Below are 226524 nucleotides of genomic sequence, written 5' to 3' on the forward strand. Positions count from 1 at the left end.
CGCCCGCGCCCGGGAGTTGGAGGTCCACCCGAACCTGTGGCCCGGCATGAGTCTGTTCCGGCCGGGGCCCGGCACGGCGGTCGTCGGATCGACCGCGCAGGTCGTGGAGCGCCTGAAGGAGTACGAGGACCTGGGCGTCGACACCTTCATCCTCTCCGGGAACCCGCTCCTGGAGGAGGCGTACCGGGTGGCCGAGACGGTACTGCCCGCGCTGGGTACTGTCCGGAAGTGACGCGTGTCACCGGCCGCTTCACCGACTGTCTCAAAAACCGTCTCAGCATGTAGGACAACTTGACATTAGCCGACCTTTTAGAAGATAAAGGAGGGCCTTTGGGTTGAACTGTACGCAGCGTGACATTCGAGGCGTGGCAGTCGACGATCGTCTACGCGAATGAGTCATGCCGTGTCCCATGCCGCTGCCCCGGATCAGCCGACCGTCGGCGAGAACCCCGATCCACCGACCGTCGACCCCGCCGGGGACTGGCACGCCTGGCGTGCCGAGCGGGCCCGCGCTCTCGGCTCGCCCACCGGAAACCTCGCACTCGTGGAGACCCGCTGGCTGTCGGCCGGTGAGCGGCCCGACCTCGAAGAGGCCCGCGCCGGACAGCCCGCGAGTGTGACGGTCACCACAGTGCGGCGCACCGATCTGGTCACCGGCGAGCCCGAGTTCGGGCTCCGGTTCTGGGACGCCGCGTCCCCCGCGATCCAGCACTTCGAAGGCACCGACGCCTTCCCCTACGACCCGGCCTGGGTCCTCGACGCCACCTTCACACCGGTGCCGGGGGCCCGGCGGGTCGCGTTCGAGCACATCCGGGACAACGGGGGCACCCGTGACCTCGTCGTACCGGGCGACATCACGCTCACCGTGGACGGCCGCGCCTACACCCTGAGCGCCTTCGACGACGACGGCACCCTGCTGCTCGTCTTCGGCGACCCCACCAATGGCGACACCACCTACGGTGCCGGACGCTTCCTCTTCGTCACCCGCACCGGGGACGACCGGGTCCGCCTCGACTTCAACCGTGCCTTCGTACCGCCCTGCGGGTACTCCGATCAGTACAACTGTCCCATGCCGCCGCGGCAGAACCGTTTCCACCTGCCCGTCCAGGCCGGTGAGAAGCTCCCCGTCTTCCGCGACGGCTTCCCCGCCCAGTACTGACCGGACCGCACACACCTCCCCGTCTCCCCGTCCCGCTGCACGAAAGCGCGTACCCCTCATGAGCATCAGGAAGAACTCCCTCTACGGCGTCGCCGCCGCCGCTGCCCTCGCCGTCACCCTCAGCGCCTGCGGTGGCTCGGGCTCGGGTGGAGGCGGTACGGCCGGCGGGTCGTACGACAAGGACGCGACCGTCAACATCGGTTCGATGTACGAGCCGGTGAACCTCGACAACACCGGGGGCGGCGGCCAGGGCGTCACGGAGGCACTCAACGGCAATGTCTACGAGGGCCTGTTCAAGCTCACCGACGACGGCAAGGTCGAGAAGCTCCTCGCCGAGGACCACAAGGTCAGCGACGACGGCCTCACCTACACCTTCACGTTGAAGGACGGCGTCAAGTTCCACAGCGGCAAGGCCCTCACCAGCGCCGACGTCAAGTACAGCCTGGAGAAGGTGATCGCGAAGGACTCGCAGTCCGCGCGCAAGAGCAACCTTGAGGTCATCAAGTCCGTCGAGACGCCCGACGCCCGCACCGTCAAGGTCCAGCTCTCGCAGAAGTCGATCTCCTTCGTCTACAACCTGTCCTACGTCTGGATCATCAACTCCGAGGCGAAGGACCTGAAGACCAGCGAGGACGGCACCGGCCCCTACCAGTTGAAGAAGTGGACCCGCGGCTCCGCGCTCAGCCTCGACCGGTTCGCCGGCTACTGGGGCACCGCGGCCAAGAACAAGCAGGTCGTCTTCCACTACTACAAGGACGCCACGGCGCTGAACAACGCGCTGCTGACCAACGCCATAGACGTCGTCACGAGCGAGCAGTCGCCCGACGCCCTCGACCAGTTCAAGAGCAACCAGAACTACAAGGTCACCGACGGCGACTCGACCACCAAGCTGCTCCTCGCCTTCAACGACAAGGCCAAGCCGTTCACGAACGTCAAGGTCCGCCAGGCCGTCTCGTCCGCCATCGACGACAAGAAGCTCCTGGAGTCCGTCTGGGGCGGCTACGGCAAGCTCATCGGTTCGATGGTGCCGCCCACCGACCCGTGGTACGAGGACCTGACCGACGTCAACTCCTACGACACCGCGCGCGCGAAGAAGCTCCTGGACGAGGCGGGCTACAAGGACGGCTTCACCTTCACGCTCGACACCCCGAACTACGACCCGCACCCGACCGCCGCGACCTTCATCAAGTCGCAGCTCGCCAAGGTCGGCATCACGGTGAACATCAACACCATCACGCCCGACGAGTGGTACACGAAGGTGTACAAGAACCATGACTTCACGGCCACGCTCCAGGAGCACGTCAACGACCGCGACCTCGTCTGGTACGGCAACCCCGACTTCTACTGGGGCTACGACAACAAGCAGGTCACCCAGTGGGTCAAGCAGGCCGAGGAGGCGTCCAGCACGGCCGAGCAGACCGACCTCCTGAAGAAGGTCAACCGCAAGACCGCCGAGGACGCGGCCAGTGACTGGCTGTACCTGTACCCGCAGATCGTCGTCGCCAACAGCAAGCTGTCCGGCTACCCCGTCAACGGCCTCAACTCGCAGTTCTTCGCCTACGACATCAAGAAGGGCTGATGGCGCGGTACCTTCTGCGCCGCTTCGCCTTCCTGCTCGTGTCGCTGGCGCTCGCGAGCGTGGTGTTGTTCGTGCTGCTCCGGATGTTGCCGGGCGACCCCGCGAACGCACTCACCTCCGTGGGCGCCAGCCCCGAGCAGATCGCGGCGGCCCGGCACTCCATCGGCTCCGACCAGCCGCTGCCGCAGCAGTTCGTGGACTGGATCGGGCAGTTGGCCGGCGGTGACCTCGGCACGTCGTTCGTCAGCTCGCTGCCGGTCGGCCCCGAGGTCAGCGCCCGGCTGAACGTCACGGTCCCGCTCACTCTCGCCGCGTTCGTCCTGGCCATCCTGATCGCGGTACCGGCGGGCTTCGTCGCCGCGTACCGCCGCCGCACCTGGTACGGGGCGCTGCTCAGCGGAGTGTCCCAACTCGGCCTCGCCGTCCCGGTGTTCTGGCTCGGCATGATCCTCATCGCCGTCCTCGCGCTGAACGCGGGCTGGCTGCCCGCGGGTGGCTTCCCGCAGGACGGCTGGTCGGAACCGGCCCAGGCGATCCGCTCCCTCGTCCTGCCGGTCGTCACGATCGCCCTGGTGATGAGCGCGTCCCTGATCCGGTACGTCAGGTCGGCGACCCTCGACGTCCTCGGCAGCGACTACCTGCGCACCGCGCGGGCACTCGGCTCCTCCTTCGCACGGGCCATGTGGCGCCACGGACTCCGTAACGCCTCCGTACCGGTGATCTCCATCCTCGGTATCGAGCTGGCGTCCACCCTGCTCGGCGCGGTCGTCGTGGAGTCCGTGTACGCGCTGCCCGGCCTCGGCTCCCTGCTCGCGACCGGCATCGCCCAGCACGACTACCCGGTGATCCAGGGCGTGCTGTTCGTCTCCACGCTCGCCGTCCTGGTCATCGGGTTCGTCGCCGACCTCGTCCAGCGGATCATCGATCCACGGCTGCGCGGCAGACTGTCGGGAGGCACCCGGTGAACCAACCGACCACGGACATGGCTGTCCCGCCGCGGCCCCCGGCCCCGGACCTGCCGTCCGCCCCGCGCAAGACATCCGCCAAGCGCTCGTACACACTCGTCGTCGGATGTGTCCTGGCCGGGCTGATCGCCCTGATGGCGCTGGTCTCGTTCTTCTGGCTGCCGTACGCCACCGACGACACCTCCGGCGGCCGTCTCGCGTCACCCGGCGGCGGGCATCTGCTGGGCACCGACAAACTCGGCCGTGACCTGTTCACGCAGCTGATGACCGGCTCCCGGATCGCCGTCGAGGCGGGCCTCGGATCGGTCGCCGTCGCGGCGACCGTCGGCGTCACACTGGGCGTCCTCGCCGCGTTCGCCCAGGGCTGGCTCGACGACACGCTCTCCGCGTTCCTCGACATCCTCATCGCCTTCCCGACGCTGCTGCTCGCGATGCTCATCGTCGCCGCCCGCTCGGCCACCCTGAGTTCGGCGATCCTCGCCATCGGCCTCGCCCAGAGCGCGGTCGTGGCCCGTCTGGTACGGATCCTCGTCAAACGGGTCCTGGCGCAGGACTTCATCACCGCCGCCCGGACCTCCGGCACCTCCTGGCCCCGGATCGTCACCGGGCATGTGCTGCCCAACATCTGGCCCACGCTCGTGGTGAACCTCGCCCTTCAGTTCGGGCTCGCGATCCTCGCCGAGGCCAGCCTGTCGTACCTCGGTCTCGGGGCGCCGCCGCCGAACGCCTCGTGGGGCCGCATGCTCCAGGAGGCCCAGGCCACCTTCACCACCGCACCGGCGGGCGCCCTCGCCCCCGGCATCCTCCTCGTCCTGCTGGTCATCGGCGTGAACCTCATCGCCGACGGCCTGCGCGACACCCTCGACCCGACGGCCTCGCGGAGGCGCACATGACCCTCCTCGACGTGCGCGACCTGACGATCCGTACCGGCGAAGGACACGCCCTGGTCGACGCCCTCTCGCTGACCGTCGCCCCCGGTGAACGCCTCGGCCTCATCGGCGAGTCCGGCTCCGGCAAGTCCCTGACCACACTCGCCGTGCTCGGTCTGCTGCCGGACGGGATGACCGCACAGGGCAGCGTCGAACTCGCCGGGACGCAGATCGTCGGCGCGGGCGAGAAACAGCTCGCCCGGGTACGCGGCCGGGACGCCGCCATCGTGTTCCAGGAACCGCTCACCGCGCTCGATCCGCTGATGCGCGTCGGACGGCAGATCGCCGAACCCCTCGCCCGCCGCCGTGGCCTCAAGGGCAACGCGCTCAAGCGGGCCGTCGCCGAAGCACTGGACCAGGTGCGGCTGCCCGAGCCCGACCGGATCGTCCGCGCCTTCCCGCACGAGATCTCCGGCGGCCAGCGCCAGCGCGTGGCCCTCGCGATGGCCCTCGCCTGCGACCCGAAGCTGCTCATCGCCGACGAGCCGACCACCGCGCTCGACGTCACCGTGCAGGCCGAGATGCTCGACCTGATCGACACCCTCGTCCAGGAACGGGACATGGCCGTCCTCTTCGTCAGCCACGACCTCGCCGTCGTCGCCAAGGTCACCGACCGCGTCCTGGTCCTCAAGGACGGCCGGGCCGTCGAGGAGGGCGACGTACGCGAACTGGTGCGGGCACCGCGCGAGGCGTACACACGGGCACTGGTGGCCAGCGCCCGCCAACTGGAATCGGCACTCGACCGCGGGAGCGCGCGATGACCCAGGAACTCGACCGGGCCGCCCCCGGAACTCCCGTACTGGCTCTGGACAAGGCGTCGTTCGCCTACCGAGGACACCCCACGCCCGTCGTCGAGGACATCTCGCTGACCGTCGACGCCGGGCACAGCCTGGCCCTGGTCGGGGAGTCGGGCGCCGGCAAGACGACGCTGCTGCGGCTGCTGCTCGGACTCGCCCGCCCCACCTCCGGCACCGTCCGCTTCGACGGGGCCCCACTGGCGCCGCGCGACCGTGCGCAGATGCGGCGCTTCCGGCGCGGTGTGCAGTGCGTGTTCCAGGACCCGTACTCGTCCCTCGACCCGCGACAGCGCGTCGGCGGCATCGTGTCCGAGCCGCTGCGGTCCCTCGGCATCGACACACGGCGCACCGCGGCGCCCAAGGTGGCCGAGGCACTGGAGCGGGTCGGGCTCCCGGCCGATGTCGCCGACCGCTATCCGCACGAGTTCTCCGGCGGTCAGCGGCAGCGCATCGCCATCGCCCGCGCCACCGTCTGCGACCCCCGTGTGCTGCTCGCCGATGAGCCGGTCAGCGCGCTCGATGTCACGACCCGCGTCAAAGTCGTGGACCTGCTCAGCGAGTTGAAGCAGGAACAGGGCCTGACTCTTGTCATGGTCTCCCATGACCTGTCGGTGGTCGCCTCGCTCTGTGAACGCACGGCCGTCCTGGAGCGCGGCCGGATCGTGGAACAGGGCGACACGGCACAGGTGTTGGGAACCCCCGCGCATCCCTACACAAGTCGTCTCGTGGAGAGCGTGCCGCGTCTGCCCGCCTGACACAGCCGGTTCCGTACCCTGGCCGGGACACCAGGGTCGCGGTATCGGCCGGACGAAGGGGCATCACGTGCGGGCACGGGGCATCAACTACGACACCGGGTTCCTGCCGGGGGACCACCTCTCCCGCACGACGTTCACGCCTCGGACGGTACGGGACGACATGACGGTGATCCGCCGTGAACTGCACTGCGATGCCGTACGCGTCTCGGGCCGTGACCCCGAACGGCTGAGCGTCGCGGCACGCTGCGCGGCGGACGCCGGACTCGAAGTGTGGTTCGCGCCCTTCCCCGTGGACCTCCCGGCCGACCGGCTCCTGCCGTTCTTCGCGGACTGCGCACGGCGGGCGGAGGAACTGCGGCGCGACGGCGCCGAGGTCGTGTTCGTCACCGGGTGCGAGATGAGTGCCTTCTGCGGCGGCTTCATCGAGGGCGACACCTACGGCGACCGGCTCGCGGCCGTCGGGAGCGCCGACATGGAGTGGTGGTCGTCGTTCGGCCCGGTCCTGGAGCGCCTCAACGTGTTCCTCGCCGAGGCCGCGGCGACGGTCCGCGCCGAGTTCGGCGGCCGGGTCACCTACGCGTCCGCGCCATGGGAGTGGGTCGACTGGAGCCCGTTCGACATCGTCGGCGTCGACGCCTACCGGGCCGCGTACAACACCGACACCTTCCGCGACGAGATACGGGCCCATGTCGCCCACGGCAAGCCCGTCGCCGTGGTCGAGTTCGGCACCTGCGCCTACCGGGGCGCGGGTGAGCGCGGCGGCAGCGCCTATCAGGTGCCGCCCGGCGCCGTACCGGACGAGGACGAGCAAGTGCGCTACCTCACCGAACTCCTCGATGTCTTCGAGGAGGAGGGCGTCGACACCGCGCTCTGGTTCACCTTCGCCGGCTACAGCAGGCCGGGACCCGCTGACCTCGGCTCGTACGGCGTCGTCCGGATGCTCGACGGGGACCGCTGGGAACCGAAAGCGGCGTTCCATGCGATGGCGGCGCGGTACGGGCGCGCCTGACACGAGCGAGGTGTCCGCACACCCGCCGGAGCGTACGGACACCTCGTCACAGTCGGTACCGGGGCATCATCGCCGGTACGGACCGGCCTACTTGACGCGGACCACCTGAGGGTCGTGGTCGCTCGCGCGGTCCGAGAACTCCGCGTTGACGTGGACCACGTCGTACTCGGGGTTCTTGATCGACGGGCTGACCAGGATGTGGTCCAGCGTCTGCGAGTTGCCGTCGTACACGTAGCTGTAACGCTCGTTCGTCGGCAGCGTGTCCATCAGGTCCGTGAGGACCTTGCCCTCGGTCAGGGCGGACACCGGGGCGGAGAACGGGTAGTCGTTCAGGTCACCGAGAACGACGATCTTCGCCTTCTTGTCCTTGGCGAGCAGGCTCTTGACGAAGGTGTTGACCTCCTTGGCCTGTGCCAGACGCTGTGTCTGCGAGCCCAGCGTCGGCGGCTGGAACCGGCTGTGCAGCGGCTGGTCCCCGCCCTTGGAGTTGAAGTGGTTGCCGATGACGAAGAACTGGTCGCCCCGGAAGTTGAACTCGCCGACGAGCGGCTTGCGGCTGCTCTTCCACGCGTCCGACGTCGGGTTGATCCGGCCAGGCGACGCGGACAGGGTGATGTCCTTGTCGTGCTTGCCGGTGGTGACGACCTCGGTGGCCGTCGTCGCGTCGCCGCCCGGACGGTCCACGAAGCTGACGCGCTTCGGGTTGAACAGGAAGACGATCCGGATGTTGCCGCCCGGCTCACCACCGTCCGCCTTGTTCACCGGGTCGACCGAGCGCCACTCGTAATCCGGGCCGCCGGCCGCCTTGATGGCGTCGGTGAACTGCGTCATCGTCTTGTCCGACGCGACCGTGCCGTCGTCCTTGGCACCGTTGTTGTCCTGGATCTCCTCCAGGCTCACGATGTCGGGCGACGCCAGGTTCTTGACGACACCCTCGGCGAGGCGGTCGAACTTGCTCTGCGGGTCGGTCGGGTCCAGGTTCTCCACGTTGTACGTGGCGACCGACAGCTCGTTGGACTTGCCCTTCGACGCGACCTCCGGCTTGATGCCGCCGGAGTTGACGGTGCCGAGAGTGGTCGCCTGAAGGCCGTAGCCACCGAAGTTGGAGTAGTCCAGCGGACCCGTGGTGTCACCCGCGAGGGTGTCGCCCACATTGGCGCCGAGCTTGTCACCGTTCAGCGAACCGATCAGGAGACGGCCCGAGTTCTGGTCCGCGTAGGAACCGTAGAGCGTGCCACCGCGCTGCGTCGGGTTCTGCGTCGGCTTGGTGGTGACCCAGGTCTCGCCGTACGCGTTCGACGCACCGACCACGCGGCTGTCGGTGACACGCAGCAGCATGCCCTCGCGGGACTCGAACCAGTCCAGGGTGTACTTGCTCGGATCGAGCGCCAGCTCCTCGATGTTGCCGCCCTGCGCGTCGGGCGCGTAGGCGTTCGGGAGCGTCTTGGCGTCGATGACCTCGGGCGCGGGCAGCGCGTTGCCGGAGGACAGGACGGTCGTCGTCGGGGCGGTGATCTCGGTGACGGATTGGCCGCCGCTCGCCGCGCCACCCGGGTAGTACTCGGTGACCTTGCCGGAGACCAGCACCGAGTCACCGGGCTTGACCTGCGGGGTCGCGGAACCGGTGAAGACGAACACGGCCTCACTGGTCGCCGGGTCCTGGTCCGGGGTGGTGTCCTGGATCCAGAAGCCGCGCGACGAGCCGGTGCCACGGACCGCGGTGACGACACCGGGCACGTTGTGCACGGACTTGCCGGCCTGCGGGGAGACACGGGTGGCGCCCTGGACGTCGTGGATCCGCAGCTCACCGGGCGTGGTGTCGGTGGGCGACGGCGTCGGGGACGGGTCGGTGCCGCCGCCGGTGCCCGTGCTGTTACGAGGGCTGGGCGTGGCGCCGGAGAAGTCGGCGGCGTTGTTGTCCGTGTCGGTGAGCGCGGCGTTGCGCGCGACGGACGTGGTGTTGCCCGCACCGGTGGCGGGCGAACCCTCACGGACGACGGCCGTACCGAAGCCGACCAGGTCCTTGACGGTGCCGTCCGCGGCGCAGTCGGTGGCCGTCAGGCAGGTCAGCGGGGTGGTGGAGTGGACCAGGGCGATGGTGCCGCTGCTCGCCGACATGGAGATGGTGCCGACCGCGTCGGGCGTGGGCAGGGCGGTGTCGCCGCCCGCGCCCTTGGCCTCCTGGACGAGATAGCTGCCGCCCGCCGGGATGGCGCCGCTGATCTCGGTCACCTGCCACTTGGTGGTCGGCCCGGGGGTGCCGCTCAGGTACTGCACGGACCAGCCGGAGAGGTCGAAGGGGGCGTTTCCGGCGTTGCCCAGCTCGATGAAGTCGTTGGTGAGGCTGGCACCGGAGTTGCCGCCGCCGCCGAAGACCTCGGCGACGACCGCATCCGCCGACGGGGTCGCCTGAGCGGTGAACGGAAGCGCGATGAGCGTTCCGGCGATACCGAACGGAACGGCCAGGGCGATCACCTTGGCACGCCGGCCGCGCAGGGCCGGGGGTATGGAAGGAGGCACGTTGGGCTCTTTCTCTTGCGTGTTCTCGCGAAGTGACGCTGTGAACGGGATGTGTGTGAGGGGTGCGAGAAGACTGAAAGCCGCCTCAAGATACGCGCGTAGATAGCCGCGCAACAAGGGGTCCCGCAGGGCAAGAAGCAACTGTTTCCCGGATGTTCTCCGGAATTAACCTGCACGTCTCGCGGGGAGTGAGGTGCCGAGAGCGCCCTTTATGAGAGGTGATCGCCCGCTCTGTGCTCGGTCAGCACTTCCCTGATCACATGCCGCGCATGCCCCGCGATCACCGGATTTCTGTCGCGGTAGTACGGGAGTTGGATGAGCGCCATGGCCAGCGCCCAGCCCCGGCCGCGCGCCCAGGTCGCGTCGTCGAGTCCGACCGCGACCCGGAAGTCGTGCCGTACCCGGGCGGGCAGCGGGTTCCACGCGACGATCAGGTCGCACGCGGGGTCACCGACGCCGACGGTCTCGAAGTCGATGACGCCACTCAGCCGCCCCCGGCTCAGCAGCAGATTGCCGGGCATCAGATCGGAGTGCAGCCACAGCGGCGGCCCTGACCAGTCCGGCGCCGCGAGGGCCGCCTCCCACGCTCCGGTCGCCGCGCCGGTGTCGATGTCCCCGCGCAGGTCCCGGATCGCGGCGCGGACCCCGTCGTCCTCGGTCGCCAGCGGCGCACCACGGTAGGCGGGAGGGGCGTCGGTGGGGTCGACGCGGCGCAGGGCGGTGATGAACTCCGCGAGATCCAGGGCGAGTTGGGTGGCAGAATCGCCGATGTTGGCTCCCGAGATGTCTCGTACGTCGTCTCGTACCTCGTCTCGTGCGTCGTCTCCTGTGCCGTCGGACCGCGCGAGCAGGGTGGCGTCCGGGTGGTCACCTTCGAGCCAGCGGTGGACGGACCACGGCCAGGGGTAGCCCTCGCCGGGGACCCCCTTGCCGAGCACGACGGGCACGGCGACGGGGAGCAGCGGAGCGAGCCGCGGCAGCCACCGTTGCTCCTTCTCGATGTCCTCGACCCCGGACGTGACGACCCGGGGCAGCCGTACGGCCAGGTCGTCGCCGAGCCGGTACACGGCGTTGACGGTCCCGGACGAGGGGAACCGTGTGAGGGGCAGATGCGCCCAGTGCGGGAACTGTGCGGTGAGCAACCGGCGGACCAGCGGTGCGTCGATGGGTTCCTCGACCGCGTGCATCGTGCCGGAGGGGGGTGTGCTGTCGCTGTCGGTGGGCATGGTCAGTGGTCTCCGTCTGTCGCCGTGAGGTTGTCCGTCGCCGTGACCCACCGCGGCAGTCCGTCCACCAGTCGCACCCCGGTGCGCGGTACGTCGGCCCGCTCGTGCCGGGTCTGCACGGCGGGTGCGACAGCGGGTGGTGTCGCACTGCCCAGGCCGCGATGGACCGGGCAGCCGCAGGTGGGGGAGAGCGGCTGCGGGCATGCCGCGACCCACTCCTCGACGAGCCGCATGTCGGCGGCGTCGACGCGCCACCACCAGTACATGTCCCACGACGCGTGGTCGGCCGGGTCCCAGCAGTCGTGGGAGTGGTGCTCGACCAGGCCGCCGCCGCACGCGGAGCACGCCTGTACATCTGTGTAGTCGAAGACCACTTCGTGCCCCGGGGTGCCGGGCGGGGTTCCTCGCCGATCCAGGGCGAGCAGCCGCGTGAGCGTGGGGGTGTCGCAGCATCGGGGTGCCATCGCCATGAGGTGCATGATCGCGTGGCCGGAGCGATCACGCACCTGAATATGACACCCGGTCGACGCTCCCGCGCGTCACCCCACCCGCTCGTGCGGGATCACCATCGGCGTACCGGTCCTCGGGTCGGGCACGATGTCGCTGGCGAGTCCGAACACCTCCGCGACCAACTCCGCCGTCACCACATCGGCGGGCGGGCCCTCGGCGACGACGCGGCCCTCGTCCATCACGACGAGATGGGTGGCGAACCGGGCCGCCTGGTTGAGGTCGTGGAGCACCGCGACGATGGTGCGCCCCTCACGGTTCAGCTCGGCGCACAGCTCCAGAAGGTCGTACTGGTGGGCGATGTCGAGGAATGTCGTCGGCTCGTCGAGCAGGATCAGCTCGGTGTCCTGGGCCAGGACCATCGCGATCCACGCCCGCTGCCGCTGACCGCCCGACAGATCACCGACCGGTACCTCGGCGAGATCGGCGAGCCCGGCCCGGTCGAGCGCCAGCGCGATGGCCCGGTCGTCGTCGGGGGACCACTGCCGCAGCAGGGTGTGGTGCGGATGCCGTCCGCGCCGCACCAGGCCGCGCACACTGATTCCCTCGGGCGCGAGCGGACTCTGCGGCAGCAGCGCGACGCGCCGGGCGAACTCCTTGCCGCGCAGCCCGGACACATCGGTGCCGTCCAGTGTGATGTGCCCCCCGACCGGCTTGAGGACCCGGGCGAAGGACTTCAACAGGGTCGACTTGCCGCACCCGTTGGGGCCGACGACGACCGTCAGACCGCCGTGCGGGAGGTCGAGGCTCACGTCCCGCACCACGGGCACGCCCCCGTAGCCGAGGGTCACACCCCGCGCGCCGAGCCCCTTGACGGCGGACGCCACCGCCTCCGTACCCGCACCCGCTTCGATGCTCACAATGTTCCCTTTCTCCATTCACGAGTCAGCAGGTAGCCGAGGTAGAGCCCGCCGACCGCCATGGTGTAGATGCCCACGGGCAGGTCGTCGAAGAGCGGCGACTGCTGGGCGGCGAGATCGGCGAGGACGAGCAGCACCGCGCCCATCAGCGCGGACAGCGTCAGCCGTGGGCCCGCGCCCCGGGTGACCCGGCGGGCGATCTGCGGGGCGGTCAGCGCGATGAACGCGATCGGTCCCGCCACACTGACCGCGCCGGCGGCCAGCACGATCGACAGGACCACGGCGGCCGTCCGGGTCCGCCCGGGGTCGCTGCCGAGGGCCGCCGCGATCTCGTCACCCATCTCACTGATCGTCAGATGCCGTGCCACGAGAGCGATCAGCGGCGCCGTGGCGAGCAGGACGAGCCAGATCGTGGTGGCGTCGGACCAGGACCGGGCGGCCAGGCTGCCGTTGAGGTAGGCGGTCAGGACCGTGGCCTTGTCGCGCTCGACGACATACACGACGTACTGGATGACCGCCGTGGCGATGGCGGCCACGCCGATACCGGCGACGACCAGACGGCCCGGGTCGCGGAAGCCGGTGCCCGTGGACACGTAGACCAGCGCCATCGCCAGGACGGCGCCGAGCAGGGCGCCGAGCCAGACCGGGACGCCGGGCAGCAGCAGCGCGAAGATCGCGGCGCCCGCGCCCGCGCCGCCGCTCAGCCCGATCACGTCGGGGCTGCCGAGCGGGTTGCGCGTCACGGACTGGAACAGCGCGCCGGACAGGCCGAAGGCGGCGCCGGTGGCGATCCCGGTGACCAGACGCGGTCCGCGCAGCCGGTTGAGTACGAACTTGTCCTTGCCCTCCGCGCCGCCGAACACCGCCGAAGGAAGGTCGGTGAGACGGACGCCGAGCCGGCCCATCGTCAGAGTGGCGACGGCGGCGACCACGAGGACCGCGAGGACGACGAGGCACGCCACGACGGTGGTCCGCTCGACGGGCAGCGCCACGGTCCGGCCGATGCGCAGATACCCACGCGGCGCCGCACCCTTGGCATCCCGCGCGCTGTCGCCCCCGACGCTCGCGGTGTGCGGCACGCTCTGCCGGGTCATCACGCTGTCCCCCTCATCCGGCGTACCGCGAACAACAGCGCGGGCGCGCCGACGAACGCCGTGACCACGCCGACCATCAACTCCTGCGGGCGCAGCAGTACGCGGCCCACGACATCGGCGAACAGCAGCAGCGCGGGTCCCACCAGTGCCGAGAACGCGATCTGCCTGCGGAAGTCGACCCCGACGACCGCCCGCACGATGTGCGGGACCGCGAGCCCGACGAACGCGATCGGCCCGACCGCGGCGGTGGCCGCGGCGCTCAGCACCGTCGCCGCCATCAGCCCGACCCCCCGCACCGCGGCCGGTTTCGTACCGAGCGAGGCCGCCGACTCGTCGCCCAGGGCAAGGGTGTTGAGGGAAGGCCCGAGCAGCAGCGCGGCGACCAGACCGACGACGGCGAAGGGCAGTACCGACCAGAACACGTCGTAGCCCCGGCCGCCCAGGGCGCCGACCACCCAGTACCGGTAACTGTCGAAGATCTGCGGCTTGGAGAGGGTGACGGCCTGGATGAACGCGGTCAGTACGGCGGTGAGCACGGCGCCGGCGAGCACCAGCCGCACCGGACTGCCGGCCGAACCCGCCGAGCCGATGACATGGACGAGGAACCCGGCGAGCAGCGCGCCGGGCAGCGCCCACCACAGGGTCGCCGACTGCCCTGACACGCCGAGGAACGCGGTCGCCGCGACGATTCCGGCGGCGGCACCGGCGTTGATGCCGAGCAGCCCGGGGTCGGCCAGCGGATTGCGGGTCACCCCCTGCATCAGCGTGCCCGCCACAGCGAGACAGACACCGGCGAGCACACCCAGGACGGTGCGCGGGTAGCGGGACTCGATCACGGTCGTGACATACGGGTCGCCCTGGCCCCCGAGTACGTCGAGAACATCACCGAACGAGGTGTTCATGCTGCCGAACATGACGCTCGCGAACAGCGCCAGGGCAAGGAGCACCACGGCGGCGGCCAGACACCACACGAGCCGAGCGGCGCCGGCCCGCGGGGGACCGGCGCCTCTCGGGCGAGGAGGGACGGAGGTCGTCATACGGAGGGAACGCGCCTCACTTGTCGGCCGCGGTGACGGCCTCGTCGATCAGCGGCAGATACCGCTCGATGCTCCACGGCACCGTCAGCGGGTTGATCATCGAGGAGGCGGTGACGAACGGGTTGTCGTCACCGGCGACCACGGCACCCTTGGACACCGCGGGGATCGCCTTGTACAGCTTCTGCGCCTCGATCTCCTGACGGGTCTTGGCGTCGGTGTAGAAGGTGAAGATCAGGTCGCTCTTGTTGAGCTTGTTGCCGTTCTCCAGACCGATGACGGAGGAGTCGGTGCCCTCGGTCTCCTTGAACGTGTCCACCACCGGGTCCACCTTCAGACCGAGCGAGGACACCATCTCCACCCGCTGCTCCGAGGACCGGAACACCCCGAGCGTGCCGGGACCCGTCGTGTAGATGTACGAGAAGGTGTGGTCCTTGTACGCGGGCCGGGTCGCGGCGGCGTCGGAGAGCTGCTTCTTTATCGTCGTGGTCAGCTTGTCGCCGTCCGTCGCCTGACCGAGCGCCTTGGCGATGATGTCGATCTGCTGGTCCCACTTGGTGGTCCACGCCTGGCCGGGGTAGGCGACCGTGGGCGCGATGTCCTTGAGGATGTCGTACTGCTTCTGCGTCAGACCGGACCACGGCGCCAGGATCACGTCCGGCTCCAGTTCGGTGATGGCCTCGATGTCGAGTTCCTCACCGCCGGTGAACTGCTTGGGCAGTGTGTCGCCCTTCTTCTTCACGGCCTCGTAGATCCACGGCATGTAGCCGGTCTTGTCGCTGCCCCAGTCGTAACGCTCCATGCCCACCGGCGTGTGACCGAGGGCGATGGCCGTCTCGGTCGAGCCCTGGCCGAGTGTGACGACCCGCTTCGGCTGCTCGGTGATCTCCGCGGTGCCCAGCGCGCTCTTGATGCTGACGGGGAACGCACCGCCCGCCGTGTTCTTCTCCGAACCGCTGGAGGAGTCCTCGCTCGAACCGCAGGCGCCGAGCAGCAGCGTCAGTGCGGCAGCAGCCGCGGCGACGCCGAAGGCCCGGCGGCCCGGCCGGGCGGACGGGCCGGAGCGGGTGGAAACGAACGGCATGAGGAATCCCCTTTGAGCTGCCTGCGGTTGGTCCGCACCGTGACCCCGCGCACGAGGCACGGGGTCACGCGGACACCCACAGCGTGGAACAACCAGTAAGGGGACCCTAAGTTAGGTAACCCTCACGATCAAGTTGCGGGACCCGGACCTCGCTGTGACGGCGCCCACAGGGTGCGCTACTTGAGATACGGGCCGTCGGCCCCGATCTTCCCGGGGCCGTTCAGTACGTACACCCGCAGATTGCCCTTCCCCGGAGCCGCGGCGGTCAGGGTGCCGTTGCCGACGGTCCTCGTCTCGCCGGTCACGACCTCCGTGTATGTGCCGTTGGGGATCCCGGTCCAGGTCGCGTCGCCGGTGACGGTGACCAGCGCGAAACTGTCCGTCGACCCTTCGGTGTAACGGCGCTTGAACGCCATCTGACCCGTCACTCCCTCAGTCGAGTACTGCCCCATCTGCAACGCGGGCACGGCCCGGCGGATCAGATTGAGCCGCTGGAGCTGCTTGACCAGGGGCTGGTCCAGGGTCGTCGCGACCTCACCGCTCGCGGAGGCGACCGTACCGAAACCGGACGCCTTCACCTCGCCGGCCAGATGGTCGCCGAAGTAGGCGCGCCCCGTGCTCGCCAGCGGACATGACGGGCCGCAGTCGATCTGCTTGCCCTTCTGGAACTCGATCTCCGAGCCGTAGTACAGGGTGGGGATGCCCCGGAAGGTCCACATCAGCGCCATGTTCTCGGCCCATGCGTCGGTGCCGCCGCTGTAGCGCGTACTGCTCTTGTTCGGCCCGTAGTCGTGACTGTCGACATAGACGACGTTGTACGTGGCGTCGTTCGTCGAGTCGTCCGAGTCCTTGCCGTTGTTGTACGCGTTCTGCGCGTCACCGAAGTTCATGTGCATCCGCATGTCGATGATGTTCATGCCGGAGAACCGGCTGTGGTCCGGTGTGTGGTAACTGTTCCCGTTCAGGAAGGCGTTGGCCGACGTCGGCTGCTGTCCGGTGCCGAGCTGTTGCTCGTAGGTGTACTGCTCGATGGCCGCCGCCTCGTCGTCGGCGCTGTACTCCTTGCGCTCCTTCCAGGTGTAGAACTGCGCGGAGTGGTTGACCGAGCCGCGGTTCCACTTGTCGTTGACGAAGGCCGCCACCTCACCGAAGACGAAGAAGTTCCGGGCCGCTTCGGCGCCGAACTTCTGCGTGACACGGTCCTGGATCGCGGGCAGGAAACGCCGGTTCCAGGTGACGCGCGGGATGTGTACGGCGGTGTCGACGCGGAATCCGTCCACGCCCATGTCGATGTACTTGTCGTAGGCGCCGATCAGATAGTTCTGCACCGGCGCCGACTCGGTGTTGAAGTCCGCGAGATCCTCGTGCAGCCAGCAGGAACGGGAGTCCTCGCCCTCCCAGTTGCCGATCCAGCACTGGTGGTAGTACTTCTTCGGGAACATGCCCGAAGTGGGGCTGGGCCACTGGCAGTTGTACAGCGTGTACCCCTCGGGGCTCTTGCCGCCCGTGGGCTTGCCCCAGTTCAGACAGGTGTTGCCGGACGGTTCCGCCGTGGACCACAGGTCGCCGTTGTAGTACGCCTTGCCGGACTTCGGTTCGACGGTCAGTCCGTCGTACTCGAAGCCCGCGCTCGGCTCGTCGTAGTACCAGCTCCACTGGCTGTCCCGGACGCCGTACACCGTCGGCGTGAACAGGCCCTTGGCGCCCCACCGGGAGCTGTGGTTGTACACGACGTCCTGGTAGATCTTCATGCCCTTGGCATGCGCCGCGTTGATCAGATCCTGGTACGAGGCACCGGCCGACTCCAGGCGCGGGTCCACCTTGTAGAAGTCGTAGCCGTGATAGCCGTGGTAGTCGTAGTCCGAGCGGTTGAGGACCACCGGGGTGATCCAGACGGCCGAGAAACCGAGTGCCTTGACGTAGTCGAGCTTGTCGACGAGGCCCTTGAAGTCGCCCCGGAACATGGGGTCGTTGGTGGCCGCGTTGCCCGACTTCACATGCTGGTTGCCGCCGCGGTTGTTGGAGCTGTCCCCGTCGTGGAAACGGGCGGTGAGCACGAAGTAGATGGGGTCCTTGCGTGGATCGGTACCGAGCGGGGTGCCGGACGCCGGTTCGGGCGCCTTCTCGCCGGTCGTCACCTTCACCGCCGTTGAGGCCACCGAGATGTTCCCCGCCGCGTCCACGGCCTTCACCGAATACGTGTACGCGGTCCGCTCCTCCAGGCCCGTGTCCGAGTACACCGTGGAACCGACGTCGACCACGACCGTCCCCTGGCCGCCACCGGTACGGGTGAGCTGATACTTCGTCACCGCCCGGTTGTCGGTGGACGGTTCCCAGGACACCACGACCGAGGTGTATGTGGCGCTCGCGGTGACCTTGGCCGGCACGCTCGGCGGTTCGGTGTCCGGCTCCTCGGCGGCGCACGGGTCCTTGGCGTCCCGGGTGACGGTCCTGTCCCGCACGGTCGTGACACCGGTCGGGAGGCTGTAGTCGGCGCCGTTGTTGTTGTCCCACACACCGTTGCCGTTGTTGAACGCGGCCTTCATCGAGGTCGCCGCGCCCAGGTCGACGGTCCGTTTCCACCAGCCGGTGCAGGCCGCCTCCATCCCGACCCCGGGCACGGGCGTCCAGGAGCCTCCGGCGGGCGCGAAGTGGAGATTGGCGGTGCTCCAGCCCGAGGTCGCCGTCGAGTAGTAGACCGTGGCCGCGTTGCCGCCCGGATCAGGGTCCGGGTCCGTGTCGGCACACGGATCGCTGTGCGCCACCACACCGTCCTTCACGGTGATGGCGCCCGTGCCCAGCGCGTAGTTGGCGCCGCCGTTGTTGTCCCACACTCCCGAGCCGTTGTTGAAGGTGGCCTGAAGCCCGGCGGCCGAGCCCAGGTCGACGGTCTGCTTCACCCAGTCGGTGCAGGCCGCCGCCATCCGTACCCCCGGCACCGTCGTCCAGGAGCCGCCGTCCGGCGCGTAGTGCAGATAGGTGGTCGGCCAGTTCTTCGTCTTGGTGTAGTAGAAGATCGTCGCCGAGGTGGCGGCCTGGGCGGCGGTCGGCTCTATGGGCGTCTGCGAGGTGGGTGCCGTGCCCGGAACTCCCGTGAGCGGTCCGAGAAGTCCGAGCAGTCCGGCGGCCGTCACGAGCGCCATGAACGGGCGTCGCCGGGGGTGCAGGGGCGTGCGTCTCATGGGCGTCTCCGTAGAAAAGAGAACCTGAAAGCACCTGCAAGTTCTTGCGGCGAGGAAGCTACAGGTCCATGACAGTGACGTAAAGGGCTCCGGCGGAACGGGCGTCCGGGGTGATCTGGGCCGTCGCGCGCACGCGCGAAGTGCCGCTTTCCATCTGATGGTTGAGGCGTGCGGGGCGGGTGGGTCCGAGACCTTGATTCCGCTCGTTCAGTGTTCAAAGGGTTGACCCCGACAGGGATGCGTTCTACGGTCCCGACCGCAAGAAGTTGCTGAAAACTTGCGAAGGTCTCTTCAAGTGAGCGCCGGTCGGGGCGGGTTGAAGACGCGCTGACCGGTGACAACCGCACGGCCACCCGTAGCCCCACCTTCTGGAGGTCCCATGCACGGCCGAACCACCGGTGCGCGCAGACCTGTTGCCGCCGCCCTCGCGGCGGCGGGCATCCTCGGCGGCCTCGTCGTCGGCACCGCACCGGCACAGGCGTCACCCCCCGGCACGAAGGACGTCACCGCGGTCCTGTTCGAATGGAACTTCGCCTCCGTGGCGAGGGAGTGCACGAACACCCTGGGCCCGGCCGGATACGGCTATGTCCAGGTGTCACCGCCCGCCGAACACATCCAGGGCTCGCAGTGGTGGACCTCCTACCAGCCCGTGAGCTACAAGATCGCGGGACGGCTCGGGGACCGGACGGCGTTCAAGAACATGGTCGACACCTGTCACGCGGCCGGAGTCAAGGTCGTCGCGGACTCGGTCATCAACCACATGTCCGCCGGGTCGGGCGTGGGCACCGGCGGGTCCTCGTACACCAAGTACAACTATCCGGGCCTCTACTCGATGCCCGACTTCGACGACTGCACCGCGCAGATCAGCAACTACCAGGACCGCTGGAACGTCCAGCACTGCGAGCTGGTGGGCCTGGCCGACCTGGACACCGGCGAGGAGTACGTCCGCAAGACCATCGCCGGATACCTCAACGACCTGTTGTCCCTCGGCGTCGACGGATTCCGTATCGACGCGGCCAAGCACATGCCCGCCGACGACCTCGCCAACATCAAGTCCCGGCTCACCAACCCGAACGCCTACTGGAAGCAGGAGGCGATCTACGGCGCGGGCGAGGCCGTCCAGCCCACCGAGTACCTCGGCACCGGCGACGTCCAGGAGTTCCGCTACGCCCGCGACCTCAAACGGGTCTTCACCGGCGAGAAGCTGGCGTACCTGAACAACTTCGGTGAGGGCTGGGGCTATATGTCCTCCGGCAAGTCCGCCGTCTTCGTCGACAACCACGACACCGAGCGCGGCGGCGACACCCTCAACTACAAGGACGGCGCGAACTACACCCTCGCGAACGTCTTCATGCTCGCCTGGCCCTACGGATCCCCGGACATCAACTCCGGTTACGAGTGGTCCGACAAGGACGCAGGACCGCCCAATGGCGGTGCGGTGAACGCCTGTTATCAGAACGGCTGGAAGTGCCAACACGCCTGGCGGGAGATCAGCTCCATGGTCGCCCTCCGCAACACGGCACGCGGCCAGGCCGTCACCAACTGGTGGGACAACGGCAACAACGCCATCGCGTTCGGCCGGGGCAGCGCCGCGTATGTCGCCATCAACCACGAAACCTCGTCGCTGACCCGCACCTACCAGACGTCACTCGCGGCCGGTGACTACTGCGACGTCCAGAGCGGCAAGGGCGTCACCGTCAACTCCTCGGGGCAGTTCACCGCGACGCTCGGCGCCAACACCGTGCTGGCCCTGCACACCGGCGCCCGCACATGCGGCGGGAGCGGTGGCGGAACCGACCCGGGCACCCCCGCGAGCGGCGCCTCCTTCGGCGTCAGCGCCACCACGGCATGGGGCGAGAACATCTACGTCACCGGCGACCAGGCCGCACTCGGCAACTGGAACACCGGCACCGCGCTCAAGCTCGACTCCGCGAGCTACCCCGTCTGGAAGCTCGACGTGAGCCTGCCCGCCGGCACGTCCTTCGCGTACAAGTACCTGCGCAAGGACGCGGCGGGGAACGTCACTTGGGAGACCGGCGCCAACCGGTCCGCGACCGTCCCGAGCAGTGGAAAGGTCACGGTGAACGACACCTGGCGCGGCTGATACCTGGTGGGCTGACGCCTTTCCCGCGCCACCTTCGGGCGGTGACCCCTGGGCGACCTGGGGCCACCGCCCGTACCCATCTCGCCGGGCCTTCCCACCATCGCCATGAAGCACTGGCGACGCCCCCCTGTCCGTCCGGGATCCCGGTCAAGGTCGGTTTTCCCGCCGGGTGTGCTCGGCGCCCTCGCGGTAGAGCACCAGGTGCTCGTGGAAGAGCACGCCGTCGCGTACGTCGCCGGTCGCGGTGAAGCCGGTGTCGTCGATGTAGTCGAGGTGGTTGCCGGTGACGGTGTAGCTGCCGGTGTAGGCGCTCGGGCGGTTGCCGCGGGCTTCGTCGTAGCGGCGGTTCGGCAAGAGTTCCTGACGGATGAAGCCGTCCGCGGTCACCCACATCCCGACGTACGGGTGTGCGGCGCGGGGTGTGTCGTTGCTGGTCATGGCCCTACGATCGCCGCGGCGGCCGGTGACAACCAGGCCGCCGTCTCCCCAGGTGAACGCTTCCTGGGTGCCGGACACCCGGGAACACCGCTGCCTGGTTCCGATTCCACCGGGCGACGAACCTGACGGTCGGGCAGCCGCAGTAGCTGCCGTACATCCGCCTCGGGCCCGCACCGGCGTTCATTGGGCGCAGCGGGGACACCGATGAGGCGACTCCACTGAGGAGCACGCAATGGACATCACCCACACCGACACCGTGAGCTGGAACCCCGAGGGCCTGGACGAGATCCTCTCGAACGGCGCGGGGCGCCCCGTCCTGTTCACCAACGCTCGCATCCTGACGATGGACCCGCTGATCGGGACCATGGCCGGCGCCGACCTCCTGTTCGTCGGCTCCCGGGTCGTGGGGGTCGGCCCCGCCATCGTCACCGCGGCGGCAGACGACAACGCCATCGTCGTCGACTGCACCGGCATGACCATCACCCCCGCCGTCGTGGACACCGTCGCGCTGGCCGGTGGCCGCGGCCACCGCTCGGAGTACGTCGCGACGCTGACCCCGGGCAACACCGCCGACTTCCTGGTGGTGCCCGACGAAATCGCCGCCGACGCGCCGGGCGCGGTGGCCGCACTCCTGACCGTGCCGGAGCAGGTCCGCGCACTCGTCGCGGCCGGCCGGCCCGTCCTGTGGGCCGGCACCGACGTCCCCGGCCGGTCCACCGCGCCAGAGGTGAGCATCCCGGCCTCCCCGGACCTGACCGGCAGCCCGCGCGTCGGCATCTGGATCGACAAGAACGACTTCCTGCACCAGGAGCTGACCGCCGACGGTCGTTACGACGAAACGCGCGGTGGCCGCCCGCATGCCTACCAGGGCCGGTACTGGATCGACGGCGAACGCATCGACTACTTGGACGACCTCGGCTTCTGGGCCTACGGAGAGTTCCAGGGCGCCGAACTCCACCACGCGGGCTACGTCATGAAGCTGGGCTGACCTTCCCTCGGCCGGACCGTCCTCCCACCCTCTTCTCCGTACGGAAAGAAGACCTCTCATGAACGTCAACGACACCACCAGCGCCGCCGTGCTCGAAGAGCTGCGGCGCCGGCCCGCCGACCGGCGGCGCATCCTGTTCACCGGCGCGACCATCGTCACCATGGACCCCGGCCTCGGCGTCATCGACGGCGGCGACCTCCTTGTCGAGGGCGACACGATCACCGCCGTCGGCCGCGACCTCGTCGCGGGCGATGCCGTGGTCGTCGATGTCACCGGCGCGATCCTCACCCCCGGCTTCGTGGACACCCACCGGCACGCCTGGGAGGCCCAGTTGCGCCGGATCATGCCGGACGTCGACGACCTCGGCGGCTACGTCATGACCACCCTGGCCGACTACGCCACGGTCTACCGACCCGAGGACATGTACATCGGCACCAGACTCGCCGCCCTGACCGCGATCGACAGCGGTATCACGACCATGCTCGACTTCTCCCACAACTCCCGTACCCGCGAGCACTCCGACGCCGCGATCGAGGCCCTTGTCGACACCGGCATCCGCGGCGTGCACGCCTCCATGGGCCCGCACTTCGGCGAGTGGGACCGGCAGTGGCCCGGCGACCTGGCCCGGATCAAGGACCGGTACTTCAGCAGCGACGACCAGTTGCTCACGCTGCGCCTGGCGACCCTGGCCACCGACGAGATCGCCGGACCGGCGCTCGCCTACGGTCCTGAACTCGCCCGGATGGCAAGGGAGTTGAGTATCGGAGTGAGCGTGGACGCCGTCTTCGGTACGTCCTCGTCGGAGGCGGTCCTACGGTGGGCCAAGGACAGCATTCTCAGCCCCGACGTCACCCTCATCCACTCCACCGGCCTGACCCCCGAGGCATGGCGGGCGATGGGGGAGACCGGCACCACCGTGGCGCTCGCCCCCACCTCCGACGCGCAGATCGGCCTGGAGACCGCGATCCCGGCAGTCGACGAGGCCCTGTCCGTCGGCATCCGCCCCGGACTGAGCATCGACGTCGAAGTCGCCCTGGCCAGCGACATGTTCACCCAGATGCGGGCCCTGCACGCCCTCCAGCGGATGCGTGCGGTCAACGCCGCCTACGGCACCGACCGGCAGCCCTCCCGTATCACCACCCATGACGTCCTCGACTTCGCCACGCTCCAGGGCGCCCGCACCAACGGTCTGGCCGGCGTCAGCGGTTCACTCACCGTGGGCAAGAAGGCCGACCTGCTGGTCATCCAGGCCGAGGACCTCAACAACATGCCGCTGAACGACCCGATCGGCACGATCGTGCTGGGCTCCGACGCGCGCAACATCAGCGCCGTCCTCATCAACGGCGAGCCCCGCAAGTGGGACCGTCAGGTCCTCGACGTCGACCTGGCCGCCCTGCGCCGCGAGGTGCACGCCTCACGCGAGTACGTGCTGAACACCCCGGCCGCCTGATCGTCCCCACTGCTGGGGCATTCCCTTCCACCGTCCCCCGGCCGTTCCTCTTGCGGCCGGGGGCATCCCCGTGGGTCGGCACCGCGCGCCGCCGCCAGCGCGTCATGGCGGGGGAGGAACAGCGTCGGCTGTTCCTCCCCCGCCATGACGGGACGGACTTCAGATGGCCTGGGCGGTGGGCATGATGGTGATCTCGGTCAGGTTGACGTGGCGTGGGACGGCGGCCATGAAGGCGACGGTTTCGGCGATGTCGGCGCTCTGGAGCACGTCGATGTCGTGGATGAGGTCGGCCATCAGCTTGGAGGCGTCGGGGTCGGTGACGTGGTCGGGGAGTTCGGTGTCGACCATGCCGGGTTCGATGGTGGCCACGCGGACCATCTTGGGGCCGAGTTCCACGCGGAGCAGCCGGGTGAGGTGGCTGATGTACGCCTTGGTGCCGGAGTAGACGGAGAACTTCTCCAGTATGCGGGTGGCCGCGATGGACGAGGTGTTGATCAGGTCGGCGGGCCCGCCTCGGGCGGCGGAGTCCGTCAGGTGGGGGAGGAACGCGGCGATGACGTTCATCAGGCCGCTGATGTTGAGGTCGATCTGGCGCTGCCAGTCGTCGACCTTGAGTTCCTCGATGCCGGAGATGAGCTGGACGCCGGCGTTGTTGAACACGAGGTCGGCCTTGCCGAAGCGCGCGGCGACCTGGTCGGCGGCGTTCTGGACGGCGGCGCGGTCGGTCACGTCGACGGCCAGGGCGAGCGCCGTGCCGTCGGCGGCCTCGATGCTCTTGACCAGGCTGTCGAGGCGCTCCTTGCGCCGGGCCAGCACGACCACGGTGGCGCCGAGTTCGGCGAGGCGTTGGGCGGTGACGGCGCCCATGCCGCTGGAGGCGCCGGAAACGACGGCGACACGACCGGTCAGGGGAGTGCCGGTGAGCAGAGCAGCGGACATCACGGAACCTCAATCTCTTTTTCGCGGATGGTGGGGAGAGCCGTTGACGGAAAGGCGGAAAGCCGGGAGCGGTGGGGAGGGTCGGATCGGTGGTGCGGTGCCCGGCCGGGCCGTGTCTTCCCGCCCGGCCGGGCTGCTGGAGAGGGCCGCGGGCACCGAAGACGATGGCGCCCGGCGGTGTGCCGGCCGGTGTGTCAGGCGGCGTCGTCGTGGCCGGTGGCGGCGGACTTCTCGCGCCACGGGGCGAGGTCGTCCTGCACCTGCTGGTACTTGACCTCAAGCCGCTCAAGCGTGTCGCGCCCGAGGTAGAGGTGCGTGGGCGGCTTCGCGCAGGAAGCGACCTCGACGATGAGGGCGGCGCCCTTGACGGGGTCGCCGAGCTGGGCGTGGTTGGCCCGGTCGATCCAGTCCAGCGTCACGTGCGCCGGGGTGTCGTCGTAGTCGGCGATGCGGTGCGCGGCGACCGACAGGGAGCTGGAGTCGAGGAAGTCGGTGCGGAAGACGCCCGGCTCGACGACCGTCGACTGGATCCCGAACGGCGCCATCTCGACGGAGAGCGCTTCGCTAATGCCGGCGACCGCGAACTTCGACGCGCAGTACAGGCTGACACCGGGCTCGCCCTCGAAGCCCGAGCGGGAACCGATGTGCACCAGCCTGCCCGAGCCCTGCTTGCGCATGACGGGCAGCACGGCACGGGTGACGTTGATCAGGCCGAACACGTTGAGGTCGAAGAGCGACCTGGCCTCCGCGTCGGTGATCTCCTCCAACGCGCCGAGCAGGCCACGGCCCGCGTTGTTCACCAGGACGTCGATGCCGCCGAACCGGTCCACAGCGGCCTCGACCGCCTGCGGGATGCTGTCGTTGTCCGTGACGTCCAGGGCGACCGCGAAGACCCGGTCCGAGTTCTTCAGATCATCCGGCACACGCTCCGGATTCCGTACGGCGACCACGACATTGTTACCCCCTGCCAGGGCGGCGCGGGCGATTTCCGCACCGATTCCACGGGAGGCGCCGGTGACAAACCATGTAGCCATGGGAATAACCTCTTTCGTCACTTCCCCTTTCGGGGATTTCCTGTTGACCTATTCGAGTTTGCCCGTCGGCCACGGTGCTATGAAGGCTGCGCTTTTCCTGGGAGTCCCGCACCCAGGAAGAGGAAGCGGATGTCTCCTCCAGGCCCTGTCTCCTGGCTCAGGCGCCCTGGGTGGGATTCTGTTGACGGGGTACGTCAGGTGCGCTGATGGCGCTCAGCAGGGCCAGGCAATCCGCGGAGGCGGAGCTCGGCTCGGCCTGCAGAATGATGAGCTGCTGTCCCGGAGCGCTGCGGATGCTGAGGGCCTCATGCCGCAACTCCAGCTCTCCCACGCCGGAGTGGTACATCTGCTTGATGTCGTAGGGCGGGAGCCTGCTGTACTCGCGTGCCCACAGAGAGCGGAACTCACCGCTGTGCACCGACAGTTCACCGACGAGCTGAAGGACGCGGGGATCCTCGGGGGTGTCAGCGGCGGTCTGCTGAAGGTCGGCGACCGCACGGTGCTTGGCCCGCTCCGCGTTTCTGTAGAACGTCTTCGCGGCGGGGTCCAGGAACAGCATGCGCAGTACGTTGTCGTGCTGTGCGAAGTCACGGTAGAGGGCGTCCGCCAACGCGTTGGTCGCCAGCAGGTCCTGGGCGTGGCCGATGATGAAGGCCGGCGTCCTGGTCCAGCTTTCGATCAGCTGCCGCAGGTGCGGGCGGACACGCTCGACCCGTGAGGGGGACGTCGTGCGGCGGCGAGCTGCCGGCCGGGCCAGCCGGAAGAGTTCCCGCTTGTCCACTTCCCCGAGTCGCAGCACACGGGCCATCGCCTCCAGCACCCGGAGTGAGGGGCTGACTTCACGGCCCTGCTCAAGTCGGCTGTAGTAGCTCAGGCTGATACCCGCGAGCGCCGCGACCTCGTCGCGCCGCAAGCCCGGCACCCTTCGGCGGCCGACGCTGGGCAGTCCCGCGTCCGCGGGGCTGACGCGTTCCCTGTGGGAGCGAAGGAACTGAGCCAGCCCTTCGACCGGGTCAGGGCGCGTGTCGTTGTACATGCTGTCGAGGCTAGGCGGAAAATGCCCGGAAATGGTCAGCCTACGGTGGGTGTACTACACCCAGGATTGCCGGACCACGCGCGCAGGGACCTGGCATGAGGCCATCCCGTGTACGGACTGTGCGGCTTGGTGTCACATAGCGCGACCGGTAATTCTCGCCTCCCACTTCTCGTCGGCGGGAAACCATCTAGTCTTGCCGCATGAGCAATGGGACACCTTTGGGTGATTTTCTGAGAGCCCGACGAGAGACCCTCAAGCCTCACGATGTCGGTCTCCCCGAATACGGGCGACGGCGGGTGCCGGGACTGCGCAGAGAGGAAGTCGCGCTGCTCGCCGGAGTCAGCTCGGACTACTACATCCGATTGGAACAGGGGCGCGAAAGCAGTCCGTCCCCGCAGGTGCTGGAGGCCGTGGCGCAAGCGCTGAAGCTGGATGCGGAGGCCGCCGGCCATCTCAACCGCCTCTGCCTCACCGCCTCGCAGCGCCCGCGCGACTGGGGCGACGCGGACGTCAGCCAACAGTTGGTGCAGCTGATGGACGGATGGGAGCACACGCCGGCCTTCGTCGTCGGCCCGGCCCTCGACATCATGGCGGGCAACTCCCTTGCCACGGCCCTCCACAGCGGGTTCGACCAGTTCGACAACCTCGCCCGCATGGTGTTCGTCGACCCGGCGGGGCGCGAGTTCTACCAGGAATGGGAGCGAGCCGCGCACTCGTGTGTCGCCGAGATCAGGGCCGCGTACGGTCACGATCCCGAATCGGCCCGCATCGCCGACATCGTGGCGGAACTGTCCTCCCAGAGCGAGGAGTTCGCCGGCATGTGGCGGATGCACGAGGTGAAGAGCAAGTCCCAGGAAGGGAAGCATCTCAAGCACCCGCAGGTAGGAGACCTGCACATCAAGTTCGCGGCTTTCACGGTCAATGGGGCCCCGCATCAGCAACTGGTGGTCTATCAGGCTGAACCGGCCAGTCCGACGGCAGCCACCTTCGAGACGCTGAGGGCCATGGCGACCCAGCCGAAGCAGGCCCAGGCGGCTGTGCCCGTGGCCGACCTCGCAGGGGATCAGTAGCGGCGCGTCTGAACGGGAAGTGACGCGGTCAGTCAGGCCCGGACCTCAGCCCCGGACGTACCCGTACGTGAAGTCGGTCCCGTACGGCGAACTGGGCCCGTGCGAAAAGAGGTTGGCCGATGAGGATGCCCATGAGGACCATGGCCAGGCCCGCTATTTGCCGACCGGTCAGGGTTTCGCCTGCGACCGCCACGCCCAGCAGTACACCGGTCACGGGGTTGAGCAGGCCGATGAGGCCGACTGTCGCCGCGGGCAGATGTCGTAGGCCGGCGAACCACGCGGCGAAGGCGAGTGCGGTCGCCACGACGGTGACGTACAGGAAGGCGAGAACCGCGCCCGTGTCGAGCGAGGGTGGCGCGCCCTCCACCGCGACGGCCGCCGGAAGCAGCAGCATGCCGCCGGCGACGAGTTGCCAGGACGTCGACGCGAGGACATCCACCTCGTCGCTCCAGCGCTTGGCGAGGACATAGCCGAGCGACGACATCAGCATCGCGGCCACCGAGGCAAGGACGCCCAGCCCGTCCACGGCGGCCACACCGGTGAGCAGCATCAGGCTCACCCCGGCGATCCCGATGACGGCCCCGGCCAGCGGCAGGGCACGCGGGCGTTCCGCCACCAGCGCCCACGCCAGGAGCATCAGCGCCACCGGCGAAGTGGCCATGACGGCCGACGCGATGCTCGTGGGCAGCAGTTGCGCCGAGAGATAGACCAGGGCGAAGAACGCGCCCATGTTCAAGGTGCCGAGAACAAGGGACTTCCACCACCACGCGCCGTGCGGGCGCCGTCGGCACACGGCCAGCAACAGCAGTCCCGCGGGCAGGGCCCTGATCGCCGCCCCGTACAGCGGCCGGTCGGCCGGCAGGTACTCGTGCGTGACGAAATAGGTCGTTCCCCAGGCCACGGGTGCGATCGCCGTGATGAGCGACCAGCGTAGAATACCTTCCATGGAAGACAATGTACCTTCCGTGGAAGGTATCGCGCGACCCTCGGACGCGCCACGCGACCATGTGGCCCGTATCCAGGCGGAGTGGGCCCGCGAACGCCCCGATGTCGACGTCCGCCCGCAGGGTGTGATCGGGCGGCTGCACCGCCTGGCCGGGCTGCTCACCGGACAGCTCTGCGTCGTCTACGAGCGCTACGGCCTCAGTGAGGGCGAGTTCGACGTGCTGGCCGCGCTCCGCAGGGCCGGGGATCCGTTCGAGCGCGCGCCCGGGGAACTCGCCGCGTTCACCATGGTCACCACCGGCGCCATGACCAAGCGGATCGACCGGCTCGAACGGAGCGGCCTGGTCACCCGGCGCCGCTCCGCCGCCGACGGACGAGGCCGGGTGGTCGCCCTCACGCCCGCCGGGAGGGAGTTGATCGACCAGGCGTTCACGGAGCACATGCGCAATGAGCGCCGCCTGCTCGGCGACCTGTCGCCGGACGAGGCCGCGCACCTGGAACAGCTCCTGACGGCCTGGCTGTCACGCGTGGAGGCCCCACTCGAACAGGATCGGCGCTGACCTGAACGCCCCGGCCGCCACCCCCGTATGACTCGACAGCCATGCCGGGCATCCCCGCGACGGAAGGGGCAGCATGCCGACGAGCGATCCGGACACCCCGGTCGACCCGACCGGCCCGACACGGGCCGAGGCCCTGGAACCCACCCGCGTCCTGCGGCGACGGCGCCCCCGGACACTGGCGGAGATGTTCTACGGGGAGCGGGCAGGCGGCGACATGGGAGTGGACCCGAACGACGAGCCGGACCAGGAGTACGAGGCCGTGGCGGCGCCGCACGGTCGCTCCGGAGATGGCGTCGGGGGCAGTCGTGGTTCCGGTGCGCCGTCGCCAGGCCCGGCAGCGACCGCCCCGCCGACTCCGGCGTACCCGGTGCGGCCCCGACGCGTCGTCATCGTGGTGGCCGTCGCCGTCCCGGCACTCGTCGCCCTGGGCATCGCGCTGCTGCTGACCCTCGACGGCGACGGCACCGGCGATCCGGCCACCCGCGCGACACCGTCGGCCGTGCGGGAACCCACCGCCGACTCCGACGGCCCCGGCACACTCCGCGAAGGGAACACGGGACCGGCCGTGACCGACCTCCAGGAACGCCTCCGGCGGATCCCCGACGTCTACGACCCGGGTACCGCGGTCACCGGTCGCTACGACGCCACCCTCACCGAGGCGGTGGCCCGCTTCCAGGTCTGGTACGGAATCCGGGGCGACGAGACCGGGGTCTACGGCGACGACACACGGCTCGCCCTGGAATCCCGCACCGGCGGCGGCCCGGAGTAGCGTGAAGCGTGGTGTTTCCTCACCACCCGGCCCCCGGTCAGGACCCGGTGAGGACTCGGTCAGGAGAAGTCACCATGAGTCCACTCGCCACCGCCCGTGACATCACGACCACCCCCGAAGGCATCAGCTGGGAGCCCGGCGCGCGGTGGGTGCGGGGGCGCAAGGCGGATGTCACCGTCGTCGACAGCAGGCATCCGGTCCTCGTCTGGGAACCCGACCGGCCCGTACCGCTGTACGCCTTCCCGCGCGCCGAGGTCCGCGAGGATCTGCTGCGTCCCGCCAAGAACCCAACGCTCGGCAAACACACCGGCTCGCAGATCTTCTACGACCTGGAGGTGGGCGGCGAGATCGTGGAGAACGCCGCGTGGGTCTTCCCCGCCGACGATCTGGCCGACCACATCGCCTTCGCGTGGTTCCGGCACGGAGGGACGGTCCTCGACCACTGGTACGAGGAGGAGGAAGAGATCTTCATCCACCCCCGGGACCCGCACAAACGCGTCGACGCACTGCCGAGCAGCCGACACGTCAGCGTCGAGATCGACGGCACCGTCGTCGCGGACACGGACCGACCGGTGCTGCTCTTCGAAACGGGGCTCCCCGTCCGCTACTACATCCCGCGCGAGGACGTCCGCCTCGACCTCTTCACCCCCACGGAGCACACCAGCGGCTGCCCGTACAAGGGCACGGCCACCTACTGGTCCTGGTCCGGCGAGGGCGACGTACCGCCCAACGTCGTCTGGAGCTACCTGGCGCCGCTGCCCGCCGTCGCGGCGGTCCAGGGTCTCATCGCCTTCTACAACGAAGCCGTCGACATCGTCGTGGACGGCGAACGCCTGGACCGCCCGACGACGGTCTTCACCCAGCAACTCGGACGGTGAGGTCACCCACGCGGTCGGCCATGCCTTCGCGCTGCCCTCTAGCTTGAGCCGACGGTAAGGACCAACTGGTACGGCCCGGCACTGAGGTTCGGTAGGATCCACAGGCTTCATCACGGGGGAGAGGGATCATGGCCGAGAGCAGTGGCGTCGAGGGCACCGGCATCAGCGCGGAAACCGCTGACGACGTCCTGGACGAGCAGGGTGCGGTCCAGTTGGTGTACCTGCCCGAGTCCGCCGACATACTCGTCGGTCTGCGGGTCCGCGACCGGATCAAGTGGACCGGGCTCCTGCTGCGGGGTGTGTTCGTCGCACTGTGGGGAGCACTGTGGCTGCTGTCCTCCGTGGGCCGCGGCAGGATCGACGTGGTCTCGACCGTGGTGTTCCTGTTCGTCGTCCTGCTGGTGTGGGGGTATCCGCGGATACAGACCGCCCATGTGCGGCGGATGGTCGGATGGCAGGGCGAGTACCGCGCCACGGTGTCCCCGGCCGGTATCACCTGCCGCAACGACCACAGCACGCTGGTCCAGAAGTGGTCCTTCTTCCAGGGCTACCGCGAGACGGCGGGTCACTTCGTCCTGCTCAGCCGTGACCCCGGCATCATGTTCCTCGATGTCCTGCCGAAGCGATGCGTGCGGGATGCCGCCGCGCTCGACCGGCTCCGGACGATCCTGGACCAGCACGCCACTCGCGTGTGACGGGAGCGGTGTCGCGCCCTGTCAGTCGACCGCCTCGATGATGCGGATCTCCCGCTCGGCGCCGTCCCCGAGCACGGCGAGTGCCGCCTGATAGTCGGGGCTGTGGTACGCGGCGACCGCGGCCTCGACACTGTCGTACTCGATCAGCGTCGTGCGCTCGGTGGTCCCGGACTCGAAGGCGTGGGCCGGATTCCCGCGCGCGAGGAATCTCCCGCCCGCCGACCGCATCGCGGGCCCGGCAAGCGCGATATAGGCATCCAGCTTCGCCCGGTCGTGCACCGCTGTGAACGTGTTGATCCAGTACGCCTTGGCCATGTTCCGCTCCCACTTCTCCGACGCCGTCCGCCCCGGTGAACCTCCGCGACCCACTCGGTGTTCCCGGGCGCCGATGAGTTCCGAGGCACAGGTGAGTCCTATGAAGCGCAGGCGAGTTCGCTGAAGGGAGCCAGGCCGTGGCGAGTGACGAAGAACGGATCCGTACGCTGATCGAGCGGTGGACCGGCGCGGTGCACCAGGGGGACATCGACGGTGTCCTGGCGGATCACTCGGACGACATCGTGATGTTCGACGTTCCGCCGCCCTACGAAGGCGTCCGCGGTATCGACGCCTATCGCGCGACTTGGCCGCCGTTCTTCGAATGGCAGGCCCAGGGCGCCACGTTCGAGATCGAGTCCCTGGACATCACCGCCGGCGGCGACGTGGCCTTCGCCTACGCCCTGCTGCGTTGCGGAACGGAGAAGGAGTTCGCCGAACGCCCTGCGGAGCGACTGCGGCTCACGCTCGGTCTGCGCAAGGAGGACGGCCGCTGGACCGTGGCCCACGAGCATCACTCGTTCCCGTACACGAACGAGCCACAGGCCACGCCCGCCACCGCTGCCGAGGACGAGATACGGGCCGTCCACCAGTAGTGGTTCGACGGCACCGCCGCCCGGTCGTTCCGGGCGGCGGCAGCGGGGGTGGGTGGTGGGTCAGTTGCTGACGGCGGGTTCCGTGGCGGGTGCGGACGCGGGGTCTCCTTCCTGACGGGACTTGCGGAGGGTGAGTACGGCCAGGACGGCTCCGGCGGCGGCGACGGCCGCGGCGCCGATGAAGGCGGCGGAGAAACCGTCGGTCAGCGCGGACGCGTCACCCAGCTTCTCGGCGCCCTGACCGGCGGCGATGGCGGTCATGGCGGCGAGCCCGAGTGCGGAGCCGATCTGGTAGCTGGTGTTGACGATCCCGGAGGCCAGGCCGCCCTCTTCGGGACGGGCACTGGAGATCGCCGTACCGAGGGAGGGGATGAAGGCCAGCGACATGCCCACCGCGGCGACGAGCGAGGCGGGCAGGACGTCGACCGCGTAGCTGCCGTCGGGACGGATGAAGGACAGCCACAGCATCCCCGCCGCCAAGGCCGTCATACCGGCGACGATCATCGCCTTCGCTCCGAAGCGGTTCATGAGCCGAGGCGCCGCCACGATCATCATCAGCATCACCGCACCGGTCATCGGCAGCAGCGCCGATCCGGACTGGAAGGCCCCGAGGTCCAGGACCTGCTGGAGATAGAGGTTGAGGAAGAACCACATCGGGATCCACGCGCCGGCCAGCAGCAGTTGGGCGAGGTTGGCGCCCGCGAGCCCGGGGGTGCGGAAGATGCTGAGCCGCATCAGGGGCTCGCTCCGTCGTGCCTGGACGGCGACGAACAGACCGGTCAGGAGCAGGCCCGCGGCCAGGACGAGCCAGGTCTGCCCGGCGCCCCAGCCGACTTCCGGTGCCCGGACGACGGCGTACACGATGGCGCCCAGTCCGGCGGTGACGGTGAGCGCGCCGACGAGGTCGACCGAGCCACGGCGGGCGGGGGCGGTCGGCATCAGACGGGGGATCGCGATCAGGGTGATCACGGCCACGGGGATGTTGATGTAGAAGACCCACGGCCAGCTCGTGTACTCGGTGATGACGCCGCCGAGGAACACTCCGGCGGTTCCTCCGGCCGGTGCGGCGGCGCCGTAGAGGGCGAACGCCCTGGTCAGTTCCTTCGGTTCGTTGCCGAAGAGCATCATCAGCAGGGTCAGTGCGGAGGGTGCGATGAGTGCGGAGCCCACGCCCTGGACGGCCCGACCCGCCAACTCGACCCACACCTCGCCCGCCAGACCGGCCATCAGGGATCCGGCCGCCAGTACGGCCCATCCCGCGCTGAACATCCGCTTGGCGCCGAACAGGTCCGACAGGCGCCCGCCGAGGAGCAACAGCCCGCCGAAGGCGACGACATACGCGTTGAAGACCCACGACAGGTTGCCCTGCGTGAAACCGAGATCGGTCTGCATCTCGGGCAGGGCCACACCAATGATCGATGTGTCCATGATCACCATGAACTGGGCCATCGCGATGAACGCGAGCGCCCACCAGCGCCGCGTGACGCTTTGAGCCGGAATGGCGGACATCCCACTCACCTCACATACTCCCTAGGGGTATCTCTCGTGAGGAACATACCCCGAGGGGGTATCTATTTCAACGGGTGGTCCCAAGAGGGGTGCGGGAGGGCGCAAGGGGGGCTGACTCGCCGTTACGGCATCTCGCCGTCGCGCTTGCGGGTGACCCGGTCGCGTCGACCGGAGCCCGGACGTACGACGGTCACCGGCTCGACGTCCACGCCGAGAAAAGCGCTGCCCGGAGTCGGGCAAAAATGTTGCCGAGATGCCCGGTCCATGCCCTACTCTCCTCCTGCGCACAGTGCCATGTGCGTTACCCCTGAACACTCATGACCGGGCGCCTGCCGCCCCACCCAGGAGACGAGACCCGCATGGCAGCCCCGGCTTCTCCCACGCCCCGCGACACGGTGACCACGACCTCCCCGCGCCTGCCCGCACCCACCGGACGCCGTATCTCCGGGAAGGTCTGGGGTGCGCTCGCGATCGTCTACGTCGTCTGGGGCTCCACGTATCTCGGGATCCGTATCGCCGTCGAGACGATGCCGCCGTTCCTTTCGGCGGCCGGCCGGTTCGTCGTGGCGGGGCTGGTGCTCGCCGGTATCGTCGCCTGGCGACGTGGCCTTTCCGCCCTGCGCGTGACCCGGGCCCAACTCGCGTCGGCGGCCCTCATCGGCGTGCTCCTGCTGCTCGGCGGCAACGGCATGGTCGTACTCGCCGAGACCTCGATCCCGTCAGGACTGACCGCGCTGCTGATCGCCGTCGTCCCCGCCTGGGTGGTCCTCCTGCGCGCCGCGTCCGGCGAGCGTCCCAGCGCCGCCACCGTCGGCGGCGTCCTCATCGGCATCGTGGGCCTCGCCGTGCTCACCGTCCCCGGACTCAGCGGCGACGTCCGGCTCGGTGGCGTCCTCCTGGTCGTCGCCGCGACCGTGTCCTGGTCGGTCGGCTCCTTCTCCTCGGGCAAACTCTCCATGCCCGCCGACCCGTTCACGGCCAGCGCGTACGAGATGATCGCGGGCGGCATCGGCTGTCTGCTGGTCGGCCTGGTCCGCGGTGAGCAGCGCGGCCTCGACCTCGGCGCCGTCTCGACCCGGTCCTGGCTCGCGTTCGCCTACCTCGTGGTCTTCGGCTCACTCGTCGCCTTCACCGCGTACGCCTGGCTCCTGCTGACCGCCCCGCTCTCGCTGGTCGCCACCTACGCGTACGTGAACCCCGTCGTCGCCGTACTGCTCGGCAGTCTGGTACTCGGCGAGGCCCTGTCCTGGCCGATCGTGCTCGGCGGAGCCGTCGTGGTCGTCGGAGTGTGCCTGATCGTGACCACGGAACGCCGACGCTGAACCCACCCTCCCCGCCAGGGTCCTGGGCGGACCCGGCTGCCCGGCCTCAGGCGCCGTGACGCCCGGCGTCGCGGCGCCCGGTCCCGTACAGGAGGGTGTCGACCACCAAGGTGGCGAGGGTGTCCGGGTCCTGGTCGCGGGTGTCGCCGTGCAGGGCCTCGCCGATGAGGGCGTAGTACACGCGGCGTACCCAGTCGAGGTCGGCGGTGGGCGCGAGCAGCCCCTCGTCCCGTGCCCGGCCCAGGAGTTCGACGCAGCGCGCGCCGATCTCGTCCCAGCCCGCCGCCGCGGCACCGCCCTCGTCGGCGGGCCGCCCCAGCGCGAAGCTCCACGCGCCCTTGACCCGCAGGACGTTGGCGGTGATCCGGTGCAGGGCGACCAGCGGCGGCGTCGTGTCCGGCCGGCCGTCCTCGACCGCCTCCGAGAGCTGTCCGACGGCGGACTCGGCCAGCGCCTCGATCAGCGCGCGCCGGTTGGCGAACCTCCGGTGCACCGTCGTACGGGCGACCCCCGCGGCCTCCGCGATCTGCTCAAGTGACGCCCCGGGGTCGGCGGCCAGGACGCGTTCGGCCGCTTCGAGGATCGCGCGCACACTCCGCTCGGCGTCGGCTCGCAGCGGGCGCGCGGCGGTCTTGCCCATGAGGACCTCCTGGGGCGGGCTTGCGGTGAGCGATCTGCCCCAAACGATACGTGCAAGGGTCGACTCCATCCCTATCTGCGACATGCATGTTGCGGTTAAGTGGGAATCGGCTACGGTTGTGTATTAGATGACGGTGAAGCGACCACTCGACCGCCTCGACCGAAGGGGAACAGCCGTGTCCGCCTCCTCAACACCGGCCAGCGCACTTCTCGCCTCCGCAAAGCCCACTGCCCTGATCACCGGCGCGTCCTCCGGCCTCGGCGCGGAGTTCGCCGCCCAGCTCGCCGCGCGGGGACACGACGTCGTCCTGGTGGCCCGCTCCCGCGACCGCCTCGAAGCCCTCGCCGAGCGGCTGCGTACGACCTGCGGGGTGCGGGCGCACGTCGTCGCGCAGGACCTCACCGCACCGGACGCGGCCCGGCGCATCGCGGACGCGCTCGCCGAACGCCGTATATCCGTGGGCGTGTTGGTGAACAACGCCGGGTTCGGCACCTGCGGCCGGTTCGAGGAGATCGACGCACGGCGCGACCACGACCAGCTGATGGTCAATGTCGTCGCGCTGGTCGACCTCACCCATGCCCTGCTGCCCTGCATGCTCGCCGAGGGCTCCGGAGCCGTCCTCAACGTCGGCTCCACGGCGGGCTATCAGCCGGGCCCGTACTTCGCCGTGTACAGCTCGGCGAAGGCGTTCGTCCTGAACTTCTCGCTCGCCCTGCGCCAGGAGTACCGGGGGCGCGGTGTCCGCGTCACGGCCGTGTGCCCCGGCCCGGTCGAGACCCCGTTCTTCGACACGATGGGCACCCGCAGGGCAGCCATCGGTTCCTTCACCACACCGGAACTCGTGGTGCGTGCCGCGCTGCGCGCCCTCGACGCCGACCGCGCGTATGTCACGCCGGGCCTCGGCAACGCCCTGAGCGCCCATCTGACACCGCGCCGCCCGCGCACCCTGGTGGCCGCCCTCGCGAAGCGCGTGACACGTGGCGTCCTCGCACAGGACACCGACCGCACCACCTCGGCACCGGAGCGGACCGCGGCCTGACACCCGGCAGGGGCCGACCGGAGGGAACTGGCTGGACCGGATGGAACTCGGTGCGATCGACGGCAACCAGGAACGGTGTCGGGTCGGAGGCTCCGGAGGCTGAGGTGCGACCGCGCCGGTGTGATCCGTACGACCATCGCCGCGACCCACCCGGATCGCCTAACCTCCACTCGTGACCCCGCACGAGCTTTCCCGTACCGACGCCCGCCGCATCGCCGTGCGCGCGCAGCTCCTGGACGGTTCGCGGCCGACCGAGCTGGCCGACGCGGTGCGTCGGCTCACCCTGCTCCAGGTCGACCCGACCGCCGCCGTCGCCCCCAACGCCGACCTGGTGGCATGGAGCCGTCTCGGGTCGTCGTACGCGCCGGCCGATCTGACCGCCGCGCTGGAGAAGCGGACACTGCTTGAGCTGCGCGCGATGATCCGGCCCGCCGAGGACATCGGGCTGTACCGCGCCGAGATGGCCCAGTGGGCCGGGGACGGGGAGCTGTCCCCCTGGCGGGAGCGGCGCCGCGCATGGGTGCGTGCCAACGACGCGTGCCGGCTGGACATCCTCGACCGTCTCGATACGGCGGGCCCGCTGCCGTCCCGTGAACTTCCGGACACCTGCGAGGTGCCGTGGAAGTCGACCGGGTGGACCAACAACCGCAACGTCACCCAACTCCTCGAAATGATGGTGCTGCGAGGCGAGGTCGCCGTAGCGGGACGCCGTCGCGGCGACCGGCTCTGGGACCTGGCCGCACGCGTCTACCCCGAGGTACCGGTGGTGCCGCTGGACGAGGCGCCGCGCCTTCGCGACGAGCGACGGCTGCGCGCCCTGGGCATCGCCCGCGCCCGGGGCACGGAACTGCCCGTCGAGCCGGCGGACGTGGGCGAGGCCGGCGAACCGGCCGTGATCGAGGGCGTCAAGGGCACCTGGCGCGTGGACCCGGCCCAACTGGCGCTGCTGGCACAGCCGTTCACCGGCCGCGCGGCCCTTCTCTCGCCTTTCGACCGGCTCGTCCACGACCGGAAACGCACCGCCGAGCTGTTCGAGTTCGACTACCAGCTGGAGATGTACAAGCCCCCCGCCAACCGCCGGTGGGGATACTTCGCGCTGCCGATCCTGTACGGCGACCGGCTGGTGGGGAAGCTCGACGCCGTCGCCGACCGGAAGGCCGGGGTGCTGCGGGTCCACGCGATCCACGAGGACGCCCCGTTCGACAAGACGGTGACCGCGGCGGTCCACCGGGAGATCGAGGACCTGGCCCGCTGGCTCCGACTGGACCTCGCACCGCCCCGGTGATCCGCCGGAGTCACAACAGGCCGACGATCCTCGGCGGAGCGAACACATGCCGCGCGCGGTGCTCCAGAATGAACGGCTCGGGCGTGCGCGAAGCCACATCACTCATGCACTTCTCGCAGGAAGGATCGGCCTCCGGCAGATCCTCCGCATGGTCCGACGCGATGTGCCGACCGAGCCGGATCTGCGTGCCCACCACACTGTCGAAGGGGTCGTAGTCCACCCCCTTGTTACCCGCCGCCCGCGCCGCGTCCACGTCTTCCGAGGCCCGCTTCATGTGCTTGTACAACTCCGTGCACGCGAGGCAGTTCCACATCCACGAAGGAGGTAGCGGCCACTCCTCATCCGGGTGAGCGTCCCTGGCATCCATGCCACTTACCGTAGCGATCCGCTGACGGTCCGACAGGGGCTCGGCGGAATCCCTTGGCGCGGGGGTGTTTAACCGGCCACTTCGCGCCACGACCAGGGAGAGCGGCAAGGCGGCGGGCGGTTGGCGGCAGGCGGTGGGTGGACCGAAAGTTCTACCATCCACCTCAAGATCAACGAATGGGAGCACGCCCGTGAACGACACCGAGCTGCGGTATCTGCGCCGCTGCGTGGAGCTGGCGGCCGAAAGCCTGGAGGCGGGTGACGAACCCTTCGGCTCGCTGCTCGTCGCGGCGGACGGCACCGTACTCGCCGAGGACCACAACCGTGTGGCCTCGGGCGACCGGACCCGCCACCCGGAGTTCGAACTGGCACGCTGGGCCGCCGCCCACCTGACCCCTGACGAGCGGGCGGCGGCGACCGTCTACACCTCCAACGAGCACTGCCCGATGTGCGCCGCCGCCCACGGCTGGGTCGGTCTTGGCCGTATCGTGTACGTGGCGTCCTCCGAGCAACTGTCCGCCTGGCTCGGCGAATTGGGGATCCCCGCGCCTCCCGTACGCACCCTCCCGATCCGGGACATCGTCCCCGACCTCGTGGTGGAAGGCCCGATTCCCACCCTCACGGAAGAAGTGCACGAGCTGCACCGCCGCTTCCACGGGGCGACCTGAGCGCGGCAGGCCGGGCGCCATGAGAACGTGGCCCCCGCCGCCCGCGGGTCAGCCCTTCCTCGCGTGGGGGTCCGTCAGCCAGGCCACTGTTCTGCTGATGTCCGACAGGGACACGATGCCGACCAGCCGCCGGCCCGCGTCCAGCACCAGCGCCCGGTGCTCCGCCCCGGACCGCATGACGGACAGCAGTCCGACCAGCGGGTCGCCGGCGCCCACGACCGTCACACGCGACAGCGGCAGCATCACGTCACCCACCGTCACCGTGGTCCGGCGCTCCTGCGGCACCTGCCGGGCGAGCGTCAGTGTCACCAGGCCGACCGGAGCGCCGTCGACATCCGTGACCGGGAAGGACGAGTGGCGGAACCGGTAGCGCGGATCGGCGAGGAAGTCACCCACGGACAGCCAGCGGTGCGCCGTGATCGGATCAGGTGTCATCGCGCGCCCCACCGGCACGCCCGACAGCGCCTCGCGCAGTCCCGCCTGCCGTCCTTCCATGGTCGCCGCGGCGATGAGGAACCAGCCGATCAGCGTCAGCCACAGATCCCCGATGTTCCCGCTGCGCAGGAACAGGACGAAGCCCGCGAGCACCAGGAACCAGCCGAACACCCGCCCGGCCCTGGTCGCCCCCACCGTGGCGCGGACTCGGTCTCCCGTACGCCACCACAGGAACGCCCGCAGCAGCCGGCCACCGTCCAGTGGGGCGGCGGGCACGGAGTTGAACACGGCGAGCAGTACGTTGATCCCCGCCAGCCAGGCCAGGGCCTCCACGGGCAGCCCGATACCGGCCACCTGGGCGGTCAGCCACGCCAGCAGCGCGAACACCCCGCCGAGTACCAGGCTGACCAGCGGGCCGACCCCGGCGATCCGCACCTCGGCCCCCGGGGCGGGAGCCTCCGTGGTCATTTGGGTCACGCCGCCGAGCAGCCACAGGACGATGTCCTGTACGTCGACGCCGTTGCGGCGGGCCACGACGGCGTGGGCGAGTTCGTGCGCGAGCAGCGAGGCGAGGAAGACGACGGCCGTCACGATCCCCGTCAGCCAGTAGAGGGCCGGGCTGTCGCCGGGGTAGGCGCCCGGGAGACGCCCCTGCGCGAGCCCGAACGCGATGATGCCGAGGATGACCAGAACACTCCAGTGCACCCCCACCCGGACCCCGGCGATCCGTCCCAGTACGAAGGTCGCGCGCATGGCCGGCTAGCCAGTGCCGAGCGGAATACGACGTCTGCCGAGTGGAATACGGCGTCCGACGGCGTCGGCCACCGGGCCGCGGCGGCCCACGACGCCGGGCGCGCGCGTCATCACGTCGCTCATGATCTTCGGGGTCGCAGGCATGCGATCACCTCGACGAGAGGCTTGTACCTTCACCTCCAGCGTCCACCCCGGAGGGCCGGAACGGAAGGGCGGACCGGAGGCGCGCCAGGCTCCGGCTCCGGCACTCGTCGCGGGACTCAGCCGTCGGGACGCAGCAACCCCCGCTCATACGCCTTGGCCAGGCGCTGCGGTACCAGATACACCGCGCCGTCCACGGTCACCGGCACCAGCTGCGGTGTCGTGGCCTTCCATTGGGAGCGGCGGTGGCGGGTGTTGCTGCGGGACATCTTCCGCTTGGGAACGGCCATGACGAACTCCTGGAGCGACGGGAACCGGTAGGTCGGGCTGACGGTGCCGACGCTACATGAAAATGGATCCCATTATGAAATAGGGCTTCGTGTAGGGCTCTGCGTGGAGCCCTGTGCGGGGCTCCGCATGGGGTTCCGCGCACGGTGGACGAAGGCCGGCGGAAGGTTCGGCCACACCACGGCGGACCGCTCCAGCGTGCCGAAGCGGCGGTCGAGCGCGGCGGCGAAACGGCGCGCCGGTGGTGTCCACGCGGCGTGCACATAGGCGAAGGTCGTGAACCGTCCGGCGGGCGCGAGGACTTCGGTCACGGCGTCGAGGATGCCGCACTGCCGGTCCTGGGGCATCACGGTCCACGGCAGCCCGGACACCACCGCGTCCACCCGGTCCGGAACCAGCGCGGCCAGATCGGCGGCCGACGCGCGGACCACGTCCAGCCGGTCGTCACGGCACTGGTCGGCCAGCCGCGCCGCGAGCACCGGGTTGAGTTCGACGGCGACCAGTCGGGCGCCGGGCGCCAGACGCGACAGGATCGCACCGGTGAACGCGCCTGTCCCCGGGCCGAGTTCGACCACCACTCGGGCGTCGTCCAAACCGATGCCGTCCGTCATCGCGCGCGCCAGCCGCCGTGAGCTGGCGGCCACCGCTCCGGTCGTGAGCGGCCGTCTGAGGAATTCCCTGGTGATCGACATGGCCGCCATGCTCGGAACCCGCCGGGTGGCCGCGCGTCCGATCCCCGGTCCGCCCGGGTCCTCCCGCAGGAGGACCCGGTACGCCCCACAGGACGACGCGCCCCGCGCGGGCGCCGTCCTAGCGTGGGGCGGTGCATCGCCTGACCGAATCCCTGTCCCGTCGGCGGCTGAGGCATCCGCGCCTGACGGATGTCCTCCTCGTCCTGTTCGTGGCCTTCCCGCCCGCGATGGCGGAGCGGCCCGAGTGGCGGCCCCTGTGGGTACAGGCCGTCGTGTACGCCGCGCTGGCGCTGCCCCTGCTGTGGCGCCGCCGGTACCCGGTCGCGGTCGCGGTGATCGTCACGGCGGCGTTCTGGGCGCAGTGCCTGGGCCAGGTCTGGGGCCCCGAACCGGGCCGCGGCGCCCTCGCGCTGGCCGCCGTCCTCTACTCCCTGGTCGTACGCGGCCTGCGCCGCCCCGCCGCCCTGTCCGCCGCGTTCGCGGGTGTGTGCATGCTGGTGTTGCTTCCGGCCTGGCTGCACCGCTACGAGGACTTCAGCGGGCCGGCCACACGGCAGGTGTGGGTGACCCCGCTGACCACGGTGCTGATGCTCGCCGGGGCGTGGATCCTCGGGGAGTACCTGCGGGCACGGCGCGCCTATCTCGCCGAGTTCGAACGGCGGATCGCGCTCGCCGAGTCGGAGCGGCTGGCACTCGCGCGCGCCGCCGTCGCCGAGGAACGCGGCCGTATCGCCCGCGAGATACACGACATCCTCGCCCACAGCGTCAGCGTCATGGTCGTCAACGCCGAGGGCGGCCGGCTGATGCGGCACACCGACCCCGACGCGGTCGACCGGACCCTCGGGGTCATCAGCGCGACCGGACGGGACGCGCTGGGGGAGTTGCGGCGGTTGCTCGACGTACTGGCGACCGGGTCCGAACGCGGTGACGCCACCGGCACCCGAAGCGAGACGGCGGGTACCGGAGGAAACGAGACCGCCGGCGATGGTCAGACGCCCGGCGCACCCGAACTCGCAGCCGTCCCCGTGCCCGCCCCCGCTGACGACTCCGCTCTCGGCGACGGCCCCGGACTCGGCCCCCAACCCGCCCTCACCGACCTCCACCGACTGGTCGCCCGCTTCGGCGCCGGACGCACCCCCGCCACCCTGGACCTCACCGGAGACACCGCCGGACTGCCCGCGGGCGCCGCGCTCCAGACGTACCGGATCGTGCAGGAAGCCCTCACCAACGTCATCAAGCACGCCTCACCGGACGCCCTCACCCACGTACGCGTCGCCCTCACGCCCCTGGACGCCGGCCGCCTGATCCGTATCCGGGTCGACAACACAGGGGCGACCGGGAACGGCGGAGCGCGCGCCGCCTTTCCCTCGTCGGGCCGTGGCCTCGCCGGTATGCGGGAGCGCGCCGCCCTCTTCGGCGGCACCGTGCAGGCGGGCGCCACACCGGACGGCGGCTACCGGGTCGCCGCGACGCTCGCCGTCGTGGAACAGCCGCGGACGGTGGCGCTGCCATGACGGCCGCCGATACCGCGCCGTCGCGTGTGCTGGTCTGCGACGACCAGGAGTTGATCCGCGTCGGGCTGCGCATGGTCATCGACAGCCAACCCGACCTGACCGTCGTCGGCGAGGTCGCGGACGGCGCCGCGGCCATCGCCCGTACCGCCGAACTGGCACCCGACCTGGTCCTCATGGACGTCCGCATGCCCGGCATGGACGGACTCGCCGCCACCGAACACATCTGCGCGGGCTCGCCGCGCGACAGCGGACCCCGGATCCTGGTCGTCACCACCTTCGACCTGGACGAATACGCGTACGCCGCACTGCGCGCCGGAGCCAGCGGCTTCCTCGTGAAGGACGCGCCCGCCGAGGAGATCCTCGTGACCGTACGAGCCGTCCTGCGCGGCGAGGTCATGGTCGCGCCCTCGGTCACGCGCCGGCTCGTCGAGCGGTATGTCATCCCCGCCGCCGCACCCCAGCGGGCCCAGCGCCTGGCCGCCCTGACCGAACGTGAGCGCGAGGTCCTGACGCTCGTCGCGCGGGGCCTCGGCAACGGCGAGATCGCGGCCCGCCTGTTCGTCGGCGAGACCACCGTCAAGACCCATCTGGGCCGCGCCCTCACGAAACTGGGCCTCCGCGACCGGATCCACGCGGTGATCTTCGCGTACGAGAGCGGGCTGGTCCGCGTCAGCGACCACTGAACCCGTCAGCGACCCATGAGCCGCCGTCGCCGGTTCCCTACGGCGAGCGGTGCGCCGGTTCCGTCTCGCCGGTGCCCTCGGTGTCGAGCTTCGGCAGGATCCGGTCGAGCCACCGCGGAGTCCACCAGGCCGCCGTCCCGAGCAGTGTCATCACCGCCGGCACCATGAGCAGCCGTACGACGGTGGCGTCGATGAGGACGCTCACGGCGAGGCCGAGACCGAGCATCTTCACCACGATGTTCTCGCTGACGATGAATGCCGCGAACACACTCACCATGATCAGCGCCGCACAGGTGATGACCCGGGCCGTGATCGCCAGGGCGTGCGCCACGCTGTCCTTCGCCCGGCCGGTCTTGAGCCATGCCTCATGGACCCGGGACAGCAGGAAGATCTCGTAGTCCATGCTGAGCCCGAAGACGATCGCGAACATCATCATGGGGACATAGCTCTCGATGGGCACCTTGCCCGAGACTCCGAGCGCGGGGCCGCCCCAGCCCCACTGGAACACGGCGACGACCACCCCGTACGAGGCGGCGATCGACAGGACGTTCAGGACGGCCGCCTTGACGGCGATGAGCACCCCGCGGAAGACGAGCAGGATCAGGATGAACGCCAGCGCCACGACCACCGCGATGATCAGCGGCAGTCGGCTGGAGACCACGTCGAGGAAGTCGACCTGGGCGGCGGTCGTCCCGGTGACATAGGTCTTCGCGGCCGTCCCGGCGACCGCCTGCGGCAGGACGTCGTCGGAGAGCCGGTTGGTGAGGTGCGTGGTGGACACATCTTGCGGTGACGCGTCCGAATAGGCGGTCGCGATCAGCACATCGCCGTCGGACGTGGGCATGAGCGGCGTGACGAAAGCGGCCCCCGGCACATTTGTGAGCGACTTCTGCGCCTGCGTCGCCAGCGCGGACCGGTCCGCCGGCGGCACCTGCGTCTGGTCGATGACGAGGGTCAGCGGACCGTTGGACCCGGGACCGAACGCCGAGGACATCAGGTCGTACGCGCGCCGGTCCGTGAACGACGTCGGATCGGCGCCGTCCCCGATGTGCCCGAGCTGGATGGAGAAGAGAGGGATCGCGAGAATCCCGACGACGAGCACGCCACCGCCGAGGAACCACCAGGGCCGGCGCTCGACCCGACGGGCGTACCGGTGCCAGGTCCCGCCCTCGGCCCCGGAGACATCGCCCGCCGCGCCACCGCCCGTGCCGGAAGTCTCCGCCTCCGCGACCGGCGTGCGGACCCGGTACTTGTCGATGTGCCGCCCGATCAGCCCCAGCACGGCCGGTACCAGCGTCAGGGCGCCCAGCACCGCCGTCACGACCGTGACCGCGGCGGCGAGTCCGAGCTTGCTGATGAAGGACACACCCGACACGGAGAGCCCGGCCAGCGCGACGATGACCGTGCAGCCCGACACGAGTACGGCCCGGCCGCTGGTGGCCACGGCCAGACCGGCGCCGGTGACCGGGTCCTGGCCGTCCATCAGGTGCTGCCGGTGCCGGGTGATGAGGAACAGGGCGTAGTCGATGCCCACACCGATACCGATCATCGTGGCGAGGGTGGGCGACACCGTGGCGAAGGTGAGCAGCGCCGCCAGCAGCCCGAGCCCCGCGAGACCGACGACGACACTCGCCAGAGCGGTCACCAGCGGCACGCCCGCCGCGAGGATGCTGCCGAACCCGACGAGCAGCACGACGATGGCCACGCCGAAACCGATCAGCTCGCTGGAGCGGTCGTTGACGTGCGGACGGGCCAGTTCGCCGAGACTCCCGCCGTACTCGACCTCGACGCCCGCCGCGCGCAGCGGCTGAACGGCCTGGTCGACACCCGGCAGATACGACGTGCCGAGTACCAAGGGCTGGGTGTCGAACCGGACGGTGATGTACGCGGTCTTGCCGTCCGTGGACAGCGGCCCCACGTTCGGCGCGCCGGAGCCCTGCGACGGCGTGCCCGTGGCCAAGGGGTTCTGCGCGGACAGTACGTGCGGCAGTTTCTGGAGGTTCCCGACGGTCGTCGCGACCTGGTCCTTGAAGTCGACGAGCGGTGTGGACGCGTCATGAAGGACGATCTGCGCGCCGTACCCTCCGGCCGCCGGGTCGTGCTGCTTGAGCACGTCGAGGCCCTCCTGGGCCTGGGTGCCGGGCAGCGAGAAATTGTCGGAGTAGTCACCGCCGTACGCGTGAACGAGGGCCTGCCCACCGCCCAGTGCCGCCAGCCACAGCATGATCACGACGACGAAGTGGTGCGCGCACCACTCGCCGAGCCGCCGCAGCACACCCGGCCGCCGGGGTGGTTCCGTACGCCCGGGACCATCCGCGCCAGGCGGGTGCGGAGGGGACGGCTCCGGCTGCTTCGGGATGGGCATACAGGCTCTCCGGGCGGGGATTCGGCCGTCCGGAGAGCGGCCGTGCGGGGCCGCCACCGACCTCGGGAACGGCGCGTCGGGGACTGCCGACGTGCCCATTCAAGAACGGTTCCGCGCCCACGGCATCGGGAGGCGACCTCAGTCCGGGGCGCCGCTCTCCCGCGTCCGGGTCACCGTCTCGCCCCGGGGTGAGAGCCGGTAGCCGGTCGGCAGACTCTCGGTGAGGCCCAGCTCCTTGAGCTCGGACGACGCCCCGGGGTGCGGAACCGGTGTGCGGAACCGGGGCGCGGAACCGGTGTGCTCCGGGTGCGCCGCCGCACCGGGACCGTCCCGCGGGACGAGACTGCCGCAGTGGATACCGAGAAACAGCCGAGTGAAGACCCGAAGGAGCAGGGCGGCTGGTTCAGCGCCGGGGTGGGCAGCGTCAGCGCGGCGAGTTTCTTCAGCGACTCCGGGCACGAGATCGCCACCGCCGTGATGCCGAGCTTCCTGACCTCGACCCTGCACGCGTCACCCGGCGCCCTCGGCCTGGTCGAAGGGGTGAGCGACGCGCTGACCGGCGTCGCGAAACTCGCGGGCGGCCCGCTCGCCAACGAACCGGGGCGCCGCGCCCGTATCGCCACCGGCGGCTACCTCGGCACCGCCGCGGCCACCGGCGCCATCGGCCTGGCCATGACCGTCTGGCAGGTCGGTGTGTTGCGCGCGCTCGCCTGGGCGTCGCGCGGCATCCGCTCCCCGGCCCGCGACTCCCTGCTCGCCTCACTCGTCCCACCCCGCGCCTACGGACGCGCCTTCGGCCTGGAACGCACGGGCGACAACCTCGGCGCCGTCGTCGGCCCGCTGCTCGCCGCCCTCCTCGTGACCCTCGTGGGCATCCGCGAAACCCTCTACTTCGCCGCCCTGCCCGGTCTGTTGGCGGCCGTCGCGATCACCATCGCGGGCCGCGAGGCGCGCCGCACCCTCGCCGCACCGAGCGCCCGCCGCCGGATCCGCCTCAACGTCAAGGAGCTGCGCGGGGCCGGGATGCCCCGGGTCCTGGTGCCGATCGCGATGTTCGAACTCGGCAATGTCGCCGTGACGCTGCTCATCCTGCGCGCCACCCAACTCCTCCACCACGGCACCCGCGACCTCGCCGCCGCGACCTCCTTGGCCGTCCTGATCTACGCCGCGCACAACGCCTTCGCCGCCGTGATGGCGTACGTCGGCGGCCACTGGATCGACCGGGCGGGCCCACGCGTCACGTTCGCCACCGGGGGAGTGCTGTACGTGGCGGCGTACGGCATGTTCGCCGTGTCCTGGCACGGATGGCTGCCGCTGTTGGCCGCGTTCGTGCTCGCGGGCTGCGGCATCGGGTTCGTGGAGACCGCCGAGTCGACGCTCGTGGCGCGCATGCTCCCCGACGAACTGCGCGGCAGCGGCTTCGGGGTGCTCGGCCTGGTGCAGGCGGGCGGCGCCCTCGCCTCCTCGTCCGTCGTCGGCCTGCTGTGGACCGTACTCAGCCCCACCGTCGGCTTCACCTACGCCGCCGCATGGGCCGCCGCGTCGGCCGTCACCGTCCTGGTCCTGCCCGGAGCGGCGGGCAGGTCACGGCTGCGGATGCACAGGAGGCCCCGATCGGGGTGAACTCCAGTTACTCCGTTCGGGCGTCGAGTGATCGTTTCCGCAGATCGCAGAGGCTGCCGACGTGATCACCTGTGCGACGGGTCCGGCGATTAGTCCTCCGGTCCCGCCCGTGCTTCGACCACCGATGGGATCAGCTCCATGCGCCTGCGCGCCCTCGCCTCCACCGCCGCCTGCGGCCTCGCCCTGCTCTTCGCCGCCGCGCCCTCCGCCTCCGCCGCCGAAGGCCGGTTCACCTACCTCTACAACGACCCGAGCGGCGCCCCGCATCTGGGCGGTCTCATCGATCCGCCGAGCGGCGTCTGCATCACGCTGCGCGAGGTCGAGCACCCCTGGACGACTCCCGCGCACACGCCTCGCAACGACACCGACGCGACCGCCGTGGTCTTCGCCGACGCCCACTGTGAGGGCCCGTACTTCAGCCTCCGCCCGCACGGCGGCCACGCCTCCGAGCGCCTCAAGGTCCGGTCGGTCGTCTTCAGCTGACCTGGGGCTCAGAGCGGTGTGGCGGCGTGCAGGATCAGGATCATCGTGACGGCGGAGTTCGCCGACGACATCGCGGACAGGGTCGCGCCGCCCACCGCCGCCCAGGCCGCAAGTCCCACGGCGGTGAAGGTCGGCGGCCAGGTCCGGACGGTGGGCGCGGGACCCAGCAGCGCCGCGACGCGGCGCGGCACCGGACCCGGCGCCGCGAACGCCGGCAGCGTGGACACGGGCGCCGCGGGCGAGAGCAGCGCGGCCTTCGCGACCGCGTGGGCCGTCACCCTCCGATCGCCGACCACCCGCGCGGCCTCCTCGTCCGCCCAGCGCTCCACGGTGTACGCCACGACCGACCGCAGCGGTCGCAGGAACGGATTGGCCCGCGCCGCGAGCCCCACCACCAGGAGGTAACGGTGGTGGCAGCCGTCGAGATGGGCGCGTTCATGGGCGAACAACGCCCTGCGTTCCCGGGAGTCGAGCCCGCTCAGCATGCCCGTGGAGACCACGATCCGGCCCCGGTCCCGGCCGCCCGGCACCGTATGGGCGTAGGGCAGCGCGTCCGGGAGTACGGCGATCCGTGTGGCGGGCAGTCCCTCCAGGGTCTGCCGGACCTGCCGCCGTACCCGGCGATGGCGCAGTAGCAGAAGACCGCAGCGCACGGTCACGGCGGCCAGGACGGCGACCGACGCCTCGCCCACCACCTCGTGCCGGGGCACAGCGGCCCGCACCTCCGGGTCGGACCAGCCGTCCGGCAGTGGATTGCCCGGGAGTTGGGCCGTACCGACGATCGCGAGCAGGCCCAGGGAGAGGCTGCTGCACACGCCCAGTACGGCGCCGGCCACCGTGAGGATCTTGGTGGCGGCACGGGGGTGCAGATGGTGTCCGGCCAGCCGGGCGACCGGCCAGGCCGTCAGCGGCAGGACGAGGGGCAGGAAGACGAAGACGCCCACGGCTCAGATCTCCCGGCCTTCCTGGAGCAGCGCGCGCAGCAGTTCCTCGTCCCGCTCGGGCAGTCCCGACACAAAGCTGACCAGGACCGCCTCCCGGTCGGCCTCGCTGTCGAGCACGCGTCGCATACGGTGCGCGGCGAGACCCGCTTGGTCGGACGCGGCCTTCCACAGGAACGAGCGGCCCACGCGCTCCCGGGTGACCGCGCTCTTGGCCTGCAACCGGGTCAGGGTCGTCATCACCGTGGTGTACGCGAGGGTGCCGCCGAGGTGTTCGCGCACCGAGGCCGCGGTCACCGGACCGGCAGCCGCGCGCAGGGCGGACAGCACCTGGGTCTCCAACTCGCCCTGGGCCCGCCGCCGGACGCCGGTGCCGATCTCGTGCAGGGGTCTCCCGTGGGTGCCGTCCATGGTCCCGCCGACCGCGCCCCGGCCGCGCTCGTCCTGCCTCACCACGCCGTCTCCCCGACTGGGCATCGTCCCGTCCCGACTCACTGACCGACCGGCCGCGCGCCTCCTGAGGAGATCGCACCCCGGCCCCCCATTATTTCTACAGGTCTGTAGTTTCCTAACTTCTACAGTGATGTAGATTTCAGTTGTATGCACACCGTCCGGGCCGCATCCGGGTCCGGCGGTCACCATGGCGGTCAACGAGGAGAACAGCGTGGGAGTTTCCCTGTCCAAAGGCGGCAATGTCTCGCTCAGCAAGGAGGCGCCGGGTCTGACGGCGGTCCTGGTCGGCCTGGGCTGGGACGTGCGCACCACTACGGGCACCGATTACGACCTGGACGCCAGCGCGCTGCTGGTCGGTGAGTCCGGGAAGGTCACGTCGGACCGGCACTTCGTCTTCTACAACAACCTGACCAGCCCGGACGGTTCGGTCGAGCACACCGGCGACAACCTCACCGGCGAGGGCGAGGGCGACGACGAGGTCGTCAAGGTCAACCTCGCCTCGGTGCCCGCCGACATCACCAAGATTGTCTTCCCGGTGTCGATCCACGACGCCGAGAACCGCGGCCAGAGCTTCGGCCAGGTCCGCAACGCGTACATCCGCGTCGTCAACCAGGCGGGCGGCGCCGAACTCGCCCGCTACGACCTGTCGGAGGACGCCGCCACGGAGACCGCGATGGTCTTCGGTGAGCTGTACCGCAATGGCGCGGAGTGGAAGTTCCGTGCCGTCGGGCAGGGGTACGCGTCCGGTCTGTCGGGTATCGCGGCCGACTTCGGCGTCAGCGTCTGACACCGCCCCGGTTCCCGTAGTTCATAGCCCGCCGTCCGCCGCCTGCTCCTCGTGTTCGACTTCGTCCGGCGCGGGCGGCGGGCGCCCTTCCCGGCGGGCCCTCTTCCCGTCCGTTCACACCCCCACCCCGAGCGAGGCACTTCCGTATGTCCGTCAACATGTCCAAGGGCCAGCAGATCAGTCTCAGCAAGTCCGACGGTGGCGCGCTCACCGTCGTCCGTATGGGCCTCGGCTGGCAGGCCGCCCCGCGCAAGGGCTTCTTCGGGAAGCTGGCCGGCAACCGTGAGATCGACCTCGACGCCTCGGCCGTGCTCTTCGCGGGCCAGGAGTTCGTGGACGTCGTCTTCTTCCAGCACCTCGTGAGCAACGACGGTTCCGTACGCCACACCGGGGACAACCTCGTCGGCGGCGCGGGGCAGGGCGGGGACGACGAGTCGATCGTCGTGGATCTGGAGCGGCTGCCCGCCCATGTCGACGGAGTCGTGTTCACCGTGAACTCCTTCACCGGCCAGACCTTCGAAGAGGTGCAGAACGCGTTCTGTCGTCTGGTCGACGAGACCAACGGCCAGGAACTCGCCCGCTACACGCTCACCGGCGGCGGCCATCACACCGCCCAGATCATGGCCAAGGTCCACCGCTCCGGCAGCGGCTGGCAGATGGCCGCCATCGGCGAGCCCGCCACGGGACGTACCTTCCAGGACTTGCTGCCCGTCGTCGCGCGTCACCTCTGACACCCGATCGCCTCTGACACCCGGCCATCCGACCACCCGACCGTCCACCCATCCGACCACTCACGGTCGCCCGGGGATTCAGCGCCCGTACCGAACGGTGTCCTACCGAACGGTGTCCCCGCCGACCGACGACCCCACCTTGAGGAGTACGTCCTTGTCCGCCAGTTCGACGGACCCTCCGGGACACAGTCCCGGACCATCCCGCCTCCGCACCCCTGACCACGGCACCCGGCGGGATGGTGTCCGATGAATGCCGTACTGGGCCTGCTGGCCGTCTTCGTCCTGACCGCCGGCACCGGCTACTTCGTCGCCCAGGAATTCGCCTACGTCTCCGCAGACCGCCTCGCCCTGGCCCGCGAAGCCGAAACCGGCGACCGCAACGCCACCCGCGCCCTGACCGTCCTGGGCCGCCTGTCGTTCATGCTCTCCGGCGCCCAGCTCGGCATCACCGTCACCGGACTGATCGTCGGCTTCCTCGCCGAACCCTCCGTCTCCGCCCTCCTGCACCCCGCCCTCTCAGGAACCGGCCTCCCCGACAGCGCGGTCACCGCCCTGTCCGTCACCCTCGCCTTCGTCCTGGCCACCGTCATCCAGATGGTGCTCGGCGAACTCGCCCCCAAAAACCTCGCCCTGGCCGTCCCCGAACGCCTCGCCAAAACCCTGGCCCCCTCCACCCTCGCCTACCTGAAGGTGGTCGGACCGCTGGTGCGGATCTTCGACGGCGCGGCGAACCGGCTGCTGCGCCGGATCGGCATCGAACCCGTCGAGGAACTCCACCACGGCGCCACCCTGGAAGAACTCGGCCACCTCATCGGCGAGTCCCACCAGCAGGGCCAGCTCTCCCACGACACCGCCGAACTCCTCGACCACGCCCTCGACTTCTCCGAACGCACCCTGGACGAGGTCATGGTCCCCCGCGCCGACGCCGTCTTCGTCCGCAGCCAGGCGAGCGCGACGGAGGCGGTCGAGCTGATCGGAAAACACGGCCACTCCAACTACCCCGTCCTGGGCGACCACCCCGACGACATCACCGGTGTCCTGGGGGTGCGGGAGCTGATGCGGCTGCCCGCCTCCCGCCTCGCCGTCACCACCGCCGCAACGCTGACCCGGCCCGCGCTGCTGCTGCCCGACACCCTGGAACTGCCCCGGGCCGTGACCCGGATGCGGGAGAGTGGCGACGAGTTCGCGGTCGTCCTGGACGAACACGGCGGCATCGCCGGGATCGTCACCTACGAGGACATCGCCGAGGAACTCGTCGGAGACATCGCCGACGAGAGTGACACCGTCACCGAACCCGCCCGCCCGGACGGGGACGGCTGGCTGGTCGATGCCGGACGCCGGCTGGACGAGATCGCCGAAGCCACCGGCATCACCCTGCCGCCCGACGACGACTACGACACCGTCTCCGGACTCATCGTCGACCGCCTCGGCCGCTTCCCCACCGTCGGCGACCACCTCACCCTCCCACTCGACAACGGCGACAGGGCCTTGATCCAGGTCCGCACGCTGGAGCGTCATGTCGCGGAGCGGGTACGCCTGGAGCGCCTGCCCGCCCCGGACGACGACCCCTCCCTCACGGCCACAACGGGACAGGCCGGAGCGGGCCAGGCCGCCGCCGGCGGTAAGGAGGAGCAGGTATGAGTTTCCCGATGGCTTTGTTCGTGACCGTCCTGCTCCTGATCGGCAGCGGCTTCTTCGTGGCGGCCGAGTTCGCCCTCGTCGCCGCCAAACGCCACCGCATGGAACAGGCAGCCGCCTCCGGACAGCGCGGCGCCAAAGCCGCCCTCGCCGGCATGCGCGAACTCTCCCTCATGCTCGCCGGCGCCCAACTCGGCATCACCGTCTGCACCCTGGGACTCGGCTCCCTCTCCAAACCCGCCATCTCCCACGAACTCGACCCCCTCCTGCACGCGATGGGACTGCCCAGCGGTGTGAGCTACGGCGTCTCCTTCGCCATCGCCATGATCGTCGTCGTGTTCCTGCACATGGTCGTCGGCGAAATGGCACCCAAATCCTGGGCCATCGCCCACCCCGAACGCTCCGCGATGCTGCTCTCCCCACCCTTCCGGGCCGTCGTGAACGTCGTACGCCCGCTCATCCAGGTACTGAACCGCGTGAGCAACGCACTGGTACGACTCTGCCGGGTCACCCCCCGCGACGAACTCACCGAAGTCCACAACCGCGAGCAACTCACCCATCTGGTAGAGGAGTCGGAGCGACTGGGGCTTATCACGAAGGGGGACTCCGAACTGATCACGCGGTCCCTGGTCGAGTCCGAGACACCGGTGGGGGACCTTCAGATCCCCGCCGCCGAGATCACATCGGTCAGCGGTGACGCGGGGATCGAGGACATCCTGCGCACGGCGTCGGCCAGCGACCGGACCCGTCTGCTGGTCCGTGACGGCGCTGTGGTGCTCGGTTCGGTCCACGCCCGTGACGCGTTGGTGGCGCGGGCGCGGGACCGTACCGTACGGGCCCGTGACCTGGCCCGGCCGATGCCGGAGCTCACGGCGGACACCACGGTTCCGGACGCGGTGGAGCAGTTGCGGGGGCGACGCGCCTCACTGGCCGCCGTCCGCGACGAGTCGGGACAGCTCACCGGCATGGTCAGCCTGGACGACCTGCTGGCCCGCTACCTCCAGCCACGGGTGGCATGACGACGGTCCCCGTACGGGTGGGTGCCCTTTCGGGCTCAACACCCGTACGGGGACCGGTTGTTCACTGATCGAGGCCGAGCCGGTCAGGGCCGGTCCGTGGGCCCTTCACGGTTGACCACCGTGCCGGACAGGGGAGCGGACGCGGACCGCGTCCCGGAGGCGGGGCCGTCGCCCGGGGTCTTGCCCTCTTCCTTCAGCGCCTTGGTCTCGCTCTTGAGAATCCGCGCCGCCTTACCCGCCGAACGGGTCAGCTCAGGCAGCTTCTTCACCGCCAGGATCACGGCGACGACGATGAGGATCAGGGCCAGTTCACTCAGGCCGAACATCTGGTCTGCTCTCTCCCGGGCGGTCGACGGCCGAAGCCGCCACCATAAGAATCTACACGTCTGTAGAAGTTTCCCTGGGGAGCGCCCTCACAACAAGCCCGCATTCGAGTCCGGTTGGCCGGACACCGACGGCGCCGGGTCCGTGCCCGGCGCTACCGGCCCGGTGTTCACCGCTCCTGGTCACCGGCAGACCGGTCCCGCTCGACCAGCCGGGCGAGGCTTTCCAGCGCCATGCGGGTGCCCAACTCGTTGTCGGACGCGGGCACACTGTCGGGGAGTCCTTCGTGCACGATGACGACATCGGTGCCACCGTCCACATCGGTGAGCGTGGTCGTCATCGTCATGGTGCCCCGCAGCGCCGTATCGTCCGTCTCGAACTCGAACACCTCGACCACCTGCTCGTCCGGTACGAGTTTCACGAAGTGGCCGTGGTACGTGTCGGTGTGCGCGCCCGACTTGCCGGTACCGGTCGGTGCGTCGTACGTGAGCGAGACCCGGAACCTGCCACCTTCGCGTGCGTCGAACTCGTGCACATGACTGCTCATATCGGTGGGCACCCGCCACTGCGCGACGGCGTCCGCGTCGAGGAGGGCGCGGTAGACGACAGGACGCGGCGCGTTCACATGCTGGGAAACCTGTGTCGAATACATGCCGGTCAACATACTGCGGCGCTCTACGCCTCGGGCGGGACCCGATACCGTGCCGCCATGGCCGGTCATGAGGAGCGTCGTCCCCTGCTGTTCCTGGATGTCGACGGAACGCTACTGCCCTACGGAGCCGCGCGGCTCCCGGCGAGCGGCGACGACGGGGACGCCTGGCAGGACACATCGAATCCGCAACTGGCCAAGCTCGACCGCACACACGGTCCGCGACTTCTGGCACTGCCTTGTGCCCTCATGTGGGCCACCGCGTGGATGGAGGACGCCAACGAGGTGATAGCGCCCCTGCTCGGCCTGCCCGAACTACCCGTGACGGACCTGCCGGACGAGCCGGACCTGCCGGACTACGGGCCCGTGGGCGTACTGCACTGGAAGACCCGCGCCCTCGTCGAAGCGGCGGCCGGGCGCCCGTTCGTCTGGGTCGATGACGAGATCACCGAACGTGACCGGGACTGGGTGTCGGACCACCATCGAGGGCCGGCACTCCTCCACCGGGTCGACCCCGGGACCGGTCTCACCGAGACGGACTTCCCCGTACTCGACGCCTGGCTGCGCGAAGTCTCCGACACCCCGTGACGCTTGCCTCGGCGGCTCCGAGCACGTACCTCCGATGGACCCACGACCGTCAGCGCACCACTGCCTGTTCCACCAGGAGTCGTACCGCCGCCGCGATCGCCTCCGCGTCGATTCCGGCGAGGTGGAGCTGTTCGTCCGGCGTGGCCGACGCGGGCATGTTCCGTACGGCGAGGCGGATCAGCCGGGGGACCGGCCGGCCGTCGGCGAAGGCGGACGCGACGGCGTCACCGATGCCGCCTTCGGGCCGGTGGTCCTCGACCGTCATCAGACAGCCGGTCGCGTCGGCCGCCTCCTGGAGGGTCGCCGTGTCGACGGGCTTGACGGAGTAGAGGTCGATCACCCGGATGTCGATGGCCTCGGCCGCCAGACGGTCCGCGGCCCGCAGTGCCTCATGCACCGTCACTCCGGCCGCCACGACGGTGACCCGGTCCCGTTCGCCCGACCGCAGCACCTTGGAGCCGCCGACGGGAAACTTCTCGTCGGGCCCGTACAGCACCTCCGTCGCGCCCCGGGTGGTCCGCAGATAGCCGATGCCCGGCAGGTCCGCCATGGTCGTGACCAGGCGGGCGGTCTGGTGGGCGTCACACGGGTACAGGACCGTGGAGCCGTACAGGGCGCGCATCATCGCGAGATCTTCGAGGCCCATCTGGGAGGGCCCGTCCTGCCCGATGGACACGCCCGCGTGCGACCCGACGAGCTGGATCGACGCTTCGCTCGCGGCGGCCATGCGGATGAAGTCGTGCGCGCGGGTCAAAAACGCGGCGAACGTGGACGCGAACGGGACGTAACCACGCGCCCGCATGCCCACGGCCGCCGCGACGAGCTGCTGCTCGGCGATGTAGCACTCGAAGAACCGGTCGGGAAACGCCTCGGCGAAGGCCGCCGTCCGCGTGGAGTCACCGACCTCGCCGTCCAGCGCGACGACGTCGGAGCGCCGGGAGCCCAGGGCCGCCAGCGCGGCGCCGAAGGCGTCCCGGGTCGCGACTCGGTCCCCGACGCGATACTCGGGCGGCTCGGGCCCGTCCACCGCTGCCGCCCGCGGCACGCGGGCGTCGAGCGGCCCGGCCACGTCGACCCTGAGGGACCGGGGGCCACCCAGCTCCTCGACCGCGTGCTCGGCGTCCGGCAGCGGCTTGCCGTGCATGCCCTCGCGGTCCTCCACGTCCTTCACGCCGCGGCCCTTGTGCGTACGGGCGATGACCGCCGTGGGCCGCCCGACCGTGGCGGCGGCCTCCTGGAGCGCCGCGTCGATCGCGGCCACGTCGTGACCGTCGATCGCGACGGTGTGCCAGCCGAAGGCGCTCAGCCGGCGCGCGTAGGCGTCGAGGTCCCACTCGTGCCGGGTGGGACCGTGCTGGCCCAGCCGGTTCACGTCGACGACGAGGGTGAGCTGGTCCAGATGCTCGTATCCGGCGTGCTCGGCGGCCTCCCAGATCGAACCCTCCGCCATCTCACTGTCGCCGCAGAGCACCCATACCCGGTACGGGACCCGGTCGAGCCGCTGGCCGGCCAGTGCCATGCCCACACCGATCGGGAGGCCCTGGCCGAGGGAACCGGTGGCCACGTCCACCCAGGGCAGCCGGGGGGTCGGATGCCCTTCGAGACGGCTGCCGAGACTGCGGAACGAGAGCAGTTCCTTGTCGTCCACGGCGCCGGCGGCCCGGTAGAGGGCGTAGAGCAGCGGCGACGCGTGTCCCTTGGACAAGATCAGTCGGTCGTTGCCCGGATGGTCGGGGTGATCGAAGTCGTAGCGGAGATGGTGGGCCAGCAGGACGGCGGCCAGATCGGCGGCCGACATCGAGGACGTCGGATGCCCGGAGCCGGCCGCGTCGGCGGCAAGGACCGAGTCCACCCGCAGCTGCTGTCCCAGCTCTTGCAGATCTTGGTTTCGCATCTCACTCCTCCTCGGCGGATTCGCCGGGCCTCCGGATGCCGGATGTCCGCTGCGGGATCTTCGCTACGCGACTCCGGGCGTCGGCACGGGTACGCGCCCTGTATGCCGCTACGGCCTACCGAGTGCCCACACCACCGGGTGACCAAACATGTCCAGATCCGGACATGTCGTACGGACCGTATGGATGGGGAAACAGCGGGTAGCCGACCATCATGACGGTGGAAAAGACAGGTGTGGTGGAGAAGACGAGTGTGCTGGTGCTGGACAGCGCCGAGCCGGTCGAACTGGCCGAGTTCTACGCGGCCTTGCTCGGCGCCGAGGTCCAAGTCGGCAGCGACCTCGACTTCGTGGAGGTCATCGGACACCGGGGTGTCCATCTGGCGATCCGCGCGGACCGCGGTCACGCGCCGCCCAGTTGGCCCCGGCCCGAGGACTCCCAGCAGTCCCATCTGCGGATCCTGGTGGGCCAGCACGACGTCGACGAGGCCGAGCGCGAGGCGATCGGTCTGGGCGCGCGGCCGGTGGAGGCCAGGGACAACGGCGGTCCGCGCGATGTCCGGATCTACTCGGACCCGGCCGGACACTCCTTCTCCCTCGCGACGGTCCCGAAGCGGCGCAGGCACCTACCGGTGACGCCGTGACCTGCCGTGTCGTCGGCTCTCACTCGCCGTCGGCGAGCCTCTCCATGACACCATCCCTGACCCACGGCAACTCGCTCTGAATGCGGGCCCGTTCCGACGCCGGCACTCCTTCGGCCGCGCGCCGGATGCTGTCGTTGAAGGTGTCGGTGAGGTGGGTGAAGTCCTGAGCCTGTCGTGCCCAGGCCGCTCCCCGTGCGTCGTCGAACGCGTCGAAGAGCTGGGACAGGAACAGGAGTGTCCGCTGCCGGGACACCTCCTCGCGCCGCGGGGCCTCCCCGACGCGGCGGCCGACTGGGCGAAGAGGTGAATCGACTCGCACACCTCGCCCGAGAACAGTGCCCATTCCGCCGCCTGCCCCAACAGGGTCGACCTGCGTCGGCACCGCGTCGCCGCTCCCGTGGCCAGGGTGACGTTCACGTCCGCCGCGCAACCACAGAAGACGTCCCCTACTACAACGGCCTCAAGCGCGACCCCTACTGCAACCCGTCGATCAAGTGAGCCGTCGTTCCAGAAGTGATCAGCAAGGAGGATCTGCCGGACGACGAGTGGGCTCTGCTGGGTCCCCTGTGCCCGCGAGCAACAGCGGCATGTCCCAGGCTCCGCGCTTGTCGTCATGGGTGGAAACGGCTCTGAACTGCTCGAATACCCGGAGTGGCTGACGTCGGTCGCCGACCCCCTCCCAGGCGCGTTCTGGGGCAGTTGATGGGTTTCGGTTTCCATCGTGACCGGCCGAGCGAGCACACTCGGTCTACGTCCCGCAGCAACCTCCAAGATCAGATCTTGGAGGTTGCTGCCGGCCGACGAGAAGCAGGTGGACGGCCCGGCCAGGGATCTAACTCGTACCGGCGGGCGGGTCGGCATAGGTACCGTGCAGCATGCCGGTGGCCTGTCCGACTTCGATGAGATAGCCGTCCGGGTCACGCAGGTAGCACCGTACCTCGGCCTTGCGATCGATGGGTGGCGTGAGGAATTCGGCGCCCTTCGCACTCCACTCCCGGTGGCATGCCTCGATGTCGGCGACGCGGAGGTTGAGAAAGGTGCTGACCGTGCTCGGGTCGGTGGGCGGGCGCAGGGTGACGTCCGGCTTGTCCGGGGTGGGGCCGCCGCCCGGGTTCATGATGATCCATCCGTTGGCGAGTCTGACGGTGCAGGGGTTCTCTTCGAGTACCACCTCACCGCCGAGAACGTCGGTGTAGAAGGCGCGAGAGCGGGCTACGTCGGCCACCGTCAGGAAGTGAGTGAGGAGGAGCCCGGATTCCGGGGCGGGAAAGCCATCACGGTGCATGCAGAACCTCCGGGTGAATCGGATGTTTCCTTCCATAGTGGTGGATGAAGGTCCGTTGGCACACATGAACACGGCTGAGAGGGAGCCAGCAGCGCTGGCCGCAGGGCCCTTTGACGTGCCGCGGGCCCCGCCCCGCCGACTGGCACGCCCGGTACAGGTCCGGCGGGGAACGCTCTCGCCTGCGGATCCCCTGGTACTGCGGATGTTCACAGGTCCTTGCGGTGGTCGGAGTGATGGGTGGAACCGACACTCACCCTCAAGTCCCTGAAGCCCCGGCGGCTCTGGACAGTCGAATCGGCTTTCCAGTCGGCGGGCCTGGATCACAGATGGTTGAGCGAGGTCAGACGTACCGCCTCGGTGAGCACCGCACGGGCTCCTTCCTCGTCGGCGTTGCGTGCGGCGAGGGTCGCCTCGGCCAGCCGGGCCGGGAGCGTCTCGGCGAACTGCAGCCCGCGCACCGCCCTCCCGTCGACCTCGGGCAGACATAGCCGTGCGGTGGCGTCGCTGACGGCCGCCTTCCAACGTGCCGGCGTGAGATCGTCGCGGAGGCGGATCCAGTGGTCCGCGAAACAGCGCTGCGGGGTCCCGGGGCGGCGATCGGGCCGCCGACGCCGCCCTCTACCGCATCGCAAGGCGCGTGCAGGTCGCAGTCGATCAAGTCGCAGAAGCCATCCAATGCACCAACGTCGCACCTTGCTTCAGGTAACCGTCCGTGACTATGCACCGCTGTGCGTGCTTGTTGATGTCAGCTGCTGATGTCAGCACCGCGCGTCCGCGCCGAGGACCGCATCCGCGCCGCCCGTTCCACCGGCCTGCGCAACCTGCCCTGCACGACACGCCCCAGAGCCAGATCTGGCTGGAGATCATCCAGATCGCCCTCGACCGGCTCGAAGCTCTGCCCAACCCTGGCTGACCAGCAGCATCCCATCCCTGCTACCAGCACCATCACAACCGGAGCCGTGGAACCCGGCGCCCACCCGGCACGACAGCCGGACCATCAGCCCTGCCCGCAAGCAGAAATCTTCACTCTGAACGAGCAAAGGGATCGTCAGCAAGCTGACGATCCCTCATGCAAGATCGAGGCTAACGACACCCCTTCGACTGCGTCGGTCCCTTCTGCGTGAAAGGCCGAGCCTGACCGGGGCGGGGCCCGACGGCGAACTGTCGATCAGCGTGACGCGGGCGGGATGCTCTGCTCGTACTGGAAGACGTTGGAGGGGTCGTACTTCGCCTTGATCTCGCGCAGCCGCTCGAAGTGGCGTCTCCCCCAGTAGGCGGTCTCCCACTCCTGCATGCCGACGTTCGGCACGTTGACGTAGGCGCCGTCCACGAAGCCGCGCATCGCCTGGCTGAATTCGGCGGTCCATGCCTGGCACGCCGAGGTGAGCGGGTCGCAGACGCCTGGTGTCGTTGAAGGAGTCCCCCAGGCTGCGCCGATCTCGCCGTAGAAGATCGCGTCGCGGTGCACGAACGCGGTGCCGCCGCGGGGCTCCTTCTTGATTGCCCCGCCGAAGGCATCGACGAAGTAGTTGCTCTCCTCCGTGGGAGCGTTTCGCATGTAGTAGCCGATGACGTCGATCGCCTTCTTCGGGAACAGCTTCTTGGCGAACTGTGAGAAGAACTTCACGTTGGCGGGCTCCTGCGAGCGCGGGACCTGGGCTCCGGCAAAGATGGGGCCCCAGTTACCGACCTGCACCTTCACATCGGGCGTGCCGATCGACAGGATCGGGGCCAGCATTTTTTTGGCCTCTGCCGCCGTGCCCTCCGCGAGCCACCCGAACAGCAGGATCTGGGACTTGTGGATCTCGACTTCGGATCCGAGGCGGTTGTCGGCGAACGGTACCGTACGCTGCCATGCATCGAAGATCCCATGCAGGTCCGTAAGGCCGTCCCAGGTCGCCTGCACATAGGCGATGCGCTTGAGCGGGTGCACCTTGTAGGTGAGTTGCGTGACGATTCCGAAGTTGCCGTTTCCCGCCCCACGGAGCGCCCAGAGCAGGTCTGAGTGGTCCTTCCGGTCGGCACGGATCACCTCGGCGCAGTCGCGACCCGACGGGACGACGACCTCGGTCCCGATCAGGCTGTCACAGGCCATGCCGAGCCAGCGGTTGAGGGGGCCAAGGCCGCCGCCGACCGTCGCACCGACCAAGCCGACGCTGCCCTCGCTACCGGTCGTGACCGCGAGGTCCTGCTTGGCGAGCGTCGTCACCGCTTCCAACTGGGTCAGGCCGGCGCCGACCGTCGCGATACGAGCGTCGGCGTCGATGTGGACCGACTTGAGCTGGCTGACATCGATCACGATGCCGTTGTCGATGTTCGACCAGCCCTCCAGGGCGTGGCGGCCGCTGCGTACCCGCAGTGCGACGTTGTGCTGCCGCGCCCAGGTGAGGGCGTTCACCACGTCCTGGGTCTCCTGGGCGAAGACGATGACCAGCGGGTAGTGAGAGAACAGCTGGTCGTAGTCGATGCGATCATCTGTGTACGAGGCGTCACCGGGGCGGACGACGCGACCGGTCAGCTTCGCCGGCGGACATCCTGACGACCCTTTGGTCGGGTCGCTCGCGGCCAGAAGGCCCGAGGTGCTCGCGGCCGCAATGTCCGGCGCGCCTGCGGCCGTAAGGCCCGGGATGACGATCGCCCCGGCGCCGGCGGCCGCTGACGCCCTGAGCAGGTAGCGGCGGGAATAATCGCTCAAGGTTCAGATCCTCTCGATCGGGCTACGCCGCTACGCGGCTGACGGAGCCCTTACCCGACAGCCGCCGGGCAGTCCTTTGTGGTCGACCCCCGCACGGTAACGGGGCGACCATGCGGTGTTTCCCGACACGCCAATTGAGGACGATGACGACAGCCTGAAGGAGTAACTCAGCGGGATCCCGTCATAAGCGGTTTGGGCTAGTCAGGTCAGCATCTCCCAATGGCCCGACGAACCGCCTTTCTGATAAGAATTTGTGGGCGTGCCCCCGTAATCACCACTCTCCGCCTGGAGAACCCAGCTGGTCACTCGCGGGACTCATCGTGCGAACGGTGTGCCGCTGTGCGCACGTGTACGCCGGTTGGTGTCGGCCGCTGATGTCAGGCCGCCCGCCTGGGCCCATCGACTCTTGTCCCGCGCCAGCAGTACCGTTCGCCGCAGCGAGGAACTCATCTGCCGGTACTCCGGCGCGTCCGTCCCGTACTGGTCGAACAGCCCGTCCTGGGTGGCGACTTCCTCGACGCGGTCGCGGTCCAGCTCCTCTTCGAGGTGTGCCACCAGTAACGCGGTACGCCGGCTCTTCGGCAGGAACATATTGCGCATGGGCGAGAGCGTAGAGCCGGACCGTGGGACCGGTCCCGGAACGGCAACCGACCCCTTCAGAAACCGAGGGCATCCCTCAGGAACGGGGTGCGGAAGCGGCCCGTCGGATCGACCCGCTTCGCGAGGGACGCGAAATCGGTCAGCCTCGGATACACCCGGCGCAGCCGCTCACCGCTCATCGCCGAGACCTTGCCCCAGTGTGGCCGGGCCGAGAAGTCGGACAGCGCGCCGTCGAGCACCGGCAGGACCTCCGCCACTCGGGCGGCGTCGCGGTGGAAGGTGAAGTGGAAGGCGACGGAGTCCCGTCCCTGGTTCGGCGCCAGCCACGCCGTCTCACCGGCGACACGGCGGATCTCGGCCGTGTACAGGACCGGGGCGAGCAGGTCGGCGACGGCCCGCAGCGCCTCGACCGCCTCGACGGCGCGCTCGGCGGGAAGCAGATACTCGCACTGGATCTCCGCCCCGGCACTCGGAGTGAAGCTCGACCGGAAGTGCGGCAGCCGCTCGTGCCAGGGCCCTGGCACCCCGCCCTGTGCGGTGACCGCCAGCGGATCGCCCCCGGGAACCGGATGCACCGGACCGTCCGCCGGGCGCGCCCCGAGCCGTTCCAGCGGTACGAGGGCACGGTCCTCGTCGGTACGGCACTTCGTCCAGACCGAGAGCACGGCCTCCGGGAGGAACCTGGTGAACATGCTGACGCTGTACGCGGCCCCCATGATCGCGTCGAAGTGCCCCTGCGCGGCGTCCCAGGGGAGGCGGACGTGGACGTGCTGGGCGACCTCGTACCGGGGCTGGACCGCCAGATCGACCGACGTCACGATGCCGAGCGCGCCGAGTGCGACACGGTGGGCATCGAGGTCGCCGGAGTCCGTGACCGTCTCGGTGTCGCCGTCGGCCCGTACGATCTCCATCCCCGTCACGGCGGCGGCCAGCGAGGCGTTGCGGACTCCGGAACCGTGGGTGCCGGTCTGTACGGCGCCGCCCACGGAGATGTGCGGCAGGGACGCGAGGTTGGCGAGGGCGAACCCGGCGGCGTCGAGCGCGACGGCGACCTGTGCGTAGGTCAGGCCCGCGGGGACGCGGGCGATGTTCCGGGCGGAATCGATCTCCACGCGCGCGGGCATGGCGTCGAGGGCGATATGCGTACCGCCGGTGTCCGCGATCGTGCTGAAGGAGTGACGCGTGCCGAGCGCCGCGACCTGTTTGTGGGACGTGACCGCGCGGCGCAGCGCGTCGAGCGACGCGGGGCGTTCAAGCCCGGACGCCCGGTAGGTCAGATTGCCGCCCCAGTTGGTGGAGGCTCGCGTACTCGTCATGTGACCTGCCTCGGGAGTTCTGTTCGGACGACGGCGACGTCCAGGGCTAGAGAATACGTTCGGCGCCCTTCGCACGGGGAAGGCGGCTTCCGCTCACGGCGCCGCGCCCGGTGGGGGTTCGAAAGCGGTCGGGAGGGAGCCGGGGGTGATCGGGGTGCGCTGGCCCGAACCCGCGACCGGCAGGCGTGCGCCGTCCATGGCCGGGTCGACGTAGCGCGCGAACCAGGCGTCCAGGCGGGCGGCGAGATCGATCCGGACGGCGTCGTGGGCCGGATCCGCCACGAGGTTGCGCTCCTCACCGGGATCCGCCGTCAGGTCGTACAGCTCGTGCGGGCCGTGCGGGTACCGGTGCACGTACTTGTGGTCACGGCTGCGGATCATCCTGACCGGCCCGTACTCGTCGTAGACGACGATCCGCTCCCGGTCCGCCCCCGCGGCCGGTTCCGTACCGGCGAGGATGTCCGCGAACGAACGGCCGGGCAGGTCCGGGTCGTCCGGGACATCGAGGCCGAGGTGGTCCACGAGCGTCGGCAACACGTCGTACTGCGACAACAGGGTGTCGCAGTGCGTGCCTTGGGGGATGCGGCCCGGCTGCGACATGAGGCACGGTACGAGGACGGAGCTGTCGTACATGTTCTGCGGGAAGGTGCCGTTGCCCTTGCCCCAGACGCCGTGGTGTCCCGCGTTGAAGCCGTTGTCGCTGGTGAAGATCACGAGCGTGGACTCGGTCAGGCCGAGCGCGTCGAGCCGTTCGAGTACCCGGCCGACGGCGGCGTCCATCGCGGTCGTCGCGGCGAAGTAGCCGATCAGGGCCGCGCGGATGTCACCCTCGCCGCCCACCGGCACGCCGTCCTCGTCGAGCGGCTGCCAGGGGTGCGGCGGGCCCTGCGGGCACGTGGTGAACGCGCAGTCCTCGTACAGATCGGTGTACTGCCGGGGGTGTTGGCCCTTCCACGGCTTGTGCGGCGCCGTGAAGTGCACCGACAGATGGAAGGGTTCCGGGCGGTCGGACTCGGCACTGAGGAAATCGACGGCGTCGTCGGCGAGGGCGTCCGTGAGATAGCGGGGCTCCTCGGTGCGGGTGGCGTCGCGGTACATCGGGGCCCCGTAGTACGGGCCGCCGCCGCTCTCGTGCGCGTACCAGTGCACGAACCCCTTGCGCGGGCGGTCGTTGGCGCCGAGGTGCCATTTGCCGCTGAGTCCCAGTCGGTAGCCCGCGTCCGCGAACAGGTCCGTGAACAGGGTCCGTCCGGCCAGGAAGTCGATGCCGGTGCGGCCCGCGTGATGGTACGAGAGCCAGTCGTGCACCCCGTGCTGGGACGGCAGTTCGCCGGTGAACAGGGAGGCACGGGCCGGCGAGCAGACCGGCGAGGTACAGAAGAAACGGCTGAAGCGGACACCGCGAGCCGCGAGCGCGTCGAGGTACGGGGTATGTATCTCGTCGTTGCCGGCGCACCCCATCGCCCACTGCCCCTGATCGTCGGACAGGATCAACAGGACGTTCGGACGACCGGGGTCGCGGCTGGCCATGCGGGCTCCAAGGGGTGGGGCGGGCGGCTACGAGTGGTTCGGGTAGCCGACTCCGATGATCCACAGCGGATAGACACCGGGTCAACGGGTCGTCCGCTGCCGCTGTTTCACCTCGACCAGGGCCCCTGGAAGCACCCGGTCATCAGGCGTAGTGCCGGTAGATCGCCGACGCCACACACGCCGGCTTCTCCGCTCCCTCCACCTCGATCGTGAACGACAGCCGCATCTCGACTCCATTTCCCCGCACCTCTTGGACCCCGTCGACGGTGCCTTGCAGCCGAATCTTGGCGCCTACCTTCACCGGAAGCGGGAAACGCACCTTGTCCAGGCCGTAGTTGATGCTCATCGACATGCCCTCGACCGCGAGCAGATCGGTGAAGAGCGGGATGATCAGGGACAGCGTCAGATAGCCGTGGGCGATCGGGGCGCCGAAGGGACCGGCCGCCGCCCGTGCCGGGTCGACATGGATCCACTGGTGGTCCCCGGTCGCGTCCGCGAAGGTGTTCACCCGGTCCTGGGTGATCTCCAGCCAGTCGGTACGGCCGAGATCGGCGCCGGTGAGAGCCTTGATCTCATCGAGTCCGGTCACGGTGCGCAGGGCGTCGGTCATACGGGGTCTCCCGAATAGGCTGTACGGATCAGGGGTTTGAGGAGTTTGCCGGTGCCGGAGCGCGGCAACTCGTCGGCGAAGACGACGGACTTGGGGATCTTGTAGCGGGCCAGTCGGCCGTCAAGGGAGGCGAGGAGGGCGTCGGCCGACACGTCGACGCCGGGTACGAGCACCACGACCGCCCGCCCCACCTCGCCCCATCGCGCGTCCGGAACCCCGATCACGGCGCAGTCCGCGACGGCCGGATGGTCGTGCAGGACCTTCTCGACCTCGGCGGGATAGATGTTCTCGCCGCCGGAGATGATCAGGTCCTTCACGCGGTCCACGATGGTGAGGTAGCCGTCCTCGTCGGCGACCGCCACATCGCCCGTGCGGAACCACCCGTCCGTGAACGCCGCGTCGGTGGCGTCCGGCAGCCCCCAGTAGCCGGCCATCACCTGGGGCCCCTCGGTGATCAACTCACCGCGCTCAATGTCGTTCCCGTCCGGGTCGACGATCCGTACATCGCCGAAGAAGTGCGGCACTCCCGCACTGCCCGCCTTGCTCCGCGCGTTGTCCGCGTCGAGCAGACACACACCGGGCGACGCCTCCGTCATGCCGTACCCCTGGACGAACCGCAGGCCCCGCTCCTCGTACGCGCGGATCAGCGACAGGGGGACCGGTGCTCCGCCGCACATCATCCGGCGTACGGACGACAGGTCGGCGTCGGGGAACCGTGGCTCGGCGGCGATCCGCTGGAACATCGCTGGGACACCGAACATGACGGTCACCCGGTGCCGTTCCACCAGGTCAAGGGTGCGGGACGGCGAGAAGGACTCCTCCAGGACGAGTGTGCCGCCCTTGAGGAACGTGGGCAGACAGGTCATGTTGAGCGCGGCCGTGTGGAACATGGGGGCGGACAGCAGGGTGACCTCGTCGGACGCGAAGTCGCCGTCCACCAGGGTGTTGACGCTGTTCCAGGTCAGGTTGGCGTGACTCAGCACGGCACCCTTGGCGCGGCCCGTCGTACCGGACGTATACATGATCATGGCGCGGTCTTCGAGGGCGACCGACTCATCCAGTACGGCCTCGCTCCCACCGTCGCGGAGGGCACGCTCGTACGTGGCGTCGACCGCGACGGTCCTGCCGGCACCGCAGGCCGTGGCGAACTCGTTGAAGTCCGTGGTGTGTACGAGCAGCGACACATCGGAGTCGGCGAGGCAGTGCGTCAACTCGGGTGCGGCGAGGCGGGTGTTGAGCGGAACGAAGACCGCGCCGAGGCGGAGCGTCGCGAACAGGGTCTCCAGAAAGGCCGGGTGGTTGGGCCCAAGGAAGGCGACCCGGTCACCGCGCCGCACCCCGAGCGCTAGCAGATGACGGGCGAGCCGGGTGGTGCGGTCATGGAGCTGTGCGTAGGTGTACGAGGCGTCCTGGTGGACGACCGCGGTGCGGTGCGGGGTCTTGCGGGCGCGTCGTGCGGTCCAGGATCCGATGCCGTGATCGCGCATTGCGGAAGCTCCTTTGCGTCCCTGGGTGCGATGGCCGGCGGGTCACTCCTCGGTGAGTCCCAGGAGGCGGGCCGCGTTCTCCTTGAGGATCAGGGGTCTGACCTCGTCCTTGACGGGCAGTGCGGCGAAGTCTCTCAGCCACCGGTCGGGCGTGAGCAGCGGATAGTCCGTGCCGAACAGCACCTTGTCCTTGAGCAGCGTGTTCGCGTACTGGACGAGCTGTGGCGGGAAGTACTTCGGTGACCAGCCCGACAGGTCGATGTACACCCGCGGCTTGTGTGTGGCGACGGACAGGGCCTCGTCCTGCCAGGGGAAGGACGGATGGGCCAGCACGATCGACAGGTCCGGGAAGTCGGCGGCCACATCGTCCACGTACAGCGGGTTGGAGTACTTGAGGCGGATGCCGCCGCCTCCGGGCGCGCCGGCGCCTATGCCGGTCTGGCCGGTGTGGAAGACGGCGATGGCACCGGCTTCCTGGATCGCCTCGTACAGGACGTACGCGGCACGGTCGTTCGGGTAGAACGCCTGCACATTGGGATGGAACTTGAAGCCCTTGACGCCGAAGTCCCTTACCAGACGATGGACTTCCTTCGCGCCCGCCTTCCCCTTGGCCGGGTCGATCGAGGCGAACGGGATGATCACATCCGGGTTCTCGGCCGCCGCCTCGGCGATCTCCTCGTTCGGTACGGGCGGTGTCCCAGTCGCCGCCTCCGCGTCCACGGTGAACACCACGCAGGCCATGTGCCGTTCGCGGTAGTGGGCCGCGATCTCCGGGAGCGTGGGCTTGCGGTGGCGGCCATCCACCTTGAAGTACGTGGTCGACGCCTCCTCCAACTCGGCGGAGAGCGAGCCCTGCCCGCGCGAGGAGACCTCGGCGTGGGTGTGCATGTCGATCGCGGCGAGCGCGCCGACGTCCAGGCCGGTCATGGGAATCCTTTCTACAGAGTCCGGTCTCCGAAGGCCGGGTCACCGGGGCGTACGAAGACTGGGCCCGACAGAGGTCCGGTCCTGCGGCCTGCGGTGCTACAGCGTCGGTGCGGGAATGCCGTACGACTCCGGCCGGCCGCCCACCGAGGTCGGCCAGACCGCGGCGATACGGTCCGCCGACCAGCCGCCGTCGGTGTAGGCCGCGGTGATCTCCTGCGGATGCGACCAGAGCGACAGCTTGTCGCCGCCGATGCCGACACACTGGCCCGTGACCCCGGCGGACGCGTCGGACGCGAGGAACACCACCAGACCCGCGCAGTCCTCGGCGGTCCCGAAGGCGAGCCCCTTGCGCAGCGTGTCGGGAAACGGCGTGCCGTCCCGCTCGTACGCCTCGATGTACGGCGCGAACAGGGGAATCGTCTTCGTCATCTCGGTCGCCGCGTTGGGCACGACGGCGTTCACGGTGATGCCCGCCTTCGCCAGCTCCATGGCCCAGGTCCGCACCATCGCGGCGATCCCCGCCTTCGCCGCCGCGTAGTTGGTCTGCCCGAAGTTGCCGCGCTGCCCGGCCGGGGAACCGGCGACGACGATACGTCCGCCCTCATCCTGCTCCCGCATCCGGACCGCGGCGGCCCTGGCGCAGGTGAACGTGCCCCGGAGATGGACGTGTTGGACGGTGTCGAAGTCGTCGTCGGACATCTTCCAGAGCACCCGGTCGCGCAGCACACCCGCGTTGGTCACCATGACGTCGAGCCGGCCGAACGCGTCGACCGCCCGGTCCACCAGGGCCTGCGCCGCCTCGGCGGTGCCGACGGCGACCGGTTCGGCGACGGCCCGGCCGCCGTCCTCGGTGATCTGCTTCACCGCTGCTCGCGCCGCGTCGGCGTCCACGTCGTTGACGACGACGCCCGCGCCGGCACCGGCGAGCGCACGGACATAGGCGAGGCCCAGGCCGCGTCCGCCACCGGTGACGACGGCTGCCTTGCCGGTGAGGTTCATGGGTGTGTCTCCTCTGCGAAGGAAGGAGGGCGGGGCCTGGGCGCCGGACGTGCGGCGGGAGCCCCTCGATCTGCCGCGACGTTATGCAGATCTATTGCGTCGGTCAAGAGAGTGCGCAACATTGGTCCGGCTACAGTGCACCGATCAGGGGCCGTGAGGGGGAGTCATGGGTGACGTGAGTACGCGTCAGGAAGAGCGGGGGACCGGCGGGGACGAGGTGGCGCCGCGACCGCAGTCGCTGATGCTCACCTTCCTCGGCAACTTCGTCCTCGGCGGCGACGTGTGCGTGTACTCCGGCAGCGTCATCGAGGTCTTCGGACGGGCCGGTATCGGCGAACACGCCACCCGCTCCACCCTGACGCGGATGGTCAACCGCGGTCTGCTCCAGCGCCGTCGCGAGGGCCGCCGGATGTACTTCGGCCTCACCGAACGTGCCTCCGCGATCCTGCGCGACGGCGAGTACCGCGTCTGGCGGCGGGGCGCCGTCAACGACCACTGGGACGGCAGTTGGACCCTCCTCGCCTTCTCGCTGCCCGAGTCCTCGCAGCGTCAGCGCCACGACCTGCGCTCCCAACTCACCTGGGCCGGCTTCGGACCGCTGATCGGCGGACTGTGGATCGCACCCGGCACGGCCGACGTCACGTCGATCACCGAGGACCCGGAACTCGGCCCGTACGTCCGGGTGTTCCGTTCCACAGCCGATCCCGCGACCGACATCGACCGCATGGTCCACGACACCTGGGACCTGGCGACCACGAGCGCCGGATACACGGCCTTCCGTGACCGGTGGGCGGCTTTCGCCGACGGTCATGGCGGACCCGGGCCGGACGCCCTCTCCGTCAAACTGCGGCTGCTCACCGAATGGCTCCAGATCGTCCGCGCCGACCCCCACCTCCCGGTGCGGCACCTGCCCGCCGACTGGCCCGCCGCCTCGGCCGAGGACGTGTTCCGGCGGGCCGACGCCCGGGTCGACGCCCCCGCCCGCGCACTCGCCGCCGAACTCCTGGAAACCGTGCCGCACCCCGCACAGCCGGTAACGCACCCCGCACCGACCCCCGTACAGGAACACTCGCCGAAGTCTTGACTGCCGTCGTGACCCTGCCTAGCTTTCCCTCGATGGGTCCGGATTGAGGTGCCCTAATCGAGGCACACCGATCTCCGCAGATCGGACGCGACCACTGCAGCACCAAAGCACAACCAGGGCACATCCCGGCACGTCCAGGGCAAGGAGGCCCCCATGCAGCACAGCCCGGTCGCGTCGGCCGCACCGGCGAATCCGTCCGTGACGGCGAGGGCCTTACAGGTGTTGGAGTCCTTCACGACCGCCCACCCCGTCCTCCGCCTCGCCGACATCTCCCGGCACGCCGGACTGCCCCTCACCACCACCCACCGACTGGTCAAGGAACTCACCGACTGGGGCGCGCTGGAGCGCGACCCCGACGGCGGGTACCGCATCGGCCTGCGCCTGTGGGAGATCGCCTCGCTCGCGCCCCGTGGGCTCGGCCTGCGCGAAGTGGCCCTGCCCCACCTCTCCGATCTGTGCCACCTCACCCGCGAGAACGTCCAACTCGCCGTCAGGGAAGACCTGTCCGTCGTCTACGTCGAACGCCTCGCGGGCAGACGCGCGGTCCGGGTACTGACACGTGTCGGTGGCCGATTCGACCTCACCCCCACCGGAGTCGGCCTCGTCCTGCTCGCCCACGCACCCCGGGATGTCCAGGAACGCGCCCTCGCCCAGCCCCTGGTCCGGCACACCGCACGCACCCTCACCACCCCGCACGACGTGCGCCGCGCGCTGGCCGAGGTCCGCCGCACCGGTGTCGCCGTCAGCGACCGCCAGGTGACGATGGACGCGGTGTCCGTCGCCGCCCCGGTCCATGGACCCGGCAACACCGTGGTCGCCGCGGTCTCCGTCGTCGCGCACGCCGACACCGTGCGACCGCACGCCCTGGCCCCGCTGGTCCAACTCGTGGCGCGGGACATCTCACGTGCGTTGGGCGCCGACCTCGCGCCAGTTCCAGCGGGCGCGGCGGTCGACGCGGCGCCCGCCACCTGCCTCGTCGCGGGCAGAGCACCCGACACGACCCATCCCTGGCCACCATGACCGACCGCACCCGCCTGCCCGCCACCGACCGCGCCCGCCCCACGTCCCAGCTCGGCAACCTGGACCTCAACCTCCTGGTGACCCTGCGCGCGCTGTTCCGCGAGCGCAATGTCACCCGGGCCGCCCGGCGCCTCGGCGTCACCCAACCCGCCGTCAGCGCCGCACTGTCCCGGCTGCGCCGGCACTTCGGCGACGAACTGCTCGTACGCGTCCAGGGCGCCTATGTCCTGACCCCGCTCGCCACCCAGGTGTCCGGACAGGTCGAGACCGTGTGCGCCGCCGCCGAGCGGCTGTTCGCGACCGGCAGCGCCTTCGAACCGGCCGCCTCACGGCGCGAGTTCACCCTGCTCATGGCCGACTACCCGGCGACCGTCCTCGGTCCCGTACTGTCCCGGCTCTTCGCCGACGAGGCCCCGCACGCGTCCCTGCACCTCCAGCTCGTACGGGAGACACTCGGCCGCGATGTGGTCGAGACGATCTCCCTGGTGGACGGCATGGTGTCGCCGCCGCTCGGCCACTTCCGTACCCCCGGCGTGACGTCCCGGCCGCTGTTCGAGGACCGCTGGGTCTGTCTGGTCTCGGAGGGGCATCCGCTGGCCGCCGCCGAGTCCTTCGGCGTGGCCGACCTCGCGGGGCAACCCTGGGTGGTGCCCTACCACCGGGACGACGGCTATCCCTCGGCCGCTCCGGCGACCCGTCAGCTCAGCGCCCTCGGTATCCGCCCGCACATCGCCGTACGTGTCGAGAGCTACCGTGCCGTCCCCGACTTCGTCGCCGGTACCCGGCGCGTCGCCCTCGTGCCGGACCGGCTCGTCGCCGCGCTCCCGGGTACCCATGGGCTGCTGACCCTGGACTGCCCCGTCCCGCTGGACCCGCTCGCCGAACACCTGTGGTGGGACTCTGGCCGCGACGAGGACCCCGCGCACTGCTGGCTACGGGACCTGGTGGCACGGGCCGCCGCCGGACTCGGCCCCTGAGAGGACCCGTGGCACGGCGGTCCCTCCGAGGGGTCCCTCCACGCGGCCCTTTTTCGCGGTCCCTGCCATAAACGGCGTTGATACCCCGTAGTCAAACGCTCTATTGACCTGGGCATTCCCCCCGGGTCCCCCGGCTTCCTACTGTGCCCGGCAGGCCGCGAGAGAGCCGTCCGCGCCGCCGCACCCCGTCTCGCCCCGCACAGGAGGCAGCCATGCCGCATGCCCTGACCGAGCTGAAGGTCCACACCGTCACCAAACCCGTCGGCACCGTGAGCCACCCGCTGAGCGCCGACGTCTGCGTCGTGGGTGCCGGTGTCGCGGGGCTGTCCGCCGCGATCGAGTCGGCCCGTCTGGGGCGTGACGTCGTCCTGGTCGACAGCCTGCCAGTGCTCGGCGGCCAGATGGTCAACTCCCTCATCGGCCTGTTCTGCGGAGTGTTCGGCAACGGCCCCGCCTACCGCCGACTCACCCGCGGCATCTTCGACGACATCCTCACCGACCTGGAACGCTCCGGGGACCTGCACTACAACCGGGGCCACACCGTCACCGTCACCTACGACGAGGTGGCGCTGGGCCGCTGGATCGAACGCCGCGTCCGCGACCTCGGCATCCGCGTCGTCCTCGGCGCCTCCCTCACCGATGTGACCCGCGAAGGCCGCCGGATCACCGACGCCACCTTCGCCACCCGCTACGGCACCGTCCGGGTCACCGCGCCCGGCTTTGTGGACGCCTCCGGTGACGCGGCCCTCGCCTGGGAGGCCGGACTGCCCTGCCGCTTGCCGGAACGGACCATCTACGGATCCCAGCAGATCGTCCTGGAGCACCTCGCCGAGGAGCACCAGCCCGGACGCGACGAACTCGCCGATCGCGTCCACGAGCGGGCCGACGCCTACGGACTGCCGCGCCGGGACGGCCTCGCGTTCTTCTTCCCGGGCCGGGGCACCGCCGTCCTCAACATGACCCACATCCCCGCCCCTCTCGACCCCGTCGAGGCGTCAGCGGCGCAGCTCGACGGACGTGAACAGGCCGACCGGGTCGTGGAGTTCCTGCGCGCCGAGTTCCCGAAGGCGTTCGGCGACGCCAGGGTCCGCGCCTACGGACTCCCCGGCCGCCGCCAGACCCGCTGGCTCAAGGGCGTTCACCAACTGTCCCTGGACGAGGTCCGCGCCGGCACCCGGTTCGACGACGCGGTGGCCCGTACCGCCTGGCCCGTCGAACTGCACGACCGGGCGGACGGCTATGTGTGGGAGACCTTCGACGCCGGCCACGTCCACTATGTGCCGCTCAGGTCCCTGCTCCCGCCCGACTGCGACAACCTCGTGGCCGCCGGGCGCTGCGCCGACGGGGACGCCGCCGCCCTGTCCAGCGTCCGCGTCATGGGACCCTGCGCCGCCATGGGCGCGGGCGCCGCGCACGCCCTCGATCTGGCCGGCCCGGACGGCACGGTCCACACCGTGGACCTCACCGCGCTCCGCGCCCGGCTCGCCCCCAACGTGGACGCCTGAGGAGGCCGTCACCATGACCGAACTCCACGGCACCGACCCGACCGAACTCCGCAGCAACTACCCGGTCGGCAGCTCCCTGTGGGCCGTGCGGCGCGCCCAGTGGCGCGCCCTGGGACTCACCGACGAGGACATGGCCAAACCGAAGATCGCCATCGTCAACTCCTCGTCCCAGCTCGCCACTTGCTACAGCCATCTCGACGGAATCGCCGCCGCCGTGAAGGAGGCGATCGCCGAGGCCGGCGGCATCGGGTTCGAGATCCGCACGGTCGCGCCCAGCGACTTCATCCACAGCGCGGGCGGCCGGGGCGGCTACATCCTCTCCGCCCGCGATCTGATCACCCATGACATCGAGGCCGCGGTCGAGGGCGCCCAGCTCGACGGCATGGTGTGTCTCGCCTCCTGCGACAAGACCGCGCCGGGGCAACTGATGGCGGCGGCCCGGCTGAACCTGCCCACGGTGATCGTCGGCTGCGGCTACCAGCCCTGCGGCACCTTCGCCGGACGGCACTGCGACATCGAGGACGTGTTCCTCGGCGCCGGGCACCACGCCCAGGGCCGTATCGGACTAGACGAGTTGACCGGCATGAGCGAGAACGCCGTCGCCGGGCCCGGAGTCTGCGCGGGCATGGGCACCGCGAACTCCATGCACATCGCCTGCGAAGCCCTCGGCATGGCGCTGCCCGGCTCCACACCCATACTCGCCGACAGCCCCCGTATGTGGGCGGACGCGCGCGCCGCCGGACGCCGGATCGTCGGTCTCGTCCACGAGGACCTGCGCCCGCGCACCCTGCTCACCCGGGACGCGTTCACCAACGCGGTGACCGTGATGCTCGCCGTCAGCGCGTCCATCAACTCCGTGAAACACCTCCAGGCGATCGCCGAGGAGGCCGGAACCGGGATCGACGTGTACCGACTGTACGAAGAACTCGCCGACCGCGTGCCCCTGTTGACGGCGATACGCCCCAACGGGCCATACAGCATCGAGGAGTTCGAGGCGGCCGGGGGAGCGGCGGCCGTCATGCGGGAGCTGCGCCCCCTCCTGCACACCGACGCCGTGACGGTCACCGGCCGCACCCTCGGCGACGAACTCACGGCCGGTGAACTCACCGTCGGCGAAAGGGACGACGCACCCCGGCCCACCGGCGACTCCGAAGTCATCCGGCCCTTGGACCGCCCGCTCGGCCGCCGCCCCACGATCGTCCTCGTCCGCGGCACCCTCGCCCCGGCGACCGGCATCGTCAAACTCGCCGTCGACGAGGACCGTCCGACAGCCTTCAGCGGCCCCGCGAAGGTGTACGAGACACCGCAGGACGCCCTCGACGGACTGCGTGTCGGCGAGGTCCGGCCCGGCCAGGTGCTGGTGCTGCGCGGACTCGGACCCAAGGGCACCCCGGGCATGGGCATGGCGTCCCGGCCGGTCTTCGCACTCGACGGCGCCGGACTCACCGGAAAGGTCGCCGTCGTCACCGACGGGCAACTCTCCGGCCTCGTCAACAAAGGCATCGTCGTCGGCGAGGTCTCCCCGGAGGCCGCGGACGGCGGACCACTCGCCCTCGTACGGGACGGCGACACCATCTCCATCGACCTCGTCACCCGCCGCGCCGACCTCCTCGTACCCGACGACGTACTCGCGGCACGCGCGGCCGAGACCGCGCCCGGCCAGGACACCGACACGGCGACGGGCTGGCTGTCGGTGTACCGGCGCACCGTGCGTCCGCTCCAGGAAGGCGCCGTTCTCGTGCCCCGCGCCCCTGGGGAGCCCCTCACCGAAGAGCACACCGCTCCCACCGAAGGAGGACGGCCCGCGTGAAGCTCGACGACAGCGACAAGGCGATGCTCGACGGCGCCGAAGGCCCGGCCGTCGCCGCCGCGATGGACCTGCTCGTCCGCTACGGACAGGCTCTGGACGCCGAAGAACTCTGCGACGTCCGCAATGTCGCCGGCACCATGACCCAACCGTCACCGATCAAGGCCCGGCTCGTCCGCGAGGGCGGCTGGCACAAGGCGTACGCCGTCCTCAACCTGGACAGCGACGGCGACTTCACCATTCCCGACATGAAGGTGCCCACTTGCCAGCTCCAGCAGAGCTTCGGGCCCGACGCGGAAGGCATCGCGCCCTACCCGCCGGAACTTGTCACGCTCCAGTCCGACGCCGAGGCGTTCTACGGCCGCAAAGGCGTCAGCATCCTCGCCACCTGCACGCCCTATCAGGTCGGCAACATCCCCGTCCGGGGTGAACACCTCGCCTGGATGGAGTCGTCCGCCGTCGTCTACGCCAACTCCGTACTCGGCGCCCGCACCAACTGCGAGGGCACCGCGTCCACCGGCGCCGCCTCGCTCACCGGACGTATCCCCTGCTGGGGCAACCACCACGCCGCCAACCGGGTCGGCACCCATCACATCGACGTACGCACACCCGTCGGCGGCCCACTCGACTGGGGCATGCTCGGCTACTTCGCGGGCGACCTCGTCCAGGAGGAACGGCCCGTCGTCACCGGTGAGTTGGCCCAGCCGGACCTTCTCGACCTCAAGCACTTCGGGGCGGCGGCGGCCTCCTCGGGAGGTGTCGAGATCTACCACCTGCCCGGCATCACCCCTGAAGCACCCACCCTGGAAGCGGCGTTCGGCGGCCACCCGGTACCCGAGGCCGCCGTCTACGGCGCCCGCGAGCGTGCCGCCGTCTACGCGGACCTCAACTCGCAGGGCGACAGCACCGACGTCGACTTCGTCCTCCTCGGCTGCCCGCACGCCTCCCTGGACCAGGTCCGCGACACCGCCCGCCTCCTCGACGGCCGCCGCCTGGCCTCCGGTACGCAGCTGTGGCTGATGGTGCCGCGCGCGCTGCGCACCACGGCCGACCGCAACGGCTGGACGCAGATCATCGAGCGGGCCGGCGGCCGAGTGCTCACGGACTCGTGCCCCGCGATGTCCCGTTCCGCGCCGCCCGGCACCAAGGTCTTCGCCACCGATTCGGCGAAACAGGCCCACTACCTGCCCGCGATCCTCGGCATCGAGGCGTGGTTCGGCACGCTCGCCGACTGCGTCGACGCCGCCGTCACGGGCCGCTGGAAAGGAGAACTCCGTTGATCCCCGGCCCCGTTACTCCGCTCGTCCTGCACGGCCGTACCGTCGTCCCCGGCGTCGCCGAAGGCGAGGCCCTGGTGTCGTACGAGACGATCTCCGGCTGGGGCGGCATCGACCCGGCGCGTGGCATCGTCATCGAACGCCGACACCCGCTGTACGGGGTGTCCTTCGCCGGCAAGGTGCTGGTCTTCCCGGGGGCCAAGGGGTCGTCGGGCTGGGCCGGCTTCTTCCAGGCGACCCGACTCTCCGGCACCGCACCCCTCGCGCTGGTCTTCGTGACCACGACCTCCAAGGCCGCACTCGGCGCCGTCGTGACCCGCGTCCCCACCGTCACCGGGCTCGACCGGGACCCGCTGACGGTGATCCGCACCGGCGACCGGGTCCGCGTCGACGCCGACCACGGCACGGTCACGGTGTACCCGGCCGCCCCTGGGACTGCCCCGGCCCTGGAACCCACCCGCGAGTCCGCCGCACCAGAAGTCCCCGCCCCACCCGTCCCCGTACCAACTAGCGCCGCACCAACCGTCCCCGCCGCACCCGTCCCCACGGCATCCGTCCCCGTACCACCCGCTCGCGACTCCGCAACGACGAGGAGACGTCCATGACCGCCCCACCCGCCGTGCAGCTCGCCCCCATCGTCGAACGCCAGCGACCAGGCCGCAACTGGCTGCTGATGTACGGCGTCTGCTGCCTCGTCACCTTTCTCGACGGCTTCGACTTCCAGATCCTGTCCTTCGCCGCCACCTACATCAAGAAGGACTTCGACCTCACCGGCACCCAGCTCGGCACCCTCGGCACGGTCGGACTGTTCGGCACCATGATCGGTGCGCTGATCATGGGGTATCTGGCGGACCGTATCGGCCGCCGCCCCACCATCATCGTCTCGGTGGTCGGCTTCGGCGGATTCATGCTCGCCTTCGCCTACGCGGACAGCTACGCGCACCTGTTCGCCCTGCGGATCGCCTCCGGCATCTTCCTCGGCGGAGTCCTCCCGCTGACCTGGGCGCTCGCGGCGGAGTACGCGCCCAAGCGGTTCCGGGCCACGGGCGTCGCGATCATCATGGTCGGCTACACGCTCGGCGGCGCCGCCGGGGGACCGGTCTCCAACTGGCTGGTGCCCGAGCACGGTTGGCGGTCCGTGTTCGTGCTCGGCGGGGTCTGCTCGCTGCTGACGGTGGTGGCGATCTGGCTCTTCGTCCCCGAGTCGGTCCGCTTCCTCGCGCTGCGTGCCAAGCCCGGCAGCGACGAGCGGATCGCGGGCATCCTGCGCCGGCTTCAGCCGGGACTCTCCCTCGCCCCCGGCACCCGTTTCGTCACCGGCGATCCCCAAGAGGCCGCCGTGTCCAAGGGGTTCAGGCCGTCCGCCCTGTTCCGTGGCCCGCTGGCCGCCATCACGCCCCTGCTCTGGTCGGTGTATCTGCTGTCCTCGGCGCTGATCTACTTCATGGTCTTCTGGACGCCGATGATCAATGAGCGGATGGGCTTCAGCGTGAGCGCCGCCGCCACCATCGCCGCGGCGGCCAGTGTCGCGGGCGCGCTCGGGCAGCTCGCCATCAGCAGGTTCGTGGACCGCAAGGGCGCGGGCGTCATCCTGTGGATGCCCCTGTTCGCCGCGGCCTGCATGCTCACCCTCGGCCTCGGAGCGCTCGCCCCCGCGATGTACGTCGCCTTCATCATCAGCGCCAAGATGTTCGTCAACGGCGGCCACGGCGGCATCACCAGCATCGCCAGTACGTTCTACCCGACCGCGATCCGTGCCAACGGCGCCGCCTGGGCCTCGTCCGTCGCCAAGATCGGTGCGATGGTGGGTCCTTGGCTCGGCGGAGTCCTCCTCGACACCGGGATGGGTGCGCGGGGCGCCTTCACGGTCTTCGCGATCTGCCCCGTCCTGATGATCGCGCTGCTGTTCGGTCTCGGCCGGGCCCAGCGGCGGCTGCCGTCAGACGCCGAGGGCGCGCTCGTCACGGAGCCTCCGCCGGGGTCGGCGCCCGCCCCTCGTCCGGTGCCACAGCCCTGATGCTGCCCTGACACAGCCCTGACGCTGCCCTGACACAGCTCTGATCCGGGTCGGCGCCCCGCCTCGCGCCCCATGAGCGGTCGGCCTTCCGGTGAGCGGAAGACCCCCTGGGCGTGGGCGCCGCCTCGCAGCACCCTGGACACCGTCCCTCCCGACCCGGCACCGGAAACCCGTACAGCGTAAGGGAGTTGAGCCACCCGATGACCAACGCGACCAACGCGACCGACGCGACCACCACGACATCGCCGTACTTCGCCCGCAACCAGTGGTACGTGGCCGCCTACGGCACCGAGATCGGGCGTGACCTGTTCACGCGGACCGTGTGCGGCGAGTCCATCCTGTTCTGGCGGACCGGGGCCGGCGAGGTGACCGCCATGGCCGACCGCTGCGTCCACCGCCGTTTTCCGCTGTCCGAGGAGCCGAGCCGCCTCGACGGGGATACCGTGGTCTGCGGGTACCACGGCTTCACGTACGGCGCCGACGGTGTCTGCGTCAGCGTCCCCGGCCAGAAACGGGTCCCCCGTACGGCCCGACTGACGACGTACGCCGTCAAGGAGCAGGACTCTTTCGTCTGGGTCTGGATCGGGGACCGTGACCGGGCCGACGAGAGCCTGATCCCGCGCGCGCCCTGGCTGGACTCGGAGCGCCACACCACCGTGTGCGGCATGGAGCCGCTGGCCGCCCGGTACGGACTGCTCGTGGACAACCTTCTCGACCTCTCGCACGAGACGTATCTGCACGGCGGCTACATCGGCACCCCCGAGGTCGCCGAGACACCCATTACCACCGAGGTCGACGACGCGGCGGGGGTCGTGCATGTCAGTCGGCACATGGACGACGCGGCCTGCCCGCCGTTCTACGCCAAGTCCACCGGCATCGAGGGCCGTATCACCCGCTGGCAGGACATCGAGTACCACGCGCCCTGCCTCTACCTGCTCCACTCGCGTATCGCACCCGTCGGCACCCCCGACCCCGCCGCCGACGGCAGCGACCCGGACGCCTTCCACGTCGAGGTCGTCTACGCCATCACTCCGGAGACCGAGCATTCCACGCACGACTTCTGGGCCGTCGCCCGCGACTTCGCCCTCGGCGACGAGGAGGTCTCCGCGTTCCTGGCACAGAACAACCGGACCGTCGTCCTCCAGGACGTGGTGGCCCTGGACAAGCTGGAGACCGTCATCGCCTCCGAACCCGAGGGCACCCAGGAGCTGTCCATCAACATCGACACCGGTGGTCTGGCCGCCCGGCGCATCCTGAAGCGGCTGGTCGAGGAGGGCGTCGCGACGGGAACGGCGGCCCCGCGTTGAACCCGAACCGGATGCTCCGAGGTGGCACCGTCCACCGGGTCGTCTGGATTCCCGGGAGCGATCGGCTGCGCGGCTGGTGCTGGTGCGGCGAGTCACGCGAGAGCGACGGCCCGGAGGAGCTGTGGGAATGGCTGCTGGCCCACCCTGAGCGCCATCCCCGCGCCGACGCGGCGCCCGACCCGGCGCCCCAGCCGGACCCGCGCGTACTCGTCGGCACCTGAGACACCCGAACACCCAAACACCCAAACACCCAACCACCCGAAGCTTTCGCACCGTTCCGCCCGTGACGCCGGAGGACCACCGATGACCAGCACGGACCCTGCGCCCGAGGCCGAACTCACCCTCGTCGTGGTCCGCCGTACCGACGAGGCCGACGGTGTCGTCTCGCTCGTCCTGCGGCGGCCCGACGGCGGCGACCTGCCGGTCTGGGAGCCCGGCGCCCATGTCGACCTGCTGCTCGACGTGCGGGACGCACCCGCCGGGGATGCCGGGCGGTCCGGGCCCGAGGGACTGACCCGCCAGTACTCGCTCTGCTCGTCGCCGGGCGACCGCGGGGCCTGGCGGATCGCGGTCCTGCGGGAGCCGGCGGGGCGCGGCGGCTCGGCCCACGTACACGACAGGCTCGCCGAAGGTGACACCGTCCGCGTCCGTGGCCCCCGCAACCACTTCGCGCTGGAGCCGTCCCCCACGTACCTCTTCCTCGCGGGAGGCATCGGGATCACCCCGCTGGTCCCGATGCTGGCGGAGGCCGAACGGCACGGCCGCGCCTGGCAACTGGTCTACGGGGGCCGTGGCCTCGCCTCCATGGCCTTCCGCGAGGAACTGCGGAGCCGCTACGGGGACCGGGTGCGGCTCTGGCCCGAGGAGACGCGGGGTCTGATCGACCTGGAGTCGCTCCTCGGCACTCCCAGCCCCGGCACACTCGTGTACTGCTGCGGGCCCGAACCCCTCCTGAGAGCGGTCGAGGAAGCGTGCCGGAAGTGGCCGGAGGGCGCGTTGCACGTGGAGCGGTTCACACCGAGGGAACAGACCGCGCCCGTGCTGGACGGAACCTTCGAGATCGACCTCGCCCGTACCGGAATCACCCTCGCCGTACCGCCCGACACCTCCGTGCTCGACGTGGTCGAGGCGGCCGGTGTCCAGGTCCTCACGTCCTGCCGCGAGGGCACCTGCGGCACCTGCGAGACGGAGGTCCTGGCGGGCGAGATCGACCACCGCGACTCCCTCCTCACCGTGGCCGAACGGGCCGCGAACGACACCATGATGATCTGCGTGTCCCGGGCCGCCTGCCCGAAACTGGTCCTCGACCTGTGACACCCCACCCGCCGGCACCGACCTCCGAGTGCGCCACCCGGCACCTCCGAACGGCCCTCTCCTGTAGCGGCCGGAACGAATCCGCTCTCCAGTAGGAAGCGTGGGGTCCAATCCCGCGCGGCGGCGCATGACGCCGGCGCGCCGGGTACGCGTCCCGCATTTCCCCGCTCGGCCCACGACGGGCCGGGCCCCTGATGAAGGAGAGTTCCATGCCGCGTGGTGCGAGCCCCAAGCGGGAGCGACAGTTCGAGCACATCAAGGAGAGCGCCGAGAAGCGTGGCGCCTCCATGGGACGGGCGCAGGAGATGGCGGCCCGTACCGTCAACAAGGAGCGGGCGCGGGCCGGCGAGTCGACGACGGCGAGCCGGACCTCTGTTCGGGACCCGAAGTCGGCGCCGCAGCGCGGCGGCCAGCGTTCCCACACCGGCGCCCAGGGACCCACGAAGGACCAGCTGTACGCCGAGGCGAAGAAGCGCAACGTCGAGGGTAGGTCCACGATGACCAAGCAGCAGTTGGCCAGGGCCCTGGGCCGCTGACCTCATTCCCCGCGGCGGGGCTGAGACGTGGCCGGTGCGGGCCACTCAGCGCGGTCGCGGGTCGAAGCGCGCGGCGACCGCCTGCTCCAGCGTGAGGCCGCTCGCGTCGTCGTCGGGTTCCAGGAAGGCATGGACCACGGCGAGCGCGACGGTTCCCATGAGGGAGCGGCGGTTGTCGTGGTCGACGACACCGGCGCCCGGGTCGCCGATGGCCCGTAGGGTCATCCCGTCGGTGGTCGCCGAGAGCGCGTTCGCCAGGTCGTCGAGGGTAAGGCCGGGACGCAGGCGCAGACCGCGCTCCCGCAGGACGGCGGCGTACAACTCCTTCCATGAGCCGAGGTAGTCCTCGTACATGGCGGACACCGCCCGCGCGATTTCCTCGTCCCCTTCGGCGGCGGTCATCAGGGCCAGGCCGAGCCGGACGGACGGCTTGGCGGCCCCCTCGGCGGTGTGCTGGTACGCCATGTCGTGCACGGCTCGCGCGAAGTCCGGACCGTGCACCAGCTTCCTGATGTTCGCGCCGCGCTGCTCCCGGTACTCCGGCCGGTAATTCTCCCGCCACACCGCGAAGTTGATGAGGTCGGCGACGAACTCCGACTGCGCGCTCCAGCGGTCCCGCAGCGCGGCGACGCTCCCCTGGCGGGGGAAGGGCCGGGGGTTGTTGGTGACCTCGGCGGCGACCGCGCGCTGTGAGAGGAAACTGAGCAGAGGCCGCTCACCGTTCGCTCCACGTTGCGCACCGGGCCCCAGATGGCGCCCGAGCAGCCGCATCCCGGCGGCCAGATACGAGGCCGTGACGGGGTCGTTCGCGAGCCGGGTACGGAACGGTCGGGTACGGCGGTTGAGGTGGTGCAGTACGCCGGACAGGTCCCGGTCGTAGGGGTACGGGAGATCGCGTTTCGGGGACCTGCCGCGCGGGGGCGGCGGCTCATTCACGGAGGACATGCGGGCATACTTCCCCGCCTCGCGCCCGACCGACAGGGGCGCACCCGCGCGGAACTTGTACCGCGCGACTGCGGGGCAGCGGAGCGCCCAACTGCCGGGATACACCGGAGTCTCGTTCCGCGACTGACGAAGGTGTGATCGACGATGCCCAACACCGATATCGGCGGCGCGGCGTGGGCCCTGGCCTCCGTCGCCGTCAGCAGGACCCTGATCCGACTGACCCTCTGCGCCCTGGCGGTCCACGCGGCCCGCAAGGCACTCGACCCGACACCGAACACAAAAACCGCCGCCCGAGTCCGAGCCCACCGACTCGCGATCCTACGAGCCCTCCTCAACACCCTGAAACCACCGAGGCGTTGAAGCCATGACCTGCGGATTCACTGATCTAGACTTACGCGCTGATTCGATGACGGGCCACGTGCCCTGAAAGAGAAGAGACGATCATGACGTATCCAGAGCCCCATTACCTTGGTGAGAAGGGCGAGTTGAGTGCGACGTATCGTCCGGTGGGGCGCAGTCCCGAGTTGGTGTACCCGGGGGGTACCACCGTGCGCTATCTCGCCCAAGGCGCCACCACGAACGGTCAGTTCGGGCTCTATCGGTGGGAGATGGGTCCCGAGCCCAGCGGTCCGGATCCGCATTTCCACCGGTCGATCTCGGAGTCGTTCTACATCCTCGAAGGAACCATCCGGATCTACGACGGCACCCGCTGGATCGACGCCACCCCGGGGGACTTCGTGCACGTACCCGAGGGCGGCGTGCACGCGTTCCGTAACGAGTCCGGCGAACCCGCGTCGATGCTGCTGCACTTCGCGCCCGGCGCACCTCGCGAGGGCTACTTCGAGGGCCTGCTCGAACTGGGCGGGAAGAGCGAGGAGGAACGGGCGGAGTTCTTCCTCCACCACGACACGTTCTGGCTCTGACCACGCCAGGCTTGTGCCATCGTTTCCCATGCCCAAGCTCCCGCCCAAGCCGCCGTCCAGCCCTCCGCCCCGGCCCTTCACTCCGCTCCCCGCCGCCGCGGCCTGGCGCCATCTCGACGCGCGGGTCGGGTTCGAGGTCGTGTACGCCGAGCCGTACGGCGACGGGCAGCGGATCGAGGGCCGGACGACGGCGATGGAGGACGGCGAGATCTGGGCCGTCGGCTACACGATCGAGCTGGACGCCTCACGCGTGACCCGGGAGGCACGGATCACGGGCCGCTCGCTCGCGGGAACCCGCGAGACCACGCTCACGGCGGACGGCGCCGGCCGCTGGCTGGTCGACGGCGCCCACGCCGCCCACCTCGACGGCTGCCTCGACGTCGACCTCGAAGCCTCCGCCTTCACCAACGCCCTGCCCGTCCGCCGCCTCGCCCTGGACATCGGTACGCCGACATCGGCCCCGGCCGCGTACGTACGCGCTGTCGGTCTCGGCGTCGAGCGGTTGGAGCAGGAGTACACACGGGTGGAGGACGACGCGGACGGACGGCAGCGCTACGACTACGCGTCGCCCGCCTTCGACTTCGCGTGCCGTCTCGTCTACGACGCGTCGGGTCTCGTCCTCGACTATCCGGGCATCGCCGTCCGCGTGGGCTGAGGCGTGGCAGAGCGGCGCACAGCGCCCAACTGGCCCCCGCTGGTCGGCGCGTTCGCGTTTCCGCTGACTCCGTGATTCCCGGAGTGGTCCGAATGGCGTCAGCGAAGCCGGTACCCGTTCCTCCTCCAGGGCGGAGTTTTCCTGCGAAAGGGGAGAAAAGCGGGTCAAAACCGCATAAAGATTCCTTCTCCTGTAAGTCTAGTGCTGATGCGTTTTCGGCAAAGAAGTGCCGCGCCGGGGCAAGATCTGTCCAAGCGCATGCTCGGCGCAGACACATGGACTCTGTACCGCGGTGCTTCCCCACAGAAAGAAGACAGCGCATGCGCTATGGAAGCGCGCTCCGTGACGAAGTCACGGCACCGGGAACGACACCCTTGATCGGTGTCTACGACATGTACTCGGCATCCGTCGCCGCCGGGCACTACAACGGTTTCTTCGTCTCGGGCTTCGGCTTCGCGGCGTCGCACTACGGCCTGCCGGACATCGGATTCATCGCCTGGCCGGACATGGTGGCCTTCACCGAACGGCTGCGCGGGGCCTTCCCGCGCCACCACCTCCTGGTGGACATCGACGACGGGTATGTCGACCCTGAGGTGGCCTGCCATGTGGTGCAGCGCCTGGAGCGGATCGGGGCCTCCGGGGTGATCCTGGAGGACCAGAAGCGCCCGCGCCGCTGCGGGCACGCCGACGGCAAGCAGGTTCTGCCGCTGGGCGAGTACCTGGACAAGCTGAACATGGTCCTGGCCAGCCGCACCGATCTGCTCGTGGTCGCCCGCACGGACGCGACCGAGGAGGACGACATCCTGCGCAGGGCCGAGGCCCTGTCCGAGACCGAGGCCGATGTGGTGCTGGTCGACGGGGTGCGCAGCGTCGACTGGATCCACCGGATCCGCAAGGTCGTCGGCGACAAGCCCCTGCTGTTCAACCAGATCGCCGGAGGCAAGTCCCCCCGGCTGTCCCTCTCCGAGCTGACCGATCTCGGCGTCGACGTGGCCATCTACAGCACGCCGTGCCTGTTCGCGGCGCACCAGGCGATGGACACCGCGCTGGCCGAGTTGAAGTTCGCCGACGGCCGGCTGCCGGCCATCGGCGACGCCAGTGGCGCGGTGGGCGTCGCCGAGTCCACCGACCTGCTGGCCAGGAACATCAGCCGCCACCACCCGGCGCTCGTGGAAGTGTCGGTATGACGAACGCCTCGCGCGCCCGCCTCGCCCTCCGCCGCATTCCCGCCGCCCGAGCGGCGGCCGTGACCGTGGCGGCAGCCGCCGCCCTGGGCGCCGGGGCCGTTCCGGCCCAGGCGGCGGACGGCCTCATCGCCCTGACCCTGGTCGACAACTCGGGGGCGGATTCCTGGCTGGAGGTCGACCGGACGGCGAACTACAACACGGGCGCCGGCACCTCCGGCAGTGACCACGACGGCAGCGCCGTCGATCTGATGGACACCCTCATCAACCCGGACCGTCCCGGGGACGAGCAGGATCAGTCATGAGCGGCGCCGGACAGGAGAACGGCGGGCATGAGGACGGCAGGCATCTCGCCACCGCTCCGGTTCCGGCGCCCTCCAGCACGGATGCGGCCGTGCGTCGAGGTTTACCGGACCGCTTGAGGTTCCTGAGAGCCGTCGACCCTTATGTCGCGGCTCTCGTGGCCACGGTCGCACTCGCCTGTCTGCTGCCCGCCACCGGGCGGGCAGCGGACAGCGTGGGCATCGCGTCCGACGTGGCGATCGGTCTTCTCTTCTTCCTCTACGGCGCCCGGCTCTCCACCCGGGAAACCCTCGCCGGGCTGCGCCATGTGAAGCTGCACGTCCTGGTGCTGCTCGCCACCTTCGTACTCTTCCCCGTGCTCGGGCTGGCCGCCGTGATGCTGCCCCAGTTGCCCGACCAACTCCACGCAGGCGTCCTGTACTTGTGCGTCGTGCCGTCCACGGTCCAGTCCTCCGTGGCCCTCACCGGGCTCGCCAAGGGCAACGTACCCGCAGCGATCTGCGCCGGTACCTACTCCAGCCTGCTCGGCCTGGCGGCGACCCCGCTGCTCGCCGCCTGGCTGATCGGCTCGGAAGCCGCCCTGTCCGCGGACGGACTGCTGCGGCTTGGCGGGCAGTTGCTCGCCCCCTTCATCGCCGGGCAACTGCTCCGGCGCTGGATCGGCGGCTTCGTCGCCCGGCACAAGCGGGTCCTCGGCCCGGTCGACCGGGGCTCCATCCTGCTCGTCGTCTACACGGCGTTCAGCTCCGGAATGAACCAGGGCGTCTGGCACCAGGTCACCGTCTCCTCCCTCCTAGTTCTGCTGGCCGTGCTCACCGCCCTCTTCGTTGTCGCCCTGGGATGTACGCAGGGCGCCGCACGGCTGATCGGACTGGATCCTCCGTCCCGTATCGCTGCCGTGATGTGCGGATCGCAGAAGAGCCTGGCGAGTGGGCTGCCGATGGCGGCCGTGCTCTTCGGCGGGCGGGCCGCGCTGATCGTCCTGCCGCTGATGGCCTACCACCAACTGCAACTGGTGATCTGCGCGGCCCTGGCCCGGCGCTGGGCCCGCCCGCCCGGCCGAGTGCTCAGCACACCGACCGCGACCGTCACACCCTGAGCCGTGTCCCTTACTTCCCTTGGTGGTTGAAGCGGTGGACGCCTGTCGTCGCCGAGTACACCTTGTACGGGCGTTCCCCCGCCGTGTCGTCGCGGACGAAGGCGACGTCCGGGGGAGCGGTGACCGGCCCGCCCTGGGTGGGAACCCAGATCTCGGCCCGTGTGTTGGGCGGGATCTCGACCCGTAGATCGATCCGGCCGTCCGCGCGGCGCCGCCACTCCGACGTGACCGTGCCGCGAACCGTGTCGATCGACGCGGCGACATGATCCAGCGGCGCCGGAGCGAGATCCGTGTCGTCGACCGACGCGGGGACCCTGCTGTTCACGGCGACAGAGGGAATGAACGGCCGGACACGGACGGTCTCGTACGCGATCGATGTCGGCATGATGCCGGCGAGGCCCTGGTAGAACCAGGTCGCGACCAGGCTGCGGTAGTGATGGTTCAGCGAGCCGCCGGTCCAGTTCTCCCACAGCGACGTGGCGCCCTGCGCGATCTGGTGCACATAGCCGGGCGCGCCGGTCTGTGTGACGGCCTTCAGCGCGATGTCGGTGTAGCCGTACGCGTCGAGGATGTGGAACTCGTACCGGGATCCGTACATGTCGCTCTGGAGATGGTGACCCGCGGCGACGATGCGGTCGGCGAGGAGCTTGGCGAGGGCGCGTTCGTTCTCCGCCCGGGTCCGGCCTCCCGCGAGATGGCAGGGGTCGTCGGCGGGCAGGTCGGAGCCGGGCACCAGACCGTAGGCGATGGCCATGGCGTTCTCGCTGGAGATGCTGCCCCGGATGAAGTACCCGAGATCCGCGTCCCAGTAGTGGGCGATGAAGGCGCGCCGCAGCGTCGCCGCCAGCTTCCGGTAGTGCGCCACCTTGGCGGTCCGGCCCAGGAGTTCGCCGACGTCGACCATGTAGTCGCAGAAACGGATGTAGAACGCGAGGCTGATGACCGCGTTGTCGCCGCCGCTCTCCGCACCCGAGTAGGCGCCCAGCGCCGCACTGAACCGGTAGCCGTTGGCCTCGGTGAACAGCACCTCGTAACTCTTGAGGAGTGCGTCCTGGTGGTCGTACAGCGCGGCGAACAGGGTGTCGTTGCCGTAGTACGTGTACAGCTCCCACGGGATGACGAAGTACGCGGAGTCCCACGCCGGTACGGCCTTCCAGGTGGCGTTCCAGCCCGGGGTGCGGTCGTAGCCGTAGCCGCCCTTGGCGGCCGGCAGGATCATCGGGAGCTGCCCGGTGGAGATCTGTCCGTCGGGGAAGTGCCGCAGATACTTGGTGAAGGCGGCGTTCACGTCCCAGGTCAGCGACTGGGACTCGGAGCTGGCCATGGTGTCGCCGGTCCAGCCGTTCTTCTCCCGCGACGGGGTGTCGGTGGGCTTCTGTACGAGGTTGTTCTGCTCGGCCCACTCCAGGTTGCTCTGGATGCGGTTGATCAGCGCGTTGTCGGTCCTCAAGGTGCCCGTGCGGGCGAAACCCGACCGAGCGACATGGACCCGGAACAGCGCTTTGTCCCGGCCGGGATGCGGCGCCCTGCCCAACGCCCCTTCGATGTTGCGGACTTCGAGGTAACGGAAGCCGAAGTGGCTGAACTGCGGCTGCCACGACTGCTGGGCGGCGCGGCTGAGTGTGTAGTAGTTCGTCTGGAGGTTCGCGTCGTGGAAGTTGTTCTCCTCGGTCACCACCAGCGGAGCGGCGGCCGTGCCGGCGCCGGTGACCTGGTTGCCGCCCCGCATCCGCAGGGTCACCCCTTCGCGGCGCCGGTCGACGCCGGTGAGGGAGACCTCCACGAAGCCGGTGAGGATCTGCCCGAAGTCCGCGACCCACACCCCGCTTCCCGGCGCGGTCTCCTTCAGCGATACGGGTTCCCGGACTTCCTGGACGAGTACGGGCTCCGCCTCGTGGGCGCGTACGACCGCCGGAGTGAACCCCTCGGGGACGGTGGTGGCGGGCAGGACACCGTGGTACTTCGGCCGCGGAGCCTGGCAACTGCCCGGTGCGATGAGCCGGGTCGCCGCCTGCCAGTCCTTGCCCGCGCGGTAGCCTCGGGTACGCCATGATCCCAGGTCGAGTTCGCGCCGGGCGTCGTACTTCTCACCGGAGTAGACCGAGTCGAACGTCGTCGGCCCGTCCGTGGTCCGCCAACTCTCGTCGGTGACCAGCGTCGTGGTGGAACCGTCCGCGTAGGTGACTGACAGCTTCGCGCGCAGGCGGGGTGCGCCCGAGTACGGTGCCAGGTTCCAGTACCACTCCTGGGGTGTGGTGACGCCGTACCAGCCGCGGCCCAACTCGGCGGCCAGGACGTTCTCCACACCGTCGTCCAGCAGCCCGGTGACATCGAAGGTGTCGTACAGAACGGCACGGTCGTAGACGCTCTGGTCGGTCAGCAGGCGCGGCACATTCGTCCGGTCCTTGCTCGCCCGCCCGCCGTCCACCGTGAGCGGGGAGCCGTTGACCGTGAAGGTGACGCTGCCCGCCGCGCTCAGATAGAGGCGGGCGCGGGTGATCCTGCCGGGCCGCAGCACCGCCGAACCGCGCAGGACCGGCGCCGGGTTGGCGATGGGGAGCATTGCGTTCTTCGCGACGAATGTCAGACCGCCCACGGTCCCGACGCCGCTCTCGAACGGGTTGGCCCCTTCGGTGAGGTCCACCGCGAAGTCCGGCGCCCCGGTCCCCGACACCTTCATGCTGCGTACGATCGCCGAACTGCCGCCGCCGAACCCGACGCTGCCGTGCCGCCGGATCTGATCGCCTTGAAGGGTACGGGAGTCGACGCGCACGCCGTTGACGGTCGTGGTGATCGTGGCGCCTTCGGCGGCGACCGTCACCGTATGGTCCCGCTCGGTCCAACTGGCGGGAGTCAGACCGGTGTTCTCGGGGATGGGGACGGTTCCCACGGGTACCGAACGCACCCCGGTCGCCGTCGGATTGGTCTCGCTCTGGGGGTCGAAGTGGTTCACTCCCCAGTCCGGTGTGGAAGTGCCGTCGTCGACCCAGGTGTTCCCGGCGTAGTGGGTCGTCCGCATCACGAGTTCCATCCGGTCGCCGTTCAGCCGGAGGGTCCAGATCAGGGCCTCGCCCCAGGTCTTGCCGATGGGCTCGGCGCGCAGCAGCAGGGCCAGACCGGTGGCGGGCGCGGGACCGCCGCGGAAGACGACCGTCGTGCGCAGGTCCCGCCAGTCGTGGTCCTGCGGATGCCGTCCGCCGATCCACCGGGCCCCCGACCAGTCGGCCTCGCCCCGCAGCAGCCCCGTGTCCCACCGCGCCGGATCGCTCCACCGGGAGACCCGGCCCCGGTCGTCCCAGGTACGCACCCGCCAGTGGTGGGGCCGCGCGGAGGACAGGGGTTCGCCGCTGTACGGGACACCGTGGCTCGTGGAGCCGGTCACCTTTCCGGTGCTCCACAGGTCCGCTCCGCCCGGCGCGGTGCCGACCTGTATCTCGTAGGCGGTCTGCCGTACGACGGCCGGGAGCCAGCTGAAGACGGGACGGGTCTCGGTACCGAGCGGCTGCGTAACGGAGTTGACCTGGAGCCCGGTCACCCGGCCGCCGGACGCGCCGCCCTGACCTGCCGGAGCGGTCGTGGCGCCGGCGGCGGGGATGCCCACGAGCGGCAATGCCAGCCCTGCGGTCCCGGCACCGATGATGCCGATCATCTGCCTGCGGTTGAACGCGCTGTCACCGGGTCCGGGCATGCCGAATCTCGCTCTCTGGTCGGTGGGTGCGGGGCTCGGAACAGGAGTTGAGACGTTTCAAGCTGTAAACGCACGCTAGCCGCGCGACGCAAGTGTCGCAATGGTTCCGACGTGAAGTGTCCTTGCCCGAGGAGGCGGGGACAGGGAACACCGCATACATCTCAGAGGAGTTGAACGATTCAATACGCGCATGCGAAACGGCCCGGCGGACAGGCCGGGCCGTTTCGTTGAGAGCGGGGGGGCGGGCTGGGTGAGGTGCCGCCGACGGGGGTCAGGCCGCTGCGGCCGTGGTGCTGTCGGTGACCCGGCGGATGACCTCCGTGAGACCGGCGACGACCTCGGCGTCGTCGCCGGGGTGGGTCTCCGCGAACCGGATGAGGGAGCTGGGGAAGGACAGCTTGACGTCGTCCAGGACCGTGCCTCCCGCGATACCGACGGCCTTGCGCGCCTCGTCCTGCGCCCACACGCCGCCGTACTGGCCGAACGCGGTGCCGATCACGGCGACGGGCTTGCCGGAGATCGCGCCGGCGCCGTGCGGACGCGACAGCCAGTCGATCGCGTTCTTCAGGACGGCCGGGATGGTGCCGTTGTACTCGGGCGAGAAGAACAGGAAGGCGTCGGCCTGCCCCGCGGCCTCACGCAGCCGTGCGGCCCCGGCCGGGACGCCCGACTCGACGTCGATGTCCTCGTTGTAGAACGGCACGTCGGCCAGGCCCTCGTACACCTGGATGTCGACGCCCGAGGGGGCGAGCTTCACGGCGGTCTCGGCGAGCTGGCGGTTGTGGGACCCGGCACGGAGGCTGCCGACGAGCGCGAGGATGCGTACAGACATGGGTGGAACTCCTGGGGGGAGGGTGATCAAGAATTTATCCGGACCGGGGTCCATTTAAAGTTGTACCATCTATCCGGACCGTGGTCCACTTCGTCTGGTGGCACGTATGCTGGCGCCATGACCGGTTTCGACCCGCCCCTCATCGCCTCGTACGACGCTCCCGACGGGAAGACCGAACTCGCCCTCACCCCGGACGGCGAGCCGCCCGCGCTGCGGGCCGACGCGGCGCGCAACCGCGTCCGCCTCCTCGAAGCCGCGTCGCGCCTGGTGGCCGAGTGCGGAGCCGCGAATCTGACCATGGAGGCCGTCGCCACCGCCGCCGAGGTCGGCAAGGGCACCGTCTTCCGGCGGTTCGGTGACCGCACCGGTCTGCTCCTGGCCCTCCTCGACCACAACGAGCAGCGGTTCCAGGCAGCGTTCCTCTCCGGCCCACCCCCCATGGGCCCCGGCGCCCCCGCACTCGATCGCCTGCACGCCTACGGCCCCGCCGCGCTGCGTCACGAGTGGACACACCGCGACCTCTATCTCGCGGCCTGGACCGAACCCGGGCGCAACAACACGGTCCCCGCGACCCGGCTGCGGCTGCGGCACCTCGCCCTGCTGCTGCGCGAGGCCGGCGCGGACGGCGACATCGAACTGCTGGCCCAGACGCTGATGAACTACCTCGACGTCGCCCTCGTCCACCACCTCGTCACCGTGCGCGGCATGACCCTGGAACGCCTGGAGACCGGCTGGAGCGACCTGGTCACCCGCCTGGCGACCCCGGCGCCGACCTCAACCCCGACTCCGACGCCGTCGACGCGGCCCGGGGAAGACGGTTAGTCCTCTGAACGGGAGTTCACTCCTCGTGGCATTTCTTGAGACGCACCGCACCCTGCTGCGCCGACTGCTGCCCGGCTCCGCCCTCGGACAGCGAACAACAGGCCCTCTCCGCATACCACGATGGCGACAAGGAAGAACTCGCGGACGGCCTGGGCGGCTATCGGTGAGACGTCAGGGGAGTCGGCAGGTGAAGTCCGCCGCGGGCAGGTTTCCGTCGCGCAGATAGGCGTTGACGGTCCGGTCGACGCAGGGGACCGGACGCAGACCGTCGACGGTGCGGCCGTACACCCCGTGCGAGCGGATCTCCGTCGTCACCAACCGGGAGCCGGTCAGCCTGCGATGCAGGGCGAGGGCGCCCTCGTACGGGACATTGTTGTCGCGGCGGGCCTGCACCATCAGGACGGGCACCTTGTTGCCGATCCGCGTGCCCGGTTCGCGCGGGGTGCCGTTCCAGAACGCGCACGGCGCGATCATGCCGTTGACCAGCGGCCCGAACACCGGCTGCGTGGCGCGGCTGCGCTCACTGTTGTGCCAGTACGTCTCCGGGTCCTCCGGCCATCCCCCGGCGGGCCAACCCCCGTCACCGCACAGGAACAGGGCACCGCCGATGAGGCTGTCCGCCAGCTCGGGAGACGCCAACAGCTCAAGGAGCGAGGCGAGTTCGGGTCCCGGCTCGACCGGCAGCCCGGCCGCCGCGTCGACCAGGTCCCGTACCGAGGCCGCCAGGGCCGCGTCGTGTTCCTGATGCTGGACCAGTTGGCGCAACAGGAGCCGCAGCACAGGCGCGTCGAGGCGTGTGCCGGACACGGCGACCGGGTGCCACTCGGCCCCGCTCAGCAGTCGCTCCACGGTCGCTCGCACGGCGGATCGGGTGCGGCCGAGCCCGTACCGGTCGTCGTGCCGGGACGCCCAGCGCGCCCACTCGTCGAGGCCCTCCTCCAGCGGCACGCCGGCGCCCTGGAACAGCTCGTACTGCGTGAGGGCCGGGTCCGTCGAGGAGTCGATGACGACGCGGTCGGCGTGCCGCGGGAACATCTGGGTGTAGACGGCGCCCAGGTCGGCGCCGTACGAGACGCCGTAGTACGACAGCTTCGGCTCGCCGAGCGCCGAGCGGATGGCGTCCATGTCGCGCGCCACATTGCGGGTCGAGGCGTGCGGGAACAGCGTCGCGTTGTCGCCGTACCCCTGGCAGCGGGTGGCCAGATCGCGTGCGGACCGTACCGACGTCTCGAAGTCGGCGCGTGGTGACGTCGTTTCGCCGGGTGGGGGTGTCGGCTGCGCCGGTGCGCAGGTGACCGGGGTGCTCTCGCCGAGGAAGCGGGGGTCGAAGCCGATGAGGTCGTAGCGGTCGGCCACGTCCTTCAACGCGGGCCGCAGCGCGAGGGTGTTGGCGAGTCCGGTGCCGCCGGGACCGCCCGGGTTGGAGAGCAGGATGCCGCGCCGGTGGGCCGGGGACGCGGCCTTCACCCGGGAGATCGCGATCTGGAGGGTGCGTCCGCCGGGGTCCGTGTAGTCGAGGGGTACGGTGACCTTCGCGCACTCGGCGCCGGCCTCGTTCAGCTCCTTCTGCTCCGGCGAACAGGCGCCCCACACAAGGCGTTTGCTCTCCGCGCGCAGCAGTACCGAGGTGTTCGTGGCCGCCGGTTGTGCGGCTCCCGCCGGGACGGCTCCGGACAGCAGGGCGGCCAGTCCGAGGCCGGTCGTGATGGTGGATGCGACGCGCATCGGGCTCCTTGAGTGGCGCCCAGCTTCTCGGCGCGGGGTCGGCGGATCGGGCGACGAAAGTCACCCCCGACGCTAGAAACCCGCACCGCCCCGGAACATCCGGCCACCCCGCCGATCCCCTGTGGGGGTAACCCCCGGTCCCTGTCCCGGTTCCGGGGGCCGCACGCCCGCGGTCACGGCTTGATGCCTACTCCCGTCCACAAGCTGACCTCGGCGTCCGTGATCTCCGTGCGAACGGCGGAGGCCGAGCCCTCCGAGCCGGAGTCTTCCGAGGCGTCCGGCCGCCAGCGGTGGCCCAGGGAAAGGCCCGGGTCGAGCAGGTCGAGCCCGTCGAAGAAACGGGCCACGGCCGCCTTCGGGCGGAACTGCACCGGTGTCCCGGACCGCGTGTAGATGTCCGTGACCTTCTCCCACGTCTCCGGCGCGAAGTCGGGCGTGCAGTGCGTCAGGGCGAGCGCACTGCCCGACGGCAGCACGTCGAGCAGCCGCCCCACGATGCCGTACGGGTCCTGGGCGTCCGGGACGAAGTGCATCAGGGCGTTGAGCGAAAGGGCGACCGGACGGCTCAGGTCCAACACCTCTTCCAGCTCGGGCGAGTCGAGCAGTGACGCGGGGTCGTTGACGTCCGCCTCGATGTACGTCGTGCGGCCCTCGGGAGTGCTGCGCATCAACGTCTCCGCGTACTTGAGGACCAGCGGGTCGTTGTCCGCGTAGACGACCCTGGCCTCCGGGACGACGGACTGCGCCACCTGGTGCAGATTCGGCTCGGTCGGGATGCCGGTTCCGATGTCCAGCCACTGACGTATCCCGTGTTCCCGGGCGAGGACCCGCGTCGCCCGGTGCATGAAGGCACGGTTCTCCCGCGCGCACACGAAGATGCCGGGGTAGACCGACGCGACTGTCTCGGCGGCCTCCTTGTCGACCTCGAAGTGATCCTTGCCGCCCAGGTAGTAGTCGTACATGCGGGCGGAGTGCGGCCTGCTGGTGTCGAGGTCCCGTGCGGCAGAGGAGTTGGTCATCGTGTGCCCTTCGTGGTGTGCGTCGCGAGCGGGGTGGGTCACGGCCGGGACCCACCCCTGACTGATCGCGAGGTGACCTGATTCAGGAAGAAGCCGTCAGGTGGTCCGCGAGCCCGTTCTTGACCCCCGTGACGAAGGCCGTGATCTCTTCCGGCGTGTAGATCAGCGCCGGGCCGGTCGGGTCGGTCGACTGGCGGATCGCCACCCGTCCGTCGGCGAGTCGTTTCGTCTCCACGCACTGGCCTCCGCTGGTGCCGCTCCATGGGCGCTCCCAGCCCAGCTCACCGAGGTCCGTCGCGGGCATCCCGTTGTAGATGTCTCTGCCGTCGATGGTCATGTGTACTCCTTGCGCCGGTGGTTCAAGAGTGCCCTGCTCTCCGCACGCGAGGTGAGCAGGGACATCCGGTTGTGCGCCTCTAGATGCGTGGCCACTTCGGCCCGCTGGTCGAGGTACATGGAGCCGGAGCAGATCTCGGTGTAGACGATGTCCGGCAACTCCGGTTCCGCGAACCGGAAATGGGTGAACGGCGCGAACGCGCCCACATGCGCGCCCGCGCTGAACGGCACGATGTCAAGCGTGATGTGCGGCAGCTCCGACGCCTCCAGGAGCCGGTCGATCTGCTCCCGCATCACCTCGGGCCCACCGACGGCACGGTGCAGCACGGCCTCTTCCATCACCACCCACAGTGTGGGCGGATCCGGCTTCGTCAGCAGGGTCTGACGGCGCAGCCGCAGATCCACGCGCCGTTCGAGTTCTTCGTCGGTGCCGTAGGGAAACCCGGCCCGCAGCACCTCGCGCGCGTACGCGTGGGTCTGCAACTGGCCGGTGACGTAGTGCGGTTCATAGGTCCGCAGGGTCTTGGCGCCGGTCTCCAGGCTCACATAGGCGGTGAACCAGCTGGGCAGCACATCGCGGTACCGATGCCACCAGCCCGGGGTGTTGGCCCGCTCGGCCATCTCTATGAACTCGTCGATCTCCTGGCGTTCTGACCCGTAGGTCTCCAGCAGCTTCTCGACATAGAGGATCTTCAGGCCGACTTCCGCCTTCTCCAGCCGCCGGATGGTGAGCGGTTGTACGCGCAGCGCCTTGGCCGCGCCCTCCAGTGACACCCCCGCGCTCAACCGCAGCTCCTGAAGCCGTCGGCCGAGGATCATACGGAGAACGGTGGGAGCGTTGGTCACGGAGCCCGGACGGGCATCGCTCACGGCCTACCTCCTGAGTGACTGTCACCACCGCGAGTCTGTCAGGTACTTGCTGAACAGACCAGACCGATACGTGCTTTCTGAAATTATCAGGGAGTCGGTTGCGGCGTGATCGATGCACCGAGCATGATGTCAATGTGAGCGACCCGACCAAGCGCGCGCAGAGAACACCAACACCCGTATTGAAGGCCACGATTGGTGTGCGCCGCGCACGGACAGGGCTCGGTGATCCCGTTCCGCCCCAGACCGTGCCCCGGTCCGGACGCTCACTCGGAGAAGTGTTTCACCGCCCCATCCGGACATGTTCCGCCTCCGCTCCGACGGGGGTGCGGCGGGTCGATCCCTGCTGGACGAAGAGCAGTAGCCCGGCGTTCTCCCTCCCCGCACCGCCCGTCCCCTGACGGAAGGCGACGACCGTGTCCCCCCACACCCGCCCCCCTGCCCCTCAGCTGCTGGACGGCACCCGCACGGACCGCGTCCACTGGCTCGAACTGCCCGCCGTCGGCCCGAGTGTGGGCGCCGCGCGCCGCTCGGTCGGGCAGAGACTCGATCTGTGGCGGCTGTCGGGGGATGTGCGCGCGGACGCCGTCCTCATCGTGTCCGAGCTGACCACGAACGCGATACGACACACCTCCAGTAAGCAGATCCTCTGTTGCGCGGGGCTCACTTCCGACGGCCTGGTCCACATCGAGGTGCACGACCACGACGTGGCGCCCCGCAGTCTCCCGCCGCGCTGTGCGGGACCCGACGACGAGGGCGGACGCGGCCTGCTCCTGGTCCAGGAGATCGCGGACAAGTGGGGGGTCGAACGTTCCCTGCTCACCGGGGGGAACGCCGTCTGGGCCGCGCTCACCGGGGAGCCGCCGGCATGACACGCGACGTCGTGGAGGGTGCGGACGGTGTGGAGGACGTGGACGGCGCGGACGGTGTGGAGGGCGCGGACGGTGTGGAGGGCGCGGTCGGTGTGGTGGGTGCGGACGGCGTAGAGGATCCCGCCACGCCCGTGCCCCTCGCGGTCCATCCGTCCATCGACCGTCCCCGGTGCGCGCGCCTGGTCGACGCCGCGCTCGGCTGGAGCGCCGACGAGGGACCCGCGGACGCGGAGGAGTGCGCGCGCGTCGCCCGTGAACTGACCCACCAGGCCCGCGCCCTCACCGACGAACTGCGGTACCGCGCCCCGCACATCGACCCCGACGACCCCCGACTCGCGGCGCTGACCCGGACCCTGCTCGCGGAGGCGGACCGGCGCCTGTCCGTACCGCACCCCGACCTGGCCGGCGTTCTGCACGCCCAGAACCGGGCCCGTCTCGTGCAGGCCCTCCACCGTGGTCTCGACCGACTGGACGCCGCGCGCCGCACCCACCCGCACTGACGTTCACGCGCCCCTTGCGGCAGGTCAGCGGCCTGGGTGGCTTCGACTGCTTGGGGCCGCTTCAGCGGCCGACGGGATCCCGTTCGGACCCGTCACCCGGGGACACCAGCGCGAGATGCCCGCCGTCGTCGAGCGGCGTCGGCACCGACAGGGTCGCCACGACCGCGGCCGTGACCGTGTCGACCACATGGATCTCGCCGTGACCTCCCCGCGTGACGGCGACGAGATCCCCGCCGGGTGACGCCGCCACCGCCCGCCGCTGCACCCCGTCCCAGGGCGTACCGCCCGCACGCGGCGCCCCGTCCATCGCGGGCAGCGGTACGCGCGCCGTGACCACGGGCGCTTCGGGCGCCACCAGGATCAGTTCGTCCCCGTCGGGATGCACCCGCGCGTACGCGACACGGCGCGCGGCGACCGCCAGCCGGAAGACCAGACCGGGGCCGAGCGGCAGTCGCCCGGTACGTCCGGAGTCGAGCGCGTACCACCAGGCGTCGTTGGTCCACTCCGGCCACCGGCCCGGATCGGAGGGCCCGCCCCGCACACACGACCACAGCGCCCGGCGTACGGGGTCCAGCCGCAGGTAGTACCCCCGGCCCTGGCCGCCCCACGACAGCGGCGCGTCCGCCACCAGGGACGCGCCCTCGCGCCGGGCACGGTGGACGCCCGAGCGCGCCGCCGCGAACAGCCGCCCGGTGACCGGGTCGTAGGCGTCACCGTGCCCGTCGTCGTCGGGCAACCGCACCTCGTGCACCGGCGCGACGCGCGGGCAGCCGGATGGGGCGGCGAGTAGATCGGTGTGCCGGTACGCGGTGAGAGAACCCGGTTCGCGGTGCCGGAGAACCACCAAGGCGTCGGGTGCGTCGGTCGCTGTCCCGGTGACCGGCATCGAACCCTCGGCACCGGGATGTTCGGCCCCTTCGGCGCCGAGAACCGTCACTCCGGGCTCGCCCGTCCGCGTACGCACCCGTACGGCCCGTGGTCCACCCCCCGACCTCAGGTCGACGGCGGTCAGGACATCGCTCCACGCCTCCTCGTTGCGGCCGAGCCCGGTGGTGACGGCGAGCAGCCGTCCGGACGGATCGGCGGCCAGATGCTCCGCCGGTGTCGCGACCGGGACCGCCGTCTCGACCAGCGGTCGACCGGCGTCGGGGCCGTACGGGTCGAGGACGACGAGTTCCCCCGCGAGGTCATCCACGAACGCGGTACGCCCCCGCGGCAGCGCCAGAAATCCGGCGTGCTCGGCGAGGTGCCGGCCCTCGATCCGACCGGTCTCGCGACCGTCGGGGAGGCTCAACACCCGGATGAATCCAGCGACTTGGTCGGCGACGAGCAGGCGGGGCGAGAGGGAGTGCGGGAGGGGCTGCGGGATGGGGTTCGAGCGAGGTTGTGCGGGCGGCATGGTGACTCCGATGGGGTGGGGGACCGACTAGCTATTGGAAATGATTATCATGAGGCTCGTTGTCGTCGAGACGAGGAGCGAGAATCCATGGCGCGCAGAACGCTGATGACGGTCCGGCGCTGGGCCGCCGCCGCGGTCCTGGGAAGCCTGCTGGCCGGGTGCGGAACCACATCCGGGAGCGAGGGGCAGGACAAGGCGGCGAAGGAGAAGACCGACATACGGGTCGAGCCCATCGCGCAGGCGCGGAAGATCACCGATGCGCAGGGCGTCACCGTCACGACCGAGCGGGCACCTCGCCGCGTCGTCTGCCTTGTCGCGCTCTGCGACGACATGCTCGCCGAACTCGGCATGACCCCGGTGGCCACCAACTCCCAACTCCTCGCGCACCCACGCTTCCTGGGCAAGGAGAAGGCCGCGAAGATCCCCGTGGTCCCCGGCGGATTCCTCAGCCCCGAGGCCGAGGCGATCCTGTCGTACCGGCCGGATCTGGTGATCGGGCTCAAGGACACCCACGGCAAACTCGCCCCCGCGCTCAAGGGAGCCACCGTCTTCTGGCCCGTACAACCGGGCCGCTGGCAGGACAGTGTCGGCTACCTCCGCGACCTGGCCGCGCTCACCGGACGCACGGACCAGGGGGAGAAGGCCGAGCGGACCTTCCGGGAGAAGCTCGCCCGCGCGGAGGGCACGAAGAGCGACAGGACCGCGCTGATCATCTTCGGCAGTGACGAGAACTTCGGTGTCGCGACCCCCGGCAACGACGTCGCGGCCGGACTGTTCCCGAAGATCGCCGACTACCCGTGGAAGAGCCGGGGTGTCGAAGGCACGTACAGCATGGAGGAGGTCCTGGCCCAGGACGTGGACGTCCTGTTCGTGGAGACGCTCTCCTTCGGCGGGCCGTCCGACGGGAAGCTCTCGGACAGACTCGCCAAGAACCCGCTCTGGTCCCGGATCCCGGCCGTGCGGAACGGCGCCGTGCACGAGGTCGACGCCGAGGTCTGGGCGAAGGGACGCGGTACGCGCTCCCTCGGCATCGTCCTCGACGAGGCCACGGCCCAACTGAAGTGAGACGTCAACTGGCCCTGGTCTGCGGGCTCCTGACGCTGACCGTCGTCGGCCTCGGCTTCGGCACCCCGTATGTCCCGCTCCCGGACCTGCCGGGCGAGTTCGTGGTGACCGAACTGCGGTTGCCCCGGCTCGTCCTCGCGCTGATCGCCGGTGCCTGTCTGGGGGCGGCCGGTCTGGTACTACAGGAGGCCCTGCGTAATCCGCTCGCCGTGCCCGAGATGCTGGGCGTCTCGTCGGGAGCCGCCCTCGGGGTCGCCGCCCCGCTCGTCCTCGCCGTCCCGGTGCCGCTCCCGGCGCAGCCGCTGCTGGCCATCGGTGGCGCGGCCATCGGCGGATTACTGACCCTGCTCGCGGCGGGGTTCGGGCGCAGTCCCTCCGCCGTCCTGCTCACCGGTGCGGCCGTGGCGGCGGCGCTGCAAGCCACGCTCCTCGTTCTGATGGTGCTGGCCGACCAACTCGACCTCCAGCTCATCTACCGCTATCTGCTGGGCAGTCTCTCCGCCCGGACCTGGGACGACGTGACCGGACTGTGGCCCTGGCTCGCCATGGCCGTACCCGCGCTCGTCCTCTGCGCCCCGGTCCTGTCCGTGCTGAGGCTCGGCGACGACGACGCGCGGGCCCTCGGCGTACGGGTCCGGCACGCCCGCCTCGCCGCGCTGGCCATCGCCGTCCTGCTGATCGCGCCGGTCGTCGCCGTGTGCGGGCCGGTCGCGTGGGTCGGCTTCCTCGCGCCTCAACTCGCTCGCCGGCTGCGGCCGGGCGGGGACGCCGTGCGATGGCTGCCCTGGGCGGCTGTCTGGGGCGCCCTGGTCGTGGCCTGCGCCGATCTGCCCGCCCGCCTCGCGCTGCTGCCGATCGAGACACCGGTCGGCGCGTGGACCGCGCTCCTCGGCGTACCGGCGGGCGTCGTCCTGCTGAAGACGGCGGGTAACCGTCGCCCGGCGGGACCGGCCGAGGCGAAGGAGTACGCGGGAGGTGCGGCCAGATGAGGCGGCGGTTGTGTCTGCTCGGGGTGCTCGTCGTCCTCGTGGGCTGCGCCGATCTCGTCGCCGGACGCGCGGTCGGGCCGCTCGGCGTCGGCGAGGTATTGGGGGGCGGCGGCGACTCCCTCGCCCGCCATGTCGTGCTCCAACTCCGGTTGCCCCGGACCCTGGTGGCACTCGGCGCGGGTGCCTGTCTCGGAGTCGCCGGTGTCGTACTCCAGTCGGCGCTGCGCAATCCGCTGGCCGGACCCGAGGTCACGGGCGTCACACCGGGTGCCGTACTCGGAGCGGTCGCCGCCACCGGACTCGGCCTCGCGGGCTGGGAGTCCCCGGCCGCTGTGGTCGCCGCCGCCGTACTCGGCGGATTCGCGGGCGCGAGCCTGCTGTGGCTGCTCACCGGACGCGAGAGGGGCGACCCCACGCGGATGGCGGTGCACGGGGTACTCGTCTCGGCGGTCCTGTCGGGGCTCACGGCCATGGTGCTGCTCGTCGCACCCGGTGAACTGGGCAGCGTGGTGCAGTGGTTGGTCGGCTCCACGGAAGGCCGGGTCTGGGAGCACTGGGCCCTGCTGTGGCCCTGGGCGGCCCTCTGGTTCCTGGCCGCCTGGTCGCTCTCGGGGCCGCTGACCCTGCTGCGCTGCGGCGACGAACAGGCCGCGGCGGCCGGCCTGCACACCGGCAGGGCGCGGTCGGCCGCGCTGGTCTGCGCGGTCGCCCTGACGGCGGGCGCGGTGTCGGCCGTGGGCGCGCTCGGATTCGTGGGGCTCCTGGTGCCCCATCTGGCGTTCGCCGTCCTCGGCGCCGATCTGCGCGTGGCCCTGCCGGGCGCGGCGCTGCTCGGCGCCTCGGTGGTCTGCGGCGCGGACGCCGTGGCCCAGTGGCTCTCACGCGCCGCGGCCGACCTGCTGGAAGCCGACCGGCTGAGCGTGCCGACCGGCGCGGTGACGGCCTGGGTGGGAGCGGCGCTGCTGCTGATCGTGGCGCGCCGCTCGGTGAAGGAGGAGACATGATCCGTCTCGAAGGACTGCGCTTCGGCTACCCGGAACGCAGTGTCGTCGGCGGCATCGACCTGACCGTGTCCGCGGGCGAACTCGTCGCTCTGGTCGGCATGAACGGGTGCGGCAAGAGCACCCTGCTACGCCTCTGCGCCGGACTGCTGCGCCCGGAGGCGGGAAAGGTACTCCTGGACGGCGACGACCTCGCCGGACTCGCCCGCAGAGCGGCGGCCCGCCGCGTCGCCCTGCTCCACCAGTCCGCACCCGCCGTACCGGGCATGACGGTACGTCAATTGGTGCGCCAGGGACGGTACGCGGCCCGTGGCCCCCTCGGGATGCTGCGCGGCGGCGACGACGCCGCGTGCACCCGGGCCATGGCCGACGTCGGAGTCACCGCCTGGGCGGACCGGCCCGTCGACTCGCTCTCCGGCGGCGAACGGCAGCGCGTACGGCTGGCGATGGCGCTCGCCCAGGACACCCGGGTGCTGCTCCTCGACGAGCCCACCACCTACCTCGACCTCCGGCACCAACTGGAGGTGATGCGCACGGTCACCCGGCTGCGGGAACAGCGTGGCCTGACGGTCGTGATGGTCCTTCACGACCTCGGCCACGCGGCCCGGTTCGCGGACCGGATCGTGGCGCTGCGCTCGGGAGCCGTGGCCGCCGACGGGGCGCCGAAGGACATCGTCACGCCCGAGCTGCTGTCCGAGGTGTTCGGTGTCGTCGGACGGATCGGCCGGGACCCGGAGGGCGGATGGCCGGTGTGTTACCCGGATCACCCTGTTGGTGACCACCAGCCCTTGCGGAATGAAAATCATATTCATTAGTGTCTACCTGTGCCCGCCGGACAACCGCCGGAAGGGCTTCCCCTCAACGATGGGAGTTCAACTCATGGACCAGAACAAGGTGTTCACCCCGATCGCCGAGCAGAGCCAGCTCGCCCACCTGTCCGCCACCCACTCCAACGCGCTCGTCGAGAACCCCTTCGACGAGATCGCCGCCGACGTCGACGCGGACAGCGACAAGTAGGACACGCGCCGTCGGGCCCGCCCGGATCGCCTTCCCCGGGCGGGCCCGACCCGCACCCCCCGCCCCTACCTCGTACGCCCCTATGTGAGGAGCACTCGTGAGCGCCACGCGACTCGCCCCCGGTGTCGCCCTGGTCACCGTCCCCGGCAGGGGACTGGCCGTCCGTACTCCCGACGGGGAGTTCCTCCGCGTCGACACCGGCGACGTGAGCGAGGCCGCGCTGCTCCGCCACCTGGACCGACGCTCCGGCGCTGATACGGGACAGCCGGTGTCGGAACCTGAACTGGCGCGGCTGGAGCGGGCGTTCGAGGCGGCCGGCTATCTGGTGCCCGCCGACGTCGGCCCGCCTGCGGGCGCGATATCGACCGCCGCGCTCGCCGGTCGGCGAGTGCTGCTGGTGGGGGACCCCGTCCTGGTCGACCCGTTGGCACGCGGCGCGGGCGGCGAGGGTGCCGACGTACGGCTCATCGAACCGGACCGGATCGCGGAGTCCGTGGCTGACGCAAGGGCCGCGGAGGTGCCGACCGCTGTCGTGTGGTGCCTGGACTCGCCTGTACCGCCTGGGAGTTGGGACGAGGCCGACCGGCTGCCGCGTGACGGAGTCGCCTGGCTGCGTTGTCACCGAGAGGGCTGCTACGCGTGGGTGGAGCCGCCGGCGGTGGCCGAGGGGGACGTCACCTCCGAAGATGTCCGGCTGCGCCGGCTCGCTGCGACCGCCGCGTACCGGGAACTCGCCGCCTACTGGGCGGGATCGTGCACCGAGGACACAGGGCCCGCACACACCACCGCGTCCGGCGTGCTCACGGCGGCGCTGCTCCTCGGGGACCTCGTCGCCTGGGCGGCGGGCGAGCGGCGTACCCGGCGACGGCTGCGGCGGATCGACCTGCGCGCGCTGACCGTGACGGAACACGTGGTGCTGCCGGTGCCGCGGGTGGGTCCGCTCGGGGCGCACGGACCGGGGTCGGACACCTTGAAGGCGACGGCCGAAGCCACGACGAAAGGCACGGCGAAGGCCACCGCGAAGGCCAGCGTGCTCGCCCTGTCCGACGCCGCCGAGAGCGTTCCCGAAAGCAGCGTTCCGCGATGAGTGCCGACCTGGTCCACCTGCTGCCCGTCCCGGGTGCCCGACTCGCCACCGACGTCCACCTCCCGGCGGGCGGAGCACCCGCCCCTGCCGTCATCATCCGCACCCCTTACGACCGCGCGAGCCATCGCGCCGAAGCCCGCGCGTGGGTGGCCCACGGATTCGCCGCCGTCGTCCAGGACGTACGCGGACGGCACGGATCGGACGGGACCTGGCATCCGTACCGGGGCGAGGCGGCCGACGGTGCCGCGACGCTGCGGTGGGTCCGAGCACAGGACTGGTGCGACGGGCGCGTGGTCGCTGCCGGATCCTCGTACGCCGCGTATTGCGCGCTCGTCACGGCCGTGGGCGACGACGCCACACCCGCACCCGGCACCCCGCCCCACACCAAACCCGGCGCCCCGCCCGACCGTGCGTCCAGCACCGCATCCGGCCCGGCGCCCAACACCCCATCCGCCTACCCATCCGCCTCCCCACCCGACACCGCACCGGACGCCGTCATCGCCGCCGTCCCCGCACTCGGACCCGCCGAAGTCGCCCGCGAACCCTCCGGTGTGGAGCGCCTCTACGCGCGCGCCGGCTGGTGGGCGGCCCGCGGGGACCGGCCTGACTCCGACGCGACGGCGCTCGACAAGGCCCTCGCCGGCGACCCCGGACTGTTGGAACACCTGCCGGTGACAGGGCTCCCCGACCGGCTGGGGCGGCCGATGTCCTCGTGGCCCGGTGTCTGGGACGACTGCCGTCGCGACCGGGTCATCCTGCGCGGTGCGACAGCCCACGTGCCGCTGCTCGCGGTCGGCGGTGCCCGCGATCCCTTCGTCACGGACACGATGAACCTCTGGCGGCACTGGGGCGGCCCGTCGCGGCTGCTCGTCGGACCCTGGGGGCATGGGCTGACCACCGACCCGGCGCCCGAGGCCAGGGCGGGACACCGGGTCAACCTCGGTGCGCTGTACGCGAGTTGGGCCCGCGCCGCGCTCGACGGGACCCAATCCGAAGGCACGCGGGGAGTCGTCGCCCTCGGTGACAGTGACCGCTGGTACCCACTGGGAGGCGGACCCACCACAGCCTGCCTCCGGCACTTCGTACCCCCGCATGGCCTCCGCCTCCTCCAGGGTCGGGCCTTTCTCGCCGATCCCGAACACCCCGTACGCTCCGACCACTTGGACATCGACCCCCACCACGCCGCCGACCGCGCCCTGCTCGTCACACCACCGCTGCCTCGGCCGGTGGACCTCCTCGGAGCCGCCGAGGCCCGGCTGTGTGCCGCCGCCGACACCCCGGTCGCCGACTGGTTCGTACGGCTCGTCGCCCTCGACCCGCACGGCCGTGCCGCACCGCTCGCCGTCGGAGCCGTACGCCGTGCCGACCCGGCGGGCACCCACGTCCGCTTCACCGTCCCGCTCGGCTTCCTCGCCCGCCGGCTCGACGCGGGTACCCGACTGCGGGTCGAGATCGCGGGACACCACTTCCCCGCGCACGCCCGCAACCCCCACACCGGCGAGAACCCCGTGACCGCCACCCGGCTGAGCCCGTCCCGCCGGACCCCGCGGACCACGGGCACCGCGCTGCTCCTGCCCGCCGGACTCGGGCGGCGCACCGACCCCGTAACCGACCTCGCCCAGGAGCTGTGCACGTGACCTCGACGCCGCTCTCCGCCGACCTGCTCGTGGACCCGGTCTGCGGGCTGATCCGCTCCGTCGCCCCCGTACCCCACCCCTCCGGCGCGCCGCCCCGCTACACCGCCATGACCGCCGAGGTGTCCGACACGCGCCGCTTCGGTGCCTGGCCCGCCGACCGGGTGTCCCTCGGGACCACCTTCGGCGACCCCGAAGGCGCCAGGATCGCCGCCATCGCCGAGGCCGCCGAACGGTACTGCGGAAACCGGCTGCCCCCGCCCGGCCACCCCGACGCGCCCCGCCGGGCGACAGCGGCCCAACTCCTCGCGGAGGGACGAACGGTGTACGGACCGGGCGACCTCCCGACCTACGCCGACTGGCAGTACGCCCGCCCCGGTTTCGCCTATCGGCCTCTCGCACTCGACACCCCCGCCCTGTGGGCCCGCGCCCAGGAGAACGGCGACGACTGCTGGGCGCCCGTCGCCCTCACTCATCTCAACTGGCGTCAGGGCGAGTTCACGTCCCTGCCCCGCACCCACCACCTCAACTACGCGGGCATAGCCACCGGTCAGGGCTTCGACGACGCGGTGGAGCGCGGACTGCTCGAAGTGGTCGAGCGGGACGCCCTGGAGGTGTGGTGGCATCTCGACGGACCGACACGCGGCATCGACCTCGCGAGCGTGCCGGGCCTGACCCGGGATCTGGAAGGGTGCGGCCTGGAAATCAGCCTGGTCGAGATGCCGTCCGAACTGGCACCCTGCGTGGCCGCGCTCGCGTACGACCCCGAACGCGGCATCCACGCCGCCGGATTCGCCTGCCGCTACGACCCGGCCGACGCCGCCCGCAAGGCCGTACTCGAAGCCGTGCACACCTGGGTCTTCACCCAGGGCGCGGTCGACGCCGACGGCTGGGTGTTCCGCGCCGTCGAGGCCGGCATGCTGGCGCGCGGCCTCTACCTCGACCACCGTGCCGATCGGCGGTATCTCGACAGCTGCGGGCCCGAGTTCGGCGCGGTACGGGACCTCGGCGCCCATGTGCAGGTCTGGCTCGACCCCCGGACGGCACCGCTGGCCCGCCGCTTCACGCACCCCGAACTGGGCGTCGTACCCGTCGACGCCATCGCTCCCACGAACCGCGGGGAACTCGACGCGCGGCTCGCCGCCGGCGGGCACCGGGTGATCACGCTGGACCTGACGACCGAGGACATCGCCGAGACCTCGCTGCGCGTGGCGCGGGTCCTCGTGTCGGGTCTCGTCCCCAACGCCCCCGCCGCCTTCGGCTACTTCGGCTGCGGGCGCTTCGGACAGATCGCCGTCGGACGAGGGTGGCGGTCATCGGCGCCCGACGGTCCCGGCGACTTCACCCTCACGCCCGCACCGCACATGTGAGGCGGGCCATGTCGACCTACGTACACGAGGCACTGGCACGGGCCCGCTCGGCGGAGGCCCCCGGCCCCGACCTCCCGCCCACGGAACCGGCCCGACCGTCCGGTGAGCCGGTGGCCGTCCCCGCCGCCCTGGACCGGACGCTGAGGCTGTCCCTCGCCGGACGGCGGCTGCGGCCCGTGCCGTCGGCGGGCGCGCTGCATCCGGTCGACACCTGGCTCCTGGTGGGGGCGGACGGGGGAGTGCGGCCGGGCCGGTACGCGTACGACCCCGGGCGTCACCGCCTCCACCGGGTGGGACCGGCACCCGATCCGGTGCCGCCGGGGGTGTTCGCGGTGCTCGCGGCGCGGCCCGAGCGGACCGTGTCCCACTACCGGCACCGGGCATGGCCGCTCGTGCTGCTGGACGTGGGTCACGCCGTGGCCGCGCTCGCCCTGACAGCGCGCCACCCCGTGTGTCTGTCGTCAGCCGTCCTACGGACCACCGCGGTGCCCGCACCACCCGGCACTGGCCTGCCGCTCGCCGTCGTACGGCTCACCTCCCATGGGGAGTTGGAGCCCTGGTGCACATCCGAGACGCCGGAACCGGCCATGACCATCCCCGCCGACGCGCATCCCGACCTGGTCGAGGCGTATCGGGTGCTCGGTGCGATCTCCGCCGCCGGGGCGACCGAACGCCGCTGGTTCACCCCGCGTACCGGAGCCGTCCCCGATTCCCTGCTGCTCGGGCGACGGAGCGCCGAACCCTCCGTGCTCGGGCGCTCCCGACGACCGGGCGCCGAGGCGCTGGCGCGGGTGCTTGCCGTCGCCGAGTCCGCGATGTCCGACGACGGCCCGCACTGGTGTCTCGCTGTGGGGGCGCCCGAGCCTGGGCTACTGGGCGCGAAGGACGGGAAGCCGACCGTGCTCGCCACCGGCGACGTCCTGCCCACCCTCGCCGAGTGGGCGGCGCGCCAGGGCTGGATCGGGGGCGCCGGAGCCGTACTGATCGCGTACGGCTGCCCCTCCGATGCCGGACCCGCCCGCATCGGTCGCGACCACCTCCTCGCCGGATACGGCGTGGGGCACGCCCAACTCACCGCGTCCGCACTGGGGTTGGCGTCCCGGCCCGTCGGTTCCTGGCAGGGCGCCGACCTCGGAGCCGCGCTCGGCGGGCCCCCGGGCCGCGACTGGATCGTGCACGGACTGGCACTCGGCACACCGACAACGGATGCACTCGGCACACCGACAGCAGACCCACTCGGTACGCCGACGACAAACGCACGTGGTACGCCGACGACCCGCGCGCCCGGCATGCCGACGACACAGGGAGAACCGACCTCATGATGCTCCACCCCGAGCTGCTGCGCGCGGCCCGGACCGCCCGCCGCCCCCTGCTCGGGGCCACCGCGCTGCTCGCCGCCGTCGCCGCGACACATCTCGCGCAGGCCGTCCTCCTCGCCGTCGCCCTCGCCCGGATCGCGTCCGGCGACACCGCCGGACTGCCCGCCGTGCTCGCCGGCGTCGTCGCTGCCGTCCTGGTCCGCGCCCTGCTCGGGAGGTGGCAGCGACGGGTCGCGGTGGGGGCCGGATCGGCGGTACGGGTCGCCCTGCGCGACGAGTTGCTGATCCGACTCGGGCGGAGCGGACCCGCCCGGCGGGCCGACACCCGGGCCGGAGCCGTGCGTGCCACGCTGGTGGACGGTGTCGAAGGTGTGGACGCTTACGTGTCGCGCTATCTGCCCCAGTTCCTCATCACATGCTCCGTGCCCGTGGTGCCGCTGGTCGCCGTCGGGTGGATCGAGCCCTGGGCGCTCGCGGCCCTCGTCCCCGCCCTCGTCCTCGCCCTGTGCGCACCCCGCTGGTGGGACCGGCTCCTCGAACGGCGCGGGCAGCAGCACTGGGGCGCGTACGAGGCGCTGTCCGCCGACTACTTGGAGGCCCTTCAGGGCATGCCCGCGCTACGGTCCGCCGGGGCCGTCGGGCGGACCAGGGCACGCCTCGCGGAGCGGTCGGGCGCACTGCACCGGGCGACCGTCGCGAAACTGCGGGTGTCGCTCGTGGACACCGGCATCACCGACCTCGCCGTCCAGGGCGGCACGGTGGCGGCCGTCCTCGTCGCGTGCGCGTCCGCCGCGTCGGGAAGCACCACCGCGACCGGCACGTACCTCGTCCTCATGCTGGCGTCCGAGTGCTTCCGACCCGTACGTGACCTCTCACGTGAGTGGCATTCCGGCTATCTGGGTGTCTCGGCGGCCGACGGCATCGCGGAACTGCGGACGGACGAGGGCGGAGTGCCCGACGACGGAGACCTTGCCGTGAACTGGCCGAGCCCGCCCGAAGTGCGGTTCCAGGACGTCGACTTCAGCTATCCGGGTGCGGGAAGGGCCGCGCTCGACAAGGTCACCTTCACGGCCCCGGCCGGGCGGACCACGGCTGTCGTCGGACCGTCGGGCGCGGGCAAGTCAACGCTGCTCCGCCTGCTGCTGCGGTACGCGGACCCGGATGGGGGACGCGTCCTCGTGGACGGCGAGGAGACCACCTCGTACACCCTCGACTCACTCCGCAGGGGGATCGCCGTGGTCTCCCAGGAGACGTACCTCTTCCACGCCTCCGTCGCCGACAATCTGCGGCTCGCCCGCCCGGACGCCACCGATGACGCGCTGTGCGCGGCGAGCCGCGCCGCCGGAATTCACGACGAGATCCTGCGGCTGGACGACGGCTACGCGACCGTGATCGGCGAGCGCGGCTCCACGCTCTCCGGCGGGCAGCGTCAACGGCTCGCGCTGGCAAGGGCGTTGCTCGCGGACACACCGGTGCTGATTCTCGACGAGGCGACCAACGCGGTCGACGAGCGCCGGGAGGCCGTGATCGTACGGGAGTTGCTGCGGGCGGCCCACGGCCGGACCTGCCTGGTCGTCGCCCACCGACTGGCATCCGTGCGGCACGCGGACCGGATCGTCGTCCTCGACGGCGGACGCGTAGAGGCCGTCGGGGACCACGCCGGGCTGCTGGCCGGCGGCGGCGTGTACGCCCGACTGGTGAAGGCGGGACAGGCGGCATGAACACCACCTCGAACACGACCCCCGGGACGACGCGGCAGGCGGCGAAGTCCGCCAGGGCGACGGCCACCGGATCGCCCGAACGGGGCGCTCTGCGTGCCCTGTTGCCGGTTCTCGGCGCGCACAAGGGCATGACCCTGCGCACCTTCCTCGCGGCACTCGCCGGACACACCGCCCTGGTCGCCCTCGTGACCCTGGCCGCGTACGCCGTCGGCGACTCCGTACGCCACCGCACACCCCCGGACCCCGGCACGCTCACCGTCCTTGTCGCCCTCGTACTCCTGCGCGCGGTCGCCACCTGGTGGGAGATGGACCTCTCGCACGACCTCGCCTACCGGGTCCTCGCCGAGCTGCGCGTCCGCGTCTTCGACGGCCTGGCACGCTCGGCGCCCGCCCGGGTCGCGGGACGGCGCAGCGGCGACCTCGCTTCGGCGGCCCTCGGCGATGTGGAGGCGCTGGAGTTCTTCTACGCCCACGCCGTCGCCCAACTCGTCGCGTCCGGTGTGGTGTTCGGCGGCGGCACGGTGGTGCTCGCGGCGGTCGAGCCGTGGCTGCTCATCGCCGTACTGCCCGTGGCGGCCCTCCTGGTTCTCGCGCCGCTGCTGGACGGGCGGGGGCGGGCGGCACGCGGGGCCCGGACCCGTCAGGCCGCCGCGGATCTGTCGGCGCAGGCGGTCGAGAGCGTCGACGGGCTGCCCGAACTGCTCGCGTTCGGCGGTCTGGACAGGCGGCGTGAGCGTCTGCGTGCGGACGGCCGCGCGCTCGGCGACGCCCAGCGCGCCGAACAGTCCTGGGAGGCCGACGCCGCCGCCGTCCGTGACCTCCTCGTCGTCGCGGCGGTCGTGGGCGTCGTGGCCGTCGCCGCGCACACCGTCCACGGAGCCTGGGCCCCCGCCACGATGGCCCTGGCCCTGGGCGCCCTCGCCCCGGTCGCCGAATCGGCCGCCGCGCTGGGGCAGGCGGGTGGCCTGCGCGCGGCGGCGGCCAGGGTCGGCGCGGCGGTACGGGCCCCGGCCGGTGCTCCCGATCCCAGGACGCCCCGGCCCGTACCGGAGGGGCCGCTCGGGGTACGCCTGCGCGGCGTGCGGTTCGACTACGGCGGGGCGCCCGTGCTCGACGGGCTCGACCTGTGGGTGCGCCCCGGTGAGACCGTCGCCCTGGTGGGCGCGTCGGGCGCCGGCAAGTCCACCTGCGCCCATCTGCTCGCCCGCTTCTGGGACCCACGCTCGGGACACGTCGAACTCGTCGCGGAGAACGGCGAGATGGTGGACCTGCGCAACCTCCCGGAACCCGTGCTGCGGCGAACCGTCGCCGTGGTCGGCCAGGAGGCGCCCCTGTTCCACGGCACCCTCGCGGACAACCTCCGGCTGGCGGCCCCCGACGCCACGGACACCGCACTGCGCGCCGTCGCGAAGGCGACCGGGGTCGACCGCATCGCGGACGGACTTCCCGACGGATACGCGCAGGTGGTCGGAGAGCGGGGCGCCACCCTCTCCGGCGGCCAGCGCGCCCGCGTCGCCCTGGCCAGGGCCCTGCTCACTCAGCCACGCGTGCTGGTCCTCGACGAGACGACCGGACACCTGGACGGCGTCGGTGACGCGGAGATCCTCGCCGCGCTACCGCACTGTACGACCGTGCTGATCGCCCACCGCGCGGCAACCGTCCGACGGGCGGACCGGATCGCGGTCCTGGAGTCGGGCCGGGTCGCGGAGGAGGGCACCTGGGCCGAACTCGCCGCGCGGGAAGGGGCGTTCAGAAGGGTGCTGACGGCGGAGTGAGCGATCGGACCGCCGGAGCACTCGCCGGCACCCACCCGACGTGGCAGAGCCCGGCCCCCGATGTCACCGCGTGCCGACGGTCCAGGTCAGTGAGCTGGTCGCCGCCTTGCGCGCAGCCGGGTCGCGCAGAGCGGGCGTGACATCGACGGCCTCCGCCTTCACCGTGTGAGTACGGCCTCGAAGCGCCAGGACGCCGAGCTGAAGAGGTGTCACCAACCGCTGGCCTCGGGCCGATCGCACCTCACGCCCGTCCACGTACCAGCGCAGCCGCACCTCTGCCAGGCCGTGGTCGTCGAGGGAGGCGAGCCGGACGCGGAGGGGTGTGTACCAGCGCACAGGAGCGTCGGTGGACACCCCGCTGCTCAGGACGCCGGCGTAACGGTAGAAACCGGCGATCATGCTTTCCCGGCCCACCAGATTGAACGTGTCGCTGGCGAGGGTGCGCATGATCGACGTGTCCGTGGGCCGATAGAGACCCAACGGGTAGTACCCGCTGCCTTCGTAGGTGTCGACGGTGCCGCCCGCCGGGTCCTGCTCACCCATCCAGCGCCACCACTTCGCCTGGTGCTCGTGCTGGTAGGCCGCGTCGTGGATCGAGGCGTTGGACTCATCGGACTCGGGACCGGTGTAGCGGCCGTAGGAGTCGTACGTGTACTCGTCGGCGAGATGCCCGATGGAGTGGCCGAGTTCATGGGCGCCGATCAGCGTGGACTGCGCGTTGTCGGCGGACATGGTGGCGATGCCGTCGTACCCGACGGTGTTGGGGACGTCGCTGTAGCCGGCACCCCCGTACTTCGTACTGTTGGCCAGCACGAAGACGATGTCCGCGGCCGGTGCCTGGGCGGCATAGGTGCTGACCTTGTCGGTGTCGAGACACAGCAGACGCTCTGTGTCGGCGCACCAGAAGTAGGAGGACAGGGCCGTGTCCTTCACCGTGTTCCGCGTGGGATCGCCGGAGACGCCCGATTCGCGGGAGACCACGTCCACAGTCCAGATGTTGAACAGCCCCCGGTAGCTCTTGTAGGGCTCGATCTGGAAGACGGCCTCGATCTTGGCCTGGGCGTCCGCCTGGAAGTCGCCCTGTTGGGCCGCGGTGTAGCCGTCGCCCATCACCACCAGGTCGAGACGGTCGTCGGTGGGTCCGGAGTCCTGGAGTGCGGACACGGGGGCGAGTTCGGGGTTCTGTGGTGCGGACCTGCCGGATTTCCTGAGCCGTTCGGGCGCGGTCGCGGGGACCTCGGTGTAGCGGCCTTCGGAGTGCGGGCCGGGGAAGTACTCGACGGACAGGGATCTGGTGTCGGATGCCGGTCCGGTTCCGTCTCCCGCCGCGCCGGCCGGAGTGCTGAGGGCGGTGGCGCCGACGCACAGCAGGGCGCAGACGATGCCCGCGGCGCGGGGACGTATTCGCACGGAATTCCTCCTGGGGAGAGGGATGGTGGGGCCGGTGACGTGGATGTCCGGGGGCTCGCATGGCGTGGCGGGCTCGCGGGGAGCCGTCCAGCCTTGTTAAATCCCCCGTTAACCCCACTTGGATTGGCGCTTAAGTTAGGATCGGCCGAGCCGCCCGCGCAAGGACTTGACCGGGCCGGAGTGGTTACCATCGCGTAACGCGTCCTGCGGGTAAGGGAGTTCACGGGAGAGGCTCCTGGGAGTACTCCGCGCGGGGCGGGCTCCGGGCGATGAGCGCAGGGGAGTGGGGACGGTGACCGACGAGCGCGCCGTACGGCAGGCCGAGGAACAGGGCCCGGAGGAAGACAGCGCGGACATCCGCGAGGCCATCGGCCGACGCGTCCACCGGCTGCGTACGGAACGGGAATTGACGCAGCGTCAGCTAGCCGAACCCGCCTACACGGCCGCGTACATCTCCACCCTCGAAGCCGGCAAGGTACAGCCGTCGGAAAAGGCCCTGCGGCACATCGCCGAGCGCCTGGGCAGCAGCTACGAGGAACTGGTCACAGGGCGGCCCGCCCACCTCGCCACCGACCTGCGACTACGGCTCACCGAGGCACAGCGCACACTCACCACCCATGACCCCGACGACGCGGCGGAGCGCTACACCGCCATCCTCCGCGACGCCGAACACCACGGCCTGCACAGCGAGCACGCCGCCGCGCTCGTCGGCCTCGGCCACTGCGCCCTGGAGACCGGAGACCTCGACCGGGCCCGGGAGCACTTCGAAGCGGCCGAATCCGTCCTCGTCGCGGCCGGAGCGCCCCTCCCGCAGCGCGTGGCGGCCATCCGCGGCCGGTCGGTCACCCATCTGCTCGCGGGTGAACTCCGGTACGCCTGCTACCTGGTGGAGAAGACGCTCGACGAACTCAACTCCTCCGGACTGCACGACCCGGAAGCGCTCGTGCTGCTCTACACCGCCGCCATCGCGCCCTACATGGACCTCGGAGCGCACGCCCGCGCCGCGCAGGCCGCCGAACTCGCCCTCGCGCTCGCCCCGCAGGTCTCCGACCCCGAGCTGATCGCCCGCATGCACCGAGGTGTCGCACGGACCCTGATCGCCGAGGGCAAGGTCGCCGAGGCGGAGGAGTCGCTCGCCAAGGCCGCCGCGTACTACCAGCAGCTCCAGCTCCGTACCGAACTCGCCCAGTGCCACTGGATGCGCGGCTATGTGCACGCCCAGGACGGCGACCTCGAACGCGCCGAGTCCGAACTGCGCACCGCCCACGCCGGACTCGTCTCGCAGCGCGCCGCACTCTACGCCAGCCAGGTCGGTGTCGAACTCGCCGATGTGCTCCGCCGCAGAGGCAAGACCGGCGAAGCCGAAGCACTGCTACGGGAGTTGGTGGACCAGCTCCATTCGGAACGGGGTGCCGTGCACGCGGCCGGGGCCCACCGGCTCCTCGGGATGATCGCCGAACAGGACCACGGCGACGACCTCGACACGGCCGAGGAGCACTACACCATCGCACTCGCCCTGCTGGAGACCGCGGGCGCCACCGGTGACCTCGCCGACATCTGCCGACTGCTCGGCGACCTGCTGCGCCGCACGGGCCGGGTGGAAGCCGCGCTCGACGCCTACCGCACGGGCCTCGGTCACCGCGCGGCACCGGGCACCACCACCCTGGGCCCCGCACCGGCCCGCCCGCCCCACTGGCACCGGGGAGCCTCGCCGGAATCTACACTTCTGTAGAAGACCTTTCCGTGGCGCAACGGCTCAACAGGGCTGCCCGGCAACCCTGTTGAGCCTTGTCGTGCGCCGCACCGAAAAGCCTTCGTGGCGCGTCACGCCGCCGTCGAGTGTGGAGTTACGAGGGAGCAGGATGACGGACCGTACGGCCCCGGACACAGCCCCGGCGCCGACCGCCCGGCAGGCACTTGCGCGGCGCTGCCACGCCCTGACGGAGAAGCGCTGGTTCGCCGTCGCCGTGTTCATTCTGATCATCGCCAACGCGGTGCTGCTCGGCGTCGAGACCTACACCGGCCTCGTCGAGGACTGGCACCGGTGGCTGCGGCTCGCCGAGCACGCCTGTCTGGCCGCGTTCACCGTCGAGTTGCTTGTCCGGGCCGCCGCACACGCCGACCGGCCGCGCGACTTCTTCCGCGACCCGTGGAATCTCTTCGACCTCGCGGTCGTCCTGTCCGCCTTCCTGCCCGTGATCCGCGAGAACGGCACGATCCTGCGGCTGCTGCGTCTCGCCCGGGTGCTGCGCGCCGCCCGGTTTCTGCCCCAACTCCGCGTCGTCATGGTGGCGGTGGGCCGCAGCCTGCCCGGCACGGTCAGCTTCCTGCTCGTCGGCGCGCTGCTCCTCTATCTGTACGCCATGGTCGGCTGGGTCTTCTTCGCCGGCCACGACCCCGAGCACTTCGGCTCCATCGGCCGCGCGGTTCTGACCCTCTTCCTGCTCATGACCCTGGACGGTCTCGGCGACGCGGTCCGCGCCGGCCTGGAGATCTCCCGCTGGAGCATCGTCTACTACGCCTCCTACGTCCTCCTCGCCTCCTTCGTCCTGGTCAACGTCCTCATCGGCGTCGTCATCACCTCCCTTGACGAAGCGCGGGAGATGGAGCGGGACGAGGAGGCGGCCCGCCCGGTCGGGGGTGAATCCGTGCCGGGTGACCCGCAGGTGCTGCGGGAGCGTATCGCCGTGGCCCGCCGCGCCCTGGACGACCTGGAGAGCACCCTCGCGTACGCGTCCGTATCGCCTCCGGCCCCCGCGACTCGCACCGACCACCTGGCACACGTGAGTCAGGCGCCACCACCGCGGCATGCGGGTCAGGGGAACGCGGGCCCGGCTTGATCCGTGAGACGCGCCCGGACGTGTTCAGACGACGTGCCTAGACGTGGTCGTGGGTGCCGCCGGTGTGGGCGAGGGCGCTGGGGGTGCGGCAGCCGACGATCGCTGGTGCCTCCTGGACGAGCGTGTCGTCGGTGAGCGCCTCCACCATGAACAGTGCGAAGTCCACTCGGCGTGTCAGGTCGCTGGCCAGCACCGGATCGCCCACGTGCCGGCTCCATACCGGCAGGCCCTGACTCTCGCCCTCCTCCAGGCTGCTGCCGCGCACGACGGTCCACCGGGTGTCACTGGCGAACACCCGGCGGCACGCCTCCACTTGGTCGTCGATCTCGGCGGCGCGGACGAGCTTGCCCAGTACGGTGGCGAGCCGCAGGCCCGTGGTGAACAGCCGTGAGTACCGGTCCTTGCCGTCGCGCGTGATGTGCCAGCCGCAGGAGAAGATCAGGCGAGCGCCCGGCCGTGCGTGGTCCAGCACCGGTTGTGCCGTGCCCGACGCGTACTGCCGCACCCCCCAGGGCACCAGCACCGTGAGCACCCCGTCGCACCCGTCCACCGCCCGTCGGATCACGTCCGGGTCGTTCGTGGGTCCGGGGATGACGGTGATGCGGCCGTCGAACGCGGCCAGTTTCGGCACGCTGCGCTCCCGGCACACGCCGACCACCTCGTAGCCACGGTCCAGCGCGTGCCGCACCATGTACTGCCCGAGCTTCCCCGAAGCTCCGATGATGCAGACCTTCTTCATGTGACCCGTGCCCATGGCGCAGCCCTTTCGCCGAAGTGTCGACCTTATGCCGTAAGGCAAACTTATGCTGTAAGGCAAGCTAGCCTTATGCTGTAAGCCAGTCAACAGGGGTCGAAAGTCAACAGGAGGAAAGGGGAGACGGATGCCCGAGGAGGGCAAGGGCCGGCGTCGGCCGTCGGCGCGCACGCCGCTCACTCGCGAGCGCGTGATCCGCATGGCGGTGTCCGTGGCGGACGAGAAGGGCTCGGCAGCGCTCAGCATGCGGGCCATCGCCGATCCGCTCGGTGTCGAGGCGATGTCGCTCTACCACCATGTCGCCGGCAAGGAGGACATCCTCGACGGCATGGTGGACGAGGTGTTCAGCGAGATCGACCTGCCACCGCGCGACACGGACTGGAAGAGCGCCGTACGCCACCGCACGGAATCCGCCCGTGCCGTACTCCGGCGCCATCCGTGGGCCGTGGGCCTGATGGACTCCCGCAGCAGGCCCGGCCCCGCGACCCTGCGCCACCACGACGCCGTCATCGGGGTACTGCGCGCCGGAGGGTTCTCCGTCGCGATGGCCGCACACGCCTTCTCACTGATCGACAGCTACCTGTACGGCTTCGTGATCCAGGAACTGAGCCTGCCGTTCAGCGGCCCGGCGGAGGTGGACGAGGTCGCGGAGGCCATCCTGCGGGAGATGCCCGCCGGCGCCTACCCCCACCTCACCGAACTCGCCACCGAACACGCCCTCAAGCCCGGCTACGACTACGCCGACGAATTCCCCTTCGGCCTCACCCTCATCCTCGACGCCCTACGCCCGGACGAGGTCGCGGGCACCTGACGGGTCATCCGGTGGACTCGGCCGACTTGATGGGCTGCTGGAGTCTGGTGACGATCAGTTCGGCGAAGGACGTCGCGGCCTTGCACGGGTCTCCCGGAGCGTCTGGCTCGACCCGCACCAGCGCCGAACGGAACGAATGCTCACGATCCAGGGTGACATCGAGCGTGCAGGACTTCTTGTCGGAGTGCCGGACCGCCGGGTATCCGGCCACCTTGATCTGCCGCGCCCCCGCCTTCTTGGCGGTCTCCGACCGTACCTTGGCAGGGAGATCGATGAACCAGCCCAAGATTCGGTCGGGTGGGACCTGCCAGTAGCAGGCGGGCGATGTCCCCTCGTGAAAGGTGAGTTGGCGGGGTTCGCCCGTGACGCCGTACGCGGCCATCTCGTCGCTGCCGAGCAGATTGCAGGGTGCGGTGGCGTAGGTCTCCAGGGCCTCGGCTACCTGTGCGGGCTCGGCGGAAGGTGCAGCGGGTTTGTCGGCGGTCGTCGAGGGTGAGGACGACGTACAGCCGAGTACCAGGAAGAGCGGAAACAGCAGTGACAGCAGGAACAGGTGCGGCATCGACGCCAAGAGCGCGCCGCTGAAACGACGTTCGCCACGGTGGGGGGACATGGGCACGCACGATAGTCACTCCGTACGGGGACGGGTCCCGGGAGCGGCGGCGGACACCCCGACCGGGTGTCGGTTCGCACGTATGTCGGGGCGGCAGTCCCGCCACGGGGAACCTTCCCAGGTCGCGGTGCGTCCAGAGGGAACATGGGAGAGCGCGAAAGAGCCGTCGGAAAAGTCGGAGCCGTCGGCTGTCTGGTGGGGGTCGTCGCCGTCGGTGTCGGACTGACCGTCTGGTACCACGGGGCCCGTCCCGGGCTCTACGGCGCCTTCGAAGGGGAGCGCGACTGGAGCCTGCTGTACGCGGGACTGCCGCTCATGCTCCTCGGCATACCGGCACTCACGTTCGTGGTCTGGGCACTGACCTCGGCAGCACTGCGCGGCAGGGCCGCCACCGGTACGCGCGTCGCCGCGGCGGTGGGGACAGCCGTCGCCACCCTGATCGCACTGGCGTGGGGCGGCCATGAGTGGCTGGCGGTCTGGGGGGACGGCGCCACGGACGGCCCGATCTGAGCTACCGAACCGTCGTCCCCCTCTCGCTCGATGGACCCTCACCAGGCCCCGGCGGAGACGACCCCGACTACGCAACCACCGTCACCGGATGACGCACCACCGCGTCGAAGAGATACCCCTGTGCGTTCGGCGCGGTGTGCGACGGCTGGGTCCGACCGCCGGTGTCCGTGGCGCGGGCCAGGAGTGTGGTGGGGCCGGGTGTCGTGGGGTGCCAGTCGGTGGACCAGCGGGACCAGGCGGAGGCACGGGGCCGGTCATGGAGATCGGCATGGCGCCATGTCGTGCCGCCGTCGGTGCTCACCTCGACCCGGCGGATCCCACCGCCGCCCGACCAGGATCGGCCGGTGAGTCGGTGCCGCCTACCCACCGCGAAATCGGCTCCGGCGGCCACCTCGAAGGCACTCTTGACGGTCTGCCCGGCGAGCGGGGCACTGCCGCCCTCCGGATGACCTGGCCCGAACAGCCGGTAGAAGTCCGTGTTCCACGGTGAGTAGAGCGGCTCCGCGGAGACCTCGACGTCGCCGACCCACTTGATGTTCGCGATGCCGACCCAGGACGGCACGAGTACGCGTACGGGATGCCCGTGGTCGTAGGGCAGCGGCTCGCCGTTCATCTCGTACGCGAGGACGACGTCATCGAGCGCTTTGGCGAGCGGCAGGGGGCGGCGCACATGGCCGAGGTCGGTGCCGTTGGACACCCAGGTGTCGTCCAGGCCGCGCGGTTGGAGGTCGACGGCGTGCCGGGTCAGTCCGGCGAGCCGGAGAACGTGGGACAGCGGGACGCCGCGCCAGCGGGCGCTGCCGATCGCGCCGAGGGTCCACGCGGTGCCGGTGGCGGGATCGCCCTGCTGGCTGGTGAAGTAGCTGCGGCCGTTGCCCGCGCACTCGATGAACGCGTCGACCGTCACGGACGGCATTCGCCGCAGGTCGCGGTAGCCGAACTCGACGGCCCGCTCGACACCCGGCGCGCCGCGCAGCCCGCTGCCCCACACCTTCAGGCTCCAGTCGTCCGCGTCCAGCACCGGCGTGGACGTGTGGTTGCGGACGAAGAACCGGTCGATCGGCGTGTGGTAGCCGGTGCCGTGCAGGGCGGGCCAGTTGGTCTCCGCATTGGTGCCACGGATCGTGAACAGCTCGGGAGGCACCGGTTTGACGATGCCGGGTGCGGGGGATGGGGGTGCGGGTGTGTCGGCGACGGCTCGGGCGGGCTGTGCGACGGCCGGCTGTGCGGCGGTGAACGTCGTGAGTACCCCGGCCGCGGCGGCCAGCCGTAACAGATCGCGGCGCGACACCCCCTCGGCTCGGGCCTCACCGCCCAGCCACTGCCGCAGTCGACGCCGGTCGTACGCGGACTCGTTGATACGCATCAGGATCTGCTCCTTGAAGACGACGAGGCGTGCGGAGGAGTGAGAAGGAAGAGGGCGAGGTCGGGCGCAGGGTCGTACCCGAGCGGTACAGCGGAACCGACCGCGCTACCGGCCGGGTCGGCCGGAAGGGACCGGGCCGGGGCCGGAGTCAGGGATCAACAACAACAGCCGTGCGGCAGCAGGCGGCACACGGCGAGGCAACGGTTGTCGGCGATCACGGAACGAGCGTAGGACCCGGCGGGGGTTCCCGTCACGCGTTTGCGCACCCACCGGGCCCGTGGTGCGGGCGAACCTTCGGGCTTGTCCTCAAACGCCGGACGGGCTGGATGGGGGTGCTCGTTCGGGGGTGCGGGGATCGGTGGGTGCGGGACGGGGTGGATGCGGCGGTGCGGGATGGGGGTGCCCGTTCGGAAGGGTGGGGATCGGTCGGCGTGAATGGAGTCGCCCGTCCGGCGGAGTTGGCATCGGGAAACGCCGGACGGGCTGGATCGCTTCGCCGTCCGGCGTTTCTGATGGGGCTCAGCTCGTCGGCCGGAAAGACCTCAGCCGCAGTGAGTTGCCCACCACGAAGACCGACGAGAAGGCCATGGCCGCGCCGGCGATCATCGGGTTGAGGAGGCCGGCCGCCGCCAGGGGGAGGGCGGCCACGTTGTACCCGAAGGCCCAGAACAGGTTGGACTTGATGGTGCCGAGCGTCCTGCGGGAGAGCCGGATGGCGTCCGCCGCGACGCGCAGGTCCCCGCGGACCAGCGTGAGGTCGCCCGCCTCGATGGCGGCGTCGGTTCCGGTCCCCATCGCGAGCCCCAGGTCGGCCTGGGCGAGTGCGGCGGCGTCGTTGACCCCGTCACCCACCATGGCCACCGAACGTCCCTCGCCCTGAAGGCGCTTGACGACGTCGACCTTGTCCTGCGGCATCACCTCGGCGATGACATGGTCGGCGTCGATGCCGACCTCGCGGGCGACGGACTCGGCGACAGCCTTGTTGTCCCCGGTGAGCAGGATCGGCGTCAGACCCAGCGCCTTGAGCCGGGTGATCGCTTCGGCGCTGGTGTCCTTGACGGCGTCCGCGACCTCCAGGACGGCACGGGCCTCACCGTCCCAGGCGACCGCCACCGCGGTCCGACCGGCCTCCTCCGCACGGGACTTGGCCTCCTCCAGCTCGGCGGGCAGGGCCATCGACCACTCTGTGAGAAGCCGGGTCCGGCCGACGAGCACGGCGTGCCCCTCGACGATGCCCTGCACACCGAGTCCCGGCACATTGGTGAAGTCCTCGGGCGTGGGCAGCGATCCCACGGCGGCCACCGCTCCGTCCGCCACGGCCCGCGCGATCGGGTGCTCCGAGGAGTGCTCCAGCGCACCGGCAAGGCGCAGGACGTCGGCCTCTTCGGCGTTGCCCGCCGTGTGCACCTTCAACAGGGTCATCCGGCCGGTGGTGACGGTGCCCGTCTTGTCCAGGACGATCGTGTCGACCTTGCGGGTCGACTCCAGTACCTCGGGGCCCTTGATCAGGATGCCGAGCTGTGCGCCACGTCCCGTACCGACCATGAGGGCGGTCGGCGTCGCCAGACCGAGTGCGCACGGGCAGGCGATGATCAGGACGGCGACGGCGGCGGTGAACGCGGCGGTCATGCCCGCGCCGTTGCCGAGCCAGAAGCCGAGGGTGCCCAGGGCGAGCGCGATGACGACGGGGACGAACACGCCCGAGATCCGGTCGGCGAGACGCTGCGCGGCGGCCTTCCCGTTCTGGGCGTCCTCGACCAGCTTCGCCATCCGGGCGAGCTGTGTGTCGGCGCCGATACGGGTGGCCTCCACGACGAGTCGGCCGCCCGCGTTGAGCGTGGCACCGGTGACCGTGTCCCCGGTCGACACCTCCACCGGCACGGACTCGCCGGTCAGCATGGAGGCGTCCACGGCCGACGAGCCCTCGACCACGGTGCCGTCGGTGGCGATCTTCTCGCCGGGGCGGACCACGAAGCGGTCGCCGACCTTCAGGTCCTCGGTACGGATCAGCTCCTCGCGGCCACCGCGGACCACGGTGACCTCCTTGGCGCCCAGGTTGAGCAGCGCCTTGAGCGCGGCGCCGGCCTTGCGCTTGGAACGGGCCTCGAAGTACCGCCCGGCGAGGATGAACGCGGTGACACCGGCCGCCGCTTCGAGGTAGATGTTCCCGGCACCGTCACCACGCGCGATGGTCAGCTCGAACGGGTGGGTCATACCGGGCGTGCCCGCGGTACCGAAGAACAGGGCCCACAAGGACCAGAGGAACGCGGCCGTCGTACCGACCGAGATCAGCGTGTCCATGGTCGCGGCGCCGTGCCGGGCATTGGTGAACGCCGCCTTGTGGAAGGGCCAGGCGGCATACGTGACCACGGGCGCGGTCAAGGTGAGCGAGAGCCACTGCCAGTACTCGAACTGGAGGGCCGGGGCCATGGCCATCGCGATGACGGGCACCGCGAGCGCGACGGCGGTGAACAGCCGCTGGCGCAGAGGCCGCAGCTCGTCGTCCGCCCGTACGTCGTCATCGCCGCCGTCTTCGGACCGGGCATCCCGCGAGGCCGGCTTCTCGGCGGTGTACCCCGTCGCCTCGACGGTGGAGATCAGATCGCCCACGGACACGCCTTCGGCGAAGGACACCTTGGCCTTCTCGGTGGCGTAGTTGACGGTCGCGGTGACGCCGTCCATCCGGTTGAGCTTCTTCTCGATACGGGCCGCGCAGGAGGCGCAGGTCATGCCGCCGATGGCGAGTTCTACCTCGGCCGATGCGGACGTGCGGGTGGTCATGGCTGCTCCTCGTAACGAAGGACCCGTAAGGACGGACTCGTAGGGACGGGCTTGTAGGGATGGGCCTGTAGATATGTGCGGGTAAGGGGGCCGCCGGGTCCGGACTTCATGGGCGGGGCCGCCGTGGTCCGGGCCCGGCGGGGGTTCGTCAGGCTCGGCCGGTGACCGCGTACCCGGCGTCGTCGACGACATCCGCGATCTGCGTGTCGTCGAGCGCGGCGGCGCTGACGACGGTGACGGTGCCGGCCGAGAGGTCGACATCGACCGTGCTGACGCCGTCCAGGTCGCCGATCACCTTGGTGAGCGTCGACCGGCAATGGTCGCAGGTCATGCCGGACACGGCGTACACACTCGTCACGCCCACGCCCACGGCCTCGACTGTCTGCTCAGCGGAGCCGGACGAGCAGCTGTGGTCGGGGGTGCAGCAGGACGAGGTCATGGTTCCTCCAGGTGGAGAGGTCGAGTCGGTGACGAGAGCGGCCAGATACCCACTGGGAGTATCCCAGCCGCACTTCAGGTATACCTACTGGGGGTATCGAAAGCAAGTGGATCCGCAGTTTGACTTTATACCCCCTAGGGGTAATCTGAACTGCGTGAAGGGCTCCCTTGCGAGCCATAGCCGGGTGACTCCGAGAGGGACGATCATGAACAATGCCGTGAAGATCACCGCATTCGCCGCGGCGGTCGCCGCGACCTTCGGTACCGCGTACGCGGTGGGCAAGGGCGTCGACCCCGTGGTCACGGACACGCCCGCCCGTCATGGCGACCACGAGGCGGCGCCCAACGCGTCGGCGGGGGAGGGAGGGCACGGGGCGATGCCGCCGGGCGGCCTTCAGGTGTCCGAGGGCGGCTACACCCTTGACCTCAGGACGCCCCGGATCGAGGCCGGACGGGCCGCCGATCTGCGGTTCGTCATCGAGGGGGCGGACGGTCGTGCCGTGACGGCGTTCCAGCGCTCCCACGACAAGGAACTCCACCTGATCGTCGCCTCACGCGACCTGAACACCTTCCGTCATGTGCACCCCACGCGCGCCGCGGACGGCACTTGGTCGGTGCCGGTCACCCTGCCCGAGGCCGGCGGCTACCGTGTCTTCGCCGACTTCACCCCCGACAAGAAGAACGCGGAGAACCTCACCCTCGGCGCCGACCTGGCCGCCTCCGGTGACTTCCGGCCCCAGGGGCTCCCGCCCGCGAGCGCAACGTCCGAGGTCGACGGATACACGGTGAGCCTCGACGGCACCCTGAAGCCGGGCGCCGCGAGCGAACTCAAGCTGAACGTCACCAAGGACGGCAAGCCCGTCACCAACCTCGACCCCTACCTCGGCGCCTACGGCCACCTGGTCGCCCTGCGCTCAGGAGACCTCGCCTACCTCCACGTCCACCCCAACGGCGAACCCGGCGACGGCACCACACGCCCCGGCCCCGCGATCTCCTTCACGGCGACCGCCCCCAGCTTGGGAACCTACCGGCTGTTCCTCGACTTCCAGCACAACGGCACGGTGCGCACGGCGGCCTTCACGGTCCACGCGGGTCAGTCGGCCACGCCGACCCCAGACGAGACCCCGGCGGAGAAGCCCGAGGGGGGCGACGACGGTCACCAGCACTGAGACGACGGACGCCGGCATCGATGCGACAGGTGCGGCCGATGCGACAGGTACGGCCGGTGCGATGATCGTGACCATGTCCCGATCACCCCTGTCGGCCCCCTGGCCGGCCCACCTGACCACGCCCCGGCTGCTGCTGCGCCCCGTGGAGGCGCAAGACGTGCCCGTGATCTCCCGGCTGTGGACGGACCCCGAGGTCCGCCGCCATCTCGGAGGTCCCGTGGGCGCGGCCGAGGTCGCCGCCCGTGAGCGGCTGTGCGTGGGCCTCCTGGGCGTGTTCGCCGTGGTGCGGTACGAGGGTGAGGAAAAGGGGGAGGGAGAGGGCGCGGCCGTGATGGGTCTGGTGTCTGTCGAAACCGACACCCGCCGGGGTAGCCGCGCCGAGGTCTCCTATCAACTGCTGCCGGAGTTCTGGGGGTTGGGGTACGCGGGCGAAGCCGTGGCACGCGCGGTGACCTGGGTGCTCGATCACGTGAGTGTCGGACCGCCGTCCGTCGTAGCCATGACGCAGGAGGCGAACACCCGGTCGCGGCGGCTCCTGGAGCGGATCGGGATGCGTGCCGTCGACACCTTCGTCGAGTTCGACGCGCCGCAGGTGATGTACTCCGTCGACCGGACGGCGCTGCGCGCCCCGGAATGACGGCTCGGGAGACGTCGGTGTACGCCGGTCAGGGCCTGGACGCCGCGTAGAACGGCATCGAGTCCAGGTCGGTGATCTCGACGTTCTTGCCCGTGCGCGGGGCGTGGATCGCCTTGCCGTTGCCGACGTACATACCGTTGTGCTGGGTGCTGTTGTACCAGTAGATGATGTCGCCGGGTTGCAGATCCGCGCGGGCGACCTTGCGGCCCGCGTCGTACTGCTGCTGGACCGTGCGGGGCAGGGAGACATCCGCCGCGCGCCAGGCGGCGCCGGTGAGACCGGAGCAGTCGAAGGAGTCGGGCCCGGTGGAACCCCACTCGTAGGGCTTGCCGAGCTGGGCGTACGCGAAGTCCAGTGCGGCCTTGGCACGTCCGCTCGCCGGGCCGTTGTACGAGGCGGCCTTGTCACTGCTGCCCGTCGCGGCGTCCTCGCGGTCCTGGGCGGCCTCCATCGTGGCGCGTTGCTCGGCGGTGAGACTGTTGAGGAGCTTGCGGGCCTTGGCGAGTTTGCCCTGCACCTCGTCCTTCTTCTCGCCGGCCTTGTCCCGTGTCTCCTGAAGGGATTCGAGCTTCTTGGCGACACTCGCCCGCTCCTGGGCCAACTCCCGCTGAGTGCGCTGGAGTTCGCGCAGAGCCTGCGCCTGACGGTCGCCGGCGCGGTCCAGGGTCTGGGCCTTGTCGAGGTAGTCGTCCGGGTCGCCCGAGAGGAAGAGCTGCACGCTCGGGTCGAGACCGCCCGAGCGGTACTGCTCCGCCGCCAACGGGCCGGTGAGGGCCCGGAGTTCATTGATCTCCTGCTGCTTGCGGGCCAGCCGGTCGCGGGCGAGGTCGGCCTCCTTGCGGAGCTTCTTCTCCTTCCCGCGGATGCTGTTGTACTCCTCGGTGGGGGCCTCGGCCTCCTCGTACAACTTCTCCACCTGTTTGCGCACCTCGTCCACCGAAGGGTTGGGCGCGGCCTGGCTCTGCGTCGGCAGCAGGCTGACCGTGCCCGCGGCTATCCCGAGGGTCGTGAGCCGGGCGCGGCCGGGCGGCTTGGGCCGACGGTGCGTTCCCATCGTGGAGGACTCCTCTGTGCGGTGGCGGATCCGACCAGTGCCGGATCCGACCGGTGGCAGATCCGCCCGGCGGCGGACCGGTCGGCCGAAGACGTGCGAAGCTTGAACCGCTAGTGAACTTAGTAGATTCGTATTTCGAGGCGCAAGGCGGGTCCGGGATCACGTGAAGAGGGAGGGTGCCGCGCTCAGGTCAGGCCGGCTCAGGTCAGGCCGGGCGGGCACATCAACAGCAGCGGCAGCAACAGCACGCCGGTCGTCGTCGAAGCGACGGTCAGGCCGAGCGCCGGGTGCGGGGTGCGGCGGGGACCGAGGATACGGCGGAGTCGGATCAGGACCGTTTCGCCGCCCGCCGCGAAGGCGCCCTTCGGCGCACGGGCCGCCGCCATCTCGTACATCGCCGTGACCAGCGCCTCGTGCGAGTGGCTCCGCAGGGCACGGTCGTCGGCGATCATCTCCAGGAGCAGCGCGGTCTGTTCGCGGGCGTGCCGCGCCAGCGGAACCCGCCGGAACACCGAGTGGAACGCCTCCACCGCCGCCAGTACCAGATGGTGCCGCCCGGCGATGTGCGCCGCCTCGTGCTCAAGGACCGCGTCGAGTTGGCGCGCGGTCAGCCGCCGTACCGCCGCGTCACTGACCACGATGCGGGGCCGCCGGCCGGGCAGACAGTACGCGGCGGGCACGTCGTACGGCACGACGGTCGCCCTCAGTCCGGGGGAGTGCCGGCCGACCAGGTCGAGAGCTTCCCGCTGCCGTGTCCGCGCCCGGTGGGCGCGGACGAGATGGAAGGCGAAACCCGCGAGCAGCGTCAGGCCGACCGATGCGGGAAGGGCGACGGCGAGGCGGTGGGCCGTGCCCGGGTCGGGGTGGGTCACGCCCACGTCCAGGCCGCAGGAGTGCAACACCCCCATCACTCCCGCGTGCAGATGCTCCGTCGGCATCGCCAGATTGGAGAGGGTGAGCGCGACCCCGAGGGAGAACGCCACGGCGAGCGTGTGCCACACCGCGAGGGCCAGGACAGGGGCGCGATACGGCCATGAGCTGCGCAGCATCAGGTAGGGGGCGAGACCTCCCACGGCCGCCGTGTAGGCGAGCAGGATCGGGGCCGCGTTCACGACTCGTCCCGTCGACCCACGTTCCGCAGGGCCTCGCGCAGTGCGGCCACCTCGTCCTCGGACATGTTCTCCACGAAGTGGAACAGTGCCGCCGGCCGGTCCTGGCTGGCGCCGAGGCCGTCCTCCATCAGCGCGGCGGCGTACGCCTCCCGACTGCGGACCGGCGTGTACAGCCAGGCACGCCCTTGCTTGCTCCGCACCAGCCACCCCTTGGAATGCAGGATGGTGGTGACCGTCATCACGGTGGTGTACGCGACCGGCCGGGTTTTGTTGATGTCGTCGACGACCTCACGGACCGTCGCGGGGCGGTTCCATGTCCACAGGCGGTCCATGATCTCCGCCTCCAGATCCCCCAGCCGCCGCATGCCCCGATATCCTTCCGCTCGCCGATTCGCCAGGCTCTCGCCAGATGCGCAGGCCCATGCTAGGCGGCCCCGGCGCGCGGGTGACCGGCGCAGTCGGGAAGTCATACCCCTGGCAGGTATCATCCATCGCGTGTACTCCGGAACCACCCGAGACGGCGGGGCCATTTTCGCCCTGCCCGGCGGCCACACCGTGACGCGGCGAGCGGCCCGCGCCGCGCGCCGGTCGCCGGTGCGCCTGCTCGGACTCCTGGTGTGCACTCTCCTGCTGGGCCTGGTCGGCATGCACGGGCTCGGACCGGTCCCCGCGACCGCCGTCACCGGCCACGACACGACGGTCACCGCCACACACGCCGGGCTCAAGGCGTCGACGCCGGACGCGTGCGACCACGAATCCGGAGGCTGCGGCGGGCATGCCGCGCACGCGGACCCGACCTGCGCCTCGGCATCCGTCGCGGGGCCGCCGATGCTCGCCCCCGCGCTGCTGCCCGACGTGATCCACGGCGTCGGCACACCGGGCGCCCGCCCCTGCGCACGCGCCGACGGCCCCGACGGCGGCAGGGCACCACCCTCACTCGCCGAACTCCAACTCCTGCGGATCTAGAGCGACCCACGCGACGCCCACCGACTCGACGGTGCGGCAGCGGCACGCCCTTTCACAGATTCGACAGACAGATCTGAACGGACAGATCTCAACGGACAGATCCGGCAGATCCGACAGCAGGAGTTCCACCGTGACATCACAGCGCACTCTCGTCCGCCGTACATCCCTCGCCGTGGCCGCCGGAGCGGCCACCGTCGTGCTCGCCGCCTGTAGTGGCGGCGGCGGACACGACATGGGGTCCATGGGATCCAGCGCCACCCCCTCCGCGACGGCCTCCGCCACGGCATCCGCCAAGGCGGGCGCCCACAACGCCGCCGACGTGTCCTTCGCGCAGGAGATGATCCAGCACCACCGTCAGGCCGTGGACATGGCCGACCTGGCCGACGGCCGAGCCGAGTCGAAGGAGGTCAAGGACCTCGCCGTGAAGATCAAGGGAGCGCAGGACCCGGAGATCAGGACCATGTCCGGCTGGCTCACCTCGTGGGGCGAGCAGGTCCCCGAGGACATGTCCGGGATGGGCCATGACATGTCGTCGTCCATGCCCGGCATGATGAGCGACGCCGACATGGACGCGCTGAAGAAGGCGTCCGGCGCCGAGTTCGACAAGCAGTTCCTCACCCTGATGGTCAAGCATCACGAGGGCGCCCTGGAGATGGCGAAGACCGAGCAGAGCAAGGGCGAGTACGGCCCGGCGATCCGGCTCGCGGACGACGTCGTGAAGGCCCAGGCGGCGGAGATCGAGCAGATGAACAAGCTCCTTGGCGCCAACTGACCGGCATGGTCTGAGCGGCAGGAACTGAGAAGTGAGCGGCGTGGCAGCGGGGTCGCCTCCGCCCCGGCCACGCCGCTCACCGATGCTTCACGGCCGGCTCGGGACTACGGACCACGGACACGGATTACGGATTACGGCCCATGGCTTACGGCTTGCGCCCCACCGCCGCGTACATCGCCACATGGCTGTCGTCGACCGACGCCTGCTCTTCCGTGGGTCGCCAGTGGTGCGCCTGGGTCAGTCCCGGTTCGACCAGTTCCAGACCGTCGAAGAAGGCGGCGACCTGGGTGCGGTCGCGCGCGATCATCCGGATGCCCCGGCTCTCGTACTCGCCGACCATCTTCCGCGCGGCCTCCTGGGGTGCAAAGTCGGAGGTGCCGGTGGAGATGGCCAGGAAGCTGCCGGAGGGCAGCGGGTCGAGGAGGCGCCGGACCAGGGCATAGCCGTCGGGAATCGGGATGAAGTGCAGCATCGCGATGATCATCAGGCCGACGGGCTGCTTGAGATCGAGCAGTTCCTGGAACGCCTCGGACTCCAGGATCGCGTCCGGGTCGCGCATGTCCGCGTCGACATAGCCGGTACGACCCTCGGGTGAACTCTTCAACAGGGCCTGCGCGTACGTGAGCACGATGGGGTCGTTGTCCACGTAGACGACGGACGCGTCCGGCTGTTCACGCTGGGCGACCTCGTGCAGATTCGGCGACGTCGGCAGTCCCGTACCGATGTCGAGGAACTGACGGATCCCCGCGTCGCGGGCCAGATATCGCGTCACGCGGTGCATGAACAAACGGTTCTGACGCATGGTCACGGGCAGCGAGGGTAACGCGGCCACCATCGCGGCGGCGGCCTCGGCGTCCACCGGGTAGTTGTCCTTGCCGCCGAGGATGTAGTCGTAGACGCGCGCCGGATGCGCACGGCGCGTATCGATCCGACTTGCCGCGCTGGCCCCATGTCCCAGGCCGCAACTCCCCTTGTCTCGCGGATGGTTCAGGAGTCTAGGGACTTGACCGACCGTTGACCCGGGACTCGCCGGAGCGACGGCCGATCGCGGTGGAGCGACGCCGGATCACAACTGCCGTAGCCGGTCGTCGAGTTGTTCGGTGAGGTCGCTGATCCACGCGGTCGGTTCGGGGCTTGTCGGGGTGACCCAGACCTGGGTGATGCCGAGCTTGGCGTAGCCGTCCAGGGCTGTGAGGAATCCGTCGACGTCGGCCAAGGGGTCGCCGCCGGCCCAGACGATGGTTTTCTCGATGCCGTCCGGATCGCGACCCTCGGTCTCGCAATGGCCACGCAGGACGTCGAGCTTGTGGGCGATCTCGGCCGGGTCGGAGGCGAAGAGGTTGCACGCGTCGGCGTAGCGGGCGACGAGCCGGAGGGTCTTGCGCTCACCCATCCCGCCGATGAGGACGCGCGGTGACGGCCGCTGGATGGGGCGGGGCAGACAGATCGCCTCGGCCAGTTGGTAGTACCGGCCCTCGTACGGACCGTCGTCGTTGCTCCACATCTGCAGGCAGATCTGAAGGGCCTCTTCGAGCCGCTCGTACCGCTCGGAGACCGGGGGATAGGGAACACCGAGACCGTGGTGCTCCCGCTCGTACCAGGCCGCTCCGATGCCGAGCATCGCCCGCCCGCCGGACAGTACGTCGAGCGTCGTCACGATCTTGGCGAGGAGGCCCGGGTGCCGGTAGGTGACGCCGGTGACCAGGGTGCCCAGTGTCATCCGCTCGGTGACGGCGGCCAGATAACCGAGCGTGGTGTAGCCCTCCAGCATCGGCTGCCGGGGGCCTTCCAACTGCTCCATCTGGAAGTAGTGGTCCATCACGGTGAACGCCGAGCAGCCGCCTTCCTCGGCGGCGCGCGCGGACGCGGCGAGGGTCGGCGCGATGGAAGGGGTGCCGCCGGGGAGCGTGAAGGACGGGAAATGGATCGCGAGCTTCATCAGGTCGCACCTTCTGAATCGAATGAAGTGAATGAGTCGAACGAGGGATCTCCTGCCGTCGCGCTCACGTTCTCCCGCGAGGGCACGGTCGGCAAACCCGAGGACACCTGTTCCCGCCACCCGCCCCGCGCCCCCCGCCACCGAGGAGGGGGCCACGGCGAGTCATCGGGAGACCGGCTGATCCGGGCACCTGAGGGCCGGAAGATCGACTGGGATAGTAGCCATGGAGATAATATCTATGTACGGTAATTCGTATGAGTGAGGCACTGGAGGGGGCGACCCCCGGATATCTGGTCTGGCGGCTGTCGATCAAGTGGCGTGTCGCCGTGGACCGCGCGCTCGCGCCCCTCGGCCTGACCCATGCCCAGTACGTCCTTCTGTCGTCGCTGTTCGGTATGCGACGCGCCGGGCTGTACCCCAGTCAGCGTGAACTGGCCGACCATACCGGCCTCGAAGCGCTGTACGTGTCCAAGCTGGCCCGCGCCCTGGAGAACGACGGCCTCGTCGAGCGCACCCGTGACCCGGCGGACAGCCGCGCCATCCGGCTCGCCCTCACCGAGCGCGGGGACACGGCCGTACGCCCCGCACTGGCGGTGGTCCAGGCGCTGGTGGATCAGCTCCTGGATCCCCTCGGCGGGCAGGACGACCCGCGGACCGCGACATTCGTCCACGACCTCACGACCCTCCTGAACGCCCCGCTCGCCCCCTCGCCCCAGGAGGCCAGCGCCTAGCGGCGACGACCATCCCGGGCTGGACAGTCCGCGCCAGACCGGACAGTTCGTGCCGGGCGGGACGTCCACCCTGGATCACACCACCGCCCTCTGCGGAAACCGCACGCATGAGAGGAACTCCGTCATGCCCGAGATTCCCGTACTCGACTCGACCCTCCACTACGAGGACTCCGGGAGCGGAACCGCCTTCGTGTTCCTGCACGGCAACCCCGGCTCCTCGCATCTGTGGCGGAACGTGCTGCCCCATACCGGCCCCGGGCGGCTGCTCGCACCCGACCTCATCGGCATGGGCCGCTCCGGCAAACCCGACATCCCGTACCTCTTCGCCGACCACGCCCGCTACCTCGACGCCTGGTTCGACGCCCTCGGCCTGGACCGTGTCGTCCTGGTCGGACACGACTGGGGCGGGGCGCTCGCCTTCGACTGGGTGGCCCGGCACCCCGAGCGGGTCCTCGGTGTCGCCTTCCTGGAGAGCATCGTCAAGCCGCTGTCCTGGGACGACCTCACGCCCCAGGCACGCCAACGCTCCGAGACGATCCGCACCCCCGGCACCGGTGAGGGACTGGTCCTCGATCAGAACCTCTTCGTCCGCCAGGCGTTCACCGGAGGCGTCCTCACCCCGGTCCGGGACGAGGACCTGGCGACCTACCTCGCTCCCTACCCCACCCCCGAAAGCCGGCGTCCCGTTCTCGCCTGGGCCCGGCAGATGCCGCTCGGCGGTGAACCGGCCGAACTGGTCGCCCGTATCGAGGCGTACGACACCTGGCTCGCGACCAGCCCTGAGGTGCCGAAACTCCTCATGACCTTCGAGGGTTCACCCACCTTGCTCATCGGCGAGGCCATGGCCGACTGGTGTGCGACGAACATCGCCGCCCTGGAGACAGTTCCCTGCGGTCCGGCGGGTCACCACGCCCCGGAAGACCGCCCGAAGGAAATCGGCACGGCCGTCGCCGCCTGGGCCGACCGGCAGGGGCTGCGATAGCGCCGCGTACGGTGTCCCCATGCCCGAGCTTCAGCGTCTCCGCCCTGATCACGCCCCCGCCCTGCTCGCCTTCGAGCGGGAGAACAGGGACTACTTCGCCGCGTCGATTCCTGACCGGGGGGACGCCTACTTCGTGGAGTTCGACGCTCGGCACGCCGCCCTGCTCGCGGAACAGGACACGGGGGCCTGCCACTTCCACCTGCTCGTGGACGGGCACGGTGAGGTGCTGGGGCGGGTGAACCTCGTAGACGTGGCGGACGGCGGCGCCGAACTCGGCTACCGGATCGGCCGGAGCGCCGCCGGCAAAGGGCTCGCGACGGCCGCCGTCCGTGACGTATGCGCGCTGGCCGCCACCACGTACGGACTGACGTCCCTGCGGGCGGTGACGACGCTCGACAACATCGCGTCACGGACCGTGCTGGAACGCACCGGCTTCGTGTCCACCGGCGAGACAGAGGCGGGTGGCCGCCCAGGGATCGGTTACGTACGGAATCTCGTCCGCTGAGTCACCGCCCGGTTCAGCGCGTGGTGGAACTGTCCGCCTGAATCGGCCGGGACGTCGCGCTGTCCCCCGGAGCGGCCGAGATGGTGTGCGGCGCCGACTGAGGTTCGGGCGCCGGTTCGGTGCGGCCTGCGGCCGACACACCGTCGTCCTTCATTGCCTTGGCCTCGCTCTTGAGGATGCGTGCCGACTTGCCCAGTGAACGGGCCATGTCCGGAAGCTTCTTGGAGCCGAAGACCAGAATCACCACCAGTGCCACGACCAGCAGATGCCAAGGCGCCAGCGCATTGTGGAACATCGTCACACCACTCCCTCAGAAACGATTGCTATATTGCGCAACTGTACAACTATGGGGTGAGGTCTGGAACTTCATCGGCGGCAGGGCGCGCCTGAGGGGGCGTCCTGGCCGCCGCACCGCGTCGCGGTTCAGCCTCCTCCGCGGCTGATCGGCGACCCGGATCACCAGTCTCCGCCGCCGAAATCCCCACCGCCGAAGTCGCCTCCGCCGTCGAAGCCGCCACCCCCGAAACCACCGCCGAAATCACCCGGGTTGAAGTCGGCGCCGGTGAACTCCCCGCCGTCCGGAGCGCTGTCGACGGACGGGGTGTCGGCGAAGGCCGAGGGAGCGCTCAGCATCGAGCCCAGCATCGTGCCCACGAGCAGTCCGCCGAGGATGCCGCCGGCGCCGCCGAAGTAGCCGCCCGCCCAAGGGGCGTAGGCGGGCCCGGCGTTCCAGTAGGGCTGTGGTCCCTGGGGGGTCTGAACCTGGCGGACCATCGGCTCCTGCCCGCCTGCCAGGCGGTCGGCATCGGCCGTGCACGCGGGTACCTCGCGAGGCATTCCATCCTGCGGGGCCCACTGCACATCGACGGACGACGGGCCGTGGCGAGGGTCGAAGAAGCAGGGGGCCCGGCGCTCGGGCAGCGGGGCGCCGGTGCGGCGCGCGGCCAGGTTGGCGAGCGCGAACCGGCCCTCTTCGAGGGCCACGGTCACCGGCTGGACGTCCTGCGGCCGGGTGGCGGCGGTCATCAGGTCCTTGGCCCTGTCGTACGCGTCCAGTGCGCGGGTGTAGTCCTCCCGCATCCTGTCGTCGGAGCCGGACTCGGACGGGTGGAAGTCGAGCCGGTCCAGTTCCTCGCCGAAGGCGGTGATGTCCTCGTCCACGACGACGCGCAGGGCGTCCAACTCGGAGCGCTCGCGCTTCTTCTTGGACCGGCGGTACAGGGCATAGCCCCCGCCACCCGCCGCCGCGGCCACTCCCACGGCGACCAACACCCCCGCACCGCCGCTCCCTTCCTCGTCCTCGGACCCGCTCCAGTCGGCCGGGGCCTGCCCCTTGGCCTGCTGCGTCGCCTGGTCGACGAACGCGGTGAGGAGCCCCTTGGGGTCACCGGAGTGGGAGCGTCTGACGGCACCGGTGAGGTTGCCGATCGCGTTTCGGGACATCGCCGAGGAGTCCGCGTTGGCGTTGAAGCCGTCGCCGAGCTGGACGGCGTACACGCCGGTGATGCCGACCTGGGTGCGCAGGTCCCGCATCAGGGTCTGGGGAGGAAACTCGGCGGCCTTGGGCAGCACCGCGACGAAGACGGGCCTGTCCGCCTCCTCGATCTTCTTCGCGAGGTCTTCCGCGTCGGACTCGGAGAGCTGGTCCCGGGCGCGCGGATCGACGTACACGGGGCTCTTCTTCAGTGCCTCGGCCACGGTGTCGAGGCCGGTCCCCGCGGCATACGCGGGCCGGGAGACGAACAGGGCGCACCCGGCCACCAGCGCGAGGACGGCCAGGGTCAGGACCGGGCCGAGCCGTGGCAGCGTCCGACGGACGACAGGCATGGGGATTACTCCTCCTCCGTACGGTACGTCTGCACCGACATCACTTGCTTAGTTGCGTAATGTAGCAAGTGAAAGTGTCGGGTAGCGCATGACGGTTGCTTAGTTGCGCAATACTTGGAGTGTGAGGCAGTCGAGGGGAGAGGGGCGCAGCCATGGGCGAGGTCGTACATCGCACGGCCGGAGTGGAGGCGGTGCTGGGCGAGCTTCCTCTGTGCGCCGCGCCGCCCGAGGGGCACTCCCGGTCGGCGTACCGACGGGTCGAGGTGTACGACCGGACCGGCCGGCCCTGGCCCGGCACCGTCACCGCCTGGTGGACGGATCCGGAAGGCGTCGAGCTGTGCCGGTTGCGCCTTTCCGGCGCACCGACACCACGATGGACGGTCTTCGATTCCGACCGCATCGTCCTGCTGGTTCAAGGTGGCACCTGATCGCCTGATCACCTGTTGCTGCGTTCGGCCCTTCCGGGTCGTGCGGTGCCGCACACCTATCGATGATCATGCCGAAGGCACGGTGGGTATGGCGCGCGGGAGCGGTGGCATGGACAGCGGTAGGGAACACGGTGGTAAGGAATGTGGCGGTGCCGCCCGGGATGGTGAACAACTCCCCGTCACGCGAAGGTACTTGGGACTGGACCGCCGACACTTCCTGGGTGCCGCCGCCGGACTCACCCTGGGGCTGACCGCCGCGTGCGACACCGGCCCTCGCTCCGCCCGCGACTCCGGACCCAGCCCCTCAGGCCCCGGTCATCTCACCGCCGAGCAGGCCCGTCCCGGCAACGCCGACTGGCGGATCCGCTCCGTGGGGCCGCCCGGCGCGATCGCGGGATATACCGACAGGGCCAGCGTCCTGCCCGGTGAGGAATGCGGCCTCCATGTCTCGACCACCGCCCCCGGCTTCCAGGTGTCGGCCTACCGCGTCGGCTGGTACGGCGGTGCGCAGGCCCGACTCGTCTGGCGCTCGGACCACACCAAGGGCCAGACCCAGGGCGCGCCACGCGTGCTTGCCGGCACCCGCACCGTCCAGGCGGACTGGCAGCGCACCCTCACCCTGCCCACGGGGTCATGGCCGCCCGGCGCGTACCTGCTGCGCCTCGACGCGGACCACGGCCACCAGCGGTACGTGCCCCTGATCGTCCGCTCCCCGAGCGCGGCGGGCACCACCGTCCTCCTGCACGCCCCGGCGACCTGGCAGGCGTACAACACCTGGGGTGGTGCCAGCCTCTATCAGGGCGACAACGGCGCCTACGCGACCCGTTCACTCGCCGTCAGTTTCGACCGGCCCTACGATGCGGACGGCGCCGAGAAGTTCCTGGTCTACGAACGTTCCGTCGTCGTCCTCGCGGAACGCCTCGGCATCCCGCTCTCGTACACGACCGGGATCGACGTCCACCACACGCCGTCCACGCTCGACGGCGCCACGGCCGTGCTCTCCCTCGGGCACGACGAGTACTGGACGCCCGAACAGCGCGACCACGTCACGCGTGCCCGGGACGCCGGTACCAATGTGGCGTTCCTCGGCGCCAACGCCTGTTTCCGGCGGGTCCGCCTCACCCCCGGAGCGAACGGCACGGTCCGCACGGTCACCTGCTACAAGACCGACTACCGCACCGACCCGTATCTCGCGGCCCACCCGGACCGCCCCACCAACGACTTCCGCCAAGCCCCCGCCGCCGCCCCGGAGTCCGCCCTGACCGGCGTCCTCTACGAGGGTTTCCCGACCGACGCGCCCTATGTGGTGCACAGCCCGGACCACTGGCTTTACGACGGCACCGGAGTACGGCAGGGCGACAGCTTCGACCATCTCGTCGGCGTCGAGTACGACCGCGTCACACCCGGAATGCCCACGCCCGGGGAGCTGGAGATCATCGCCCACTCGCCCCTGGTGTGCAACGGCCGCGACAGCCACGCCGATTCCGCCTACTACACCGTGCCCGGCGGTGCCGGCGTCTTCGCCTCCGGCACCATGCGCTGGGCCGAGGCCCTGATGGCCGGCACCCGCGACAACGGCGACAACCACGGCATGGACGCCCGCACCGGCGCGTTCGTCACCCGCACCACGGAGAACCTCCTCCGAGCCTTCGCCGAGGGCCCGGCCGCCAGAACCCGTCCCACGCCACGGAACAACATCCGAGACGTGTACGCGACGTGACGCCCCGGCCTCGCTCACCGTTCCGAGTCCGCCGACACCACGCGGTGCCCGCAGCCTCACGGCACCCTGGGCCCCGTGATCGCCTGTCCGCCGCTCGTGAAGGGCCACACGTTCGTCACGCAGCCGCGCAGGCCCTTGATCTGCTGCATCATCACCGGCGCCGGCGCGCCCGTCCGGGGGCAGGTCTCGTGGCCGTGGCCCAGGAAGTGGCCGACCTCGTGGTTGATGATGAGGGCGCGGTAGGACGGCACGTCGTCGGCGTAGGCCGGGGTGGCGAGCAGCCAGCGCTTGAGGTTGACCATCACCTGGTTACCGACGTTGCAGTTCACCTCGCCTCCGGTGTCCAGGTGGTACTCGCCGCAGATCTTGTCGACCGTGCCGGGTGTCGCCACCCGCACCTGGAAGTCCGGTGTACCGCCCGCGACGCGCCGGAACCCCCACGCGTCGTCGGCCGTCCAGCCGCGCGGGTTCCCGAGGATGTCCTCGACCTCCTTGGCCGTCGCGGCGGCGGACATGTCGAGACCGTCCTCGACGGAGACCTGATAGGTCAGAATCCGCCCGCCTCCGTGTGTACGGCCCTGCCCGCCCGCCGTGGTGAACGTCCCCGGCCCCGACGCCGGGATGCGGGCCGACGACTTCCCGGACGAGCCGGAGGACGCGGAAGGCGAGGTGTCGCCGTCGTCGCCCGTGCCCACCACGGCGCCGACGACCATCAGAAGACCGACGAAGGCGACACAGCCCAGTACGACGGAGGCCCTGCGCGGGGAAGTACGGCGTCGGCGGCGGGTCGTGCGGCCTTGGCGGGAGTGGGGGTCGCGATGGTTCATGACGGCGACACTGGGACGGCAGTGTGATCGACTCTGGGTCGCCGGGTAACGAATCGATAACGCGCCAAGTGTCCGTCCGGTCGGCATACCGGTCGATATGATCGTCGCGTAACAGTTCGCCGCAGATGGGACCCCGTGCGGCCCGGATCGAAAGTCCTTGCGGATACTGTCCGCATGCCACGTGTCCTGCTCATAGAAGACGACCCGGCGGTACGGGAGGGCGTACGCCTCGCCCTGCGCCGCCAGGGACACGATGTCGCCGCCGTCGAGACCGGCGAGGAAGGGCTGGAGCGGCTGGTGCCGTTCCGCCCGGACGTCGTCCTGCTCGATCTGATGCTGCCCGGGATGAGCGGTCTCGACGTCTGTCGCCGGATCAGGGCGGCGCATCAGATACCGATCATCATGGCCACGGCACGCGCCGACGACATGGACGTGATCGTCGGCCTGGAGGCCGGAGCCGACGACTACATGGTCAAACCGGTGCGGGCGCCCATCCTTCAGGCCCGTATCCGCGCCGTGCTGCGCCGAATGAGCACCCCAGCGACGCCCGGCGTCCCCAGCGTCGAGACCCATGACGAGCTGACCATCGACCGGGCAGGACTGGAGGTCACCCTGCGCGGTGAGCCGGTCGCGCTCGCCCTCTCCGAGATGCGTCTGCTACTGACTCTCTCCGCCTCACCCGGCCGCGTCCTGAGCAGGCAGCAACTCCTCGAAGCGGTCTGGGACCACAGCTACCACGGTGACATCCGCCTGGTCGACGCGTGCGTGAAGCGGCTGCGCCTGAAGATGTCCGAGCCCGCGGGGGACCCCCGGTACATCGAGACGGTACGGGGCTTCGGCTACCGCTTCAGGTCCCGATGAGGTTCCCCCGGCTGCCGGGGGTGAAGCTCCTCCGTGTCCGTGGTCTGCGGGTCCGTCTCGTCATCGCGTTCACCGTTGTCGCCGTGGTCGGCACGCTCACGACCGGTGCCCTGACCTTCCGCGAGGCCCGCAGGGGCGTGCTCCAGCAGAGCCAGGACACCGTCGTCAAACAGTTCCGCGACCACGTCAACGGCCTCGCGCCCGCAGTGGCCTTCCCGCCGGACCAGGGAACCCTTCAGCAGCTCGCCGCCGACGTCGGACGGGCCGGCCGGTCCCAGAACTGGCGGGTCCTGGCCACCTACGGTGACCTGAGCGCGGCCTCACCGGCGGGCTACTCTTTCACCGAACTCACCCCGGCGATGCGCGAGTCGGTGAACAGCCGGGCGGTGACCGTCTTCCAGCGCGTCACCCGCGACGGTGGCTCCTATCTCGTCGTCGGACTGCCGATCGCCTTCGCGACGCCGTCCGGACAGTGGGAGGGAGACCGCCGCGCGTCGGGACTCGCCGTCTTCCTCGTCGTCTCGCAGAACAACGAACAGGGCTATGTGGACGCCCTGGTGTCCGCCGTCCCCCGCGCCGTCCTGCCCGCGCTCGCCCTCGCCGTGATCCTCGCCCTGTTCGCGGCGCGCGGAGTGCTGCGACCCGTCAGAGAGCTGCGGCGCGCGGCCGGGAGCATGGCCGAGGGCCGCTTCGACACCCGGCTCACCGTCAACGGCTCCGACGAACTCGCCGACCTCTCCCGCACGTTCAACGAGACCGCGTCCGCCCTGGACAGCACGGTCGCCGAACTGCGCCGGATGGAGGCCCGCGCCCGCGCCTTCGCCGCCGATGTCTCCCACGAACTGCGCACACCGCTCGCCGCGATGGCGGCCGTCACCGATGTCCTGGACGAGGACGCGGTACGACTCGACCCGGACACCGCGACGGCGGTCCGTCTGATCAGCGAGGAGACGGTGAAACTGGCCCGTCTGGTGGACGACCTCATGGAGGTCTCCCGCTTCGACGCCGGAGCCGCCGAACTCCGCCTGGACGACATCGACCTCGCCGAGTGCCTGCTGCGTACGCTCGCCTCGCGCGGCTGGACGGACCGCGTGGAGGTCGACGTGCCCCTGCCCGGAACCCTGCGCGGGCGCGTGGATCCGCGCCGCCTGGACGTGGTGGTCGCCAACCTCGTCGCCAACGCCTTCCGGCACGGCGCGTCACCCGTCCGGGTACGCCTCACCACGGTCACGGCCCCGACGCGGGGCGCTTCCGTGTGGGCCGTGATCGAGGTCTCGGACCGCGGTGCCGGGATCCCCGACGACGTCCTGCCCCATGTTTTCGAGCGTTTCTACAAGTCGGACAGAGCGCGCACCCGGACCGAGGGCAGCGGACTGGGCCTCGCCATCACCGCGGAGAACGTCCGCCTGCACGGCGGCACCATCCGCGCCGCCAACCGCCCGGACGGCGGCGCCGTGTTCACAGTGAACATCCCGCTGCCGGACGACGTGCCCGACGACGTGCCGGACGACGACTTCCCCGCGCGGGACGACGACCCGTACAGGAAGCGGTGAAGATCGGTGAGGACCCGACGTCCCCGGCGCCTGCTCGCTCCGGCAGCCCTGCTGACCGCCGCCGCCGCGCTGCTCACCGGCTGCCGCATCCCCTCCACCGGTGTCGTGCAGGCGGGCGAGCCCGCGACTGGCCTCAACGCGACGCTGCTGGTGTACTTCGTCAGAGACGGCGCACTGTTCCCCTCCGAGCGGCCCGTCGACGGCGCGGTCGGCGTCGAGGCCGCGCTGATGATGCTTCTCAAGGGGCCGACCAGGGACGAGCGGGGCACGCTGCTGACCACCGAACTGCCGCCCCCGGCCGACGGCGCCCGACCGGTCCGCGCCACGACCGGCACCGTCGAGATCGACCTGCCGTACGCGAAACCGATCAGCGACCTGGCCCTGGACCAACTCGCCTGCACGGCCGTCGCCGCTCAGGCCCTGGAGAGCCCGGCGACCGCCAAGGCCCCCCTCCGACTGACGGTGACGACGCCCGTGGACCGCATCACCATCACGGCGGACACGAAGCGCTGTCCCATGTCACCGCCCGTCTGGGAAGAGCAGCCCAGGGATCCGACCCGACAGTGAGCGGCGCGGGTGCGCCCACGCACGTCCCCCGGCGTCACCCTCCCCGCGTCCATCAGTCCCCGCGTCAGTCCACCCGCTCGGGCAGCGGAAACATCCGGCTCAGGCGCGGGAGCCGCCGAGCCGCCTCCGCGCTGTTCCGTACGTCCCAGGTCTCACCCTCCGGCTCGGGGTTGCACGGCAGTTCGATGCCCTCGGCCTCCAGCGCGTCCTCAAGGCCGTCCTCCTCGCCGGTCAGCTCCTCGAACGCTTCCCCGGCCACATAGTCCAGGGACTCCCACTCGGGCCACGCGTCCTCGGGCCACGCCTGCGAAGGGCGACCGGCGAGCCGGCCCAACTCCGATACCTCCGCCAGCGCATCGGGGTCGGCCACCACCTTGCGCACGGTCTCGCGGCCGAGGCCCACGACCCAGAACTGGAAGTACCAGAAACTGTCGTCGGAGCACCAGCCCCCCAATATGCATTCGGCGGCGGCCCACAACTCCCAGGTGTCGAGCGGTCGGCGGGCCTCGTGCAGAAGCGTCTGGAACCGCACGATCTCGGGCAGCGGCCGGCGCACGAGTTGCTCACGCAGCCACTGGACGCGCCGGTCCGGATCATGATCGTGCCGCTGAGAGCCCTCGATCAGGGCCCAGAAGGTGTCTTCGTCCACACTCCGCACTATGGCAGGGGGGTACGACAACGCCGTTCGGCTGAGAGATTCCCCGCGTCGTCGGAATCCAGCCCCGGCCGCGAGCGCAACAGCGAGGTGTCGATCCGGCCGAAGCGTATGGCGTTCACGCAGAGCCGGTCGGCGGCGAAGGCAGGCCAGAGCCGGGAGTCGACAGTCGTACGGATGTCGTCGGCCGACAGCCCGATCAGGGGGCCCGCGCCGGTGAGGCCACCGGCGGTGACGAACACATGGTCCGGCCTTGGCGCGCCGCCGAGAGACGGTGATCGCAGTCGCCCGCCGACTCGCCACCGCCCCGGACGTCTCGTACGCGAAGTGAGGCCGAGAGCGCCCGGCCTCACTTCACCCGTGAGGGCTAACGGACCCGCTCGACCCGCGTCATCCCGGACCCGACCGGCCCGATCCGGAGCACGGTGCCCGTCAGATCGGTGACCGTCCCGACCTTCACCGGCCCTCGGTCCGGGCAGTCCGTCGCCTTCACGCGGTACGCCTTCGGATCCGCGTCACCGATCTCGACCTCCACCAGGGCACGGGAGTTGGGCGGCACGGTCACCCGCACGTCGTGCGTCGACGAGGAGCGGTGTACGGAGACGGAGACCGGCCCGCGTACCGACGGCACCGTCCCCTCGACCCGGGTCAGGTCGCCGGTCCGGGGCCGGATCAGGAAGGCCGCCGCGCCGGCCTCGCTGACCTGGACGCCCAGGACATGGCGTGCGATGGCGTTCGCGGGCGCGGACGCCCAGGCGTGCGAGAAGGTGAGGTTGGACTTCAGCGCGGGATCCCACGCCTCCGTGACAATGGTCGCCTTGAGGATGTCCAGCATGTGCAGCCACGAGTTCGTCGCCGTCGACGTGAGCAGGGACAGAGCGGCATCCGAACGGCCCAGCCGGAACAGCGCGTCGAGCAGGAACTGCGCCCCGTACACGCTCATCTTCATCCCGCCCGCCGCGAGCGTGTCTCCCAACCTGGCCCGTACGCTCGCGTCCAGCGCGTCGGCCACGCCGAGGGCGACCGGGAACGCGGTGGCGTGCTGGGCACTGTGACCGGTTCCCACCCCGTCGAGGAAGCGACCCGCTGAACGGTCCAGAAGTGTGCCGCGCAGCGCGTCGGCGAGTGTGTCGGCCCGCTCACGCAAGGTCGCCGCGTCACCCCTCTTCCCGAGCACCGCGGCGCACTTGGCGAGGGCGTCGAAGGCGGCGTACTGGAAGGCGTTGACGACGGTGTTGACCTCGGTGAAGACATAGCCGTCACGGTTGCTGACCGGCCAGTCGACCAGGTCGCCGAGGTCCGCGCTGCTCGAACCCGGCGCCTTGTGCACCAGGCCGTCCGGCTTCAGATATGTGGTGAGGTTCTTCCCCGCCAACAGGTCGTAGTCCTTGGCGAGTTGCCGGTCGTCGCCGGTCGCCAGATAGTCCTCCCAGGCGGACAGCGCGCACATGAGCCGGTACTCGGTCGGCCAGGTGCCCTTGCGGACCAGGTAGTCGTTGGACCAGCGGGCCAGCGCGTACGACCGCTGTACTCCGTACTCGGAGAGCTGGTTGATCAGCGCGTCGCCCTCGTACGGGCCGCGTTCGCGGGTCGGCGTGTCCTGGTAGAGATCGCCGCGCGTCGCCTCGATCGAGTAGCGGCACAGCTCCCAGACCCGGTCGAGCGCCGGGTCCGAACTGCTGAAGGACGTCTGCGAGTCGTCCCAGTCCATCCGCCACGCCCGCCCGCGCACCACGGCGCCCGACAGATCCAGCGAGGTACGCAACTCCGCCCAGCGGAAGCCCCGGTAGCCCCAGTGCTCGAAGCGCTGTGTGCCGTCCCGCAGGGTCCACACCTCGCGGTACGTGTTGGTGGCGCGCAGCGCGTACCGCACCGTGCCGTCGGTGTTGAGTTCCTCGCCGAGCCGTACCTCCACCGTGTCCCCGGCGGCGCCCTTGACCGCCAGCGACAGCCCGCCGACGATCTCCCGCCCGAGGTCCACCAGCCAGCGCCCGTCGGCCACTCGGGTCACCGATGCCGGGACGACGTCGTGCAGCAGCGCGGGCTCGATGAGTGCGGGAACCAGCCCCTCGATCGCGCCGCGCACCACCGGAGTCTCCCAGCCGCGGTCGTCGAAACCGGGCTCGGTCCAGCCCACCGGCTCGTACCGCAGGTCCCAGAACTCCTGCGGCACGGTGAAGAAGTTGCTGCCCGCACTGCCGCGGGCGCTGAGCAGCCCGTCCTGCCGGCGGGCACGCCAACCCGTTCCGGACCCGATCGTGACCCGGCCGCCGTCCGTGTACGTGACCTCCAACTGCGCCAGGAACTTCCGCTCGGCGGTGGTGTGGCAGAGAGCGGCCAGCGCGTTCGACCTGCCGGGCCGCAGCGTCCGAGTGATGTCGAACGCCTGGTACGCCACGCCCGTACCGGACCGCACGGAAGCGAAGCCGACCGGGGTGCCGTTGCTCCATACCTTGGCGACGTACTGCCGGGCAGGGGACGGCGAGGTGGCCGCGACGTAGAGCACGGCGGCGGCGATTTCCTTGCCGCGGGTCAGCCCGTACTCGTGTCGTAGCAGGGCCCAGGTGTCGTCGGAGCCGTAGGAGGACAGCGAGGTGGCGCGGAACGGGAAGGTGAGGACGCCGTTCGCGACGCTGCCGCCGGTGAAGGTGCCCTTGTCCGTGCTGAAGTCGTCGTCGAGCAGAACGGTGCCGTCGCCCGCGGTGAAGCTGACGCGGTCGTAGGTCTGGGACTCCGTACTGCCGTTGCGCAGGCCGACGTTGCCGGAGGCGTACCGGGAGTCGGTGGTCGTGTCGACCACGGTTCCGTCGACCGTGGTGGTGAAGGTGTCGCCGCGCAGCGTGACCGCGAAGTCCACCCACTCGCCGACCGGCACCGCGAACGGCAACGTCACTTCGGCGAGAACGGTGTAAGTGCCGTTGACGCACACGTGCTTGCGCAGCACGCCCTTGGCGCCGGCCCGCAACTGCCACAGATAGTTGTCGGACGTGCCGGCCGCCCGGAACCACAGCCCCGCGGCCACCGCCGTGATCTTCACCCGGGTGGCGAACGTCCCGTCGGTCATCGTCGGTCCGGCCCCGGCCCAGATCGGCTCGGCCGTCCACTCGTCCTCGACGGACGTCGCCATCAGCACCGGCTCCGACCAGTCCGAACGACCCTCGGCCCAGGTGCTGACCCGCCACCAGTACGCGGTACGCGGCCGGAGCGGCGGCCCCGCGTACTCCACCGCCGTGGACTCGGCGGACGCCCGCCGGCCGGAGTCCCAGACCAGCCCCTTGCCGTGGAACCCGTCCGGCGTGCTCGCGACCTGCAACCTGTACGCGCGCTGCACGGTTCCGTTCCCGAAGTCGGGGACCTGCCAACTGAACCGGGGCCGCTGCCCGATGGCGGCGACCGCGCCATCCGGCAGGAGGTCGGTGAGCAGCCCGGTGGGAGCGGTGGGCCGCCCGCCGGCCCGGCCCGACACTCCGGCCGCCACCGCCGGACTCCCGGCCAGAACGACCGAGGCGGCGACGCCTCCACCCAGCTGAACGAGTCGTCTCCGCGACACATCCCCGACCATGGCCCACCCCACGAATGAAAGGTTTCAGTGAATTGACGGGGAGGCTACGGCTGTTGTGCTGGGGTGGTCAATGGACAGGACAGGAGTGATTGAGGGAGGGGATGAAACGATTGAATCGTGTGGCGCGCGGAACCGCGCCGCCCTGGTGGCAGGCACTCGGATCTCCCGCGGTCCGCGGCCGGTCGTCCCATCGCCCCGAGTCCCATGGCCCCGAGTCGTCCCATGGCTTCGAGCGCAGACAGCGCACCCCCGCGCGCGATCGATCGAGGAGCGGCCGGCGCTGACGGAGTGGCACATCGTGGGTGTCGTCGCAAGAGCGGATATTCCGGTGTGAGAGATCCGATACGGTAGCCCGCGACACGCGGCCAACGTGTCTGCGTCGTCTCTATCTGCAAGCTCGCGTTTCGGACCTCGCTCACTGCGCTGAACCCCTCGGAGAGCAGCGCCGTGAGCTGGTGATCTGCGAGTGAACCCATCAAGTAGTAAGGTCTGTTAGGGCGATATGACTATCTGCTATCTTGCATTTAGGACCATCCAGCCGGGGAGGTGGCAGGCGTGAGCACACCGAGCCCCGCCGTCCAGCGCCTCCGACTCCGGACGGAACTCCGCAGAGCCCGGAACAAGCTCGAACTGACGCAGCGTCAAGTGGCCACGAAGATGGAGTGGCACCCGTCGAAGCTGATCAGGATCGAGGCCGGCGAGGTCGCCGTGACCGTGAACGACCTGAAGGCGCTCCTGGACGAGTACGGCGTCACGGACCGCCGCAAGATCGAAAGCCTGCTCCAACTGGCCCGCGGCAGCCGGAAGATGCCCTTCAGCGAGTACCGCGATGTGTTCAGCAAGGAGTTCCTGGCGTTCCTCGCCCTGGAATCCTCCGCATCCGTCATCCGCGGCTTCCACTTCTTCGTGATCCCCGGACTGTTCCAGACCGAGGAGTACATCCGCGCGCTGGCCGCCGGAACCAGCCAGAGCGTCACCCCGGAGCGCCTCGACCGCCTCATCGAAGCCCGTCTGGCACGCCAGGAGCTGCTGGAGGGCGAGGAGGGTCCGAAGCTCTTCCTGGTCCTGGACGAATCGGTGATCCGCCGTCAGGTGGGCGGTCCGAAGGTGATGCGGGCCCAGATGGAACGCCTGGCGGAACTCGCCGCGCACCCCAGGATCACCATCCAGATCCTCCCGTTCAGCGTGGGCGCCCACCAAGGCATGCTCGGGCCCTTCACCCTGTTCGAGTTCTCCGAAGAGGGCATGCCCGACTCCGTCTACCTGGAGAACCCGCGAGGCGAGTCGTACGCGAGCAATGAGCCCGAGGTCACCGGGAAGTACCTGGAGGCATTCTGGGCCCTGGAGGACCGGGCACTCAGAGACGACATGAGCCAGACGTTCCGACAGGTCGCCGCGCACATCGGCGAGGGAAGCGACGATCTGGCACCGGCAGCCGACCGCGAGGAGGGTCAGGACGAGGCGAACTGACAGGCAATCGCGATGCCTTGACGCTCCATCAGGAATCATGCGGAACATCCGGAACCATCAGGAACGACGCGAGTGACGGCCGAACCCCCGGGCCTTTTTTCAGGTCACGGTCGCCGCGACGTCGACACGGGTCGGCACCGAGCCGACCTTGAGGCAGGGCGCTGCCCGCGGCTGGGCCGATAGTCGCGGTTTCTGACGATTGATCACCGAGGTGACCGATGGACAGGTCGGGGGCTCTCACCGGCGGCGACGCGCGTTGCCGCCGGTGCCGGGTGCGGGGGTGCGGGCATGCCAGGACGTGGTAGGCGTCCCAGTGTCGACACCTGGGTCCACATCTGCAACGAGATCATTCATCACGTCCTGCCGTTCCGGACCCGGACCGTGCATCTCCTGTGGGTCGTCACGATCCCGCCGGCCGTGCTCGGAGGCTTCTTCGTCGTGCTGCTCTCCGTGCTCATTCCGAACCCGAACGGATGGTTCGGCGTGGCCGGTTGCGGCGCGGGCGTGCTCGCCGTCGCTCGTATGCGGACCTGGCTGCTTCCGCTGCTCTCCCGCAGGAGAGCGCTCAGGCCCGCGGAAGAAGAGCCTGGCCCCGAGTCCGGGCGCGGTGGGGGAGCGCCCGTTGAACCCGCTGAAGAAGAGGAGGTCCCCACCAGCCCGCTGCCGCCACGACCACGGTAGCCGTGAGAACTCCGAGTGCGGTGGCCCCGGCCAGACGCGCCACGCCGTATCCGGCGCCGAAGGCGAGGGTGCCGGTCGACAGGGCGTAGACGGTCCACAGCGCGATCATCGCGCGAGGCGAGTGCGAGAGCATCGAACGCGTCATCGACCGTCCCCCTTGAGGCCCGTCTCCGGCGGTCAGTTTATCTCGGCAGATGGTTCAGGGCCCGACTCCGTCACCTTCGGGCACCGTGGAAAACGCGTCAAGTACGCCGTCCCCGCGCACACCACGCGCCCTGTGACGTCCCAGGCAGCGCATATCACCGCCGTCCAGGGGCAGTTGATGGGCACGATCTTGGCAGGATCCGGCGTATTCGTTTTCGTGCGGGCGATTGTTATCCTGACGAAACGGAGCGGAGGAGGCGCGCTGGTGGGCGAGCCGTGGACTTGGCGCAGGAGCACTTTCAGCGACGGCGAGAACGTCAACTGCGTCGAGGTGGCCCGGAGTGACAGCCAGGTGATGGTCCGGGACTCCCTCTTTCCCTCGCGCTCGATGCTCCGTTTCCCCTTGTCGGGCTGGCAGGCGTTCGTCGACCACGCGGTGCGGGGGCCGGAGCCGACCCGCGCCGCCGAGTAGCGGCAGCGCCCCGCATCGCCGAGTAGCAGCGCCCTTCCCTTCGGCATCCTCTGAGATCCCTCGTGTCACGGTCATTGACACCCCGACTGATCAAGTGATCTATTCACTTTATGAGTCGCAGTGAGCAGTCGTTGTCCGAGCGTCTCGCGGACGACATCGTCGAGATCATCCGGGCCGAGGGCCTCGCCCCCGGGGACGCACTGGCTTCGTCACGGGAGCTGGCCCGCCGTTTCGAGGTCACCACACCCACCGTGCGGGAGGCGTTGCGGCGCCTGGAGGCCACCGGTGTGGTCGAGTTCCGGCACGGATCGGGCACCTATGTGGGACCGGGGAGCGAGCGGCGGCTTCTCGCCAACCCGCATCTCCCGCGCAGCACCCGCGCATCGGTCCTGCAACTCGTCGAAGCACGCCTGGTCATCGAACCCGCCGTCGCCGCCGAGGCCGCCCGAACCCGCGCACCCGAAGCACTCGGACAGTTGGAGACCGCCGCGTCCAACGCGCTCTACCCGCCCGAGGAATCACTGCGCCGGTCCGTGCACTTCCATGTGGCGCTCGCCGCGGCCAGCGGCAACCCGCTCCTGCGCGAGACCGTCGAGGCGCTGCTCCAGGTCCGCGCACGGGACCAGATCGAGATCCGGCACCGCTACAACGACCGTGAACGCGACCACGCGGAGCACCTGGAGATCCTCACCGCGGTACGCGAAGGCGACGCGGACGCCGCCGAACGCCTCACCCGCGACCATCTGCACGCCATCCGCGACGCCGTCCTGCGCGCCGACTTCCCCGGAAGCGGAGGCGCACGGTGAGTACGGAACACCACCGTACGGAACTCCCTTGGCGGCTCGCGGAGATGACCACCCAGGAGGCCGCAACGGCCGTGGACCGGGCGCCGATCGTGGTCATCCCGGCCGGTGCCTTCGAACAGCACGGCCCCGCCATGCCGTTGGCGACGGACACGATCCGTGCCGAACACGTCGCCGAGCGCGTGGCCCAGACGCTCGCCGGACGTGTCGTGATCGGCCCTCCCCTGCCGGTCGGCGTCTCGCCGCACCATCTCGCGTTCGCCGGGACGGTCACCCTGACCACCATCACCTTCGCCGCCGTGGTCCGCGAGTACGTGGACAGTCTGTACCGGCACGGCTGGCGGAAGATCCTCGTCCTGACCGGACACGGCGGCAACAACGCCACCCTGACCACGGTCGCCCAGGACCTGCTCACCACCCACCCCGATCTCCAGTTCGCCTGGACCCCGCTCACCGCTCTGGCGTCGGACGTGGTCGCCGACATGGCGGTCAGTGAAGTCCACGGACACAGCGGCGAGGCCGAGACGGCACAGCTGCTCCACCTGGCACCCCACCTGGTACACACCGACCGCCTCGCCGCGGGCACCACCTCCACCACCGGACTCACCCCGCTCGCCCGGCTGTCCCGCACATCCGGCCACCCCACCCTGACCGTGCGCTACGACCACCTCACCGCCAACGGTGTGCTCGGCGATCCCCGGCACGCCACAGCGCGCGACGGCCAGGCCATCGTGGACACCGCCGTCGCCCGCGTCGCCGCATTCGTCACCCAATGGCTGGACGCCTGAACCCGGGCCCCCGCCACTCCCACCCTCCGGGCCACCCCGCCGGACAGGAGCACCCTCATCCGCCTTGACGCATTCAGCCGGCCGCCGGGACGCGACCGGCGGAAGGAGCCTGCCATGAAAGGCACCACACGACTCGATTCCGACGTGCCCCTCGACGCCGACGCACCACCCGACTCCGGCGCGGCACGCGCCAGTGCCGGACGCACCCTCACCGCCGCACTCCTGACCGCGGTCACGACCCTCACCGCCCTGATCGCACCGGCTCACGCCGCCCCCGCTCCCGACCGGAGCGCCACATCGGCCCGTTCGGACGGGTGCCGCACACCGGCACCCCAACAGCCGGGCACCAGTCGCCTGAACTCCCTCACCAGCGGCGGTATCGAGCGCACCTACCAGCTTCATCTGCCCGACGGCTACACGAGTCACCGCGCCTGGCCGGTCGTCCTCGCCTTCCACGGGCGCGGCAACACCGGTGCCGGGACAGAGGAGTTCTCGAAACTCTCCACACTGCCCGCCGTCGTGGCCTACCCCAACGGCGTCATCGGCACCGGCGACGGCGACCGGCAGGCATGGCAGGGCGCGCCCTACGCCGCGCCCGGCGTGGACGACGTCGCCTTCACCGCCGACCTGCTCACCGCACTCGAAGACACCCTGTGCGTCGACACCCGACGCGTCTACGCGACAGGGAAGTCCAACGGCGCCGGATTCACCGGCCTGTTGGCCTGCCGCATGGCCGACCGCATCACCGCCGTCGCCCCCGTGGCCGGCGCCTTCTACCCCGAGACCGGCGCCGACTGCCGACCGACCCGGCCCGTACCGGTCATCGACTTCCACGGCACCGGCGACGCGACCATCCCGTACACCGGCGACGAGGACCGGGGTCTGCCCGCCGTGCCCGACTGGGTCGCCGCCTGGGCTCGCAGGGACGGCTGCGCCGCGCGCCTGCCCGACCGGGTGACCGAACCCGACATCACCGTCTCCCGCTGGGTGGGCTGTGCCAACGGAACGCAGGTCCGGCACATCGCGGTCACCGGAGGCGGCCACACCTGGCCGGGCGCCGACAGCTACAGCGGCGGTGGCTACACCACGCAGACCATCGAGGCGCACGAGGTCCTGTGGCAGTTCGTGAAGAACTACAAACTGCCGCTCTCCCCACGGCACTGAGTCCCGCCCGCACCCCAGCAGGCCCCCCGGGCACCCCCAGCTCTTTTCCTTCCCACACGCCCGCTTCCGCGCGGGCGCCCACCTCGTTCGGAGCCGTCATGTCCGTCCCCAGCCCCGCGAGACCACAGGCGTCGCCCCAGCCGCCCGAGCCCCAACTACCCCGCATCGTGCGGGCGATGGCCGTGATCGAACGCGCGGGCAACGCCCTTCCGCACCCGTTCTGGCTGTTCTGGATCCTTTCCGGGGTCCTCGCCGTCGCGAGCGCCGTCCTGGCCGCGCTCGACGTGGACGTCATCTCTCCCGAGGACGGCAAGACCGTCGCCGTACAGAACCTGCTCAGCGGCGACGGTCTCGCGATGGCCGTCTCCACGATGATCAGCAACTTCGCCTCGTTTCCGCCGATGGCGACGATCGTCGTGGTCATCATGGGTGTCGCCGTGGCCGAACGCAGCGGATTCCTCGCCGCGTTGATGAAGGTCGGCGTCTCCCGTGTGCCCGCGTCCTGGGTCGTGTTCGCCGTCGCCTTCGCCGGTACGGTCGCCCATGTCGCGTCCGCCGCCGCGTACATCATCCTCGTCCCTCTCGGCGGGCTGGCGTTCCGCGCGGTGGGGCGTTCGCCGATCCTCGGCATCGTCGTCGCCTACACCGCCATCGCCTCCGGCTACGACGCCAGCCCGATCCCCACGCCCAACGACGCGATCTTCGCCGGGATCACCACGGCCGCCGCGAAGATAGCCGGGGGAGAGGACGCCTATGTCTCCCCGCTCAGCAACTGGTTCTTCAACATCGCGTCCTCCCTCGTGCTGGCCGCCGTCATCACCCTCGTCACCCGCTTCGTCCTCAGCAAGCGGCCCGATCTCGACCCCGACCCGGACGCCGACCTGGAGGACATCGGCGCGCTCCACCTCAGCGACCGGGAACGCTCGGCACTGCGCCGCGCCGTGACCGCCCTCGTCGTCGCGCTCGTGGCGCTGACCGCCGTGGTGCTTCCGCACTCCTCACCCCTGCGTGGTGAGGGCGGCAGCATCGTCGAGTCCCCGCTCCTCGACGGCATCGCGGTTGTCGTCGCCGTCCTGTTCGCGCTCGTCGGTGTCGTCTACGGAGCGTCGGCGGGCTCGGTCGCCAAGCCCGCCGACGTACCGAAGCTGATGGTCGAGGGCGTCAAGCAGATGGCGCCGGTGCTCGTGCTGTTCTTCGCCATCGCGCAGTTCCTCGCCTACTTCGACTGGACCCGCATCGGCGATGTCGTGGCCGTCGAAGCGGCGCAGGCGCTACGGCACAGCGGCATGCCGATCCTGGTCGTCTTCCTGCTGATCCTGCTGCTGCTGACCTTGGTCAACATCATGGTCACCAGCGGTTCCGCCATGTGGGCCCTCGCGGCACCGGTCCTGGTGCCCATGCTGATGCTCGTCCAGGTCCCGGCCGAGACCACGCAGGCACTGTTCCGGATCGCCGACTCGGGCTCGACCGCCATCACGCCCATGAGCCCGTACTTCGTGATGGCGCTCGGCTTCCTTCAGCGGTACCGGAAGAGCGCGGGAATCGGCACCCTCACCTCGTACACCCTGCCCCTGGCCGTCGCGATGACCACCGCCTGGACCCTGCTGTTCCTGGTCTGGTGGAGCCTCGGCATTCCCCTCGGTCCGGGAGCGCCGGTCCGCTGAACCGGCCGCCCGCCGGACCGGGCAGCCGTGTCCTGGCGGGCCGTCCCCGGAGGCCGGGGGCTACGCCGCCCTGTGGCCCACCCCGACGGCGCTGACCGCCCCATGAAAGGCTGGATGATTCCCGAGGCGCTGTACGTAGGCGCGGAGACCGGCGTACGAGGAGACGGTGTGGGTCGCGTCGAGGTGGACGAGTGCCACCCAGAGATCCACATCGGCGGCCGTCAGCTTGTCGCCCAACACGTAGGCCGCGTCGGCCAGTTGACGGTTCAGTAGATCCAGCGTCGCCGATACGCGCTCCGGTCGGGCGGCGGTCGGAGTGACGTCACGGTCGAGGAGGTCGCGCAGGGCATCGATCTCGGAGGCAAGGGCCGGCGGGCGCAGTGGGGTGATGCGCGGGTCAGCGCCGTCGCCGTTCCCGTCGAAGGCCAGGCCGTCGAGGTCACGGAGGATATCGGGTGTGTGGTTGCTGACGACGCGTCCGCTCCATCGGTCGCACAGCGCGGGCGCGGTCAGCGGACCGTCGTAGTGGTGCCACGTGGCCTCGTACGCGCGGCGCAGCGAGGCGAACGCGTCGGGTGTGTCGGCGGGCCCGGCGAGGACCGTGGTGGCGACGGACTTCTTCAGGCCGAGCAGGTCCAGCGTGATCGAGACACGCAACGAGCGCGGACAACTCGCCGACAGATAAAGGAGATAGCGGTGGGGTGCCGGGTAGAAGCCGCCGGCGAGACCGACGCCGATGCGGCCACGGAAACGGTGCGGGCGGGACGAGAGGGCCGCCACGCTGGAACAACGCGAAACTGTCTCGGTCATGACTCTCCCAGGAAAGAACAAGGAAGCCCCGTCCGCCATTTGACTTCATCGGCGGAGGAACGGAGTGACTGCGCCTGTGTGTTGGGCCTCTTACGCCAAGTCGGGCTCTCTTGGGCTCGAACCCAACCGCACTAGTAGGCGCTGGAGACGCGCGACAGATCGATGTGCAGGCGCCTCGTCAGACAGTTCCAGGGCGATTCCATGTCCACCGGTCCCACATCCGGGGCTCGCGAGTCGCGAGACCACGCTTGCCCCGCCGCTGCGACGGGACCCGGTCGTCACCCGGGGCACCCCGTCGCGGTGGAAGGGTTGCCTGCCAGCGGGCCGGGGCCGATGACCGCACGAGCAGGCGAACCTGCCCGGAGGGCGCTGACAATCGTGACCGTCCCCGCCAGTGTCATCGCGCTCCGTGAAGTCGTCAAGAAGGTGCCGTCCGCAGTCTCACGACGTGGTCACCCGGGCATTGGCCGAGACTCTGCGGAGCAGCGGACTCCGGATCTCGGGGAGCACACCATCGCCCGGGGCCGCGCCCAGGTACGGATGTATCACGACCCGCTGGCCACCGTCCGCGAGTGGCGCGAACTCGCCGCCGCCAACAAGTAGTCCATCCGGGACCTGGTCATCGAGACCGGCAACTGGCAGAACTTCGTCGGCTCCCCGGCCACCGTCGCCGCCACCATCAACGACTTCGTCCAGGCCGACGCCGCCGATGGCTTCATCCTCAGCCGGCACCACCCGGAGCGGCGGCTTCCAGGGCGTCGACGCTGCCGGACATGATCGTCCGTACATGATCCGTGATGTGCTGGATCGGCCAGTCCCACCAGGCCACGTCCAACAGCCGGGCGATGTCCGTGTCGTCGTAGCGGTGGCGGATCACCTTGGCCGGATTGCCGCCCACGATCGCGTAGTCGGGAACGTCGTCCACGACGACCGAACCGGACGCGACGACCGCGCCGTGCCCGATCCGTACGCCCGGCATGACCATGGCCCGGTAGCCGAACCAGACGTCGTTGCCCACCACCGTGTCACCCCGGCCGGGCAGGCCGGTGATCAGGTCGAAGTGCTCCGACCAGGAGCCGCCCATGATGGGGAAGGGGAAGGTGGAAGGGCCGTCCATACGGTGGTTGGCGCCGTTCATGATGAACCGCACGCCCTCGCCCAGCGCGCAGAACTTCCCGATGACCAGCTTCTCCGGCCCGTAGTGATACAGAACGTTGCGGGTCTCGAAGGTCGTCGGATCGTCCGGGTCGTCGTAGTACGAGAACTCACCGACCTCGATCAACGGCGAGGTGACGAGGGGCCGCAACAGCACCACACGCGTCTGGTCGGGCATGGGGTGCACCACGGTCGGATCAGCGGGAACACCGGACATCACGCATCGACTCCCTCACCTTCGCGAACAGAACCGATGCATGATCGCAAACCACCGAGCGGCGGGCGACCCGATTTTCCCGGGTCGCTCAGTGCGGCTCACGACAGCGGCCTACGACAGACCCGGAGTGAGGGGAACCACCCACGGGCGGCGGGACGCCTGGCGGAGTACGAGGATCGTGGAGCGGAGCACCTGTTCCTTCACCCGGGCTGCCGGGCGGCCGGTGAGGAAGCGGTCGTGCGGGCTGTCGTCCGCGCGGACGAACTGGACGAGCCCGTCGTGGCGGCCCAGGCTCACACACTGGATAAGGAAGCGGAAGCTCAGCGGGCGCGGATCCCTGCCACGGAACTCCGAGATGAGCGACGAGGCGACGTGCGAGCCCGTGGGGAGGGCGGTCGCGCAGGCCATGCGCAAAGTGCCGGCCTTCGATGACCTGGCCGCCGCCGCGTCGCCCGCGACGTAGACCTCCGGGTGGGAGACCGAGCGCAGCGCGCCGTCGACCTCGATACGGCCGGTGGCGTCGAGCGTGAAGTGGGCCTCGGCGGCGAGTTCGGTGTTCGGGACCATCGACGCTGCCCACACGACCTCGTCCGCGTCGATGTCGTCGGCGTGGGCGATGTGCTGTTCCTCCTCGATCCGTACACCCCGTGCGGTCAGCACCGTGCGGACATGGTGCCGGCCACCCGCGGAAAGCCCGCCGCCGATCTCACCGCCCGCGTGCAGGCTGACGGCCCACCGGGGCTGGACCTCGGCGAGTTCGGCGGCGAGTTCGATCCCGGTCAGCCCGCCGCCGACGACCGCGATCCGCCCGGGGCCGTCCTGGAGTCGCTTGTACAAGGCGGCGGCGGACTCGACGGTGTGCGCGCGTTCGCCCGCGGGCGCGGTACGGCTGCCGAGGGCGTAGACCAGCCGGTCGTAGGGAATCCGGCGGCCGTCGTCCGTGGTGACGGTCCGGGCGGCGGGATCGATCGCGGTGGCGCGCGCCGCGAGGTGCTCGATTCCGGTGGAGCGCAGAAAGCCGCCGAGCGGTCGGGTGACCTCGCGGCGCGCGTCGGCGGCGGCTTCATGGAGACGTACCCGCTCGGTGAAGCGGTCGCTGGGGTCGATGAGGGTCACCTGGGCGTGCGGGGCCAGCCGGAGCGCGGCCATGAGCCCCGCGTAGCCCGCCCCGAGAACCACGGCCCGTACGTGCTGCCTGCTGTTCGTCATCGTCATGCAAGGGGGACGACGCAGCCCCCGCGAGTGTGACAGTGCCGCCGGTCACACCCCCGTACCGCCGCCGAAATCCAGATGACGCAGCTTGTCCGGATTGATCACGGCGTTGATCTCGGCGATACGTCCACCGTCCACCGTGAACGCGAACACCATGCCCCGCGCTCCCACCGCGCCCCCGGGCAGCGAGCCCGCCGGTGCGGAGAGGACCACGCCGGTGGCGCCGTTGACCTCATGTACGGCCAGCCGCACCGTCGCCAGGTCGAAGCTCCGCAGGAGGCCCTGTACGAAGCGGGCGACCTTGTCCTGGCCGACGACGGGCAACCGCGCCGCCGTGACCTTGCCGCCGCCGTCCGATCGCCAGACCACATCAGGGTGCAGGATCTCCAGAAGCGCTTCGAGGTCACCGCCCATGACGGCCGCGAGGAACGCCTCCACGGCCCGCCGGTGCTCATCGGGGTCGACGCTCCTGCGTGGTGCCTCGGCACGGACATGGCGACGGGCCCGGGAGGCCAACTGCCGTACGGCGTCGGGGGTGCGGCCGACGACCTCCGCGATCTCCGGGAACGGCACGGCGAACACGTCGTGCAGGATGAACGCCGTCCGCTCGGCGGGAGTGAGCCGCTCCAGGACGGTCAGCATCGCCATCCCGACCGATTCGTCGAGCGTCACCCGGTCCTCGGGACCGGCGTCCGTGAGCACCGGCTCCGGCAGCCAGGGGCCGATGTACGACTCGCGGCGGGCGCGGGCGGAACCGAGCTGGTCGTAGCAGATCCGGCTGATGACCGTCGTCAGATAGGCGCGCGGGTCGATCACATCGCCGTCCGGCAGCCCCTGCCATCGCAGCCATGTCTCCTGTACGGCGTCATCGGCGTCGGCGACCGAGCCGGTGATGCGGTACGCGATGCCCCACAGCCGGTCGGACTGCTGCTCGAACAGGGACAGCTCTGCCATGGTCCGGTACTCCCTTTGGTCCGCTCGTACGTCTCCTCGGAGGTGAGACGGCGCGGAGGGCCCGAATGTGACATTCGGGGCCACGGCTGTGTCATCCAGGATCGTGGATCAGTCCCGGATGTCCTGGAGCAGCCACTCCTGGGGGATCTCATGGCCGAGTCCGCGCTCGCGGGCGTGTTCGTAGACGACCGCGGCGACGGCGTGGAACTGGGCGCCCTGGATGTTGCCGCGCTCCGAGAACGTCACCTGCCGGTCGTCGTCGCGCGCCCGCGCGCGGCCCGCGAGGACGGCGTCGAGGTGGACGACAGGGGCGTCGCGCGGTGGATGCCGGCGGCCCCGATCGGGTGTGTGGCGCTGCCAGACGGGAGCGTCCGGCTGCGCCCGGTAGGTCACGAACTCGTCCTTGGTCGCCCGTGACGGCAACGCGTCGGGCACGCCGGCGGTGCCGAGTCGCAGCCACACGTCGAAGCGGTCCAGCGCCTCGGCGTCGGGGCGCCCGCCGATGTACGTCACATGCGTGCCGGGGTGCAGCCGGCGTCCGAGGACGACATCGCCGACCGCGTCCGTGCAGCCCGCCACGATGTCGGCCCCCTCATGCACCGCGTCCGGTGTGTCGAGCGCCACCACCTCGATACCGTGCCGTTCGCTCATTTCGGCGGCGAACCGTTCACGATGGGCCCGGGTCGGGCTGTAGACCTGCACCCGCTCCAGCGGTCGTACGGTGAGGAACGCTTCGACGTGGCTGCGCGCCACGCCGCCGGAACCGAACAGGCCCAGGACACGGGCGTCCTCGCGGGCGCCCAGCCCCGCCCCGATCGCCGAGTCGGCGCCCACCCGCAGGTGTTGGACGACTCCGTCGTTGAGGAGTGCCAGCGGCTCACCGGTACGGGCGTCGAGCAGGAGGATCAGTCCGCAGAACGCGCCCGGCCGCACGCAGTATTTCCCCTGGGTCCGGGCACCCGGGGGACCGGTCTCGGTGAGTACGTCGGACTTCATTCGGACGGCGACATAGCCGCTGCGGGCGGAGCCGCCCTCCATGGTGCCCCACTGGTACACGCGCTCGTCGTCCACCGGCAGGCAGAGGTCGATGATGGGGCGGCACACGCCGACGCCGGTGGCCAGGTCACGGTAGGACTGCTCCAGCGCGCGCACGACATCGGGCATGGTGAGAACGGCCGATGTCACCTCGTTGTTGAGAAAGAGCACGTTCTCCTCCTGTCGGACCGCGCGCCCGGCGAGTTGGGGCGGCGCCGGGGTCGTGGATCAGGTGCGCAGCGGCACGGGCGGGCCTTCGTGCTCGGCGCGTGCCGCGAGGTGGCGCCACATCGCCGATACGTTGAACGCCGGTCCCAGATCGGGGAGTTCGGCGATGTCCTCGTCGGGAATCGCGCGCAGCGGGGCGCCGGTGGCGGCGACGGCGAGCATGGTCCGCGCCAGCGAGTTCACGGCGAGTGCCCGGGTGACGGCCTGCGCGACGGCATGGGCCGGATCGCCCTCGCCGACCGCGACGAGGCCGTGGCCCCGGAGTACGACGACGGGCCGGGCCCCGAGGCAGGTCACCATCTGCTCGGCGAGGTCCCGGCGGCGCACCAGGGCGGAGCGGTGCCAGACGGGGATGCCCTCGTGGGCGAGGCGGGCGGCCGGTATGTCGTACGAGCCCACCAGGGGGAGCCAGGGGAGACCGGCGACGGAAGCGGCGACCACGGCGGGCGGGTGGGCGTGGACGACGGCGGTGACTTCGGGGCGGGACCGCAACACCTCGCTGTGGATGAGGATTTCGCCCGGCGGAGCCCAGCCGGAGTGAACAGGCCCCGTGCCGTCGAGCCCGACCTCCCGCACATCGTCGACGACGGTGAAGGCGAGGCCGCGCTCCTCGGGCCTTTCATGCCCGGTGCGGAAGCCCGACGACCCGGCGTCGGGTCCTCATCGGTCCCTCCGGCACCTTGGCTGCCACCCTTCAATCCGCGAGCCGGCGGCAGCAACGCAGCCGGAGCTGGAGCTGTCAGGCCGTTCGCCGCAAGGTGACCATCGCGGCATCGTCCACGAGACGGGTGCCCACATGGCGCAGCAGATCGTCCTGCAAGGCGTCCAGCACCTCATCCGAATCGGACGAGACCCACTGGGTGAGCCGGTCCTCCAGGGGATAGAAGCGGCCGGCCGCGTTCCGCGCCTCGATCACGCCGTCCGTGTAGAGCAGCAGCGTGTCGCCGAACGCCAGATCGTACGTATCCACGTGCTGTGTGCCCCCGCACAGATCCCCGAGCCCCAGCGGCAGCGAGGGCTCCCGGGGTTCGAGCCGCATGACGCCGCCCTGGTGGATGAGCAGCGGCGGCGGATGGCCCCGGTTGGCGATCCGGACCACGGCTTCGCCCTCCAGAAATTCCACGATCACCGCGGTGACGAACCCTTCCATCGCTCGGCGTACGGCGGCGGAGTCCACGGAGTCCGGAGCACCGTCGGCTTCGGCGTCCTGCGCGTCGGTGAGATCCTCGCGAAGACTGCGATCGAGGAAGTCGGGCAGCTCGGCCAGTGCCGTGCCGTTCTTGGCCGCGTGCCGGAAGGCGCGCAGCAGATAGCCGACCATCTCGACCGCGGCCAGCCCTTTCCCCTGTACATCGCCGAGCAGGACACGGACGCCGCGTTCCGTGGAAACCGCGGCGTACACATCGCCGCCGATGGTGGCTCCCTCCTCCGCCGCGATGTACACGGAAGAGATCGCCACGGGGCCGAGCTGCCGGGGAAGAGGCCGCAGCAGCAGACTCTGGGCGGTCTCGGCGACCCAGCGTGTCTGGGCCAATTCGCGTTCACGCCGCTGCCGAACCGAGGCGCTCACCACGGCGGCGATACTGATCAGTGCCACGGTGGTCATCTGGACCGGAAAGTTCGCGACGTTCAGCTGGTGATTGTGGACCGCCGCGATGACCACACTGGGTACTGTCGCGACCACGACGAGGAAGACGTACCTCGGCGGCAGAAAGGTCGCCGAGAGTGCCGGTACGGCTACCAACAGTCCCCCGATCCGGATCGTCGGACCTGTCAGTAGGTCGAATGCCAGCAGCGAGAACAGGCAGATGAGAGCTATCGCCAGCTTCGCGTACAGCGGGCGCGAGAGCCGCGAGAACAATCCGGACCCAGTGGTACCCACGGCACTAAAACTACGCCGAGGGCGGTGGCATCGCCTCCCTCGAATCCGATGCAGGTCAGCGAGCGGGACATGACCGGTTACGGGCGGTGGGGGACTCGGCGATCTCGATGATCCGCGGTAGGTACGTGTCGGCCTCCGCCGCTCTATTGGCACCCTGCCGTTCCACCGGCCGTGGCTCCACCGGCCCTGGCTGCACCCCCTCTACCCCTCCAGCGCGGCGATCTGCTCCAGTCGGCGCGCATGTACCCCGCCCTTGAATTCCGTCTCCAACCAGACCGCCACGATTTCCTCCGCCGTCTCAGGCCCCAGTACCTTCGCCGCGAGGACGAGCACGTTGGAGTCGTTGTTGCCGCGTGAGATCCGGGTGCTCCAGATGTCGTGGCACAGCCCGGCCCGTATGCCCCGGATCTTGTTGCAGGCGATGGTCTCGCCCAGCCCGCTTCCGCCGAGGACGATTCATCGGTCCGCCGCTCCTTCGAGCACTCGCCGACGGACGTCGGCACACAGTGGTGGGTAGTCCACCACCTCGCCGGTGTAGCCGCCCCGGTCGTCGACGGTGTGTCCGCGCGAGGCGAGCCATGTCGTGAGCCGTGCCTTCAGGGCGAATCCGTTGTGGTCGGCGGCGATGGCGATACGCATGGGCACCCCTTGTTCGGGAGGGTCGCGAGGGTTGGGGAATGTGGGGAGGGTCGGGAGAATCGGGAGGGTCGAGCGGGGAGTGGGTGGGCGGGGTAGCAGCACCAGGGGAATGACCTTCGGCCGATCCGGTCGCAGGCGCTTTCGGCGAACAACGACTGGCTCGGGACTCCAACTTGCCCAGTTCCGCCAGCACTTCGGGCGTCGGTTCCCACTGAATCGGCCCCGACACCAGGCCACGGGCGGCAGCGGTCATGTGATAGCGGGCCGCCAACTCCTTGACGGCGTGGGCGTATTCGGCGTAGGCGGACAGAGGGTGCTCGGTGTGTCAGGAGCCGTTGCCCGGGACGTCGTCTGGCCTGCCGCCTGGCGTCCGGCTGCCCGGTCGTCGTCCTCCCGATGACGTAGGGGAGCCGGAGCCCGACGGGGTCGGCAGGGACCCCGAGATGCCAGGATGCGCGTATGAACAGTGATCTCTTCTCCAACGAGCACATGGTGGCACCCGCGACCGCCGTCGGGATGACCTTGCAGAACTCGAAGTCCATCCGCTACGCGGTCAACGGCGAGATGCGCGCCCGCCAGGGAGCGATGGTCGCCTACCGGGGCAACTTGCAGTTCGAACGCAAGGGTCAGGGAGTGGGCGGCATGCTCAAGCGGGCCGTCACCGGCGAGGGCTTGCCGCTGATGACGGTCCGCGGCCAGGGCGAGGCATGGTTCGCGCACGAGGCGCAGAGCTGTTTCATCGTCGACATAGTCCAGGGCGACCTGCTGACCGTGAACGGCCGCAACGTCCTGTGTTTCGACGCGACACTCTCGTACGAGATAAAGACGGTGAAGGGTGCCGGCATGACCGGCGGCGGCCTGTTCAACAGCGTCTTCAGCGGCTACGGCAGGCTGGGCCTGATCTGCGAGGGCAGCCCCCTGGTGATCCCGGTGACCGCGCAGCAGCCGGTGTACGTCGACACCGACGCGGTGGTGGGCTGGACGGCACACCTCCAGACGTCACTGCACCGTTCACAGTCGGTCGGTTCGATGATTCGTGGCGGTTCCGGCGAGGCGGTGCAGCTGATGTTGCAGGGCGAGGGGCATGTGATCGTACGGCCGAGTGAGGTGACCCCGCAGAAGGCCCAGTAGGACCACCTTGGCACCCTCGGCACCCTTGGCATCCTGGCATCCGGCGCATCTTGTGCGCGTCGGCTGTCGGGCCCGCGGGTCCCACCAGGCCCGCCTACGCGAGGAGATACGCGACCGGCGTGGCCGCACCGAGCGCCGCCCCGGCAAGGGTCTGCGCGGGGGAGTGGTAGGCGAGTGCGACCCGTGACCAACACACGGCCGTCACCAGCACATATCCGACGGCCCACCACACGGTGTGCACGGTGGCGAGCAGGGACACGGTCGCCGAGGCCACGGCGGCGTCGACGCTGATCTTCCACACCGTGTTCACGGCGAGCAGGATCACGGTCATGCACCACAAGCCCAGCATGGTCGCCAGAATGCCCACAGGTGCCCCGCCGATGGCCATGACAGTCGCACCGGTGCCGACGGACCCGAGGATGACGAAGAAGATCGGGGCACGCTGGGTCCGGTCGACCACGTGCCGGTCGCCGAACGTCCCACGGCGCCGCTCCCGTTCGATGTAGGCCGCCGGCACGATCCCCGCACACAGCGCGCCGAGCAGCCCCCACAGAGCACCGCTCCAGTGCCCGGCAGCCGCAAGACCGATACCGGTCATCCCGGCGAGCAACACATTGCGAGGCTGGAACAGATCGGTCACGCGACGGGCAACACGACGCACATTGTCTTTGTCGCCCGATTCGCCCCCACCGGTATCGGCGTCGAGGCGGTGCGATGCGGCGGCGCTGTCCCGGACGGTACTCATGAACACCCAGCCTACGCACCGCACCACGGCCAACAGCCTTCAGGTCCATACCCGTTCCGACACCGCCAGCAGGGAGAATCCACCCACGGAGGCGGAAAAGGGGGAGGGGGCGGGACATGCCTGCCCAGGTGTTCGTAGGCTCCTGCCATGAACAACGAGGGCGCACCCCCGCGGGTGATCGACGGCCGCTTCGAACTGGTGAAACGCCTGGGCGGCGGCGGCATGGGAACCGTGTGGCGGGCACACGACCAGATCCTGCACCGGGACGTCGCCGTCAAGGAGGTCCGCCCTCCGGACGCCGCACTGGCCGAGTACGACCCCGAGGCGGCCCGCACCCTGCGCGAACGCGTACTGCGCGAGGCCCGCGCCCTGGCCCGCATCGACCACCCCAACGTCGTCACCATCCACCACATCGTCGACGCGGGCCCCGGCACGTACCCGTGGATAGTGATGGAACTCGTCCCCGGGGGCTCCCTCCAGGACCGCCTGGCCGAGGGCCCGCTCGCCGTGGCCGACGCCGCCCGCCTGGGCAGCGGCATCCTCTCCGCCCTGGGCGCCGCACACGCCGCCGGCATCGAACACCGCGACGTCAAACCCGCCAACGTCCTCCTGCGCCCCGACGGCCGCCCGGTCCTGACCGACTTCGGGATCGCCGCCGTACGCGAATCGACCAGCCTCACCGCCACCGGCGCCGTCATCGGCTCACCCGACTACATGGCGCCCGAACGCATCAGCGGCGCGGAAGGCGGTCCCGCCTCCGACCTGTGGTCCCTGGCCATGCTTCTGTACGTCGCGGTGGAGGGCCACCACCCCCTGCGCCGGGCCAGCACCCTCGCCACCCTGGCCGCCGTCCTCAGCGAAGACGTACCGCCCCCGCAGAAGGCCGGTCCCCTGACGGGCCTCCTGACCGCCCTGCTGGTCCGCGACCCCGCCACTCGCCCGGACGCCGCGGCGGTCGACCGCATGCTCACCGAGGCGGCAGTCACCTCGACACACCAGCAAGCCCCCGCTCCCGTACCGCCGGCGCCCCCCGCCGCGCAGGACATCACCCCATCCGAGCCGTCATCGTCGCCGAGTGTCGGTACCCCGACCCCACCACCCCGGCCGACTCACACCTCGTACCACCTGGCACCCCCCGAAGACCGTGTCCCGGACGGAGTCCCGCACGGAGCCCCGGACATCACCCCGCCCCCACCCCCGCCAGGCACGGCGACCACGGCGGGCGCGGGATTCACCGGCGCGAGAAGCCAGGCCCGCCGGGCACGGGCCACCACCATTGCCGCCTCTCTCCTGGGCACCGCACTTACGGGCGTCCTGGTGTGGACGTTGCTGCCCGCACCCGACGACAACTCCAACTCCGGTTCACCGGGGTCGAGTACGGGCCCCTCAACCAGCCCGTCCCCGTCCGGCAGAACAACTACGGCGCCCCCCAACGACAAGTCCGACGACACACCTGAGGACACAACTGACGGAAAGAAGAAGGACCAGGGAAGCAAGGAGGACTTCCTGTCCCCCGTCGGACTCCGCCACGTCATCAAACAACTCGCCACCGTCATGGACACCACGCGCGTAACCAGCTTCTCCATCTACGACACCCATGTGTCCGCGGATGCGGTGATCAAAGGCAGCAACAATCGCTACGACCGCTACGTCTACCGTGCCGAGGCCGGCGCCACCCGCGATGGAGCCGGCGGCACCCTCATCGGCGGCGTCTCCCCTGTGGACCTCGCCGACTTCGACTGGGATGCCCTGCCGGCCCTGTTCGAAACGGCGGACCTAACCCTCAACGTCTCCAAGCCAACCGCCCGCTACATCCTCATGAATCAGGCATTGGAACTGATCCGCTCCCAACCCACTCTCAGCATCTACGTCGCCGACGATTACGGCGCCGGCTACCTGGTGGCGGACACCAAGGGAAAGGTCATAGAAACCCACCCCCAGGACGGCTGACTGACAGAAGTGTCTAGCTCTCGCTTCCGTTCAGCGGGATCTTCGCGCTGATGGATGTTTCCAGTTCGTCCATGGTGCGGCGGAACGCGTCACCGAGGTCGATGCCGTAGCGGTGGGAGAGGATGAGCACGGACCAGAGGCAGTCGGCGAGTTCGTGCTCCAACGCGGCACGCCCGCCCGGCACTTCGCGGGCTCCCTCCTCCGCCATCACGAGCTTCGCCAGATCTCCGACATCGCCCACGAAGCCGAGCATGAACTCGTCCCGTCGCCAGACCCGTCCTCGCTGATGGCGGTTCAGTTCGTCGTAGAGGTCATGGATCCGCACGGCTCGCTTCTGCATCTCTGCGAGGTCCACAGCGCTCTCCCTTCTCAAGGTGAGGTGTCCGCGACCAGGTGGTCTCCGGGGATGCCCGCCTTGTCCGGGGCGTAGTAGTCCTTGATCCCCTCCGCCCAGGTCTCCACCCGGATACGGTCGTCAGCCGTGGGACCGAAGGCGTTGAACAGCGCGTCGATGTTGGCTCGTTCGAAGCCGATCGCCGTCATCAGGGCCACGAACAACGGCCGCTCGATGAGACCGTCGCCGTCCGGGTCCCCGAGCGTGGAAAGGGCTTCGGCGAACGCGGCGATCGTCGTGTCGAACCGCTGCGGCGAGAGGACGCAGGCCGTGTACGCCTCGAAGCCGATCACTTCCTCGCCGTCGTCCTCCAACTCGGTGAGCAGCGTGGTCCAGTACTGCTGGAACGCGGCACGCATCGCTTCCTTGGCGGCCGGTCCGGAGTCGACCGCGACCTCGATGACGTGATGGCCCATGAGAGCGAAGTCATCGGCGTCGAGAACGCCGTTACCGTTGGCGTCGAGCAATGAGAACACGAGCGCGACCCTCTTGGAGGCTTCAGGGCGCATGACGGCCACCTTTCTGTAGGCGATTCCCGGCGTACGGAGCCTCCGTGCAGGGCATCGCACGGACACCCGCACACCAGGCAGGGCAGTACCGGACCTGGCGGTCCGCGCGCCGGATGACTGTCCCCGCCACGTCCCCCATACACGCACAAGTCCTACCTGTAGCGGGAAGGGCTGAACTGTCCTGATTCCCGGGCGGGTTGGAGTGCGGGTGTGCAGGAGTGGGCACGCATGCGCACCGCCCGGCGTGGACACCGCCCTACGTCACCCTGAATGGGACGGGTCCTCCACCGCCGCACTCAAGCCCGAGCCCCACCGCCAGAAGGCGATGGGGCCACGGTGGGTCAGAGTTCTCCGTACGGGTTCCGGGTTCACCACAAGACGTGGAGGCGTTCGGGTACGCGCTTGATGTTGCCCGTGCGCCAGACCAACTGGTCTGCGGGCAGGGCCAGTCGCAGGGCCGGAAGGCGTTCCAGGAGCGCGGTGAGTGCTTCCGCGGCGTGCACGCGGGAGATCAGCGAGGCGGGGCAGAAGTGGGAGCCGCCGCCGAAAGCCAGGTGCGGGTTGGACGCGCGGTCGATGTCGAACCGCTCGGGGTTGTCGAACTGCTCGGGATCGAAGTTGGCCCCTTCCACACAGACGAGGACCAGTTCCCCGGCGCGGACCACGACGTCCCCCACCTGTACGTCACGGAGCGCGATCCGGGGCAGCCCGTCACCGATGGACAGGGTGCAACGCAGCAGTTCCTCCACCGCGTTGGGCATCAGCTCGGGGTTCTCGCGAAGACGTTCCATCGCCTCCGGGTGGCGTACAAGGGTGAGCACGGCGTGCAGCAGGAACACATACGTGCTCATCGCGCCGGCCCCGAACAGGGAGGTGACCACGGCCGCGAGCATCTCGTCGGTCAAGGCACCGCCGTCACGGGTCGGATCGTCCCGCAGCTCGCACAGCCTCCGGATCAGGCCCCGCTGGGATTCCCGGTCGGCGCGGACCTGCCGCAGGACGTAGGCGTAGTCCTTGTCCCAGTTGGCGGTGCACCCCTCGAACACGACAGGGCTGGTGACGAAGCCGAGGTCGAGTCCGGCCATGAGCCGGCGCCCGTCCTCGCGCGGCAGGCCGAGCACTTCGCAGACCATGATCGAGGCGTAGGGCTCGGCGAACCGCTCCCGCAGATCGACCGGTGAGCCTTCCTCGACCATGCTGTCGATGAGTTCGTGTGCCAGCTCGCGCATCCACTCGGCCGACGCCGGGCCGGACCGGGGGCCGAATGCCCTGAGCACCTCCTGGTGGAGACCCGCGCTGTTGACGTTGCCCATGGTGTTGACGACCTCCGGCGGGATCGTCAACGCGTACTGGCGCGGCATGCCCGGAGTGGCCGTCTCACGCAGGCTGAAGTGTTCGCCGTCCTCAAGGACCTGCCGGGCGAGGGCGTAATTGCTGACGAGCCACGCGTCGTCGCCGGTGAGTGTCCGGACCCGGGCGATCGGGCTTTCCTGGCGCAGTTGGGCGCACTCGGCGGGCACGACGTCGCCCCGCCGGGACAGCGGCCACTCGACCGGCGCGTAGGCCCGGTCGGTCCGGTGGGTCTGGTCGGCCCGGTCGGCCCCGTCGGCCTGGTCGGTGTGGGGGCATGTGGTGGGTGGTGATGGCATGGAGGACATGGAGGGCTGCTTTCTGTCCGGGGTGTCTTCTCACGGCGCGAGCGCGGCCGGAGTGTCAGTCCTGGCAGGTGACGATGGCGTAGCCCTGGTTGTCGGCCGGTCCCAGACCCGCCGCACGGTCGCTGAACAGCAGACGACCCAGGGCCAGGACGGTGTGGTAGCAGTGGACGGAGGAAGCCACGCCCAGGACGCGCGGGCTGTCCACGAAGAACGGCAGTTCGGCGTCGACGTAGCTCAGCACCACCTGCACCTGCTTGGTGGTGGGGAACGTCCCGGGGTCCAGCTTCTTGGCGAGGAACTGGTACGCCATCTCGTCCCGAACGGTCCTCAGCTCGGTGTCGGTGCGCAGCGCGGCCAGTGCCCGCGTCCGGACCTCCTGATACGCGGGCTCTTCCAGGAAATCGGACAACGGCCGGGCCCGTACCTGATCCGCTGCCTTGCCGACATCCTCCAGAGCGCCCTGAATCCGCCGCCGCACACCACGCAGATGCTTGGTCGCGCTTCTGCGCGCGTCCGCCACCTGATACCCGAAGGCTTCGGACATCGCGTCGAGATAAAGGTCGGCGTAGATCACGTCGACCACTTCGAAGTGTTCCGCCGCCCAGGAAATCGCGTTGGCCAGGCGTTGGCGGCTGAAGTAACTGTTGCCTGTGCTCACGCCGAAGAGCGCGTGGTCGCCCTGCTTGAGGATGACTTCGCTCCGTACTCCGTACGGCTCGACGTTCACGGCGAGATCGGCGAGATCGGCGAGTGACGGTAATTCGCTTTGAGACATAGATCCTCAGCCAAAGCAACGGTGGCATTTACGGAAGATCACATTCCGCATATGACGGTGGCCCATGTGGTGCTTCACTCGAAAGGGCGCCGCCGACGAAGCGGACGGATCATCCAAGGCGTCCCACCACGGCCAACCAGCGGTACGAACACCGCGGCGAACGGGCGGGCCGTGGCCCTGACCCTCGCGGAGGGGATCCCCGCGACCCTGTCACGGCCGGCGATCACCCGCGCCCTCCCGTGGCGCACATGGCCGGGCAAGGGGACCATTACGGGTCTACGACTCTTCCTCAGGTCCCGGCCAATCAATCCACTTTGTTGTGGCTGGCCCTGTCCTGGCCGTGCGGGCGCCTGTTGGGATGGGACCTGCCGCCGACCGGTGGGACGCGCAGAGTCCGCCGCAGCCGCTCGAAAGGTCCTTGATGACCATGCCGCGCACACGCTCGTTCGTGCAGGTCGACGTGTTTTCCACGAGCCCCTATTCCGGCAACCCGGTCGCGGTCGTCCTGGACGGGACGGACCTGACCGGTGAGGAGATGCAGCGCCTGGCGCGTTGGACGAATCTGTCCGAGACGACGTTCGTGCTGCCCCCCACCGTCCCGGAGGCGGACTACCGGTTGCGGATCTTCACTCCGCAGGGTGAGCTGCCGTTCGCCGGGCACCCCACCCTTGGTTCCGCGCGCGCCTGGCTGGACGGCGGCGGCATACAGCGGCACGCCGACCGCATTGTGCAGGAGTGCGCCGCCGGCCTGGTCACCGTGCGCCGTGGCGACGGCACCCTGTCCTTCGCCGCCCCGCCTCGTGTGCGTGAAGGCGCACTTGACGACGACTTTCTGCACCGGATCGTGGCCGCATTCGGCATCACGCGTGACCGAGTTGTGGCCCACCAGTGGGTCGACAACGGTCCCGGCTGGGCCGTGGTCCAACTCCCCACAGCCGAGGAGGTCCTCGCCATCGAACCCGACTTCTCCCTCATCCCGACCGCGATGGTCGGCGCGATCGGGGCCCACGCCCACGGGAGCCGACACCACTTCGAGATGCGCACCTTCGCCCCCGGCGCCGGCGTGCCCGAGGACCCCGCGTGCGGCAGCATGAACGCCGCCGTCGGTCAGTGGCTCACCTCCACCGGCGCCGCACCCTCCTCCTACCGGGTCTCCCAGGGCACGAGACTGGGACGGGCCGCAAGCATCGAGATCACCGCCGATACGGACGGCACCGTCTGGGTCAGCGGCGCCGCCACCGTCTGCATCCGCGGCACCATCACTCTCTGACCGCCCCACCGGGGTCGGGACGGGACCGTCATGTGGTGTCGGCGGAGAGCGTCTTCAGCTGACGCAGCTGGTCACCGCGGCCACGCCGGGCAGGGTGGCTACCATCCAGTAACCTTGCCCGCCGGCCCCGCCGCCAACCTCGGCGCGGCACCGTACGACGAGGAGTTGACGCATGGCCCCCAAGGACCCCATGGCCGACCGTTCCGCCGTCGCTCTGGCCGGCCTACTCGCAGGGGCGGGAACGCTGCATTTCGCGTCGCCGCGTTTCTTCGACTCGCTCGTCCCGACGGTACTCCCGGGGCAGGCTCGCACGTGGACGTACGCCAGCGGCGCCGCCGAACTGGCCCTGGCCGCAGGCGTGATGCATCCCCGTACCCGCCATGTCGCCGCGCTCTCCGTCGCCGCTTGGTTCGTGGGAGTGCTTCCGGGCAAGGTGCCGTACCTCCAGTTCCATCCGGCAGAGTATGACCGACCCACCGGCCCGTACCCGGAGTCCCGCACAAGCGCAGCCACCTCTCGCAGGCCGAATCAGACCCCACTACCGGATACTTGTACGGGAGGTCTGGTCGACATATCGGCGACGTCCCTAGGCGCATACGGCCCATGGGCCGTGGGTGCGAAGGGAGGGATGTGCGCGGTGGACGAGATACTTGAACGGGCCGGCGCGGATGAGGCCGTCGCGGGGGCGTGGCTGCATGGGCTGACGTGCAATCCGGCTCTGCCCGGGACGGTGTTGGAGCGGCTGCTGAAGTTCGACGAGCTACCGGCGGACCGGCTGTGGCTCACCTGGCGCCGGCTCGATGAGGAGGCGACCGCGATCGCGGTCGCGTCGTCGCGGATGCAACACCGGCTGGACGTGGCGGAAAACCCGACCGCGGATGTCACCGTGCTGGCGCGGCTCGCGTACGACGTAGAGCCCAGGGTCCGATTCGTGTACGCGCTCCTGCTCTCCGAGTTCGGGCGATCGAGCCCCCCGGAGGCGCTGGCGGCACTGGCGGGGGACCCGGATTCGAAGGTCCGAGGGTGCGTCACCGCAGCTCCGGGGCTACCCGATGCCGTTCGGCACCGGCTTGTCGAGGACGAGCACCCAGGTGTTCGGGCCGGGGCGCTGACCCGGACGCTGTGGGAAGGGCTCCCGGAGCCGGTACGGGAGCGGCTGCTCGACGATCCCTCCCCACAGGTACGCGAGAAGATCGCCAAGCTGTTCCGGACGGAGGAGAAGCCGGAGCCGCTGCCGGCCGAGGCTCGGGTGACACACACGGACCCGTTCGTACGGTGTGGCGCCGCCGGCGATCCGGAGGTCCCGCTCGCACTGGCACTGCGACTCGCCGATGACCCCGCCGACGAGGTCCGACTCGCCCTGTCGATGCGGGAGGACCTGACCGAAGAGCAGCGTGCCTCGATCCCGTATCTGGTGCTGGAGTGGTCTCCCTGGCCGAGCTGGGTCGAGGAGCGGGCGGCGGATCCCGAGGCGGCCCGGCGGATCGCCGCGTCGGCACACGTCGGGCTGCGGCGCGCGCTGGCCAAGCGGCGGGATCTGCCGGCCGACGTGGTGGCGCGGTTGGCCGCGGACGAGGACGCGGGGGTACGGCGCGTCCTCTGCTCCTACTGCGAGGACGCGCCGCACGAACTGCTGGTGGAGGTGTACGCCACGGCCGATGACCGGAACTGGTCGGTCCTGCGACTTCACCGGAACTTCGCCCGGCCCGGTCTCGCCCGGTTCGTGGACGACCCGAACTTCCGGTTGCGGCTGGCCGCGTTGGACGATCCGGCAGCCGGTCCGGAGTTGCCGCTGCGGCTGGCCGACGATCCGGAGGTCGAAGGCTGGGCCGTGCGGGATCCCCGGCTCCCCGCCGATGAGTTGTCGCGGCGACTCACCCTGCCGGGCAGCGCGTTCGCCGCCGCGGCCAACCCGACATTGCCGCCGACGGTGATGCACCAGCTCGTGGACCTCGCGGAACGCCTCGGACGATGGTCACCGGACATGGGTGACGGGATGCGGGGTGTCACAGGCGCCCCGGGTCTCCATGGTTGAGTGGGGCCATGGACGGTATCGAGATGGATGAGAAGTTGGTGCACTCCCTTTTGCGGGAGCAGCAGCCGGACCTCGCACCGCTGAACCTGCGTGAGGTGGTCGGCGGCTGGGACAACCAACTGTGGCGTCTCGGCGACGAATTGGCCGTACGGATGCCACGCACGCCCCGCGCACCGTCCCTCCTGCGCAACGAGTACCGGTGGCTGCCCGCCCTGACCCCGGGCCTTCCCCTTCCCGTACCGACGCCGGTCCGGATCTCTGAACCCTCCCTACGCTTCCCATGGCCCTGGATCGTCGCGAAATGGGTTCCCGGCGAACCGGCCGACCGGGCCGTGGTCACGCGCGGCGGGCACGCGGCCGACGCCTTGGCGGGATTCCTCACCGCGCTGCACCAGATCGCGCCGGCCGAGGCCCCGGCCAATCCGAGCCGCGGAGTCCCGCTCAAGGCGCTCGGGATCGACTTCGACGAGCTGAACCGAGAAGTCGCCGACATCGGCGGTGAAGTCCGGGACATCTGGAGTGAGGCCGTCTCCGCGCCGGAATGGCAGGGCCCTCCCATATGGCTGCACGGCGACCTGCATCCTGCGAACGTCGTCGTCGCGGACGGCACACTCACCGGCGTGCTCGACTTCGGCGAGGTGTGCGCCGGTGACCCGGCAACCGACCTCTCAGCCGCGTGGCTGCTCCTTCCCTCAGGCACGGCCACGCGATTCTTCGACGCGTACGCCACCGCCGACGAGGCGATGATCCGCCGCGCACGGGGCTGGGCGGTCCTGCGCGCCATAGGTCTCATCAGCATCGGCCGGGCGGGAGAACTGGGCCTCCCCGGCGGCAAGACGACCTGGGGACCCGCGGGCCGGTCAGCACTTGAGAGTGTTCTGGCGTCGGTCTAGGGGCGGCAACCGTGCTTGGCGGTCACGGACTGCTGACGAGACGCATTCATGCGAGTAACTCATGAATGAATCATAAATTGCATACTCTCTGGTAGAGTTGGGGTCATGGGGATGTCTCTGCCGGAACGGGTGCGCGTGGTGGTGGCGGCGCTGATGCATGCCTCGGGCGAGTCGCAGGCGAGGCTGGCCGAGGCGCTGGGGGTGACGCAGGCCCAGGTGAGCCGCCGTCAGTCCGGGGCCGCCGCCTGGAGTCTGGCCGACTGTGAGGCACTGGCCGTGCACTACGGTATGGACGTCCTGGACCTGCTGGCGGGCCCGACCCGGGCGTGCGAGGCGCTGCCCGACGCGCGTCGCGCCGGGCGGCTGCGGGCGCCCGTGAAGAAAGGGACGCGGTGATGGCACAGTTCGAGGCGATCGATGCCCTGCTGGCCACGGCCCGTCAGGAAGTCGAGCTACCCCCGGCCGGGCGGCGTCGCGCCCTGCGTGAGGCGCTGGACCTCTCCCGTGCGCAGGTGGCGCGGGCGCTGGGGGTGAGCCCGTCCACGGTCGGCGGCTGGGAATCGGGCCGTGACCCGGCCGGCGAGGTCCGTGAGCGTTACGCCTACTTCCTCGAAGGCGCTCAAGCCAGGCTCGCCGACCTTGAGGCCGCCCCGGTGGCCCCGGCGGCCGAAACCGCCGCCCGCGCACACCCCTCCCACTCCGACCCCGCCACACCGGGCGCCGAAGCGGTGTCGCCCACGGATCATCCCGATACGGCAGCTCAGCCGTCCCCGGCAGCCGAAGCCGAAGCCGAAGCCAAATCTGAATCTGACTCCGACGACGTCGAGGTCCTGGGCGTGCCCCAGCCATGCGTCCTGTGCGGGCAGCCCGCACGCCACCAGGTCGCCGGATTCCCGCAGCACCTGGACCCCGCCGCGTGCGGCGTACCGACACCACCAGAACCGACGGTCACCCATGGCCCGGCGAGCGAATCCCCCCGGCCCGCCGCGTCGGTGAGGACCCGCCCCGCCGCGCCGGTGAGGACGGTGTCCGTCGCCCGCCGCGTGCAGGCGGCCTCCGACATGCCGGATCTGATCGGGGAGGCCGTCACGGCAGCCCTGGCCAGGCACGAGGGCGATGTCGACGCGGCGACGGCCGCCCTGCTGAAGCGCGCGATCCCGGACGCGATGGTCCTGCTGGACACGGCCCGCAAGGGCGGCCGTTACGACGTCGTGGCCCACCCGTGGATCCCCGACATCCTGCGCAAGAGGACCGCCAGGGGAGCCGACCAGATCTGGGAGGCCCGTCCCAAGTGGACCCGCCCCTACCTGCCTGCCGGGCGCCACGAGGTGACCAGCCTCGACATCAACGGGGCCTATCTGTCCGCCCTCAAGACCCACCTGCCCATCGGCCAGTTGGAACACTCCGAAGGCAATGTCCACGACCGGCGCCGAGCCGGAGTCCACTTGATCACCCCGCCCGACTGGGACCACGACGCCATCCTGCCCAACCCACTGGGCAACCGCGACGAAGCCGGACCGCTGTGGGTCACCGAACCCACCCTGCGTCTGCTGCTACGCCTGTCCGGCCCGAAGTACCGTTTGTGCGAGGCGCCCGAGATCCATGAGTCGTACACATCCGGCGCGACCGAGGGTCTGCTGGAGAAGTTTCGCGTCACCCTCAAGGACGCCCGCGACAAGGCCATCGCCGAGGACGACGAGATCACCGGTGAGTACGTGAAGGCGATGTACTCCAAGTTCGTCTCGACCATGGGGGAGTCGACCTACAACCGGGACCTCAACCGCCCGGACTGGATGCACCTCATCCGCTCCCAGGCGTTCGCCAACCTCTGGACGAAGGCATACAAGGCCCACGACGATGGCCTGATGGTGGTCAGCGTGCAGGGCACCGACGAACTCCACGTCATCGGCGACTGGCGCCGTGTCTTCGCCGAAGGCCGCGGTGTCACCGAGGTGAAGGTCAAGGACGCCTACACCGCCGGCTCCGACGAGGCCGCCGACAGCGTGACCACCGACTAGGCAAGGAACACCCGGCACATGCCCGAGCGCACCATCGAATTCGGCAAGTACGGCGCCAGAGGGATCAAGGGCCACGAAGCGGTGGCCCGGCAGCTGGACTCCTACCTCCGCTACATCACCAGCCCCGTCACCACGCCCCGCGGTCTCCTGGCCCGTCTGCACTACCTCACCCGCACCGGCCATGCCCTGGCCGCCGCCCGCGAGGCGGGTCTGACCGTGACAGGCCGCACGATCGACGCCTGGCTCGAAGAACAGCGCCGTCCGTCGAAGAAGAACCTGACCAGGATCGAGGACGCCTACCGCACGGTCCGCCGCCACAACGTCGCCCGCTACCTCCTGCCCCGGCTCAACCGGGAGGGCCGCGGCACCCGCGTGGAGATTCACCCGCTCAACCAGTCCGGCGTGAACCGCCCGCAGCAGCGGGTCCTGGAGTTCCGCACCCTCAACATCCGCCACTGGGACCGCATCATCGGCGCCTGGTCCGCCGCCGACGACCGGGCCCTGGACGACGCCTGGATCGAGCAGATCGTGGACCTGGGTTCGCAGTGGGGCCAGTACGAGTACTGCACGAACGTGGGCTTCGCCGCCTGACCAGCGGCCCGTTGTGGAGTCGCATGGTCAGCGTGCGATCAGCGAGCCCCCCGCCGTGACCGTCAGGAGCACTTGGGGCCCGCCCGGCGAGCAGTGGCGGCCGTTGGGATAGCTGAGCTTCGGGGTCGTGCTGATCTGCTGGTCGAGCACGGTGGCGCCCTGCTCGTTCTTGAATACCAGCGTGACGTCTATCGGCTTTCCCGGAAGGTCACGTATGACCATGAAGCCGGGCCAGGGATAGGGCCGGGGGTGTCTCGATGTGCTCGCTGCCGGGGTTTCTTCGGCGGTCGCGGATTCCGTGGTCATTACGGGATTCCCCGGGGCGGCCTGCTCTTCCGACCAGGTCTCCCGCAGTTGGAGGGGGCGCTTGTGGCAGGTGTCGTCCCAGCAAACCGTAAGGGTCGCGTCGGCCGCCTTGTTCGCCAGTTCCGGGGGGACCTTGACCCGGATTCCGACAGGCGTGTCTATCAGCGTGCACACCCTCTCTCCGAAACCTCCGCACCCGCTCAGCAGCACCACAACCGCCAGGGGCAGCACCCGTCCGACACCGCGATTCACGCCAACTCCCCACAACAGAACACGCCTTGACCATGACCGCTCGGATTCGCTCCGAGGGTTTGCGTAGCGTACGCGTGCTACGCCGCCGAGGCTTGGCGGTGTCACGCGGCAACTGCCCTGCGGCGGCTGTGAGATGACCGTCCTTCAGCAGATGCTTGTCACACCCTTGACGCACCCTCGTAACCTGCGTACGTTCCTCGGTCATACGTAGAAGCAACCCCCGCCTCGGGGCTCCGCACCATTGCTCATACGTATGAGCAGATTCACGGCACCACACGCACCAGGCGCTCCATCCCAGCCATCCCCCTCTCGCCTCGCACGAGACAGCCAGGAGTCAGCCATGCCCACCCGGAGAACCCTTGTCCGTGCCGCCGTCGCGGCCGTCGCCGTGTCGCTGGCGGCCAGTTCCTGCACGGCCGGCACCGGTACCACTGGCAACAGCGGAGGCGGAGGCGCCGACACTCTCGTCTTCGGCAAGACCGACGGCGGTACCACGTTCGTCCGCAACTACAACGTCTTCGGCCCGGCCGCTCAGAAAGCCCCGAGCGCCGAGATGATCTACGAGCCGCTGGCCCGCGTGGACTACGGCGATGGCGCGAAGGTCAAGCCGTGGCTGGCCAAGTCGATGACCTTCGACCGGGCCGGCACCACGCTCACCGTCAAGCTCCGCGACGACGTCACCTTCTCCGACGGCAAGAAGATGACCGCGGACGATGTGGAGTTCTCCCTGGGCATCCCGCTCAGCGACCCGAGCTTCAACCTCGGCGGTGTCACCTACGACAAGGTCGCCAAGGTGGACGAGGCCACGGTCACCGTGCACTTTCCCAAGCCGGCGTTCAGCGAGCTGGGCCAGCTCGGCTCGGTCACCATGCCGATCGTGCCCAAGCACATTTGGGCACGGCAGAACCTCAAGACCTGGACCAACCCGGATCCGGTCGGCACAGGAGCGCTCGCCCTCAGCAAGTTCTCCGCCCAGCAGGTCACGCTGACGGCCCGTGACGACTACTGGGGCGGCGAACTGCCCATGAAGCGCGTCAAGATCATCCCGAGCGGACCGGACGCCGTGAGGGCGCAACTGCTGCGGGGTGACATCGACTGGGCGCTCAGTGCTTGGAGCGGCGCGGAGAAGGAGTACGTCGCCAAGGATCCGCGGCATCACCTCTACCAGCGCTACGCGACCGGCGGTGCCTACGCCCTGTTCTACAACACCGCCAAGGCACCGTTCGACAACGTCCATCTGCGCCGAGCCCTCGCGATGACCATCCCTCGTTCCGACATCGTGGCCACACTGGAGCGCCCCGGCACCGAGGCCGGGCCGACCGGCCTCGTGGACGAGATCTACGAGGACCAGTTGCTGCCCGAGTACCGGGGCAAGGTCCAGAAGGTCGACCGAGCAGCGGCCAAGGCCGAGCTGGCCAAGAGCGGATTCACTGTCCAGGGCGGCAAGTTGGTGAAGGACGGCAAGTCCTGGAGCCCGACGCTGTCGTTCAACCAGGACTACGGCTGGGACGCGTACGCCAACATCGTGATCAAGAGCTGGGAGAGCGTGCTCGGTGTCAAGGTGAAGCCGGTGGGCGCCCCCGGAGCGAACCTCTTCGAGGCGCAGCAGAACGGCGAGTTCGACCTGACCATCAACACCACCGCCGGGGCCGGGGCTCCCGGTGTCTACAGCGCCCTCAGCAGCCGGGCCCTACGACCGCTGGGCCAGAAAGCGGCGACCAACTTCGGTCGCTGGAAGGACGCCGAGACCGACGCCGCCGTGGAGAAGTTGATCGGTTCGAACGATCCGAAGGCGCTGGAGGACGCCAGCCACACCATGCAGCGGATCGTGGCGCAGAAGGTGCCGTACAGCCCGATCTACAACAGCTACTGGTTCATCGCCATCAACAGCAAGCACTGGACCGGCTGGCCCACCCCGGAGAACTTCCACGCCGTGCCGTTCCCGGGCCTCGGCCCCGACACCACCCTGACCCTTCTGGGACTGAAGCCGGCGGCGAAGTGACCACGCTCACCGCACCCCCGATCACGACCGAGGGCCGCAGCAAGGTGCCGGTCGCGCGCCGCTGGCGGTTCGTCGTCCGCAGGCTCGGGTTCTACCTGGTCGCACTCTGGTCGGCGATCACGCTGAACTTCTTCCTTCCCCGGCTGATGCCCGGCGATCCGTCCGCCGCCATCGTCGACAAACTGCAACGCGTCAGCGGGCAGCAACTCGGCCCCGAGGCACTGCGATCGGTGCAGAACATCTTCGGCGAACCGAGCGCCAACCTGGGGCGGCAGTACCTCGACTACCTGGCCCAGTTGGCCCGCTTCGACCTCGGCATCTCGGTCTCCAACTTCCCCATGCCGGTGAGCGAGTTGGTCCGGCAAGGGCTGCCCTGGACTCTGCTGCTCGTGGGGTCGACCACCGTGTTGGCGTTCCTGCTGGGCACGGGCCTCGGCGCGCTGGCCGGCTGGCGGGCGGGCAGCCGCTTCGACACCGTGATCAGCCCGCTGGTCACCTTCGTCTCCGCCGTCCCGTACTTCTGGACAGCGCTGATCGCCCTGTGGGTGTTCGGGTTCTCGCTGGGCTGGTTCCCGCTGTCCGGAGGGTACGACGCCGATCTGGAGGTCGGTTTCTCGCCCGGGTTCCTGCTGAGCGTGCTGCGGTACGGCGCCCTGCCCGCCGCCACCATCCTGTTCTCGGCATTCGGCGGCTGGCTGCTCGGCATGCGCAACATGACGGTCACCACCGTCCGTGAGGACTATGTGCTGCTCGCCCAGGCCAAGGGGCTCTCTGAGAAGCGGGTCCTGCTCCGGTACGCGGCCCGCAACGCGATGCTGCCGAACTTCACCGGCTTCGCGCTCGCCCTGGGGCACGTCATCGGCGGGGCGCTGCTCACGGAGATCGTGTTCAGCTATCCCGGCATCGGCTATCTGCTCTTCACCGCCCTCCAACAGCGTGACTACCCGGTGATGCAGGGCGTGTTCCTCCTCATCACCCTCACCGTGCTGCTGGCGAATCTGCTGGCCGACTCCGTCTACGCCCTGCTCGACCCCCGTATCCGGGAAGGAGGCTGACCTGCCGTGCGTACCGAGTTCCTGAGCAGTTGGAAGGTCCGGATCGGCCTCGGCACCCTCGCCTTCTTCGCGTTGCTCGCCCTCTTCGGCCCCTGGCTGGTGGACCTGCTGGGCGTGGACCCGCGGGCCAACGAGATCAAAAGCATCTCGCGGCCTCCGAGCGGTGAACACCTGCTGGGCACCAACCAGTTCGGGCAGGACGTCCTCGCCCAGGTCATCGCGGGTGCCCGCGGTTCGATGTATGTCGGCGTGCTCGCGGCGGTGGTCGGCACCGCGATGGCCATCCTGGTCGGCGTGCCCTCCGGCTATTACGGCGGCAAGGTCGACGCCGCGCTGAACTTCCTCACGAACCTCTTCCTGGTGATGCCCGTACTGCCGCTGATCCTGATCGTCGCCGGCTATCTGGAGGGCACCAGCCTGACCACCGTCGCGCTGATCATCGGGCTCTTCGGCTGGTCGGGCGGCGCCCGTACGCTGCGGGCACAGGCACTCAGCATCGCAAGCCGGGACTTCGTCAGGGCGATGCGGATGCTGGGGGAACGGGGGTACCGGCTGGTGTTCTTCGAAGTCCTGCCGCATCTCACCGGACTGATCGCGTCGATGTTCCTGCACGCGATGATCGGCGCGGTGCTCGCCGAGGCCGGTCTCGCGTTCCTGGGCATCTCCGATGCCGGGGCGATCAGTTGGGGCACCATGATCCAGTCCGCTCAGCAGCAGAGCGCGGTACTGCGCGGGTTGTGGTGGTGGTTCGTTCCGCCGGGGCTGTGCATCGCCCTGATCGGCACCGCCGCGGCGCTGGTCAACTTCGGCGTCGACGAGTTGGCCAACCCCAAGCTGCGCGTCGCCCGCGTGAAGAAGGCGCGGCAGCCGAAGAAGCTCGTACAGGCGGGAGGGTCGTCGTGAGGACAGCACGGACCGTACGTGTGGGAGGTGACCCCCGATGACCGCCCGGACCGAAGAACGCCTACCGGCCGCCGCGTCCGCCGGACAGGCGGTGCTGGAAGTGCGCGGGCTCGATGTGGAGTACGCGACCGGAGACGATCCCGTACGGGCCTGTGTGGATGTCGGATTCACCCTCCGCCGCGGGGAGATCCTCGGCATCGCGGGGGAGTCCGGCTCCGGCAAGTCCACCCTCATCACCGCCCTGACCCGGCTGCAACGCCCGCCGGCCGTCACCACCGCCGGGGAGATCCTCTTCCACGGCCGCGACGGGTCACCGCCCGTCGACCTGGTCGGTCTCGGTCCGAAGGAACTGCGCCGCTACCGCTGGACGGCCCTGTCCATCGTCATGCAGTCCGCGATGGACGCGCTGAATCCGGTGATGCGTATCGGCGCCCAGTTCGCCGACGTGCTGCGGGCACACGACAAGGGTCTGGGCAAGCAGGGAGCGTGGCGGCGTGCGGCCGAACTCCTCGCCATGGTCGGCATATCGGCGGACCGCGTCCGCGACTACCCGCACCAGCTCTCCGGCGGGATGCGGCAGCGCGCCGCCATCGCGCTCGCCCTGGCCTGCCGCCCCGAACTCGTCGTGATGGACGAGCCCACGACGGCCGTGGACGTGGTGATGCAGCGCCAGATCCTCGCCCAAGTACTGCGAATGCGCCGGGAGTTGGGCTTCTCCGTCGTCTTCGTCACCCACGACCTGTCGCTGCTGCTGGAACTCGCCGACCGCATCGCCATCATGTACGCGGGCCGGATCATCGAGTCCGGCGACGCGGAGACCCTCTACCGGGACCCCAAGCACCCCTACACCCGTGGTCTGCGCGACTCCTTCCCGCCGCTGCGCGCGCCCCTGCGCACCCTCCGCGGCATCCCGGGCACGCCACCCGACCTGCGCCGACCGCCCTCCGGCTGCCCGTTCCATCCGCGCTGCGCACTGCGCGTAGAAGGCTGCGACCGCACACTGCCCCCGCTGCTGGAGATCACGGACGGCCACCAGGCCGCTTGCCTGCTGCACACCCCGGGAGACCGCTGATGAACGCCCAAGACGACACGCCGGTCCTCGAAGCCCGCGCTGTGTCCAAGCACTTCACCGTGCGCGGCGCCCTCGGCCGTACCTCGGTCGTCCGGGCCGTGGAGGACGCCACCGTGCGGCTGCGGCCCGGTCAGATCCTGGCCCTGGTCGGCGAGAGCGGCAGTGGCAAGACGACTCTGGCCAGGCTGCTGGCCCGCTTCTACGAGCCGACGTCCGGGGAGATCCTGCTGCGGGGCAGGACCGTCTCGGCCGGACGGGACGCCAGGGCCTACCACGCCGACGTACAGCTGATCTTCCAGGACCCCTTCGGTTCGCTGAACCCCCTGCACCGCGTCCGCTACAACCTCGACCGCGCCCTGCGACTGCACCACAAGAGCCTCGACGCGGGCGCGCGTCGCCGCCGTGTCACCGAGTTGCTGGAGCGTGTCAGCCTCACGCCCGCCGAAGACATCGCGGAGAAGTTCCCGCACGAACTGTCGGGCGGTCAGCGTCAGCGCGTGGTCATCGCCCGTGCCCTGGCGGTGGAGCCGAAGGTACTGCTCGGCGACGAGCCGATCTCGATGCTGGACGTGTCCATCCGCCTGGAGATGCTCAATCTGCTCCAGCGACTGCGCGAGGAGGACGGGCTCGCTCTCCTCTACATCACCCACGACATCGCCGGCGCCCGCTATCTCTGCGACGACATCGCCGTGATGTACGCGGGACAGATGGTGGAGTCAGGCCCCAAGGAGCAGCTGATCGCCGCACCCCAGCACCCGTACACCAAGCTGCTCATCGAATCCTCACCGGACCCGGAGCGCGGCTTCGGACGCCGTGAGGAACTCTTCAAGGACGCCGATGAACTCGGCGAGCCGCCCAGCCTCGTGGACCCGCCCACGGGTTGCCGATTCCATCCACGCTGCCCCTTCGCGATGGCAGAGTGCGCGTCCAAGGCTCCGCCGCGCACCGAACTCGGCGGCGGCCACTGGACACGGTGCTGGCTGCACGCCAAGGGCCGGGCCGGTGAACTCGCTCAGACCACTCACGCCGCGGCGATGACCCGGCGCGTACCGCAGGAGGCCGCACAGTGACAGCCAGACGCCGGGACAAGGCGCCGAACCAGGCCGACGTGGCACGCCTCGCGGGGGTCTCCCAGTCGGCGGTGTCGCGGGTGGTCAGCGGGGACACGGCGACCAACCGGATCCCGGAGGAGACGCGGCAGCGGATCCTGCACGCGGTGCGTCAGCTCGGCTATGTGGCCAACCCCGCTGCCCGCGCCATGCGCAAGAAGCGCAACAACCTGCTCGGAGTGCACACCTTCGAACCCGTTTTCCCGCACGCCCGCGAGGACTTCTACTTCGAGTTCCTCCTGGGTATCGAGGAGCGCGCCGAAGAGACCGGCTTCGACCTGGTCCTGTTCACGTCCACCGGCGTCGGCGGGGGCGGTGAACGCAAGATCTACCGGGACGGCACCAACCGGCTCAACCTCGCCGACGGCAGCATCCTGCTCGGCGTCGCCACGAACCGCGACGAACTCGCCCGACTCTGGTACGAGGGCTACCCGTTCGTCCACATCGGCCGCCGTGAGGTGCCCGGTGCCGAGATCCCCTCGGTGATCCCCGACTACCGGTCGGCCTCGGCACGGATCGTGGAGAAACTGGCCGGGCACGGCCACCGACGCCTCGGCTATGTCCGCGAGTACCTGGAGATGGAGCCGTACGAAGACCGGCGGACCGGCTACGCGGAAGCCGTGGCCCGGCTGGGTCTGACCGACCACTCACCCGGCTTCCACGGTGAGCAGGGAATCAGCGACGCATGGCTCGACGAACTGGCGCGCGGCAGCGGGACCGCGGTGGTCGTGGAGAGCGTACGGCTCGCGAACTCGCTGCGTGACGGACTCTCGGCCCGCGGGCTGAAGGTTCCCGATGATGTGTCCGTCGCCGTACTCGAAGGAGCACCGCCCGATCCCGGGGGCCGGTGGGACTCGCTGGAGATCCCGCGGATCGAGATCGGACGCATGGCCGTCGACCGGCTGCGGGCGCTGCTCGACGATCCCGACGAGCGTACCGAGAGCCTGCTCGTCGACTGCGCGGTGATCCCGGGCACCACCATCGCCGACGCCCGTTAGGCCCCCCAAAAGAAGCGCAACTGCCCATGTCTACGGACCACTTACCAGGGGGCGGGCGATGCCGCCTGCCCATACCCACCCATCCGCAGAACCTGGAAGGAGCCCACGGGCCATGGAAGAAACACGGACCGAGGTACTTATCGTCGGTGGCGGTCTCGGCGGCGTAGCGGCAGCGCTGACCGCCGCCCGGCTGGGCCGCACGGTGGTGCTGACCGAGCCCACCGACTGGCTCGGCGGCCAGCTCACGGCCCAGGCCGTGCCACCCGACGAGCATCCCTGGATCGAGGGCCCGGCCGCCCCGCCCGGCTACGCGGAACTGCGGCGACGCGTCCGCGACTACTACCGGCGCAACTATCCGCTGCGCCATGCCGACGATCCACTGCTCGATCCCGGCCTCGGCGTCGTCAGCAGGATGTGCCACGAGCCGAGGGTGTCGGCAGCCGTGCTGGAGGAGATGCTCGCGCCTTGGCGTTCCGCCGGCACGGTGAGGGTACTCACCCGTCATCGGCCTGTGGCCGTGCACGCCGGCGGCGACAGGATCGAGGCCGTCACGCTCCAGGACCTGGACACCGGCGCGGAACTCACGGTCTCGGCGTCGTACACCGTGGACGCCACCGAGCTGGGAGACCTGCTGGAGCTGGGCGGGATCGAGCACGTCATCGGGGCGGAGGGCCGCGACACCACCGGCGAGCCACACGCGCCCGACACCGCCGACCCACTGGACCAGCAGGCCATCTCCTGGTGTTTCGCGCTCGAACACCGGCCGGGCGAGGACCATGTGGTCGACCGCCCCGCGGCCTACGAGGAGTGGAAGAACCGGACCGCCCCTTTCTGGCCAGGATCGCAGCTGTCCTGGACCGACGTCGTGCCGATCACGCTGAAGCAGCGCACCTGGCGGCTGATGGACGCCGACCGGGAGGCCGGCGAGCACTTCGACCTCTTCCAGTTCCGTCGGATCCGGGCCCGTGAGCAGTTCGCCGAGGGCGCGTACGACACGGACCTGACGGTCGTCAACTGGCCGCAGATCGACTACTGGGAACGGCCGATCCTGGGTGTGCCCGAGGCCGACGCCGAGGCGGCGCTGCTCGCCACCCGTGAGTTGTCGTTGTCTTTCCTGCACTGGATGCAGACCGAGGCACCGCGACCGGACGGCGGTACCGGCTACCCGGGGTTACGGCTGCGACCCGATGTGACGGGAACGTCGGACGGCCTGGCCAAGACGCCGTACATCCGTGAATCGCGCCGTATCCAGGCCGAGTTCACGGTCCTTGAGCAACACGTGGGTGTCGAGGCACGGCCGCCCGGCTCGGGCAGCGAGATCTTCCACGACAGTGTGGGGCTCGGCAGCTATCGCATCGACCTCCACCCGAGCACGGCGGGGCGCACGTATGTCGACATCGAGGCGTACCCGTTCCAGATCCCACTGGGTGCTCTGATTCCGGTGCGGGTGGACAATCTGCTGCCCGCCAACAAGAACATCGGCACGACCCACATCACCAACGGCTGCTACCGCCTGCACCCCGTGGAGTGGGCCATCGGCGAGGCCGTGGGCGCGCTCGCGGCGTACTGCCTGGACCATGATCTGCCGCCCCGCAAAGTCCGCTCCGATCAGCAGGAACTCGCCGACTATCAGCGGCTGTTGAGTCAGAACCTGGGCATCGGGCTGACCTGGCCGGAGGAGGTCCGCACACACCGCCACACGTAGGGCACCCCTTGAGCAGCCGTCCACCGAGGCCGTCCACCGAGGCCATTCACCGAAGCCATCCATCGAAGAAGCCGTCCACCGAAGCCCGGACACAGGAGTAGGTGTATGTCGCGACCCGATCAGCCGCAGCCCGGATGGGGCCGCATTCCTCGTCCTGCCTATGGCGCCGACTACAACCCCGAGCAATGGGACAAGGCGACCTGGAAAGAGGACATCCGTCTGATGCGCGAAGCCAGGGTCAACCTGGTGTCACTCGGCATCTTCGCCTGGTCCTGGATCGAGCCCCATCCGGACGTCCTCGACTTCTCCGGCCTGGACGAGAGCATCGCCCTGCTGCATGAGGCAGGCATCGCCGTCGACCTGGCCACACCGACCGCCGCGCCCCCGCTGTGGTTCTCCCATGCCCACCCCGAGTCACTGCCCACCACCGCGGACGGGCGCTCCCTCGCCCCCGGCTCCCGGCAGGCGTACTGCCCGTCCTCACCCGCCTACCGAGAACGCGCCGCACTGATCACCCGTCGCCTCGCCGAACGCTATGGCGAGCACCCGGCCGTGGTGATGTGGCACGTCAACAACGAATACGGAAACAACAACGCCCACTGCTGGTGCGACACCTCCGCCGCCGCCTTCCGCACCTGGCTGCGCGCCACGTACGGGAACGACCTCGGGGCACTCAACGACCGCTGGGGCACCACGGTTTGGGGTGTGCGCTACAGCGACTGGGACCAGGTGATCCCGCCACGCGCCAGCACCGGCGGCCTGCCGCCCGGTCTGTGGCTGGACTTCTACCGGTTCGGCGACGCCGAACACCGAGCCTGCTTCCGCGCCGAACGTGACATCCTGCACGCCCACTCGCCCGGCCGCCCCGTCACCACCAACTTCATGACCGGCAGTATGCGTTGGGCCGACTACTGGCGTTGGGCCCGTGACGTCGACATCGTGTCCAACGACCACTACCTCGGGGCCGAGGACCCGCACCACAACGCCGAACTCGCCTTGTCGGCGGACCTCACCCGAGGCTTGGCCGGCGGGCGGCCCTGGCTGCTCATGGAGCACTCCACGTCCGCGGTGCAATGGCAGCCCCGCAACCTCGCCAAGGCACCCGGTGAAATGGCCCGCAACACCCTCGCCCACCTCGCCCGGGGCGCCGACGGAGCCATGTTCTTCCAGTGGCGGCAGTCGGCCCACGGACCGGAGAAGTGGCATTCCGCGATGGTCCCGCACGGCGGCGATGACACCCGGATCTGGCAGGAGGCCAAGGATCTCGGTGCCGCGGTGGACCGTCTCACCGACCTCGGCGGAAGCACCTGTCCGCCCGCCGAGATCGCCCTCCTACTGGACTACGAAGCCATGTGGGCCCTGGAACTGCCCCACCGTCCCAGCACCGACATGACGTACTCCGAGGTGTTTCGCGCCTGGCACCGAGCCCTGTGGACCGCCGGCCGGCCCTGTGACGTGGTCCGCACCCCCGGCGACCAGCGCCTCGTGCTGGTGCCCTCGCTCTACGCCCTGTCCACCGCCACAGCCCGCGCCCTGGAGGACCATGCCGCGCGGGGCGGCCACATGGTCGTCGGCCCTTTCAGCGGACTGGTAGACCCCGACGACCGCGTACACGCCGGACCCTACCCGGGAGCACTGCGCGAACTGCTCGGACTGCGCGTGGACGAGTATCTCCCGCTTGCCGCCGGACGGTCCGTCAGTCTGGACGACGGCTCGACCGGCCGCGTGTGGGCCGAGCGGGTCCTACCCGACGTGGGCACCGTGGTGGAGAGCCGCTTCATCGACGGACCCGCGCGAGGTGGCCCGGCCATCCTCCGCCACGGCACCACCCGCTATCTGGCCACCCGCCCAGACGACCCCTCCCTGCTGCGTCTGCTGCCCCGATGGGCCTCGGAGGCGGGCTGCGCGCCCCCGATTCACGGCTCCGGAGGGGGTGTGGAGGTCACCCGAAGAACCTCGCCCGACGGCGGGTCCTGGCTCTTCTCCGTCAACCACACCCCACGCCCCGCGCAGGTGGCAACCACTGGGGTCGACCTCCTGACGGGCTCCAGCTCACCGGGCACGCTCACCCTTCCCCCGGGCGATGTGGCGGTGATCCGGGAAGACACCGAAGGCGCACCGGACACCTCCCGCCAGTGACCGCGCCACCCTCAACTCCCCTGTGAATGGCGACCTTTCCCCATGCCTTAGGAGGGCCCCTTGCCATGAGCACCGACCACGAGGACCGGATCAAGCAGTTCCTCGGACTGATGACACCGGAGGAGAAACTGGGCCAGCTTCAGCAACTCGCCTGGGCCTGGGACACCGGACCCGGCACCAGCAGCACAGAGGAAGCCGAGGCCGCTGCCCGCAAGGGCCTGCTCGGCTCGGTACTCAATGTCTTCGGCGCCGCGAGCACCAACGCCTTGCAGCGCATCGCCGTGGAGGAGACCCGGCTCGGCATCCCGCTCCTCTTCGGCCTGGACGTGATCCACGGCTACTGGACCACCTTCCCGATCCCGCTGGCCCAGGCGGCTGCGTTCGACCCCGCCGTCACCGAGACGGACGGGGAGATCGCCGCACGCGAGGCACGTTCCAACGGTGTGCACTGGACGTTCGCACCGATGATGGACGTCACCCACGAGCCGCGCTGGGGTCGTATCGCTGAAAGCCACGGCGAAGATCCCTATCTGACCAGCCGTTACGCGGCGGCCAAAGTCCGCGGTCACCAAGGCACCGACCTCGCGGCCCCCGACCGGATCGCCGCCTGCGCCAAGCACTTCGCGGCCTACGGCGGACCTGAAGGCGGACGCGACTACAACACCGTCGATGTCTCCGAGCAGCGGTTGCGCAACCTCTACCTGCCCCCGTTCAAGGCCGCCGTTGATGCCGGTGTGGCCTCGGTGATGGCCGCGTTCAACACCATCAGCGCCGTGCCGGCGCACGCCAACCCGCACACCCTGACGCGCATCCTCAAGGAGGAGTGGGGCTTCGACGGCCTGGTGGTCAGCGACTGGACGGGTGTCCTCGAACTGATCGCCCATGGCTTCGCCGAGGACGGGGCGGCTGCCGCGCGGCGGGCGCTCGGCGCCGGAGTCGACATGGAGATGGTCAGTACGACCTTCGCCGAGTTCGGCAGGGAGTTGCTCGCGCGCGATGCGATCACCGAGGAGCGGCTGGATGACGCGGTGGCCCGGGTCCTACGGCTGAAGCTGCGGCTCGGACTCTTCGAGCGGCCCTACGTGGATGAGTCCGCGGCGGTCACCGAGCCGTCCCCGGCAACACGTGCTGCGGCGCGGGATGCCGCGACACGGTGCATGGTGCTGCTGAAGAACGACGATCAGACGCTGCCGTTGCGCCCCGGCCTGCGGTCCATCGCCGTGGTCGGACCGCTCGCGGACTCCGGTGATCTGCTGGGGACATGGACGGTACCGGACGCGCAGCGGCGCTTTCCCGCCGTCACGGTCGCGGAGGGGATGCGGGCGGCGGTACCGCAGGCGCACATCGTATGTGTCCCCACCGGTACCGCCACGGGAGCTGCGGCAGACTCCGCCGGGCAGGCCGAAGCCGTGACCGCCGCCGCATCGGCCGACTTCACCGTCGTGGCCGTAGGGGAACCGCCGGCGCTCAGCGGCGAGGCCGCCGTACGCAGCGACCTTGAACTGCCCGGTGACCAAAGGGAGTTGATCGCGGCAGTCGCGGCGACCGGCAAACCCTTCGCCGTAGTCCTCTTCGCCGGACGACCGCTGGTCATCGGCGACTGGCTCGACTCCGCCCCGGCCGTGCTGCTGGCCTGGCATCCGGGCCTTGAGGCCGGCCACGCCCTGGCGGACCTCCTCACCGGTGCGGTTTCACCCGGCGGCAAACTGCCGACCTCGTTCCCGCGTGCGGTGGGCCAGATCCCCGTCCACTACAACCACGAGAGGACCGGCCGCCCGTACGACCCCGCACAGCCCGACGAGAAGTACGTCTCGAAGTACCTCGACCTGGCCGACGGCCCACAGTTCCCCTTCGGCCATGGGCTGAGCTACACGACCTTCACCACGGGCGAGCCGAGCCTGAGCCGTACTGGCATCCCGGCCGATCAACTGTCCGACGGCGCCACGGTGGAGGTCACCATCTCCGTGCGCAACACCGGGGACAGGGCGGGGGACGAGGTGGTCCAGCTCTACGTCCACGACCTGGCCGCGGACATCGTGCAGCCGGTGCGCAGGCTGCGCGGCTTCGAGCGGGTCACGCTGGGGCCGGGGGAGAGCACGGTGGTGCTCTTCCGGCTCGGGGCCGAGGACTTCGGTTACTGGACGAACGACCCCGAGGGTGTCTTCGTGCTCGAACGAGGGGCGATCGACATCTACGCGGGCAACAGCTCCACGGCTCGGAAGTGCTCCCGGTTGACCATCAACTGACGGAGTGACGGTCGGTGGGCGCTCCTACCGGGAGCGTTCCTGCCGAGCCGAGCAATGCCTCCCGCACCATTCGCCGACCACGTGCCTGTGCGTGGTCAAAAAACAAGGAGTGAGGAGAAGCATGAGAGCGAAAACAGTAGCGGTAGTGGTAGTTCAGGTGATGCTCGGATTCCTGCTGGCCGCAGCCGGTACGGGAACCGCCCATGCCGCGGTCACCACGTACTATGTGTCGCCGAACGGCAGTGACAGCAACAGTGGTCTGTCGTCGAGCCAGGCGTGGAAGTCGACTTCGAAGGTCAACAGTTTCACTTTCCCACAGGGGAGCGTCGTCTCCTTCGAGGGAGGGCAGACCTTCACCGGCTGTCTGGTGTTCAACTCCGGCAACGTCCCTGCGTCGTCCGCGTCGACCCCGTTCAAGGTCACCTCGTACGGCACGGGCCAGGCGACGATCACGTCGAACTGCACCGGGGACTATTCGGCTGCGATCACCGCGGACCACGTCAGCGGTTTTCAGCTGAGCGGGCTGAAGGTGGTCAACGGCGGCACGACCGCGGCCGGAGTTCTGTTGCAGAACCAGACCTCGTCGTCGCCGACGAAGGGTCTGCTGGTGGCCGGCTCGGACATCTCCGGATTCTCCGCGCCGAGCGGCAGCAGTAGCACGTTCGGCGGACAGATCATGGTTCTCGGCTATGCGGTGAACGGGAACAGCGGACCGCTGGACGATGTGCAGATCCGCGACAACAAGCTGCACGGATCCACGGTGACCTCGGCCGCCGGGCCCGGCATCTACGGCTGGGGCAGCGGGGTGAACATCACCAATGTCACCGTCGAGGGGAACACCGTCTACAACCTGGGGATGGCGGCGAAGACCACGGGTGCCGCCATCACGGCGAACGGCTGGGACGGTGCCGTGATCAGGCACAACGTGGTCCATGACATCGGCGCCAATGTGACCTCGTGCGGTGGGACGAGCGGCATCATGACGTACACGTCGAACAATGTCGCCGTCCGCTACAACGAGGTGTACAACGTGCGTCCGTCGCCGGCCTTCACGGCCGGGTGCGACTGGGACGGGATCGACCTGGACGGTGGCACGACGAACTCGCTCGTGGAGTACAACTACACCCACGACAACGCCGGCAGTGGTCTGCTGGCCTACACGTCGACCGTCGGTTCACGGGTCTGGGGTCCGAACACCTTCCGGTACAACGTGTCCGAGAACGATGACGCGGCGAAGGCGCAGGGCGGTCTGTTCAACGTGGTGCCGGGGGCCCCGAAGAACGCCCTGTCGATCTACGGGAACACCTTCTTCACCAACAAGGCCCAGAGCACGCAGTCCACATCCAGCGCGTGCTTCCTGTTCGGATACAGCGCGGGGACATGGGCCGCCGGGTCGCAGATCAAGGACAACATCTGCTACATGGCCAACAAGAGCATGTACGGGAAGACCGGGCAGTTCTACTACAACCCGAACGGCCAGACAGGGATGACGCTGTCGAACAACCTGTACTACGGGTCGAGCACGGCCGGTTGGCGCTGGGGCGGTACGACCTACGCCGACTTCGCCGCGTGGCAGGCGGCGGGCCGGGAGACGGGTGCGGTGTGGGGTGACCCGCAGTTCACCTCGGCCGGCGGTGGCGGTACGTGCTCCTGGTCGCCGACGTCCGGTACGGGACCGCAGCCCTGTCCGCAGGCGTACACGTTGAAGTCCGGGTCCCCGGCGATCGGAGCGGGCGTCACCGTCTCCGGAAACGGGGGACGGGACTACTACGGGACCACCATCGCGACCCCACCGAACATCGGCGCGGACGCCGGATGAGCGAAGGTGCCCTCCCGCTTGGGGACGACGAACTCTGCGAGGGGTTCAGTCGCTCCAGGCGGAGGGCACTCTCTCCGTCGGCCGCGACGTTCTGCCTATTCTGCGGACATGGGTGATCAGCACGTCATCGATGTGGACGGGGTTCGGCTGGCCTACGAGGTCTCGGGCCCGCCGGACGCTCCGCCCCTGGTCCTGTTGCCCGCGCTGGGCGAGAACGCCACCGACTGGGAGCGGGTGGTGTCCGTCCTGTCCCGGAGCCGGCGTACGTATGCCCTCGACCTCCGGGGCCATGGCCGGAGCGACTGGCCGGGGGAGTACTCGCTCGAACTGATGCGGGCCGATGTGCTCCGGTTCCTGGACGCGCTGGGGCTGGACCGTGTGGACCTGATCGGGCACTCCATGGGCGGGATGGTGGCCTATCTGCTCGCGCAGGACCATCCGCGGCGGGTGAGCCGGCTCGTACTGGAGGACATCGCCGTCCCCCGTCCCCGGGAGCCCACCACCCCGACCAGGCCGGACGGCGACCTGGCCTTCGACTGGGAGATGGTGGTGGCCGTCCGGCGGCAGATCGACCGGCCCGATCCCCGGTGGCTGGAGCGGCTGGGCGACATCACCGCCAAGACGCTTGTGGTGGCGGGCGGCGCAGGCAGCCATGTGCCCCAGGACGGCGTCGCCGAGCTGGCCCGCCGTATCCCCGACGCCCGCTTGGTCACCATCCCGGTCGGACACCTGATCCACAGCGCGGCACCGGAGGAGTTCACGGAGGCGGTCGCGACGTTCCTGCTGGCCGAGGAAACAGAGGGAGCCCCCGGAGCGTAGGGAGCAAGGAGAGCAGGGGAGCAGGGGGAGCGGGGGAGCAAGGGGAGCAGGGGGAGCGCGGGCAGAGGGCTGAGCGAAATCGCCTTACGTATCGGCCACTGTTCAGCTCTCTGCCGCCGCGTGGTCACGGCCGTTCATCAGAGTTCGGTCTGGTCCCTCCCGTTCCTTCACAGGAGTACGTATGAGCGCAGCAGAGCGCAACCGGCCCGACAGACGTGCCTTGTTGCAGGCCGCCGTCGCGATCCCGGCGGTCGGCGCCGCCGCCTCGGTGCTGAGCACCGGGTCCGCACAGGCGGCTGCCCCGGCGACGGCCGCGGGCGGCCGGTTCGACGTGTCGAGCCCGCGGTTCGGGCTCGCCGTCCTGCCGGATACGCAGTACCTCTTCGACGCCGACAGCTCCGACCCCGAGCCACTGCGGGCGACCTTCCGTCACCTGGTCTCGGAACGCGAGAACATCGCGTTCATGGCGCATCTCGGCGACGTCACCGAACATGGCACCGAGGAGGAGATCAGGCTCGCCGCCGACACCTTCGGAACCCTTCACGGCAAGGTCCCGTACTCCGTGCTCGCCGGAAACCACGACATCGATTCCCGTACGGACGACCAGCGGGGCGACAGCGCTTACCTGAAGAGCTTCGGCCCACGGCGGTTCGCCACCATGCCGACGTTCGGGGGAGCGTCGCCTGACGGGTACAACACCTTCCATGTCATCTGTGCGGCCGGGCGGCAGTGGCTGATCCTCGCCCTGGACTGGCGGGTCTCGGGGGACGGGCTGCGCTGGGCCCAAGGCGTACTCGACGCCCGTCCCACCCTGCCGACCGTGCTCACCACGCATGACCTGGCGTGGGCCGACGACGAGGAAGCCGCGCAACTCTCCGACAACGGCAAGCGCTTGTGGGACGGCATCATCCGTGGCAACGACCAGATCTTCCTGGCGCTCGGCGGTCACTACTGGCCGCCCGGCCGTACGGTCCTGACCAACGACTCCGACAACGATGTCCACGTCCACATCACCAACTATCAGGACCGCTACTACGGCGGAGCGGGAATGATCCGCCACTACGGTTTCGATCTCGCGCGCGATGTCATCGACGTGACGACGTTCTCACCTTGGTTCCTCGCCCGGGACCCGGCCAAGAGGACGCCGCTGGAGGCCGAGACCATCGAACTGACCGGCCCGGCCGACCGGTTCACCCTCGACATCGACTTCGAGCGCCGCTTCGCCGGCTTCGCACCGGTCGTGCCGCCGAGACCGCGCCCGGCCGAGGCCGTCATGCCGCGCGGCACCTTGGCGTACTGGCGCTTCGACGCGTCGGGCGCCCCGGCGGCGGCCAAGCCGGGCAGCCCTGTCGAGACGGGCACCGTCATCCGTGACCTGTCCGGACACGGCAACGACCTCACCGCGTCGCGTCTGCACGACAGTGGCGCCGAAGCACTCACCTGGTCGGACGACCACCACGTAGGGCAGCCCGCGCACGCCAGTCTCCGCTTCGACGGAGGCAAGAGCCCGGACCGGGGCGCCATCCTGACCACCTCCGCCCAAGCCCCCCTGAACTCCGAGAAGTTCACCACCGGGTACACCCTGGAGACCTTCATCAGGCTTCCGGAGCCCTTCGAAGGCGACCACGCCTGGATGGGCATCCTGAGCTGGGAAGGCCGCAACGGCGACGCGGGCAAGACCACGGGCTGGTCGCCCGACGAGCCGACATGCAGCCTCAACCTCTCACCCGAACGCTTCCTCCAGTTCGTCGTCTACCCGCACCGGCAGAACGCCGACCCGACCTCCTGGAGCCACGCCGTCCCCGTGGGGCGATGGATGCACATCGCCGTGGTCAACGACGGCCGACGCACCGTGATGTACGTGGACGGCTCGAAGATCGCCCGTAACCCCACCCAGCCGTCGACCGGCATCGCCACCCTCGGCAAGCCCTTCGTCATCGGCGCCACCCAGTTCGACGAAGCCTTCGGCCAGGGCTTCTACGGCTGGATCGGCGACACACGCATCGTCCAACGTGCCCTGTCCCCCAGGGAGTTCATGGCACACGTCGAGCAGGGCCGGAACCCGCAGGGCACCTGACCCCAGCTCTGACGCCAGCCCCGACCCCAGCCCTGGCCCCGCACCACCGACCGCCGCCCGTCACGGGCGGCGGTCGACTGCTGTGCGCCCACGGCAGCATCAGATGCTCTTTTCTGCTCGCAACAAGCAACTTGTGAACAACAATTGACATGAATGCGAATTCCCCGCCAGAGTCGTCACCGCCAGATACCGCGCACGTACCGAGAGGTGATGCCGTATGTCTGAAATACCCGCAGTCTCACGCCGGTTGGTTCTGGGAGGGGCTCTGGGAGCCGGCGCGCTCGCTGCCGGAGCGGGAATCGGTGCGCCCGGCGCTTTCGCGGCGAGCCCCGGCGCGGCACCGGACACGGCCACGGCGCTGGAGACGGTCGTGGCGCCGCGACGTAAACCCGGCCAGAAGTCCATGATCGACGTCGCCTATGCCGTCCACAAAACCGTACGCGTCGGCGTGATCGGGCTGGGCAACCGGGGCTCGGGCATGACGACCGGCTGGTCGGTCGTACCGGGCTGCACGGTGACCGCCGTCTGCGACATCCGCGCCGACCGGGCGAAACGTGTCGCCGACGGGCTGGCCGGTCAGGGCAAGCCGCGTCCGGCCGAGTACGGCGGTTCGGCGGACGCGTACCGGAAGATGCTGGCGCGCGACGACATCGACCTCGTCTACATCGCAACGCCGTGGGAGTTCCACTACGAGCAGGGCAGAGCCGCGCTGCTCGCCGGCAAGCACGTCGTCGTCGAACTGCCGATCGCGACCGAGCTGGACGAGCTGTGGGACCTGGTCGACACCTCCGAGCGCACCCGCAGGCATCTGATGCTGTCGGAGAACTGCAGCTACGGCCGCAACGAACTCGCCCTGCTCAAGATGGCGCACGAGGGTCTGCTCGGCGACATCACCAACGGCCACGGCGGATATCTGCACGACCTGCGGGCCCTGCTCTTCTCCGACACCTACTACACGGACGCGTGGCGTCGCCGATGGCACACACGCAGCACCGCGTCGTTCTACGCGATGCACGGACTGGCGCCGATCGCCGCCGCCATGGACATCAACCGCGGCGACCGGATGACGACGCTGACCGCCACCGCCACGGAGCCCAAGGGCCTCGCCGACTACCGCGAGCGCTTCGTCCCCCGGTCACACCCGTCGTGGAACGAGACGTACATCAACGGTGACCTGGTCACCTGCATGATCGGCACGGCGCAGGGCCGGATGATCCGCGCCGAGCACAACGTCAGTTCACCCCGCCCCTACAGCCGCATCAACACCCTCGCCGGAAGCCGGGGCATCTTCGAGGACTACGCGGGCGGCTCACCCACCGGCGCCCGGGTCTACGTGGAGCCCGACCACAGCGGTGACACCTGGCGCGACTTCGACGCCTTCCGCAAGGAGTTCGACCACTGGCTGTGGAAGAAGATCGGCGACGACGCGGAGAACAACGGCGGCCACGGCGGAATGGACTACGTCCTGCAATGGCGCACGGTCCAGTTGATGCGGGCCGGACTCGTCCCCGACATCGACGTCTACGACTCGGCGGCGTGGTGCGCTCCCGTGCCGCTGAGCGTCAAGTCCCTTGCCGCGGGGGGCCGTCCGGTCGCCATCCCCGACTTCACCCGGGGCTCCTGGGTCAATCTGCGGCTGGGTCTGGACTCGCGCGCCTCCGACATGCCTCCCGTCGCCTGACCACGACCCGTACGGGGTTCCTTCCCCAGGACAGATTCCTCTTCCCAAGGAGCGGACGATGAGAACAGGCGGACTGATCACATCCCTCAGAGCCGCGGCGGTGGCTGCGGCGATCATGCTGGTCCCCGGTCAGGCGATGGCGGACACCCGGGCGGAGCCCGCGGCCAGGACCGAGGTGACCATCGCGCCGGTGGATCTCGATGGACCGGCCATCGCGACCGTGAAGGTCACGGTCAAGAACGCCGGACCCGACCGGATGCGGTCCCTGAAGGTGTCGTTCAACGGTCCGGTGGGCTGGGCGGTCCAGCCGTCGGCCCAGGAGCCGGGCGGCACCTACGCCAAGGGCGCGGCAGTTGACCTCACCTTCCGGATCCAGGTTCCCGAGCAGCGGCCGGGGTTCCGGATCCGGACGTTCGAGGCGACGGCCTCCTACCGGGGCGGTGACGGACTCGGCTCGGCCACCGGCACCCGGTCCCAGCGCACCGGCACCCCCCTGCCGAACCTCGCGGCGGCTTACAACAACGTCGCGATCACCGACGAGAGCAACACCGCACCCGGCGACTACGACGGTGAGGGAAACAGCTTCTCCGCCCAGAAGCTCGCCGATGTCGGCCTGACGCGTGGTGCGCGGGTGAAGGCGCTCGGCGCCGATCTGACGTGGCCGGACGTGTCGAGCGGCAGCAAGGACAATGTGTCCGGCGCCGGACAGGCCGTCGCGCTCACCGGCTCCGGCAGCAAGCTGGTCCTCCTGGGCTCGGGGGTCACGAGCAACGCGGTGGGCAGCGCGACCGTGTACTACAAGGACGGCACCAGCACCCAGGGCTCGTTCGGCTTCCCGAACTGGTCGTTCGACCCGGCGTCGGCACACGGCGCCACCCTGGTCGCGTCGAGTGACGGTCGAAACCGCCCGAGCGGCTACGGCAACGCGGGCATCAAGTACCGCGTCTTCGCCCACTCGATTCCCCTGGACCCGACGAAGGAGGTCGAGTTCGTGGTCCTGCCGAGCAACGGCACCATCCACGTCTTCGACATCGCCCTGGCTCCCTGACGCCCCACTCAAGGGCACGCCTCTCGCCGATATCACCCGGGGGCGTGCCCGAGGCGTACGCGAATGGGGGGCCGGTTATCATGTGAGCGCCTCCTAGCTCGAAAGATAAAACCTGTGACTGTGAACGACGACTCCCTCACCGACTGGAAACACCGCGAGGAGATAGCGGAGTCGATGATCCCGATCATCGGGAAGCTGCACCGGGAGCGGAACGTCACCGTTCTCCTCCACAGCCGCTCGCTGGTGAACAAGTCGGTGGTCAGCATCCTGAAGACGCACCGATTCGCCCGGCAGATCTCCGGCGCGGAACTCTCGGTCACCGAGACCTTGCCGTTCCTGAAGGCGCTCGCCGCACTCGATCTGGGTCCGTCCCAGATCGACGTCGGCATGCTCGCCGCGACCTACAAGGCCGACCCGCGCGGCCTTCCGCTGGAGGAGTTCACCGCCGAGGCCGTCGCCGGCGCCACCGGTGTACACAAGATCGACCGCCGTGAACCGCGCGATGTCGTCCTGTACGGATTCGGCCGCATCGGCCGTCTCGTCGCCCGTCTGCTCATCGAGAAAGCCGGCTCGGGCAACGGCCTGCGGCTCCGCGCCGTGGTCGTCCGCAAGGGCGCGGGCCAGGACATCGTAAAGCGTGCCTCGCTGCTGCGCCGCGACTCCATCCACGGCCAGTTCCAGGGCACGATCACCGTCGACGAGGCGAACGGAACGATCAACGCCAACGGCAACACGATCAAGGTGATCTACTCCGACGACCCGACATCCGTGGACTACACGGCGTACGGCATCAAGGACGCCATCCTCATCGACAACACCGGCAAGTGGCGGGACCGCGAGGGTCTTTCCCAGCACCTGCGCCCCGGTATCGCCAAGGTCGTGCTGACCGCGCCGGGCAAGGGTGACGTGCCCAATGTCGTCCACGGCGTCAACCACGACATGATCAAGCCGGACGAGCAGATCCTGTCCTGCGCCTCCTGCACCACCAACGCGATCGTCCCGCCGCTGAAGGCGATGGCGGACGAGTACGGCGTCCTGCGCGGCCACGTCGAGACCATCCACTCGTTCACCAACGACCAGAATCTGCTGGACAACTACCATCAGGGCGATCGTCGCGGGCGCTCGGCGCCGCTCAACATGGTCATCACCGACACCGGTGCGGCGTCCGCCGTCGCCAAGGCGCTGCCCGACCTCGAAGCACCGATCACCGGCAGCTCGATCCGCGTCCCGGTACCGGACGTGTCGATCGCGATCCTCAGTCTGCGGCTCGGCCGCGAGACCACCCGCCAAGAGGTCCTGGACCACCTCCGTGAGGTGTCGCTCACGTCGCCGCTCAAGCGCCAGGTCGACTTCACCAACGCCCCCGACGCGGTCTCCAGCGACTTCATCGGCTCCCGCCACGCCTCCGTCGTCGACGCCGGCGCCACCAAGGTCGACGGCGACAACGCGATCCTCTATCTCTGGTACGACAACGAGTTCGGCTACTCCTGCCAGGTCGTCCGCGTCGTCCAGTACGTCTCCGGAGTGGAGTACCCGACCTATCCGAGGCCCGTGGCCTGAACATGGCGGCCCGGCCGCCGGGCGGTGCGGCGCGGGCCGGGATCCACGTCGCGCCGACGTGTGTCGGTCCTGGGGTTCCCGGATCTGCGGTCGGTGCGCACACACCGGCTGATCCAGAGGTCGGACCCCGAACTGTGGGAGGTGGGCGCCGTCCTGGACGGCGCCATGACTCTGGAACAGGCACGCAGCAGAGTGTCGCTCAGCGCGGGCGACGTGGTGGTGTGGGACAGCTCCAGGGAGTTCGACTCCGCCGCGCTGGACGTCGGCGGTCGCCCCAGACTGATCGTCGCGCATCTGCCACGCCACGCGGTGCCTGTGCCGGAGCAGGTGCTTCGCGGGCTGGTGGCGCGGGAGCTTCCCGCCCGTGCCGGTGCGGGCGCGTTGGTGACCGGGTTCCTGCGCGGTCTCGCCGAGCAGGCCACCGCTCTCGGCGGCACGCGAAAGCAGGCGGAAGGGCTGGGTGCCACGACCATCGACCTGGTCGCCGCCTTTCTCTCCGGCATGGTCGACGCCGACATGCCGGGGCCCGCCAGGCACACCGCCCTGCTGCTCGCGAGCAAGCGGTTCATCCGGCGCAACCTCGGCGCACCGGAGCTTTCGCCCACCACCATCGCTGCCGCGCACCACATGTCCTTGCGGTCACTGCACTATGTGTTCCAGCGGGAGGAGCAGACCGTGGCCGGGTTCGTCCGCGAGGAACGCCTGGAGCGGTGCCGCGCCGAACTGACGGCGCCCGGTCTGGTCGCGCCGGAGCCCCGGGCGACCGGTGACCGGGCCCCGGCACCTGTCACCTGTCACCCGTCACCTGTGTCGTACGGTCGAGGTCAGTAGGCCACCTGACCACTGCTGGCGCGGTCGAAGTGCAGGTAGTACTTGGTGTTGTTGAGGACGCCGGTCGCCGCCGTGCCCCATGTCCCGCCAGTGATCCAGGTGGCCTTGTTGCACTGGCCCGTCGACGCGAAGCAGGTCTGCACCCACAGGCCGCTGACGGGCTTGACGTTGATGTCCGCGCAGTTGGACGTGGTGTAGGTGTAGCCGCCGTTCTGCGGCCACCGGTGAAGGCTGTCCGTCCTGTAGCTCTTGGCGCTGCCGTAGCAGGATGTCGCCCCAGCGGGCGCCGCGACGGCCGATGCGCCGGTCGCCGCCGTGAGCGCGCCGGCCGCCAGAACGGCGGCGGCCAGGACTCCCGTGGTGCGTGAACGGATGTGCATGTCCCTCCTCTTGTCTCGATCGGTGACCCGGTCGCCACGTAGTGCGTCGCGAAGTGCCGGTGCCCCAACCCGCTCGCGGCCGGCTGGGGTCCCACATCACTGTGATCGCGGGTCGGCGAGAAGTCATTGACACCAGGCGCAGGGCCTTTGACCTTGAGCGCGGATCCGCCGAGGACGCCGACGGGACGCAGAGGCGGAGGTATCCGCCCGAATGGAGCAGCGCCGGCGCGCTATGTGCTCGCGCGCCCCTCCGCGGTGCCGGAACCCGTGCGCGGGAGGTGTGCGCGTGGGCGGTTCGGCGCTGGTCCGGGGAGGGTTGCGGTGGGTTGTCGTGATATCCGTCACGCCGATGTGCCCGACTTGCCAGGCGCGTTAGTAGATGTCATGCCCGGCACAATGGGCGACTTATCCGCTTGTAATGCGTCATGGGGCACATGTGATTCCTCGGTCTCCGACGTCCTTGGCCACCCGCACGACCCGGCGCCCCACACCGCCTCCTGACGGAGTGCCAGGCGCCGCCGCGCTCCCGTGAGCCGGGCCAGCACACCCCAGCGCCCGGTTCAAGGGCCGTCGAGCACTACGACGTCGGGTAGTAGACGTCCACGTTGCCTGCGCTGACGCGGGTTCCAACAATGACGAATCCGTAAGGAGTCCGCACAGCCCAGGCACAGCGTCCGCGCAGAGCCGGCCGCGCCGACAACGTCCGGCGATCACCCGATGAGGTCCGAATGAGGAAGCACCGCAGGAAGCCGCGTTACCGGCGGATAACCGTCGCCGCCATCACTCTGGGCGCCGTGGCGATACCGTCCGCCGCGATGGCGTGTCTGAACGACCGCGGAAGCGCGGATGGCACCCGGCCCGAGTCCGCAGACGTCCAGGCCGAGTCCTATGGACAGCGGACCCCCGCGTCCTACGACCTGCCGAAGGGCGAGTCGAACAGTCGGCCCAAGCACAAGGAACACGCCTCCGCCGAGAAGCGGCGCGGACACGGCAAGCGGACCCCGCACCCGGCGAGGACCACAGCTCCGGCGCCCGCACGCACGTCCCCCGCCACACCCACCGCGCCGTCCTCACCGCCCTCCACGCCTGCGCAACCCACAAAGCCCCCGGCGCCCCCGGCGCCCGGCGCCCCGGCCCCTGCCGCACCCGCGTCCGCGGCCGTCGCCCAGGTCCTGGCCCTCGTGAACAGCGAACGCGGCAAGGTGGGCTGCTCCCCGTTGGCCCTGAACGCGAAGCTCTCCAAGGCCGCTCAGGACCACAGCGCGGACATGGCGAGCGGCCAGAACATGTCGCACACGGGCTCCGACGGTTCGGATCCGGGCGAGCGGATCACCCGCGCCGGCTACGCCTGGAGCACGTACGGCGAGAACGTCGCCTACGGGTACCCCACCCCAGAACAGGTCATGGAGGGATGGATGTCCAGCCCCGGCCACAAGCGCAACATACTGACCTGCGAGTTCAAGGAGATCGGCATAGGTCTCGCCCAGCCCGGCAGCTACTGGACCCAGGACTTCGGCACCGCCCGCTGACACGGGGCGGCCCACTGGGCGACGGTCACCGACCCGGGCGTACGGGTGGTACCAGAGCCTGGAGCGCGGACAGCGCGCCGTTCGCGATCGGGGACGGTGGCGCCGCCTCGGGCGGGACCGTACGGAAGGCGCTCGGGGACATTCCGTAGACCGCGCGGAACCGGCGCGAGAAGTGGTACGCGTCGGCGAAGCCGCACTGGACCGCTATGGCGCGGAGCGTGAGGTTGCTCAGCCACAGCAGCGGCTCCGCCCTCGCCAGGCGGAGCCGCTCCAGCCCTTCCACGGGGCTGACGCCGAGCTGTCGTCGGCAGATGCGGCACAGCGTGCTCTCGGAGACTCCGGCCGCCCGTGCCAGTCGCTCCAGGGCGAGCGGCCGGGCCACGCCGTCCGACCAGTGGGCGCGGACCGTGGCCATCATGGCGACCAGCGGTTCCGGGAGCGTGGCCGCGCCGGTCGCGGCGTCGGGACCGTGCACGAAAGTGAGGAGCAGCAGCCGCAGGGTCTCCTCGGCATGCCGCTCCCAGGCCGGCGGGCGAGTCGCGCCGAGTGTCAGAAGGTACCGGCAGAGCGCGGCCATCGGATCGCCCCGCCCCGTGAGGTCCCGGGCGATCGGCCACCCGGTGTCGTCGGCGATCCCCGCACCCCGCACGGCGGGGTGCAGCCGGAAGTGCGTGTAGGCGTGCCGGGTGGGCCGATGGGCGTCCCAGTGGAAGGTGTCGCGCATACCGGGCCGTACGAGCAGCAGCGTGCTGGGCGTCAGCGGCACGGTCAGATCACCGCAGACCCAGCGGGCGCTGCCGTGCAGCAGCCACACGAACTCGTATGTACCCGCGTCCCTGGGGCCGAAGATCGACCCGGGCGGGTAGTCCGCGACCGCGGGACCGAGCCGGGTGACGAGGGTGGGGGCGAGGGACGGGACGAACTCGGCACTGCTCGTCACGGCCTCACCTGTCGCAGCCCCCGGACCGGTCGCGCCGCACCCGGGGCGCCCGGATGTCGGTGATGCCCTTGTAGGCGTACGGGTCATGGCCCGCGACCAGCGTGATGTCCCTGAAGTCGGCCTGGGCCATGGGCTCTTGGGCCTCGGGAGGCGCCCAGGGGAGCAGGGACGAGGCGCGCATGTAGTGGTTGACCAGGGCCCGTCGGAACCCTCGCCGCCCGGTGTTCGGCAGCGACTTGTGCAGCAGATAGCCGTTGAAGAGCAGCACCGATCCGGCCGCGATCTCGACAGGTACCGCGTCGGCATCCTCGTACGGGAAGTCGTAGGACTCCACCGTGCAGTCGTAACGGGCGTCGTCGTGCTCGCGGTTGGGGTAGATGACGCCGGGCCGGTGCGAACCCGGCAGGACCCACAGACAGCCGTTGTCGACAGTGGCGTCATCGAGGGCGAGCCAGGCGGCGGTCAGCGACCGGTCCCGCGTGGGGATGAACATCTCGTCCTGGTGCCACGCCTGGCCCGGCCTGCCCTCGGACTTGACGAACAGCATCGACTGCATCGACTTGATGTCGGGACCGATCACAGTGGTCAGGTGCCCGACGATGGCGGGATGGCGCATGGTGTCAAGCATGAGCGCCGACAGCTTGTGCGGATAGTGCACGCACAGGAATCCACGGAGGATGTCGTCGTCGCTCCCGCCCGCGAGCGGCGGCGGCGCCCCCTCGACGGCGCCCCGCTCGCCACGGCAGATCCGCAGGGTCTCCGCCCGCAGCTCCGCCACCTCTTCGGGCATCAGGACATCCGGCAGTACGGCGTATCCATCCTGGTCGAAGCGGGACGTGGGGTCGTCGGCGGCGGAGGAGACAGGGATCGCGGAGGCCGGCGGCAGGGCGCTCCTCGTGTGGTCCGAATCGGTGCGGCCGGTCATCGGGACTCCTTTTCTCACCGGGACGTTGGAATTGCCGAATGCGCTCGTGTTCTGGATGTTCCTGAATTTCGCGCCCGCACGCCATGGCTCACCCGGGCACAGGGATGGCGAATCCTGTCACGCCGCATGATCGAACAACCCGTGAGAAATGAGCTGGGCAAAGGCAGTTCACGAGTCTTGACGGGTTTCACGGCATCCGAGTAGCGTCTTGCGGCACTTACTAATACGTATTAGTTGGAGTGCCCATGGCCCCTCCCGAACGGCGTCGACGGCCCACTCAACGAGACATAGCCCGGCACGCCGGGGTCTCCCAGGCGACGGTGTCGCTGGTGATCAGCGGTGGTGTGGCGAGTGCCCAGATCCCCGAGTCGACACGCCGTGCCGTTCTCGCGGCGGCCGAGGAACTGGGCTACGCGGCCAATGTCGCCGCGCGCAGTCTGAAAGGCGGCCGGAACAGACTGCTCGGGCTCTACACCTTCGAATCGGTATTCCCCACCGACCAGCGCGACTTCTACTACCCGTTTCTGCTCGGCGTGGAGGAGGAGACAGCGCGACAGGGATACGACCTGCTGCTGTTCAGTTCCCACATGGGTGAATCCGGTACGACGAGGGCCGAGCGGTCGATCTACGTCGGTGGGGCCAACCGGCTCAAGATCGCGGACGGTTGCGTCCTGCTCGGCAGGAACGTCCGTCGCGAGGAGCTGTCGGCACTGGTCCGCGAGGACTTCCCCTTCGTCTTCGTCGGACGCCGCGAGGTCGATGACGGAGAACTCTCCTACGTGGCCGCCGACTACGTCTCGGCGACCGGTGCACTCGTCGCCGAGCTGGCGCGACTCGGCCACCGGCGGATCCTGTATCTGCGGGCCCTGGAGGACAGCGAGCCCACCAGGGACCGCGAGGAGGGATACCGGCGCGGCCTGGCCGAGGCCGGCATCGCCGTGGACGAGGCGCTGATCCGGAGCCTGGCCGATCCGGCGGACCTGTCGATCGAGAAGCTGGAGGGGTGGATCGACGGGCTCGGGATCACCGCGCTGCTGGTCGAGCCGACCGAGGACAACCGGCTCACCGAGGCGCTGGCGAAGATGGCCGGCACGCGGCGCGTCCGGTTCCCCGAGGACTGCTCGCTCGCCCTCCTCGGCGATCCACCGTCCTGGACACCGGAGTTGCGGAACTGGACGCGGTTCTCGCTGCCCCGCGCCCAGATGGCGCGCGAGGCCGTACGCGTACTGCTCGACCTGCTCGACCAGGACACCCCGGAGCCGCGACAGCTCACGGTGCCCTGCACGTTCGTACCGGGTGATTCGATCGGACCGGCCACCGCCGACGGCCCGGTTCCCACACGCCCGGACGCCACCGATCCCGTCCTCCTCCACCCCGAGCCCGATGGGAGGCCGCAGACGTGATCCGAATGATCGTCCACCGGCTGCTCATCGGGGTCTTCGTGATGTGGGGCGCCGCCTCGCTCATCTTCCTCATCGTCCGGGCCGCGCCCGGTGACCCCGCGACGGTGCTGCTCGGCCCGGACGCGGATCAACACCAGATCGACAGCCTGCGCGCCTCGCTCGGACTCGACCGGCCGCTCGGCGCCCAGTACCTCAGCTACCTCGGCGATGTCTGCCGCCTCGACTTCGGCGAGTCGCACCGGCTCGGCAGGCCCGCCATGGACGCGGTCATCGACCGGCTGCCCGCCACGATCGACCTCACCCTGACGGCCACCGTCATCGCCGTGATCGTGGGACTGACCCTCGGCATGCTGGCCGGCGGACGGCCGGGCGGGCTCCTTGACCGGGTGGTGTCGGCCTGCACGATCGCCCTCCAGTCGTTCCCGACGTTCTGGATCGGCATCATGCTGGTGCTGGTCTTCGCCCTGGGCCTGCGTCTGCTGCCCAGTTCCGGGGTCGGCACGCCCCAGCACCTGGTGCTGCCGGCCGTCACCCTTTCGTTCCCGTTCATCGCGATCATCGCCAGGCTGGCCCGGACGAGCGTCGCGGAGACCATGCGCGAGGGCTACGTGCAGACCGCGCGCTCCAAGGGACTGACCGAGCGTCAGGTGCTGCTCGGTCACGCCCTGCGCAACTCGCTGATTCCGGTCGTGACCGTGGTGGGTGTCCAGATCGGGGCCCTGGTCGGCGGCGCCGTGATCGTCGAGAACGTCTTCGCCTGGCCCGGCCTCGGATCACTCGTCGTGGACGCGGTGGCCAACCGCGACTACGCCGTCGTGCAAGGAGTCACCCTTCTGATCGCCGGCATCGTCGTCGTACTCAACCTGATGGCCGACCTGCTCATCGCCCAGATGGATCCGCGTATCCGGACGGGAGCCGTCTGATGGCTGTCACCGCCACCGCCCCCGGGAAGCCGCGCATGGTCCCGCCGCGCCCAGGGCGACGGCTGCTCTCCCGGATTCCCCTGCTGGTCGTGGGCTGCTATCTGCTGGTCGCCGTCCTGGGACCGCTGCTGATCGACTACGACCCGGTGCACACGTCGCTGGAGGACCGGCTGCTGTCTCCCGGCTCCCAGACGTCCACCGGAGGCACGGCCTGGTTCGGAACGGACGGACTCGGCCGTGACGTGCTGGCCCAGATCGTCTACGGGGCCAGGACATCGGTACTCATCGGCGTGTCCACGGTCGCGATCTCGTGTCTCGTCGGGGTCGTCCTCGGCGCCGTCGCCGGCTACTTCCGCGGCGGCGTCGACGCCGTACTCGCCCGGGTCTTCGACATCCTGCTGGCGTTTCCCGCGATCCTGCTGGCGATCGTGATCGCCGGCGCCTTCGACCGCGGTGTCCTGCTGGTCGTCGTCGCCCTCTCGGCGACCGGCTGGATCACCTTCGCCCGGGTCACCCGAGGCATCGCGCTCTCCATCAGGGAACGGACCTGGGTCGACGCCGCGCGAGTGCTGGGAGTGCCGGGCCGCACCATCCTCGCCCGGCACGTACTCCCGTTCACGGCGGGACCGGTCGTCGCCCTCGCCACACTCGAATTCGCGCTGGTGGTACTTGCGGAGGCGGGGCTCAGCTTCCTCGGCATCGGACTGCCCCCCTCGACCGTGTCGTGGGGACAGACCATCGCGAACGGCAAGGAGTACCTCGAACCGCAGTGGTGGATCTCCACCCTGCCCGGCATCGCCCTGTCCCTCCTGATCATCAACGTCGGCATCCTCGGTGACCAACTCACCGCCCGCTACCGACGTGGCCGCTCCGACTGACCCTCCCCGCACCTCGCGCCCCCCCACACCTCGCACCCCCCGCACTTCACGCACCGACTCCGACCGACCTTCGTAGGCAGACAGGAGCACCACCATGACCAAGACGCGTGAGTACGGGCGGAGCCGGCTGATCCGGCTCGCCGCCACCGCCACGGCGGGCGTGGCGCTCCTCGCCGCCTGTACGACGACAACCGACGGCGGCGGCGACAATCCAGGCGGCTCGGGAACTTCGGGCGAGGTGACGGCCGCAGGCACCTACCCGATCGAGAGCCTGGACCCGCACGGTGCCCAAGGCGCCTCCACCGGAACACAGTTGGCCGGACAGCAGATCTTCAGCAGACTCGTGAAACCCGATCCCGACGGCACGCTCAAGGGTGACCTCGCCACCTCCTGGAAACCCAACAAGGAGGTCACCGCCTGGACGTTCACGCTGCGCGACGGCGTGACGTTCTCCGACGGTTCCCCGCTCGACGCCGACGACGTGGTCGCCTCGTTCCAGCGGATGATCAGCTTGAACGGCCCCAACGCGGGCAACTTCCCGGGCGCCACGATGACGAAGACCTCACCCACCGAAGTGGTGCTCAGCAGCCCGGCGCCCGACGCGTCCGTCCCGAGCAAGCTCGGCACCTTCTACGTCATCCCGTCGGGCATCGGCAAGGACGACACCGCCTTCTTCAACCACCCTGTCGGCTCAGGCCCGTTCACCGTCGACGGGTTCACCCCGGGAGAGTCGCTGGTCCTGGTGCCCAACAAGAAGTACCGGGGCCAGAAGCCCGCCCTGCGCCGGGTCACCGTACGGAACATCCCCGAACTGTCGGCGCGCATGACCGCGCTGCGCACCGGCGAGGTCGACGTCCTGTGGGGCATCCCGGACGACCAGTTGGCCTCACTCAAGAAGGACAAGAACCTGACGGTGGACACGGTGCCGAGCAGCGCAGAGTTCACCATGTGGTTCAACTCCTCGACCGCCACCCTGAAGGAGGCAAAGGTACGCAGGGCGATCTGGCAGGCGGTCGACTTCAAGACCATCATCAGCAAGCTCTATCCCGAGACCGGCAAGCCGGCCGACGCGCCCGTGACGAGCGTCGTCCTCGGCCACGTACCGCAGCCGCCCGTGACCCACGACGTGGCAGCCGCCAAGGCGGCGCTCACCACCGCGGGCTTCGACTTCTCGAAGAAGCTCCGCCTCCAGTTCGCCAACGCCGAGTTCCGGCCCTTCATCCAAGCCGTCGTCTCGGACCTGAAAAAGGTCGGCGTGCTGGTGGAGCCGCTGGAGAAGGAGCAGGCCACCTTCACCGAGGACCTGATCGCGCTCAAGTGGGACATCAACTTCCAGCAGTTGGCCATCCCCAGCTACGACGCGGCCAGCAACCTCGGCCGCCTCTACACCTGCGAGGCCAAGCGGACCGGATACTGCAACAAGCGGTTGGACGGTCTGCTGGCGCAGGCGGGAGCGACGGCCGACAAGGACAAGCGCACCGACCTCTACGGTCGGGCCAGCCGGATCATCTGGCAGGACGCCGTCGGGATGTACCCGATGTCGGTGAGCATCGCGTACGCCTGGAAGAACGACCTGAAGGGCTTCGTCCCCGACGCCAGCGGCCTGCCCGACTTCGCCACCGTACGGACCGGTGGCTCATGACCCCCGCCGGAACCGCCCGCGAACGCGGGCACACGACACCGGCGCCCGCGACCGACGGGCCGCCCCTGCGCATCGACGACCTGGTCGTGGAACTGCCGGGACCGCGCGGCACCCGGGTACGCGTGGTGGACGGCGTGTCCTTCGACGTGCCACGCGCCACCACCGTCGGGCTGATCGGCGAGTCGGGCAGCGGAAAGACGATGACCGCCCAGGCCGTCCTGGGCCTGCCGCCCGAGGGCGGCACCCTGTCGGGCCGACTCCTGTGGCACGGCGAGGACCTGATCGCCGCCGACCCGGCACGGCGCCGTACGGTACGCGGCCGGGAGATCGCGATGATCTTCCAGGACCCGCTCGCCGCGCTCAACCCGACCCAGCGGATCGGCCGTCAGGTCGGCGAGATCCCACGCCGCGACCGGCTGCCGCGCGCCGAGGTCGGCCGCCGGGTCCTCGAACTCCTCGACCGGGTCGGCGTGCCCGAGCCGAAACGGCGGATGCGCGCCTACCCGCACGAACTCTCCGGCGGTCTGCGCCAACGCGTCATGATCGCGATGGCGTTGGCCGGCCGACCCTCGCTGCTGCTCGCCGACGAGCCCACGACGGCCCTTGACGTGACCGTGCAGTCCCGGATCCTACGGCTGCTCGCCGACATCCGGGCGGCGGACGGTCTGGCGATGCTGCTGGTCAGCCATGACCTGAGGGTCGTGTCGCACGTCGCCGAACAGGTCGTGGTGATGTACGCGGGACGGGTCTGCGAGCGGGGGCCCGCCCGCGACGTACTGCGGCGGCCCGCCCATCCGTACACCGCGGCGCTGGTGCGCAGTGTGCCCGCCGTCAGGACCCGTACCGCGCTTGCCGATCCGCTGCCGGGCGCCCCGGCGACACCGGCGAACCGGCCGGCCGGCTGCGCGTTCCATCCGCGCTGCCCACTGGCCCGCGTGCGGTGCCGCGAAGCGGTACCGGAGGTGAGGGAGATCGCGCCGGGACGCTGGAGCGCCTGCCACTTCGCCGAGGAGGTGCGGGGGTCGTGACCGGCAATGAGCGGGAGGGGGAAATCACCGAGGGGCACGCGCGTCGCGCGGAGCGCGCACGTCCTGCCGAGCGGGCGCTTCTCGATGTGCGCGATCTGCACGTCAGATATGGCGGGCGGGGGAGAGGCCGCCGGGGCGGCCAGGTCGCCGTGGACGGGGTGAGCCTGTCGGTGGCACCCGAGGAAACCCTCGGGCTGGTCGGCGAGTCGGGCTCCGGCAAGACGACCGTGGCCCGGTGCGTGGCCGGACTGCTGCGGCCCGGCGCCGGGACGCTCACCTTCGACGGCCGGTCGCTCGGCCGGGCGGGGCGTCGGCCGCCCGAGTTGCAGCGCGCGGTGCAGATGGTGTTCCAGGACCCGCGCTCGTCGCTGAATCCGCGCATGACGGTCGCCTCGATCATCGCCGAGGTCTGGAGCACCCATCCGGTCACCGCACCCGAGGGCGACCGTACCGAGGCCCTGCACCGGCTTCTCGCCGACATGGGGCTCGACCCCGAGGTGGCGTCACGGCGAGCGGGGGAGCTGTCCGGCGGTCAGTGCCAGCGGGTCAGCATCGCCAGAGCGCTGGCCGTACGGCCCCGGCTGCTGGTGTGCGACGAGGCGGTGTCGGCGCTCGATGTGTCGGTCCAGGCCCAGATCCTGCGGCTGCTTGTCGATCTGCGGGGCAGACACCGGCTCGCGATGCTGTTCATCTCCCACGACCTGGGGGTGGTGCACCAGATCGCCGACCGCGTGGCGGTGATGCGTCGCGGCGTGATCGTGGAGGAGGGCCCGACCGGCGAGGTGCTGACCGCACCGCGTCACGCGTACACCCGGGCGCTGCTGGACGCGGCCCTGGACCTGGACGATGCGGTGCCGGACGACGGCACCGCCGACGACAAGGTGGTCGTGTGAACGGGAACCGTACCGGCGACATCGGCGAGCAGCGTGCCACCGTGACTCCGGCGGACACAGGCTGGAACACCTGGGACGTCCGCACACACACCGGTATGAGCCGACTGCCGTCCGGACCGCGGGTGCGGTTCGGCGTACTCGGCCCGGAAGGCCCGGTGTTGGACGGGTTCACCTGGCGCGACGGCCTTGAGCGGCTGGGTCCGCACACCGTGGACGGCACCTATGCCGAGGTGACGGTACGGGCGGTGGGTCACCGGCTGCGGCTGGTCTTCGCGGGCGGACCCGGCGACGTCCTGCACGCCCGTGCCGAGAGCAAGGGCACGGTCGTACTGTCCATTGACGGCATTGACGGCATTGACGGCATTGACGGCATTGACGGCATCGACGGCATCGACGGTGCCGATGAGCCGACGGGCCGTACGGAATCGGCCGACGGTGTCCCGGCCGGCACCTTCCCGGTCGCCACCGTCCTTGCGGGCGGCGTCCGTTGGAGGGTCACCGCCTCGTCGCCGGCCCGTACGGTGCGGAGCGCGGCCAACGCCCTGGTGCTGGCATTCGACGCCTTGGCCGACGACGAAACCGCCGCATCCGACGACGGAACGAACGACGCATCGGGCAGCGTGGGCAGCGTGGTGCTGCGGATCGCGCCGCGGCACACGCCGGGCACGGCGGCGGAGACCAGCGCCGTACTCAGGGCGCGCCGTGCGGCCACCGACCGGACCCGACTGCGTTCCGGCGGCTGGCTCGGCGATGCCGCCGACGCCCTGACCAGGGCCGTCACCTGGAACACCGTCTACGCCCCCGACATCGGCCGCGTCCTCACTCCGACCTCGCGAGACTTCGTCTGCGCCGAGCGGAAAGGCTTCTACGGCACCTGGGCCCTGCACGCCTGGGACACGTTCTTCACCGGCCTCGCCGCCTCCGCCGTCGACCGCGACTACGCGCGCGGCGTGTTCGGGCAGATCCTCCCGTACGCGGACGGGACCGGCATGATCCCGAACCGGATCTCGGACGACGGGGGCCGTACCGACGACCGCTCGCAGCCTCCGGTCGGCGCGTTGACGGTGTATCAGGCATATCTGGCGGGCGGCCTGTCGCCCGAGACCCGCGACGCGGCGCTGCTCGACGCCACCTTCCCGGCACTGCTGGCCTGGCACGACTGGTGGCCCCGGGCCCGCCGCGGGCCGCACGGGCTCCTCGCCTGGGGTTCCGACCCGATCGCGGGCGACCCTGCGTCGGCGACCCTGGACCGGGCCAAACGCGAGTCGGGCCTGGACGATTCGCCGATGTACGACGAGACGCGGTACGACCCGGCGACCCACACCATGGACCTGGCGGATGTCGGCCTGAACGCGCTGCACATCGCCGACGCCGAGGCCCTGGCGGAGATCGCCGGCATCCTCGGGGAGCGCGCGACGGCGGAGCGGCTGCGCGCCGGGGCCGCCACGGCCAGGGCGGTCGCCGACCGGCTGCTGTGGGACGGCGAGCGGGGCGGCTACCGCAATCTCAGGGCGGCGGGCGCGCACGATCCGCATGTCTCACCGACGATGCTGTACGCGCTGCTCGGAGGATTGCCGGACGCCGGCCGCGCCGCGGCCTTGGCCGCCGAACTGCTGCGGCCCGAAGTGCTGGGCGGCGAACGGCCCTTGCCGAGTGTGGCCCGCGACGACCCCGGCTTCACGGCGACGTACTGGCGCGGCCGGATCTGGGCACCGATGGCGTATCTCGCCGTTCGTGGGCTGCGGCGGTACGAACTGACCGAGCTGAGCCGGCCCGTGGTGAGAGCCCTGTTGCGGCTGTTCCTCGACGAATGGCGTGAGCACAGCCATGTCAGGGAGAACTATCCGGCCGTTGGCGGGGAGGACCTGACGGGTCTTCAGAAGCGTTCGGACGGGCTCATGGCGTGGGGAGGTCTGTTGGCGTATCTCGCCTTTGGTGAACTGGCCGACGCGCGGCCCGATGGCTGGCGGTTCGCCCACCCGGGTGAGCCGGCCGAGCTGTGCGGTCTGCCGCTCGGCGAGGGCCGCCTCGACATCCGGGCGGCCGACCGGCTCACCGTCGCCCTCGACGGACGTGTCCTCCTTGACCTGGCGCCCGGCGTAGTCGTCCACGGCTACCGGTTGACCGGCGACCGTGTCATGGGGACCGCCGAGGGCATCGGCGACCTGCTCGTCACACCTCCCGGCGGCGGCCCGCCCGTGTCGATGGACGTACGGGGCGGACCTCGGAGCTTCATATTCGGCCCGGACGGAGGGCCGGCCGAGCGTGGGGCCACAGCCACAGCCACAGCCACAGCCACAGCCACGGCTACGGACACGACCGGCGGCGCGGACAGCGATGACGAGGCCCGTGCGGGTGACGCACGGGAGGGGAGCGGCATATGAGCGCGCCGACATCGGCGGCCACGGACATCCTCGTCGTGGGCGGGGGACTCGGTGGCGTGGCCGCCGCGCTGGCCGCTCTCGACCGGGGGCGGTCGGTCCTGCTCACCGAGGAGACCGACTGGATCGGCGGTCAGCTCACCAGCCAGGGCGTACCGCCCGACGAGCACGCCTGGATCGAGCAGTTCGGCGCCACCCGTACCTATCGCGCGCTGCGCGAGGCGATCCGCGACCACTACCGGACGTGGTATCCGCTCACCGATGAGGCCAGGCGGCGCCGGTATCTCAACCCGGGCGAAGGGCGTGTGAGCGCGCTGTGCCACGAACCGAGGGTCGCCGTCGCCGTTCTGGAGGCCATGGTCGCGCCGTATGTGGCCGCCGGCCGGCTGCGGATCCTGTACCGGCACCGGCCGGTGGCCGCTTCCGTGGACGGCGACCGGGTGCGGTCCGTGGTGGTCGAAGGCCCGGACGGTACGCGGGTCGAGGTGGCTGCGCCCTACGTGCTGGACGCGACAGAACTCGGCGACCTGCTGCCGCTGACCGGCGCCGAGCATGTGACGGGCTTCGAGTCGCGGCGGGACACCGGGGAGCCGAGCGCGCCCGACGAGGCGCAGCCGGCCAACATGCAGGCGTTCTCCTGGGTGTTCGCCGTCGACCATCTGGCCGGCGAGGACCACACCGTGGACCGGCCGGCGGGCTACGACACGTGGGCCGCGTACCACCCCCCGCAGTGGCCGAACCGGTTGCTGAGCCTGAGCGCGCCCGACCCGAGGACGCTGGAGACCGTCCCGCGCGGCTTCAATCCGAACGGCGACTCGGGCCCGGTCGTCGCCGACCAGAGCAGGGACGCGGGGGACAAGGAACTGTGGGAGTTCCGCCGGGTCGTCTCCCGGAAGCTGTACCGGCCGGGTTTCGTCGCGAGCGACGTCACCATCGTCAACTGGCCCATGATCGACTACCTGCCCGGACCGCTGATCGGGGTGGACGACAAGGAGCGGGACCGTCATCTGGCGGGGGCCCGTGAGCTGAGCATGAGCATGCTCTACTGGCTCCAGACCGAGGCACCCCGCCCCGACGGCGGCACCGGCTGGCCCGGCCTGCGCCTGCGCGGCGATGTGTTCGGTACGGCCGACGGGCTGGCCAAGGCGCCGTACATCCGTGAGTCACGGCGGATCGTCTCCCGGCGCCGGATCGTGGAACAGGACCTGTCCCTCACCGTCAGGGGCGACCGTGGCGCGGTGCGTCATCCCGACTCCGTCGGCATCGGGATGTACCGGATCGACCTGCATCCGTCCACCGGCGGCGACACCTATATCGACGTCGCCAGCAGCCCCTTCCAGATCCCGTTGGGTGCCCTGCTCCCCGTGCGGCTGCGGAACCTGCTGCCGGTGTGCAAGAACATCGGCACCACCCACATCACCAACGGCTGTTACCGGCTGCACCCCGTCGAATGGAACATCGGCGAGGCGGCCGGGTCGCTGGCGGCGTACTGCCTCGACAACCGCCTTGACGTCGAGCAGGTGTACGAGGACGGCGAGTGGCTGCGCCGCTTCCAGGACGAACTCACACGCGCCGGGATGGAACTGGCCTGGCCCGAGGTCAAGGGGTACTGATGGGCGGTCAGGACAGAGGGACCGACGGTCGCGCGCTGCTGGCCGGTGTCATGGTCCCGTTGGTCACACCGATGGACCGGCCGGGACGACCGTCCGCCTCGGCCGCCGACGCCCTGCTCGGCGCGTTGGCGGCGACGGGTGTACGCGGGCTGATGCTCTTCGGCAGCAACGGCGAGGGGCCCCTGCTGCCCACGGCTCACCTGGGTGACTTCGCCGCCGCGGTGGCCAGGCGCTGGCGTGAACTGACCCAGGACGGACCGGTGTTGGTCAATGTCACCGCACCCGGCACCGTCGAGGCGCTGGCGCGGGCGCGAGCCGTCCTGCCCGCCCGGCCGGACGCGCTGGTACTCAGCCCGCCGGTCTACTTCCACCACCGGCACGACGAGATCGTCGCCCACTACGCGGCCCTGGCCGACCTCGGTGTTCCCGTCGTCGCCTACAACGCCCCCCGCTACAGCAATCCGCTGACACCCGCCCTGCTCGACGCACTGACGGACCTCGCGCACGTCGTGGGTGTCAAGGACAGCTCGGGTGATCTCGCGCTGTTCGGCCACGCCGTCGCGGCGGCCCGGCGCCGCCCCGGCTTCGGAGTCAGCCAGGGCGCGGAGCGGCAGGCACTCGACGCGCTGCGCCTCGGGGCCGACGGTGTGGTCCCCGGCGTGGCCAACCTGGCGCCCGACGTGGCCGTGGAACTGTTCAGGGCCCACCGCGAAGGACGCGACGGTGACGCGCGGCACGCCCAACACCTGCTCGACAATGTGCTGGCGCTGCACACCGTGCGGCCCGGTGTGCCTGCGGTGAAGGCCGTCCTGGCCGCGCGAGGGCTGTGCCCGCCGCATGTCGCGATGCCCTTCACACCGTGCTCGGACGAGGAACGACACACCTTGCTCGCGCTGCTCGCTCCCCTCGACACCCATCTCATCGGCGCCCGCACCCGCACGTGAAGCCCGAACCGGCACGTGCGCACGATCCCGTACGTGCTTCCGATCCGATACGTGAGCACGTACCGATACGTGAGACCGATCCGGTACGTGCCGGATCCGCATGACCCTGGTCAGTTCCGTATACGTCCTGACCAGGACCGCAACTCCCTGTGCCCTCTCCCTCGCTTTTCCCTACCGCCCGAAAGGGGTGGCCCACCATGTCCGACAGTGGACCGCAACGCACCGCCATGAACCGCAGATCCTTCGTCCTGGGCGTCGCCGGTACCTCGGCGAGCGCCGCGATCGGCGCTTCGGCCCTCGGATCCACCGCGCATGCCGCCGACCGGTCGTCCGCGTCCGCCCCCGACCGGCAGGGCGCCTTCTTCCACGAGCAGACCCTCTGGGACTCCGCCGAGGGCCCGCTCGTGAACTACCACGTCCACGCGCTCGCCGTACTGCCCGACGACACCGTCCTGGCCGTGACCGAGGGCCGCCACGAGGTGTGCGACGCCGGGCCGCGCGATCTGCTGCTGCGCCGCAGTTCCGACGGCGGCCGGACCTGGGAGGAGAGCCGCACACTGGTCACCTCCACCGACGGCGAGTCCTGGGGCAACCCGGCGCTGGTCGTGGACCGGGAGACGCGGGAGGTCTTCCTCTTCTACATGCTCTCTCGCCGACTGCCGGAGAACACCTCCTGCTCGGGCGACTCGGGCGACCTCTACCTGATCTCCAGCGGCGACAGCGGCCGGACCTGGGGCGAGGTACGCAACCTGGCCGGTCTGTTCGACGGATTCCCCTACGACTGGGCGCTGCACGGTCCCGGTCCGGGCCACGGACTCCAGTTGAAGTCCGGCCGTCTGCTGCTCAACTGCGCGCACCGCAGAGTGATCGTCGGCAACACCGTGGCGGAGCGGTACTACGGCGTCGCGCCGATCTACAGCGACGACCACGGCGCCACCTGGAGGGCGACCGGTGAGGTGCCGGTGCAGGTCAAGTACCCCATCAACGAGGCGCGGATGGTGCAGCGTTCCGACGGCAGTGTGCTGGTGAACGGTCGCGCTGCGGCGGGCGGCGAAGGACAGCGCATCGTCTCCGTCAGCTCGGACGACGGTCTGACCTGGTCGCGTCCGGCGTTCGACGGCGGCACCGGATCGTTCAACGCGGTGGACGCCGGCCTGGTGCGCTACACCGGCGGCCCCGGCAGCCGCGACACCGACCGGGTGCTGTTCAGCCGCCCCGACTCGCCCGTCCGATACAACATGACGGTGGCGGTCAGTTACGACGAGGGCATCTCGTACCGGTACCAGCGGGTCATCAACGAGAACCGTTCCTTCTACTCGGATCTCGCCCGGCTGTCCGACGGCACCATCGTGCTGCTGTACGGCTGCGACGGTGACCTGGCGGGTGCCCCGCGCCGCGTCAACGTCTGCCGTTTCTCGCTCGACTGGCTGACCCGTGGCCGCGACAGCCTGCGCCATGCCCCGCGCTACCGGGAGACCGTCATCGCCCTGGCCGACACGGACCTCGACGCCACCGGCGGCGCCGTGACGACCGTCGGCGATCAGCTGGCGCGCCGTGGCGAGCGACTGGTCTTCACCCCCGAACGGGTGGGCGGCGCGGTCGAGTTCACCTTCCGGGTGCCGCACACCGGTGAGTACGAGCTGCTGCTGCGCCACTACCGCTCGGCGGACGGCGCCCTGGCCACCGTCACCGTGAACGGCACCAGTCTGCCCGCCTTCGCGATCGACACCACGGCGCAGTCGGCGGACGGCTTCGACCTGGCCCGCATCGGTACCACCCGGCTGCGCGCCGGGCGGCACACCGTGCGGTGCGCGGTGACGGGAACCGGCAGGGGCGGCGGGACCCTGCTCGGTCTCGACTCGCTCAGCCTGATCGAGGCGACGGGCTCCGCCGATGTACGCGCCGAGGTGGTCGTGGACAACGACAAGCTGGGCTTCACGATCGTCACCGGCAGTTGGTCGACGTCGACGGTGGGCGCCGGCTTCTGGTCGGGCAACTACCGTACGGCGCCTGCGGGTTCGGGCGAGCGGAAGGTGAGTTGGCGTCCGGCGGTGCCCCAGGACGGTGTCTACGAGATCCAGGCGTCCTACCCTCCGGCCGCCAACCGTGCGGGCAACGCCCCGTACGCGATCGTCCACGCGGACGGCACGGCGACCGTCCGGATCGACCAACGGGTGGCGGGAGCCACCGATCCGCGCGGCGGCTCGTGGGTCTCGCTCGGCGTGTACCGGCTGCGGGCCGGTCTCGACACGTCGGTCGAGCTGACCAACGACGCTGACGGCACGGTGGCCGCCGACGCGATCCGCCTGCTGGGCCCACGGACCTGAGGCGCGGTTCCGTACCGCGCGGGCGGTGGAAACTGTCCCTCGAAGGGGCCCGAACTCCCTTGCTGGAAGGGCTGGTTCGGTGGGCGGAGCCTCAGGGTCGGGCTGGGGGAAGCGGTCGTGCTGTTTCTCTTGGCACCTCATGTGATGTTCGGTACCGTCCGGTCCTGTTGATTTTGGAGCGGTTTCGAACACCCAGAAGGGTGGAACGCCGGATGCCCCCACTCCGACAAACCGTACGAGGATTCAGAACACTCGCCGTGCTGGCGCTGGCCGGGGCGTTGATGACGCCCGTACCGTCAGCCGTGGCCGCCGACACCCCCACTCAACCCTCCGACGTCTACAAGCTGTTGGAGGATCCGGAGGCGACCGGCGTAGGACAGGAGCCGGCGCATGCCGAGCTGACGCCGTACGCCGACACCCGCGGCGCGCTCGCGGGAGAGTCGGACGGTCCCTGGACCACATCCCTCGACGGCACGTGGAAGCTCCACATATCCGACCGCCCCGAGGATGTCCCCAAGGACTTCTCGAAGGAGGGCTACGACACCGGCGGGAGCGGCTGGCGCAGCGTGCGTGTCCCGCACACCTGGCAGACGGACGGCCTCGACCATCCGATGTTCCGCAACATCCCCACCGAGATGTACCCGGACGACCCGCCGAAGGTGCCGCACGACGTCAATCCGACCGGCGCCTATGTGCGCACGTTCGAACTGCCACAGACGTGGGAGGACCGTGAGACCTTCCTCCGCTTCGAGGGTGTGACGAGCGGCTATCTGCTCTGGGTCAACGGCACATATGTGGGCTACGACCAAGGCGGCTACACTCCGGCCGAGTTCGACATCAGCGACCGACTGCACCCGGGGAAGAACACGATCGCCGTCCAGGTCCACCGCTGGGGCTCGGGGTCCCATCTGGAGGACTACGACCAGTGGAGGTTCGCGGGCATCTTCCGCTCGGTCGACCTGTACTCGACACCCAGGACCTATCTGCGGGACATCACGATCGGCACCGACCTGGACGCGGAGTACCGCGACGCGTCACTCACGGCCGATGTGGAGGTGGCAGCCAAGGAGACAACCGGCGCGCGGACGGTCACCGGCACGCTGTACGACCCGCGTGGCCACAAGGTGACAACGATGTCCGGCACGGTGGATCCCCAGGGCGGCGCAGCCTCCACCACCCTGCGCGCCGACGTCACCGCCCCGGCCAAGTGGACCGACGAAACCCCGAACCTCTACACACTCGTCGTCCAACTCGCCGGTCCCGACGGGAAGATCACCCACACCACCACCCAGCCGGTCGGCTTCCGGGACATCGAGATCAAGGACAAACAGCTCCTGGTCAACGGCGAGCGCATCCTGGTGAAGGGCACCAACCGCGCCGAGACCGACCCGAAGACCGGCCGTCACGCGACCCGCGAGCGCACCGCGTCCGACGTCGCCCTGATGAAGCAGCTCAACATCAACGCCGTACGCACCTCGCACTACCCCTCCGACCCGTACCTGTACGAGTCGGCCGACAGTCAGGGCCTGTGGATCGCCGACGAGGTGGACATCGAGACGCACCACCACGACGGCTGCCCCGACAACTGCCTGGCCGAACGGCCCGAGTGGCAGCGCGCGTTCATGGACCGTCTCACGGGGATGTACGAACGCGACAAGAACCATCCCAGCGTGCTGATGTGGGACACCGGAAACGAGGCCGGGCTCGGCAAGGCGCACTACGCCATGGCCGACTTCCTGGGCGAGCACGACCCGAGCCGGCCTCTCTACCACCAGCCCAACTCACCTGACGGCGACGCCCCGTTCGCCGATGTGTGGGGACCGCGCTACCCCTCACCCTCGGGCCTCGAAGCCAAGGCGAAGACCACCACCAAACCCATCATCATGGGCGAGTACGCGCACGCCATGGGCAACTCTCTGGGCAACTTCCGGGAGTTCTGGGACGTCGTCCGCAAGTACCCCCAGGTCCAGGGCGGCTTCATCTGGGACTGGGCCGAGCAGAACATGACCCAGCCCCTGATCACCACCCCCGACTCCTCGGGCAACGACATCCTGACCTACCTCGCGGGTCAGCCCGAGCACGTCCCCGGCAAGAAGGGCAAGGCACTCGAACTCTCCGGCCTCGACGACTTCGTGGAGGTCTACCGCGACCCGAAACTCGACGAGGTCTCCGACGCCCTCACCCTCGACGCATGGGTCAAACCCGCCGAGTGGACCGGCGACTTCACCGTGATCGCCAAGGGGAACCACAGCTACGCCCTCAAGATGCGGGACAAGGACACGCTGGAGTTCTTCGTCTACGGAGACGGCGGCTGGCACGCGGCGTCGGCGGATGTCCCCGCCGACTGGTACGGCTCCTGGCACCGAGTCTCCGGCACCTTCGACGGGACCTCGGTCAAGCTGCTCATCGACGGTGAACAGGTGGCAGCCACCGACTGGACCGGTACGGTCGCCCGCTCCGCGCAGCCGGTGAACATAGGCAGGGACCCGGAGAACGGGCAGGAGAACATCACCACCCGCATGGCTCACGGCACCGTCGACCAGGTGCGCGTCTACCACAAGGCACTCACCCCGCGGCAACTCGACGCCGACCCCGCGGCGGAGGCCGTGCTGGCCCTGGACTTCGACCGGCTCACCGAGAAGGGCACATACGACTCCTACGGTGCCGGCACCGGCGGCGTCGACGGAGTGGTCTCCACCGACCGCACGCTCCAGCCCGAGGCACACGCCCTGGCCGCCGTCCACGCACCCATCCGGATCAGCGGCGCCGACGCGGCGGCCGGCAAGGTCACGGTGCTCAACGAGCGCTCCTTCACCGCCACCGGCGATCTGCGGCTGCGGTGGAAGATCACCGAGGGCGCCCGGGTCCTGGACCGGGGGACCCGTCCGTTCTCCCTCGCCCCCGGCGAGCGGGCGGACATCCGCCTGATCGCGCCTCCGGCCAACCCGAAGGACGCCGACCGTCAACTGACCGTCGAAGCTGTGCTCGCCAAGGACACGGCGTGGGCGAAGTCCGGGCACACCGTCGCCGTCGAGCAGTTCGACATCGGAGGCCGGCAACTCGCCGGAGTGCTGCCCGCCGAACCGCCGGGCAAGGTGACCGCCACCGAGGCAGGGAACCGGTACACCGTCTCCGGCAAGGGGTTCACGTACACCTTCGACCGTGCGCGCGGCGAGCTGATCTCCATGAAGGCGGGCGGGCGCGAACTGCTGGGCAAGGGGCCTGAGTTGGATGCCTGGCGGGCACCCGTCAGCAACGAGATCGGCTCCGAGGAGCGGCCGTGGCGCGCGGCCGGGCTCGACCGGCTGCGGACCGAGCCGGGAAAGGTCACCATGGCCGAGCGGGACGGGGTGGTCACGGTGACCGTGCGCAGCACCGTCACCGCCCCCGGAGTCAAGGACTCCTCCTTCACCCAGACCCTCCGGTACACCGTGACCGGCACCGGTGAACTGCGCATCGACCACCGCGTCGAGGCACACGGAGCCGCACGCACCGTGCCGTATCTGCCGCGCATCGGACTCGACCTGCAACTCCCGGACCGCTACGACCAGTTCACCTGGTACGGGCGCGGCCCGCAGGAGAACTACACCGACCGCGAGGACGGCTCACCCGTCGGCGTGTACTCCACCGACGCGGACGAACAGTTCTCCGGCTACACCCGGCCCCAGGACTACGGAAACCACGAGGACGTCCGATGGGCATCGCTCTCCGACGGCAGGAACGGGCTCCTGGTGTCCGGAAGTTCCGGCGACTTCTCCGCCGGTGTCACGCCGTACGAGGACATCGACCGCGCGGCCTACCCGTTCGCCATGCGGCGCAGCCCCCAGGGCAACATCCTGCACCTGGACCACGCCGTCAGCGGAGTCAGCGAGACCTTCCACACCGTGCTCTCCGAGTACCAGGTGCGGCCCGACCAGGAGTACGCGTACACGCTGAGCCTGCGTCCGCTCACCGGCGCCGAGGCCCGCACCGGGATTCCCCGGGGGCCCGTCGTCTGCGCGCCGGACGCGCGACTGACCGCCGAGGACACCGGACTGCCGGCGGGCGAGTCGACACCGGGCAAGCTGACCGTCACGAATCCCTGCGACAGTCGGCTGACCGACGTGTCCGTGGACTTCGACGCGCCCGCCGGCTGGACCGTGGACCCCGGCTCCTCGGACCTCGGCGACCTGGCGGCAGGCAAGTCGGCGACCGTCGATGTCGTGATCACCCGCGGCGACGACACCCCGGACGGCCGGCGGTCCGCCGTGGCCGCGGTCTCCGCGACCTCCACGGGCGGTGCCCGAGCGCGGTACGAGGCGACGCTCGCCGTCGACGGCACGCCACCCCCACCTCGCGGCGAGGCAGCGGTGTCCGACCTGGTCTTCATCACGGCGGACAACGGGTGGGGTCCGGTGGAGCGGGACCGGAGCAACGGCGAGGCGGCACCCGGCGACGGCAGGCTCCTCACCATCGGCGGCACGTCCTACGGCAAGGGGCTCGGCGTGCACGCCGACTCGGTGGTGACCGTCTACCTGGGCGGGGCGTGCTCGGCCTTCACAGCGGAGATCGGCCTCGATGACGAGGTGGGTTCCGGCGGGAGCGTCGCCTTCGAGGTCCTCGCGGACGGCAGAAAGGTCTACGGCAGCGAAGCTCTCACCGGCGACGATGCCGCCGTGCCGGTCCGGGCCGCGATCGACGGCGCGGAACGACTCACCCTGCGCGTCACCGACGGCGGCGACGGAAACGCCCACGACCACGCGGACTGGGCGGCGGCGACGGTGCACTGCGGAACGGGAGGGTCCGGCTCGTGACATCCGCTTCCTGACCGTGCGTCCGGCGGAAGTCGCGCCGAGCCGACCTCGCCGTCGCCCTTCCGGGGACGCACGGTTCAGGAACCGTGGTGGACCGTTCCGTCCTCGTCCATGGTCGGATGCATTTGCATGGGCTCGTACTGGTCCCGGTCCGAGGGGCGGGGCGGTTCCGGGCCGTCGGGGCCGGAGCGGGCCAGACGCTCGATCCGGCAGATCCGGAACAGGCTGTCGCCGACGTGTACTTCGTTGGCGCGGCCGGCGTTCTTGAACCGTTCGGCGGCCTCGGCACGGGCGGCTTTCTGCGCGTCGTCGAACTCGCCGAGAAAGGGCCAACTCTCGGTCATCGTCTCGTACAGCATCCGTCGGGCGGCGTGCGGGGTCGGCAGGAGCCCTCCCTGCGGTCGCCAACCCTTCTCGTTGCGTTCGGCCACGCTGAAGCCGGTGGGGAGCAGGATCATGTCGGGGTGAGTGGTGACCGCCCGTTGGGAGTCCTCGCGTAAAGCCTTGGCGATGGCGTTCCCTGTGTAGGCGAAGTCCCGCAGTCCCAGGCGCAGAGCGGCCGTCGCCGGGCTTGTGTCGGTGTGGCCGGGTGCCAGGACGAAGCCGGGGTCCGGCAGCGCGAAGTCGTACGTGCCGTCCCACGACCGTTCGGCCGGTTCCCTGTCGGTCGGCCGGGCCGGCTCCAGGCCGTCGTCGCCGCTTCGTACGAACTCGTCCGCGCGCACCACCCGGTAGCGCAGGCCGAGCGCCTCCAACTCGTTGACCGGTTCGCGTTCGAGGACGGCGACCGCGGCCAGCAGTTCGCGGCGTTCGGCGGGGTCGTCGGTCTCGTCCTTGGCCTGGAACCACAGGTGGGAATTGAGCGCGTCCCGCGCTTGCTGCGGCATGCCGTCGGCCAGATCTGTCAACAGCCTCCAGTGCCCGTCGTGTTGGGGATCCTGGACGGCGATACCGAAGACCGGCCCGCGCACCAAGAGGTTCGGATATCGGTGGGACGCGTCAACGGCATCGGCCTCGGCGACCCACTCGGCCGGATCGTTGCGCTGCATCATTTCCGCGTGGAGCCGGTCCAATTGCTGCTTCCAGTCATCGGTCATGCACACATTGTTGTGCTCCCGGTGCCGCTGTCTGGCCCGAACGACTCATTCCGAGCGCCTGAAGCGGCCGGTGCCGCGGTCGACGGCGGGTGCCTGCTCCGAGGTCGCCGCGCCCGGACCGTGTGCCAGACCACGGCCCGGCGGTCCGCTGCCGCTCACTCCTGGTGGGTTGCCTGGACGATGCGGTCGATGACGGCCGCTGCCTGTTCTGGGTGTTGCGCCAGCCAGCTGCCGAGGTGTTCCCGGACAGCCTGTTCGACGCCGTCGTGCACGTCGGCGCCGCCCAACTCGCCGCGCGTGGCGCCCACGTACTCCGGGCGGTCCAGCTTCACCGACACGACCGCCGTCATGCCCTCGCCGATCCGGTCGGCGGTGAGATCGGGATCCGCCGCCGTCAGCAGGCGCCGCTGACGCGCGTGCGCGGTGACCGCGGCGGCCACCCCGGCACGGAACCCCTCCGTGTGCGTGCCGCCCTGGGGGGTGGGCACGCTGTTGGCGAAGGTCCGGACCTGCTCCTCGCGGGAACCGGACCAGCTCAGCGCCACGTCCACCGTTCCTGCCATCCGCGCGTCCTCCCGCTCGAAGGCGATGACGTCCGGGGGAACCTGGGCCCCGGTCTCCGCATCAAGAAGGGCAACGAAGTCCCGTGGACCGCCGGAAAACCGGAACCGCACCAACTGCGGCCCGCCAAGGGGGCGTTCGTCGGTCAGCGAGATGCTCAGGCCCCGGTTCAGCAAGGCCACCTCCCTGAAGCGCTTCGCCAGCACGGCGAACGAGCACTGTGTCGTCTCGAAGATGTCGGCGTCGGGCCAGAAGGCGATGGTGGTCCCGCTTCCGGTCACCGGCCCCACGGCGGTGGCCGGGGCGAGGGCGACACCTCTCGCGTACTTCTGGACCCAACGCGCATGCCCACGCCGTACCTCGGCCGTGAGGCGGCTCGACAGAGCGTTGGCGACAACGGCCCCATGTCGAAGACGCCCATGGTCACGGTGTGGCGGCCGACGGGCCCGGCTCCGGCGTCCAGACGGGTCAGCATTGCTTCGAGGCCGACACCGCCGGCGTACCCGACGTCCCCGGCCGCCTCGAAGGGGACACCCGGCCCGTCGTCGGTGACACGGACGCCGCCGTCGGGCGTGAGGACGACATCGACGCAGCCACCGCCACCGGTCAGGACCTCGTTCACCGCCCGGCCGACCACCCCGAACACGAGCTGATGCAGGCCGCGTATGCCCGTCGACCCGACATACATCCCCGGCCGCTTCCGAATGGCCTCCCGCCCCTCCATCACCTCGATGTGAGTGGCCTCGTACCCGATGGCTTCCTCACTCACGAAGCCCCCCTCCAACGGTGTCCGGCAGAACTCCTCACCCTACGTTGATCCCTGAAAAACGCCAGGTCAGAGCAGGTTTACCAAGGGCCTCGGGAGGCACGTGAGAGCCCACCCGGAGACGGTCGGGCCGAGAGCCCCGGACAGCGGCCACAGAGCGTCCGGCATCCCTCCGACGCCGCGGACGCCCCCGATGTGGGCCGCCCGGAGGCCCTGGATTTCCTGCACGTCGAGCCAACGCCTCGGAACTCGGCCAAGGCTTCGGCACGGGAGCGGACGGGTGACAGCCGGCGAGTGGCCGCATGGTGGGCTCGCCGGCTGTCGAAGAGGGGGCGTGAAGTGCGGTGTTCGTGTGGTGCCGGGTCAGCCGAGGGGCAGGACCAGGTGTGCCGTGTTGTTGTCGGTGGAGGTGATCGTGGTGGTGCTGCCGTCGGTGCTCGCGTCGGAGTAGAGCGGGTCCTCGCTGGTGACGACGAGCATCAGCCGGTGGTCGGCCGCCAGGTCGTAGCCGGCGGCCTGCAAGGTCCAGTTGGCGGTGCGGTCCTCGCCGGGCGTCAGATCACCGAGGGTGAGGGGCTCGTGAGCGATGATGCGGGCCGAGTTGTCGTCGCTGACGTCGAAGAGGTAGGCCACCAGGGTCGTGGAGCGGGCCGTGCTGCGCACGGTCAGGGTGAGTTCCGGGATGCCACGGACGCGGCGGGCCGCCTGGAGGGGGTCAGTGGTCCACACGGCGAGGTACTGCCGGTCGAACTTGTCGGTGCGGTAGGTCTTCGGGTTGCCCTTCCACTCGGCCTGGCCGGTGGTGATGATGGCGTCAACCGCCACGGCCTCGGTCTGCTGCCCGGCGGTGAACTCCCGCTTCCAGCCCGACTCCGGGTCGGTGCCGAGTCCGCCGTCGCGGCTGCCCGAGGCGGCGGAGGTCAGGTACCAACGCTCCGTGGAGGTGGTGACGTCGGCCCAGGACTGCTGGGACTCGCGGACGGCCGGTTCGGTGATGACGTTCTTGTCCGTCTCCGGGTCGGTCCGGGTCTGGTACGTGAACATGATCTGGCTGGTGACGGGCGACCAGCCGGGCACGTCGTTGGAGGCGCCGCCCACATAGTGGTCCAGCCACGCGAACGCCTCGTCGACCGGCAGGTTCGGTCCGCTGAACGGGACGGTCAGTCCCGCGCCCTCGGGTGCCGCGTGGTCGCCGATCCACAGGTTCAGCCGCTTGGGTACCGTCAGCCGCTCGAAGTGCTGGACGACCTGGTTGACGCCGAACAGCGTCTCGTGCCAGGTGTTGGAGACGAACGTGGGAACACCGCGGGCGTTGGTCTGGTCGACGTACGACGACGGCGACCGCTCCTGGCCCCACGCCACGACCTCGTCGAGGTTCCGGCCGGCCAGGAAGTCATCGAGGATCTGCCGGGTCGCCGCGTCGAACTTCCGCTCGGCCGGGCCGCCGGTGAAGTCGATCAGCGCCTTGACCGCCGCCAGATGACGGGTGTCGTGCTGGTAGAGGCTCGCGGCCAGGTCGCCCCACGTGCTCAGGGCCACGACCGCGTTCACGCGTCCGGCCGGATCGTGCGCCGCCACCAACTGGCTGATCCCCGAACCGTACGACTCGCCGAGGAAGGCGATCCGGCTCGGGTCGAAGTACTCCTGGGCGTAGTCGATGACCGTTGAGCCATCGGCCCAGTCCAAGGGACCTGCCACGTCGATGGTGCCCCCGGAGGTGAACGGGGCGTCGACGTAGCCGCCACCGGGGACGGGCACCGTGAGGCCGATGCCGCGCGGCGTGTAGGCCAGTACGTGGTAGCCGCGGAGCGCCAGCTGGAGGTACGCGTACTCGAACAGCGCCCAGCCGAAAGGCGTCCAGCCCGCCGGTACGATCACCACCGGTCGGGGTTCCGAGGTGTTGAGCTTGATGGTGTGCGCCGACAGTCGTACCCCGTCGTCGGCGGTGATGCGGGGGAAGCCGATGGTCGCCTTCTGCTGGACCTGCTCCGTCAGTTTCTGGAGGTCAGGGGGCAGCAGCGCCTGCTCGGTCGACCGGTTCAGTGTGGCGACCAGAGCCTCGGCGACGTTGGTGGCGGCCGGGTCGATGGACGTGGCCGAGGTGTAGAGGCCGCTCTCGGCGATACGGCTCAAATGTGCTGCGGTGACCGCGCTGACCGCGGGGTCGTCCTGGGAGTGGCTCACGAAGCCGTCCTCTCGATATCGCCGACCAGGCGTGGCGCCGGTCGGCACGTGCTGTCTGCGGAGCGCCCCCGGCTCGTCCCGGCCCTTTTCGGCGCGGGGCACCGTGCCCGGGGCACGGCAGAACACCGACCTGGGCACGGACGAATCAGGCACCGACTCACATCGGCGATCGGCACCTTGGGGACGCCGCACCGTTCTAGCCCAGCAAGGCCACCCCGTCGCACATATCAGGACATCGACGCCTTCAGTGGAACCCGTGATGGCTTCACCCACCCGGACGGTTTGAACACCCACCGCCGTCGCGGCCCCCGGGAAACGATCACCGCCCGCCGCCGAGCGAACGAACACGGTCGCCAAGAATCAGAGACCGATCGACCAGATCCCGGCCCTCGTATGCCGCAGCGCCTCCCGAATGGCGGCAGTGGCGAAGGCTGCCTGGTCGCGGGTCGGGGCATCCGGAACGCCTTTCGAACGGGCTCCGAACCGAGGTGTCTGCGAGGAGGCGCCTTGAGGCCGGTGACTGGGTGGACGGCCTTCTGTGACGTGGTCGGCGGTGGGTTGGTCGTGGGGGTGGCCGCGGTGAGGAGGTGGCA

General features: G+C 70.0%; 206 protein-coding genes, 4 pseudogenes and 1 riboswitch (1 of these 211 running past the window's edge). Of the genes and pseudogenes, 125 read left to right on the forward strand and 85 right to left on the reverse strand.

The window, feature by feature from the left end:
* From ACFVT5_RS08710 to ACFVT5_RS08745, 8 genes are all read left to right on the forward strand, one after another.
* Positions 1 to 232, forward strand: the 3' portion of a protein-coding gene (locus tag ACFVT5_RS08710; RefSeq protein ID WP_389883000.1) for an LLM class flavin-dependent oxidoreductase. It extends 845 nt beyond the left edge of the window; 232 of the gene's 1077 nt are visible here — the last part of the coding sequence; its start codon lies off the left edge, out of view; it ends in the stop codon at positions 230 to 232.
* Between the two features lie 159 nt (positions 233 to 391).
* Positions 392 to 1159 carry a DUF1684 domain-containing protein gene (locus ACFVT5_RS08715; protein WP_389883003.1) on the forward strand — a complete coding sequence of 256 codons (768 nt, stop codon included), beginning with the start codon at positions 392 to 394 and terminating at the stop codon, positions 1157 to 1159.
* A gap of 58 nt (positions 1160 to 1217) precedes the next feature.
* The gene (locus tag ACFVT5_RS08720; RefSeq protein ID WP_389883005.1) at positions 1218 to 2738 is read left to right on the forward strand and encodes an ABC transporter substrate-binding protein; all 1521 of its coding nucleotides are present in this window, start codon (positions 1218 to 1220) and stop codon (positions 2736 to 2738) included.
* The gene (locus ACFVT5_RS08725; RefSeq protein ID WP_389883008.1) at positions 2738 to 3703 is read left to right on the forward strand and encodes an ABC transporter permease; all 966 of its coding nucleotides are present in this window, start codon (positions 2738 to 2740) and stop codon (positions 3701 to 3703) included. Before ACFVT5_RS08720 ends, ACFVT5_RS08725 begins: the two co-directional genes overlap by 1 nt.
* Positions 3700 to 4596 (forward strand): ABC transporter permease, encoded by an 897-nt coding sequence (locus ACFVT5_RS08730; protein ID WP_389883010.1) that lies wholly within the window; start codon positions 3700 to 3702, stop codon positions 4594 to 4596. The genes ACFVT5_RS08725 and ACFVT5_RS08730 overlap by 4 nt, the downstream gene beginning before the upstream one ends.
* Positions 4593 to 5393, forward strand: a complete 801-nt coding sequence (locus tag ACFVT5_RS08735; RefSeq protein ID WP_389883013.1) for an ATP-binding cassette domain-containing protein — start codon at positions 4593 to 4595, stop codon at positions 5391 to 5393. Before ACFVT5_RS08730 ends, ACFVT5_RS08735 begins: the two co-directional genes overlap by 4 nt.
* A complete protein-coding gene (locus ACFVT5_RS08740; RefSeq protein ID WP_389883016.1) occupies positions 5390 to 6184 on the forward strand; it encodes an ABC transporter ATP-binding protein in 795 nt (264 codons plus the stop codon). Before ACFVT5_RS08735 ends, ACFVT5_RS08740 begins: the two co-directional genes overlap by 4 nt.
* 67 nt (positions 6185 to 6251) lie before the next feature.
* Complete coding sequence (locus tag ACFVT5_RS08745) at positions 6252 to 7193, forward strand: hypothetical protein (RefSeq protein ID WP_389883019.1); 942 nt, start codon at positions 6252 to 6254, stop codon at positions 7191 to 7193.
* An 87-nt stretch (positions 7194 to 7280) separates the two neighbouring features.
* On the opposite strand, the gene ACFVT5_RS08750 is transcribed toward ACFVT5_RS08745, so the two are convergent.
* The 8 genes from ACFVT5_RS08750 to ACFVT5_RS08785 all read right to left on the reverse strand — a co-directional run bounded on the left by ACFVT5_RS08750 (position 7281) and on the right by ACFVT5_RS08785 (position 18700).
* Positions 7281 to 9713, reverse strand: a complete 2433-nt coding sequence (locus ACFVT5_RS08750) for an endonuclease/exonuclease/phosphatase family protein (protein WP_389883022.1) — start codon at positions 9711 to 9713, stop codon at positions 7281 to 7283.
* Positions 9714 to 9922: 209 nt separating this feature from the next.
* On the reverse strand, positions 9923 to 10939 hold the full coding sequence (locus ACFVT5_RS08755; protein WP_389883025.1) for an aminoglycoside phosphotransferase family protein: 1017 nt from the start codon (positions 10937 to 10939) through the stop codon (positions 9923 to 9925).
* A 2-nt stretch (positions 10940 to 10941) separates the two neighbouring features.
* The gene (locus tag ACFVT5_RS08760) at positions 10942 to 11409 is read right to left on the reverse strand and encodes a hypothetical protein (protein WP_389883028.1); all 468 of its coding nucleotides are present in this window, start codon (positions 11407 to 11409) and stop codon (positions 10942 to 10944) included.
* Positions 11410 to 11478: 69 nt separating this feature from the next.
* Positions 11479 to 12306 carry an ABC transporter ATP-binding protein gene (locus ACFVT5_RS08765; RefSeq protein WP_389883031.1) on the reverse strand — a complete coding sequence of 276 codons (828 nt, stop codon included), beginning with the start codon at positions 12304 to 12306 and terminating at the stop codon, positions 11479 to 11481.
* Positions 12303 to 13400, reverse strand: coding sequence for a FecCD family ABC transporter permease (locus tag ACFVT5_RS08770; protein ID WP_389883034.1), 1098 nt, complete (start codon positions 13398 to 13400; stop codon positions 12303 to 12305). Before ACFVT5_RS08770 ends, ACFVT5_RS08765 begins: the two co-directional genes overlap by 4 nt.
* Positions 13400 to 14437, reverse strand: a complete 1038-nt coding sequence (locus tag ACFVT5_RS08775; RefSeq protein ID WP_389883037.1) for a FecCD family ABC transporter permease — start codon at positions 14435 to 14437, stop codon at positions 13400 to 13402. Before ACFVT5_RS08775 ends, ACFVT5_RS08770 begins: the two co-directional genes overlap by 1 nt.
* Before the next feature lie 16 nt (positions 14438 to 14453).
* Complete coding sequence (locus ACFVT5_RS08780) at positions 14454 to 15518, reverse strand: iron-siderophore ABC transporter substrate-binding protein (protein WP_389883039.1); 1065 nt, start codon at positions 15516 to 15518, stop codon at positions 14454 to 14456.
* A 176-nt stretch (positions 15519 to 15694) separates the two neighbouring features.
* On the reverse strand, positions 15695 to 18700 hold the full coding sequence (locus tag ACFVT5_RS08785; protein WP_389883041.1) for a carbohydrate binding domain-containing protein: 3006 nt from the start codon (positions 18698 to 18700) through the stop codon (positions 15695 to 15697).
* Between the two features lie 379 nt (positions 18701 to 19079).
* Between ACFVT5_RS08785 and ACFVT5_RS08790 the strand changes: the two genes are divergently transcribed.
* Complete coding sequence (locus ACFVT5_RS08790) at positions 19080 to 20804, forward strand: carbohydrate-binding module family 20 domain-containing protein (RefSeq protein WP_389883044.1); 1725 nt, start codon at positions 19080 to 19082, stop codon at positions 20802 to 20804.
* Between the two features lie 147 nt (positions 20805 to 20951).
* Here ACFVT5_RS08790 and ACFVT5_RS08795 read toward each other — a convergent pair whose 3' ends face one another.
* Positions 20952 to 21242, reverse strand: coding sequence for an Atu4866 domain-containing protein (locus tag ACFVT5_RS08795; RefSeq protein ID WP_389883047.1), 291 nt, complete (start codon positions 21240 to 21242; stop codon positions 20952 to 20954).
* A gap of 727 nt (positions 21243 to 21969) precedes the next feature.
* Here ACFVT5_RS08795 and ACFVT5_RS08800 point away from each other — a divergent pair.
* The gene (locus ACFVT5_RS08800) at positions 21970 to 22230 is read left to right on the forward strand and encodes an Atu4866 domain-containing protein (RefSeq protein WP_389883617.1); all 261 of its coding nucleotides are present in this window, start codon (positions 21970 to 21972) and stop codon (positions 22228 to 22230) included.
* A 58-nt stretch (positions 22231 to 22288) separates the two neighbouring features.
* Positions 22289 to 23680, forward strand: a complete 1392-nt coding sequence (locus ACFVT5_RS08805) for an amidohydrolase family protein (RefSeq protein WP_389883050.1) — start codon at positions 22289 to 22291, stop codon at positions 23678 to 23680.
* A 159-nt stretch (positions 23681 to 23839) separates the two neighbouring features.
* Here the strand turns inward: ACFVT5_RS08805 and ACFVT5_RS08810 are convergent, their stop codons facing one another.
* The 3 genes from ACFVT5_RS08810 to ACFVT5_RS08820 form a co-directional block, all read right to left on the reverse strand.
* Positions 23840 to 24622, reverse strand: coding sequence for an SDR family oxidoreductase (locus ACFVT5_RS08810; RefSeq protein ID WP_389883053.1), 783 nt, complete (start codon positions 24620 to 24622; stop codon positions 23840 to 23842).
* A gap of 191 nt (positions 24623 to 24813) precedes the next feature.
* Positions 24814 to 25653 carry an SDR family NAD(P)-dependent oxidoreductase gene (locus tag ACFVT5_RS08815; RefSeq protein WP_389883056.1) on the reverse strand — a complete coding sequence of 280 codons (840 nt, stop codon included), beginning with the start codon at positions 25651 to 25653 and terminating at the stop codon, positions 24814 to 24816.
* Between the two features lie 157 nt (positions 25654 to 25810).
* Positions 25811 to 26689: a helix-turn-helix transcriptional regulator gene (locus ACFVT5_RS08820; protein ID WP_389883059.1), complete on the reverse strand. Its 879-nt coding sequence runs from the start codon at positions 26687 to 26689 to the stop codon at positions 25811 to 25813.
* Positions 26690 to 26889: 200 nt separating this feature from the next.
* On the opposite strand from ACFVT5_RS08820, the gene ACFVT5_RS08825 reads away from it, so the two are divergent.
* On the forward strand, positions 26890 to 27759 hold the full coding sequence (locus tag ACFVT5_RS08825; RefSeq protein ID WP_389883062.1) for a helix-turn-helix transcriptional regulator: 870 nt from the start codon (positions 26890 to 26892) through the stop codon (positions 27757 to 27759).
* 28 nt (positions 27760 to 27787) lie between these two features.
* Here ACFVT5_RS08825 and ACFVT5_RS08830 read toward each other — a convergent pair whose 3' ends face one another.
* Complete coding sequence (locus ACFVT5_RS08830) at positions 27788 to 28705, reverse strand: EamA family transporter (protein WP_389883065.1); 918 nt, start codon at positions 28703 to 28705, stop codon at positions 27788 to 27790.
* Here ACFVT5_RS08830 and ACFVT5_RS08835 point away from each other — a divergent pair.
* The 4 genes from ACFVT5_RS08835 to ACFVT5_RS08850 all read left to right on the forward strand — a co-directional run bounded on the left by ACFVT5_RS08835 (position 28704) and on the right by ACFVT5_RS08850 (position 31606).
* A complete protein-coding gene (locus ACFVT5_RS08835; protein WP_389883068.1) occupies positions 28704 to 29264 on the forward strand; it encodes a MarR family winged helix-turn-helix transcriptional regulator in 561 nt (186 codons plus the stop codon). The genes ACFVT5_RS08830 and ACFVT5_RS08835 overlap by 2 nt on opposite strands.
* A 73-nt stretch (positions 29265 to 29337) precedes the next feature.
* Positions 29338 to 30033 (forward strand): peptidoglycan-binding protein, encoded by a 696-nt coding sequence (locus tag ACFVT5_RS08840; protein WP_389883071.1) that lies wholly within the window; start codon positions 29338 to 29340, stop codon positions 30031 to 30033.
* Positions 30034 to 30107: 74 nt separating this feature from the next.
* Positions 30108 to 30911, forward strand: coding sequence for a DUF427 domain-containing protein (locus ACFVT5_RS08845; protein WP_389883073.1), 804 nt, complete (start codon positions 30108 to 30110; stop codon positions 30909 to 30911).
* 128 nt (positions 30912 to 31039) lie between these two features.
* A complete protein-coding gene (locus tag ACFVT5_RS08850; RefSeq protein ID WP_389883076.1) occupies positions 31040 to 31606 on the forward strand; it encodes a YcxB family protein in 567 nt (188 codons plus the stop codon).
* Between the two features lie 21 nt (positions 31607 to 31627).
* Here ACFVT5_RS08850 and ACFVT5_RS08855 read toward each other — a convergent pair whose 3' ends face one another.
* Positions 31628 to 31921 (reverse strand): DUF1330 domain-containing protein, encoded by a 294-nt coding sequence (locus ACFVT5_RS08855; RefSeq protein WP_389883079.1) that lies wholly within the window; start codon positions 31919 to 31921, stop codon positions 31628 to 31630.
* Positions 31922 to 32058: 137 nt separating this feature from the next.
* On the opposite strand from ACFVT5_RS08855, the gene ACFVT5_RS08860 reads away from it, so the two are divergent.
* On the forward strand, positions 32059 to 32514 hold the full coding sequence (locus ACFVT5_RS08860) for a nuclear transport factor 2 family protein (RefSeq protein ID WP_389883081.1): 456 nt from the start codon (positions 32059 to 32061) through the stop codon (positions 32512 to 32514).
* Between the two features lie 60 nt (positions 32515 to 32574).
* On the opposite strand, the gene ACFVT5_RS08865 is transcribed toward ACFVT5_RS08860, so the two are convergent.
* Positions 32575 to 34023 carry an MFS transporter gene (locus ACFVT5_RS08865; protein ID WP_389883084.1) on the reverse strand — a complete coding sequence of 483 codons (1449 nt, stop codon included), beginning with the start codon at positions 34021 to 34023 and terminating at the stop codon, positions 32575 to 32577.
* A 122-nt stretch (positions 34024 to 34145) separates the two neighbouring features.
* A complete protein-coding gene (locus tag ACFVT5_RS08870) occupies positions 34146 to 34289 on the reverse strand; it encodes a hypothetical protein (protein WP_389883087.1) in 144 nt (47 codons plus the stop codon).
* A 93-nt stretch (positions 34290 to 34382) separates the two neighbouring features.
* On the opposite strand from ACFVT5_RS08870, the gene ACFVT5_RS08875 reads away from it, so the two are divergent.
* The gene (locus ACFVT5_RS08875) at positions 34383 to 35345 is read left to right on the forward strand and encodes an EamA family transporter (protein WP_389883090.1); all 963 of its coding nucleotides are present in this window, start codon (positions 34383 to 34385) and stop codon (positions 35343 to 35345) included.
* A 46-nt stretch (positions 35346 to 35391) separates the two neighbouring features.
* On the opposite strand, the gene ACFVT5_RS08880 is transcribed toward ACFVT5_RS08875, so the two are convergent.
* A complete protein-coding gene (locus tag ACFVT5_RS08880) occupies positions 35392 to 35985 on the reverse strand; it encodes a TetR/AcrR family transcriptional regulator (RefSeq protein WP_389883093.1) in 594 nt (197 codons plus the stop codon).
* 175 nt (positions 35986 to 36160) lie between these two features.
* Here ACFVT5_RS08880 and ACFVT5_RS08885 point away from each other — a divergent pair, with 175 nt between their 5' ends.
* Positions 36161 to 37024: an SDR family NAD(P)-dependent oxidoreductase gene (locus ACFVT5_RS08885; RefSeq protein WP_389883096.1), complete on the forward strand. Its 864-nt coding sequence runs from the start codon at positions 36161 to 36163 to the stop codon at positions 37022 to 37024.
* Between the two features lie 172 nt (positions 37025 to 37196).
* The gene (locus ACFVT5_RS08890; RefSeq protein WP_389883099.1) at positions 37197 to 38309 is read left to right on the forward strand and encodes a DNA glycosylase AlkZ-like family protein; all 1113 of its coding nucleotides are present in this window, start codon (positions 37197 to 37199) and stop codon (positions 38307 to 38309) included.
* A gap of 10 nt (positions 38310 to 38319) precedes the next feature.
* Here ACFVT5_RS08890 and ACFVT5_RS08895 read toward each other — a convergent pair whose 3' ends face one another.
* On the reverse strand, positions 38320 to 38583 hold the full coding sequence (locus tag ACFVT5_RS08895; RefSeq protein WP_389883102.1) for a hypothetical protein: 264 nt from the start codon (positions 38581 to 38583) through the stop codon (positions 38320 to 38322).
* A 283-nt stretch (positions 38584 to 38866) separates the two neighbouring features.
* Here ACFVT5_RS08895 and ACFVT5_RS08900 point away from each other — a divergent pair, with 283 nt between their 5' ends.
* Positions 38867 to 39343 carry a nucleoside deaminase gene (locus ACFVT5_RS08900; RefSeq protein ID WP_389883105.1) on the forward strand — a complete coding sequence of 159 codons (477 nt, stop codon included), beginning with the start codon at positions 38867 to 38869 and terminating at the stop codon, positions 39341 to 39343.
* 48 nt (positions 39344 to 39391) lie between these two features.
* Here the strand turns inward: ACFVT5_RS08900 and ACFVT5_RS08905 are convergent, their stop codons facing one another.
* The 4 genes from ACFVT5_RS08905 to ACFVT5_RS08920 all read right to left on the reverse strand — a co-directional run bounded on the left by ACFVT5_RS08905 (position 39392) and on the right by ACFVT5_RS08920 (position 41652).
* Entirely contained in the window at positions 39392 to 40531 is a 1140-nt protein-coding gene (locus ACFVT5_RS08905) for a site-2 protease family protein (protein WP_389883108.1), read from the reverse strand.
* Between the two features lie 6 nt (positions 40532 to 40537).
* Complete coding sequence (locus ACFVT5_RS08910; RefSeq protein WP_389883111.1) at positions 40538 to 40675, reverse strand: hypothetical protein; 138 nt, start codon at positions 40673 to 40675, stop codon at positions 40538 to 40540.
* A 116-nt stretch (positions 40676 to 40791) separates the two neighbouring features.
* Complete coding sequence (rpmF, locus tag ACFVT5_RS08915) at positions 40792 to 40962, reverse strand: 50S ribosomal protein L32 (protein ID WP_389883114.1); 171 nt, start codon at positions 40960 to 40962, stop codon at positions 40792 to 40794.
* Positions 40963 to 41034: 72 nt separating this feature from the next.
* Positions 41035 to 41652, reverse strand: a complete 618-nt coding sequence (locus tag ACFVT5_RS08920; RefSeq protein ID WP_389883117.1) for a class I SAM-dependent methyltransferase — start codon at positions 41650 to 41652, stop codon at positions 41035 to 41037.
* A 131-nt stretch (positions 41653 to 41783) separates the two neighbouring features.
* On the opposite strand from ACFVT5_RS08920, the gene ACFVT5_RS08925 reads away from it, so the two are divergent.
* Both ACFVT5_RS08925 and ACFVT5_RS08930 read left to right on the forward strand, forming a co-directional pair.
* Positions 41784 to 43166, forward strand: coding sequence for a sensor histidine kinase (locus tag ACFVT5_RS08925; protein ID WP_389883120.1), 1383 nt, complete (start codon positions 41784 to 41786; stop codon positions 43164 to 43166).
* Entirely contained in the window at positions 43163 to 43849 is a 687-nt protein-coding gene (locus ACFVT5_RS08930; RefSeq protein ID WP_389883123.1) for a response regulator, read from the forward strand. The genes ACFVT5_RS08925 and ACFVT5_RS08930 overlap by 4 nt, the downstream gene beginning before the upstream one ends.
* A 37-nt stretch (positions 43850 to 43886) precedes the next feature.
* On the opposite strand, the gene ACFVT5_RS08935 is transcribed toward ACFVT5_RS08930, so the two are convergent.
* Positions 43887 to 46214, reverse strand: coding sequence for an MMPL family transporter (locus ACFVT5_RS08935; RefSeq protein WP_389883126.1), 2328 nt, complete (start codon positions 46212 to 46214; stop codon positions 43887 to 43889).
* Positions 46215 to 46565: 351 nt separating this feature from the next.
* Here ACFVT5_RS08935 and ACFVT5_RS08940 point away from each other — a divergent pair, with 351 nt between their 5' ends.
* Positions 46566 to 47837, forward strand: coding sequence for an MFS transporter (locus ACFVT5_RS08940; RefSeq protein WP_389883129.1), 1272 nt, complete (start codon positions 46566 to 46568; stop codon positions 47835 to 47837).
* A 138-nt stretch (positions 47838 to 47975) separates the two neighbouring features.
* Positions 47976 to 48320: a hypothetical protein gene (locus ACFVT5_RS08945; protein ID WP_389883132.1), complete on the forward strand. Its 345-nt coding sequence runs from the start codon at positions 47976 to 47978 to the stop codon at positions 48318 to 48320.
* An 8-nt stretch (positions 48321 to 48328) separates the two neighbouring features.
* Here ACFVT5_RS08945 and ACFVT5_RS08950 read toward each other — a convergent pair whose 3' ends face one another.
* Together ACFVT5_RS08950 and ACFVT5_RS08955 are read right to left on the reverse strand one after the other, a co-directional pair.
* Positions 48329 to 49264 (reverse strand): M56 family metallopeptidase, encoded by a 936-nt coding sequence (locus ACFVT5_RS08950; RefSeq protein WP_389883135.1) that lies wholly within the window; start codon positions 49262 to 49264, stop codon positions 48329 to 48331.
* A 3-nt stretch (positions 49265 to 49267) separates the two neighbouring features.
* On the reverse strand, positions 49268 to 49672 hold the full coding sequence (locus tag ACFVT5_RS08955; RefSeq protein WP_389883620.1) for a BlaI/MecI/CopY family transcriptional regulator: 405 nt from the start codon (positions 49670 to 49672) through the stop codon (positions 49268 to 49270).
* A gap of 253 nt (positions 49673 to 49925) precedes the next feature.
* On the opposite strand from ACFVT5_RS08955, the gene ACFVT5_RS08960 reads away from it, so the two are divergent.
* The 4 genes from ACFVT5_RS08960 (at position 49926) to ACFVT5_RS08975 (ending at position 53889) form a co-directional block, all read left to right on the forward strand.
* Complete coding sequence (locus ACFVT5_RS08960; protein WP_389883138.1) at positions 49926 to 50501, forward strand: TerD family protein; 576 nt, start codon at positions 49926 to 49928, stop codon at positions 50499 to 50501.
* A 146-nt stretch (positions 50502 to 50647) separates the two neighbouring features.
* The gene (locus tag ACFVT5_RS08965; RefSeq protein ID WP_389883141.1) at positions 50648 to 51232 is read left to right on the forward strand and encodes a TerD family protein; all 585 of its coding nucleotides are present in this window, start codon (positions 50648 to 50650) and stop codon (positions 51230 to 51232) included.
* A gap of 246 nt (positions 51233 to 51478) precedes the next feature.
* Positions 51479 to 52873, forward strand: coding sequence for a hemolysin family protein (locus ACFVT5_RS08970; protein WP_389883144.1), 1395 nt, complete (start codon positions 51479 to 51481; stop codon positions 52871 to 52873).
* Entirely contained in the window at positions 52870 to 53889 is a 1020-nt protein-coding gene (locus tag ACFVT5_RS08975; protein ID WP_389883147.1) for a hemolysin family protein, read from the forward strand. The genes ACFVT5_RS08970 and ACFVT5_RS08975 overlap by 4 nt, the downstream gene beginning before the upstream one ends.
* Before the next feature lie 83 nt (positions 53890 to 53972).
* Here ACFVT5_RS08975 and ACFVT5_RS08980 read toward each other — a convergent pair whose 3' ends face one another.
* Entirely contained in the window at positions 53973 to 54215 is a 243-nt protein-coding gene (locus tag ACFVT5_RS08980) for a twin-arginine translocase TatA/TatE family subunit (RefSeq protein WP_389883150.1), read from the reverse strand.
* 167 nt (positions 54216 to 54382) lie between these two features.
* Positions 54383 to 54865, reverse strand: coding sequence for an SRPBCC domain-containing protein (locus ACFVT5_RS08985; protein WP_389883153.1), 483 nt, complete (start codon positions 54863 to 54865; stop codon positions 54383 to 54385).
* Positions 54866 to 54922: 57 nt separating this feature from the next.
* Here ACFVT5_RS08985 and ACFVT5_RS08990 point away from each other — a divergent pair, with 57 nt between their 5' ends.
* Positions 54923 to 55450, forward strand: coding sequence for an HAD domain-containing protein (locus tag ACFVT5_RS08990; protein ID WP_389883156.1), 528 nt, complete (start codon positions 54923 to 54925; stop codon positions 55448 to 55450).
* 49 nt (positions 55451 to 55499) lie between these two features.
* On the opposite strand, the gene ACFVT5_RS08995 is transcribed toward ACFVT5_RS08990, so the two are convergent.
* Complete coding sequence (locus tag ACFVT5_RS08995) at positions 55500 to 57344, reverse strand: transketolase (RefSeq protein ID WP_389883159.1); 1845 nt, start codon at positions 57342 to 57344, stop codon at positions 55500 to 55502.
* A 218-nt stretch (positions 57345 to 57562) separates the two neighbouring features.
* On the opposite strand from ACFVT5_RS08995, the gene ACFVT5_RS09000 reads away from it, so the two are divergent.
* Positions 57563 to 57985, forward strand: a complete 423-nt coding sequence (locus ACFVT5_RS09000) for a VOC family protein (protein ID WP_389883162.1) — start codon at positions 57563 to 57565, stop codon at positions 57983 to 57985.
* A gap of 19 nt (positions 57986 to 58004) precedes the next feature.
* Here the strand turns inward: ACFVT5_RS09000 and ACFVT5_RS09005 are convergent, their stop codons facing one another.
* The 3 genes from ACFVT5_RS09005 to ACFVT5_RS09015 all read right to left on the reverse strand — a co-directional run bounded on the left by ACFVT5_RS09005 (position 58005) and on the right by ACFVT5_RS09015 (position 59728).
* Positions 58005 to 58238 carry a hypothetical protein gene (locus ACFVT5_RS09005; RefSeq protein WP_389883165.1) on the reverse strand — a complete coding sequence of 78 codons (234 nt, stop codon included), beginning with the start codon at positions 58236 to 58238 and terminating at the stop codon, positions 58005 to 58007.
* A 579-nt stretch (positions 58239 to 58817) separates the two neighbouring features.
* A complete protein-coding gene (locus ACFVT5_RS09010; RefSeq protein ID WP_389883168.1) occupies positions 58818 to 59270 on the reverse strand; it encodes a VOC family protein in 453 nt (150 codons plus the stop codon).
* Positions 59271 to 59590: 320 nt separating this feature from the next.
* Positions 59591 to 59728 carry a hypothetical protein gene (locus ACFVT5_RS09015; protein ID WP_389883171.1) on the reverse strand — a complete coding sequence of 46 codons (138 nt, stop codon included), beginning with the start codon at positions 59726 to 59728 and terminating at the stop codon, positions 59591 to 59593.
* A gap of 309 nt (positions 59729 to 60037) precedes the next feature.
* On the opposite strand from ACFVT5_RS09015, the pseudogene ACFVT5_RS09020 reads away from it, so the two are divergent.
* A pseudogene (locus tag ACFVT5_RS09020) lies at positions 60038 to 60171 on the forward strand (IS1380 family transposase); the annotation flags it as partial.
* Between the two features lie 267 nt (positions 60172 to 60438).
* Here ACFVT5_RS09020 and ACFVT5_RS09025 read toward each other — a convergent pair.
* The 8 genes from ACFVT5_RS09025 to ACFVT5_RS09060 all read right to left on the reverse strand — a co-directional run bounded on the left by ACFVT5_RS09025 (position 60439) and on the right by ACFVT5_RS09060 (position 69434).
* Positions 60439 to 61965: an FAD-binding oxidoreductase gene (locus ACFVT5_RS09025; protein ID WP_389883174.1), complete on the reverse strand. Its 1527-nt coding sequence runs from the start codon at positions 61963 to 61965 to the stop codon at positions 60439 to 60441.
* Between the two features lie 315 nt (positions 61966 to 62280).
* Positions 62281 to 62565 carry a hypothetical protein gene (locus tag ACFVT5_RS09030; RefSeq protein WP_389883177.1) on the reverse strand — a complete coding sequence of 95 codons (285 nt, stop codon included), beginning with the start codon at positions 62563 to 62565 and terminating at the stop codon, positions 62281 to 62283.
* 56 nt (positions 62566 to 62621) lie between these two features.
* Positions 62622 to 63881 (reverse strand): FAD-binding protein, encoded by a 1260-nt coding sequence (locus tag ACFVT5_RS09035; RefSeq protein WP_389883180.1) that lies wholly within the window; start codon positions 63879 to 63881, stop codon positions 62622 to 62624.
* Between the two features lie 93 nt (positions 63882 to 63974).
* Complete coding sequence (locus tag ACFVT5_RS09040; protein WP_389883183.1) at positions 63975 to 65411, reverse strand: sulfatase-like hydrolase/transferase; 1437 nt, start codon at positions 65409 to 65411, stop codon at positions 63975 to 63977.
* Positions 65412 to 65553: 142 nt separating this feature from the next.
* On the reverse strand, positions 65554 to 66021 hold the full coding sequence (locus tag ACFVT5_RS09045; RefSeq protein ID WP_389883186.1) for a MaoC family dehydratase: 468 nt from the start codon (positions 66019 to 66021) through the stop codon (positions 65554 to 65556).
* Positions 66018 to 67508 (reverse strand): long-chain fatty acid--CoA ligase, encoded by a 1491-nt coding sequence (locus ACFVT5_RS09050; protein ID WP_389883189.1) that lies wholly within the window; start codon positions 67506 to 67508, stop codon positions 66018 to 66020. The genes ACFVT5_RS09045 and ACFVT5_RS09050 overlap by 4 nt, the downstream gene beginning before the upstream one ends.
* Positions 67509 to 67550: 42 nt before the next feature.
* Positions 67551 to 68435 carry an amidohydrolase family protein gene (locus ACFVT5_RS09055; RefSeq protein WP_389883192.1) on the reverse strand — a complete coding sequence of 295 codons (885 nt, stop codon included), beginning with the start codon at positions 68433 to 68435 and terminating at the stop codon, positions 67551 to 67553.
* A gap of 96 nt (positions 68436 to 68531) precedes the next feature.
* A complete protein-coding gene (locus ACFVT5_RS09060; RefSeq protein WP_389883195.1) occupies positions 68532 to 69434 on the reverse strand; it encodes an SDR family NAD(P)-dependent oxidoreductase in 903 nt (300 codons plus the stop codon).
* Positions 69435 to 69609: 175 nt separating this feature from the next.
* Here ACFVT5_RS09060 and ACFVT5_RS09065 point away from each other — a divergent pair, with 175 nt between their 5' ends.
* From ACFVT5_RS09065 to ACFVT5_RS09120, 12 genes are all read left to right on the forward strand, one after another.
* A complete protein-coding gene (locus ACFVT5_RS09065; protein WP_389883198.1) occupies positions 69610 to 70518 on the forward strand; it encodes a PaaX family transcriptional regulator C-terminal domain-containing protein in 909 nt (302 codons plus the stop codon).
* 153 nt (positions 70519 to 70671) lie between these two features.
* Positions 70672 to 71538, forward strand: a complete 867-nt coding sequence (locus tag ACFVT5_RS09070) for an IclR family transcriptional regulator (RefSeq protein ID WP_389883201.1) — start codon at positions 70672 to 70674, stop codon at positions 71536 to 71538.
* Positions 71535 to 72515 (forward strand): LysR family transcriptional regulator, encoded by a 981-nt coding sequence (locus ACFVT5_RS09075; protein ID WP_389883204.1) that lies wholly within the window; start codon positions 71535 to 71537, stop codon positions 72513 to 72515. Before ACFVT5_RS09070 ends, ACFVT5_RS09075 begins: the two co-directional genes overlap by 4 nt.
* A gap of 212 nt (positions 72516 to 72727) precedes the next feature.
* Complete coding sequence (locus ACFVT5_RS09080; RefSeq protein WP_389883207.1) at positions 72728 to 74020, forward strand: FAD-dependent oxidoreductase; 1293 nt, start codon at positions 72728 to 72730, stop codon at positions 74018 to 74020.
* Between the two features lie 13 nt (positions 74021 to 74033).
* Complete coding sequence (locus ACFVT5_RS09085) at positions 74034 to 75830, forward strand: dihydroxy-acid dehydratase (RefSeq protein ID WP_389883209.1); 1797 nt, start codon at positions 74034 to 74036, stop codon at positions 75828 to 75830.
* A complete protein-coding gene (locus tag ACFVT5_RS09090) occupies positions 75827 to 77107 on the forward strand; it encodes an aconitase X (RefSeq protein WP_389883212.1) in 1281 nt (426 codons plus the stop codon). Before ACFVT5_RS09085 ends, ACFVT5_RS09090 begins: the two co-directional genes overlap by 4 nt.
* A complete protein-coding gene (locus ACFVT5_RS09095; protein WP_389883215.1) occupies positions 77104 to 77709 on the forward strand; it encodes an aconitase X swivel domain-containing protein in 606 nt (201 codons plus the stop codon). Before ACFVT5_RS09090 ends, ACFVT5_RS09095 begins: the two co-directional genes overlap by 4 nt.
* Positions 77706 to 79121 (forward strand): MFS transporter, encoded by a 1416-nt coding sequence (locus ACFVT5_RS09100; protein ID WP_389883217.1) that lies wholly within the window; start codon positions 77706 to 77708, stop codon positions 79119 to 79121. The genes ACFVT5_RS09095 and ACFVT5_RS09100 overlap by 4 nt, the downstream gene beginning before the upstream one ends.
* 200 nt (positions 79122 to 79321) lie before the next feature.
* On the forward strand, positions 79322 to 80428 hold the full coding sequence (locus tag ACFVT5_RS09105; RefSeq protein ID WP_389883220.1) for an aromatic ring-hydroxylating dioxygenase subunit alpha: 1107 nt from the start codon (positions 79322 to 79324) through the stop codon (positions 80426 to 80428).
* 11 nt (positions 80429 to 80439) lie between these two features.
* Positions 80440 to 80649, forward strand: a complete 210-nt coding sequence (locus tag ACFVT5_RS09110) for a hypothetical protein (protein ID WP_389883223.1) — start codon at positions 80440 to 80442, stop codon at positions 80647 to 80649.
* A gap of 82 nt (positions 80650 to 80731) precedes the next feature.
* The gene (locus ACFVT5_RS09115; protein WP_389883226.1) at positions 80732 to 81742 is read left to right on the forward strand and encodes a PDR/VanB family oxidoreductase; all 1011 of its coding nucleotides are present in this window, start codon (positions 80732 to 80734) and stop codon (positions 81740 to 81742) included.
* Positions 81743 to 81951: 209 nt separating this feature from the next.
* Entirely contained in the window at positions 81952 to 82278 is a 327-nt protein-coding gene (locus ACFVT5_RS09120; RefSeq protein WP_389883228.1) for a plasmid stabilization protein, read from the forward strand.
* Positions 82279 to 82323: 45 nt separating this feature from the next.
* Here the strand turns inward: ACFVT5_RS09120 and ACFVT5_RS09125 are convergent, their stop codons facing one another.
* Positions 82324 to 83223 (reverse strand): hypothetical protein, encoded by a 900-nt coding sequence (locus ACFVT5_RS09125; RefSeq protein ID WP_389883230.1) that lies wholly within the window; start codon positions 83221 to 83223, stop codon positions 82324 to 82326.
* 144 nt (positions 83224 to 83367) lie between these two features.
* On the opposite strand from ACFVT5_RS09125, the gene ACFVT5_RS09130 reads away from it, so the two are divergent.
* The 6 genes from ACFVT5_RS09130 (at position 83368) to ACFVT5_RS09155 (ending at position 87387) form a co-directional block, all read left to right on the forward strand.
* The gene (locus tag ACFVT5_RS09130) at positions 83368 to 83583 is read left to right on the forward strand and encodes a hypothetical protein (protein WP_389883233.1); all 216 of its coding nucleotides are present in this window, start codon (positions 83368 to 83370) and stop codon (positions 83581 to 83583) included.
* A 125-nt stretch (positions 83584 to 83708) separates the two neighbouring features.
* A complete protein-coding gene (locus tag ACFVT5_RS09135; RefSeq protein ID WP_389883236.1) occupies positions 83709 to 84146 on the forward strand; it encodes a cupin domain-containing protein in 438 nt (145 codons plus the stop codon).
* 28 nt (positions 84147 to 84174) lie between these two features.
* A complete protein-coding gene (locus tag ACFVT5_RS09140) occupies positions 84175 to 84801 on the forward strand; it encodes a putative glycolipid-binding domain-containing protein (protein WP_389883239.1) in 627 nt (208 codons plus the stop codon).
* 320 nt (positions 84802 to 85121) lie between these two features.
* The gene (locus ACFVT5_RS09145; RefSeq protein WP_389883242.1) at positions 85122 to 85988 is read left to right on the forward strand and encodes an oxaloacetate decarboxylase; all 867 of its coding nucleotides are present in this window, start codon (positions 85122 to 85124) and stop codon (positions 85986 to 85988) included.
* Positions 85985 to 86290 carry a hypothetical protein gene (locus ACFVT5_RS09150; RefSeq protein WP_389883245.1) on the forward strand — a complete coding sequence of 102 codons (306 nt, stop codon included), beginning with the start codon at positions 85985 to 85987 and terminating at the stop codon, positions 86288 to 86290. Before ACFVT5_RS09145 ends, ACFVT5_RS09150 begins: the two co-directional genes overlap by 4 nt.
* The gene (locus ACFVT5_RS09155; protein ID WP_389883248.1) at positions 86287 to 87387 is read left to right on the forward strand and encodes a bile acid:sodium symporter family protein; all 1101 of its coding nucleotides are present in this window, start codon (positions 86287 to 86289) and stop codon (positions 87385 to 87387) included. The genes ACFVT5_RS09150 and ACFVT5_RS09155 overlap by 4 nt, the downstream gene beginning before the upstream one ends.
* Before the next feature lie 10 nt (positions 87388 to 87397).
* Here ACFVT5_RS09155 and ACFVT5_RS09160 read toward each other — a convergent pair whose 3' ends face one another.
* The gene (locus ACFVT5_RS09160; RefSeq protein WP_389883250.1) at positions 87398 to 91075 is read right to left on the reverse strand and encodes a family 78 glycoside hydrolase catalytic domain; all 3678 of its coding nucleotides are present in this window, start codon (positions 91073 to 91075) and stop codon (positions 87398 to 87400) included.
* A gap of 271 nt (positions 91076 to 91346) precedes the next feature.
* Positions 91347 to 91907, reverse strand: coding sequence for an NAD(P)H-dependent oxidoreductase (locus ACFVT5_RS09165; protein ID WP_389883253.1), 561 nt, complete (start codon positions 91905 to 91907; stop codon positions 91347 to 91349).
* Positions 91908 to 92024: 117 nt separating this feature from the next.
* Between ACFVT5_RS09165 and ACFVT5_RS09170 the strand changes: the two genes are divergently transcribed.
* Positions 92025 to 92729, forward strand: coding sequence for a TetR/AcrR family transcriptional regulator (locus ACFVT5_RS09170; protein WP_389883255.1), 705 nt, complete (start codon positions 92025 to 92027; stop codon positions 92727 to 92729).
* A 171-nt stretch (positions 92730 to 92900) separates the two neighbouring features.
* Here the strand turns inward: ACFVT5_RS09170 and ACFVT5_RS09175 are convergent, their stop codons facing one another.
* The 4 genes from ACFVT5_RS09175 to ACFVT5_RS09190 form a co-directional block, all read right to left on the reverse strand.
* The gene (locus tag ACFVT5_RS09175; protein ID WP_389883258.1) at positions 92901 to 94454 is read right to left on the reverse strand and encodes an alpha/beta hydrolase; all 1554 of its coding nucleotides are present in this window, start codon (positions 94452 to 94454) and stop codon (positions 92901 to 92903) included.
* A gap of 173 nt (positions 94455 to 94627) precedes the next feature.
* Complete coding sequence (locus ACFVT5_RS09180; protein ID WP_389883260.1) at positions 94628 to 95473, reverse strand: SAM-dependent methyltransferase; 846 nt, start codon at positions 95471 to 95473, stop codon at positions 94628 to 94630.
* An 82-nt stretch (positions 95474 to 95555) separates the two neighbouring features.
* A complete protein-coding gene (locus ACFVT5_RS09185) occupies positions 95556 to 95810 on the reverse strand; it encodes a DUF397 domain-containing protein (RefSeq protein ID WP_389883263.1) in 255 nt (84 codons plus the stop codon).
* A complete protein-coding gene (locus tag ACFVT5_RS09190) occupies positions 95807 to 96679 on the reverse strand; it encodes a helix-turn-helix transcriptional regulator (RefSeq protein ID WP_389883266.1) in 873 nt (290 codons plus the stop codon). The genes ACFVT5_RS09185 and ACFVT5_RS09190 overlap by 4 nt, the downstream gene beginning before the upstream one ends.
* Positions 96680 to 97092: 413 nt before the next feature.
* Between ACFVT5_RS09190 and ACFVT5_RS09195 the strand changes: the two genes are divergently transcribed.
* Both ACFVT5_RS09195 and ACFVT5_RS09200 read left to right on the forward strand, forming a co-directional pair.
* Complete coding sequence (locus tag ACFVT5_RS09195) at positions 97093 to 97548, forward strand: ATP-binding protein (protein ID WP_389883268.1); 456 nt, start codon at positions 97093 to 97095, stop codon at positions 97546 to 97548.
* Positions 97545 to 98048 carry a hypothetical protein gene (locus ACFVT5_RS09200; protein WP_389883269.1) on the forward strand — a complete coding sequence of 168 codons (504 nt, stop codon included), beginning with the start codon at positions 97545 to 97547 and terminating at the stop codon, positions 98046 to 98048. Before ACFVT5_RS09195 ends, ACFVT5_RS09200 begins: the two co-directional genes overlap by 4 nt.
* Before the next feature lie 61 nt (positions 98049 to 98109).
* Here ACFVT5_RS09200 and ACFVT5_RS09205 read toward each other — a convergent pair whose 3' ends face one another.
* Positions 98110 to 99447 carry a hypothetical protein gene (locus ACFVT5_RS09205; RefSeq protein ID WP_389883272.1) on the reverse strand — a complete coding sequence of 446 codons (1338 nt, stop codon included), beginning with the start codon at positions 99445 to 99447 and terminating at the stop codon, positions 98110 to 98112.
* Positions 99448 to 99534: 87 nt separating this feature from the next.
* On the opposite strand from ACFVT5_RS09205, the gene ACFVT5_RS09210 reads away from it, so the two are divergent.
* The 11 genes from ACFVT5_RS09210 to ACFVT5_RS09260 all read left to right on the forward strand — a co-directional run bounded on the left by ACFVT5_RS09210 (position 99535) and on the right by ACFVT5_RS09260 (position 112425).
* Positions 99535 to 100512: an ABC transporter substrate-binding protein gene (locus tag ACFVT5_RS09210; RefSeq protein ID WP_389883275.1), complete on the forward strand. Its 978-nt coding sequence runs from the start codon at positions 99535 to 99537 to the stop codon at positions 100510 to 100512.
* The gene (locus tag ACFVT5_RS09215; protein WP_389883278.1) at positions 100509 to 101501 is read left to right on the forward strand and encodes a FecCD family ABC transporter permease; all 993 of its coding nucleotides are present in this window, start codon (positions 100509 to 100511) and stop codon (positions 101499 to 101501) included. The genes ACFVT5_RS09210 and ACFVT5_RS09215 overlap by 4 nt, the downstream gene beginning before the upstream one ends.
* Positions 101498 to 102505 (forward strand): FecCD family ABC transporter permease, encoded by a 1008-nt coding sequence (locus ACFVT5_RS09220; RefSeq protein ID WP_389883280.1) that lies wholly within the window; start codon positions 101498 to 101500, stop codon positions 102503 to 102505. Before ACFVT5_RS09215 ends, ACFVT5_RS09220 begins: the two co-directional genes overlap by 4 nt.
* Positions 102502 to 103317, forward strand: a complete 816-nt coding sequence (locus ACFVT5_RS09225; RefSeq protein ID WP_389883282.1) for an ABC transporter ATP-binding protein — start codon at positions 102502 to 102504, stop codon at positions 103315 to 103317. Before ACFVT5_RS09220 ends, ACFVT5_RS09225 begins: the two co-directional genes overlap by 4 nt.
* A 64-nt stretch (positions 103318 to 103381) precedes the next feature.
* Positions 103382 to 103519, forward strand: a complete 138-nt coding sequence (gene amiA, locus ACFVT5_RS09230; protein ID WP_389883285.1) for a streptamidine family RiPP — start codon at positions 103382 to 103384, stop codon at positions 103517 to 103519.
* Positions 103520 to 103616: 97 nt separating this feature from the next.
* Positions 103617 to 104606 carry a hypothetical protein gene (locus ACFVT5_RS09235; RefSeq protein WP_389883288.1) on the forward strand — a complete coding sequence of 330 codons (990 nt, stop codon included), beginning with the start codon at positions 103617 to 103619 and terminating at the stop codon, positions 104604 to 104606.
* A complete protein-coding gene (locus ACFVT5_RS09240; protein WP_389883291.1) occupies positions 104603 to 106243 on the forward strand; it encodes a CocE/NonD family hydrolase in 1641 nt (546 codons plus the stop codon). Before ACFVT5_RS09235 ends, ACFVT5_RS09240 begins: the two co-directional genes overlap by 4 nt.
* Positions 106234 to 107610, forward strand: coding sequence for a YcaO-like family protein (locus ACFVT5_RS09245; protein ID WP_389883294.1), 1377 nt, complete (start codon positions 106234 to 106236; stop codon positions 107608 to 107610). The genes ACFVT5_RS09240 and ACFVT5_RS09245 overlap by 10 nt, the downstream gene beginning before the upstream one ends.
* 8 nt (positions 107611 to 107618) lie before the next feature.
* On the forward strand, positions 107619 to 108932 hold the full coding sequence (locus tag ACFVT5_RS09250) for a hypothetical protein (RefSeq protein WP_389883297.1): 1314 nt from the start codon (positions 107619 to 107621) through the stop codon (positions 108930 to 108932).
* Positions 108929 to 110650, forward strand: coding sequence for an ABC transporter ATP-binding protein/permease (locus tag ACFVT5_RS09255; RefSeq protein ID WP_389883300.1), 1722 nt, complete (start codon positions 108929 to 108931; stop codon positions 110648 to 110650). The genes ACFVT5_RS09250 and ACFVT5_RS09255 overlap by 4 nt, the downstream gene beginning before the upstream one ends.
* Positions 110647 to 112425, forward strand: a complete 1779-nt coding sequence (locus tag ACFVT5_RS09260; protein ID WP_389883303.1) for an ABC transporter ATP-binding protein — start codon at positions 110647 to 110649, stop codon at positions 112423 to 112425. Before ACFVT5_RS09255 ends, ACFVT5_RS09260 begins: the two co-directional genes overlap by 4 nt.
* A gap of 63 nt (positions 112426 to 112488) precedes the next feature.
* Here ACFVT5_RS09260 and ACFVT5_RS09265 read toward each other — a convergent pair whose 3' ends face one another.
* Positions 112489 to 113835 carry a M64 family metallopeptidase gene (locus ACFVT5_RS09265; protein WP_389883306.1) on the reverse strand — a complete coding sequence of 449 codons (1347 nt, stop codon included), beginning with the start codon at positions 113833 to 113835 and terminating at the stop codon, positions 112489 to 112491.
* A 355-nt stretch (positions 113836 to 114190) separates the two neighbouring features.
* Between ACFVT5_RS09265 and ACFVT5_RS09270 the strand changes: the two genes are divergently transcribed.
* Complete coding sequence (locus ACFVT5_RS09270; RefSeq protein WP_389883623.1) at positions 114191 to 115567, forward strand: tetratricopeptide repeat protein; 1377 nt, start codon at positions 114191 to 114193, stop codon at positions 115565 to 115567.
* 130 nt (positions 115568 to 115697) lie between these two features.
* Positions 115698 to 116675, forward strand: a complete 978-nt coding sequence (locus tag ACFVT5_RS09275; protein WP_389883308.1) for an ion transporter — start codon at positions 115698 to 115700, stop codon at positions 116673 to 116675.
* 37 nt (positions 116676 to 116712) lie between these two features.
* On the opposite strand, the gene ACFVT5_RS09280 is transcribed toward ACFVT5_RS09275, so the two are convergent.
* Positions 116713 to 117429, reverse strand: a complete 717-nt coding sequence (locus ACFVT5_RS09280; protein WP_389883311.1) for an NAD(P)-dependent oxidoreductase — start codon at positions 117427 to 117429, stop codon at positions 116713 to 116715.
* Positions 117430 to 117556: 127 nt separating this feature from the next.
* On the opposite strand from ACFVT5_RS09280, the gene ACFVT5_RS09285 reads away from it, so the two are divergent.
* Entirely contained in the window at positions 117557 to 118240 is a 684-nt protein-coding gene (locus tag ACFVT5_RS09285) for a TetR/AcrR family transcriptional regulator (RefSeq protein WP_389883313.1), read from the forward strand.
* Between the two features lie 4 nt (positions 118241 to 118244).
* Here ACFVT5_RS09285 and ACFVT5_RS09290 read toward each other — a convergent pair whose 3' ends face one another.
* Positions 118245 to 118853: a DUF3558 domain-containing protein gene (locus tag ACFVT5_RS09290; protein WP_389883316.1), complete on the reverse strand. Its 609-nt coding sequence runs from the start codon at positions 118851 to 118853 to the stop codon at positions 118245 to 118247.
* A 144-nt stretch (positions 118854 to 118997) separates the two neighbouring features.
* On the opposite strand from ACFVT5_RS09290, the gene ACFVT5_RS09295 reads away from it, so the two are divergent.
* Positions 118998 to 119363, forward strand: coding sequence for a hypothetical protein (locus ACFVT5_RS09295; RefSeq protein WP_389883319.1), 366 nt, complete (start codon positions 118998 to 119000; stop codon positions 119361 to 119363).
* 67 nt (positions 119364 to 119430) lie between these two features.
* Here the strand turns inward: ACFVT5_RS09295 and ACFVT5_RS09300 are convergent, their stop codons facing one another.
* From ACFVT5_RS09300 to ACFVT5_RS09310, 3 genes are all read right to left on the reverse strand, one after another.
* Positions 119431 to 120729: a sulfite oxidase gene (locus tag ACFVT5_RS09300; RefSeq protein ID WP_389883321.1), complete on the reverse strand. Its 1299-nt coding sequence runs from the start codon at positions 120727 to 120729 to the stop codon at positions 119431 to 119433.
* 519 nt (positions 120730 to 121248) lie between these two features.
* Positions 121249 to 123510, reverse strand: coding sequence for a heavy metal translocating P-type ATPase (locus ACFVT5_RS09305; protein ID WP_389883323.1), 2262 nt, complete (start codon positions 123508 to 123510; stop codon positions 121249 to 121251).
* Positions 123511 to 123658: 148 nt separating this feature from the next.
* Positions 123659 to 123949: a heavy-metal-associated domain-containing protein gene (locus ACFVT5_RS09310; protein ID WP_389883326.1), complete on the reverse strand. Its 291-nt coding sequence runs from the start codon at positions 123947 to 123949 to the stop codon at positions 123659 to 123661.
* A gap of 205 nt (positions 123950 to 124154) precedes the next feature.
* Between ACFVT5_RS09310 and ACFVT5_RS09315 the strand changes: the two genes are divergently transcribed.
* Both ACFVT5_RS09315 and ACFVT5_RS09320 read left to right on the forward strand, forming a co-directional pair.
* A complete protein-coding gene (locus tag ACFVT5_RS09315) occupies positions 124155 to 125117 on the forward strand; it encodes a hypothetical protein (protein WP_389883329.1) in 963 nt (320 codons plus the stop codon).
* Positions 125118 to 125190: 73 nt separating this feature from the next.
* A complete protein-coding gene (locus ACFVT5_RS09320) occupies positions 125191 to 125754 on the forward strand; it encodes a GNAT family N-acetyltransferase (RefSeq protein ID WP_389883332.1) in 564 nt (187 codons plus the stop codon).
* 28 nt (positions 125755 to 125782) lie between these two features.
* On the opposite strand, the gene ACFVT5_RS09325 is transcribed toward ACFVT5_RS09320, so the two are convergent.
* From ACFVT5_RS09325 to ACFVT5_RS09335, 3 genes are all read right to left on the reverse strand, one after another.
* A complete protein-coding gene (locus ACFVT5_RS09325; protein ID WP_389883335.1) occupies positions 125783 to 126808 on the reverse strand; it encodes an NlpC/P60 family protein in 1026 nt (341 codons plus the stop codon).
* A gap of 200 nt (positions 126809 to 127008) precedes the next feature.
* A complete protein-coding gene (locus ACFVT5_RS09330) occupies positions 127009 to 127920 on the reverse strand; it encodes a M56 family metallopeptidase (protein ID WP_389883338.1) in 912 nt (303 codons plus the stop codon).
* Positions 127917 to 128285 carry a BlaI/MecI/CopY family transcriptional regulator gene (locus tag ACFVT5_RS09335; RefSeq protein WP_389883341.1) on the reverse strand — a complete coding sequence of 123 codons (369 nt, stop codon included), beginning with the start codon at positions 128283 to 128285 and terminating at the stop codon, positions 127917 to 127919. The genes ACFVT5_RS09330 and ACFVT5_RS09335 overlap by 4 nt, the downstream gene beginning before the upstream one ends.
* Before the next feature lie 130 nt (positions 128286 to 128415).
* Between ACFVT5_RS09335 and ACFVT5_RS09340 the strand changes: the two genes are divergently transcribed.
* Positions 128416 to 128886 carry a DUF6153 family protein gene (locus tag ACFVT5_RS09340; RefSeq protein ID WP_389883343.1) on the forward strand — a complete coding sequence of 157 codons (471 nt, stop codon included), beginning with the start codon at positions 128416 to 128418 and terminating at the stop codon, positions 128884 to 128886.
* A gap of 130 nt (positions 128887 to 129016) precedes the next feature.
* Positions 129017 to 129658 (forward strand): DUF305 domain-containing protein, encoded by a 642-nt coding sequence (locus ACFVT5_RS09345; RefSeq protein ID WP_389883346.1) that lies wholly within the window; start codon positions 129017 to 129019, stop codon positions 129656 to 129658.
* Positions 129659 to 129803: 145 nt separating this feature from the next.
* Here the strand turns inward: ACFVT5_RS09345 and ACFVT5_RS09350 are convergent, their stop codons facing one another.
* Both ACFVT5_RS09350 and ACFVT5_RS09355 read right to left on the reverse strand, forming a co-directional pair.
* The gene (locus ACFVT5_RS09350; protein ID WP_389883626.1) at positions 129804 to 130616 is read right to left on the reverse strand and encodes an SAM-dependent methyltransferase; all 813 of its coding nucleotides are present in this window, start codon (positions 130614 to 130616) and stop codon (positions 129804 to 129806) included.
* A gap of 108 nt (positions 130617 to 130724) precedes the next feature.
* A complete protein-coding gene (locus tag ACFVT5_RS09355) occupies positions 130725 to 131597 on the reverse strand; it encodes an LLM class F420-dependent oxidoreductase (protein ID WP_389883349.1) in 873 nt (290 codons plus the stop codon).
* 254 nt (positions 131598 to 131851) lie between these two features.
* Between ACFVT5_RS09355 and ACFVT5_RS09360 the strand changes: the two genes are divergently transcribed.
* From ACFVT5_RS09360 to ACFVT5_RS09370, 3 genes are all read left to right on the forward strand, one after another.
* On the forward strand, positions 131852 to 132328 hold the full coding sequence (locus ACFVT5_RS09360) for a MarR family winged helix-turn-helix transcriptional regulator (protein ID WP_389883352.1): 477 nt from the start codon (positions 131852 to 131854) through the stop codon (positions 132326 to 132328).
* A 124-nt stretch (positions 132329 to 132452) separates the two neighbouring features.
* Positions 132453 to 133310, forward strand: a complete 858-nt coding sequence (locus tag ACFVT5_RS09365) for a haloalkane dehalogenase (RefSeq protein WP_389883355.1) — start codon at positions 132453 to 132455, stop codon at positions 133308 to 133310.
* A 19-nt stretch (positions 133311 to 133329) separates the two neighbouring features.
* Positions 133330 to 133815, forward strand: coding sequence for a GNAT family N-acetyltransferase (locus ACFVT5_RS09370; protein WP_389883358.1), 486 nt, complete (start codon positions 133330 to 133332; stop codon positions 133813 to 133815).
* Positions 133816 to 133828: 13 nt separating this feature from the next.
* On the opposite strand, the gene tatA is transcribed toward ACFVT5_RS09370, so the two are convergent.
* A complete protein-coding gene (gene tatA, locus ACFVT5_RS09375) occupies positions 133829 to 134110 on the reverse strand; it encodes a Sec-independent protein translocase subunit TatA (RefSeq protein WP_389883361.1) in 282 nt (93 codons plus the stop codon).
* Between the two features lie 161 nt (positions 134111 to 134271).
* Complete coding sequence (locus ACFVT5_RS09380) at positions 134272 to 135642, reverse strand: hypothetical protein (RefSeq protein WP_389883364.1); 1371 nt, start codon at positions 135640 to 135642, stop codon at positions 134272 to 134274.
* 152 nt (positions 135643 to 135794) lie between these two features.
* Here ACFVT5_RS09380 and ACFVT5_RS09385 point away from each other — a divergent pair, with 152 nt between their 5' ends.
* Together ACFVT5_RS09385 and ACFVT5_RS09390 are read left to right on the forward strand one after the other, a co-directional pair.
* Positions 135795 to 136070: a hypothetical protein gene (locus tag ACFVT5_RS09385; RefSeq protein ID WP_389883366.1), complete on the forward strand. Its 276-nt coding sequence runs from the start codon at positions 135795 to 135797 to the stop codon at positions 136068 to 136070.
* Positions 136071 to 136179: 109 nt separating this feature from the next.
* Complete coding sequence (locus tag ACFVT5_RS09390) at positions 136180 to 137790, forward strand: N,N-dimethylformamidase beta subunit family domain-containing protein (protein WP_389883369.1); 1611 nt, start codon at positions 136180 to 136182, stop codon at positions 137788 to 137790.
* A gap of 56 nt (positions 137791 to 137846) precedes the next feature.
* Here ACFVT5_RS09390 and ACFVT5_RS09395 read toward each other — a convergent pair whose 3' ends face one another.
* Positions 137847 to 138617, reverse strand: a complete 771-nt coding sequence (locus ACFVT5_RS09395; RefSeq protein WP_389883372.1) for a DUF3152 domain-containing protein — start codon at positions 138615 to 138617, stop codon at positions 137847 to 137849.
* Positions 138618 to 138791: 174 nt separating this feature from the next.
* On the opposite strand from ACFVT5_RS09395, the gene ACFVT5_RS09400 reads away from it, so the two are divergent.
* The 3 genes from ACFVT5_RS09400 to ACFVT5_RS09410 are packed head-to-tail and all read left to right on the forward strand — an operon-like array spanning position 138792 to position 141598.
* Entirely contained in the window at positions 138792 to 139478 is a 687-nt protein-coding gene (locus ACFVT5_RS09400; RefSeq protein ID WP_389883375.1) for a response regulator, read from the forward strand.
* Positions 139475 to 141031 (forward strand): sensor histidine kinase, encoded by a 1557-nt coding sequence (locus ACFVT5_RS09405; protein ID WP_389883378.1) that lies wholly within the window; start codon positions 139475 to 139477, stop codon positions 141029 to 141031. The genes ACFVT5_RS09400 and ACFVT5_RS09405 overlap by 4 nt, the downstream gene beginning before the upstream one ends.
* A 6-nt stretch (positions 141032 to 141037) precedes the next feature.
* Positions 141038 to 141598, forward strand: coding sequence for a hypothetical protein (locus ACFVT5_RS09410; protein ID WP_389883380.1), 561 nt, complete (start codon positions 141038 to 141040; stop codon positions 141596 to 141598).
* 64 nt (positions 141599 to 141662) lie between these two features.
* Here the strand turns inward: ACFVT5_RS09410 and ACFVT5_RS09415 are convergent, their stop codons facing one another.
* The 3 genes from ACFVT5_RS09415 to ACFVT5_RS09425 form a co-directional block, all read right to left on the reverse strand.
* Positions 141663 to 142247: a DUF4240 domain-containing protein gene (locus ACFVT5_RS09415; RefSeq protein WP_389883383.1), complete on the reverse strand. Its 585-nt coding sequence runs from the start codon at positions 142245 to 142247 to the stop codon at positions 141663 to 141665.
* 8 nt (positions 142248 to 142255) lie between these two features.
* The gene (locus tag ACFVT5_RS09420) at positions 142256 to 142495 is read right to left on the reverse strand and encodes a hypothetical protein (protein ID WP_389883386.1); all 240 of its coding nucleotides are present in this window, start codon (positions 142493 to 142495) and stop codon (positions 142256 to 142258) included.
* Between the two features lie 125 nt (positions 142496 to 142620).
* A complete protein-coding gene (locus ACFVT5_RS09425; protein WP_389883389.1) occupies positions 142621 to 145731 on the reverse strand; it encodes a family 78 glycoside hydrolase catalytic domain in 3111 nt (1036 codons plus the stop codon).
* A gap of 639 nt (positions 145732 to 146370) precedes the next feature.
* Between ACFVT5_RS09425 and ACFVT5_RS09430 the strand changes: the two genes are divergently transcribed.
* From ACFVT5_RS09430 to ACFVT5_RS09460, 7 genes are all read left to right on the forward strand, one after another.
* The gene (locus ACFVT5_RS09430; RefSeq protein ID WP_389883392.1) at positions 146371 to 147285 is read left to right on the forward strand and encodes a helix-turn-helix transcriptional regulator; all 915 of its coding nucleotides are present in this window, start codon (positions 146371 to 146373) and stop codon (positions 147283 to 147285) included.
* A gap of 288 nt (positions 147286 to 147573) precedes the next feature.
* Positions 147574 to 147966 carry a hypothetical protein gene (locus ACFVT5_RS09435; RefSeq protein ID WP_389883395.1) on the forward strand — a complete coding sequence of 131 codons (393 nt, stop codon included), beginning with the start codon at positions 147574 to 147576 and terminating at the stop codon, positions 147964 to 147966.
* A 409-nt stretch (positions 147967 to 148375) separates the two neighbouring features.
* Positions 148376 to 148582, forward strand: coding sequence for a DUF397 domain-containing protein (locus ACFVT5_RS09440; RefSeq protein WP_389883398.1), 207 nt, complete (start codon positions 148376 to 148378; stop codon positions 148580 to 148582).
* A gap of 110 nt (positions 148583 to 148692) precedes the next feature.
* Positions 148693 to 149388 (forward strand): FadR/GntR family transcriptional regulator, encoded by a 696-nt coding sequence (locus ACFVT5_RS09445; RefSeq protein WP_389883401.1) that lies wholly within the window; start codon positions 148693 to 148695, stop codon positions 149386 to 149388.
* A complete protein-coding gene (locus ACFVT5_RS09450; RefSeq protein ID WP_389883403.1) occupies positions 149385 to 150173 on the forward strand; it encodes a creatininase family protein in 789 nt (262 codons plus the stop codon). Before ACFVT5_RS09445 ends, ACFVT5_RS09450 begins: the two co-directional genes overlap by 4 nt.
* Before the next feature lie 114 nt (positions 150174 to 150287).
* Positions 150288 to 151337 (forward strand): alpha/beta hydrolase family esterase, encoded by a 1050-nt coding sequence (locus ACFVT5_RS09455; RefSeq protein ID WP_389883406.1) that lies wholly within the window; start codon positions 150288 to 150290, stop codon positions 151335 to 151337.
* Between the two features lie 98 nt (positions 151338 to 151435).
* Positions 151436 to 153001 carry an AbgT family transporter gene (locus ACFVT5_RS09460; RefSeq protein ID WP_389883409.1) on the forward strand — a complete coding sequence of 522 codons (1566 nt, stop codon included), beginning with the start codon at positions 151436 to 151438 and terminating at the stop codon, positions 152999 to 153001.
* Positions 153002 to 153061: 60 nt separating this feature from the next.
* Here the strand turns inward: ACFVT5_RS09460 and ACFVT5_RS09465 are convergent, their stop codons facing one another.
* Positions 153062 to 153811, reverse strand: a complete 750-nt coding sequence (locus ACFVT5_RS09465) for a glutathione S-transferase C-terminal domain-containing protein (RefSeq protein ID WP_389883412.1) — start codon at positions 153809 to 153811, stop codon at positions 153062 to 153064.
* Positions 153812 to 154050: 239 nt separating this feature from the next.
* Positions 154051 to 154195, reverse strand: a riboswitch (SAM riboswitch).
* 117 nt (positions 154196 to 154312) lie between these two features.
* On the opposite strand from ACFVT5_RS09465, the pseudogene ACFVT5_RS09470 reads away from it, so the two are divergent.
* Positions 154313 to 154543 (forward strand): annotated as a pseudogene (locus ACFVT5_RS09470) (F420-dependent methylene-tetrahydromethanopterin reductase); the annotation flags it as partial.
* Here ACFVT5_RS09470 and ACFVT5_RS09475 read toward each other — a convergent pair.
* The 7 genes and pseudogenes from ACFVT5_RS09475 to ACFVT5_RS09505 form a co-directional block, all read right to left on the reverse strand.
* Positions 154533 to 155183, reverse strand: a complete 651-nt coding sequence (locus tag ACFVT5_RS09475; protein WP_389883415.1) for a CatB-related O-acetyltransferase — start codon at positions 155181 to 155183, stop codon at positions 154533 to 154535. The pseudogene ACFVT5_RS09470 and the gene ACFVT5_RS09475 sit on opposite strands and share 11 nt — an antisense overlap.
* 111 nt (positions 155184 to 155294) lie before the next feature.
* Entirely contained in the window at positions 155295 to 156398 is a 1104-nt protein-coding gene (locus ACFVT5_RS09480) for an NAD(P)/FAD-dependent oxidoreductase (RefSeq protein ID WP_389883418.1), read from the reverse strand.
* A gap of 45 nt (positions 156399 to 156443) precedes the next feature.
* The gene (gene sigJ, locus ACFVT5_RS09485) at positions 156444 to 157349 is read right to left on the reverse strand and encodes an RNA polymerase sigma factor SigJ (protein ID WP_389883421.1); all 906 of its coding nucleotides are present in this window, start codon (positions 157347 to 157349) and stop codon (positions 156444 to 156446) included.
* Positions 157350 to 157457: 108 nt separating this feature from the next.
* Positions 157458 to 158555, reverse strand: coding sequence for an ornithine cyclodeaminase family protein (locus ACFVT5_RS09490; RefSeq protein ID WP_389883424.1), 1098 nt, complete (start codon positions 158553 to 158555; stop codon positions 157458 to 157460).
* A gap of 57 nt (positions 158556 to 158612) precedes the next feature.
* A complete protein-coding gene (locus tag ACFVT5_RS09495; RefSeq protein ID WP_389883427.1) occupies positions 158613 to 159188 on the reverse strand; it encodes a class II aldolase/adducin family protein in 576 nt (191 codons plus the stop codon).
* Positions 159189 to 159351: 163 nt separating this feature from the next.
* On the reverse strand, positions 159352 to 160494 hold the full coding sequence (locus tag ACFVT5_RS09500) for a PP2C family protein-serine/threonine phosphatase (protein WP_389883430.1): 1143 nt from the start codon (positions 160492 to 160494) through the stop codon (positions 159352 to 159354).
* Positions 160495 to 160695: 201 nt separating this feature from the next.
* A pseudogene (locus ACFVT5_RS09505) lies at positions 160696 to 161133 on the reverse strand (RpiB/LacA/LacB family sugar-phosphate isomerase).
* A gap of 459 nt (positions 161134 to 161592) precedes the next feature.
* Here ACFVT5_RS09505 and ACFVT5_RS09510 point away from each other — a divergent pair.
* Positions 161593 to 162264, forward strand: coding sequence for an AIM24 family protein (locus ACFVT5_RS09510; protein WP_389883433.1), 672 nt, complete (start codon positions 161593 to 161595; stop codon positions 162262 to 162264).
* A gap of 94 nt (positions 162265 to 162358) precedes the next feature.
* Here the strand turns inward: ACFVT5_RS09510 and ACFVT5_RS09515 are convergent, their stop codons facing one another.
* Positions 162359 to 163009, reverse strand: a complete 651-nt coding sequence (locus tag ACFVT5_RS09515; protein ID WP_389883436.1) for a hypothetical protein — start codon at positions 163007 to 163009, stop codon at positions 162359 to 162361.
* Positions 163010 to 163156: 147 nt separating this feature from the next.
* Between ACFVT5_RS09515 and ACFVT5_RS09520 the strand changes: the two genes are divergently transcribed.
* Complete coding sequence (locus tag ACFVT5_RS09520) at positions 163157 to 164959, forward strand: serine/threonine-protein kinase (protein WP_389883439.1); 1803 nt, start codon at positions 163157 to 163159, stop codon at positions 164957 to 164959.
* Positions 164960 to 164972: 13 nt separating this feature from the next.
* Here the strand turns inward: ACFVT5_RS09520 and ACFVT5_RS09525 are convergent, their stop codons facing one another.
* The 4 genes from ACFVT5_RS09525 to ACFVT5_RS09540 all read right to left on the reverse strand — a co-directional run bounded on the left by ACFVT5_RS09525 (position 164973) and on the right by ACFVT5_RS09540 (position 168295).
* The gene (locus ACFVT5_RS09525; RefSeq protein ID WP_389883442.1) at positions 164973 to 165314 is read right to left on the reverse strand and encodes a MazG nucleotide pyrophosphohydrolase domain-containing protein; all 342 of its coding nucleotides are present in this window, start codon (positions 165312 to 165314) and stop codon (positions 164973 to 164975) included.
* A gap of 14 nt (positions 165315 to 165328) precedes the next feature.
* Positions 165329 to 165862 carry an EF-hand domain-containing protein gene (locus ACFVT5_RS09530; RefSeq protein WP_389883445.1) on the reverse strand — a complete coding sequence of 178 codons (534 nt, stop codon included), beginning with the start codon at positions 165860 to 165862 and terminating at the stop codon, positions 165329 to 165331.
* A 368-nt stretch (positions 165863 to 166230) separates the two neighbouring features.
* Positions 166231 to 167511, reverse strand: coding sequence for a cytochrome P450 (locus ACFVT5_RS09535; RefSeq protein ID WP_389883448.1), 1281 nt, complete (start codon positions 167509 to 167511; stop codon positions 166231 to 166233).
* Between the two features lie 64 nt (positions 167512 to 167575).
* A complete protein-coding gene (locus tag ACFVT5_RS09540; protein ID WP_389883451.1) occupies positions 167576 to 168295 on the reverse strand; it encodes a tRNA-dependent cyclodipeptide synthase in 720 nt (239 codons plus the stop codon).
* 427 nt (positions 168296 to 168722) lie between these two features.
* Between ACFVT5_RS09540 and ACFVT5_RS09545 the strand changes: the two genes are divergently transcribed.
* From ACFVT5_RS09545 to ACFVT5_RS09575, 7 genes and pseudogenes are all read left to right on the forward strand, one after another.
* Complete coding sequence (locus ACFVT5_RS09545; protein WP_389883454.1) at positions 168723 to 169565, forward strand: PhzF family phenazine biosynthesis protein; 843 nt, start codon at positions 168723 to 168725, stop codon at positions 169563 to 169565.
* Positions 169566 to 169737: 172 nt separating this feature from the next.
* Positions 169738 to 169996: pseudogene (locus tag ACFVT5_RS09550) on the forward strand (hypothetical protein); the annotation flags it as partial.
* A gap of 206 nt (positions 169997 to 170202) precedes the next feature.
* Positions 170203 to 171600 carry a hypothetical protein gene (locus ACFVT5_RS09555; protein ID WP_389883457.1) on the forward strand — a complete coding sequence of 466 codons (1398 nt, stop codon included), beginning with the start codon at positions 170203 to 170205 and terminating at the stop codon, positions 171598 to 171600.
* 8 nt (positions 171601 to 171608) lie between these two features.
* On the forward strand, positions 171609 to 172493 hold the full coding sequence (locus ACFVT5_RS09560) for an aminoglycoside phosphotransferase family protein (RefSeq protein WP_389883460.1): 885 nt from the start codon (positions 171609 to 171611) through the stop codon (positions 172491 to 172493).
* Between the two features lie 105 nt (positions 172494 to 172598).
* Positions 172599 to 172889 carry a helix-turn-helix domain-containing protein gene (locus ACFVT5_RS09565; RefSeq protein WP_389883463.1) on the forward strand — a complete coding sequence of 97 codons (291 nt, stop codon included), beginning with the start codon at positions 172599 to 172601 and terminating at the stop codon, positions 172887 to 172889.
* Positions 172889 to 174511, forward strand: a complete 1623-nt coding sequence (locus tag ACFVT5_RS09570; protein ID WP_389883466.1) for a helix-turn-helix domain-containing protein — start codon at positions 172889 to 172891, stop codon at positions 174509 to 174511. The genes ACFVT5_RS09565 and ACFVT5_RS09570 overlap by 1 nt, the downstream gene beginning before the upstream one ends.
* A gap of 18 nt (positions 174512 to 174529) precedes the next feature.
* A complete protein-coding gene (locus ACFVT5_RS09575; RefSeq protein WP_389883469.1) occupies positions 174530 to 175102 on the forward strand; it encodes a transcriptional regulator in 573 nt (190 codons plus the stop codon).
* A 27-nt stretch (positions 175103 to 175129) separates the two neighbouring features.
* On the opposite strand, the gene ACFVT5_RS09580 is transcribed toward ACFVT5_RS09575, so the two are convergent.
* Positions 175130 to 175408, reverse strand: a complete 279-nt coding sequence (locus tag ACFVT5_RS09580; RefSeq protein ID WP_389883471.1) for a hypothetical protein — start codon at positions 175406 to 175408, stop codon at positions 175130 to 175132.
* A 592-nt stretch (positions 175409 to 176000) separates the two neighbouring features.
* On the opposite strand from ACFVT5_RS09580, the gene ACFVT5_RS09585 reads away from it, so the two are divergent.
* From ACFVT5_RS09585 to ACFVT5_RS09660, 16 genes are all read left to right on the forward strand, one after another.
* Positions 176001 to 177662: an ABC transporter substrate-binding protein gene (locus ACFVT5_RS09585; RefSeq protein ID WP_389883473.1), complete on the forward strand. Its 1662-nt coding sequence runs from the start codon at positions 176001 to 176003 to the stop codon at positions 177660 to 177662.
* Positions 177663 to 177706: 44 nt separating this feature from the next.
* Positions 177707 to 178717, forward strand: coding sequence for an ABC transporter permease (locus ACFVT5_RS09590; protein WP_389883629.1), 1011 nt, complete (start codon positions 177707 to 177709; stop codon positions 178715 to 178717).
* Between the two features lie 6 nt (positions 178718 to 178723).
* A complete protein-coding gene (locus ACFVT5_RS09595) occupies positions 178724 to 179620 on the forward strand; it encodes an ABC transporter permease (RefSeq protein WP_389883476.1) in 897 nt (298 codons plus the stop codon).
* A 37-nt stretch (positions 179621 to 179657) separates the two neighbouring features.
* Positions 179658 to 180692, forward strand: a complete 1035-nt coding sequence (locus ACFVT5_RS09600) for an ABC transporter ATP-binding protein (protein WP_389883479.1) — start codon at positions 179658 to 179660, stop codon at positions 180690 to 180692.
* Entirely contained in the window at positions 180692 to 181762 is a 1071-nt protein-coding gene (locus tag ACFVT5_RS09605; RefSeq protein WP_389883482.1) for an ABC transporter ATP-binding protein, read from the forward strand. The genes ACFVT5_RS09600 and ACFVT5_RS09605 overlap by 1 nt, the downstream gene beginning before the upstream one ends.
* Positions 181759 to 182799, forward strand: a complete 1041-nt coding sequence (locus ACFVT5_RS09610) for a LacI family DNA-binding transcriptional regulator (protein ID WP_389883485.1) — start codon at positions 181759 to 181761, stop codon at positions 182797 to 182799. Before ACFVT5_RS09605 ends, ACFVT5_RS09610 begins: the two co-directional genes overlap by 4 nt.
* Positions 182800 to 182911: 112 nt before the next feature.
* Positions 182912 to 184504 (forward strand): FAD-dependent oxidoreductase, encoded by a 1593-nt coding sequence (locus ACFVT5_RS09615; protein ID WP_389883488.1) that lies wholly within the window; start codon positions 182912 to 182914, stop codon positions 184502 to 184504.
* Positions 184505 to 184609: 105 nt separating this feature from the next.
* Positions 184610 to 186643, forward strand: a complete 2034-nt coding sequence (locus ACFVT5_RS09620) for a beta-galactosidase (RefSeq protein WP_389883491.1) — start codon at positions 184610 to 184612, stop codon at positions 186641 to 186643.
* A gap of 65 nt (positions 186644 to 186708) precedes the next feature.
* Positions 186709 to 188889, forward strand: a complete 2181-nt coding sequence (locus tag ACFVT5_RS09625) for a glycoside hydrolase family 3 N-terminal domain-containing protein (RefSeq protein WP_389883494.1) — start codon at positions 186709 to 186711, stop codon at positions 188887 to 188889.
* 121 nt (positions 188890 to 189010) lie between these two features.
* Positions 189011 to 190708 carry a right-handed parallel beta-helix repeat-containing protein gene (locus tag ACFVT5_RS09630; protein ID WP_389883496.1) on the forward strand — a complete coding sequence of 566 codons (1698 nt, stop codon included), beginning with the start codon at positions 189011 to 189013 and terminating at the stop codon, positions 190706 to 190708.
* Between the two features lie 108 nt (positions 190709 to 190816).
* Positions 190817 to 191527, forward strand: coding sequence for an alpha/beta fold hydrolase (locus ACFVT5_RS09635; protein ID WP_389883499.1), 711 nt, complete (start codon positions 190817 to 190819; stop codon positions 191525 to 191527).
* A 181-nt stretch (positions 191528 to 191708) separates the two neighbouring features.
* A complete protein-coding gene (locus ACFVT5_RS09640; protein ID WP_389883502.1) occupies positions 191709 to 193604 on the forward strand; it encodes a LamG-like jellyroll fold domain-containing protein in 1896 nt (631 codons plus the stop codon).
* A 217-nt stretch (positions 193605 to 193821) separates the two neighbouring features.
* Positions 193822 to 195285 (forward strand): Gfo/Idh/MocA family protein, encoded by a 1464-nt coding sequence (locus ACFVT5_RS09645; protein ID WP_389883505.1) that lies wholly within the window; start codon positions 193822 to 193824, stop codon positions 195283 to 195285.
* A gap of 58 nt (positions 195286 to 195343) precedes the next feature.
* On the forward strand, positions 195344 to 196333 hold the full coding sequence (locus ACFVT5_RS09650; protein WP_389883507.1) for an NEW3 domain-containing protein: 990 nt from the start codon (positions 195344 to 195346) through the stop codon (positions 196331 to 196333).
* A 114-nt stretch (positions 196334 to 196447) separates the two neighbouring features.
* Positions 196448 to 197893: a glyceraldehyde-3-phosphate dehydrogenase gene (locus ACFVT5_RS09655; protein ID WP_389883510.1), complete on the forward strand. Its 1446-nt coding sequence runs from the start codon at positions 196448 to 196450 to the stop codon at positions 197891 to 197893.
* 60 nt (positions 197894 to 197953) lie between these two features.
* Positions 197954 to 198724 (forward strand): hypothetical protein, encoded by a 771-nt coding sequence (locus tag ACFVT5_RS09660; RefSeq protein ID WP_389883512.1) that lies wholly within the window; start codon positions 197954 to 197956, stop codon positions 198722 to 198724.
* On the opposite strand, the gene ACFVT5_RS09665 is transcribed toward ACFVT5_RS09660, so the two are convergent.
* Complete coding sequence (locus tag ACFVT5_RS09665; RefSeq protein ID WP_389883515.1) at positions 198718 to 199104, reverse strand: hypothetical protein; 387 nt, start codon at positions 199102 to 199104, stop codon at positions 198718 to 198720. The genes ACFVT5_RS09660 and ACFVT5_RS09665 overlap by 7 nt on opposite strands.
* A 728-nt stretch (positions 199105 to 199832) precedes the next feature.
* On the opposite strand from ACFVT5_RS09665, the gene ACFVT5_RS09670 reads away from it, so the two are divergent.
* Complete coding sequence (locus tag ACFVT5_RS09670; RefSeq protein WP_389883518.1) at positions 199833 to 200633, forward strand: CAP domain-containing protein; 801 nt, start codon at positions 199833 to 199835, stop codon at positions 200631 to 200633.
* Positions 200634 to 200658: 25 nt separating this feature from the next.
* Here ACFVT5_RS09670 and ACFVT5_RS09675 read toward each other — a convergent pair whose 3' ends face one another.
* Both ACFVT5_RS09675 and ACFVT5_RS09680 read right to left on the reverse strand, forming a co-directional pair.
* Positions 200659 to 201573: an AraC family transcriptional regulator gene (locus ACFVT5_RS09675; RefSeq protein ID WP_389883521.1), complete on the reverse strand. Its 915-nt coding sequence runs from the start codon at positions 201571 to 201573 to the stop codon at positions 200659 to 200661.
* 4 nt (positions 201574 to 201577) lie between these two features.
* On the reverse strand, positions 201578 to 202498 hold the full coding sequence (locus ACFVT5_RS09680) for a phytanoyl-CoA dioxygenase family protein (protein WP_389883524.1): 921 nt from the start codon (positions 202496 to 202498) through the stop codon (positions 201578 to 201580).
* A 245-nt stretch (positions 202499 to 202743) separates the two neighbouring features.
* Here ACFVT5_RS09680 and ACFVT5_RS09685 point away from each other — a divergent pair, with 245 nt between their 5' ends.
* The 11 genes from ACFVT5_RS09685 (at position 202744) to ACFVT5_RS09735 (ending at position 221323) form a co-directional block, all read left to right on the forward strand.
* Complete coding sequence (locus tag ACFVT5_RS09685) at positions 202744 to 203901, forward strand: LacI family DNA-binding transcriptional regulator (protein ID WP_389883527.1); 1158 nt, start codon at positions 202744 to 202746, stop codon at positions 203899 to 203901.
* 5 nt (positions 203902 to 203906) lie between these two features.
* Positions 203907 to 204824, forward strand: a complete 918-nt coding sequence (locus tag ACFVT5_RS09690; RefSeq protein WP_389883632.1) for an ABC transporter permease — start codon at positions 203907 to 203909, stop codon at positions 204822 to 204824.
* Positions 204824 to 205702 (forward strand): ABC transporter permease, encoded by an 879-nt coding sequence (locus ACFVT5_RS09695; RefSeq protein ID WP_389883529.1) that lies wholly within the window; start codon positions 204824 to 204826, stop codon positions 205700 to 205702. The genes ACFVT5_RS09690 and ACFVT5_RS09695 overlap by 1 nt, the downstream gene beginning before the upstream one ends.
* Before the next feature lie 94 nt (positions 205703 to 205796).
* Positions 205797 to 207344, forward strand: a complete 1548-nt coding sequence (locus ACFVT5_RS09700; RefSeq protein ID WP_389883532.1) for an ABC transporter substrate-binding protein — start codon at positions 205797 to 205799, stop codon at positions 207342 to 207344.
* Complete coding sequence (locus tag ACFVT5_RS09705) at positions 207341 to 208372, forward strand: ABC transporter ATP-binding protein (protein WP_389883535.1); 1032 nt, start codon at positions 207341 to 207343, stop codon at positions 208370 to 208372. Before ACFVT5_RS09700 ends, ACFVT5_RS09705 begins: the two co-directional genes overlap by 4 nt.
* On the forward strand, positions 208369 to 209265 hold the full coding sequence (locus ACFVT5_RS09710) for an ABC transporter ATP-binding protein (protein ID WP_389883538.1): 897 nt from the start codon (positions 208369 to 208371) through the stop codon (positions 209263 to 209265). Before ACFVT5_RS09705 ends, ACFVT5_RS09710 begins: the two co-directional genes overlap by 4 nt.
* Complete coding sequence (locus ACFVT5_RS09715) at positions 209262 to 211649, forward strand: trehalase family glycosidase (RefSeq protein WP_389883541.1); 2388 nt, start codon at positions 209262 to 209264, stop codon at positions 211647 to 211649. The genes ACFVT5_RS09710 and ACFVT5_RS09715 overlap by 4 nt, the downstream gene beginning before the upstream one ends.
* Positions 211646 to 213259, forward strand: a complete 1614-nt coding sequence (locus ACFVT5_RS09720; RefSeq protein WP_389883544.1) for an FAD-dependent oxidoreductase — start codon at positions 211646 to 211648, stop codon at positions 213257 to 213259. Before ACFVT5_RS09715 ends, ACFVT5_RS09720 begins: the two co-directional genes overlap by 4 nt.
* On the forward strand, positions 213259 to 214203 hold the full coding sequence (locus ACFVT5_RS09725) for a dihydrodipicolinate synthase family protein (protein WP_389883547.1): 945 nt from the start codon (positions 213259 to 213261) through the stop codon (positions 214201 to 214203). The genes ACFVT5_RS09720 and ACFVT5_RS09725 overlap by 1 nt, the downstream gene beginning before the upstream one ends.
* 197 nt (positions 214204 to 214400) lie before the next feature.
* The gene (locus tag ACFVT5_RS09730) at positions 214401 to 216530 is read left to right on the forward strand and encodes an exo-alpha-sialidase (RefSeq protein WP_389883550.1); all 2130 of its coding nucleotides are present in this window, start codon (positions 214401 to 214403) and stop codon (positions 216528 to 216530) included.
* A gap of 257 nt (positions 216531 to 216787) precedes the next feature.
* On the forward strand, positions 216788 to 221323 hold the full coding sequence (locus tag ACFVT5_RS09735; protein ID WP_389883553.1) for a glycoside hydrolase family 2 TIM barrel-domain containing protein: 4536 nt from the start codon (positions 216788 to 216790) through the stop codon (positions 221321 to 221323).
* 77 nt (positions 221324 to 221400) lie between these two features.
* Here ACFVT5_RS09735 and ACFVT5_RS09740 read toward each other — a convergent pair whose 3' ends face one another.
* The 4 genes from ACFVT5_RS09740 to ACFVT5_RS09755 all read right to left on the reverse strand — a co-directional run bounded on the left by ACFVT5_RS09740 (position 221401) and on the right by ACFVT5_RS09755 (position 225931).
* The gene (locus tag ACFVT5_RS09740; RefSeq protein WP_389883556.1) at positions 221401 to 222420 is read right to left on the reverse strand and encodes a DUF5954 family protein; all 1020 of its coding nucleotides are present in this window, start codon (positions 222418 to 222420) and stop codon (positions 221401 to 221403) included.
* Between the two features lie 155 nt (positions 222421 to 222575).
* A complete protein-coding gene (locus ACFVT5_RS09745; RefSeq protein ID WP_389883559.1) occupies positions 222576 to 223262 on the reverse strand; it encodes a hypothetical protein in 687 nt (228 codons plus the stop codon).
* Complete coding sequence (locus tag ACFVT5_RS09750; protein WP_389883562.1) at positions 223259 to 223750, reverse strand: hypothetical protein; 492 nt, start codon at positions 223748 to 223750, stop codon at positions 223259 to 223261. The genes ACFVT5_RS09745 and ACFVT5_RS09750 overlap by 4 nt, the downstream gene beginning before the upstream one ends.
* Positions 223751 to 224110: 360 nt before the next feature.
* A complete protein-coding gene (locus ACFVT5_RS09755) occupies positions 224111 to 225931 on the reverse strand; it encodes a CocE/NonD family hydrolase C-terminal non-catalytic domain-containing protein (RefSeq protein WP_389883565.1) in 1821 nt (606 codons plus the stop codon).
* Positions 225932 to 226524: the final 593 nt, after the last annotated feature.

Source organism: Streptomyces sp. NPDC058001 (assembly GCF_042886315.1).
Lineage (GTDB): Bacteria > Actinomycetota > Actinomycetes > Streptomycetales > Streptomycetaceae > Streptomyces.

What these genes read in the sequence shown, in the direction of transcription:
- ACFVT5_RS08715 (WP_389883003.1), top strand. Translation starts at nt 392, where the DNA reads ATGAGTCATGCCGTGTCCCATGCCGCTGCCCCGGATCAGCCGACCGTC.
- ACFVT5_RS08720 (WP_389883005.1), top strand. Translation starts at nt 1,218, where the DNA reads ATGAGCATCAGGAAGAACTCCCTCTACGGCGTCGCCGCCGCCGCTGCC.
- ACFVT5_RS08725 (WP_389883008.1), top strand. Translation starts at nt 2,738, where the DNA reads ATGGCGCGGTACCTTCTGCGCCGCTTCGCCTTCCTGCTCGTGTCGCTG.
- ACFVT5_RS08735 (WP_389883013.1), top strand. Translation starts at nt 4,593, where the DNA reads ATGACCCTCCTCGACGTGCGCGACCTGACGATCCGTACCGGCGAAGGA.
- ACFVT5_RS08740 (WP_389883016.1), top strand. Translation starts at nt 5,390, where the DNA reads ATGACCCAGGAACTCGACCGGGCCGCCCCCGGAACTCCCGTACTGGCT.
- ACFVT5_RS08755 (WP_389883025.1), bottom strand. Translation starts at nt 10,939, where the DNA reads ATGCCCACCGACAGCGACAGCACACCCCCCTCCGGCACGATGCACGCG.
- ACFVT5_RS08760 (WP_389883028.1), bottom strand. Translation starts at nt 11,409, where the DNA reads ATGGCGATGGCACCCCGATGCTGCGACACCCCCACGCTCACGCGGCTG.
- ACFVT5_RS08770 (WP_389883034.1), bottom strand. Translation starts at nt 13,400, where the DNA reads ATGACCCGGCAGAGCGTGCCGCACACCGCGAGCGTCGGGGGCGACAGC.
- ACFVT5_RS08775 (WP_389883037.1), bottom strand. Translation starts at nt 14,437, where the DNA reads ATGACGACCTCCGTCCCTCCTCGCCCGAGAGGCGCCGGTCCCCCGCGG.
- ACFVT5_RS08780 (WP_389883039.1), bottom strand. Translation starts at nt 15,518, where the DNA reads ATGCCGTTCGTTTCCACCCGCTCCGGCCCGTCCGCCCGGCCGGGCCGC.
- ACFVT5_RS08785 (WP_389883041.1), bottom strand. Translation starts at nt 18,700, where the DNA reads ATGAGACGCACGCCCCTGCACCCCCGGCGACGCCCGTTCATGGCGCTC.
- ACFVT5_RS08790 (WP_389883044.1), top strand. Translation starts at nt 19,080, where the DNA reads ATGCACGGCCGAACCACCGGTGCGCGCAGACCTGTTGCCGCCGCCCTC.
- ACFVT5_RS08795 (WP_389883047.1), bottom strand. Translation starts at nt 21,242, where the DNA reads ATGACCAGCAACGACACACCCCGCGCCGCACACCCGTACGTCGGGATG.
- ACFVT5_RS08805 (WP_389883050.1), top strand. Translation starts at nt 22,289, where the DNA reads ATGAACGTCAACGACACCACCAGCGCCGCCGTGCTCGAAGAGCTGCGG.
- ACFVT5_RS08815 (WP_389883056.1), bottom strand. Translation starts at nt 25,653, where the DNA reads ATGGCTACATGGTTTGTCACCGGCGCCTCCCGTGGAATCGGTGCGGAA.
- ACFVT5_RS08820 (WP_389883059.1), bottom strand. Translation starts at nt 26,689, where the DNA reads ATGTACAACGACACGCGCCCTGACCCGGTCGAAGGGCTGGCTCAGTTC.
- ACFVT5_RS08825 (WP_389883062.1), top strand. Translation starts at nt 26,890, where the DNA reads ATGAGCAATGGGACACCTTTGGGTGATTTTCTGAGAGCCCGACGAGAG.
- ACFVT5_RS08835 (WP_389883068.1), top strand. Translation starts at nt 28,704, where the DNA reads ATGGAAGACAATGTACCTTCCGTGGAAGGTATCGCGCGACCCTCGGAC.
- ACFVT5_RS08830 (WP_389883065.1), bottom strand. Translation starts at nt 28,705, where the DNA reads ATGGAAGGTATTCTACGCTGGTCGCTCATCACGGCGATCGCACCCGTG.
- ACFVT5_RS08840 (WP_389883071.1), top strand. Translation starts at nt 29,338, where the DNA reads ATGCCGACGAGCGATCCGGACACCCCGGTCGACCCGACCGGCCCGACA.
- ACFVT5_RS08845 (WP_389883073.1), top strand. Translation starts at nt 30,108, where the DNA reads ATGAGTCCACTCGCCACCGCCCGTGACATCACGACCACCCCCGAAGGC.
- ACFVT5_RS08850 (WP_389883076.1), top strand. Translation starts at nt 31,040, where the DNA reads ATGGCCGAGAGCAGTGGCGTCGAGGGCACCGGCATCAGCGCGGAAACC.
- ACFVT5_RS08855 (WP_389883079.1), bottom strand. Translation starts at nt 31,921, where the DNA reads ATGGCCAAGGCGTACTGGATCAACACGTTCACAGCGGTGCACGACCGG.
- ACFVT5_RS08865 (WP_389883084.1), bottom strand. Translation starts at nt 34,023, where the DNA reads ATGTCCGCCATTCCGGCTCAAAGCGTCACGCGGCGCTGGTGGGCGCTC.
- ACFVT5_RS08870 (WP_389883087.1), bottom strand. Translation starts at nt 34,289, where the DNA reads ATGGACCGGGCATCTCGGCAACATTTTTGCCCGACTCCGGGCAGCGCT.
- ACFVT5_RS08875 (WP_389883090.1), top strand. Translation starts at nt 34,383, where the DNA reads ATGGCAGCCCCGGCTTCTCCCACGCCCCGCGACACGGTGACCACGACC.
- ACFVT5_RS08880 (WP_389883093.1), bottom strand. Translation starts at nt 35,985, where the DNA reads ATGGGCAAGACCGCCGCGCGCCCGCTGCGAGCCGACGCCGAGCGGAGT.
- ACFVT5_RS08895 (WP_389883102.1), bottom strand. Translation starts at nt 38,583, where the DNA reads ATGAAGCGGGCCTCGGAAGACGTGGACGCGGCGCGGGCGGCGGGTAAC.
- ACFVT5_RS08905 (WP_389883108.1), bottom strand. Translation starts at nt 40,531, where the DNA reads ATGCGCGCGACCTTCGTACTGGGACGGATCGCCGGGGTCCGGGTGGGG.
- ACFVT5_RS08910 (WP_389883111.1), bottom strand. Translation starts at nt 40,675, where the DNA reads ATGCCTGCGACCCCGAAGATCATGAGCGACGTGATGACGCGCGCGCCC.
- rpmF (WP_389883114.1), bottom strand. Translation starts at nt 40,962, where the DNA reads ATGGCCGTTCCCAAGCGGAAGATGTCCCGCAGCAACACCCGCCACCGC.
- ACFVT5_RS08920 (WP_389883117.1), bottom strand. Translation starts at nt 41,652, where the DNA reads ATGTCGATCACCAGGGAATTCCTCAGACGGCCGCTCACGACCGGAGCG.
- ACFVT5_RS08930 (WP_389883123.1), top strand. Translation starts at nt 43,163, where the DNA reads ATGACGGCCGCCGATACCGCGCCGTCGCGTGTGCTGGTCTGCGACGAC.
- ACFVT5_RS08935 (WP_389883126.1), bottom strand. Translation starts at nt 46,214, where the DNA reads ATGCCCATCCCGAAGCAGCCGGAGCCGTCCCCTCCGCACCCGCCTGGC.
- ACFVT5_RS08945 (WP_389883132.1), top strand. Translation starts at nt 47,976, where the DNA reads ATGCGCCTGCGCGCCCTCGCCTCCACCGCCGCCTGCGGCCTCGCCCTG.
- ACFVT5_RS08955 (WP_389883620.1), bottom strand. Translation starts at nt 49,672, where the DNA reads ATGGACGGCACCCACGGGAGACCCCTGCACGAGATCGGCACCGGCGTC.
- ACFVT5_RS08965 (WP_389883141.1), top strand. Translation starts at nt 50,648, where the DNA reads ATGTCCGTCAACATGTCCAAGGGCCAGCAGATCAGTCTCAGCAAGTCC.
- ACFVT5_RS08970 (WP_389883144.1), top strand. Translation starts at nt 51,479, where the DNA reads ATGAATGCCGTACTGGGCCTGCTGGCCGTCTTCGTCCTGACCGCCGGC.
- ACFVT5_RS08975 (WP_389883147.1), top strand. Translation starts at nt 52,870, where the DNA reads ATGAGTTTCCCGATGGCTTTGTTCGTGACCGTCCTGCTCCTGATCGGC.
- ACFVT5_RS08980 (WP_389883150.1), bottom strand. Translation starts at nt 54,215, where the DNA reads ATGTTCGGCCTGAGTGAACTGGCCCTGATCCTCATCGTCGTCGCCGTG.
- ACFVT5_RS08985 (WP_389883153.1), bottom strand. Translation starts at nt 54,865, where the DNA reads ATGTATTCGACACAGGTTTCCCAGCATGTGAACGCGCCGCGTCCTGTC.
- ACFVT5_RS08990 (WP_389883156.1), top strand. Translation starts at nt 54,923, where the DNA reads ATGGCCGGTCATGAGGAGCGTCGTCCCCTGCTGTTCCTGGATGTCGAC.
- ACFVT5_RS08995 (WP_389883159.1), bottom strand. Translation starts at nt 57,344, where the DNA reads ATGCGAAACCAAGATCTGCAAGAGCTGGGACAGCAGCTGCGGGTGGAC.
- ACFVT5_RS09010 (WP_389883168.1), bottom strand. Translation starts at nt 59,270, where the DNA reads ATGCACCGTGATGGCTTTCCCGCCCCGGAATCCGGGCTCCTCCTCACT.
- ACFVT5_RS09030 (WP_389883177.1), bottom strand. Translation starts at nt 62,565, where the DNA reads ATGCGCAATATGTTCCTGCCGAAGAGCCGGCGTACCGCGTTACTGGTG.
- ACFVT5_RS09035 (WP_389883180.1), bottom strand. Translation starts at nt 63,881, where the DNA reads ATGACGAGTACGCGAGCCTCCACCAACTGGGGCGGCAATCTGACCTAC.
- ACFVT5_RS09040 (WP_389883183.1), bottom strand. Translation starts at nt 65,411, where the DNA reads ATGGCCAGCCGCGACCCCGGTCGTCCGAACGTCCTGTTGATCCTGTCC.
- ACFVT5_RS09045 (WP_389883186.1), bottom strand. Translation starts at nt 66,021, where the DNA reads ATGACCGACGCCCTGCGCACCGTGACCGGACTCGATGAGATCAAGGCT.
- ACFVT5_RS09050 (WP_389883189.1), bottom strand. Translation starts at nt 67,508, where the DNA reads ATGCGCGATCACGGCATCGGATCCTGGACCGCACGACGCGCCCGCAAG.
- ACFVT5_RS09055 (WP_389883192.1), bottom strand. Translation starts at nt 68,435, where the DNA reads ATGACCGGCCTGGACGTCGGCGCGCTCGCCGCGATCGACATGCACACC.
- ACFVT5_RS09060 (WP_389883195.1), bottom strand. Translation starts at nt 69,434, where the DNA reads ATGAACCTCACCGGCAAGGCAGCCGTCGTCACCGGTGGCGGACGCGGC.
- ACFVT5_RS09070 (WP_389883201.1), top strand. Translation starts at nt 70,672, where the DNA reads ATGCAGCACAGCCCGGTCGCGTCGGCCGCACCGGCGAATCCGTCCGTG.
- ACFVT5_RS09075 (WP_389883204.1), top strand. Translation starts at nt 71,535, where the DNA reads ATGACCGACCGCACCCGCCTGCCCGCCACCGACCGCGCCCGCCCCACG.
- ACFVT5_RS09080 (WP_389883207.1), top strand. Translation starts at nt 72,728, where the DNA reads ATGCCGCATGCCCTGACCGAGCTGAAGGTCCACACCGTCACCAAACCC.
- ACFVT5_RS09085 (WP_389883209.1), top strand. Translation starts at nt 74,034, where the DNA reads ATGACCGAACTCCACGGCACCGACCCGACCGAACTCCGCAGCAACTAC.
- ACFVT5_RS09100 (WP_389883217.1), top strand. Translation starts at nt 77,706, where the DNA reads ATGACCGCCCCACCCGCCGTGCAGCTCGCCCCCATCGTCGAACGCCAG.
- ACFVT5_RS09105 (WP_389883220.1), top strand. Translation starts at nt 79,322, where the DNA reads ATGACCAACGCGACCAACGCGACCGACGCGACCACCACGACATCGCCG.
- ACFVT5_RS09110 (WP_389883223.1), top strand. Translation starts at nt 80,440, where the DNA reads ATGCTCCGAGGTGGCACCGTCCACCGGGTCGTCTGGATTCCCGGGAGC.
- ACFVT5_RS09115 (WP_389883226.1), top strand. Translation starts at nt 80,732, where the DNA reads ATGACCAGCACGGACCCTGCGCCCGAGGCCGAACTCACCCTCGTCGTG.
- ACFVT5_RS09120 (WP_389883228.1), top strand. Translation starts at nt 81,952, where the DNA reads ATGCCGCGTGGTGCGAGCCCCAAGCGGGAGCGACAGTTCGAGCACATC.
- ACFVT5_RS09125 (WP_389883230.1), bottom strand. Translation starts at nt 83,223, where the DNA reads ATGTCCTCCGTGAATGAGCCGCCGCCCCCGCGCGGCAGGTCCCCGAAA.
- ACFVT5_RS09130 (WP_389883233.1), top strand. Translation starts at nt 83,368, where the DNA reads ATGCCCAACACCGATATCGGCGGCGCGGCGTGGGCCCTGGCCTCCGTC.
- ACFVT5_RS09140 (WP_389883239.1), top strand. Translation starts at nt 84,175, where the DNA reads ATGCCCAAGCTCCCGCCCAAGCCGCCGTCCAGCCCTCCGCCCCGGCCC.
- ACFVT5_RS09145 (WP_389883242.1), top strand. Translation starts at nt 85,122, where the DNA reads ATGCGCTATGGAAGCGCGCTCCGTGACGAAGTCACGGCACCGGGAACG.
- ACFVT5_RS09150 (WP_389883245.1), top strand. Translation starts at nt 85,985, where the DNA reads ATGACGAACGCCTCGCGCGCCCGCCTCGCCCTCCGCCGCATTCCCGCC.
- ACFVT5_RS09155 (WP_389883248.1), top strand. Translation starts at nt 86,287, where the DNA reads ATGAGCGGCGCCGGACAGGAGAACGGCGGGCATGAGGACGGCAGGCAT.
- ACFVT5_RS09160 (WP_389883250.1), bottom strand. Translation starts at nt 91,075, where the DNA reads ATGCCCGGACCCGGTGACAGCGCGTTCAACCGCAGGCAGATGATCGGC.
- ACFVT5_RS09165 (WP_389883253.1), bottom strand. Translation starts at nt 91,907, where the DNA reads ATGTCTGTACGCATCCTCGCGCTCGTCGGCAGCCTCCGTGCCGGGTCC.
- ACFVT5_RS09170 (WP_389883255.1), top strand. Translation starts at nt 92,025, where the DNA reads ATGACCGGTTTCGACCCGCCCCTCATCGCCTCGTACGACGCTCCCGAC.
- ACFVT5_RS09175 (WP_389883258.1), bottom strand. Translation starts at nt 94,454, where the DNA reads ATGCGCGTCGCATCCACCATCACGACCGGCCTCGGACTGGCCGCCCTG.
- ACFVT5_RS09180 (WP_389883260.1), bottom strand. Translation starts at nt 95,473, where the DNA reads ATGACCAACTCCTCTGCCGCACGGGACCTCGACACCAGCAGGCCGCAC.
- ACFVT5_RS09185 (WP_389883263.1), bottom strand. Translation starts at nt 95,810, where the DNA reads ATGACCATCGACGGCAGAGACATCTACAACGGGATGCCCGCGACGGAC.
- ACFVT5_RS09200 (WP_389883269.1), top strand. Translation starts at nt 97,545, where the DNA reads ATGACACGCGACGTCGTGGAGGGTGCGGACGGTGTGGAGGACGTGGAC.
- ACFVT5_RS09205 (WP_389883272.1), bottom strand. Translation starts at nt 99,447, where the DNA reads ATGCCGCCCGCACAACCTCGCTCGAACCCCATCCCGCAGCCCCTCCCG.
- ACFVT5_RS09210 (WP_389883275.1), top strand. Translation starts at nt 99,535, where the DNA reads ATGGCGCGCAGAACGCTGATGACGGTCCGGCGCTGGGCCGCCGCCGCG.
- ACFVT5_RS09220 (WP_389883280.1), top strand. Translation starts at nt 101,498, where the DNA reads ATGAGGCGGCGGTTGTGTCTGCTCGGGGTGCTCGTCGTCCTCGTGGGC.
- ACFVT5_RS09225 (WP_389883282.1), top strand. Translation starts at nt 102,502, where the DNA reads ATGATCCGTCTCGAAGGACTGCGCTTCGGCTACCCGGAACGCAGTGTC.
- amiA (WP_389883285.1), top strand. Translation starts at nt 103,382, where the DNA reads ATGGACCAGAACAAGGTGTTCACCCCGATCGCCGAGCAGAGCCAGCTC.
- ACFVT5_RS09240 (WP_389883291.1), top strand. Translation starts at nt 104,603, where the DNA reads ATGAGTGCCGACCTGGTCCACCTGCTGCCCGTCCCGGGTGCCCGACTC.
- ACFVT5_RS09250 (WP_389883297.1), top strand. Translation starts at nt 107,619, where the DNA reads ATGTCGACCTACGTACACGAGGCACTGGCACGGGCCCGCTCGGCGGAG.
- ACFVT5_RS09255 (WP_389883300.1), top strand. Translation starts at nt 108,929, where the DNA reads ATGATGCTCCACCCCGAGCTGCTGCGCGCGGCCCGGACCGCCCGCCGC.
- ACFVT5_RS09260 (WP_389883303.1), top strand. Translation starts at nt 110,647, where the DNA reads ATGAACACCACCTCGAACACGACCCCCGGGACGACGCGGCAGGCGGCG.
- ACFVT5_RS09275 (WP_389883308.1), top strand. Translation starts at nt 115,698, where the DNA reads ATGACGGACCGTACGGCCCCGGACACAGCCCCGGCGCCGACCGCCCGG.
- ACFVT5_RS09280 (WP_389883311.1), bottom strand. Translation starts at nt 117,429, where the DNA reads ATGGGCACGGGTCACATGAAGAAGGTCTGCATCATCGGAGCTTCGGGG.
- ACFVT5_RS09285 (WP_389883313.1), top strand. Translation starts at nt 117,557, where the DNA reads ATGCCCGAGGAGGGCAAGGGCCGGCGTCGGCCGTCGGCGCGCACGCCG.
- ACFVT5_RS09290 (WP_389883316.1), bottom strand. Translation starts at nt 118,853, where the DNA reads ATGTCCCCCCACCGTGGCGAACGTCGTTTCAGCGGCGCGCTCTTGGCG.
- ACFVT5_RS09295 (WP_389883319.1), top strand. Translation starts at nt 118,998, where the DNA reads ATGGGAGAGCGCGAAAGAGCCGTCGGAAAAGTCGGAGCCGTCGGCTGT.
- ACFVT5_RS09300 (WP_389883321.1), bottom strand. Translation starts at nt 120,729, where the DNA reads ATGCGTATCAACGAGTCCGCGTACGACCGGCGTCGACTGCGGCAGTGG.
- ACFVT5_RS09305 (WP_389883323.1), bottom strand. Translation starts at nt 123,510, where the DNA reads ATGACCACCCGCACGTCCGCATCGGCCGAGGTAGAACTCGCCATCGGC.
- ACFVT5_RS09310 (WP_389883326.1), bottom strand. Translation starts at nt 123,949, where the DNA reads ATGACCTCGTCCTGCTGCACCCCCGACCACAGCTGCTCGTCCGGCTCC.
- ACFVT5_RS09315 (WP_389883329.1), top strand. Translation starts at nt 124,155, where the DNA reads ATGAACAATGCCGTGAAGATCACCGCATTCGCCGCGGCGGTCGCCGCG.
- ACFVT5_RS09320 (WP_389883332.1), top strand. Translation starts at nt 125,191, where the DNA reads ATGTCCCGATCACCCCTGTCGGCCCCCTGGCCGGCCCACCTGACCACG.
- ACFVT5_RS09325 (WP_389883335.1), bottom strand. Translation starts at nt 126,808, where the DNA reads ATGGGAACGCACCGTCGGCCCAAGCCGCCCGGCCGCGCCCGGCTCACG.
- ACFVT5_RS09335 (WP_389883341.1), bottom strand. Translation starts at nt 128,285, where the DNA reads ATGCGGCGGCTGGGGGATCTGGAGGCGGAGATCATGGACCGCCTGTGG.
- ACFVT5_RS09355 (WP_389883349.1), bottom strand. Translation starts at nt 131,597, where the DNA reads ATGAAGCTCGCGATCCATTTCCCGTCCTTCACGCTCCCCGGCGGCACC.
- ACFVT5_RS09360 (WP_389883352.1), top strand. Translation starts at nt 131,852, where the DNA reads ATGAGTGAGGCACTGGAGGGGGCGACCCCCGGATATCTGGTCTGGCGG.
- ACFVT5_RS09365 (WP_389883355.1), top strand. Translation starts at nt 132,453, where the DNA reads ATGCCCGAGATTCCCGTACTCGACTCGACCCTCCACTACGAGGACTCC.
- ACFVT5_RS09370 (WP_389883358.1), top strand. Translation starts at nt 133,330, where the DNA reads ATGCCCGAGCTTCAGCGTCTCCGCCCTGATCACGCCCCCGCCCTGCTC.
- tatA (WP_389883361.1), bottom strand. Translation starts at nt 134,110, where the DNA reads ATGTTCCACAATGCGCTGGCGCCTTGGCATCTGCTGGTCGTGGCACTG.
- ACFVT5_RS09380 (WP_389883364.1), bottom strand. Translation starts at nt 135,642, where the DNA reads ATGCCTGTCGTCCGTCGGACGCTGCCACGGCTCGGCCCGGTCCTGACC.
- ACFVT5_RS09385 (WP_389883366.1), top strand. Translation starts at nt 135,795, where the DNA reads ATGGGCGAGGTCGTACATCGCACGGCCGGAGTGGAGGCGGTGCTGGGC.
- ACFVT5_RS09390 (WP_389883369.1), top strand. Translation starts at nt 136,180, where the DNA reads ATGGACAGCGGTAGGGAACACGGTGGTAAGGAATGTGGCGGTGCCGCC.
- ACFVT5_RS09395 (WP_389883372.1), bottom strand. Translation starts at nt 138,617, where the DNA reads ATGAACCATCGCGACCCCCACTCCCGCCAAGGCCGCACGACCCGCCGC.
- ACFVT5_RS09400 (WP_389883375.1), top strand. Translation starts at nt 138,792, where the DNA reads ATGCCACGTGTCCTGCTCATAGAAGACGACCCGGCGGTACGGGAGGGC.
- ACFVT5_RS09405 (WP_389883378.1), top strand. Translation starts at nt 139,475, where the DNA reads ATGAGGTTCCCCCGGCTGCCGGGGGTGAAGCTCCTCCGTGTCCGTGGT.
- ACFVT5_RS09435 (WP_389883395.1), top strand. Translation starts at nt 147,574, where the DNA reads ATGCCAGGACGTGGTAGGCGTCCCAGTGTCGACACCTGGGTCCACATC.
- ACFVT5_RS09445 (WP_389883401.1), top strand. Translation starts at nt 148,693, where the DNA reads ATGAGTCGCAGTGAGCAGTCGTTGTCCGAGCGTCTCGCGGACGACATC.
- ACFVT5_RS09455 (WP_389883406.1), top strand. Translation starts at nt 150,288, where the DNA reads ATGAAAGGCACCACACGACTCGATTCCGACGTGCCCCTCGACGCCGAC.
- ACFVT5_RS09460 (WP_389883409.1), top strand. Translation starts at nt 151,436, where the DNA reads ATGTCCGTCCCCAGCCCCGCGAGACCACAGGCGTCGCCCCAGCCGCCC.
- ACFVT5_RS09465 (WP_389883412.1), bottom strand. Translation starts at nt 153,811, where the DNA reads ATGACCGAGACAGTTTCGCGTTGTTCCAGCGTGGCGGCCCTCTCGTCC.
- ACFVT5_RS09475 (WP_389883415.1), bottom strand. Translation starts at nt 155,183, where the DNA reads ATGTCCGGTGTTCCCGCTGATCCGACCGTGGTGCACCCCATGCCCGAC.
- ACFVT5_RS09480 (WP_389883418.1), bottom strand. Translation starts at nt 156,398, where the DNA reads ATGACGATGACGAACAGCAGGCAGCACGTACGGGCCGTGGTTCTCGGG.
- sigJ (WP_389883421.1), bottom strand. Translation starts at nt 157,349, where the DNA reads ATGGCAGAGCTGTCCCTGTTCGAGCAGCAGTCCGACCGGCTGTGGGGC.
- ACFVT5_RS09510 (WP_389883433.1), top strand. Translation starts at nt 161,593, where the DNA reads ATGAACAGTGATCTCTTCTCCAACGAGCACATGGTGGCACCCGCGACC.
- ACFVT5_RS09515 (WP_389883436.1), bottom strand. Translation starts at nt 163,009, where the DNA reads ATGAGTACCGTCCGGGACAGCGCCGCCGCATCGCACCGCCTCGACGCC.
- ACFVT5_RS09520 (WP_389883439.1), top strand. Translation starts at nt 163,157, where the DNA reads ATGAACAACGAGGGCGCACCCCCGCGGGTGATCGACGGCCGCTTCGAA.
- ACFVT5_RS09530 (WP_389883445.1), bottom strand. Translation starts at nt 165,862, where the DNA reads ATGCGCCCTGAAGCCTCCAAGAGGGTCGCGCTCGTGTTCTCATTGCTC.
- ACFVT5_RS09535 (WP_389883448.1), bottom strand. Translation starts at nt 167,511, where the DNA reads ATGCCATCACCACCCACCACATGCCCCCACACCGACCAGGCCGACGGG.
- ACFVT5_RS09540 (WP_389883451.1), bottom strand. Translation starts at nt 168,295, where the DNA reads ATGTCTCAAAGCGAATTACCGTCACTCGCCGATCTCGCCGATCTCGCC.
- ACFVT5_RS09545 (WP_389883454.1), top strand. Translation starts at nt 168,723, where the DNA reads ATGCCGCGCACACGCTCGTTCGTGCAGGTCGACGTGTTTTCCACGAGC.
- ACFVT5_RS09560 (WP_389883460.1), top strand. Translation starts at nt 171,609, where the DNA reads ATGGACGGTATCGAGATGGATGAGAAGTTGGTGCACTCCCTTTTGCGG.
- ACFVT5_RS09565 (WP_389883463.1), top strand. Translation starts at nt 172,599, where the DNA reads ATGGGGATGTCTCTGCCGGAACGGGTGCGCGTGGTGGTGGCGGCGCTG.
- ACFVT5_RS09570 (WP_389883466.1), top strand. Translation starts at nt 172,889, where the DNA reads ATGGCACAGTTCGAGGCGATCGATGCCCTGCTGGCCACGGCCCGTCAG.
- ACFVT5_RS09575 (WP_389883469.1), top strand. Translation starts at nt 174,530, where the DNA reads ATGCCCGAGCGCACCATCGAATTCGGCAAGTACGGCGCCAGAGGGATC.
- ACFVT5_RS09580 (WP_389883471.1), bottom strand. Translation starts at nt 175,408, where the DNA reads ATGACCACGGAATCCGCGACCGCCGAAGAAACCCCGGCAGCGAGCACA.
- ACFVT5_RS09585 (WP_389883473.1), top strand. Translation starts at nt 176,001, where the DNA reads ATGCCCACCCGGAGAACCCTTGTCCGTGCCGCCGTCGCGGCCGTCGCC.
- ACFVT5_RS09600 (WP_389883479.1), top strand. Translation starts at nt 179,658, where the DNA reads ATGACCGCCCGGACCGAAGAACGCCTACCGGCCGCCGCGTCCGCCGGA.
- ACFVT5_RS09605 (WP_389883482.1), top strand. Translation starts at nt 180,692, where the DNA reads ATGAACGCCCAAGACGACACGCCGGTCCTCGAAGCCCGCGCTGTGTCC.
- ACFVT5_RS09615 (WP_389883488.1), top strand. Translation starts at nt 182,912, where the DNA reads ATGGAAGAAACACGGACCGAGGTACTTATCGTCGGTGGCGGTCTCGGC.
- ACFVT5_RS09620 (WP_389883491.1), top strand. Translation starts at nt 184,610, where the DNA reads ATGTCGCGACCCGATCAGCCGCAGCCCGGATGGGGCCGCATTCCTCGT.
- ACFVT5_RS09625 (WP_389883494.1), top strand. Translation starts at nt 186,709, where the DNA reads ATGAGCACCGACCACGAGGACCGGATCAAGCAGTTCCTCGGACTGATG.
- ACFVT5_RS09630 (WP_389883496.1), top strand. Translation starts at nt 189,011, where the DNA reads ATGAGAGCGAAAACAGTAGCGGTAGTGGTAGTTCAGGTGATGCTCGGA.
- ACFVT5_RS09635 (WP_389883499.1), top strand. Translation starts at nt 190,817, where the DNA reads ATGGGTGATCAGCACGTCATCGATGTGGACGGGGTTCGGCTGGCCTAC.
- ACFVT5_RS09640 (WP_389883502.1), top strand. Translation starts at nt 191,709, where the DNA reads ATGAGCGCAGCAGAGCGCAACCGGCCCGACAGACGTGCCTTGTTGCAG.
- ACFVT5_RS09645 (WP_389883505.1), top strand. Translation starts at nt 193,822, where the DNA reads ATGTCTGAAATACCCGCAGTCTCACGCCGGTTGGTTCTGGGAGGGGCT.
- ACFVT5_RS09650 (WP_389883507.1), top strand. Translation starts at nt 195,344, where the DNA reads ATGAGAACAGGCGGACTGATCACATCCCTCAGAGCCGCGGCGGTGGCT.
- ACFVT5_RS09665 (WP_389883515.1), bottom strand. Translation starts at nt 199,104, where the DNA reads ATGCACATCCGTTCACGCACCACGGGAGTCCTGGCCGCCGCCGTTCTG.
- ACFVT5_RS09670 (WP_389883518.1), top strand. Translation starts at nt 199,833, where the DNA reads ATGAGGAAGCACCGCAGGAAGCCGCGTTACCGGCGGATAACCGTCGCC.
- ACFVT5_RS09680 (WP_389883524.1), bottom strand. Translation starts at nt 202,498, where the DNA reads ATGACCGGCCGCACCGATTCGGACCACACGAGGAGCGCCCTGCCGCCG.
- ACFVT5_RS09685 (WP_389883527.1), top strand. Translation starts at nt 202,744, where the DNA reads ATGGCCCCTCCCGAACGGCGTCGACGGCCCACTCAACGAGACATAGCC.
- ACFVT5_RS09690 (WP_389883632.1), top strand. Translation starts at nt 203,907, where the DNA reads ATGATCGTCCACCGGCTGCTCATCGGGGTCTTCGTGATGTGGGGCGCC.
- ACFVT5_RS09695 (WP_389883529.1), top strand. Translation starts at nt 204,824, where the DNA reads ATGGCTGTCACCGCCACCGCCCCCGGGAAGCCGCGCATGGTCCCGCCG.
- ACFVT5_RS09700 (WP_389883532.1), top strand. Translation starts at nt 205,797, where the DNA reads ATGACCAAGACGCGTGAGTACGGGCGGAGCCGGCTGATCCGGCTCGCC.
- ACFVT5_RS09705 (WP_389883535.1), top strand. Translation starts at nt 207,341, where the DNA reads ATGACCCCCGCCGGAACCGCCCGCGAACGCGGGCACACGACACCGGCG.
- ACFVT5_RS09720 (WP_389883544.1), top strand. Translation starts at nt 211,646, where the DNA reads ATGAGCGCGCCGACATCGGCGGCCACGGACATCCTCGTCGTGGGCGGG.
- ACFVT5_RS09725 (WP_389883547.1), top strand. Translation starts at nt 213,259, where the DNA reads ATGGGCGGTCAGGACAGAGGGACCGACGGTCGCGCGCTGCTGGCCGGT.
- ACFVT5_RS09730 (WP_389883550.1), top strand. Translation starts at nt 214,401, where the DNA reads ATGTCCGACAGTGGACCGCAACGCACCGCCATGAACCGCAGATCCTTC.
- ACFVT5_RS09740 (WP_389883556.1), bottom strand. Translation starts at nt 222,420, where the DNA reads ATGACCGATGACTGGAAGCAGCAATTGGACCGGCTCCACGCGGAAATG.